Annotated in this window: 152 protein-coding genes (1 of these 152 cut by a window edge); 75 read left to right on the forward strand and 77 right to left on the reverse strand. The window is 69.3% G+C overall.

Annotation, left to right across the window (positions count from 1 at the left end; translation table 11 throughout):
• The 3 genes in view from ACFW0G_RS12005 to ACFW0G_RS12015 are tightly spaced (at most 19 nt apart) and all read right to left on the reverse strand, a layout consistent with a single transcriptional unit that may run on beyond the window.
• Window positions 1–90 carry the beginning of an alpha/beta fold hydrolase gene (locus ACFW0G_RS12005; RefSeq protein ID WP_378325033.1) on the reverse strand. 678 nt of this gene lie to the left of the window's left edge, so the window shows 90 of its 768 coding nt (coding positions 1–90); its start codon is at window positions 88–90; its stop codon lies beyond the left edge, outside the window.
• Window positions 91–109: 19 nt separating this feature from the next.
• Window positions 110–649: a TetR/AcrR family transcriptional regulator gene (locus tag ACFW0G_RS12010; RefSeq protein ID WP_378325034.1), complete on the reverse strand. Its 540-nt coding sequence runs from the start codon at window positions 647–649 to the stop codon at window positions 110–112.
• Window positions 646–1,209: a DinB family protein gene (locus tag ACFW0G_RS12015; RefSeq protein ID WP_378325035.1), complete on the reverse strand. Its 564-nt coding sequence runs from the start codon at window positions 1,207–1,209 to the stop codon at window positions 646–648. Before ACFW0G_RS12015 ends, ACFW0G_RS12010 begins: the two co-directional genes overlap by 4 nt.
• A 194-nt stretch (window positions 1,210–1,403) precedes the next feature.
• Here ACFW0G_RS12015 and ACFW0G_RS12020 point away from each other — a divergent pair, with 194 nt between their 5' ends.
• Entirely contained in the window at window positions 1,404–2,492 is a 1,089-nt protein-coding gene (locus ACFW0G_RS12020; protein WP_378325036.1) for an AraC family transcriptional regulator, read from the forward strand.
• Here ACFW0G_RS12020 and ACFW0G_RS12025 read toward each other — a convergent pair.
• The 8 genes from ACFW0G_RS12025 to ACFW0G_RS12060 all read right to left on the reverse strand — a co-directional run bounded on the left by ACFW0G_RS12025 (window position 2,421) and on the right by ACFW0G_RS12060 (window position 11,264).
• The gene (locus ACFW0G_RS12025; RefSeq protein WP_378325037.1) at window positions 2,421–3,659 is read right to left on the reverse strand and encodes an MCE family protein; all 1,239 of its coding nucleotides are present in this window, start codon (window positions 3,657–3,659) and stop codon (window positions 2,421–2,423) included. The two genes, ACFW0G_RS12020 and ACFW0G_RS12025, sit on opposite strands and share 72 nt — an antisense overlap.
• Window positions 3,660–4,910, reverse strand: coding sequence for an MCE family protein (locus tag ACFW0G_RS12030; protein WP_378325038.1), 1,251 nt, complete (start codon window positions 4,908–4,910; stop codon window positions 3,660–3,662). It abuts the gene before it with no gap.
• Window positions 4,907–6,091 carry an MCE family protein gene (locus ACFW0G_RS12035; RefSeq protein ID WP_378325039.1) on the reverse strand — a complete coding sequence of 395 codons (1,185 nt, stop codon included), beginning with the start codon at window positions 6,089–6,091 and terminating at the stop codon, window positions 4,907–4,909. The genes ACFW0G_RS12030 and ACFW0G_RS12035 overlap by 4 nt, the downstream gene beginning before the upstream one ends.
• Window positions 6,088–7,110 (reverse strand): MCE family protein, encoded by a 1,023-nt coding sequence (locus ACFW0G_RS12040; protein WP_378325040.1) that lies wholly within the window; start codon window positions 7,108–7,110, stop codon window positions 6,088–6,090. Before ACFW0G_RS12040 ends, ACFW0G_RS12035 begins: the two co-directional genes overlap by 4 nt.
• Window positions 7,107–8,141 carry an MCE family protein gene (locus tag ACFW0G_RS12045; RefSeq protein ID WP_378325041.1) on the reverse strand — a complete coding sequence of 345 codons (1,035 nt, stop codon included), beginning with the start codon at window positions 8,139–8,141 and terminating at the stop codon, window positions 7,107–7,109. Before ACFW0G_RS12045 ends, ACFW0G_RS12040 begins: the two co-directional genes overlap by 4 nt.
• A gap of 76 nt (window positions 8,142–8,217) precedes the next feature.
• Window positions 8,218–9,513 carry an MCE family protein gene (locus ACFW0G_RS12050; protein ID WP_378325042.1) on the reverse strand — a complete coding sequence of 432 codons (1,296 nt, stop codon included), beginning with the start codon at window positions 9,511–9,513 and terminating at the stop codon, window positions 8,218–8,220.
• 76 nt (window positions 9,514–9,589) lie between these two features.
• Complete coding sequence (locus ACFW0G_RS12055; protein ID WP_378325043.1) at window positions 9,590–10,459, reverse strand: MlaE family ABC transporter permease; 870 nt, start codon at window positions 10,457–10,459, stop codon at window positions 9,590–9,592.
• A gap of 10 nt (window positions 10,460–10,469) precedes the next feature.
• Entirely contained in the window at window positions 10,470–11,264 is a 795-nt protein-coding gene (locus ACFW0G_RS12060) for an MlaE family ABC transporter permease (RefSeq protein WP_378325044.1), read from the reverse strand.
• Window positions 11,265–11,931: 667 nt separating this feature from the next.
• On the opposite strand from ACFW0G_RS12060, the gene ACFW0G_RS12065 reads away from it, so the two are divergent.
• On the forward strand, window positions 11,932–12,312 hold the full coding sequence (locus ACFW0G_RS12065) for a hypothetical protein (protein WP_378325045.1): 381 nt from the start codon (window positions 11,932–11,934) through the stop codon (window positions 12,310–12,312).
• A 71-nt stretch (window positions 12,313–12,383) separates the two neighbouring features.
• Here ACFW0G_RS12065 and ACFW0G_RS12070 read toward each other — a convergent pair whose 3' ends face one another.
• A complete protein-coding gene (locus tag ACFW0G_RS12070) occupies window positions 12,384–13,307 on the reverse strand; it encodes a diacylglycerol kinase (protein WP_378325046.1) in 924 nt (307 codons plus the stop codon).
• A gap of 76 nt (window positions 13,308–13,383) precedes the next feature.
• Window positions 13,384–14,964 (reverse strand): FAD-binding oxidoreductase, encoded by a 1,581-nt coding sequence (locus ACFW0G_RS12075; RefSeq protein ID WP_378325047.1) that lies wholly within the window; start codon window positions 14,962–14,964, stop codon window positions 13,384–13,386.
• 65 nt (window positions 14,965–15,029) lie between these two features.
• On the opposite strand from ACFW0G_RS12075, the gene ACFW0G_RS12080 reads away from it, so the two are divergent.
• From ACFW0G_RS12080 to ACFW0G_RS12090, 3 genes are all read left to right on the forward strand, one after another.
• Entirely contained in the window at window positions 15,030–15,620 is a 591-nt protein-coding gene (locus ACFW0G_RS12080; protein ID WP_378325048.1) for a TetR/AcrR family transcriptional regulator, read from the forward strand.
• Window positions 15,617–17,134, forward strand: coding sequence for a glycerol-3-phosphate dehydrogenase/oxidase (locus ACFW0G_RS12085; RefSeq protein ID WP_378325049.1), 1,518 nt, complete (start codon window positions 15,617–15,619; stop codon window positions 17,132–17,134). The genes ACFW0G_RS12080 and ACFW0G_RS12085 overlap by 4 nt, the downstream gene beginning before the upstream one ends.
• Before the next feature lie 94 nt (window positions 17,135–17,228).
• On the forward strand, window positions 17,229–18,029 hold the full coding sequence (locus tag ACFW0G_RS12090) for a TIGR03084 family metal-binding protein (protein ID WP_378325050.1): 801 nt from the start codon (window positions 17,229–17,231) through the stop codon (window positions 18,027–18,029).
• A gap of 18 nt (window positions 18,030–18,047) precedes the next feature.
• On the opposite strand, the gene ftsW is transcribed toward ACFW0G_RS12090, so the two are convergent.
• From ftsW to ACFW0G_RS12125, 7 genes are all read right to left on the reverse strand, one after another.
• On the reverse strand, window positions 18,048–19,361 hold the full coding sequence (ftsW, locus tag ACFW0G_RS12095; RefSeq protein ID WP_378325051.1) for a putative lipid II flippase FtsW: 1,314 nt from the start codon (window positions 19,359–19,361) through the stop codon (window positions 18,048–18,050).
• Between the two features lie 226 nt (window positions 19,362–19,587).
• Window positions 19,588–20,364, reverse strand: coding sequence for an SDR family NAD(P)-dependent oxidoreductase (locus tag ACFW0G_RS12100; RefSeq protein ID WP_378325052.1), 777 nt, complete (start codon window positions 20,362–20,364; stop codon window positions 19,588–19,590).
• Between the two features lie 21 nt (window positions 20,365–20,385).
• Complete coding sequence (locus tag ACFW0G_RS12105; RefSeq protein ID WP_378325053.1) at window positions 20,386–21,180, reverse strand: enoyl-CoA hydratase/isomerase family protein; 795 nt, start codon at window positions 21,178–21,180, stop codon at window positions 20,386–20,388.
• Between the two features lie 76 nt (window positions 21,181–21,256).
• A complete protein-coding gene (locus ACFW0G_RS12110; RefSeq protein WP_378325054.1) occupies window positions 21,257–22,432 on the reverse strand; it encodes a CaiB/BaiF CoA transferase family protein in 1,176 nt (391 codons plus the stop codon).
• Window positions 22,433–22,446: 14 nt separating this feature from the next.
• Window positions 22,447–23,889: a class I adenylate-forming enzyme family protein gene (locus ACFW0G_RS12115; RefSeq protein ID WP_378325055.1), complete on the reverse strand. Its 1,443-nt coding sequence runs from the start codon at window positions 23,887–23,889 to the stop codon at window positions 22,447–22,449.
• A complete protein-coding gene (locus tag ACFW0G_RS12120) occupies window positions 23,886–25,052 on the reverse strand; it encodes an extracellular solute-binding protein (RefSeq protein ID WP_378325056.1) in 1,167 nt (388 codons plus the stop codon). The genes ACFW0G_RS12115 and ACFW0G_RS12120 overlap by 4 nt, the downstream gene beginning before the upstream one ends.
• Window positions 25,049–26,419, reverse strand: coding sequence for a sugar porter family MFS transporter (locus ACFW0G_RS12125; RefSeq protein ID WP_378325057.1), 1,371 nt, complete (start codon window positions 26,417–26,419; stop codon window positions 25,049–25,051). The genes ACFW0G_RS12120 and ACFW0G_RS12125 overlap by 4 nt, the downstream gene beginning before the upstream one ends.
• A gap of 72 nt (window positions 26,420–26,491) precedes the next feature.
• Here ACFW0G_RS12125 and ACFW0G_RS12130 point away from each other — a divergent pair, with 72 nt between their 5' ends.
• Entirely contained in the window at window positions 26,492–27,544 is a 1,053-nt protein-coding gene (locus ACFW0G_RS12130) for a LacI family DNA-binding transcriptional regulator (protein ID WP_378325058.1), read from the forward strand.
• A gap of 74 nt (window positions 27,545–27,618) precedes the next feature.
• On the opposite strand, the gene ACFW0G_RS12135 is transcribed toward ACFW0G_RS12130, so the two are convergent.
• Complete coding sequence (locus ACFW0G_RS12135) at window positions 27,619–28,272, reverse strand: TetR/AcrR family transcriptional regulator (RefSeq protein ID WP_378325059.1); 654 nt, start codon at window positions 28,270–28,272, stop codon at window positions 27,619–27,621.
• A gap of 113 nt (window positions 28,273–28,385) precedes the next feature.
• Here ACFW0G_RS12135 and ACFW0G_RS12140 point away from each other — a divergent pair, with 113 nt between their 5' ends.
• Entirely contained in the window at window positions 28,386–29,309 is a 924-nt protein-coding gene (locus ACFW0G_RS12140) for a diiron oxygenase (RefSeq protein ID WP_378325060.1), read from the forward strand.
• Window positions 29,309–30,853, forward strand: a complete 1,545-nt coding sequence (locus tag ACFW0G_RS12145) for a flavin-containing monooxygenase (protein ID WP_378325061.1) — start codon at window positions 29,309–29,311, stop codon at window positions 30,851–30,853. Before ACFW0G_RS12140 ends, ACFW0G_RS12145 begins: the two co-directional genes overlap by 1 nt.
• A gap of 3 nt (window positions 30,854–30,856) precedes the next feature.
• On the opposite strand, the gene ACFW0G_RS12150 is transcribed toward ACFW0G_RS12145, so the two are convergent.
• On the reverse strand, window positions 30,857–31,789 hold the full coding sequence (locus ACFW0G_RS12150) for an alpha/beta hydrolase family protein (RefSeq protein WP_378325062.1): 933 nt from the start codon (window positions 31,787–31,789) through the stop codon (window positions 30,857–30,859).
• A gap of 121 nt (window positions 31,790–31,910) precedes the next feature.
• Here ACFW0G_RS12150 and ACFW0G_RS12155 point away from each other — a divergent pair, with 121 nt between their 5' ends.
• Together ACFW0G_RS12155 and ACFW0G_RS12160 are read left to right on the forward strand one after the other, a co-directional pair.
• Window positions 31,911–32,504, forward strand: a complete 594-nt coding sequence (locus ACFW0G_RS12155) for a TetR/AcrR family transcriptional regulator (RefSeq protein ID WP_378325063.1) — start codon at window positions 31,911–31,913, stop codon at window positions 32,502–32,504.
• On the forward strand, window positions 32,501–33,196 hold the full coding sequence (locus tag ACFW0G_RS12160) for a maleylpyruvate isomerase family mycothiol-dependent enzyme (RefSeq protein WP_378325064.1): 696 nt from the start codon (window positions 32,501–32,503) through the stop codon (window positions 33,194–33,196). The genes ACFW0G_RS12155 and ACFW0G_RS12160 overlap by 4 nt, the downstream gene beginning before the upstream one ends.
• Window positions 33,197–33,224: 28 nt before the next feature.
• Here the strand turns inward: ACFW0G_RS12160 and ACFW0G_RS12165 are convergent, their stop codons facing one another.
• The 6 genes from ACFW0G_RS12165 to ACFW0G_RS12190 form a co-directional block, all read right to left on the reverse strand.
• Window positions 33,225–33,845 carry a TetR/AcrR family transcriptional regulator gene (locus ACFW0G_RS12165; RefSeq protein ID WP_378325065.1) on the reverse strand — a complete coding sequence of 207 codons (621 nt, stop codon included), beginning with the start codon at window positions 33,843–33,845 and terminating at the stop codon, window positions 33,225–33,227.
• Between the two features lie 76 nt (window positions 33,846–33,921).
• A complete protein-coding gene (locus ACFW0G_RS12170; protein ID WP_378325066.1) occupies window positions 33,922–36,468 on the reverse strand; it encodes a polynucleotide kinase-phosphatase in 2,547 nt (848 codons plus the stop codon).
• On the reverse strand, window positions 36,465–37,886 hold the full coding sequence (locus ACFW0G_RS12175; RefSeq protein ID WP_378325067.1) for a 3' terminal RNA ribose 2'-O-methyltransferase Hen1: 1,422 nt from the start codon (window positions 37,884–37,886) through the stop codon (window positions 36,465–36,467). The genes ACFW0G_RS12170 and ACFW0G_RS12175 overlap by 4 nt, the downstream gene beginning before the upstream one ends.
• A gap of 41 nt (window positions 37,887–37,927) precedes the next feature.
• Complete coding sequence (locus tag ACFW0G_RS12180) at window positions 37,928–38,893, reverse strand: sigma-70 family RNA polymerase sigma factor (RefSeq protein WP_378325068.1); 966 nt, start codon at window positions 38,891–38,893, stop codon at window positions 37,928–37,930.
• A gap of 377 nt (window positions 38,894–39,270) precedes the next feature.
• The gene (locus ACFW0G_RS12185; protein ID WP_378325069.1) at window positions 39,271–40,347 is read right to left on the reverse strand and encodes a class I SAM-dependent methyltransferase; all 1,077 of its coding nucleotides are present in this window, start codon (window positions 40,345–40,347) and stop codon (window positions 39,271–39,273) included.
• 122 nt (window positions 40,348–40,469) lie between these two features.
• Window positions 40,470–40,862, reverse strand: a complete 393-nt coding sequence (locus ACFW0G_RS12190; protein WP_378325070.1) for a DUF2511 domain-containing protein — start codon at window positions 40,860–40,862, stop codon at window positions 40,470–40,472.
• A 153-nt stretch (window positions 40,863–41,015) separates the two neighbouring features.
• Between ACFW0G_RS12190 and ACFW0G_RS12195 the strand changes: the two genes are divergently transcribed.
• Genes ACFW0G_RS12195 through ACFW0G_RS12215 form a run of 5 tightly spaced genes read left to right on the forward strand, consistent with a single transcriptional unit; the run spans window position 41,016 to window position 50,780 of the window.
• Entirely contained in the window at window positions 41,016–42,044 is a 1,029-nt protein-coding gene (locus ACFW0G_RS12195) for a glycosyltransferase family 2 protein (protein ID WP_378325071.1), read from the forward strand.
• 20 nt (window positions 42,045–42,064) lie between these two features.
• Window positions 42,065–43,096 carry a ketoacyl-ACP synthase III family protein gene (locus ACFW0G_RS12200; protein WP_378325072.1) on the forward strand — a complete coding sequence of 344 codons (1,032 nt, stop codon included), beginning with the start codon at window positions 42,065–42,067 and terminating at the stop codon, window positions 43,094–43,096.
• Between the two features lie 2 nt (window positions 43,097–43,098).
• Window positions 43,099–49,203, forward strand: a complete 6,105-nt coding sequence (locus tag ACFW0G_RS12205) for an SDR family NAD(P)-dependent oxidoreductase (protein ID WP_378325073.1) — start codon at window positions 43,099–43,101, stop codon at window positions 49,201–49,203.
• A 55-nt stretch (window positions 49,204–49,258) separates the two neighbouring features.
• Window positions 49,259–50,068, forward strand: a complete 810-nt coding sequence (locus tag ACFW0G_RS12210) for a hypothetical protein (RefSeq protein ID WP_378325074.1) — start codon at window positions 49,259–49,261, stop codon at window positions 50,066–50,068.
• A gap of 1 nt (window position 50,069) precedes the next feature.
• Window positions 50,070–50,780, forward strand: coding sequence for an ABC transporter ATP-binding protein (locus ACFW0G_RS12215; protein ID WP_378325075.1), 711 nt, complete (start codon window positions 50,070–50,072; stop codon window positions 50,778–50,780).
• A 72-nt stretch (window positions 50,781–50,852) separates the two neighbouring features.
• On the opposite strand, the gene ACFW0G_RS12220 is transcribed toward ACFW0G_RS12215, so the two are convergent.
• The 9 genes from ACFW0G_RS12220 to ACFW0G_RS12260 form a co-directional block, all read right to left on the reverse strand.
• A complete protein-coding gene (locus ACFW0G_RS12220) occupies window positions 50,853–51,164 on the reverse strand; it encodes a hemerythrin domain-containing protein (protein WP_378325204.1) in 312 nt (103 codons plus the stop codon).
• Window positions 51,165–51,353: 189 nt separating this feature from the next.
• Window positions 51,354–52,280 carry a TIGR01777 family oxidoreductase gene (locus tag ACFW0G_RS12225; protein WP_378325076.1) on the reverse strand — a complete coding sequence of 309 codons (927 nt, stop codon included), beginning with the start codon at window positions 52,278–52,280 and terminating at the stop codon, window positions 51,354–51,356.
• A gap of 3 nt (window positions 52,281–52,283) precedes the next feature.
• A complete protein-coding gene (locus tag ACFW0G_RS12230; RefSeq protein ID WP_378325077.1) occupies window positions 52,284–52,847 on the reverse strand; it encodes a PadR family transcriptional regulator in 564 nt (187 codons plus the stop codon).
• 58 nt (window positions 52,848–52,905) lie between these two features.
• Window positions 52,906–54,033 carry a DUF6895 family protein gene (locus ACFW0G_RS12235; protein ID WP_378325205.1) on the reverse strand — a complete coding sequence of 376 codons (1,128 nt, stop codon included), beginning with the start codon at window positions 54,031–54,033 and terminating at the stop codon, window positions 52,906–52,908.
• 5 nt (window positions 54,034–54,038) lie between these two features.
• A complete protein-coding gene (locus ACFW0G_RS12240) occupies window positions 54,039–54,821 on the reverse strand; it encodes an ABC transporter permease (protein ID WP_378325078.1) in 783 nt (260 codons plus the stop codon).
• Window positions 54,822–54,831: 10 nt separating this feature from the next.
• On the reverse strand, window positions 54,832–55,746 hold the full coding sequence (locus ACFW0G_RS12245) for an ATP-binding cassette domain-containing protein (protein WP_378325079.1): 915 nt from the start codon (window positions 55,744–55,746) through the stop codon (window positions 54,832–54,834).
• A 9-nt stretch (window positions 55,747–55,755) separates the two neighbouring features.
• Window positions 55,756–57,111 (reverse strand): lanthionine synthetase C family protein, encoded by a 1,356-nt coding sequence (locus tag ACFW0G_RS12250; RefSeq protein ID WP_378325080.1) that lies wholly within the window; start codon window positions 57,109–57,111, stop codon window positions 55,756–55,758.
• Window positions 57,108–60,200: a lantibiotic dehydratase gene (locus tag ACFW0G_RS12255; protein ID WP_378325082.1), complete on the reverse strand. Its 3,093-nt coding sequence runs from the start codon at window positions 60,198–60,200 to the stop codon at window positions 57,108–57,110. The genes ACFW0G_RS12250 and ACFW0G_RS12255 overlap by 4 nt, the downstream gene beginning before the upstream one ends.
• A gap of 78 nt (window positions 60,201–60,278) precedes the next feature.
• Window positions 60,279–60,455 carry a gallidermin/nisin family lantibiotic gene (locus ACFW0G_RS12260; RefSeq protein WP_378325083.1) on the reverse strand — a complete coding sequence of 59 codons (177 nt, stop codon included), beginning with the start codon at window positions 60,453–60,455 and terminating at the stop codon, window positions 60,279–60,281.
• Window positions 60,456–60,717: 262 nt separating this feature from the next.
• Here ACFW0G_RS12260 and ACFW0G_RS12265 point away from each other — a divergent pair, with 262 nt between their 5' ends.
• The 5 genes from ACFW0G_RS12265 to ACFW0G_RS12285 are packed head-to-tail and all read left to right on the forward strand — an operon-like array spanning window position 60,718 to window position 64,504.
• Complete coding sequence (locus tag ACFW0G_RS12265) at window positions 60,718–61,281, forward strand: RNA polymerase sigma factor (RefSeq protein WP_378325085.1); 564 nt, start codon at window positions 60,718–60,720, stop codon at window positions 61,279–61,281.
• Window positions 61,278–62,177, forward strand: a complete 900-nt coding sequence (locus ACFW0G_RS12270; protein ID WP_378325086.1) for a hypothetical protein — start codon at window positions 61,278–61,280, stop codon at window positions 62,175–62,177. Before ACFW0G_RS12265 ends, ACFW0G_RS12270 begins: the two co-directional genes overlap by 4 nt.
• Before the next feature lie 32 nt (window positions 62,178–62,209).
• Window positions 62,210–62,809, forward strand: a complete 600-nt coding sequence (locus ACFW0G_RS12275; protein WP_378325088.1) for a hypothetical protein — start codon at window positions 62,210–62,212, stop codon at window positions 62,807–62,809.
• A complete protein-coding gene (locus tag ACFW0G_RS12280; RefSeq protein ID WP_378325090.1) occupies window positions 62,806–63,588 on the forward strand; it encodes a hypothetical protein in 783 nt (260 codons plus the stop codon). Before ACFW0G_RS12275 ends, ACFW0G_RS12280 begins: the two co-directional genes overlap by 4 nt.
• 37 nt (window positions 63,589–63,625) lie before the next feature.
• Window positions 63,626–64,504 (forward strand): ABC transporter ATP-binding protein, encoded by an 879-nt coding sequence (locus ACFW0G_RS12285; RefSeq protein WP_378325091.1) that lies wholly within the window; start codon window positions 63,626–63,628, stop codon window positions 64,502–64,504.
• Window positions 64,505–64,508: 4 nt separating this feature from the next.
• Here ACFW0G_RS12285 and ACFW0G_RS12290 read toward each other — a convergent pair whose 3' ends face one another.
• Complete coding sequence (locus ACFW0G_RS12290; RefSeq protein ID WP_378325092.1) at window positions 64,509–64,841, reverse strand: DUF4288 domain-containing protein; 333 nt, start codon at window positions 64,839–64,841, stop codon at window positions 64,509–64,511.
• Between the two features lie 57 nt (window positions 64,842–64,898).
• Window positions 64,899–65,225: a hypothetical protein gene (locus ACFW0G_RS12295; RefSeq protein WP_378325093.1), complete on the reverse strand. Its 327-nt coding sequence runs from the start codon at window positions 65,223–65,225 to the stop codon at window positions 64,899–64,901.
• A gap of 331 nt (window positions 65,226–65,556) precedes the next feature.
• Between ACFW0G_RS12295 and ACFW0G_RS12300 the strand changes: the two genes are divergently transcribed.
• The gene (locus tag ACFW0G_RS12300) at window positions 65,557–66,150 is read left to right on the forward strand and encodes a hypothetical protein (protein WP_378325094.1); all 594 of its coding nucleotides are present in this window, start codon (window positions 65,557–65,559) and stop codon (window positions 66,148–66,150) included.
• Here ACFW0G_RS12300 and ACFW0G_RS12305 read toward each other — a convergent pair.
• Window positions 66,087–66,530 (reverse strand): DoxX family protein, encoded by a 444-nt coding sequence (locus ACFW0G_RS12305; RefSeq protein WP_378325095.1) that lies wholly within the window; start codon window positions 66,528–66,530, stop codon window positions 66,087–66,089. The genes ACFW0G_RS12300 and ACFW0G_RS12305 overlap by 64 nt on opposite strands.
• A 1-nt stretch (window position 66,531) precedes the next feature.
• The gene (locus ACFW0G_RS12310; RefSeq protein ID WP_378325096.1) at window positions 66,532–66,876 is read right to left on the reverse strand and encodes a VOC family protein; all 345 of its coding nucleotides are present in this window, start codon (window positions 66,874–66,876) and stop codon (window positions 66,532–66,534) included.
• A gap of 82 nt (window positions 66,877–66,958) precedes the next feature.
• On the opposite strand from ACFW0G_RS12310, the gene ACFW0G_RS12315 reads away from it, so the two are divergent.
• The 3 genes from ACFW0G_RS12315 (at window position 66,959) to ACFW0G_RS12325 (ending at window position 70,207) form a co-directional block, all read left to right on the forward strand.
• Window positions 66,959–67,840, forward strand: coding sequence for a sigma-70 family RNA polymerase sigma factor (locus tag ACFW0G_RS12315; RefSeq protein ID WP_378325097.1), 882 nt, complete (start codon window positions 66,959–66,961; stop codon window positions 67,838–67,840).
• 62 nt (window positions 67,841–67,902) lie between these two features.
• Window positions 67,903–69,477, forward strand: a complete 1,575-nt coding sequence (locus tag ACFW0G_RS12320) for a CocE/NonD family hydrolase (RefSeq protein ID WP_378325098.1) — start codon at window positions 67,903–67,905, stop codon at window positions 69,475–69,477.
• Window positions 69,478–69,580: 103 nt separating this feature from the next.
• Window positions 69,581–70,207, forward strand: coding sequence for an ATP-dependent Clp protease proteolytic subunit (locus ACFW0G_RS12325; RefSeq protein ID WP_378325099.1), 627 nt, complete (start codon window positions 69,581–69,583; stop codon window positions 70,205–70,207).
• Here the strand turns inward: ACFW0G_RS12325 and ACFW0G_RS12330 are convergent.
• On the reverse strand, window positions 70,194–71,039 hold the full coding sequence (locus ACFW0G_RS12330; RefSeq protein ID WP_378325100.1) for a prolyl oligopeptidase family serine peptidase: 846 nt from the start codon (window positions 71,037–71,039) through the stop codon (window positions 70,194–70,196). The genes ACFW0G_RS12325 and ACFW0G_RS12330 overlap by 14 nt on opposite strands.
• A gap of 251 nt (window positions 71,040–71,290) precedes the next feature.
• Between ACFW0G_RS12330 and ACFW0G_RS12335 the strand changes: the two genes are divergently transcribed.
• Genes ACFW0G_RS12335 through ACFW0G_RS12345 form a run of 3 tightly spaced genes read left to right on the forward strand, consistent with a single transcriptional unit; the run spans window position 71,291 to window position 73,526 of the window.
• Window positions 71,291–72,229 (forward strand): alpha/beta hydrolase, encoded by a 939-nt coding sequence (locus tag ACFW0G_RS12335; protein ID WP_378325102.1) that lies wholly within the window; start codon window positions 71,291–71,293, stop codon window positions 72,227–72,229.
• A 32-nt stretch (window positions 72,230–72,261) separates the two neighbouring features.
• Window positions 72,262–72,708, forward strand: coding sequence for a GbsR/MarR family transcriptional regulator (locus ACFW0G_RS12340; RefSeq protein ID WP_378325104.1), 447 nt, complete (start codon window positions 72,262–72,264; stop codon window positions 72,706–72,708).
• An 8-nt stretch (window positions 72,709–72,716) separates the two neighbouring features.
• Window positions 72,717–73,526, forward strand: coding sequence for a class I SAM-dependent methyltransferase (locus ACFW0G_RS12345; RefSeq protein WP_378325105.1), 810 nt, complete (start codon window positions 72,717–72,719; stop codon window positions 73,524–73,526).
• On the opposite strand, the gene ACFW0G_RS12350 is transcribed toward ACFW0G_RS12345, so the two are convergent.
• The 3 genes from ACFW0G_RS12350 to ACFW0G_RS12360 all read right to left on the reverse strand — a co-directional run bounded on the left by ACFW0G_RS12350 (window position 73,523) and on the right by ACFW0G_RS12360 (window position 75,221).
• Entirely contained in the window at window positions 73,523–74,110 is a 588-nt protein-coding gene (locus ACFW0G_RS12350) for a TIGR03086 family metal-binding protein (RefSeq protein WP_378325107.1), read from the reverse strand. The genes ACFW0G_RS12345 and ACFW0G_RS12350 overlap by 4 nt on opposite strands.
• A gap of 50 nt (window positions 74,111–74,160) precedes the next feature.
• On the reverse strand, window positions 74,161–74,382 hold the full coding sequence (locus tag ACFW0G_RS12355; RefSeq protein WP_378325108.1) for a hypothetical protein: 222 nt from the start codon (window positions 74,380–74,382) through the stop codon (window positions 74,161–74,163).
• Between the two features lie 77 nt (window positions 74,383–74,459).
• A complete protein-coding gene (locus ACFW0G_RS12360; protein WP_378325110.1) occupies window positions 74,460–75,221 on the reverse strand; it encodes a maleylpyruvate isomerase family mycothiol-dependent enzyme in 762 nt (253 codons plus the stop codon).
• A 67-nt stretch (window positions 75,222–75,288) separates the two neighbouring features.
• Between ACFW0G_RS12360 and ACFW0G_RS12365 the strand changes: the two genes are divergently transcribed.
• Window positions 75,289–76,197: a MerR family transcriptional regulator gene (locus ACFW0G_RS12365; protein ID WP_378325111.1), complete on the forward strand. Its 909-nt coding sequence runs from the start codon at window positions 75,289–75,291 to the stop codon at window positions 76,195–76,197.
• Window positions 76,198–76,544: 347 nt separating this feature from the next.
• Here the strand turns inward: ACFW0G_RS12365 and ACFW0G_RS12370 are convergent, their stop codons facing one another.
• A complete protein-coding gene (locus ACFW0G_RS12370; RefSeq protein ID WP_378325112.1) occupies window positions 76,545–77,804 on the reverse strand; it encodes a DUF222 domain-containing protein in 1,260 nt (419 codons plus the stop codon).
• A 505-nt stretch (window positions 77,805–78,309) separates the two neighbouring features.
• On the opposite strand from ACFW0G_RS12370, the gene ACFW0G_RS12375 reads away from it, so the two are divergent.
• From ACFW0G_RS12375 to ACFW0G_RS12400, 6 genes are all read left to right on the forward strand, one after another.
• Complete coding sequence (locus ACFW0G_RS12375; RefSeq protein ID WP_378325206.1) at window positions 78,310–79,560, forward strand: glycosyltransferase; 1,251 nt, start codon at window positions 78,310–78,312, stop codon at window positions 79,558–79,560.
• Window positions 79,557–81,713 (forward strand): ArnT family glycosyltransferase, encoded by a 2,157-nt coding sequence (locus ACFW0G_RS12380; protein ID WP_378325114.1) that lies wholly within the window; start codon window positions 79,557–79,559, stop codon window positions 81,711–81,713. Before ACFW0G_RS12375 ends, ACFW0G_RS12380 begins: the two co-directional genes overlap by 4 nt.
• 80 nt (window positions 81,714–81,793) lie before the next feature.
• Complete coding sequence (locus ACFW0G_RS12385) at window positions 81,794–82,531, forward strand: response regulator transcription factor (protein ID WP_378325115.1); 738 nt, start codon at window positions 81,794–81,796, stop codon at window positions 82,529–82,531.
• A complete protein-coding gene (locus tag ACFW0G_RS12390) occupies window positions 82,528–84,006 on the forward strand; it encodes a sensor histidine kinase (RefSeq protein WP_378325116.1) in 1,479 nt (492 codons plus the stop codon). Before ACFW0G_RS12385 ends, ACFW0G_RS12390 begins: the two co-directional genes overlap by 4 nt.
• A gap of 22 nt (window positions 84,007–84,028) precedes the next feature.
• On the forward strand, window positions 84,029–85,198 hold the full coding sequence (locus ACFW0G_RS12395) for a glycosyltransferase (RefSeq protein ID WP_378325118.1): 1,170 nt from the start codon (window positions 84,029–84,031) through the stop codon (window positions 85,196–85,198).
• 106 nt (window positions 85,199–85,304) lie between these two features.
• Entirely contained in the window at window positions 85,305–86,336 is a 1,032-nt protein-coding gene (locus tag ACFW0G_RS12400; protein WP_378325119.1) for a PQQ-dependent sugar dehydrogenase, read from the forward strand.
• Between the two features lie 4 nt (window positions 86,337–86,340).
• Here ACFW0G_RS12400 and ACFW0G_RS12405 read toward each other — a convergent pair whose 3' ends face one another.
• The gene (locus tag ACFW0G_RS12405) at window positions 86,341–87,072 is read right to left on the reverse strand and encodes a hypothetical protein (RefSeq protein WP_378325120.1); all 732 of its coding nucleotides are present in this window, start codon (window positions 87,070–87,072) and stop codon (window positions 86,341–86,343) included.
• 104 nt (window positions 87,073–87,176) lie between these two features.
• Here ACFW0G_RS12405 and ACFW0G_RS12410 point away from each other — a divergent pair, with 104 nt between their 5' ends.
• The 3 genes from ACFW0G_RS12410 to ACFW0G_RS12420 all read left to right on the forward strand — a co-directional run bounded on the left by ACFW0G_RS12410 (window position 87,177) and on the right by ACFW0G_RS12420 (window position 89,998).
• Entirely contained in the window at window positions 87,177–87,818 is a 642-nt protein-coding gene (locus ACFW0G_RS12410) for a TetR/AcrR family transcriptional regulator (protein ID WP_378325121.1), read from the forward strand.
• 84 nt (window positions 87,819–87,902) lie between these two features.
• On the forward strand, window positions 87,903–89,567 hold the full coding sequence (locus tag ACFW0G_RS12415; RefSeq protein ID WP_378325123.1) for a choice-of-anchor A family protein: 1,665 nt from the start codon (window positions 87,903–87,905) through the stop codon (window positions 89,565–89,567).
• Between the two features lie 146 nt (window positions 89,568–89,713).
• A complete protein-coding gene (locus ACFW0G_RS12420; protein WP_378325124.1) occupies window positions 89,714–89,998 on the forward strand; it encodes a hypothetical protein in 285 nt (94 codons plus the stop codon).
• On the opposite strand, the gene ACFW0G_RS12425 is transcribed toward ACFW0G_RS12420, so the two are convergent.
• A complete protein-coding gene (locus ACFW0G_RS12425) occupies window positions 89,965–90,552 on the reverse strand; it encodes a TetR/AcrR family transcriptional regulator (protein ID WP_378325125.1) in 588 nt (195 codons plus the stop codon). The two genes, ACFW0G_RS12420 and ACFW0G_RS12425, sit on opposite strands and share 34 nt — an antisense overlap.
• 75 nt (window positions 90,553–90,627) lie before the next feature.
• On the opposite strand from ACFW0G_RS12425, the gene ACFW0G_RS12430 reads away from it, so the two are divergent.
• A complete protein-coding gene (locus ACFW0G_RS12430; RefSeq protein ID WP_378325126.1) occupies window positions 90,628–91,044 on the forward strand; it encodes an SDR family NAD(P)-dependent oxidoreductase in 417 nt (138 codons plus the stop codon).
• Here ACFW0G_RS12430 and ACFW0G_RS12435 read toward each other — a convergent pair.
• Window positions 90,999–92,027, reverse strand: a complete 1,029-nt coding sequence (locus tag ACFW0G_RS12435) for an alpha/beta hydrolase-fold protein (protein WP_378325127.1) — start codon at window positions 92,025–92,027, stop codon at window positions 90,999–91,001. The two genes, ACFW0G_RS12430 and ACFW0G_RS12435, sit on opposite strands and share 46 nt — an antisense overlap.
• A gap of 134 nt (window positions 92,028–92,161) precedes the next feature.
• A complete protein-coding gene (locus tag ACFW0G_RS12440) occupies window positions 92,162–92,578 on the reverse strand; it encodes a hypothetical protein (protein WP_378325128.1) in 417 nt (138 codons plus the stop codon).
• A 382-nt stretch (window positions 92,579–92,960) separates the two neighbouring features.
• Between ACFW0G_RS12440 and ACFW0G_RS12445 the strand changes: the two genes are divergently transcribed.
• The 3 genes from ACFW0G_RS12445 to ACFW0G_RS12455 all read left to right on the forward strand — a co-directional run bounded on the left by ACFW0G_RS12445 (window position 92,961) and on the right by ACFW0G_RS12455 (window position 96,359).
• Window positions 92,961–93,404 (forward strand): helix-turn-helix transcriptional regulator, encoded by a 444-nt coding sequence (locus tag ACFW0G_RS12445; protein ID WP_378325129.1) that lies wholly within the window; start codon window positions 92,961–92,963, stop codon window positions 93,402–93,404.
• Window positions 93,405–93,414: 10 nt separating this feature from the next.
• Window positions 93,415–93,825: a VOC family protein gene (locus ACFW0G_RS12450; protein ID WP_378325130.1), complete on the forward strand. Its 411-nt coding sequence runs from the start codon at window positions 93,415–93,417 to the stop codon at window positions 93,823–93,825.
• Between the two features lie 116 nt (window positions 93,826–93,941).
• Window positions 93,942–96,359, forward strand: coding sequence for an ATP-binding cassette domain-containing protein (locus ACFW0G_RS12455; RefSeq protein ID WP_378325131.1), 2,418 nt, complete (start codon window positions 93,942–93,944; stop codon window positions 96,357–96,359).
• Between the two features lie 28 nt (window positions 96,360–96,387).
• Here the strand turns inward: ACFW0G_RS12455 and ACFW0G_RS12460 are convergent, their stop codons facing one another.
• The 3 genes from ACFW0G_RS12460 to ACFW0G_RS12470 form a co-directional block, all read right to left on the reverse strand.
• On the reverse strand, window positions 96,388–96,726 hold the full coding sequence (locus ACFW0G_RS12460; RefSeq protein ID WP_378325132.1) for a VOC family protein: 339 nt from the start codon (window positions 96,724–96,726) through the stop codon (window positions 96,388–96,390).
• Between the two features lie 68 nt (window positions 96,727–96,794).
• Window positions 96,795–97,877 (reverse strand): C40 family peptidase, encoded by a 1,083-nt coding sequence (locus tag ACFW0G_RS12465; RefSeq protein WP_378325207.1) that lies wholly within the window; start codon window positions 97,875–97,877, stop codon window positions 96,795–96,797.
• A gap of 92 nt (window positions 97,878–97,969) precedes the next feature.
• A complete protein-coding gene (locus tag ACFW0G_RS12470) occupies window positions 97,970–98,932 on the reverse strand; it encodes a nucleoside hydrolase (protein WP_378325133.1) in 963 nt (320 codons plus the stop codon).
• A 122-nt stretch (window positions 98,933–99,054) separates the two neighbouring features.
• Here ACFW0G_RS12470 and ACFW0G_RS12475 point away from each other — a divergent pair, with 122 nt between their 5' ends.
• Together ACFW0G_RS12475 and ACFW0G_RS12480 are read left to right on the forward strand one after the other, a co-directional pair.
• On the forward strand, window positions 99,055–99,807 hold the full coding sequence (locus ACFW0G_RS12475; protein WP_378325134.1) for an acyltransferase: 753 nt from the start codon (window positions 99,055–99,057) through the stop codon (window positions 99,805–99,807).
• 105 nt (window positions 99,808–99,912) lie between these two features.
• Window positions 99,913–101,316, forward strand: a complete 1,404-nt coding sequence (locus ACFW0G_RS12480; protein WP_378325135.1) for a sulfatase — start codon at window positions 99,913–99,915, stop codon at window positions 101,314–101,316.
• Window positions 101,317–101,344: 28 nt separating this feature from the next.
• On the opposite strand, the gene ilvA is transcribed toward ACFW0G_RS12480, so the two are convergent.
• The 3 genes from ilvA to ACFW0G_RS12495 form a co-directional block, all read right to left on the reverse strand.
• A complete protein-coding gene (ilvA, locus tag ACFW0G_RS12485; RefSeq protein WP_378325136.1) occupies window positions 101,345–102,601 on the reverse strand; it encodes a threonine ammonia-lyase IlvA in 1,257 nt (418 codons plus the stop codon).
• A gap of 42 nt (window positions 102,602–102,643) precedes the next feature.
• The gene (locus tag ACFW0G_RS12490; RefSeq protein WP_378325137.1) at window positions 102,644–103,300 is read right to left on the reverse strand and encodes a GntR family transcriptional regulator; all 657 of its coding nucleotides are present in this window, start codon (window positions 103,298–103,300) and stop codon (window positions 102,644–102,646) included.
• 150 nt (window positions 103,301–103,450) lie between these two features.
• The gene (locus ACFW0G_RS12495; RefSeq protein ID WP_378325138.1) at window positions 103,451–104,875 is read right to left on the reverse strand and encodes a short-chain fatty acyl-CoA regulator family protein; all 1,425 of its coding nucleotides are present in this window, start codon (window positions 104,873–104,875) and stop codon (window positions 103,451–103,453) included.
• 229 nt (window positions 104,876–105,104) lie between these two features.
• On the opposite strand from ACFW0G_RS12495, the gene aceA reads away from it, so the two are divergent.
• Both aceA and aceB read left to right on the forward strand, forming a co-directional pair.
• Window positions 105,105–106,382, forward strand: coding sequence for an isocitrate lyase (gene aceA, locus ACFW0G_RS12500; protein WP_378325139.1), 1,278 nt, complete (start codon window positions 105,105–105,107; stop codon window positions 106,380–106,382).
• Window positions 106,383–106,454: 72 nt separating this feature from the next.
• Window positions 106,455–108,062, forward strand: coding sequence for a malate synthase A (aceB, locus tag ACFW0G_RS12505; protein ID WP_378325140.1), 1,608 nt, complete (start codon window positions 106,455–106,457; stop codon window positions 108,060–108,062).
• Between the two features lie 149 nt (window positions 108,063–108,211).
• Here the strand turns inward: aceB and ACFW0G_RS12510 are convergent, their stop codons facing one another.
• Window positions 108,212–108,757, reverse strand: a complete 546-nt coding sequence (locus ACFW0G_RS12510; protein ID WP_378325141.1) for a TetR/AcrR family transcriptional regulator — start codon at window positions 108,755–108,757, stop codon at window positions 108,212–108,214.
• A 90-nt stretch (window positions 108,758–108,847) separates the two neighbouring features.
• Between ACFW0G_RS12510 and ACFW0G_RS12515 the strand changes: the two genes are divergently transcribed.
• Both ACFW0G_RS12515 and ACFW0G_RS12520 read left to right on the forward strand, forming a co-directional pair.
• Window positions 108,848–109,306 carry a nuclear transport factor 2 family protein gene (locus ACFW0G_RS12515; RefSeq protein ID WP_378325143.1) on the forward strand — a complete coding sequence of 153 codons (459 nt, stop codon included), beginning with the start codon at window positions 108,848–108,850 and terminating at the stop codon, window positions 109,304–109,306.
• A gap of 81 nt (window positions 109,307–109,387) precedes the next feature.
• The gene (locus ACFW0G_RS12520; RefSeq protein WP_378325144.1) at window positions 109,388–110,179 is read left to right on the forward strand and encodes a class I SAM-dependent methyltransferase; all 792 of its coding nucleotides are present in this window, start codon (window positions 109,388–109,390) and stop codon (window positions 110,177–110,179) included.
• 7 nt (window positions 110,180–110,186) lie between these two features.
• Here the strand turns inward: ACFW0G_RS12520 and ACFW0G_RS12525 are convergent, their stop codons facing one another.
• Entirely contained in the window at window positions 110,187–111,440 is a 1,254-nt protein-coding gene (locus ACFW0G_RS12525; RefSeq protein ID WP_378325145.1) for a glycosyltransferase family 4 protein, read from the reverse strand.
• Window positions 111,441–111,620: 180 nt separating this feature from the next.
• Here ACFW0G_RS12525 and ACFW0G_RS12530 point away from each other — a divergent pair, with 180 nt between their 5' ends.
• A complete protein-coding gene (locus ACFW0G_RS12530) occupies window positions 111,621–113,411 on the forward strand; it encodes a glycoside hydrolase family 2 protein (protein ID WP_378325147.1) in 1,791 nt (596 codons plus the stop codon).
• On the opposite strand, the gene ACFW0G_RS12535 is transcribed toward ACFW0G_RS12530, so the two are convergent.
• Genes ACFW0G_RS12535 through ACFW0G_RS12545 form a run of 3 tightly spaced genes read right to left on the reverse strand, consistent with a single transcriptional unit; the run spans window position 113,380 to window position 116,169 of the window.
• Window positions 113,380–113,868 carry a glutathione peroxidase gene (locus ACFW0G_RS12535; RefSeq protein WP_378325149.1) on the reverse strand — a complete coding sequence of 163 codons (489 nt, stop codon included), beginning with the start codon at window positions 113,866–113,868 and terminating at the stop codon, window positions 113,380–113,382. The two genes, ACFW0G_RS12530 and ACFW0G_RS12535, sit on opposite strands and share 32 nt — an antisense overlap.
• Before the next feature lie 19 nt (window positions 113,869–113,887).
• Window positions 113,888–115,399, reverse strand: coding sequence for a 1,4-alpha-glucan branching protein domain-containing protein (locus ACFW0G_RS12540; protein WP_378325151.1), 1,512 nt, complete (start codon window positions 115,397–115,399; stop codon window positions 113,888–113,890).
• Window positions 115,396–116,169 (reverse strand): methyltransferase domain-containing protein, encoded by a 774-nt coding sequence (locus ACFW0G_RS12545; RefSeq protein WP_378325153.1) that lies wholly within the window; start codon window positions 116,167–116,169, stop codon window positions 115,396–115,398. Before ACFW0G_RS12545 ends, ACFW0G_RS12540 begins: the two co-directional genes overlap by 4 nt.
• Before the next feature lie 86 nt (window positions 116,170–116,255).
• Between ACFW0G_RS12545 and ACFW0G_RS12550 the strand changes: the two genes are divergently transcribed.
• Window positions 116,256–116,681 carry a hypothetical protein gene (locus tag ACFW0G_RS12550; protein ID WP_378325208.1) on the forward strand — a complete coding sequence of 142 codons (426 nt, stop codon included), beginning with the start codon at window positions 116,256–116,258 and terminating at the stop codon, window positions 116,679–116,681.
• Here the strand turns inward: ACFW0G_RS12550 and ACFW0G_RS12555 are convergent.
• Entirely contained in the window at window positions 116,659–117,507 is an 849-nt protein-coding gene (locus ACFW0G_RS12555) for a DegV family protein (RefSeq protein WP_378325154.1), read from the reverse strand. The genes ACFW0G_RS12550 and ACFW0G_RS12555 overlap by 23 nt on opposite strands.
• Before the next feature lie 241 nt (window positions 117,508–117,748).
• Here ACFW0G_RS12555 and ACFW0G_RS12560 point away from each other — a divergent pair, with 241 nt between their 5' ends.
• The 7 genes from ACFW0G_RS12560 to mnmA all read left to right on the forward strand — a co-directional run bounded on the left by ACFW0G_RS12560 (window position 117,749) and on the right by mnmA (window position 125,135).
• Window positions 117,749–118,534, forward strand: a complete 786-nt coding sequence (locus tag ACFW0G_RS12560) for an electron transfer flavoprotein subunit beta/FixA family protein (protein WP_378325156.1) — start codon at window positions 117,749–117,751, stop codon at window positions 118,532–118,534.
• A 26-nt stretch (window positions 118,535–118,560) separates the two neighbouring features.
• The gene (locus ACFW0G_RS12565) at window positions 118,561–119,520 is read left to right on the forward strand and encodes an electron transfer flavoprotein subunit alpha/FixB family protein (RefSeq protein WP_378325157.1); all 960 of its coding nucleotides are present in this window, start codon (window positions 118,561–118,563) and stop codon (window positions 119,518–119,520) included.
• A 176-nt stretch (window positions 119,521–119,696) separates the two neighbouring features.
• Window positions 119,697–120,479 carry a GNAT family N-acetyltransferase gene (locus tag ACFW0G_RS12570; RefSeq protein WP_378325159.1) on the forward strand — a complete coding sequence of 261 codons (783 nt, stop codon included), beginning with the start codon at window positions 119,697–119,699 and terminating at the stop codon, window positions 120,477–120,479.
• Window positions 120,476–121,357, forward strand: coding sequence for a lysophospholipid acyltransferase family protein (locus ACFW0G_RS12575; protein WP_378325160.1), 882 nt, complete (start codon window positions 120,476–120,478; stop codon window positions 121,355–121,357). The genes ACFW0G_RS12570 and ACFW0G_RS12575 overlap by 4 nt, the downstream gene beginning before the upstream one ends.
• A gap of 63 nt (window positions 121,358–121,420) precedes the next feature.
• The gene (locus ACFW0G_RS12580) at window positions 121,421–122,785 is read left to right on the forward strand and encodes an MFS transporter (RefSeq protein ID WP_378325162.1); all 1,365 of its coding nucleotides are present in this window, start codon (window positions 121,421–121,423) and stop codon (window positions 122,783–122,785) included.
• A gap of 64 nt (window positions 122,786–122,849) precedes the next feature.
• Window positions 122,850–124,040 carry a cysteine desulfurase family protein gene (locus ACFW0G_RS12585; RefSeq protein ID WP_378325163.1) on the forward strand — a complete coding sequence of 397 codons (1,191 nt, stop codon included), beginning with the start codon at window positions 122,850–122,852 and terminating at the stop codon, window positions 124,038–124,040.
• Between the two features lie 3 nt (window positions 124,041–124,043).
• Window positions 124,044–125,135 (forward strand): tRNA 2-thiouridine(34) synthase MnmA, encoded by a 1,092-nt coding sequence (gene mnmA / locus ACFW0G_RS12590; RefSeq protein WP_378325164.1) that lies wholly within the window; start codon window positions 124,044–124,046, stop codon window positions 125,133–125,135.
• 110 nt (window positions 125,136–125,245) lie between these two features.
• Here mnmA and ACFW0G_RS12595 read toward each other — a convergent pair whose 3' ends face one another.
• The 4 genes from ACFW0G_RS12595 to ACFW0G_RS12610 form a co-directional block, all read right to left on the reverse strand.
• Window positions 125,246–126,529 (reverse strand): DUF222 domain-containing protein, encoded by a 1,284-nt coding sequence (locus ACFW0G_RS12595; RefSeq protein ID WP_378325166.1) that lies wholly within the window; start codon window positions 126,527–126,529, stop codon window positions 125,246–125,248.
• Between the two features lie 252 nt (window positions 126,530–126,781).
• Window positions 126,782–127,177, reverse strand: a complete 396-nt coding sequence (locus ACFW0G_RS12600; RefSeq protein ID WP_378325209.1) for a GNAT family N-acetyltransferase — start codon at window positions 127,175–127,177, stop codon at window positions 126,782–126,784.
• A 49-nt stretch (window positions 127,178–127,226) separates the two neighbouring features.
• Window positions 127,227–127,646 carry a GNAT family N-acetyltransferase gene (locus ACFW0G_RS12605; RefSeq protein WP_378325168.1) on the reverse strand — a complete coding sequence of 140 codons (420 nt, stop codon included), beginning with the start codon at window positions 127,644–127,646 and terminating at the stop codon, window positions 127,227–127,229.
• Between the two features lie 75 nt (window positions 127,647–127,721).
• Complete coding sequence (locus tag ACFW0G_RS12610) at window positions 127,722–128,765, reverse strand: MBL fold metallo-hydrolase (protein WP_378325169.1); 1,044 nt, start codon at window positions 128,763–128,765, stop codon at window positions 127,722–127,724.
• 235 nt (window positions 128,766–129,000) lie between these two features.
• Between ACFW0G_RS12610 and ACFW0G_RS12615 the strand changes: the two genes are divergently transcribed.
• The 4 genes from ACFW0G_RS12615 to ACFW0G_RS12630 all read left to right on the forward strand — a co-directional run bounded on the left by ACFW0G_RS12615 (window position 129,001) and on the right by ACFW0G_RS12630 (window position 133,498).
• Window positions 129,001–130,038: a methionine synthase gene (locus ACFW0G_RS12615; RefSeq protein ID WP_378325210.1), complete on the forward strand. Its 1,038-nt coding sequence runs from the start codon at window positions 129,001–129,003 to the stop codon at window positions 130,036–130,038.
• A 70-nt stretch (window positions 130,039–130,108) separates the two neighbouring features.
• Window positions 130,109–130,816 carry a hypothetical protein gene (locus ACFW0G_RS12620; protein WP_378325170.1) on the forward strand — a complete coding sequence of 236 codons (708 nt, stop codon included), beginning with the start codon at window positions 130,109–130,111 and terminating at the stop codon, window positions 130,814–130,816.
• A gap of 11 nt (window positions 130,817–130,827) precedes the next feature.
• A complete protein-coding gene (gene ligA, locus ACFW0G_RS12625; RefSeq protein WP_378325171.1) occupies window positions 130,828–133,011 on the forward strand; it encodes an NAD-dependent DNA ligase LigA in 2,184 nt (727 codons plus the stop codon).
• On the forward strand, window positions 133,004–133,498 hold the full coding sequence (locus tag ACFW0G_RS12630) for a GNAT family N-acetyltransferase (protein WP_378325172.1): 495 nt from the start codon (window positions 133,004–133,006) through the stop codon (window positions 133,496–133,498). Before ligA ends, ACFW0G_RS12630 begins: the two co-directional genes overlap by 8 nt.
• Window positions 133,499–133,547: 49 nt before the next feature.
• Here the strand turns inward: ACFW0G_RS12630 and ACFW0G_RS12635 are convergent, their stop codons facing one another.
• Window positions 133,548–134,201, reverse strand: coding sequence for an amino acid-binding protein (locus tag ACFW0G_RS12635; RefSeq protein ID WP_378325212.1), 654 nt, complete (start codon window positions 134,199–134,201; stop codon window positions 133,548–133,550).
• Between the two features lie 220 nt (window positions 134,202–134,421).
• Here ACFW0G_RS12635 and gatC point away from each other — a divergent pair, with 220 nt between their 5' ends.
• From gatC to ACFW0G_RS12660, 5 genes are all read left to right on the forward strand, one after another.
• Window positions 134,422–134,721, forward strand: coding sequence for an Asp-tRNA(Asn)/Glu-tRNA(Gln) amidotransferase subunit GatC (gatC, locus tag ACFW0G_RS12640; RefSeq protein WP_345399821.1), 300 nt, complete (start codon window positions 134,422–134,424; stop codon window positions 134,719–134,721).
• Window positions 134,718–136,238, forward strand: a complete 1,521-nt coding sequence (gatA, locus tag ACFW0G_RS12645; protein WP_378325173.1) for an Asp-tRNA(Asn)/Glu-tRNA(Gln) amidotransferase subunit GatA — start codon at window positions 134,718–134,720, stop codon at window positions 136,236–136,238. Before gatC ends, gatA begins: the two co-directional genes overlap by 4 nt.
• Window positions 136,238–137,743: an Asp-tRNA(Asn)/Glu-tRNA(Gln) amidotransferase subunit GatB gene (gene gatB / locus ACFW0G_RS12650; RefSeq protein ID WP_378325175.1), complete on the forward strand. Its 1,506-nt coding sequence runs from the start codon at window positions 136,238–136,240 to the stop codon at window positions 137,741–137,743. Before gatA ends, gatB begins: the two co-directional genes overlap by 1 nt.
• Window positions 137,744–137,752: 9 nt before the next feature.
• On the forward strand, window positions 137,753–138,262 hold the full coding sequence (locus ACFW0G_RS12655; protein ID WP_378325176.1) for a hypothetical protein: 510 nt from the start codon (window positions 137,753–137,755) through the stop codon (window positions 138,260–138,262).
• 173 nt (window positions 138,263–138,435) lie between these two features.
• Window positions 138,436–139,581, forward strand: a complete 1,146-nt coding sequence (locus tag ACFW0G_RS12660; protein ID WP_378325177.1) for a Gfo/Idh/MocA family protein — start codon at window positions 138,436–138,438, stop codon at window positions 139,579–139,581.
• Between the two features lie 9 nt (window positions 139,582–139,590).
• Here the strand turns inward: ACFW0G_RS12660 and ACFW0G_RS12665 are convergent, their stop codons facing one another.
• The gene (locus ACFW0G_RS12665) at window positions 139,591–140,808 is read right to left on the reverse strand and encodes a PQQ-dependent sugar dehydrogenase (RefSeq protein WP_378325179.1); all 1,218 of its coding nucleotides are present in this window, start codon (window positions 140,806–140,808) and stop codon (window positions 139,591–139,593) included.
• A gap of 65 nt (window positions 140,809–140,873) precedes the next feature.
• On the opposite strand from ACFW0G_RS12665, the gene ACFW0G_RS12670 reads away from it, so the two are divergent.
• Both ACFW0G_RS12670 and ACFW0G_RS12675 read left to right on the forward strand, forming a co-directional pair.
• A complete protein-coding gene (locus ACFW0G_RS12670; protein WP_378325180.1) occupies window positions 140,874–141,782 on the forward strand; it encodes a 2-hydroxyacid dehydrogenase in 909 nt (302 codons plus the stop codon).
• Window positions 141,783–141,866: 84 nt separating this feature from the next.
• Complete coding sequence (locus tag ACFW0G_RS12675) at window positions 141,867–142,397, forward strand: DoxX family protein (protein WP_378325213.1); 531 nt, start codon at window positions 141,867–141,869, stop codon at window positions 142,395–142,397.
• 34 nt (window positions 142,398–142,431) lie between these two features.
• On the opposite strand, the gene ACFW0G_RS12680 is transcribed toward ACFW0G_RS12675, so the two are convergent.
• From ACFW0G_RS12680 to ACFW0G_RS12690, 3 genes are all read right to left on the reverse strand, one after another.
• Entirely contained in the window at window positions 142,432–143,274 is an 843-nt protein-coding gene (locus ACFW0G_RS12680) for a phosphotransferase family protein (RefSeq protein WP_378325181.1), read from the reverse strand.
• 35 nt (window positions 143,275–143,309) lie between these two features.
• Window positions 143,310–145,154, reverse strand: coding sequence for a dihydroxy-acid dehydratase (gene ilvD, locus ACFW0G_RS12685; RefSeq protein WP_378325182.1), 1,845 nt, complete (start codon window positions 145,152–145,154; stop codon window positions 143,310–143,312).
• Window positions 145,155–145,226: 72 nt separating this feature from the next.
• Complete coding sequence (locus ACFW0G_RS12690; RefSeq protein WP_378325184.1) at window positions 145,227–145,721, reverse strand: PH domain-containing protein; 495 nt, start codon at window positions 145,719–145,721, stop codon at window positions 145,227–145,229.
• Window positions 145,722–146,079: 358 nt separating this feature from the next.
• Between ACFW0G_RS12690 and ACFW0G_RS12695 the strand changes: the two genes are divergently transcribed.
• The 4 genes from ACFW0G_RS12695 to ACFW0G_RS12710 all read left to right on the forward strand — a co-directional run bounded on the left by ACFW0G_RS12695 (window position 146,080) and on the right by ACFW0G_RS12710 (window position 150,057).
• Entirely contained in the window at window positions 146,080–147,978 is a 1,899-nt protein-coding gene (locus ACFW0G_RS12695) for an acetolactate synthase large subunit (protein WP_378325185.1), read from the forward strand.
• A complete protein-coding gene (ilvN, locus tag ACFW0G_RS12700) occupies window positions 147,978–148,484 on the forward strand; it encodes an acetolactate synthase small subunit (RefSeq protein ID WP_345399851.1) in 507 nt (168 codons plus the stop codon). Before ACFW0G_RS12695 ends, ilvN begins: the two co-directional genes overlap by 1 nt.
• 97 nt (window positions 148,485–148,581) lie before the next feature.
• Window positions 148,582–149,595: a ketol-acid reductoisomerase gene (gene ilvC, locus ACFW0G_RS12705; protein ID WP_378325186.1), complete on the forward strand. Its 1,014-nt coding sequence runs from the start codon at window positions 148,582–148,584 to the stop codon at window positions 149,593–149,595.
• A gap of 162 nt (window positions 149,596–149,757) precedes the next feature.
• Complete coding sequence (locus ACFW0G_RS12710) at window positions 149,758–150,057, forward strand: DUF397 domain-containing protein (protein WP_378325187.1); 300 nt, start codon at window positions 149,758–149,760, stop codon at window positions 150,055–150,057.
• On the opposite strand, the gene ACFW0G_RS12715 is transcribed toward ACFW0G_RS12710, so the two are convergent.
• From ACFW0G_RS12715 to ACFW0G_RS12735, 5 genes are all read right to left on the reverse strand, one after another.
• The gene (locus ACFW0G_RS12715; RefSeq protein ID WP_378325188.1) at window positions 150,054–150,959 is read right to left on the reverse strand and encodes a nuclear transport factor 2 family protein; all 906 of its coding nucleotides are present in this window, start codon (window positions 150,957–150,959) and stop codon (window positions 150,054–150,056) included. The two genes, ACFW0G_RS12710 and ACFW0G_RS12715, sit on opposite strands and share 4 nt — an antisense overlap.
• Before the next feature lie 80 nt (window positions 150,960–151,039).
• On the reverse strand, window positions 151,040–151,978 hold the full coding sequence (locus tag ACFW0G_RS12720; protein ID WP_378325190.1) for an NADP-dependent oxidoreductase: 939 nt from the start codon (window positions 151,976–151,978) through the stop codon (window positions 151,040–151,042).
• Window positions 151,979–152,036: 58 nt separating this feature from the next.
• Window positions 152,037–153,383 carry an ankyrin repeat domain-containing protein gene (locus ACFW0G_RS12725; protein ID WP_378325191.1) on the reverse strand — a complete coding sequence of 449 codons (1,347 nt, stop codon included), beginning with the start codon at window positions 153,381–153,383 and terminating at the stop codon, window positions 152,037–152,039.
• 165 nt (window positions 153,384–153,548) lie between these two features.
• Window positions 153,549–154,382 (reverse strand): TIGR03620 family F420-dependent LLM class oxidoreductase, encoded by an 834-nt coding sequence (locus tag ACFW0G_RS12730; protein WP_378325193.1) that lies wholly within the window; start codon window positions 154,380–154,382, stop codon window positions 153,549–153,551.
• A complete protein-coding gene (locus ACFW0G_RS12735) occupies window positions 154,379–155,287 on the reverse strand; it encodes a TIGR03620 family F420-dependent LLM class oxidoreductase (protein WP_378325194.1) in 909 nt (302 codons plus the stop codon). Before ACFW0G_RS12735 ends, ACFW0G_RS12730 begins: the two co-directional genes overlap by 4 nt.
• A gap of 89 nt (window positions 155,288–155,376) precedes the next feature.
• On the opposite strand from ACFW0G_RS12735, the gene ACFW0G_RS12740 reads away from it, so the two are divergent.
• Window positions 155,377–155,940: a TetR/AcrR family transcriptional regulator gene (locus tag ACFW0G_RS12740; RefSeq protein WP_378325196.1), complete on the forward strand. Its 564-nt coding sequence runs from the start codon at window positions 155,377–155,379 to the stop codon at window positions 155,938–155,940.
• A gap of 137 nt (window positions 155,941–156,077) precedes the next feature.
• The gene (serA, locus tag ACFW0G_RS12745) at window positions 156,078–157,679 is read left to right on the forward strand and encodes a phosphoglycerate dehydrogenase (RefSeq protein WP_378325197.1); all 1,602 of its coding nucleotides are present in this window, start codon (window positions 156,078–156,080) and stop codon (window positions 157,677–157,679) included.
• Window positions 157,680–157,733: 54 nt separating this feature from the next.
• Here serA and ACFW0G_RS12750 read toward each other — a convergent pair whose 3' ends face one another.
• Window positions 157,734–158,330 carry a GNAT family N-acetyltransferase gene (locus tag ACFW0G_RS12750; RefSeq protein WP_378325198.1) on the reverse strand — a complete coding sequence of 199 codons (597 nt, stop codon included), beginning with the start codon at window positions 158,328–158,330 and terminating at the stop codon, window positions 157,734–157,736.
• A gap of 256 nt (window positions 158,331–158,586) precedes the next feature.
• Between ACFW0G_RS12750 and ACFW0G_RS12755 the strand changes: the two genes are divergently transcribed.
• Both ACFW0G_RS12755 and ACFW0G_RS12760 read left to right on the forward strand, forming a co-directional pair.
• On the forward strand, window positions 158,587–161,985 hold the full coding sequence (locus ACFW0G_RS12755; RefSeq protein WP_378325199.1) for a S8 family serine peptidase: 3,399 nt from the start codon (window positions 158,587–158,589) through the stop codon (window positions 161,983–161,985).
• A 231-nt stretch (window positions 161,986–162,216) separates the two neighbouring features.
• A complete protein-coding gene (locus tag ACFW0G_RS12760) occupies window positions 162,217–163,257 on the forward strand; it encodes a 3-isopropylmalate dehydrogenase (protein WP_378325200.1) in 1,041 nt (346 codons plus the stop codon).
• Window positions 163,258–163,631 lie beyond the last annotated feature (374 nt).

Consider the following 163,631-nt stretch of genomic DNA (forward strand, 5'->3'; position numbering starts at 1 on the left):
CAGCACGAGCGGGCGGCCTTCACCGATTTCGCGGTAGGCCAGTTCCCAGCCGTCGTCGCCGCGGAATCGGTGCGCGGGCGGATCGATCATCGGGCGGTTCTCCTGTCGGCTATTTCGTGAGCAGGGCGTCCAGCTGCGCGAAAGCCGCGCTCGCCGCGTCCGGTGCCAGCTGGACACCTTTGACCACCGCGATCACCAGCTCCACCGCGTAGGCCGCGTCCACCCGGCGCGACCACGCGCCCCGCGCGGACAGCAGCGCGTGCAGCGAGCCGCGCCAGTTGGCCTCGTGCCGCGCCAGTACCTCCCGGACCATGGGGTCCCGGCGAGCACGAAGGTCGAGTTCCGCGGTCACGACGAACACCTCCGGCGAATCCGCCAGCAGTTCACGCAGGTGAAGCAGATAGGCCCGCAAGGACTCCGCCGGGCCTGCCCCCTCGGGTACCGGCGCCTCGAACCGGCTGATCGCGTATTCGGCGACCCCGGCGACGATCTCCTTCTTGCCGGGAAAGTGGTGGTGCAGCGTCGAATGGTCGACTCCGACGTCGTCGGCGATCTGCCGGAGCCGCAGCCCCTCGAACCCCACCGCGGCCACCTGACGGAACGCGGCCTGGATGATCTCGGCTCGCCGGTCGGGCCGCGTCGCCGTCACGGCTCCCGCTCCGTCCGGCGTGCCCGGTACAGATCGCGCAGCAACGCGATTTCCGCGCCGTGGTGGATGACCTCGCGGTGGATGTGCAGGATCAACGCCGCCAGCGGACGGTCGGCGAACGGGCCCTCGGCCGGGCCCGCGGGACGGCGCAACTCCGACGGGCCGAGTGCGCGCATCCCCGCGGACCACGCGGCATACGCCCGGTCGATCTGCTCCAGCGCGGTCTCGGCGTCGCCCGCGTAGAGGAACGTGTCGTACTGGACGGGCGGTCCGCCGAACTGCGTGTCGGAGTGCTTGCCGAGAACGTGGACGGTGAGGTGCGCCAGCCGCCAGGCGATGGTGGTGACCGGCGGGGGCTCGGGGGCGGGCGCGGCGTAGTCGACGGTGAACCGCCCGCCGCCGAGTTCCTCGCCGGCAAGACGCGGCCGCACGGTCCAGCAGCCCGGGACCGGCTCCCAGAAGTACTCCGCGTCGGTCAGCCCGGCCAGCCGGGGCCGCAGCCGTTCTCGCCAGTGCCAGTCCAGCTGATCCCCGAGTTCCGCGGCCCAGTCGACGTCCATACCTGCCTCCCCACCAACTGGTTGGTGGAGAATTATGGTGTGTCGTGGGCTCGTCACGCAAGCCTGCTCCGCTCGATCGCGAATTACCTGGTCAGCGGGGTCGCCGTCACGGATCGGCGGTGTCGGTCGTTAACCCGACCGTCCTGGAAGCTGGTAGTTTCCGCGCGAGGCAGCGACGCCGACGGGGAGCACACATGGCCGGTCACACGGTGGCGATCCATTTCGTGCGTTCGGCGGTCCGTGCCGTGGAGCGGCGGGGAATCGACGTCCGGCCGGCGCTGGCGAAGGCCGGGATCGCGCGTTCGCTGATCGACTACGACCGCGCGCGGATCACCGTCGAGCAGGCCAGCGCCATGATCCGCGATCTGTGGCGGCTCACTGGCGACGAGATGTTCGGCATCAGCCCGCGTCCGCTGCCGCTGGGCACGTTCCGGATGATGGCGCTCGGCATGATCCACCAGCCGGACCTCGCCGCGGTGCTCGACCGGTGCTGCGAGTTCTCCCGGGTCGTGCCGGGCATGCCGGATCTGCGGACGCGGCTGGGCCCCGGCACCTGCCGTATCGAGGCCGACGTCGAGAAGTTCGGGTGCTGCGAAACGATCATCACCGACACGGTTTTGTTCGTGCTGCACCGGTTCGCGGGCTGGCTGGCCAACAGCCGCGTGCGGTTGCGGCTGGTCGAACTGCCCCAACCCGAGCCGTCGTACGTGCAGGACTACGACCTCGTCTACGACGCCCCGGTGCGGTTCGGTGCGGGCTGCGCGGCCATCACGATCGACCGTGACGTCCTGCCCGCGCCGATCGTGCGGGACGAGGACGATCTGCTGCGGTTCCTCGGCGACGCTCCGGCGGATCTGCTGGCCCGCCGCGAGTACGACAGCAGCATCGTCGACCAGGTGCGCCGCATCCTGTCCTTCGGCCTGCGCGGCCACTCGCCGTCCGCGGTGTCCTCGCGGGAGGTCGCGGCTCGCCTTTCGCTGAGCCTTCAACACGTACGCCGATTGCTGCGCGAGGAGGGCACGTCGATCAGCCAGATCAGGGAGGACGTCCTCCGTGACGCCGCGATCGCGAGCCTCGTCCGCGGTGAGGAGTCGATCGCCGCGTTGTCCGAACGGCTGGGGTTTTCCGAGCCGAGCGCCTTCCGTCGCGCGTTCCGCCGCTGGACCGGCGGTCCGCCCGGCTCGTATCGGCCGGGCGGCACCGAAGGCGGTTTAGCCAGGAAGACCCAGCAGCGCACCGAGTCCGGTGAGGTCGACACCGACGGCGTCGAGCAGGCCGGGTAGCGGGGCCGGGGTCCCCGGCTGGGCGGCGGTCTGCGCGGGCGCGGCGACTTCTCGGGGTTTTCCGCCGTACGGCGCGTTCTGCGCACCGCGGACACCGGTCGGGCTGCCCGGCGGCTCCGCGCAGTACGCCTGCTGGTTGGGTGGCGCGGGCTGGATGTCCGAGCCTGCACGCGCCTTCGTCGCTTCGTAGCCCTTCGTGCAGGCCATCGGGTTGAAGAAGTTGATCACCAGGCCGAGATGCGCGGTGCCGTCGCCGGGGAACAGTGCCTTGCCGACCACCGGCACGTACGGGTAGAGCACCAGCGCCTGTTCCAGCCCGTCGACCCGGGTCTTGACGACGTCCGCGGTGGTGAGCAGGTTCGCCATCACCACGGACAGGTCGGAGCCGGACTGGCGCAGGATGTCGACCGCCTGCTGGGCGAGCGGCGGCGCGACGTTGATCAGCTTGCGGATGTCCGGATCCGACGTCTTCAGTTGCCGCGCAAGCGTTTGCACATCGGTGCTGAACGACGTGATCGGCTCGGCGAGGTCCCGCTGGGTGTGCGTGACGGTCTTCCCGTCCGCGAGCAGTGACGTCGTCTGCGGCAGATGCTCGGTCGCCGTCGGCAGGAAGGAGTTCGTCGTGTCGACGAGCTGCTGGATCGCCGGCCCGTTCCCGGCGAACGCCTTGTCCAGCTCGTCGACCACGGTGCGCAGCGCGTCGGTCGGGATGCTGGTGAGCAGCGCGTCGGAGTCGGCGAGGAGCTTCTCCGCGCGCGGTGGCAGCGCGGTGTCCTGCTGCCGGATCCGGGCGCCGTCGGTGAGGAACGGCTCGCCCGCGGTGTCCGGCCGGAGGTCGAGGTACTGCTCGCCGATCGCCGACCGGTTGCTCACCACGGCCTTCGCCGACGCCGGGATCCGCGGCGCGTCGGGGCTGATGTCGAGCTTCGCGTCGACGCCCGCCGCGGTCAGCTCCAGGCCGGTGACCCGGCCGACGCCCACGCCCCGATAGGTGACGTCGGCGCCGGGGAACAGGCCGCCGCCGCGTTCGAGCTGCACGGTGACGAGATAACCGCGGTGCCCGAACAGCCGGTCCAGCCCGGCGAACCGCCAGCCCGCGTAGCCGATGCCGACGAAGGCGATCAGCGCGAACGCGAGGATCTGGATCCTGACCCGGCGCAGCAACATCTAGCCACCTCCCAGAATCGCGCCGAGCAGCCCGCCGAGTCCATTTTGGACCGGTGGTGCGACCGGGGCCGCGTCGCCGGGCAGGGGCAACGCCGGGGGCGCGGCGTGCCCGGGGAGATCGGGCCCGGCGGTGTTGCCGGGCAAGGGAATGATCGGCTGCGCCGAACGGCCGAAGTTGTTCAGCAACGAATCGAGCTTGAAGTCGGCGACGATCTCGGCGTTCGCGTAGTCGCCCTTGATGACGGCGAGACCGGCGTCGGAGAACGGGAACGTGAGCAGCAGTTCCAGCGACTTCGGCAGCGAATCGCCCGCCGCGGCCAGCTGACGCAGGGTCGGCGCGAGCGCCCGCAGGTCGGCGACCATGTCGTCCTTGCTCCGGTTCACCGTGTCCACCGCGACGCCGGAAAGCTTGTCGACCGCCCGCAGCAGGCCGACGAACTGCTCCCGCTGCTGGTTGAGCACCTGCACGCCCGGCGTTAGCTTCTCCAGCGCGTTCGCCACGTCCCCACGCTGTTTCGCGATCGTGGCGGACAGCTGGGCGACGCCGTCGATGGCCTTGGTGATCGACTCGCGTTGTTTGTCCAAAGTAGACGCGAGCATGGTCACGTTCGACAGCAGGGAGCGGATCCGGGTCTCGTTGCCGGACATCGCCTGGTTCAGTTCCTTGGTGATCGTCTGCGCCTGTTCGAGCCCGCCGCCGTTGAGCAGCAGCGAAACCGCGCCGAGTACCTGCTCGACCTCGGCGGTCTTGGTCGTGCGGCTCACCGGGATCGTCGCGCCGTCGGCCAGCTGTCCCCGTGCTGCCTGACCCGCGGGCGGGGACAGGTCGACGTACTTCTCGCCGAGCAGGCTCGACTGCCGCAGCCGCGCGGTCGCGTTGCCGGGCAGCACGGCCGAGCGGTTGACCGTCACGCTCACCGTGACCGTGTGATTGTCCTTGCCCAGCGCGATCGCGGTGACCTTGCCGACGGGGACGTCGTTGACCTTGACCGCGGCCTGCGGCACGAGATCGGCGACGTCGGCGAACTGCACCTGGACCGAGTACGGCCGGTCGCCGAGATCCGCGCCGCCGGGCAGGGACATGTCGTACACGCCGCCGCTGCAGCCGGTCGCGACGAGGAGTACCGACACCCCGGCCAGTGCCAGCGCGCGGGTGCTGAAGGACGCTTTCAGTGCGTTGGCCGCACTGAAGGGCGCTTTCAGCGCATTGAGTGCACCGAAGGCGTCCTTCGGCACATCCCTCCGGGTCATGGCTTGCCTCCCGGGGACATCGCGTCGATCACCGGAAGCGGCAGTGGTGGCAGCTTTCCTTGCTGTACCGAGGAAAGCACCTGGGCGACCGACGGTAGCCCGAGCGTGCCGTCCAGCACCGGGGCGAGCTTCTCGCAGGCGTCCAGCAGCACCTTGGGGATCTGCGGGGGAGCACCCTGTTTCATCAGGCGGCACACCATCAGGATCGGCGGGCTGGTCAGCTCGTTGAGGTTCGCTCGCGCCTGCAACGTTCCCGACGCCGGATCGTAGGTGTTGAGCGCATTGCTCGCCAGCAGCGGCACCACGTCCATGACCTCGGCGAGCGCGCCGCGCTGGTCGACCAGCGCCTGGGTGATCCCGGTCAGCGAGGACACATTGGACTGGATGCGGCCGCGGTTGTTCGCGATGAAATCGTGCACCTCGCCCAGCGCGCCGGCGATCGAGCCCAGCGCGGTGCCCATGTCCTGCCGTTCGGAAGCGAGGAACGAAGTGACGTCGGCGAGCTGGCCGGAGAGCCCGCGCAACTGGTTGTCGGAATCCGCCAGCGTCTTCGTGAACTTCGCGAGATTGTCCACTGTGGAGAACAGGTCGCCCTTCGATTTGTCCAGTGTGGACGCGGCCTCGCCGAGCTGCTTGAGAGTCGCCCCGATGTTCTCGCCGTTGCCCGCGAGGTTGTTCGCGCCGGCCTTGAGCGCGTCCGAGACGGCGCCGTTCGCGTTCGCCCCGTTCGGGCCCAGCGCGCTGACGAGCTGGTTGAGGCTGCGCGCCATGTCGTCGACCTCGATAGGCGCGGCGGTGCGTTCCCGGGGGATGACGGTGCCGGGAGCCAGTACTGCGCCGCCGGTGTAGACCGGGGTGAACTGGACGTAGCGGTCCGAAACCAGCGTGGGCGCGACGATCACCGCGCTCGCCCCGGCCGGGATCTTCACGCCGTTGCGTACGGACATCTCGATCCGGACTCCCGGCCCGTCCGGCACCACGGCGTCGATGCCGCCGACCTTCAGCCCGAGCACCCGGACGTCGGAGCCGGGGTAGACGCCGACTGCGTTGCCGAAGTACGCGGTCACCTTGGTGCCGCCGCCGATGCGGCCGAACCACCACAGCGCCCCGGCCAGCACCAGTACCGCGACACAGACGAGAGCACTGATCCGATAGGCGAGCACTGATTTCCGGGTCTTCACTTGCCGTCTCCCTTCGCCGAAGGAGGCAGGCAGCCCTGCGGGTTGATCGACAGTGGACCGGCGTTCACCACCGGGGGCAGCAGGCCGCACATGTAGACCTCGAACCAGCGGCCGTTGCCGAGCGCGTTGGTGCCGAGCCGGGCGAACGGCGCCAGGTTGTGCAGACCGTTCTCCAGATTGGCCTGATTGCGTTTCAGCAGATCGGTGACCTTGCTCAGCTCGTCGAGCGCGGGGCCGAGCTGGGCGGCGTTGTCCCCGACGACGCCGTGCAGCTGGTTCGCCAGCGACGTCGTCGCGGAGAGCAGGTGATCGAGCGCGCTCTTGCGCTGCTGGATCTCGGTGAGCAACGCCTGCCCGTCGTTGATCAACGTCCGGACCTGGTCGTCGCGTCCCGCCAGCGTTCCGGACAGCTGACTGGCATTGCGCAGCAACGTGCCGAGCTGCTCGTCGCGCGCTGAGATGGCCGCCGAAAGCCGGGTTACTCCGTCCAAAGTGGATTTGATGCCGGGGCCGGTGTTCGCGAAGGTGTCCGAAATGGTCTGGAAACTCTTCGCCAGCTGGGCCGTGTCGACCTGTTGGACCGTCGTGGTCAGGTCGTTGAGCACCGGGCTGAGGTCGTACGGCACGCGGGTCCGCTCACGGGGGATCGCCCGATGCGGGTTCTGCGGGCCGTCCCCGGCAGGGCTGAGCGCGAGGTACTTCTGGCCCAGCAACGTCTTGATCTCGATCGACGCGGTGCTCCGGTCGCCGACCGGCACGTTTCGCACGGTGAACTCGACGCGGATGTGGTCGCCGTCGAGCGTGACGTCGCGGACCTCGCCCACCTTCACCCCGGTCACCCTGACCTCGGCGGAGTCGGTGATCCCGGCGGCCTCGGCGAAGTCGGCGGCGTAGGTGACGCCCCCGCCGCCGAGGAAGGGCACCTTGTCGGCGTTCATCGCGACCACTACCGCCAGCGCCATCACGGCGGTCGACACGACGCCGAGCACCGGGAGATTCCGTTCCCTGATCGGCTTCACGGTTTGCACCTCGGCGATGTGCTGGTGGCGGGCAGGGGGAGGATCGGGACGGTCACGTTGAGCGAGCCGAGCCCGACGGTGCCTTCGAGGTTGCACAGGTAGAAGTTCAGCCAGCTGCCGTAGTCGACGAGGCCGGTCATCTTCTCCAGCTTCCCCGGTAGCGTCTGGAGGAACTTCTCGACGACGGGCTGGGAGTCGTTGAGGCTCTTGCCGAGCGACTGGAGCCCGGCGATGCTGTCCTTCAACGGCACCCTCGACTTGTCGAGCAGTCCGGCGGTGCTGTCGGCGAGGTCGCCCATCCCGGTGATGGCGTCGCCGATCGGCTTGCGCTGCGCGGCCAGCCCGGAGACGAGCTGCTGAGTCTGGTCGACCAGCGAGGTCAACTGTCCACTGTGGGTGTTCACTGTGGACAGTACGGCGTTGAGGTTGTCGATCACCGAACCGACCACCTTGTCGCGATCGGCCAGTGTGGACGACAGGGACGCGGTGTGCGAGAGCAGGTTCTCGATCGTGCCGCCTTCTCCTTGCAGCACTTGGATGATCTCGCCCGAGAGCTGGTTGACGTCCTCGGGTTTCAACGCGCGGAACAACGGCCGGAACCCGTTGAACAACGCGGTCATGTCGAGTGCGGGCGTGGTGTGCGCGACCGGGATAGTCCCGCCTGGCCGCAGTTCCGCGCCGGGGCCGGGGACGTCGGAGTCGAGCGCGATGTAGCGCTGGCCGATGAGGTTGCGGTACCGCAGCGCGCCCCGTGTCTCGGCCGACAGCGGTCTGCTCCGGTCGACCTTGAACCGCACTTCGGCGTACTTCGGATCCTTCGGCTCGACCGAGGTCACCGAGCCGACCTTCACCCCGGACATGCGCACGTCGTCGCCGGGGTTGAGTCCCAGCACGTCGCTGAACTGGGCGACATAGCTGTTCTCCGGGGAGAAGCTGGTGTTGGCCAGCGTGACCGCGAGGACGCCGGTGCACAGCGCGGTGACAGCGACGAAGATCGCCAGCTTGAGGACCGGACCGGCCATACCCCTCATGCGATCGCCGCGCTTCGCGAGACAGTGTTGAATCCTTTTTGGCGCATGGTGTTGATGATTCGCTCGCAAGCGTCGCTCATGACACGGTCACCTCCGCTCCGCGGTAGAGCGGTCCGACCAGCAGACCCGCCCAGCCCGGCACCGCACTGGGCGCGACCGCGAGCCGCGGCGCGAGCAGGCTGCCGAGCAGTTCCTTCTCCGCGGCGGAGTTCGCGACGTCCCCGGCGGGAGCGCTCCCACCACCGGGTTTCAATCCCGGAGGTTTCGAGGAGCCGTCGGCGAACGGACCATCCGCCGGGTACTGCGGCGGGAACTTCCCGGTCTTCGACAGGTCGTAGCAGCGTGGACCGCGTTTATCGTCGTAGCGGGGGGTGTCGACGCCGGGCAGGTACTGACCGCGGCTCGCGGTGATCTCCATGGTGAACTTCGCGATCCCGGGGTGGTCCGTTCCCTTGCCGTAGAACGCGTCGGCCCTCGGCACGATGTCGGCCAGCTGGCCGAACAGGCACGGGTACTCCGGCGCGTACTTGGCCAGCACCTCGGCGGCGGGGCGGCTCGAAGCGACGAGATGGATGAAATTGTCCTTGTTGGCGGCCAGGAACTGGTTGACGTCCATCGTCGCCGTCGTGGCCACCGAGAACAGGTTCTGGAGCTTGGCTCGCTCCTGCACCAGGGTCTGGCTGGTCGTGGTGAGGTCGGTCAGCGCGTCGAGCAGTTTCGGCCCGGCGCGGTTGTAGGTGCCGGTGACGGCCGGGGTGTCGGCGATGATCGAGGTGAGGTCCGGGATGCTCGGCATGATCCGGCGCAGGTAGCTGTCGAGCATTCCGATGGTCTCGCCGATGCTCTTGCCTCGTCCGTCCAGCGCTGTCGACACCGCGTGTAGCGTCGACGACAGCTTTTCCGGCTGCACGGCCTGGAGGACGGGCAGCAGATCGTCGAGCACCTTTTCGGTTTCGATGGCGTCCTGGCTGCTGTCCTGGCCGATCACCGCGCCCCGTGCGAGCGGCTCGGCCGCGGCCCGGCCGGGGACCTCCAGCGAGACGTACCGTTCGCCGAACAGGCTCTTCGGCAGCAGCCGAACCGACACGTTCGCCGGAATGTGCCCGAGTTGATCCGGTTGCAGCGCAAGGGAAATCTCGGCGTACCGGCCGTTGGACCGGACCTCGGAAACGGTGCCGACGACGACGTCGCGCAGCTTGACGTCCGCGCCGACGCGCATCTGGTTGCCGATGTGGTCGGTTTGCACGGTCACCGGCGCGGTGGTGGTGAAAGCCTTGCGGTAGAAGGCGATCGTGAGTGTGACGAAGCAGGCGAGCGTCAGCAGGAACGCCACCCCGAGCAGGTGATACCGCAGCTTCCCCAGCGACCTCATGCGATCGCCTCGCTTCGCGAGACAGTGTTGAATCCTTTTTGGCGCATGGTGTCCATGATTCGCTCGCAAGCTTCGCTCATCCGGCGATCCTCACCGTCGTGTCGGCGCCCCAGATCGCCAGGCTGAGGAAGAAGTCGAGGATGGTCAGCGAGACGATCGACGTCCGCACGGCCCGCCCGACCGCGACCCCGACGCCCGCCGGGCCGCCGGACGCCTTGTAGCCGTAGTAGCAATGACTGAGGATCACCACGAGGCTGAAGACGATCACCTTCCCGAACGACCACAGCACGTCCTGCGGGGGAAGGAAAAGCGTGAAGTAGTGGTCGTAGGTGCCCGCGGACTGGCCGTAGATCCACACCGTGATCTGCCGCGACGCGATGTAGGAGGTGAACAGGCCGACGACGTAGAGCGGGATCACCGCGGCCAGCCCGGCGAGCACGCGGGTGGTGACGAGGTAGGGCAGGCTCGGGATCGCCATGACCTCCAGCGCGTCGATCTCCTCGGAGATCCGCATCGCGCCGAGCTGGGCGGTGAAGCCGCAGCCGACCGTGGCCGAAAGCGCGAGGCCCGCCGAGAGCGGCGCGACCTCGCGGGTGTTGAAGTAGGCGGTGAAGAACCCGGTCAGCGCGCTGGTGCCGAGCTGGTTCAGCGCCGAATAGCCCTGGAGGCCGACGATGGTCCCGGTGAACATCGTCATGCCGATCATCACGCCGAGGGTGCCGCCGATGACCGCGAGCGCGCCGCTGCCGAACGACACCTCGGCCAGCAGCCGCAGCGTTTCCCGCAGATAGCGGTGCAGGGTGCGGGGAATCCAGGCGATCGCCTTGCCGTAGAAGGCGAACTGGCGGCCCATGTCGGCCAGTCCGTCCGACGGCTTGCCGAACGTCCTGGCGGCGGCCCGCTTCGCGCGGGCGACGACGGGGGGTTCCGGGGAGGTGGTGGTCATCGACGGCCCCTCAGCTCAGCTTCGGCGGGACCACCTGCAGGTAGATCCCGGTCAGCACGACGTTGATCAGGAACAGCACCAGGAAGGTGATGACGACGGACTGGTTGACCGCGTCGCCGACACCCTTCGGGCCACCCTTGGGGTGCAGCCCGCGGTCCGCGGCGATGACGCCGGCGACCAGCCCGTACAGCACGGCTTTGAGCGACGAGATGGTCAGGTCGGGCAGCTGCGCGAGTGCGCTGAAACTGGCGAGGTAGGCACCCGGCGTCCCGCCCTGCACGAGGACGTTGAACGCGTACCCGCCGACCATGCCGACCACACTGACCAGGCCGTTCAGCAGCACCGACACGAGAATCGCGGCCAGCACCCTCGGCACGATGAGCCGCGCGATCGGATCGACGCCGAGGACCTCCATGGCGTCGATCTCCTCGCGGATGGTGCGGGCCCCGATGTCGGCACACACCGCGCTGCCGCCCGCCCCCGCCACGAGTAACGCTGTGACCAGCGGACTCGCCTGCTGCACGATCGCCAGCCCGCTCGCCGCGCCGGTGAACGACTGCGCGCCGATCTGCTGCGTCAGCGATCCGAGCTGCAGCGCCACGACCGCGCCGAACGGGATCGAGACGAGCGCCGTCGGCAGGATCGTGACGCTCGCGAAGAACCAGGACTGGTAAAGGAACTCGCGGAGCTGGAACGGTCTGCGGAAGACGCCGCGCGCGACCGCGAGAAACAGCGCGGTGATGCGGCCGACCTGGCCGAACACCGCCGCGCCGGGGAAGGTGGCGCTGGACGATCTCGTGCTCATACGGCGACGACCTCTCTCGTTGAGGTACCGATCGACGATAGGCCGCGACAAGCCTGCCTTGGATGACCCGATCGCGCACGGTCCGTGACCGGATCGCTCATCGGCGCAGGTCAGTGCCTTGCCCGGGCATGGGGATTGGGGCTTCCGCGCGCTGTGCCGAGGGACGCCCTTGGTGCGTTGGGTGCGACGGGGGCGTCCCTCGGTGTGGCGGCGGGCCGCCCCGGCGTCGGAGCCACGTCCCGAACGACGCGTAGCCGACGTTGAACGTCCCGAACGACGCTTTCGGGACATCCTCGAACAACGTGTAGCGGGACGTCGGTCATCGTGCTGGTTCGTCCCTTGTGGACTCGGCGGACTCGCGGTGGACAGCGTGTACCACCAATCCGGGAAGGTGCCATCGAACCGGACGGTGCCCGGATCGGGTGAGCCAACATAGTCCGGAATCGGGGACCTCGCACCCCGGCGTTGTAGCTCGAAAGTGTTTGTCTGCACCAAGAGTCCGTCGAAGGAGGTCCACACGCGACACCTTCGAGTGATCAAGCCCGTGTTTTCTTTTCGTGACCCGGTTCTGCGCGGAGACTGCTCGGTAGTCGCAGGTGACCACGAGGACGGAAGTCCTTGGCCGCCATCGGCTATCCCTGAAGTGACGTGGAGAGGAAGCGTTCTCGTGAGTATGGTTTCGCTGAAGAGGACTGTGATCGCCGGCGTGCTCGTGGGTGGTGCGATGGTGGTCGCGGCAGGCACGGCGTCGGCCTCGCCGGCGACGACGACGGATCACGGCAGGGGTGACCACCGCAACCACGGCGGCATCAGCGTACTGAACAACGCGTGCGCGCTTCCGTGGCTCTGGAACGGCCCCGGCAACGTGGGCAACATCGGGAGTGGCAACGACTACAGTGCCTGCAACGGCAACGTGTCCGGAGGGCACCACGGCATCGAGGTGGGCAACAACCTCTGTGTCGCCCCGTGGCTGTGGAACGGCCCGCTCAACTGGCTCAACCCGGCCAGTCCCTCCAACTACAAGGCCTGCAACGGCAACAAGTCCTGATCCCGGCTCGATGACATGACGGCGTGGCGCTGTCGGCAACTCCAGCCTGCCGACCGCGCCACGCCGTTGTCTTATGTGGACAGACGGGATTCCTTGCGGGGAACGAGAACGGACAGCGCCCCCGGCAGGACGCTGACTTCCACCGGCAGCGGGGCGACCGGTTCGCCGTCGGCGTAGGTCGTGATCCCTGGCGATTCCAGCCGCACCGACGCGGTCCGGTAGGTGTCCACCCCGGCGTGCCGGACATGCGTTCCGGCGAACACGGTGGGCAGGAATCGCAGCGCCGTCCGGCGTGGCATGGCACGCACCACGGTCACGTCGAGCAGGCCGTCGGTGTGGTCGGCGCCGGGACAGATCCGCATCCCGCCGCCGTAGCTCGCGGTGTTGCCGACCGCCGCGAGCAGGACGTCCTGCTCCAGCACGAGCCCGTTGTCCAGGGTCAGCCGGAACGGCAACGGCCGCAGATTCGCGAACTCCGCGAGAATCGCCAGGTTGTACCGGGCCCGCCCGCGCGGCCACCGGAGCCTGTTGGCGCGGTCGTTGACCAGTGAGTCGAACCCCGCCGCCAGCACGGAACCGAAGTAGCGGCGGGTGCCGTCGTCCGCCTCGATCCGGCCGACGTCCACCGTCTCGACGTGGCCGTCGGCGATCACGTCGGCGGCGGCTTCGGGGTCGCCGGTCGGCAGGCCGTACGCCCTGGCGTGGTCGTTTCCCGTCCCGGCGGGGACGATGCCGAGCGGGACATCGCTGCCGGTCAATGCCTGCAACGCCAGGCAGATCATGCCGTCTCCGCCGACCACCACCAGCGCGTCGACCCGCTGCCGGACCGCTTCGGCCGCGAGCCGGAAGGCGTCCTCCGCGTCCCCGCCCGCGACGTCGAGAACGTCGACGCCGCGGTCACGCAGGCGTCGGGTCGCCTGCCGGGCCGCCCGGTCGGCGTGCCCGGCACCGGCGGCCGGATTGGTCAGCACCACCACCGAGCGGATGTCCTTCATGCGATCGACTCGCTTCGCGAGACAGTGTTGAATCCCTTTTGGCGCATGATATCCATGGTTCGCTCGCAAGCATCGCTCACGGAATCAGTTTCCCAGGATTGAGAATCCCCGCCGGGTCGACCGCGTCCTTGACCGCGCGCAGGATCCGGACCCCGAGCTCGCCGACCTCGGTGCTCATCCACGGCCGGTGGTCCGCGCCCACGGCGTGGTGATGGGTGATCGTCCCGCCCGCGGCCATGATCGCGTCCCCCGCCGCGCGTTTCGCGTGCGACCACTGGGCGATCGGGTCGCCCTTCTGTGCGGCGACGACGGTGAAGTACAGCGACGCGCCGGTCGGGTACACGTGCGAAATGTGGCACATCACCAGTGACTCGGTGCCGGTCTCCCGCAGGGATTCCTGGAGCGCGGTGGTGACGGCGGCCTTGAGATTGTCCACATTGGACCACTGGGTCGCGGTCTCCAGCGTCTCGCACAACGCGCCGGCGTCCAAAAGGGAATCACGGAGGTACGGGGCGCCGAACCGGCCGTGTTCCCAAGCCACCGCGGGCTCTTCGCCCAGCGACGTGCCGCCCGCGGCGAGCAGGACGGCGCGGGTGCGCTCGTGCCGCGCCGCCACCTGCTCAGCGGTCCCCTCGAACACCGTCACCGCGAGGCAGCCACCGGCGACCTGGTCGCCGCCGACGTGATCGGTCATCGCGAGGTTGATCCCGGTCTCGGCCTCGTCGGACAGGCGAAGCACGGTGGGCCCGGTCTCCTGCTGTTCGACGGCGCGCAGCGCGGCCGCGCCAGTGGCGAAGTCCGGGAAGTTCCACGCCTCGTGGATTTTCGCGGCGGGCAGCGGGTGCACGCGCAGCCGGACCGCGGTGATCACGCCGAACACGCCCTCGGAGCCGAGGAACACCTCACGCAGGTCCGGCCCTGCCGCCGAGGCGGGTGCGCGGCCGAGGTCGAGAATGCCGGACGGGGTGACGACGCGCAGGCCGCGGACCATCTCGTCGAACCGGCCGTAGCCCGCGGAATCCTGGCCGGACGAGCGGGTCGCGGCGAACCCGCCGATCGTCGCGAACCGGAAGCTCTGCGGGTAGTGCCCGAGTTCGAATCCTTGCGCGGCAAGCAGTTCTTCGGCCTTCGGGCCGGGGAGACCCGCGCCGAGCGTCGCCTCGCCGGACACCGGGTCGAGCGCTTCGAGCCGGTCGAAGCGGCGCAGGTCGAGCGTGATCACCGCGGTGAAGTCGCCGCGGATCGGGTCCACGCCGCCGACCACGCTCGTCCCGCCGCCGAACGGCACCACCGCGATCCGGCGCCGCACGCAGTGGGCGAGGACGGCGGCGATGTCGTCCTCCGAACCGGGCAGCACAACGGCGTCCGGCGCGTCCTGGGGTTCGCTGCTCCGGCGGCGGTAAAGATCCACAGTGGACTTCCCGCCCGCGCGGGGCAGGCGATCGGCGTCGGCGACGCCGACGTACTCGGGTCCGACGATGGCGGCCAGCGCGGCGCGATCCTCCTCCGGCAGTGCCGAAGGCAGCAAGCGGACGTCGTCGGCGGACCGCTCGGCTACGTCGTCGGCCGACGTGCCCAGCACCTGCTGGAGCAACTGTTTGATGTTGTCCGACAACGGTTTCGCCAGGGCGGGGTCGCCCCAGGCGTCCCATCGCATGGGTGGGCGGGGCAGTGAACGAGGTGCTTGCGTTCCGGCGGCCATGGGCTACAGTGTTACACATAATGTCAAGCCGTAACGATCCCCGACGGGGTGATTCCCGCAGCACCGACGACGTCATCCTCGACGCCGCCGCCGAGTTGATCGTCCACTTCGGTGTGCAGCGCACCCAGCTGGCCGAGATCGCACGGCGTGCCGGCGTCAGCAGGCCCACGGTGTACCGGCGCTGGCCCGACGTCCGCGCGGTCATCGGCGCGCTGCTGACCCGCGAGGTCCTGCGGACGCGCGAGGCCGTTCCGGACACCGGCGACGACCGCGAATCCCTGGTGGAGCGGTCGGTCGAGATCGCGATCCGGATCCGGGACCACCCGCTGCTCGGCGCGTTGCTCGTCTCGGAACCGCAGCTGCTCACCGAATACGTCGTCGAGCGGCTCGGCACCAGCCAGCGCGGCCTGCTCGCGGCGCTGGCCGACGGGATCGAACGGGGCCAGAAGCACGGCTCGATCCGTGCCGGGAACCCGATGGAGCTGGCCGCGATGGTGCTGCTCATCGCCCAGTCGACCGTCCAATCGCACCGCATGGTCGCGGACCTGCTGCCCGACGAGGCGTGGCGGCGCGAACTCGCCAAGGCACTGAACGGATATCTCGCCTCATGACAGTCCTCAATGGACAGACGCGTGCTCGCGCGCTGGAAGAACTCGCCGATGTCGACGTCCTGGTCATCGGTGGTGGCGTCACCGGCGCGGGCGCCGCGCTGGACGCCGCGTCACGCGGGCTGCGGACGGTGCTCGTCGAGGCGCACGACCTCGCGTTCGGCACCAGCCGCTGGAGCTCGAAGCTGGTGCACGGCGGCCTGCGTTACCTGGCGAGCGGCCAGGTCGGTGTCGCCCACGAAAGCGCTGTCGAACGCGGGATCCTGATGACCCGGACCGCCCCGCACCTGATCCGGCCGCTGCCCCAGCTCGTCCCGCTGGTGCCCTCGATCGGCCGCGCGCAGCGGCTGGTCATCCGGGCGGGATTCCTGGCCGGGGACGCCCTGCGTGTCGGCGCCCGGACCCCGGCGTCGAGGTTGCCGCCGGCGCGGCGCATCGGCCCGGCCGAGGCTCTCGCGCTCACTCCGCAGATCCGCGCGGACGGGCTCGGCGGTGCGTTCGTCGCGCACGACGGCCAGCTCGTCGACGACGCGCGGCTCGTCGTGACGATCGCACGGACGGCCGCCGAGCACGGCGCGAAGGTGCTCACCCGCGTGCGTGCCGAGGACGTCGACGGCACGTCCGCGCGGCTGACCGACACGCTCACCGGCGAAACCCTGACGCTGCGCGCCCGAGCGGTGATCAACGCGGCCGGGGTCTGGTCGGGCGAGGTGGACCGGTCGATCCGGCTGCGGCCCAGCCGGGGCACGCATCTGGTCTTCGACGCCGCCGCGTTCGGCCACCCGCGCGCCGCGCTGACCGTGCCGATCCCCGGTTCGACCAGCCGGTTCGTGTTCGCGCTGCCGCAGCAGCTCGGCCGGGTCGTGGTCGGCCTCACCGACGTCGACGCGCCCGGTCCGATCCCCGACGTCCCGGTGGCGGACGAGGACGAGGTCACCTTCCTGCTCGACACGGTCAACGCCTACCTGCGGACTCCGGTGACCCGCGACGACGTGCGCGGAAGCTACTCGGGGCTGCGGCCGCTCATCGACTCCGGCGGTGGCAGCACCGCCGACCTGTCGCGCCGGCACGCCGTCCGCGAGTCACCGTCCGGGGTCGTCACGGTCGTCGGCGGGAAGCTCACCACCTACCGCAGGATGGCGCAGGACGCCGTCGACGCCGCCGTCCGGCTGCGCGGGCTGAGCGCGCTGCCCTGCCGCACCACGACGTTGCCGCTGGTCGGCGCGCCGGGCCATCCGGACAGCGTGCCGTCAGGGGGACTCCCGGCGTCGCTGGTCGCGAGGTACGGCGGTTCCGCTCGTGCCGTCGTCGACGCCGCGACGGTGCCGCGTCCGCTGGAACCGGTCGCCGACGGGATCGACGTCACGCGTGCCGAGGTCGAGTTCGCCGTGTCCCATGAGGGCGCGCTCGACGTCGCCGATGTCCTCGAGCGACGTACCCGGCTCGGGCTCGTTCCTGCCGATGCCGGGCGCGCCGAGTCCGCCGTGACCGAAATCGTTGCCGCGCACCACCTCTGAGCCACAGCTGTGCACGGTGGGAGAAGACCACGGCCGTTCGCTGGCGGACACTCGGGACACAGGGAAGGGCCCGTTGCCGCCAAGGAGGACTGTCGTGACCGACCTGCGTACCGTGATCGCGGCTCTGACGGCCGAGGCCGCCGAGGTCGACCGCCTCGTCGCGGATCTCAGCCCGGAGCAGTGGCGGCTCGACACGCCCGCGCCCGGCTGGAAGATCACCCACCAGATCGGCCACCTCGCGTTCATCTTCCGCATCGCCGGGATGGCGGCCGCGGACCCGGCCGGGTTCGGCGAGCTGACCTCGGGGGTGAAGGACGGCAAGGCCTTCGACGCCGCGGTGAACGGCGCGCTCGCCGAGTTCGTCAACGACCCGCCGGAGGTGCTGCTTTCCCGCTGGCGCACGGAGCGGGACACCGGCATCAAGGCGCTGGCCGCGGTCCCGGCCGACGCGCTCGTGCCGTGGCTGGTCAACCCGCTGCCGCCGTTCGTGCTGGCCTGCGCCGGGATGATGGAGCTGTTCGCGCACGGCCAGGACATCGCGGACGCGCTCGACCTCCAGCCGGCGCGCACCGACCGGATCGTCTTCCTCGCCGGTTTCATCGCGCGGACCTGGAACTTCGGCTACCAGGCGCGGAACCTGCCCACCCCGGACGCCGAGTTCCGGTTCGAGCTGACCACGCCGTCGGGCAAGCCGTGGGCCACCGGGCCGGAGGACGCCACGCAGCGGATCGCCGGGCCGGTCCTGGATCTCTGCCTGCTCGCCACGCGCCGTCGTCACCGTGACGACCTCGCGCTCACCGCGACCGGCGACGTCGCCGAGCAGTGGCTCGACATCGCGCAGGCGTACCGCGGCCCGGCGGGCGAAGGCCGCCGCCCCGGTCAGTTCCGCCGCTGACCTCCTCTCCGCAAGGGGTCAGCGAGGGGCGCGGCGCCGTGCGGGCGGCCGTGTCCGCGGGCGGGTGCGGGCCTGCGGGACGTACGGCTGGGGCGCGGGCAGCCGCAGCAGCGTGCCGAATTTGCCCGGCCCGTGGTTGCGCAGGGCCGCGACGGCCTGCGGCTCGTTGCGGGCGCAGTTGGCGAGGATGCCGAAGACGAGCATCGTGACCAGCAGCGACGATCCGCCGTAGGACACCAGCGGCAGCGTGACGCCGGTGACGGGCAGCAGGTTGACGACGTAGCCGATGTTGATCGCGGCCTGCGACACGACGAACAGCGTCAGGGTGCCGGCGACGATGCGGATCCACGGGTCGATGTTGCGGGTCGCGATCCGGATCCCGACGATCGTGACGCCGACGTACAGGCTGATCACGACTGCGCAGCCGAGGAAGCCGAGCTCCTCGCCGACGAGCGCGAAGATGAAGTCGTTCTGCACACCCGGCAGGTAGCCCCAGTTGGACATGCCCTGGCCGAGGCCCTTGCCGAAGAAGCCGCCGTCCGCCAGCGCGTACAGCGCCTGCTGTGCCTGGTAGCCCTCGTCACTCGTGTCCGGGCTGGAGGAGAGGAAGGACAGCACCCGCGCGAGGCGGTACTTCGCGACGACGGCGAGGACGCCCGCACCGGCGGCCGCGCCGAGCAGCAGCATCGCGAACAACCGCTTGGGCATCCCGGCGAACCACAGCAGCCCGAGCAGGACGACGCCGAGCGTGATCGTGCCGCTCAGGTTCGGCTGCGCCATCACGAGCGCGAACATCAGCAGCGCCGCCGGGACGACCGGGACCATGAGGTGCCGCCACTGGTGCAGCAGGTTGTACTTCGCTACGAGGACGTGGGCGCCCCACAGCGCCAGCGCGAGCTTCGCCACCTCCACCGGCTGGAACGACTGGCCGGCGATGACGAACCACCGCTGCGCCCCGCCGCCGCTGGACCCGAGCGGCGTCAGCACCAGCAGCAACGCCCCGATCGACACGATCATCGACGCGGGCGCGAGCTTCCGGATCTTCGCCAGCGGTGTGCGCAGCCCGAGCCAGAACACGAGGGCGCCGATGCCGAGGTAGACCAGGTGTTTCTGGAACTGCGCGTACTGCCCGGTGCCGGTCGCCGGGTCGTACGAGGACACCGAGGACGCGCTGAGCACCATCACCACGCCGATCACCGCGAGAATCCCGCACAACCCGAGTACCAGGTGGAACGACGCGAGCGGGCGCGACAACCAGCCGGTCAGGGCGTCTCGTACCGCGATCACGCCCGTTTTGCCGCGTTTCCGTGCGCCCGCCTGGCCGGCCGTCATGCTCTGGCGCCTCGACGGCGGTACGGGTCGGCGGTGGGCATGGGTCCTCCTCGGCTCATTGCTTCAATACTTGCACAACTATTTGACCATGTGGCCGGGACACGCTTCGCCCTCCTGCCAGGGGAACACGCCGGACCCGTGCCCGTCCGGAGGACACGCGTGACCAGACGCAGATCACGCGTGATCAGACGCAGATCACGCGTGATCAGACGGAGATCTCGCGTGATCAGACGGCGAGGCGGGCGGTGAGGCCGCCGTCGACGAGCAGCATCGTGCCGGTGATCGCGCTCGCGTCGGCGGAGGCGAGGAACGCGATCGCGGTGGCGACCTCGCGAGGTTCGATCACTCGCCCGATCAGGTGCTGGTTTCCCCAATCCGCGAACGCCTTCTCGGTGTCGCCGCCCGCGAACTGCCGCGCGCTGTCCTCCAGCATCGCCGTCCGGACCGAACCGGGGGCGACGCAGTTGACCCGGATGTGGTCCGGACCGTGGTCGATCGCGAGGGTCTTGGTCAGTGCCACCAGCGCCGCCTTGCTCGCGGTGTAGCTCGCGACCAGCGGCTGGCTCGCGAAGGCCTGTGCCGAGGACACCGAGACGATGGCTCCGCCGCCGCGCTCCCGCATCACCGGCACGCAGTGTTTCGCCAGGAGGTAAAGGCCCTTGACGTTGGTCTCGAGCACCGCGTCCCAGTCGGACTCCGGCGTGTCGACGACCGTGCCGTACTTGACGATTCCGGCACTTTGGACCAGTACGTCGATACCGCCCAAGGAGTCCGAAATGGACTTGACGGCCGTGGCGACTGACGCCGCGTCGCGGATGTCGCACGGCGTCGAGGCCGCCTTCCCGCCCGCGGCGGTGATCTCGGCGGCCACTGCGCTCGCAGCGGTGGCATCGATGTCAGCGACACCCACCGCCGCGCCACGCTCGGCCAGCAGGTGCGCGGTCGCCGCACCGATCCCGCTACCGCCGCCGGAGACCAGCGCGGCCCTGCCGTCGAATCCCATCGGACTCCTCCTCGAACGTGATCACCGGCCGCGGAAAACCGCCGCGCGCTTTTCCAGGAACGCGGCGACTCCCTCCCGCGCGTCGTCCGTTGTGGACAGCCAGGACAACACCTGCTGCTCGCGGGTGAGCGCGGCGGCGAGCCCGGTCTCGACGCCGTCGTCGACCAGCCGTTTGCCCTCCTGGACCGCGATTGGTGCCTGTGCGGCGATGGTCGCGGCCAGTTCGCCCGCGCGGGCCAGGAGATCGTCCGGCTCGGTCAGCGCGGTGAGCAGCCCGAGCCGTTGCGCCTCGTCGGGCTTGAGCCGCCGCCCGGTCAGCACCAGCTCCTTCGTGAGCCGAACGCCGATCTGCCGCGCCAGCCGCACGGTACCGCCCCCGCCGGGGAGCAGGCCGAGTGAGATCTCCGGCAGCCCGAACCGCGCGGCCGTGGAGGCCACGAGGAAATCGCAGCACAGCGCGATTTCGAAGCCGCCACCCAGCGCGTACCCGTTGACCGCCGCGATCGTCGGCTGGGGCAACTGGGCCAGCTGGTCGAAAACGCCGCGCGAAAGCTTCTGGTAGTCGTCGAACGCGGTCCGGGTGACCCCGGAGTACTCGTTGATGTCCGCTCCCGCGATGAACCCGCGCCCGGTGCCGGTCAGCACCAGCACGCGAACGTCCTCATCGGACCGCAGCGCGGTCAGGTAACCGCCCAGTGCCTCGACCATCGACCGGGACAAGGCGCCCAGCGCGCCTTCCCGGTCGATCCGCAACGTCGCGACGGCGCCCGTCCTGGTCTCCACGAGGTGCTGGTGTATCCGCCTTTCCCCGTTCATGCGAACGCCTCGCTCCGCGAGACAGTGTTCGATCCCTTTTGGCGCATGATATCCATGATTCGCTCGCAAGCTTCGCTCATGCGATGACTCCGTCCGCACGCAGCCGCGCGAGGTCGTCCGCGGAAAGCACTTCGCCGAGCACGTCGTCGGTGTGCTCGCCCACCGCGGGCGGCGCGTACCGCAGTGCCCACGGGGTTTCGGACATCCGGATCGGACAGCCGATCAGCTCGACCTCACGGCCGGAAGCGAGCCGGGTGCGGACGAGAAGATCCGAATCGTCGGCGCGCAGCTCGTCCACGGCCTCCTTGGTGCCGCGGACCCTGGCGCACCACACACCCGCGGGCAGCAACGTGTCCAGCCAGTCCTGTGTGGACCTTCGTGCGGTGCGTTCCTCGATGCGGTGCTTCACCTCGTCGCGGTTCTTCCACGCGTCGAGCCCGGCGATCTTCGGGACGTCGAACAGCGGGCCGACGACGTCCAGCGGGGCCATGGCGACCGCGAGCCAGCCGTCGGCGGTGCGATAGATCCCGAACGGGGCCTCCAGCCACGCCTGCCCGACGCCTGCGACCGACCGGCTGAACTCGGTGTCCTGATTGACCAGTGACGAGATCTCCTGACACTGCAACGAAATCGCGGTGGAGTAGAGGTCGACCTCGACCCGCTGGCCGACCCCGTGGCGCAGCCGCGCGACCAGTGCGGCGAGAATCCCGTTCGCCAGCGTCAGCGCGGTCGCGGCGTCCACGATCGCGGTCCCCGCCGGGGTCGGCGGGTCGCCCGCCCGGCCGCCGTTGGCCGCCAGGCCGGACATCGACTGGATCAGCAGATCCTGGCCGGGCCGGTTCTCCTTGGCGTAGCGCGTGTCCTGACCCCAGCCGGAACCCGAACAGTAGATGATGTCCGGTTTGACCCGCCGGAAATCCTCGTAGCCGAGACCGCGTTGGGCGAGCACGCCGGGCCGGAAGTTCTCCACCACGACGTCGCAGGTGGCGCCGATCTCCAGCAGCGCGTCCCGCACCTCGGCCGACCGCAGATCGGCGGCGACCGAGCGTTTGTTGCGGTTCATCGCGAGGAACGCGGCCGAGTCGCCGTCGACGAGGTCGCCCTGCATCCGCAGCCCGCGTTCCCATTCGCCGTCGATCCGCTCGACCTTGATCACGTCGGCGCCGAGGTCGGCCAGTACCTGGGTCCCGTACGGGCCGAGCATCATCTGCGTGAAATCGAGGACGCGAACGCCGTCCAACGCCTGTGGCACAGAACTTCCTCCTTCTACTGGAACCAGGATCGCAGCACCTGCTTGGCGACCTTGCCGGTGCTGTTGACGGGCAGCCGGTCGGCGAACACGATCCGCCGGGGCTTCTTGTACCCGGCCAGCCGATCCGCGCAGGCTCTTCGAATATCCACTGCGGACAGTTCGCGACCGTCCTTGGCGACGATCACCGCGGCAACGGTCTCACCCCACTGCGCGTCCGGAACTCCGAGCACGGCTACCGCGGCGACACCGTCGAGTGCCGCGATCACGTTCTCCACTTCGGCGGGATAGACGTTGAACCCGCCGGTGACGATCAGCTCGCTGCGGCGCCCGGTCAGGTGCAGGTAGCCGTCCTCGTCGACGAAGCCGAGATCGCCGGTGGCGAACCAGCCGCCCGCCGGGATCTCCACGCCGTTCCAGTACCCCGGCATGATCTGTGGCCCGCGAACCCGGATCTCGCCGATCCCGCCGTTCGGGACGCGTTCGCCCTGATCGTCCACAACGGACAACTCGACCGACGACACCGGTCGCCCCACCGAGGCGAGCCGGAGTGGATCGGGGCCGGCATGGTCCACTTCGGACAGTACGGTGAGCGGCGCGAGCGCTTCACTGAGCCCATAGAACTGGTACAGGACATCGCCGAACACCGCGCGCGCCCGGACCTGCGCGGGAATATGGATCGGCGCCCCGCCGTAGACCACCGCCTTCAGTGGCAACGCATCCTGCTCCGCGACGGCTACCAGGCGGTCCAGCATGGTCGGCACGAGCGGTATCGCGGTCACCCCATGTCGCCGGGCCGTGGCCAGTGCGGTTTCCGGGTCGAAACGCGGCAACGGCAACGCGGCCGCACCAGCCAGGGTGTACGCACTTCCCACCGAGCCACCGAAATGGCTGATCGGCGCCACGTGCAGCACGACGTCGCCGGGCCCGATCGGGGGCAGCGCGGTCCACATCGCCTCCAGCATCGCGACCCACGCCGCGCTCGTCACCCGGGCGCCCTTCGGCTTGCCCGTGCTCCCGGACGTGTACATCAGCGCGACGAGGTCGCCGGGCGAATGCGGTGGCTCGGGACCGGCACCGCCGCGGAGGAGCTGTTCCGGTGTGCACACGGAAAGTTCGTCCAGCCGCGTGGCGAGATCGGCCGCGCAGACGACGACGGCAGCCGCGCAGTCCGCGGCGATTCCGGCGATCTCCTCAGGATGCAGCCGGGTGCTGACCGCGACCCGCACGAACCCGCCGAGCCACACTCCGTGTTCGACCGCGAGGACCTCCGGCCGGTTGTCCAGCGCGATCACGACCCGATCCCCGGGCCGTAGTCCGAGTTCGGCCAGGGTGTACGCCACGGAACGTGCCTGGGCACCGAGTTCGGCGAACGTGATCGTGCCATGCTCGCCCAGTACGGCGGGGTGCTCGGCGAAACGCCGGTGCGCGGCGGAAACCAGCTCGGGCAACGTTGTCATAGGCCCGCGCTCGCGTAGGTCATCAGGCAGACGTCGTTGAACCGGCGGACGATTTCGACGGCACTGGCGCCTTGCCGTGCCAGCCGGTGGATCTCCAGCCCTGCGCGATGATGGACCGACGGATAGGCCGGATCACGTGGCCGGACGAACGCGTTGTCCAAGGTGGACAGCGTGCGAGAAAAGAAGTTCCCGCAACTCGCGTCGATCGCGGGGTCCGTCCACGCCGCGCGGTGACCGGGCTGGCCGCCGGACTCCACGTACTCCCCGGTCTGGCAACCCGGGCTGACGACGTACTCGAGAAACCGTGCCGCCGCTTCGGGTTCGGCACATCGCGAGGAGATGGTCAATCCGACCCCGCCGAGCAATGACCCCGCCGGTGCGCCGTCGAGGGAGGGAATATCCGCGTAGCGCACGGGATGCCCGGCACTGTCCACTCGGGAATAGTTCACGTAGCCGAAGATCATCGGCGCGTAGACGACGCTGTCCCCGCTGCGCATGGCTTCCAGCGTTTGGATGGGATCGCTGGTCCACGACACCGGGTCGGCCAGGTCCAGTAGGCGCTGCAACCGGATGGCCGCGGGCACGGCGACGTCGGGACGTAAACCGTAGCGGCCGAGCCAGCCTTCGTGCGTGCCCGCTTGCTGCGCGCACAGGGTGAGGAGGCTGCCGAGCAGATGCGTCGGATTCGCCGGGATGACGGCTTTCCGGTGGCGGGGAAGGGACTTGAGCAGCTCGAAAACGCCGTCCCAGGTACGCGGCGGCGTGCTCCAGCCGAGCTGGCCGAGCACGTCCGGCCGATACGCCGTCGTCTGCGCCGCCGCGTCCATCGCCACCGCCCATTGGCTGCCGGCCCAGGTGTAGCTAGCGTAGCTCGGCCCGGCGCTCCCCGCCCGTTGCGCGGCCAGCGACCCCGCGGACATGACCTTTTCGAGCGGGAGCAGCGCCTCCGTCGTCTGCGCCTGGCCGACGTAGGGGTGGTCCATCGCGATCAGATCGTACCGGTCCGCCAGCTCGGTGATCGGCATGTCCTCGAAGTCCTGGAGCGAGCGGGAGTCCCAGACGACCGACACCCTCGGATTCGCTTCCGTGTACACAGTGGACACCGCACGCAAGCAGCCGATCCCACGTTGATGGCCCCACGCCATCCCCCGCAGCACGATCATGAGGCCACCGCCGGTGCGCCGCCGGAGATCTCTTCGAGCGAACGCCGCTTCGTTTCCGGCACCAGCCGCACGCAGAAAAGCGTCGCCGCCGCGCAGGCGACCGCGAAGATCCAGAACGTCGCGGTGGCGCCCGCGGCGGCGATCAGCAGCGGGAAAGTCAGCGCCACCACGAAGTTCGCGAGCCAGTGTGCCATCGTGGCCATGCCGACCGCGGCACCGCGGACCTTCGGCGGGTAGATCTCGGAAATCAGCACCCACAGGATCGCCCCGACGCCGAAGGCGAAGAATCCGATGTAGACAGCCATACAGGCCAGCGCGAACCACGCCACGGCACCACCCTGCGCGGGCAGCAGGTACACCAGGCCGAGCAGCAGCATGCCCGCGCCCATCCCGGTGAACGCGGTGATCACCATGGGCCGCCTGCCCACGCGGTCGACGAGCGTCATCGCGACGACGGTCATCAGCACGTTGATCACCCCGACACCGACCTGCGCGAGGATCGAGCCCGACGCGCCGAATCCGGAGTCCGCCAGCACGGACGGCGCGAAGTAGATGATCGTGTTGACCCCGGCGATCTGCGAGAACACCGCCAGGCCCATGCCGACGACGAGCATCGGCCGCACCGAGCGGTCCCGTAGTACGCCGCGGGCCGCGACCGACGTCCGGTCCCGCTCGTCGGCGGCGCGGATTTCGGCCAGTTCGGATTCGACGTCTTCCTTGCCGTGGATCGAGCGCAGCACCGTCCTGGCCTGGCCGGGCAGCTGCCGCCGGACCAGGTTGCGGGGCGTTTCCGGCAGGAACCACATGCCCGCGCCGAGCAGCGCGGCGGGGACGACGGCCAGGCCGAGCATCCAGCGCCAGCCCTCGATCGGCGCGAACGCGAACCCGACGGCGTAGGAGACGACGATGCCGATGGTGACCATCAGCTGGTTGCAGTTGACCAGCGCGCCGCGCCGGTCGGCGGGCACCATCTCGGCGATGTACAGCGGGACGACCGCCGAGGCCGGGCCGATTGCCAGGCCGAGGACGAACCGGCCGAGCACCAGCAGGGTCTCGTCCGGGGCGAGCCCGGCCAGCAGCGCGCCCACCGCGAAGACGGCTGCGGTGCCGAGCAGCACCGCGCGCCTGCCGTACCGGTCGGCCAGCCTGCCCGACACGAGCGAGCCGATCGTGGCCCCGACCAGCAGCGAGCTGACGACCACGCCCTCCATGAGCGCGGACAGGTGGAACTCGGTCCGGATGAACAGCAGGCCACCGGAGATGATCCCGGTGTCGTAGCCGAAAAGCAGTCCGCCGAGCGCCGCGACGACCGCGACGGAGCGGACGAAGCGTGTGTTCGCGCTGGGCGAGGGCACCGCGGACTCCATCGTCCGATCTCCTCACTGTGGCGGGGACCCGTCGGTAAGTAAATCGATTTACCGCGAGGTAAGCTTGCGTCCGTGCCCGAGAACTGTCAACCGTCGAGCTCGTCACGGCCGCATAACGGCCGCGCCAAGATGAGCGACGTCGCGCGTGCCGCCGGCGTCAGTGCGGCCGTGGTGTCCCGGCTCCTGCGCGGCGACGAGACGCTGCGGATCCGGGAGGACACCCGGCAGCGGGTACTCGCTGTCGCCGAGGAGCTGAACTACACGCCCAACGAGGTCGCGCGGGCGTTGCGGAAGGCCGAGGTCGGCATCATCGGGATGGCGGTGCACGACACCAGCAACCCGGTGTACAGCGAAATCCTCGACGGCGCGCAGGCCGAGGCCAGCGCGAACGGCTTCGCCCTGCTCCTCGCCGACGCGGACGAACTCGCGCGGGGCGACAAGGCCTTCGAGCGGATCGTGCGGGGCAACCGGATCGACGGCCTGTTGCTGCAACGCGGCAGTACCACCGCCGACGACACGGTCGCCAACATCGCTTCGGCGCGGCTGCCGCTGGTGCTCGTCAACGACCGCACGCGGGACGACGTGGGCAGTGTCGCACTCGACGACGAAGCGGCCGCGCACGTCGCCACCCGGCACCTGCTCGACCTGGGGCACGCCGCGATCGGGCATCTCAAGCTGGGCGCGCCCAAGGCCCGTTCCGAGGCGCGGGTCCGCGGCTGGCGGAACGCGCTGCGTGCGGCGGGTGTCCAAGATGGACCGTCGCTCGCCGGTGGCCACACGACCGACGCGGGCGGGGTGGCGCTGGCGAAACTGCTCGCCGCGAGCCCGGACGTCACCGCGATCGTGGTCAGCAACGTTCTTTCGGCGGTCGGCGCGATGACCGCCGCTCGCGCGGCCGGGCTCGAAGTCCCCCGCGATCTGTCGATCGTCGCGCTGCACGACGTCTTCTTCGCCGAGCACCTCTCGCCGCCGCTGACCGTGGTGCGGCTTCCGTTGCGGGAACTGGGACGACGCTCGGTCGCGGCGATTCTGCGTCAGCTCGACGGCGCCCCGCCGCGACACGAGGTCATCCGCGAACCCGCCCCGGAACTGGTCATCCGAGGCTCCACGGCCCCGCCCCGCTGAGACGCTCCGGCGCACTCGCGTGCTTGGGGCGCGATCTCGCGTGATTGAACGGAGATCTCACGTGATTGGGGGCGTCACTCGCTCGGGCGGAGGGTTTGGACGATGGGGGTGAGGTAGAGGTCGGCTAGGCGGCGGCGTCCGGCCGGGGAGTCGAGGGGCAGCACGGTGTCCGGGGTGATGACCAGGGAGATGACCGTGCGCGCGATGAGTTCGGCGGCGCAGTCGATGTCCTCGTCCGGCAGGACGAGCCGCCCGGCGCCGACCTCGTCGCGGATGTGCCCGGCGATCCACGCCCGCGCGGCGGCGATCAGGGTGCCCGCCTGCGTGGTCAGGTGCGGCAGGATCAGTTCGGGTTCGGTGCGCAGCAGCCGGTTGAGCAGCCGGTGCCCGCGCAGGAAGTCCAGGCAGAAGATCAGGCCCTCGATGAGCTTGGCCTCCGGCGTCGGCTCGGCGGCGATGACCGCGTCGACCTTGGTGAGGAAGCGCCGCAGCTCACGCATGAGCAGCGCGTTGAGCAGCTGGTCCTTCTTGGGGAAGTACCGGTAGATCGTCACGCGGGAGACCCGGACCCGGCGGGCGACGTCGTCGATGGTGAAGCGTCGCAGCCCGAAGTCCTCGGCCTGTTGCAGGGCCGCGCCCATGATGCGTTCGGTCGTCTCGTCGTCCGGCAGCTCGCTGTCGAGTGCCCGCTTCAGCAGGTTGTCGTCGTCGAGGGTGTCACCGCGCATGACAAAACCTTATCCTGCCGACCTGACGGACTTTACAACTTGACTTTCATTGTTACATGCGTTCTGATGCTAAGCCATAAGGCCCGGCTCCGCCGTCATGATCGGGAGGCCTGATGGATGCGACGAAGCAGCCAAGCGAGCGGGAAGTCACAGCACGACGTTTGCTGCTCGGTTCGGTCAAACGCTCGTACGACCCCGATGTCGACATCGACTGGGACGCGCCGCTGGTCGAGGGCAAGTTCTTCACGCCGCCGAGCATGGTGACCCTGTACGGGACGCGGCTGTGGGACGAGCTGAGCGAACAGCAGCGGATCGAGATCTCGCGCCAGGAGATGATCAACACCGTCAGCGTGGGCATCTGGTTCGAGAACATCCTCAACCAGATGCTGCTGCGGATGACCTACGAACAGAACCCGACGCGCTCCCACGTGCACTACGCGTGGACGGAGCTGGGCGACGAATGCCGGCACATGACGATGTTCGGCAGGCTCATCGACAAGGCGGGCGGCCGCGTGTACCGGCAGGGGTTCGTGCTGCACAACCTCGGCCGGGTGCTGCCGTTCATCCTCACCGGGCCGTCCGTGTGGGTGGCGGCGCTGGTGGGTGAGGAGATCTTCGACGCGCTGCAGCGGATCACCATGAACGACGACGACCTGCAGCCGCTCGTGCGGCAGGTCATGCGCATCCACGTCACCGAGGAAGCGCGCCACATCCGCTTCGCCCGCGAGGACCTGGCGCGCCGGATGTCGCGGGCCCGCTGGCCGGAACGGGCGTTCGCGCGGCTCGTCGCGGGGATCGGCGCCCTGCTCCTCAAGGCGGTGCTCACCCGGCCGGAGGTGTTCCGCCGCGCCGGTCTCGACGCGGCGACGGCCCGCCGGGCGCGTCGCGAGGCCAGGAAGAATCCACATCGGGCGCGGATCTACGCGACCGGATTCGAGAAGCTGCGGGCGTTCCTGCACGAGCAGGACATCATCGCCGGGCCGAGCAGGCTGCTGTGGCGGATGTCGGGCCTGCACCCGGACGGCAAGGCGGCGTGATGACGACACCGGACCACGAAGTCGTCATCGTCGGCGCGGGTTTCGTCGGCCTGTGTGCCGCGATCCGCCTCAAGGACGCGGGCATCACCGACTTCGTCATCCTGGAACGCGCCGACGACATCGGCGGTACCTGGCGGGACAATTCCTATCCCGGTGTCGCGGTCGACATTCCTTCGGTGACGTACCAGTTCTCCTTCGCCCAGACCGGGAGCTGGAAGCGTGTGTTCGCGCGGGGTGCCGAGGTGAAGTCCTATGTGGACCACATCGCGGACTCCCGTGGCCTGCGTTCCCATGTGCGGCTGGGCAAGGGCGTCGTCGACGCCGAGTTCGACGGGAAGAACCACCACTGGGTCGTGACCACTTCGGACGGTGCGGTGCTGACCGCGCGGTTCCTGATCTCGGCGCACGGCGTGTTCGGCAAAGCGCAGATCCCGGACATCGAAGGCATCGACACCTTCGCGGGCAAGACCATTCACACCCTGCACTGGGACCATGACCACGACCTCACCGGGGAACGTGTCGCGGTCATCGGCACCGGCGCGTCCTCGGTGCAGCTGGTGCCCGCCATCGCCGATCGGGTCGCCCAGCTCGACGTCTACCAGCGCACGCCGATCTGGGTGGCGCCCAAACCGGAGTTCCGGCTGTCGCCGCGGGCCCGGTGGGTGCTGGAACACGTGCCGCCGGTGCGGTGGGCGGCCCGTGCGGCCGTCAGCAGCGGGATCGAGCTGGCGATGCTGTTCGGTGTCACCAATCACGCCCGGCTGCCGTTCCTGGTGAAGCTCATCCGCAAGCAGTCCGAGCAGCATCTGCGGCGTCAGGTCAAGGATCCGGAAACCCGGGCGAAACTGTTGCCGGGCTACGAATTCGGCTGCAAGCGCCCGGCGATCTCCAACGACTACTGGCGTACCTTCAACCGCGACGACGTCGAGCTGGTCACCACGCCCATCCGCCGCATCCTGCCCGGCGGCATCGAGACCGAGGGCGGCCGCGTCCGTCCTATCGACACACTCGTGCTCGCCACCGGGTTCAAGTTCTTCGAGTACGACAGCGTTCCCGGTTACGCGCTGCGGGGCGAGGGCGGGACGGACCTGCGCGACTGGTGGCTCGAGAACCGGTTCCAGGCCTACGAGGGCATCACGGTGCCGAGTTTCCCGAACCTGTTCCTGATCCCCGGCCCGCATTTCGCGACGAGCTGGTCGTGGCTCGTGATGGCCGAGACGCAGACCCGGCACGCCGAGCGCGTCATCAGCCACGCTCGGGGCCGGGGTGCCACCTACGCGGCCGTGCGGCAGGACGTGCACGACCGGTTCCTCGCCGAAGTGCGGCGTCAGCACCGGAAAGGGCTGTTCCTGGACCCGTCTTGCGCGGGTTCGAACAGTTACTACCTCGACCGCAACGGGGAACCGTCGATCGTCCGTCCACAATCGAGTCTCACCGCACGCTGGCGGGCCGGCCACTTCCCGCTGTCGCACTACGAACTCCGCACGGCACCCGGACCCCGGGTGGTTCCGGATCCGGCCCCGCGCGTCCGGTCCGCGAGCTGAGTTCTACTTGGATTCGATACGGCCCAAGGGATTCTCGCTCTCCAGCAAGGCCGACCAGCCGGCGTCCTCGATGCCGAGCGCGTGGCGAAGATAGGCCCAGGTGGCACGCTGGATCAGGGCGACCCGTCCGGGGTGCTCGTCCGTCGTTTCCTTGACCTCGTAGCCGGGGATGCCGCCCAGCGAATGTTCGGCCCCGAACAGTGTGAGCAGGCTCTTGGCTCCGGGGCTCAGGAAGTAGGGGTCGGCCATCCAGTCCGGCCCCCGCGTGGTCAGCGGGGAGTCGTCCCGATCGCCCGCGACCACGAGGGCGGGCGTGGTCATGTCCGCGAAACTCGGGTTCATGAACGGGAAGTGCTCGGCCGCGAACGGCGACAGGTCGGCCCCGCCGGTACCGGCCGTGGCCAGCAGCACACCCGCCTTGATCCGCGGGTCGGACAGGTCCTCGCCCTCCCCGGTCTCCGGATCGAGGACGCGCAGGCCCAGCAGATTGCCCGTCGTCTGCCCGCCGAAGGAGTGCCCGGCCGCGGCGATGCGGTTTCGATCGAGGCGGCCGCCGAGTCCGGGAACGGAAGTCTCCAGGAAATCCAGCTGGTCGAGTACGCGCTTCGCGTCCTCGACCCGGAATCGCCAGATCCGTGGCGTGCGGGGATCTCCGGGCGCGAGGTTCAGCGTTCTCGAGTCGAGATGGGTGGGTTGGATCACCACGAAACCGTGCGCGGCCCAGAAGTCGGCCAAGGGGCCGTAGCCGTCCAGCGACGAGCCGAATCCGTGCGAGAAGACGATGATCGGCAAGGCATCGCCGGTCGCGGGTGCGGACACCCGTACTCGCAGGTCGTCGCCGCGGCCCGGGGCAGGGAGCACCATCGGCTTCACCGAGACGACGGGAGCGGAGACGCCGAGATCGACGTCCGTGATCGCCGTGCCGGATGCGGTCATGAAGCGAACTTCCTTCCAAGCGAGTCCCTGATCTGCCATGATGAGCAAGCGGGACACTGTCCCGTTTGACGATACGGGACAGTGTTCCGTTTAGCAACGTCGGGAGCGGAGGCAAGGTGCGGTGAACGAGGGCGAACGTGTGGCCCGGCCCAAGCGGGCCGACGCGCGACGCAACGAGAAGACCCTGCTCGACGCGGCCGCCGCGGTCTTCGTCAGGTCGGGCGTGGAGGCGCCGATCCGGGACATCGCGGCCAAGGCCGGAGTCGGGACGGCCACGATCTACCGGCACTTCCCGACGCGAGCGGATCTGATCGTCGCCGTCTACCGGCACCAGGTCGAGTTCCTCGCCGAGGAGGGCCCCACCCTGCTGGAAACCAGCGAGACCCCGTACGCCGCGCTGGCGCGGTGGATCGACCTCTTCGTCGATTTCGTGGTCACCAAACAGGGGCTCGCGGCCGTGCTGCAGTCCGACGACCCCTGCTTCGACCCGTTGCACTCCTACTTCCTCGACCGTCTCGTGCCGGTGTGCAGCCGGTTGCTCGACGCCGCGGCGGCCGAGGGAGAGATTCGCTCCGGCCAAGACGCGTACGAACTCATGCGCGGCGTCGGTGGCCTTTGCGCGGGTGCCGGCGGCAATTCTCGCTATGACGCGCGGCGGCTGGTCGCGCTTCTCGTCGCGGGACTACGCCGAGTCGACGAGGGGGTCCGAAAGTGAACCTGGTCGAACAGCGGCTGGCATGGGTCGAAACGGGCGCGGAACGCGTACTGTCGCATGTGGACGTTTTGCCGGACGCGGAGTTCGCCACCGCGAGTACCTTGCCCGGCTGGACGGTCGCTCACCTCGTAGCCCACATCGGGTACAACGCCAAGGCGCTGTCGCGGCTGCTGCGCTGGGCCAGGACCGGTGTGGTGACACCGATGTACGCCGACGGCAAGATCCGTAACGCCGAGATCGACCACGGCGCTACCCTCGCCCCGGCGGAGCTGCGGGAACTGCTGCGCGACTACGACACCCGCCTGCGCGCCGTGCTGGCCGAGTTCCCCGGCGACGGCTGGGAAACGTTCGTGGTCACCGCGCAGGGAAAGGCCGTGCCGGTGGCGGAGGTGCCGTGGCTGCGGACGCGGGAGCTGTGGATCCACGGCGCCGATCTCGGCATCGGCGCCGGGTTCGACGACTTCCCGCCGGAGCTGCTCGACGCGCTGCTGACCGATCTCACGGCCGCCCGGCAAGGCAGGGGGCCCGGCCTGCTGCTGCGCCCGGTGGACAGGAGCAGGACCTGGCAGGTGGACGTCCCCGGTGCGCGACCGGCCACTGTGGACGGTTCGGCTGCCGATCTCTGCCGGTGGCTGACCGGCCGGGGTGCGGGGGCGCTGACCGATCCGCCCGACCTGGGAAGGTGGCTGTGACGAGCACCGCGTGTCCACAGAGGACGATTCAGTGGCCGAGAACCAGGAAGACCAGGTCGTCGACGAACTCGCACACGGCGGCCTCGGCCTCGGCGCTCGAATGCCGGGGCAGGGCCATCTGCGCGGCGCTCGGCGCTCCGACGGCGAGCAGCACGGCGGCGCGCGCGACCGGCAGGCGCACGGTCAGTCCCGCGTCCACGCATGACCGCAGCAGCACGGTGATGCGCTCGAGGGTGGGGTTGTTCTCGCGCGGTACTTCGTCCGTCGCGCGTTGTGCCTGCAGCAGCACCCGGTGCGCGCCCGGATTGCGGAGCAGGAACATCGCCAGTGCGTGCACCGACGCTCGTAGCCGATCCCGGGGATTGCCGCCCGCGGATTCGGCCGCGGCGTCCATGTGATCCCCGATGCGCCCGCGTTCGTAGCCGACCAGCGCGTCGACCAGCTCCGCCTTGCCGCTGAAATGCGCGTACGCGCTGGGCGCGGCGATGCCGAGACGCTTGGCCACGGCGCGCAGGGAAAGCCCGTCCGCCGCGCCGAGTTCGTTCAGCAGCACACTCGCCGTTTCGAGGATCTCGATGCGCAGCCGTTCGCCATGGCCCCGTTGATTGCGTTCCCGTTTGACGCGTTCACCCTCCATCTCGGGGTTCATTCTAGGAAAATAACACGCGCCCTATCGCCGGGGGACCCGAGTGAATCCCGCCGGGCGGGGTATTCGCGAGACGGTGTTACAGACGAGGATCGACGGGCTCGGATTCCAGTGCCAGCACACCGAACACCGCCTCGTGCACGCGCCACAGGGGTTCCCCGCCGGCGACCCTGGCCAGCGACTCGAGCCCGAGGCTGTATTCCCGGAGCGCGAGGGACCGCTTGCGGTTGAGCTTGCGTTCCCGCAGCCGCGCGAGGTTCCCCGGTTCGCTGTAGTCGGGCCCGTAGATGATCCGCAGGTATTCACGGCCCCGGCATTTGATGCCCGGCTGCGCGAGCCCGCGCTTGCCGCGCACCAGCCCGGCGAGTGGCTTGACGACCATGCCCTCGCCGCCCGCGTCTTCCGAGGTCAGCTCCGTCCACCACTTCGTGCCTGCCGCCACCGATGCCGGATCGTCGACGTCGACCACCAGGCGCCGGGTTGTGCGCAGGAGGCCGGGATCGGCCGCCACCAACCGGTCGATCCGCTCGAAATGCCAGGCGCGGTCGAGACCGGCGTAGGAGGCACCTTCGCCGGCCAGGATCGTGAACGGTGCGAGCGCGAGATCGGACAGTTCGCGGACCGGCCAGCAATAACGGCCGTAGGCCCTGGTGAACGCTTCGGCGTTGGCGAGCCGGGCACGCTGGCGCGCCACCAGCTCGTCGATGTCCTGGCCGCGGGACGCGGCTCGCTCCAGCAAGGAGATCGCGGCGGGCAGGACGGTCCTGGCGGCGGTGCCGACGGGGGCGTACTGCCGTCGCAGGAGGTCGCCCGCCTTGGCCGACCATGGCAGCAGCTCGGCGTCCAGCAGCACCCAGTCGGTCTCCAGTTCGTCCCACAGGCCCGCCGTGCCGACGGCGTCGCGAAGCCTGTCGAGCAGTTGGACACCGAGCTCCCGATCGTCACCCGTGAAGAACGGACGGCCGGTACGCGTGTGGATCACGCCCGCGGCGCCGTCGGTGGCGCCGAACCGTCGCCTGCCGGCTTCGGCATCGCGGCAGAGCAACACGACCGCGCGGGAGCCCATGTGCTTCTCCTCGCACATCACCTCGCGGACCTCGCCCCGGTAGGCGTCGAAGGCCTGCGCGGGGTGTTCGAGCAGATCGTCCACCGGGGACGTCGGGCACGGCGCCATGGTCGGCGGTAGATACAGCAGCCAATGCGGGTCGACGGCGAACCGGCTCATCACCTCGAGCGCGCCCGCGGCGTTCTCCTCCCGGATCTTGACACGGCCGAGGTGCCGGGTCTCGACGACCCGCGTGCCGAGGACGTCGTCGATGCGCAGCAGATCGGGCTGCCGCTCGGGTTCCGGCGCGCGCAGCGGCCGCACGGGTTCGTAGTGGACCGCTTCCGCGGGAACGGCCACGATTTCCCGTTCCGGCCAGCGCAACGCCGTCAGCGCGCCGCCGAACACACAGCCGGTGTCGAGGCAGAGGGTGTTGTTGTGCCACAGTGCTTCGGTGACCGGCGTGTGTCCATAAACGACAGACGCGGCGCCGCGGTATTCGTTCGCCCACGGGTGGCGCACCGGCAAGCCGTACTCGTCGGTCTCCCCGGTCGTTTCGCCGTAGAGGCAGAACGAGCGCACCCGGCCGGAGGCCCGGCCGTGGTATTCCTCCTTCAACCCCGCGTGTGCGACGACCAGTGCTCCGCCGTCGAGCCGGTAGTGGCTGACGAGCCCGTACATGAACTCCCGTGCCGCCGCGCGGAACTCCGCCGGTTCGGCGGCGAGCTGGGCGAGCGATTCGGAAAGTCCGTGGGAGACGGTCATCTTGCGGCCGTCGAGGGCGCGGACCAGCTTGTGCTCGTGATTTCCGGTGACACACAGTGCGGTGCCCGCCGCGACCATGCCCATGACCAGTCGGAGTACGCCCGGTGTGTCGGGGCCCCGGTCGACCAGATCGCCGACGAACACGGCCGTCCGGCCTTCGGGATGCCGTGCACCCGCCGGCCGTCCGGCTTCGTCACGAGTGACGACGTAGCCGAGCCGCGCGAGAAGCGTTTCGAGTTCCGACCGGCAGCCGTGGACGTCGCCGATGACGTCGAAGGGCCCGGTCAGCTCGCGCTTGTCGTTGTAGGCCTTCTCGTACTCGATCTCGGCGGCGGCCACTTCCTCCACAGTGGACAGAACGTGGACCTTGCGGAAGCCTTCCTTGGTCAGCTGGCGCACCGAGCGGCGCAGTGCCTCGTGCTGCCGCCGGAGCACGTGGCCGGGCAGGTCGCGGTGCTCGGCGTTCCGCCGCCGCGCCACCGATTCCGGCAGGTCGAACACGATCGCGACCGGCAGCACGTCCTGCGCGCGGGCCGCCGCGACGAGCTTCGCCCTGTCCTCGCGGTGCAGATGCGTGGCGTCGACGACGGTGAGCCGTCCGGCGCGCAGTCGCTTGCCCGCCACGTAGTAGAGCGCGTCGAAGGCGTCCGGTGTCGCGGACTGGTCGTTCTCGTCGTCGGCGACCAGGCCGCGGAACATGTCGGAGGAAAGGACCTGGGTCGGCGCGAAGTGGGTACGAGCGAAGGTGGACTTGCCCGATCCCGAGGCGCCGACGAGCGCTACCAGGCTCAGTTCGGGGATGGCGAGCTTTGTCATGACGTTCCTTCGTTCTTGGTGAACACGGCGAGCTGTGTCGGCGCGCCCCGTTCGGGGTCTTCCGGTCCGACCGGCAGCAGCCGGTTTTCGTAGCCGTAGGTGGTGCTCACCTCGTCCGCCCAGGCGGCGAACTCGGCGCGAGTCCATTCGAACCGGTGATCCGGATGCCGTTTCGTGCCGGCGGGCAGGGATCCCCAGCGAGTGTTGTACTCGGCGTTCGGTGTCGTCATGACCACAGTGGACGGACGGGCGACTCCGAACACCGCGGCGGCGAGTGCGGGCAGGCGTGGCAGGTCGAGGTGTTCGACCACTTCGGACAGTACGATCGCGTCGTAGCCGATGAGCCGGTCGTCGGCGTAGGTGACCGATCCCTGGAACAGCTTGATCCGCGCTCGCTGGCGTTCCGGCAGGTTTTCCAGCCGGAGCCGGGCTTCGGCGGTGTTCAGCGCTCCCGCCGCGACGTCGACCCCGACGACCTCGGTGAACTCCCGTTCCGACAGCAGCGTACGCAGGAGATTTCCTTCACCGCAGCCGAGATCGACGACACGGGCCGCGTGGGCGGTGCGAAGCTCGGCGAGGATCGCGGCGCGTCGTTGTTCGGCGAGGGAGGGTAGCCGTTCGTCCGCCGTGTCATGGGTGTTCGACACCTCGGGCGTCTCGTCCGCTTCGGCCGGGCGATCGTCCAATTCGGACAGTCGAGCGAGCGCCTCGGAGGCGAACCGGCGCTGGTGGGCGAGATAGCGCGCGGTGATCAGCTCCCGCTCCGGGTGCGCGGCCAGCCATTCGCCTCCGGCGCGGATCAGCTTGTCCACCTCGTCGGCAGCGACCCAGTAGTGCTTGGCGTCGTCCAGCACCGGCAGCAGGACGTACAGCTGGGTCAGCGCGTCGGACAGCCGGAGCGTGCCGGTCAGGCGCAGGTCGACATACCGGCTCTCGCCCCACTCGGGGAACGCCGGATCGAGGGCGATCGGGGTCGCGGACACCGTCCAGCCGAGCGGGCCGAAGAGCCGTCCGGCGAACTCCGGACCACCGCGGCAGGGCAGCACGGGAACGTGGAGTTCCAGCGGGATCCCCGTTTCCGCGAGTTCCGGCCGCGCCGTGCAGCGGCCCTTCATCGCCGAGCCGAACACCTTGCCCAGTGCGACCGCGAGCAGCGACGACGCGGCGTACGGCCGGTCGTTGACGTACTGGCCCAGCGAGAAGCCCTCGCTCGACGAACTGCGCGCCGAACGGACCAGTTCCACCGGGTCGACCTCGAGTACCAGCGCCGTGGTGCAGCGCTCGTCCGAGACCTCCGGGTACACGACGTGGGCCACTCCGGCGGCCAGTTCGAACCGCTGCGTGCGATCGGGATGCTTGTGCAGCAAATGGCCGAGGTCGCTCGCCGGGTGGTGGGTGGTCGTGATGGTCAGCAGCACGCCGGTCAGTATTCCCGACAAGCGGTGGTGGTCACGAACGGTTATCGCGGCAAAGTGTCAGGGCAGCCGAACCGGGCGGCGAGGCCGGGATCGCCGAAGACCGTGATGCGGGCGAGGCCGGCCGGGCTGGTGGTGAGCACGGCCACGCCGTACACGTGGTGTGCTCCGTCTTCGCCGAGCCGATAGGCCATGGCGGCGGGCTGGCCGTTGGCGCTGACCGGGAGCATCCGCCAGTCGCCGGGCTCGCCGAGGGCGTACCGGGTGAGATAGGGCAGGCAGGTGGCGCGTCCGGCGAACCACGTGCGCGACGGGGTCACCTCGAGGACGGCGTCCTCGCGCAGGATTCGTTCCAGCGCGGTGGGATCGGCGTTCTCGAAGGCGGAAATGTACTGCTCCAGCAACGCGCGGCTCTGCGGTTCGGTGGGTTCGGTGACCTGGTCGGCGGCAGGCGCGACCTCGTCCATCCGGGCGCGTGCGCGCTGGAGCGTGCTCTTGACCGCCGCCGTGCTCGTGCCGAGCAACTCGGCGACGTCCGCGGCGGGCCAGGCGAGGACGTCGCGCAGGATCAGCACCACGCGCTGGCGAGCGGGAAGATGCTGCAGGCTGGCGACGAGCGCGAGCCGCAGAGTGTCGCGCTCCGCGACGACGGTGGCGGGATCGGCCGGGATCGGCTGCAACCAGACGATGCCGGGAGCGAGTTCCGGCTCCGTGTCCGGGTCGGTCGCGGGGGCGCCGAGGCCGGAGGGAAGGGGACGGCGGCCGCGGTTCTCCAGCGCGGTGAGGCAGGCGTTGGTCGCGATGCGGTACAGCCAGGTGCGGATCGACGAGCGGCCTTCGAAGCGATCGTAGGCACGCCAGGCGCGGAGGTAGGTCTCCTGGACGAGATCCTCGGCCTCGTCCAGTGTGCCGAGGACGCGGTAGCAGTGCGCCAGCAGCTCGCGCCGGAACGGCTCGGTGTGCCGGGCGAAATCCTCGTGGTCCGGCGCGGTTTCGACGCGCTGTGCCATCGCGACTCCCTGGTTCGTGTGCCTGCTCTCCCTGTATAGACCGGGTTGGCGGAGTGAAGGAATCGCTTTGTCCGGAAGTGGGCTCCGACCTGGGGTTTTTCGGAGGTGTCCACAGGGGTTCGGCGGTGTGGACAACCGGTGGGGTTTTCGATCTTGGACGGGGTTCTGTCGTGTTTCGGCGCTAGGATGGTTGCGGGGTCGTCCCCCAGGGAGGGTGGGGGATACCCAGGTGGTGGCAGGGAAGGTTGCCGCTCCCGCGTCCCGAACGCGTCGTTGAGGACGGTGAGTGTCCCGAACGGAGCGTTCGCGTCGCGCGTTGCCGCCGCGTGCGGCCCCGTGACGCAACAATCCACAAAGGACATAGCGGGAAGCGGAGTTCAGGAGCGTGGGATCCAGGACGGCGGAGCGCCGTCCAGATTCGTGGCCTTCTCGACGAAACACAGGTTGTGGTAGAAGTGCAGCCCACCGATCGTGGCGTCCGTCGCGCGCGGCCGCCGTCCGTCGATGTCCTCGTGGTTCAGCCCGTCCACGAGCTGTTTGAGGAAACCGACGCTCGTCGCCGGGTCGTCGAACACGTCGGCCCGGCCGCCGAAGTTCGGCCAGTACGAGGTCTGCAGATCTTCCAGTACGTAGAGGCCGCCGTCGCGCAGTACGGGGAAGAGCGCCTCGAAGGAGGCCAGCAGATGCGCGCTCACGTGGCTGCCGTCGTCGATGACGATGTCCGGCGGCCCGGTCTCCGCGACGACGTCCGAGAGGTCGGCGGGTGATGACTGGTCGCCGGCGAGCACGGTGAGGCGTTGTTCGGACAGGGCGGACTTGTCGGTGATGTCCAGCCCGAAGACCGACGCCCGCGGGAAGTATCGTTTCCACACGTGCAAAGAAGCACCGCCCTGGCCGGGGTCCGCGTAGCCGCCGACACCGATCTCGAGGATCGTCAGCGGGCGATCCCGGATCGCGTCGAAATGGCGTTCGTAATGCCGGGGATACTGGTGGATGCCCCATTTGTCGGAGCCATAGCGCACGCACAGCTCGGACAGCCCCGTCGCGTACGGCCGGTCGATGGCGTCGAGCAGGCGGCGCACCACGGCGAACGTTGGCGGCGGGTCGGCGATGAACTCCCGCGAGTCCAGGTCCCGCCAGCGCAGGACCCGGGTCGCTGCCGGACGCGGACCGCGTGGCCCGAACAACCCTTGCACGACCTCGGCCAGCGACTGTTCGACGACGGCGTCCGGCGCCGCCCCCGATGGCTCGCCGGGCAGGTGCACCGAGACGGCGTCCCCGCCGTGCCGCAGCACGAACCGCACCTCCGCTTCGGTGTCCGCACCGATATCGGCCCGGTGCCGCAGCTCGCCGAGCACGATGTCCGCGACCACTGGCGCGCCCAGGTCGTCGATGGTCGCGATCACCCCCTCCAGCGGACCACCCGCCGCCGAAACGAGCCGTGTGATTGCCACGCGAGTTTCCCCAGCCACCCGTGTCATTCTTCGATGATCGCGAGAAACGTGGCCCGGGAACAAGACGGTGTCATCCGTTTGGCAGTGCGCTCACATCTTCCGTGACAGTTCCGCTGTCGCCGTCACTCTCCCGCCTTGCACAGGCCGAGCGTCTTGCCGATCAGCGAGCCGAGGCTGATCTTGTCGTTGTCCGCCCCGGTGGCACGCAGCGGCTCGATGCTCGCGATCCCCGCTTCGGCCGCCTTGTCGTTGAGTGCGTACGCCTTTCCGTCCGGCGCGACGAACACCGCCTGCGGCCCGGGACGGCATTCCATCGTGCCGTGGTCGACGGTGAGCGGCCACATGTACGCGAGGTTCTGCCGTGACACCTCCTGGCGGTTCGAGGTCGGCTTCGGCAACGGCACGGGTGCGCTGTTCGGCGGATTGTTCGCGCCGGAGCCGCCACAAGCGGCCGTCAGCACGAGGCCGAGTGCCGCGACGGTGCCGGCGATCCAGCGGAGGAGCTGCGCGTTCATGGTTCTCCCTAAGGACGGACGGTCGTCGTGGCAGGTACGTAGCGTGCTGCCGCCGAGCGGTTCACCGCGGCGCCAAGACGGCAGGATTGGCAGTCCCGGCGCGGTTACATTCCCTGGTGGAGCCTTTCGCTCGAGGAGACACCGGGGGAATTCATGGCGTTTGCGCCGAGGATCGACGTCGTCTGCACCGCGTTCAACCGTTCGGACGCGATCCGGCCGACCATCGACAGCGTGCTGGCCCAGACCGTCGAGGACTGGTCCCTCATCGTCGTGTCCGACGGATCCACCGACGACACCGACGACGTCGTCCGCTCCTACTCCGACCCGAGGATCCGGCTGATCCGCGTCGAGCCCTACGGCCACCCCGGCGGGCCGCGCAACGTCGGCGTAGCGGCGGCGAAGGCGCCGTACGTCTGCTATCTCGACCACGACGACGTCTGGTTGCCCGAACACCTCGAAGTGCTGCTAGGCCGCCTCGAATCCGGTGCCGAGCTGGTGGCCACCGGCTGCGTCCGCGTCGACGAGGACGGCGTCGAACGCGAGCGCACCGGGCTCACCGACCTGATCTGGCATCCGGAGATCCAGACCGTCAACGTCATGTTCGAACCCTCCCGCGTCGGGCACGCGCGGCCGTTGCTCGCCGAGGCGGGTGGCTGGTCCACCACGCGGGCGGGGTTCGAGGACTGGGACCTGTGGTTCCGCCTGACCCGCGCGGGCCACGACTTCACCCTCGCCGAAGAACGCACGTCGGTCCAGGTGCTCGGGGCGGGCACCCGTCGCAACGAGCTGCGCGCCCAGCACGCCGTCGTACTCGGACGCGCCGACGACGAGGAGACCGCGCGGGTCGCGATGGCCGCGATCGACGAGCAGCGGTTCGCACTGCGGGAGCGGTTCATCGGCGAACTCTGCCGCTGGTACGCGGAACTGGCGGGCACCGGCCGCTACCACGCACCGCCCGGGACCACGGTCGAGCGGATCGGCGCCCACCTGCACGACGAGTTCCTCGGCGCGGACAAGCCGAGCCTGCTCGAACAGCTGGTGTACGCGCCGGTCGGCGACAGCGTCGCGATCTTCCTGCCGCTGTGGTGCATGTCCGCCGACCACGTGCGCGACATCGGTGACGTCATGTTCACGCGCTATCCCGGGCAACGGGCGCACTTGCGTGCGCTGCTTCACGGCTGACCCGGTTTCGGAGGGGAACAATGCGGATCGACAACGTGTATCTCGCGTCGGCAGGGGTGTGGCTGCCCCGGCGGATGTCCGGGGCCGACGCCGTCGCGCTCGGCCAGTACGAGCAGGACGACCTGATCGACAGCGGTCTCGACGGCGCACTGGTCGCGGGTGACGCGGCACCGGTCGACATGGCCGTTTCGGCGGCGGAACAGGCGTTGACGCGTGCCGGTATCCACGCGGGCGACGTCGATCTGCTCGTCCACAGCAGCGTTTTCCGGCAGGGCCCGGAGATGTGGGCCGCGACCGGTTACCTGGTGCGCGAACTGGGCTGCGGCTATCCGCCCGCGTTCGAGATCCGCCAGGGCTGCAACGGCATGATGCGGGCGCTGGAGATCGCCGCCGGGCAGTTCGCGCTCGCGCCGGGCACCGCGCTGCTCACCGCCGCGGACAACTTCACCTCGCCGGTGTTCGATCGCTGGCGCGGCGGCGGGCCAGGGTTCGTCGTCGGCGACGCCGCCAGTTCGTTGCTGCTGAACAGCACCAGCGGATTCGCCGCCGTCCGTTCGGTGAACTCCGCGACCGTGCCGGAGCTGGAAGGGCTGCACCGCGGTCAGGAACCCTTGTACAGTCCCGAGGCCGACCGGCCCATCGACATGACCGCGCGGGCGCTGTGGTTCGTCCACTCCGGACAGACGGTGCCCGGCGCGAACGACCACGCGGTCAAATGGCAGCTGGAAGTCGTGCACCGGTCGCTGAACGAGGCCGGGATCGCGCCGTCGCAGCTCGCGCGGGTGTTGTTCACGCACTGCGCCGGGTACATGGTCGACCAGTGGATCATGCGGCCGCTCGGGCTGCCGATGTCGCGGTCGGCCTGGGAGTTCGGCAGGACCGTCGGCCATCTCGGCGCGAGCGATCACGTCGTCGCGTTGAATCACCTGCTGGAAACCGGTGAACTCGCGCCGGGCGACCATGTCCTGCTCGCCGGGGGCGCGCCGGGGTATTCCGTGTCGGCGGCGGTGCTGACCATCACCGACCGACCGGCCTGGGCCGGAAGGGAGTGACCATGCGTGACCCGATCGCGATCATCGGCATCGGCTGCCGTTTCCCCGGAGCACAGGGCCTTGACGGCCTTTGGCGGCTGCTGGAGTCCGAAGTGGACGCCATCGAGGAGATCCCCGCCAGCCGGTTCGACGTCGGCGCGGTATACGACCCGCAACCGGCGACGCCCGGCAAAACCGTGTCGCGGTACGGTGGTTTCCTCGACGACATCGATCGGTTCGACGCCGCGTACTTCGGGATCTCACCCCGTGAGGCCGCGCACCTGGACCCGCAACAGCGGTTGCTGCTGGAGACCGCCGCCGACGCGCTGCACGACGCGGGACTCACCGCCGAGCGGCTCGCGGGCGGCCGCGCCGGGGTGTTCGTCGGCCAGCTGACCACGAACTACTGGGAACACCTGAGCAGGCGCGGAATCCTCGACATCTACGCCAATCTCGGCACCGCGCGCAGCAGTCAGTCGGGGCGGCTGTCGCACGCCTTCGATCTGCGCGGGCCGAGCGTTTCGGTCGACACGGCGTGTTCGTCGGGTCTGGTCGCGGTACATCTGGCGTGCCAGAGCCTGCGTTCCGGTGAGTCGGAGGTCGCGCTCGCGGCCGGGGTGAACGTCATCCTCAGCGCTGACGAGGGCATCACGTTCTCCCAGGCGAACATGCTGTCCCCGGATGGCCGGTGCAAGTTCGGCGCTGCCGCCGCGGACGGGTTCGTCCGCAGCGAAGGCGTCGGCGTGGTGGTGCTGAAACCGCTTTCCCGCGCCCTCGCCGACGGCGACCCCGTGCACGCCCTGGTGCTCGGCTCCGCGGTCCGCAACGATGGCGAGAGCGGCGGTTCGATGATGACGCCCGCCGAGGAGGGGCAGGTCGAGACGCTGCGGGCGGCCTACGCGGACGCCGGTGTCGATCCCGCGGAGGTCGGCTACGTCGAGGCGCACGGTACCGGGACACCGGTCGGAGACCCGGTCGAACTCCGTGCCATGGCAAGGGTTTTCGGTGACTCGCGGCGATTGCCGGTGGGCTCGGTCAAGACCAACATCGGGCACGCCGAGTCGGCGGCGGGGATCGCCGGGCTGGTCAAGGCGGTGCTCTGCCTCCGGCATCGGCGGATCCCGGCAAGCCTGCACGCCGGTGCGCTGACTCCGGCCGTCGACTGGTCGACGCTGCCGGTCGAGATCGTGCGCGAGGCCCGTCCGTGGCCGAGTTCCGGCCGGGCGATCGCCGGGGTCACGTCTATCGGGATCTCCGGCACGAGTGCGCATTGCGTGGTCGCCGAACACGTTCCGGACCCCGTTCCGCCCGAGACCGAGCCGAGGGCGTCGCGGCTGCTCGCCCTCTCCGCACGCAGTCGTCCGGCGCTGCTCGACCTCGCCATGTCCTCTGTGGACTACCTCGAAACCGACAGTGGCGCGGCACTTGCGGACATTTGCTTCACCGCGGGTGCGTGTCGTGATCACCACGAACACCGCATGACCGTTGTCGGCGCTTCCCGCGGCGAGATGGCCGAAAAACTACGTGCCTTTGTGGACGGTCGTCCGGCTCGTGGCGCCGGGATCGGCGAAGCGACGGGGACACCGAGGATCGTGTTCGTCTTCCCCGGTCAGGGTTCCCAGTGGTCCGGAATGGCGCGTGAGCTGCTGCGCTCGGCTCCCGCCTTCGCCGCCGCGCTCGCCGAATGCGACGCGGCCGTGCGGGCCGAAGCCGGATGGTCGCCGATCGAGCTGCTGACCGACGGCGGGCTCACCGGGATCGCTTACGTGCAGCCGACGTTGTGGGCCGTCGAGGTCGCTTTGGCCGCACAGTGGCGTTTCTGGGGCGTGCTGCCGGACGCCGTGGTGGGACACAGCATGGGCGAGGTCGCGGCGGCATGTGTTGCGGGATCGTTGTCCCTCGCCGACGGCGCCGCCGTGATCTGCCGCCGCAGCGCAGTGCTCGCCGGAGTCGCGGGCAAGGGTGCGATGGCCTCGGTGGAGCTGACCGTGGAACAGGCCGAGGCGGAGATCGCGCCGTGCTCGGATCGGGTGTCGGTGGCCGTGAGCAACAGCGAAAGCTCGACAGTGCTGGCCGGCGACCCGGTGACGCTCGACGAGGTCCTCGCCCGGCTCGACGAACGCGAGATCTTCCACCGCAAGATCAAGGTCGACGTCGCGTCGCACAGCCCGCAGATGGACGCACTGCGTCCGGAACTGCTCACCGCGATCGCCGGAATGGAACCGGCTCCGGGCGACGTGCGCATGGTGTCCACTGTGGATGGTACCGACCTCGGCGGAACCGAGCTGACGGCGGACTACTGGGCGCGAAACTTGCGTGAACCGGTGCGATTCGGTGCCGTGACACGTGCGCTCGCCGAGGAAGCTCCGACGATCTTCGTCGAGATGAGCCCGCATCCGTTGCTGGTGTCCGCGGTGCGGGAAACGCTCGACGCTGTCGGATCGGGTGCCGTCGTGGCGTCGACGCGCCGTGACGAGCCGGAACTCGCGACGCTGCTGGACTCCCTCGGTGCGGTGCACCGCGCGGGTGGGCGAGTGGACTGGGCAGCGGTGTGCCCCGGCCGCACGGTTCGGCTGCCCGGCTACCCCTGGCAGCGGGAACGGCATTGGTACATCGAGGAATCCGCGCCCGTGGCGCATCCGCTGCTGCGAGGCTTCACCAAGACGGCCGACGGCCGGTGGGAGGGCAGGATCGACCTGTCCGTCAACGCCTACCTCACCGGACACCAGGTTCAGGACACCGTGGTGCTGCCAGGGACGGCGTACGCGGAACTCGTGCTCGCGGCGGCCGAGGGACCGGTCGAGCTGCGGGACATCACTTACCACCGTGCGATCTACCTCGACGCGGAACCGCAACTGGGGCTGGAGGTCGCCGACGGCCGGTTCACCGTGTCGTCCCGCTCTGGCGAGTCCACTTGGGACACCTGCGCGTCCGGCTCGGTACATACTGTCCCGGCGTCGCGCCCGCGGATGGCGCCCGCCGAACTCCACGGCGGAGCCACGGAACATTTGAGCGGCGAGCAGTTCTACGAACGGTTCACCGTGTCCGGCAACCAATGGCTCGGCTCGTTCCGGGGGATCGCCGATCTGTGGCGTCGTGATGACGAAGCCGTGGCGAAGATCGAAATTCCTTCCTCCATTGTGGACACAATCGGCGCGCACGTCTTCCATCCGGCGGTCCTGGACGCCTGCGGTCAGGTGCTCGCGGCCACTGTGGACGCTGCCGAACACGCCGGGCACGGCGCCACGTTCGTCCTCGGCGGCATCGACGCGCTCCGCGTTCACGAGCGGCCGCGCGGAACGGTGTGGTCGCACGCGATCCGGACCCGTGACGAGCGAGACGATTCGTTCACCGGCGACGTCACGGTGACCGACGAGGACGGAAAGGTCCTCGCCGAGTTCACCGGCCTGCGCCTGCAATACCTCGACCCCGTGCCGGAGGCCGAGCCCGCGGACCTGTTCCACGAGGTGTGCTGGCGACGGGCGCCCGCGCCGGAACCGGTGGAGTCGTCCGGCTACTGGGTCGTGTTCACCGACGGTGCCGGTGTGGGCGCCGACCTGGCCGCGCGGCTGGGGTCCCGCGTCGCGATCGTTCTCCCGGGCGAGGAATTCCGCGTCGAAGCGCCCGGCCGCTACCGGATCGACCCGGACGCCGAAGCGGACTACCAGGCGGTCTTCCGCTCCGTCCGGGGTGAGAACCCTGGTGTCACTTGCCGGGGTGTCGTGTACCTGTGGAGCCTGGACGCGTCCGGCCCCGACGACGTCGTGGCCTGCCGGAGGGTGCCGCACCTCGCCAGGTCGCTCGACGGACACGCCGGGCTGTGGCTGGTCACCCGGGGCGCGCACCGGATCGGCGGTGATCGGGTGGTGCGGCCGGAGCAGACCGCGTTGTGGGGCCTCGGCCGGACGCTGGCGCGGGAGCAGCGCGACCGCCGGGTGCTCGTCGATCTGCCCGAGGACGCGCCGGTCGATCTGGCGCGTGAGATCCGGGCGGCCGACGACGGCGAGAACCAGATCGCGCTCCGTGCCGACGGCCGGTACGTCGCCCGGCTGGTCCGTGGTGTCCCGGAAGCGGTCTCGGGCCCGTCCGAGATCCGGCCCTCCGCGCCCGGTCTGCTCGACGAACTCGCGCCACGGCCCGCTTTCGCCGTCGATCCCGGCCACGGTGAGGTGCTGATCCGGGTCGGCCACACCGGTGTGAACTACCGGGACGTTCTGATGGCGACCGGCACTTACCCGGGGCAGGGCGCCGAAATCGAGCTCGGCTGGGAATGCGCCGGGACCGTCGCCGAGATCGGTCCCGGTGTGGCTGGACTGTCCATAGGGGACAGTGTCGTGGCGGCGACGGGTTCGGCGATGGGGACGCACGTCCTCGCCGACGCGCGTCTCGTGCTCCCGATGCCCGCGCGGCTCACCGAGGCGGAGGCCGCGACGCTGCCGATCGCCTATCTGACGGCGTACTACGGCCTTCAGGTTCTGGGCCGTTTGCGGGAAGGTGAGCGGGTACTGGTCCATTCGGCGACCGGCGGTGTCGGGATAGCGGCTGTTCGTTACGCGCAGTGGAAAGGTGCCGAGGTCTTCGCGACGGCGGGGAGCACGGGGAAGCGCGCGTTGCTGCGCACACTCGGCGTGCGGCACGTGAGCGATTCCCGGTCGGTCGATTTCGCCGACGACGTGCTGGCGGCGACGCGCGGGCGCGGCGTCGACGTCGTACTCAACACGCTGACCGGGCCCGCGATCGAGGCGAATCTCCGCACACTGGCGCCCTATGGTCGTTATGTCGACATCAGTAAACGGGACGTCATCGGGAACACACCGGTCGGGCTCGGCCCGTTCGGCAAGAACCTGACGTACTCGGCCTTCGATGTCACGGATCTCCTGCGTGAGCGGCCGGAGGAGGCGGCGGCCGCGTTCGAGCACGTCCTCGGTCTTGTCGATGCCGGACTGCTCGACCCGCTGCCGCACGAGACCTACCCGGCGACCGACGCGGCCGCGGCGTTCCGGCGGATGGCGTCGGCACGGCACACCGGCAAGCTCGTCCTCGATTTCACCGGTGTCCAAACCGGACAGACGGAGATCCGGCCGGACGCGACGTACATCGTCACGGGCGGGCAGGGCGGCCTCGGCCGTGTCGTCTGCGAATGGCTGCTGGACAATGGAGCCACACATGTCCTTTCGCTGGGGCGTTCGGCGGTCGCGGACACCGGCGATCCCCGTATCGTCCATGAGCAGGTCGACGTCGCCGACGAGGCCGCGTTGCGTGCCGTGCTGCGTCGCCGGGAGGAGGCCGGGCTGCCGGTGCCCCGTGGGGTCGTGCACGCGGCAGGGGTGGTCGACTACGCCGCGCTCGACGAGGTGACTCCGGCGAAGTTCGCGGAGGTGCTGCGGCCCAAGGTCGCGGGCGGCTGGGCGCTGCACCGGGTGCTGCTCGGCAGGTCGCTGGACTTCTTCGTGCTGTTCTCGTCCGGCTCGTCGATCCTCGGCTCGCCGCGGCTGGGTGCCTACGCGGCGGCCAACGCCTTCCTCGACGGGCTCGCCGCGCACCGGCGGCTGGCCGGATTACCCGCGACGAGTGTGAACTGGGGATTCTGGTCGGGGACCGGCATGGTCGCGCGATACGAGCGTGAGCACGCGCGCGGACTCACGCCGAAGGGGTTCGCCAGCTTCGGGCCGGAGACCGGGATGGCCGTGCTGGGTGAGCTGCTCGACCGCGACGTCACGCAGGCCGCGGTGCTCGCCGCGGACTGGCCGCGCTGGGCCGCCGCCTATCCCGAGGCGGCGAGTGATCCGCTGCTGCGGGAACTCGTCGGTTCGGTTACGCCCGAGCCGGTTCCCGAGCCCGCCCCGATCGCTGAGCCTGAGCCCGCTGCTCCGGTCAGTGATCTGACGGCGTATCTCGCCGCCGAGATCGCCGGGGTGATGGGTCTGCCGGTCGACCGGCTCGACCTCGGACAGCCGCTGAACCGGCAGGGTTTCGACTCGCTAATGGCCGGGCAGGTGCGGGGCAAGGTCAAGCAGGGCCTCGGTGTGTTGCTGCCGATCACCCGGATGCTCAGCGGCGAGAGCGTCGTCGAGCTGGCGAACGGGCTGCGCGAAAAACTCCGCGAAAGTCACCCGGACGGGGCGTGAACCGCTCCGGCGCCGGCCGCTACGTACCCGGTAGTCCGACGCTGAGGAGTGAATTGTGGCTACCACCGCACCGGCCAGGGCGGCCGAGGCAGGCGCCCGGCGGGACCGGCCGTCCCTGTGGACCGTCACCGGCACCGAACTGATCAGGATGCGCCGGGGTTTCGTCGGCTGGTACGTGCTGCTGGCGCCCGTCGTCATCACCGTCCCGCTGTACGTCACGTCGTTGTTCTCGCCCGAAGCGCGTTCCGGCAAGACCTGGCAGGTGTTCCGGGACGTCTCGCTCGAAGGCTGGGGTGTCCTCATCCCGATGACCGCGGCGCTGCTCTCGGCGCTGTCGGTCCGCGCGGATCAGGACGCCTGGCGGCTGTTGCTGTCCTACGCCGTGCCGCGCCCGCGTTACCTGCTCGGCAAGTTCGCCGCGCTGGCCGTGCTCACCGGCGTGTCCACAGTGATCCTCGCGGTGCTGCTGTCCGGCGGTGCCGCGCTCAACGGGCAGCTCGGCGCCGGCTTCGGCACGATCGTCGCCGCGTGTTTCCTGCCCTGGCTCGCCGGGCTGGCCACGACAGCGCTGGCGCTGGTGGTCGCGGTCATGTGGGGGCTCGGGCCGACGATCGCGGTCGGCGTCGCCGGGATGCTGAGCGGAATGCTGGTCTCCGACAAGGACTGGTGGTACGCGATCCCGTTCGCCTGGCCGATGCGGGTCATCCTTCCGCTGGCCGGGATCGGGCCCAACGGTGTCCCGCTGCGGGCGGACAGCCCGCTGCGCGACCACGGCGTCATCCTGCCCGCCGTCGCCCTCTCGGCGGTCTTGCTCGCCGTGCTGCTCGCGGCAGGCAGTGTCCACATGCGACGGAAGGAGATCTGACGTGCACGCCCTCGAGGTTTCCGCGCTCCACAAGCATTACGGCGCTCACCGCGCGCTCGACGGCGCCGAGCTGGAGGTGCGGGCGGGCGAGGTGTACGGCCTGCTCGGCCCCAACGGCGCCGGGAAGTCGACGCTGATGAAGACCGTGCTCGGCCTGCAACGCCCCACCAGCGGGGAAATCCGGCTCTTCGGGAAACCGTACGATCGGGCGTTGCTCGCCGATGTCGGCGCGCTGATCGAGACGCCGGGGCTGTGGCCGCAGCTGGACGCCGTCGCGCACCTGCGGATCCACGCGCGGCTGCGTGGCGTGCCGGAGAGCTGGATCTCCCACGTGCTCGACGTCGTCAAGATGGGCGACGTCCGGGAGCGCAAGGTCCGCGCGTACTCGCTCGGGATGCGCTGGCGGCTCGGCATCGCGATCGCGTTGCTCGCCCGGCCGCGGCTGATCCTGCTCGACGAGCCGACCAACGGCCTCGACCCGGTGGGCATCCGGGAGATGCGCGGCATCATCCGGGCACTGGCCGACGGCGGCACCACGGTGCTGATCTCCAGCCATCAGCTGCCGGAGATCGCGCAGGTCTGCGACCGGATCGGGGTGCTGGTCGCCGGCCGGACGCGATACCAGGGGGAGCTGCGGGGGCTGGCCGTGAACGGCGACCTGGAGGCCGGATTCTTCCGGATCCTGGAAACCTGCGGCTCCGGCGTCCGCTGACTCCCCTCACCCGCCGCTGTGGGTGATCGGCCCCCAGCGATCACCCACAGCGGCTCCCTTTTGCCGTGCTGGTCATTGCCCCGGCTCAGGAGACATGCGCGGTTTGGCCGGACGTCCGTCTCCCGCCAGTTCGCGGGCTTCGTCGCGGGTGGTCACGAGCTTGTCGAGCGCGGCGTTGAGCGTGGCTTCTTCCCGGCCGAAGTGCTCGCTCATGCGCCGGTGCAGGTGGTCGAGGTGTGCACGGACGTCGTCTTTCGGCGTCTCGCCGCTCGACGACCAGGCACCGAGGGCCTGTTCGAATTCGGTGATCAGGCCGGCGAGCACGACATGGTCGGCTTTGAGCTGCTCGATCGTGGGCTGCAGATCGGGATGCTCGGCGAGCAGGCGTACGAAGGCCCTTGTCCTCGCGCACGTGGTGGTCGGTCAGCGCGGAGCAGAATCTGTGACAGTGCGTGAGAAGGTCGGCGGAGAGCGAAGCCGTCTTCGTGGCGTTGCGCGCACGTTTGAGTTCGCGCTCGAGGCGGTGGTGGATCGTCTGAAGCTCGAGTTTCCAAGCAATGATCCGGCGTCTGCTCATGCCGTTGCTCCGGCACATTCCCGGAGGGCACCTTCGAGGTGGGGGTACTGGAACTCGAAGCCCGATTCGAGCAGGCGGGCCGGTGCGACACGGCGGCCGCCGAGCACGATGGCGGCGCCCGCTCCGACGAAGAGCCGGGCGAGCAGTGCCGGCGACTTGCGCGGTCGATCGGCCGAGGCCACCCGCGCCAGCGTTTCGGCGAACTCCCGGCTCCGGACCTGTTCGGGCGCGACCAGGTTGTAGGCCCCGTGCCAGCCGTCTTCGGCCATCGCCCGCAGGATGAACGCGACGACGTCGTCGAGGTGGATCCAGGGCAGCCACTGCGAGCCCGGCGCGAAGTACGAGACCTTGCCCTTGCGAGCGTTGTCGAGCTGCCACGCCAGACCGCCGCCCTTCGCGGTCAGCACGAATCCGAGGCGCAGGAGCACGGTCCGCGCCGCCGGCCCCGCGATCGCGGCGGCCTCCCACTCGCGTGATCCCCGCGCGTACTCCCCTGGCAGGGACGCGGTGTACTCGTCGACCAGTTCGTCCGTGGGGGAGCCGAATCCGTAGACACCGACCGAGGACGCGTTGATCAGAGTCCGGGGGCCGGGCGATGCGTGGTCCATCGCGGCGACGAGGTGCCGGGCACCCGCGATACGTTGCCCGGTGGCTTTCCGCAGGTATCTCGGGCCCGTGAAGGGCTTGAACAGCGGAGCGCCCGCCAAGTTCACTACGTGGTCGGCGCCGGTGACCGCGGCCTCCCAGTCGCCGTTCTCTCCCTGGCGATAGGTGAGGTACCGGGCGGCGTCCGGCACGAGGACCCGGGCACGTCCGGGGTCTCTCGCCAGTACCACGACCTCGTACCGACGGGCGATCAACGCCGCGGCGACGGCTTTGCCGACCAGTCCGGTCGCGCCGGTCATGATGACTTGTCCGGTCAACGTTCACTCCTCGGTCTCGAGGGGAGGGGCGGCCATCAGCGTGGGAAGCTGGTCGAGAAGTTCGTTGTGCCAGTCGATTTCGAGGCGCAGCCTGCGCATCGTGTGCTCGAAGATCATCTTCTCCATCGCGCTGAGGTACGGGCCGGCCTCCTCGCGGAGGTGGGACATCTCCTGATGCTGATGGGTGAGCGACGCTCGGCGATCCTCGATGGCCGACCGGACCGCTTCTTCGGTCATGCCGGTGACGTGGCCGAGTGCCAGGTCGATCGGGTCGGGACTCAGCTTCGCGTCACGCAGAGCCGAGGCGCGCTGAACCACCAACTCGTGGCGGCCTTCCTCGGTGATCTCGTAAACCGTGCGGGGTGGCCTGCCCCCTGCCTGTTCGGTACGGACCCGGCGGACGAGGCCTTCGGTCTCCATTCGTTGCAACGCGCCGTACAGCGATCCCGGCTTGATGTTCGTCCACCGGTCGACATGGTCCAGCTGTGCCGCGCGGCGGATCTGGTGTCCGTGCATGGGGCCACGACGCGCCAGTTCGCCAAGCACGAAGAGTCTTGCTGAGCTCACCACTTATTCATACGTGATTACTCAAACTTGAGCAAGTGGCCTGCCGGGGCGGGCCGTGCTACCGCCGAGGAGGCTTCGACGCGAGGCGCAGGTAGGCGGCGGCTCGGCGCAGGACGGGCTCGTCGGCCAGGTCGAGAGCCTCGGCATGACGCAACACCGTGCGTAAGGTGTCCAGGTCGTAGGTGCGCACCGCATGCACCGCCAGCGACGACAACACCGTTCCCCACCAAGGAGAATCCGGCACCACATCAGGAAGCGGCGGACGCGAAGGGTGCAATAGGCCCAGCGGTTCAGGCGACGCGGAAGAGGTTCCACCGACGCGTTCGCGTTCCGCGGCGGCCATGGCGGCGACCATCGTCGTGTGGTGGCAGGTCCCGAACAGGTAGGCCTCCGCCGCGTCGCCCCGCAGAGCCGACCAGCGTGCCGGATCGTGCAGCGGGCCGGGCACGGCACCGTCCGGGCGCTGGGTGTCGGACAGTACCCGGAATCCGTGTGTGGTCACGGGACAAGAAGCGCCCAGCGTCGTGAGACACAGCAGGAGTTCCCCTGCCAGGTCGAGATTCCCCGCCGCCAGGTAGGAACCGGCCAGCACCCGCAGCAGGTCGGTGAGCCCCCGAATCCCCGGCATCGGGCGGGTGCCGAAGTCGGTGGCGTAGAAGACGACGTGGGTGAGCGCGTAGGCCTCGTCGTCCCGCAGGAACAGTGGATCCGGCGAACCGGCCACAATGGACTGTCCGACGAGGTCCGGAATCCGGGTGGGGAAACCGCCGAGTTCCAGAACGTACCGGAGTTCACATCGATGCTGCACCGGACGCCAAGCGCCTTCGTGATCCCCCGACTCGGCGGCGAGGACGTCCAGGATTCGCTCGCGAGCCAAGGGGGCCGGGCGTCCGGCGTCTTCCAGCAGCGCGACCAGATAGGCGTGATAAGGAAAAGCCTGGTCGGCGCGGCACAAACCGGAGAGGAACGACCGCGACTCCACAATGGACGAAGCGAGGTCGAGTGCCTTGTCCGGCAGCGGGTGGTCCCTGAACCGGCCGCGGCGCAGCACCCGGCACAGCACCAGCAGCTCCAGCGCCGTCCCGCCGGGGAACGGCCGCGGCGGCAGGAAGCGGTCCCATTCGGCTGGATCGAACCATCGCAGCCGATCGGTGAGCCAGCCGACGGCGTCGTCGAGCAGCGGCATCGCGCTCACCGGCCGATCTTGGCGCGGATGCACCCGGCGAACCCGCACACGAGGCCCGCCAGCACGGCGAGGTCGAGGCCGATCGGGGCGACCGCGGCGGCGGGGCCGATGAGCACCTGGCGGGCGAGATCGACCAGGTAGGTCAACGGGTTCACGTGGATCAGCGCGGCGAGCCAGCCCGGCACCCCGCCCGGCCGGAACACCGAACCGGACAGGAACAACATCGGGAACATCGCCAGCTGCACGCTTGCCTGCAAGGTCTGCACGCGCCGCAGCACCGTGGCGAGGAACAGGCCGAGCAGGCTGAACACGACCGCGCCGAGCACGTAGACCGACGCCGCGAGCGCGATCGTCCCGGCCGGCGGCCTCAGCCCGAACACGGGCGCGCACACCAGCAACACCAGGCTCTGCACCGAAACGATCGCGGTCGTGCCGACGACTTTCCCCGCCGGAAGGCACATCCGGGGCACCGGCGCGACCAGCATTTCCCGCAGCACGCCGTACTCCCGGTCCCACGCGTACGAAAGCCCGGTGGTGATCCCGACCGTGGCCACCTGGATCGAAATGATCCCGGGCAGCACGTACGCGCTGAACGGCACGCCGTCGACCGTCCCGACCATCGTGTCGAATCCGACGGCGTAGATCACCACGAAGAACAGCACCTGGGCGGCGTTGCTGACGAGCAGCCCGGGGCGGCGCACCTGACGCTGCAGATCGCGCGCGGCGATCACCAGCACCGCACGCAGGCTGCCGATCATCCGGTCCTGACCGGGGGCGAAAGTCGTCACGGTGAGCCTCCTAGCCCGCGGTCGCCGCGAGGTAGACGTCGTCCATCGAGGGCCGATGCGCGGAGACACTCAGCACGGGAACGCCGACAGCCCCCACGATCTCGGCGATCCGCCGGTCCGGATCGCCGCAGCGCACGGCGAGTTCGCCGAAGCCGGTCACGACGTCGAATCCGGCTGCCCGAAGACGCGCCGCCGCGGCCACGTCGTCATAGGTGCTCAACAGCACGCGGGACGCGTCGAGTTCGTCTTTGAGTTCTTCCGGCGAACCACGGCGGCCGACGCGCCCGCCCGACATGATCACGATCGTGTCGGCGTGCTCGGCCTCTTCCATGTAATGCGTGGAATACAGCGTGGTGACACCGAGTTCGTCCCGCATCCGCAGCAGGTCGTCCCACACCACGCGGCGCGAATGCGGGTCGAGGCCGGTGGTCGGTTCGTCGAGGATGAGCAGGCCGGGCCGGTGCAGCAACGCCCGCACCAGTTCGACGCGCCGTGCCAGCCCGCCGGAGAGTTTCTCGACGGCCTTGCCGCGGTGCTCGGTCAGCCCGAACATGTTCAGCAGGCGGTCGATCTGCGTTGCCGCGTCGGCGCGGCGCATTCCGAACAGCCGTGCGTGGAACCACAGGTTCCGCTCGACCGAGAGTTCCTTGTCCAGCGTGCGTTCCTGGAACACCAGCCCGAGCCGCCGTCGCGCGAGCTTCGGCTCGGCGCGGACGTCGTGGCCGAAGATGCCGATGCGCCCCGACTCCGGCCGCTCCGCGGTGGACAACGCCTTGAGCAGACTGGACTTTCCGGCGCCGTTCGGCCCGAGCAGCGCGGTGAGCCTGCCGGGCACGGAATTGACCGACACGTGGTCGACCGCGAGTGTCGAGCCGTAACGCACCACGATGTCGGAGAGGTCGAAGGCGAGCAGGTCGGCCGGCACGGTGACTCCTCAGCTCAGAGCGAGGCAGCGGTCCCACGACCGCTGCTCGCCGGGTTGGTCCGTCACCGACAGCAGCGCGCACGCCACTCCGGCGGCGCCTTCGAGCACTCCGGCGACGTCGAGTGCCTTGAACTCCGTGGGACCCGGCGCGGTGCGCGGGTAGCGCATCAGGTGCCGGAACACGAAGGGCGCGTCCGGATCGGCGTGGTCGAGTACCTTGCGGGCCAGGCGATCCCGGCCGTCGAGCAACTCGGCGTCGTCCTCGGCCGAGCCGACGCGGTGCAGGACCTGGAGCAGGCCGGCGTAGCCGTGGCAGATCGTCGGCCCGCTGATCGCCCACCGGTTTTCGTCACGGCTCAGCGCGTCCCGCAGCGCCTGGACTGCCGCCGTCCGCCAGGAGAGGACGTCCAGTGTGGCTCCCGCGTGGTGCAGCGCCGAGGCCACGCCCGGTGCGCCGTAACACCATGCCGTCCTGGTGAAAAGGCCGTCCGGGCGCGTTTCGGCGATCTCTTCGGCGAAGCTCACCCGGCACGGCCAGTATGTGCCGTGCTCGTCGGTGCGGATCCAGCCCATGAGCCACTCCGCGATCCGCCTGATCGCGTCGCGGAGACCCGGGACGTCGTGACCGCGGCGCAGTGCGAGCGACAACACCATGAGCGGCCCCGGAATCCCGTGTGCCAGGCCGAGGTTGAAGTCTCCGCGCGGGTAGTCGGCCCGGTCGCGATCGCTGACCTGCAGTTGCGGCGGGACCCACCAGCCAGGCACACGGTGCCCGTCGGCCTCGATCGGCCGGGTCACCGTGACGAGATGGCGCAGGGTCCCGTCGAGCGCGCGTTCGACGTCGGGGCCCGTTTCTGCGGGGTCTTCGACGGCGTCCAGCAGCAGGCGTGCCGTGCCGGACAGGCCGTTGATGACGTCGTAGGTCTCCCACGAGACTCCGGAATCGCCGTGCGCGCGGCACGCTTCGAGCCGGGTCAGCTGATCCGCCGCCACCCACGCGGCGAGGTTGCGGCGCAGGCCGGGGTACTGGCCGCCGCAGGTCTGAGTGGCCGCGAGCAGCGCGGCCGGTCCGGCGTGCAGGCCGCGGCTCGGCTGAGTAGTCATCGCCTCGCCCGCGGCTTGGATGTGCCGGTGGGCGATGGCGAGCCAGCGCTGATCGGACCGCGCGAGTTCGGCGTAGAGCAGCGCGACGCCGGGAAGGCCGTTGGACAGCGTCAGCGGTCCCCACATCAGCGCGTCGTAGATCGGATCCCAGTTGTCCGGATGGCTCGCGACCTCCGCGACGGCCACCGGATCCGCGAGGCGATCCGCGACCAGGCCGACGATCTCGGTAGATTTGTCCACTATGGACACAGTGCTGATCATCCGACGTGCCTCCTGCGGTTGAGATTGTCCTGCACCGCACCCCTGGCGATAGCGACCACGGCGACCTCGCGGTCGGTGTCGCCGCCGAAGAGCCGGTTGCAGGTCATGTGCAGCAGGCTGCCGATCAACCGTCCGTGTGGTGTCCGTGATCCCTCCACTTCGGACCGAAGGCGGCGCACCGATTCGTCTCGTGTGGACAGTGCGTCGAGTGCGGCCTTGCCGTAGGGATCTTCGGCCAGCTGCGACCAACCGCCGTAGGGGTCGACTATGCGACGCCATCGCGCGGCATCCTTGCGGTACAGCTCGGGGAGCGCGCGGCGGACACCGGTCATCGACAACCATGCGGCCGCCGCGTCGTCACCGCAGTCGGCGGGTGCGCGCGGGGTTCCCGGTGCGGGCACGCCGAACGCGTCGGCGAGACTCGCCACCGAGACGGCGGCGAGTGCGTCGAGCGAGTACGGGCAATCGGGGTGCTCGGTGAGTTCGAGCAGCCGGATCGCGGCCTGACTGTCCGCTTCGAACACTCGCTCGGCGGCCGCCAGCGCCGCCACGCCGCCGTACCGTTCGGCCTCGGGGTCGTACTGATCGACGCGGTGGGTCCTGATCAGTCCGTGCCGTTGCCATTCGGTCAGCGTGCCACCGACCGCGCGGGCGACATCGCCCCACAATGCGCTTGGCTCGCCGTGGAAGCGCACGCGCAGGTGATGCCCCTCCGGATCGGTGTAGCGGATGAAGAACCACCGGTCGGCGCCGTGTCCGCGAGCCTGCTCGACGAGCGCGGGAAGCTGGGTGCGCAGAAGGTCGTCCTGGCCGCGTGAGGGGCCGTAAAGCTTGAGGTAGAGCCAATCCCTGCCGAGACCGGAGTCCCCGCGGGCCGGATCGGCGTAGGCGACGTGCCGCCGCCGCGTCGATGTTGTGTCCCTTCTGGACAGTGGGACGACGAGTTCGGTGATGTGGCCGCCGATCCCGTCCGCGCCGGCGCCGGGGACCTCCTGCGCGACCAGTGTCGCGTCCTTGCGGATTTCGTCGCGGAGGAGTTCGAGATGCCACGGGTCGGTGAGGTCGAGCAGCAGCCGCTGGTCGTTGCTGACCACGAGGACCTGCTCCGGCACGTCCCATTTCCGGCGCCAGTCCGCCACCGCGGCGGGGAAGTCGTCGGCGTCGCGCAGCGAGTCGAGCCGCCAGACGGCGGGGGCGAGCACGAACCGGCCGCGGCGGATCCGCGGCACATATGGCGCGTCCGCGAGCGGGCCCCAGTTCCACGGCTCCCACAGCCGCTGTCCTTCGAGGCCGATTTCCCACAGCAGCCTCGCCGCGTTGGGCGCCTGCGCGGTCGGGCTGACCATGTTGCCGAGCGACGGGACGATCTCGCGGCCGGTCGGCAGGTGCACCGCGCACAGCCGGTCGAGGGTCGCGCCGATGCCGACGTCGGACAGGCGGATTTCGTCGGCACCGGGTGCGTCGGGCAGGCCGACGCTGATCCGCCTGCCGCTGTGCGGGACCGTGTGCGCGAGGTTCGCGGCCTTGCCCGAGCGCGGCAGGAAGGCGAGGTCCGCGCGGATCGCGTCCTCGACGTGGCAGGGCAGCCGGGTGATCTCCTCGCCGAGCGCGTCACCGGGCAGCAGGTCGGCGAACCGGGCGAAGGTGGCACCCGCCTGATGGGAGCCGGGGCTCGGCGAAAGCACGATCCGGAAATCGCCGGAGGACAAGGCATCCGGCGAGGCCGCCACGAGGTGGACCGTGACCTCGCACGAGTTCGGCGCCGTCGTGGGATCCGTTTCGGTGGTGAACGCGGCCACCAGCTCGTCGGTCAGCTCGACCTCGCGCTGTCCACTTCGGACGGCTTCGGCGACGAGCCGGTGGATCAGCCTGACACGCTCGGAGTCCGAAGTGGATGGTGAAACCTCGGCGGCGGTTTCGGCCGCGGGCCAGCCGTATCCGGCGGGTGCGCCGAGGCCGCGTGCCTCGTCCAGCAGTTCGAGTATCGGGACGACGCGGTCGGCGCCGTAACGTTCGAGGAACCGCGCGTGGTAGCCGCGCAGGGCGAGCAGACCGAGCTTGTCCCGCGACATTCGCCACATCAGCTCGACGGCCTGTTCGACTTCGGCACGCACTTCGTATGGCAGCCGGGTTTCGACGTCGAGAACGGTGTCGACGTGCAGCGGAGTCGCGTAATCGTTGAGGTTGTGGGCGATGTCGATCGTCTTGGCCAGTTCGTCGCGGCCTTCGCCGACCGGCAGCGCGTCGTATCGCGCGCGGCCCTTGTCGATCTCGCGCAACGCCGCCAGGGCGTCCATGCTCTTGGCGCTGAGCGATGTGGTTTCGAGGATCTCGATGACGTGGCGCAGTGGATCGCCGCCGTCCAGCGGCGGGCGGAGACCGGTGATCAGGAGTTCCTCGCCGACCAGGACGCCGAGCATTCCGGCGGCTCGATCGGCTGGTACGCCGAAGCGGGCGCCGACGCGCTCGGCGAGCGTGTCGAAGAGGACCGTCTCCGCCGCCTCGTCGAGCACCGCCGTGACGACCGGCGAATTCCGCACGGACACCGTCGCCCGCGCCGTGCCGCCGGGTGGGGCACCCAGCGAAGAAGGACAGTCCAGCACGACGCGGTCACCGCGCGTGGTCAGCGCCGGGTGGGCGCGGACGGGCAGCGACCGCAGCAGTTCGCCGTCGGCTTCGAGTTCGTGGACCACGCCGAGCAGCCACTGCATGTCGACGTGCGTGCGGGTGCGGTGCGCCTCACCCCGGCGCGTCTTCGCGGACGTGTCGAACCGTCCACATGCGACACCGGAGAACACGCCGAACGGGGTCGGGCGGGTGCGCATGCGGATGTCGTACCGCAGCACGGCGAGCGCGGCCCGGCGGAGCTGCGAGGCCTTGAGCCCCCTGACGCGGCCGGCGGCGACGCGGTCGAGCAGACGGCTGAGACTGGGCGTCGCGAGTGCGATCGCCTCGCTCAGCAGGGGATCGGCCGCCGCGGCACGCAGCAGCGCGAGCTGGTCGCCACCCGAGGGCAGCGCGGCGCGGTCCGCGGCGAGCGGCGCGCGCACCAGGAAGACGTCCCAGGCGCGGAAGAGTGAGTCCGGCATCAGCGTGCACCCCCAGATGGATGTCCTCGGTGGACGGCGCCCGGCCGGGACGGCGAACCGCCCCGGCCGGGACCGGTGTCAGCAGCAGTGGCTGCAACCGCTGCCGCCGCCATCGCTGGTGCAGCCCGGCGTGCAGTACGAGTAGCTCGTCACCGCCGGACCGGCCGAGACGTTGCCGACGCCGACCCGCAGGTCCAGGTCGAACAGGTCGACCGTCTCCGGAGTCTCGGTCTTGTGCTCCACAAGCGAGCTCATGGTTCCTCCTCCATCGCGTGAACCGCCCCCAACGGACGGCGATACCCACGACCCGGACCGCCTGTTCGACAGCCCCGGCCGCGGTTCGAGACAAGCAGGCGGGATCGGGCGCTACAACGCTTCGGGGCCGATCTGGCAGAGACGTCAGTGCCGGACTGCCAACCCGGGGATCCTGGTGGGCGCGGCGTCGGCGCGGCACGAACGGACCAGCCGCGACGGCTCGATTTGAACCGTTCCGGGGCCACCCGCTACACAAGGGTGTGTGGACTCCGACGAGGCGCTCCTGGCCGCGGTGGCCGGTGGCGAGCAGGACGCCCTGCGCGCGCTCTACGACCGGCACGCCACCGCCATGCTGCGGCTGGTGCGCCGGATGACGTCGCAGGCCGGGGTCGCGGAGGAGATCCTGCAGGAGGCCTGGCTCGCCATCTGGCGCTCGGCGGGCAGTTTCCGCGGTGACTCCTCGGCGCGCGGCTGGCTGTTCGGCGTGGCCAAGCGGCAGGCGCACAACCACCTGCGCAAGGCAGTGCTGCCGGTCGTCGAGCTGGAGGAGGCGGGCGCCGTGCCCGATCCGGCGGGCGACGTCGAGACGGCGGTGTTCGCCAGGGCGGCGCGCGCGGAGCTGGCGGCGGGCATCCGGGACCTGCCGGAGCACCTGCGGGAGGTGCTGCTGCTCGTGCTCGTCGACGACATGGCCTACCCGGACGTGGCGGCGGTGCTGGACATCCCCGTCGGCACGGTGAAGAGCCGGATGTCCCACGCCCGCAAGCGGCTCGCCGCGGCGCTGGCGACGGCCACGGCGAACCCGGTGGCAGGGAGGCAGGAATGAGCGACCGCATGAGCACGCATCTGACGGACGATCAGCTGGTCGCGGCCGTCGCCCGCCCGGCGACGGGTCACCTCGCGGACTGTGCGGACTGCCGGGCCCGGCTGGCCGGATGGCAGAACATGGCAGGCGCGGCCCGCGCGGTCTCGCACGAGCTGACCGGTGAGTTCGGCACACCCACCTTCGACAGTCTGCTCGGGCCGGTGCTGCCCCAGCCGGAGCCCGCGCCACCGGTCGAGGTCGTCAGCCCCGGGCTGCGCACGTCCTGGCGGCTGGTCGCGATGCTCACCCTCGCCCAGCTGCGGCTGCTTCCCCGTTCGCTCGCCCCGCTCACCCTCCTCGGCTTCGCGGGCAGCGTGCTGCTGGCCGTGCTCACGGCGCGGACGGGGCTGTCGACCGTGTTCTTCGGGCTGGCCGTGACGCTGGTGATCCAGCTCGGCACGCTGACGGCCTGCTCCGCGCGCAGCGATCCGCGGATCGAGCTGATGGCGACCATGCCGGTGACCCCGGCCGTGGTGTTCGCGAACCGGATCTTCGTCGTGCTCGCGCTGGACACGCTGCTCGCGCTCGCGGCGTCCGCGGCGGCGTCGGCGCTCGGGGCCCCGGCGGGGGTGCCGGACCTGATCGCGGGCTGGCTCGGCCAGGCCATGTTCGCCTCCGCCGTCGGCGTGGTGTGCGCGGTGTGGCGGTCGACGGCGACGGGCGCGGTGGCCGGGTTCGTCGTCTGGCTCCTCGGCCTCATGGGGACGGTCTCGGGCAGCGGGTTCGCGCACCGGCTGGGGTCGGTCATCGCGCCGCTGTGGTCCACCGCGCCGACGACGCTGCTGGTCGCGCTGCTCCTGCTGCTGGCCGCCGTGCCCGGCATGGGCAGGCCCCGCTACGGCGTGCCGACGGCGTGAACCGATCCGCGCCCGCCGGCTACGTACCTGTCGTGAATGGACTTTGGCTGCACGAGGTCCGCCGTGGCGGACGTCTCGTGCTGGCGTTGCCGCTGGCGGCGGCGGTCGTGCTGGGCGGGCTCGTGCCGTCGCTGGGCGCGGGCATCGTCACCAGGACGCTGGTGGCGGACGCGCTGCCGGTCGTGGCGGGGCTCGCGGCGGCGTCGGTGCTGACCGGGGAACGGCTGGTCGAGCTGCACTTGACGCTGCCGGCGCCGTATCCGGCGACGGTCGCGCGCAGGCTCGCCTGGCTCGCGGTGTCGGCACTGGCCGGTGCGGTCGTGCTGGTGGCCGTGCCCACGGCGGCGGGGGTGCTTTCCGGCGCCGCCGTGGCGCTGGCCGGGGTCGTCGCGTTCACTGCCGCCCTGCTCGGCGTGGCGGCGTACGCCGCGGTGAGGGTGCGGTCGGCGGCAGGGGCGTCGGCGGTGGTGTTCGCCGCCTGGCTGGCCAAGGTGCTGGTCGTCGACCAGGCGATCCGTTCGGTCCCGGTGCAGGTGGTGCTGTTGCTCGCGGCCGGTGTGGTGCTGCTGCGCCTGGCCGCGCGGCGGCTCGGTGATACCGAGGCCCTGTTGCGAGCTACGGAGGAGGCATGAGCGGAGTGCTTTCCCCGGCGTTGAGCGGCACGGTCCGCTACGAGGCAACGCTCGCGCTGCGCCGCCGCGCCGCCTGGTTGTCGCTGGTTCCCTTGTGCCTGCTGGCTTTGCTGCTCGGTCTCGGCTCGCAGGGACTGACGTCGTACACCGACCCGATGGCCCGCATGGGTGCGACGGCGATGATGGTCAACGCGCTCGGCTCGATCGGGGTCGCCATCGCGCTGGCCGATCGGCTGGCCGCGCAACGGCGTCCCGGGCTGCGAGAGCTGCTCGGCGCGACCCCGGCGGGGCCGGTCGGGCGAGCGGCGGGCGTTCTGCTCGGGCCGTGGCTGGTCGCGCTGGTGCCCGTCGCGCTCGTGCTGCTCGCGCTCGGCGCCATCGTGTCGGCCTCCGCCGGGTCCGCGCGGCCGCTGCTGGGCGCGCTGATCGGGCTCGTCACCATCGTGCTGCCCGGATCGCTGCTGCTCACCACGATCGCCACCCTGCTCGGGCTGATCCTGCCCGTCGCCGCGGCACGGATACTGGTCATCCCGCTCTGGTACTGGGCGACGGCGCTGAGCCCGCTCATCCCGGTCCCGACCATCACCGGCACGCTGCTGTCGCCGCTCGGCTCGTACCAGTCGGCGGTGTGGCTGGGGACGCTGCCGCCGCCGGACGAGGGTGGCTGGCTGCATCCGGCCGCGAGCCCGGGCGTCGCCGTGCTCGCCATCGGCGTCACGCTGGCGATGGCGTCGCTGTTCTTCCTGCTCTCCCGCCCGATCCTGACGGTGCGCCGATGAGCATTGGTAACCCGCGCACCAGGACGGAGACCACCCGGTGAACATCACGATCGAGAACCTGACGAAGGTCTACCGCGGTTCGACCGTGGCGCTCGACGGCGTCGGCCTGACCATCGGTGAGGGCATGACCGGCCTGCTCGGCACCAACGGCGCGGGCAAGACGACGCTCATGCGCATCCTCACCGGCACCATCCGGCCGACGTCGGGCAGCGTCGTCGTCGGCGGGCACGATCTGGCCACGAGCGCCGGGCGGACGGCGGTGAAACGCCTGCTGGGCTACCTGCCGCAGGAACTCTCGCTCTACCCGGATCTGAACGGCCGGGAGTTCCTCGACTACGTCGCGCTGCTCAAGGGCATCGACGACAAGCGGGCGAGGCGCGCGCAGATCGACAGCCTGCTCGCCAGGGTCGGTCTGGAAAGCGTTGCCACACAACGGATCAGCCGGTACTCCGGCGGGATGAAGCGGCGGCTCGGGATCGCGCAGGTACTGCTGGGCGACCCCCGGCTGGTCATCGTCGACGAGCCGACGGCCGGGCTGGACCCCGAGGAGCGGATGCGCTTCCGCGCGCTGCTGGCGGGGCTGGGCGGGCACCGGATCGTCATCCTGAGCACGCACATCCTCGACGACGTCGCGCAGAGCTGCGCGCAGGTCGCCGTGCTCGCCACCGGCCGGGTGGCCTACCACGGCACGACGAGCGGCCTGGTCGGCGCGGCCGAGGGGCAGACCCATCTCGTCCGCGCGGCGGCCCAGCCTGCCGGCGACTTCACCGTGGTGAACGCGACGAACACCGCCGAGGGCACCGAATACCGCGTCGTCGGCCCGGTCCCGCCGCCCGGTGCGCGCCCGGTCGCGCCGACGCTGGACGACGGCTACGTCGCGCTGCTGCGCTCGGCGCGGCAGGCGGCGGCGCCGTGACCGATCAGTCCTTTTCGGACAGAAGCGGCTCGAAGCGGCGGTAGGCGTCGATGTCGGTGAAGTGGCGGGCGTAGAGGTCGCCACCGCGGCCGAGGTCGTCGTCCAGCGCGGGCGCGACGTCGACGATGTGCTTGAGCGACAGCGTGATCAGCTCGCCGCGTTCGTTGTGGTGGCTGCCCGATTCCCGCTCGGCGCGCTGTCGCGCCGTTTCGCGCGCTTCTTCCTCGTCACGCGCGAAGACGAGCACGAAGTCTTCGCGATACAGCGTCCGGTAATCGGGCGAGTCGCTGGTCGATTCGTAGAGCACGACGGCGACAAAGGGCTTTTCGATGGCCATGCTTCCTCTCTACCACAATGGCCGGGGCTCCCACCCGGGGAACCCCGGCCACGGGTGCTACTTGTCGAAACGCTTGTCGTTGAGCAACTTCCACGCCTTCACGTCGTCCCGGTCGCCCGCCTGCTTGCCCGCGTAGATCTGGCCGAGACTGCGGGAAAGGCGGTCGCTCGGGAACTCACGCCGGATCGAGCCCTTCTTGCAGCGGGAAATGAACTTCGCCGCGATCTCCGCGTGGTTGTTTCCCGCGACGCAGTCGAGCTGCTCGCCGAACGGGGCCGCGACGGCGGCAGGCTCGGCTGCCAGCGCGGACGCGGTGGGCACGACCGTGAAGAACGTGGCGAACACCAGTGCGATCGGTGCGAGGAACCGGACGAACTTCTGCATTTTTCCTCCCCAGGGTAGGGACTTCCGATAACGAGTGCCTGCGGCACGGAAAAGGTGTATCGCGTTCCGCGCGGCGCAGTGGCCGGTTATCGCGAGTTTGGCAGTCCTGTCAGTCATCGGCCCGGGAATACGCGACCCTTGTTCACGTTCGGTCATGACGCTATTCCGCCGGGGTGAGATCGGCGGTAACACATTCGTAGGACGGTTGCACGCAGTGATGCCGCCAGGTAGAGTAATCCGCGCAGTCGGCAGCCAAGCTTTGGGGGAAGTGGCATTGACGACCATGCTCGCGAACAGGCAGGAATGTCGGTACGCACTCGCGCACTGGGGGTTGAGAAACCTTCTTGCCGATAACGCGCACTGGACCGGACCGCACGGAATCGACATCGGTTTCCTGGCGCCGGATCGGCTGATCGCCGAGGGCAGAGACGACGTCCCGATGATCGTGCCCGCGGTGAACGAGGCGCAGGCGCAGTTCCTGGCGCAGCTGCGTGATCGCCTGTGCCTGGCGCCGATCCTCGCGATCGTCGACGATCTGAGCGGGCATCAGACCTACCGGGCGATGATGGGCGGCGCCACCGCGGTGCTCAACCTCGAACTTCCCGTGGGCAAACAGGAATCGGTGCTGCAGGCGTTGTTCGAGAGCTACCCGGGGGCCGAGGGCGCCCGGCTCCGCCCGGTGCCACGGGCGGGCGAGCGATGTCGGCTGGGCCGGCACGACCGGCAGCCGCCGGCGGGCGAGGCCAGGACGGACCACTCCGAGCTGCTCGTGAGGCTGCTCTGCGGTTCGAACACCATCGCGGCCATCGCCCGCCGGTTCTACTGTTCCGAACGCTCCATGTACCGCCGGGTGCGGCGGCTCTACGACACCCTCGGCGTCGCCAGCCGGTCCGAACTGCGGACCCTCATGGCCCGGCCGTCCTGAATCCCGAGCGTCCCCAGCACGCGGCTTTCCGGCCGGAGCGCCCAGGAAACCAGCGCGCAGACCGCGAACAGCCCGGGCCAGAAGAGATGGCTCGCGCTGGAGCCGGCCGCCGCGTGGGACGCGACGGCGCCGGTCAGCTCGAAGAAAGTCCCGGCGTAGGCCCATTCCTTGAGCCGGGGGAATCGCGGCACCGCGATCGCCACGGCACCCAGGATCTTCCAGATCCCGAGGATCGTCAGGACGTAGGGCGGGTAGCCGATCTTCACCATGCCCGCGAGGGTGTCCGGCCAGCGCATGAGATCGGCCAGGCCGCCGGACACCCAGGTGAACACGATGACGGCGGTCGTCAGCCAGTAGAGGATCCGCTTCGCCTTGACCATGTCACGGCTCCTGGATGAGGCCGATGGCGTTGCCGTCGGCGTCGGTCACCGACGCCACGAGCTTGCCGCCGCCGACGTCCTTGACGTCCTGCTGGGGCTGGGCACCGCCGTCGAGCAGCTCCTGGAGGCTGCTCTTGAGGTCGTCGACCCGGTAGTAGCCGACCGGCATCGTCATACCCTGCGCGTGTCCGTGGGGATTGAGCCCGATGTGCAGGCCCCCGGCGGTGAAGCTGACGTAATAGGGCTCGTCCATTTCGGGCGGAGCGCCGAGCAGCCCGCTGAACCGCTCTTTGGCTTTCGCGAGGTCCTTGACGGGGTAGATGATCGTCGTGATGCCTTCGGGCATGGCGTACTCCTCGAACGGTTTGTCACATCGGCGCGATTTCGCCGGTCAGTGGTATGACAGCCCGCGACGAAGGAATGTGACCATGACCGACCACGACCGGCTGACCTCGCGATTCGAGGAGCACCGCCCGCAGCTGAAGGCGGTGGCCTACCGGATGCTGGGTTCGGTGGCCGAGGCCGAGGACGCCGTCCAGGAGGCCTGGCTGAAGCTCGATCGGGCCGACACCAGCGAGGTGGCGAACCTCGGCGGCTGGCTGACGACCGTCATCGGGCGCATCTGCCTGAACATGCTCCAGGCGCGCAAGTCGCGGCGGGAGGAGCCCACCGGAGTACGGCCGGACGAGGCTGTCGCGAGTCCCGCGGACGGCGACGATCCCGAGCAGGAGGCCGTGCTGGCCGACTCGGTCGGGCTCGCGCTGCTGGTCGTCCTCGACACGCTGGCGCCGCCGGAGCGGCTCGCGTTCGTGTTGCACGACCTGTTCGGCGTGCCCTTCGACGAGATCGCCGCCATGGTGGACCGCTCGCCCGCCGCGGCCCGGCAGCTCGCCAGCCGCGCGCGGCGCCGGGTGCGGGGTGCGGACAGCGCCGCCCCCGATCCGGCCCGGCAACGTGAGATCGTCGTCGCCTTTCTCGCCGCTTCGCGGGGTGGCGACTTCCAGACCCTGCTTTCCTTGCTGGCACCGGACGCCGTGCTCCACGCCGACGCCGCCGCGGTCGAGATGGGGGTGCCTCGCGAAACGGGCGCTGCCGCCGTGGCGAAGACCTTCGCAGGACGCGCTCACGCGGCGAAGCTCGCCTTCATCGACGGCGCCGCCGGAGCGGTGTGGTCAGCGGGCGGGCGGCCGCGCGTCGTGTTCGCCTTCACGATCGAGGACGACCGGATCGTCGCGATCGACATGCTCGCCGATCCCGCGCGGCTCAGCGAGTTCGACCTGGTGATCGCCGAATCTCGACGACGGCGTTGACATTCCGCGGTGATCGGCTCATGCTCCCTGACGGTCACTCGAACGAACGGGGGCACTGGCGCATGTCCGGACTTCGTCAGCTCGAAAAGCCCCCGAGACGCCGGGTACGCGGGTCCCGCCGGTGGGCGCTGGTCGCCGCGGTGTCGGTGCTCACCGCCGGGTTGACCGGCGTCGCCCGCGCCGACGACGCCGTCGTCAACGGGTGTGTGACGAGTGTGCCCGATCCGGGCACCACCGCTCCGGTTTCGATCTGTTACACGGTTTTCCGGCCGCCAGGCGCCTCGGCGGACAAGCCGGTGCCGCTGATCTTCGACAGCCACGGCTGGGGTGGCAGCCGCGCCACGGCGGCGTCCGCCTTCGCGGACTTCCTCGGCGCGGGGTTCGGGGTGCTGAGCTTCGACCAGCGGGGCTTCGGGCAGAGCGGCGGGCAGGCGCAGCTCGAGAACCCGGACTACGAGGGCCAGGACGTGCAGCGCCTCGTCGACCTCGTCGCGGGCCTGGACTGGGTGGCGAAGCAGGCGCCCGGCGACCCGGTGCTCGGCGCGATGGGCGGTTCGTACGGCGGTGGCTACCAGTTCGTCGGGGCGTTCAGCGAACTCCGTGATCGGGGTAGGACGCGCTTCGACGCGCTCGCCCCGCAGATCACCTGGTACGATCTCGCCGGAAGCCTTGCCCCGCAAGGGGTTCCGCGCAGCGAATGGCCGCTGCTGCTCTACCTGGCCGGGATCCCGTCCAACGCGAATCCGCCGGTCGTGACCACCGGCCTGCTCGAGTCGCTGGCGACCGGGAACTTCCCGGATTCGCTCGCCGCGTTCATGGCGCACAATGGTCCACAGTGGAATGTCGGTCAGGGCCGCCGTCTCGACATTCCCGTCCTTTTCGGACAGGGCATCACCGACAACCTGTTCCCGCTCGAACAGGGTCTGAAGAACTTCCAGAACGCGTTGACTCCACAGGCACGCTCGCGCAGCATCTTCGTCGGCTACAACGGCGGTCACACGCTGCCGAGCGTTTTCCCGCCCGGCGCGCCGGGGGCTGTCGACGTCTTCTCCTCGGTCCAGGCCACAGGCGATCCTTGTTCGGCGCAGCTCGGTGGTAGCGACTTCCGCGCGCTGTCCCTGCGGTTCTTCACCGAACAGCTGCTGGGCAAGCCGACCGGGCTCGGCGGGCAGGGGACCTACCACCTGGCGACGCTCGGCGGGCGCTGTCAGACCGTCGAGTCCACGGCAGCCAGTACCGCGATTCCGGTCGGCACCCTCAGCAGCCCGGTCGGCCTTGGCCTGCCACAGTCCATTCCGCTCGCGCGGGGCCCGGTGGCGATCGCGGGAACGCCGACGCTGGACGCCGGCGTCACTTCGACCTCGCCGGACGGCCGGTTGTTCATGGCGTTGTCGGTCGGCACCAGCGCACTGGACGCGAAGATCGTGCAGAACAACATGCTTCCGCTGCGCCGGCTCGGCGGCACGGAACAGCGGTCCGGCGTCGAGCTGCCGTCGGTCGCGGTGGACGTCCCGGCGGGGCAGTCGCTTTTCCTCACCGTGTCACCGATTTCCGATCTGTCGTTCGCGCACGGTAGCCGGATTCCCGGAATCATGACGCTCCAGAACACCGTCGTACGGCTGCCCGTGGTGCGCTGAACCGCGGGCAGCCGGTTATTCGCTGATCGTGAACACGCGTCATTTCCGCGCCGCTTTCCGTTAGCTTCGAACGAGTAACGGATCGCGAGTGGTGGAGGCGTCGATGGGCACGGTCGAGGTTCCGCACGCGCGGCGGTTTGTGCCGTCGTACGTGGAGAACACGAGTTACGGCGTGAAGGAGAGCAACCCGTACAACCGGTTGTACGAGGACAGGATCATCTTCCTCGGCACCCCGATCGACGACGCGTCCGCCAGTGACGTCATGGCGCAATTGCTCCAGCTGGAGGGCGATGATCCCGACAGCGATATCGAAATCTACCTCAATTCCCCCGGCGGTTCGCTCACCGCGATGATGGCCATTTACGACACGATGCGGTACGTCCGTTCCCGTATTCGCACGGTCTGCCTCGGCCAGGCGGTTTCGGCCGCGGCGCTGATTCTCGCCGCGGGTTCGCCGGGAATGCGGCTTTGCCTGCCCAACGCACGCGTGCTGATCCAGCAGCCGGCGATCGAGAGCGTGTACGGGCACACGTCGGATCTGCTCATCCAGGCCGCCGAACTGCAGCGGATGCGGAGCCTGATGGAGTCCGCTTTCGCCGAGCACACCGGGAAAACGGCGGATCAGGTGCACGAGGACATCGAGCGCGCCGCCATCTTCACCGCCGACGAAGCCCTGCGGTACGGGCTCGTCGACGAGGTCGTGCCCTCCCGGAAGTTCACGGTCGCGTGAGATGATCCTCGAACCAGCGCGAGATCTCCTCGTCGACCACCTTGGTCACGGGCGACTGGGGAGCTGGCTCCAGCCCCGGCTCGTCGGCAAGAGGGTGGGCGAGGCCGGGCACGGTCGTCAGCCGGATGTCCTCGGGCCGCGTGTACCGCTCGCGCAGGGCATCGACCAGCTCGACGGCGTCCTTCCGCAACGACGGGTGGTCCTCCTCGCCGCTGACCAGCAGCAGTGGGACCTGCGGCGTGCGGGCCGCGAGCTCGTCGGCGAGCGCGACGAAGTCCAGCCGATCGGCGGCGGCGTGTGCTTCCGGCGTCCATGTGTACGGCTCGGTCATCGGTTCGACCAGGCCCACCACCGAGCGTGCGCGGACGCCCGGGTTGACCAGCGCCGCGGCCCGGACCGGGAACCGGTTTTCGACCAGGTGCCGCAGGACGACGGCACCACCGAGCGAACCGCCGGCGAGCCCGATCGGGCCGTCGTCGAGCGGGAACCGTTCGCGTAGTTCGGTCAGCGCGGCCGGGAACTCATCGGTGGCCTGGCGCACGAACGCGTCCACAAAGGACAGCATCGCGTCCTCCCTGATGACCGCCGCGGCAGCGGCCAAACCGCCCTCGGGCATTCGCGCCCCGGACAGCGGCATGCCGAGATGGATCCGCCATGCGGGCACCGTGTGCATCGGCAGCGCGGCGGCGAAGGCGGCGTTCGTGCGGGGCGCGTCGAGCATGTGCCAGGTGATCACGAGCGGGGCCGGGCTCGCGGCGTCGCCCGCCGGTGGCAGTGCGGTGAAGGGCACTCCCGCGGCGGTGCCGGTGATCGGTTCGCTGCGCTCGCTCATGGCGTTCCCCCTTGTGTCGTCCGGATTCTGTCACCCTAGACCGGGGGTGACACGAGAAACCCCTTGTCCGCCAAGGGCGAAACCCGCCTTGCTCAGCCGATCGTGAAGCCCGTGTCGCGAACGCGCCGTAAGGGACGTTGAGCGTCGCGAACGGCGCGTTCGCGACATGCGTCAACCGGCCGTCCCGAAGCTTGACAGTGCTAGTCATTTCAGTCAATACTGAAATGACTAGCACTTGAGAGGTGAGGCTCATGATCGTTCGGCCGGAAGAGGTCCGGTTCCCCAGTCTCGGCACGCGCTGCGCCGGTGACCTGTACCTGCCCGAGGAGACGCCGGCGCCGGCGTTGGTGCTCGGCCACAGCGGCGTCATGGTGAAGGAGGCGCTGAGTGTCTTCGCGTCGTACTTCGTGCGCGCGGGGTTCGTGGTGCTGGCCATCGACTACCGCACGGTCGGGGCCAGCGAGGGGGAACCTCGGGGGCTTGACCACCCGGAGCGGCAGGCCGAGGACTTCCGTAGCGCGATCTCGTACCTGCGGACGCGGTCCGAGGTGGAGCCCGAGCGGATCGGTCTGTGGGGCGTCAGCGTCGGCGGTTCCGTCGCGGTGCAGGCCGCGGCGCTCGACCGGCGGGCGAAGTGCGTCGTCGTGCAGAGCCCGAGTGTCTGGGACGGCTGGCGGTACCTGGAACGGCTGCTCGGCAGCGAGGGACTGCGTGCGCTGCGTGATCGGCTCGACGAGGACTGGGAACGCCGGTACCGCACGGGCGAAAGCGCCCGCGTCCCGCACCTGACGCTGGACCACGAGAACGTCAAGCACGGGCCGGAGCTGTCCGCCCAGTTGTTTCCCAGCTACCGCAACGAAAAGACGCTCGACTCCACCGAGCACCTGCTGACCTTCGCGCCGGAGAACCTGATCCACCGGCTCGCGCCGACGCCGCTGCTGATGATCGCGAACGGCGGGCACGACCCGTACCACCTGCTCGACGAGGCGCAGAGCGCGTTCGCCAAGGCAGGCGAGCCGAAGCGGCTCGAAGTCCTGCCGTATGACGTCCTCGGGCTGTACACCGGCCCCGGCCTGGAAGAGGCGATGGGGCTGGCCGTCGACTGGTTCGACCGCTACCTGCGCCGGACCCGCCTGGCCACCGCCACACCGGCGCCGACACGCGAGACGGTGGCCGCTGTGAAACAGTGATCGGCTGAGGACACGGGCGAGGAGTGGGCGACATGGTTGACGAGGACCGCATCACGCGATGGGTGGAGCGGGTGGCCACCTTCTGCGTCGACGAGTGGGGGTTGCCGCCCATCACCGGGCGGATCCTCGGCTGGCTGATGATCAGCGACCCGCCCGAGCAGTCCGCCGGCGAGATCGCCGACGTCATCTCGGCGAGCCGCGCCTCGCTCACCTCCAACATGCGCTTCCTGACCGTGATCGGGCTGGTCCGCAAGGTCCGCCGCCCCGGCGACCGCACCGCGTACTACCGCATCGAGGACGACGCGTGGCAGAAGGTCGTCCAGCGCAAGCTCGACAGCCTCGGCGCCTTCGGCGAGATTGCCGACGAAGGGCTCTCCATCGCCGGGACGGACAAGTCCCGCACTCAACGTATCCGGGCCGCCCAGGAATCCTTGACCTGGCTGCGGGACATCGCGGCCCGGAATCCCCTGAAACCCTAGGAAATCCCATGAGTGTCCGGCTCGATCTCGGACCGATTCAGGAAACACTGCTGCTCACGCTGCACGCCCGCGCGCTGGACAGCCGGGCGCCCGCCCCGATCCTCGGTGATGTCCGTTCCGCCGAGATCGAGGAGCGGATCGACTACGACTTCGCCAAACTCAAGGTGAAGGCGAGCCTGATCACCGGCACCGCCCTGCGGGCCAGGAAACTCGACGACGCCGTCCGCCGCTTCGTCGGCGCCCATCCGGACGCAGTCGTGCTCGACCTCGGCTGTGGGCTCGACACCCGGGTCTTCCGCTGCGATCCGCCCGGCGGCGTCGACTGGTACGACGTCGACTTCCCGGAGGTGGTGGCGTTCCGGCCACGGTTCCTCCCGGACCGGTCGCGGCTGATCGGCGCCGATCTGAGCACGCCGGGCTGGGCGGCAGCACTGCCGGGTGACCGGCCCGCGATGATCGTCGCGGAAGGTCTGCTGCCGTTCATGCCGGGGGATTCGTTCCCGCGGATGATCCGCGAACTCACCGGTCACTTTCCGAGCGGGGAGCTGGTACTCAATGGCTACACGCGATTCGCGGCATGGGCGATGAAGTATCACCCGTCGATCAAGGCGCTGGACATCAAGGCGGCGCAAGGCTTCGACGATGCCCGGGAGCCGGAGGGCTGGGGTGCCGGGCTCACACTGGCCGAGGAGCAGGTGCTGACCCGCGTCCCAGAGGTGGCCGCGTTTCCCCAGCCGTTGCGTGCGTTCACCCGGCTGATGGCGCACAGCACCGCGATTTCGCGGCAGGGCGGGCGAGTACTGCGGTACCGCTTCTAGGGTTTCCGGCCCATCAGCCGGAGCAGCCGCTCTTGCCGCGACGCGCTCGGTGTTTCGTCGGGGGCGGCGAAGAAGCGATGTGTGGTCGTGCTCGCCGTCGGGCTTTCGTCCAGTCCTTTGTAGATGGTCTCCAGATTGTCGTCGATCCAGGCGATCAGCTCGGCGTCGAGCTTCTCGTCCGCGCCGATGGCCCGCGCGAGGTCCCAGGTGTGGATGACGCTGTCCGTCGTCCGCACGGCGAGCGCCTGCCGTCCGGGCACTTTCCCCAGCGGGTAGTCGAGAAGCCGGTCGAGCACCCCGGGCCGGGCGAACGCCTCGGCACACTGTTCGACGGACCGGACGTACGCGCCGGCCGGGTCGTCGCCGAGCGCGTCGGCGTCCCGGAGCCGGACGAAGTCCGCGCTGTCGCCACCCTCGGCGAGGCGGATGTAGTTGAGGTTGCCGCGCGTCATGTGGTTGACCAGCGCGCGGACGTTCCACGCTGTGCACGGCGTCGGCCATGTCCATTGGTCCTGCCGGGCTTCCCGCAGGCGTCGTACGAAGTCCTTGCCGGACAGGAGAAACCGGTCGAGGATCGGGTCCATAGGGGACAGTGTCGCCGATGCGGGCCGATTCGACCGGCGGTTTTCGGACGTTACTGTGGCGGCTTGTCCGCCGGAAATCGGAGGGTTGTTCCGTAGCGGTCGGCCAATGCCTGCCAGTGGCGTTGCGCGGCGGTTTCGTCGTAGGCCGGATTGTCCGGAACGGCGAATCCGTGTTCGGCGGGGTTCCCGCCGTGGAAGGACGCCGCGGCCGCCACCCTGCGGGGTGTGCAGGGTGGCGCCACGGTCGCCGTCTTCGGTGCGGATGGTGACATCCGTGCGGGGAATACGGCCAAGTTGTCGCCGACAGCCTTGGCGCACAGCGGATATCGCTGACGTCGGAACACGGACGTCACAGGGCGGTGGCCGCCAACCAGTCGTCCAGCAACTCGCGATCGCCGGTGACCTCGACCCGGTGGTCGGTGGGTGGCAGGCGGCGGGCGAACACCAGCATGAGGTCCCGCACCGGCCCGTTCACGGTGACGTCGGCGCCGTTCGCCGAGCGGTCCCAGCTGAATCCGTCCGGCGTGCGGGTGATCCGCCACCCGGCAGGCAGGTCCTGGGGCTGCCAGCGGAGGGTCTGGCCGTCGCCGCGCAGCGCGGCGAGCGAGGCTCTCAGCGACGTCGCGTTCGGCGCTGACAGGATGTCCATGGCTTCGCTGATCACGTCCTCGGCGAGGTCGGCGGCGATCTCGTACGGCTTTCCCGTGGCGAGTGCCGCGTCGGCGTGGTGCACGACCGTTTCGGCCAGCATCCGGCGCAACCAGAACGCGGCGGGACGTTCACCGATAGGTGTCCACAGAGGACTTGAAGCACCGGCCTCCCTTACCGCGTCGATGAGTTCGGCGGCGCCGTCGCACAGCCAATGCGGCCAGCTCGGCGGCTCGCCGGGCTCGGCCACCAGTGGATCGGGAAACGCGGCGGCCGTGCGAGTGCGCACGATGCCCGCTGCCCAGCGATGAGCCTGGCCGATGTGGCCGACCAGCTCCCTGATGGTCCACAGTGGGCATGTCGGCACCGCGGTGCCCGGAGGCACGGCTTCGACGACGGCGGCGACCGCGCCGGCCTGTTCGCGCAGGCCCTCGGCGAGATGGTCGAATCCGAGAGTTTCCATGGGCGTTGCTCCCTTCCTGACGTGTCCGTACGGTAGGAATTCCACTGGGGTGGAGGTTCGACGAAAAGTGACCGAGGACACATCGCTGGGTATCGGCGAGCTGGCGCGGCTGACCGGCGTTCCCGTGCGCACGATCCGGTTCTACTGCGACGAGGGCATCGTCGGCTCGGCGCGCAGCGCGGGCGGGCACCGCAGGTTCGACGCCTCGGCCGTCGAACGCCTCGGCCTGGTGCGGCGGCTGCGCGGGCTCGGGCTGGGGCTGCCGTCGATCACGCGGGTGCTCACCGGCCAGCGTTCGCTCGCCGAGGCCGTCGCCGCCGAGCGGGCCACGCTCGACGTCGAGCTGGCGGCGCTCGCCTGGCGTCGTGCCTCGCTGCGTGCCGTCGAGGAAGCCGCACCGGCGGACCGGGCGGCTCGGCTCGACCTGCTCGCCGCGGTCCAGGACGGCGCCGCCGCCCGCGACACGCTCGCGACGTTCTGGCGCCGCTTCTACCTCGGCCCGGTGCCCGCCGACACCGTCGACATGTTCCTGTCCGTGAGCGTGCCGCAGCCCCCGTCGGACCCGACTCCCTCGCAGGTGGTCGCCTACGCCGGGTTGGTCACGCTGGTCGGAGACCCGGCGTTGCGCGGGAAGTTGCGTACCCGCGCGCGGCTCTTCGCGGACCTGATCTCCGATGAGACCGCGCTGCACTCCGCCGTCGGGGAGGCATGCGAACTTGCCCGGCTGCTGGTGCTCGCCGGTCGGCGTCCCGGGCCGGGCCCCGCTCTCGACCGGTTCGTCGCGGCCTACGCGTCGGCCCGGCGAACCCGGGACACGCCCCTGTTCCGGCGCGAGCTGGTGACGCACACCGCCGCCGACCGCGATCCGCGCCTGCGCCGGTACTGGTCGCTCGTCGGTGAGGTGACGGGTGAGCCGGTGACGGTCGGGACAAGCCACCACTGGCTGCTCGACGCGTTGGAGCGTTCGGCCCGCTGAACGAGTGCGGCTCGCGGCCGACCGGGAATAGCAGTGCCGAGCATCGACGTGTTTCTGCCGTGAGGCCGGTGGACGCTCGCCAGCCGAGTTCCGGGATGGTGACGAAGTGGCCAGCAGCTATCTGACCGATGTGCCGGGACGACGGATGGTCGGGGACGGCGGTGTACGGAACCGAGTCGCCGGGCCGCAAGTACCCGAGCAGTGCATCGTGAGGACGGCGAAAGTCCTGGTGTAAAGCGCGTTTTCATCCCACCTGCTCTATGGGTGGGGCATGGGGCGAGGCAACGCCTACCGTGACACGGGACCAGGGAGGTCTCGGTCACCTTCGGGCAGTCACTCCGGGCGGCTTAGGTTCTGAGGTGGATGGTGTTTCGTCGTGGTGTGCGGGTGGCGTCGAGCCAGGCGGGTGGGATGAATTCTGGTAGTCCGTCGGTGGTGATGCGGACTTCCCATGGGGAGTGGTGGATGAGCTTGTGGTGGACGGAACAGAGGAGGACGAGATTGTCCACTTTGGTCTCGCCGTGGTGTGCCCAGTAGGTCACGTGGTGCGGCGTGCAACGGTAGGCGGGGACATTGCATCCCGGGAAGGCGCAGCCGCCGTCGCGACGGGTGAGGGCTCGTCGGATCGCCGGAGTGGCGAGGCGTTGGGCCCGTCCCACATCGAGGGGTTCGCTGTGCGAGCCCAGCACCATCGGAATGATCTTGGCGTCACAGGCCAGCCGTCGTGCTTCGGCGGCGGTGATCTCGCCGAGCAGATCAAGAGTCGCCTGCCCGATCCCGGTCCGTAGTTCCTTGAGCCCGACGGTGACGACAATGTGCGTGGCTTCTCCGGCCTGTGTCGGCAGGTCGGGATGTTCGGCCCACATCCGCACCAGCTCCGAGAACGCGCAGCCGCGTCGCTCCCACTGGGTTCGGGTGTCGCGCCCCTCCTCTTCGGTGGCGGGGCGTGGTTTCGCGAGTGGGTCGAGCATGGCTTGCAGGCGTGCGGAGGTCTCGTCGTCCACCCGGGCCTTGATGTGATGTCCGCCATCCCGGTGCGGGGCGAGGGAGAACTCGGGCTGGAAGGGTTTCGGTTCCCGGGTTTTCGGCTCCCGACCGTCCGGATCAAGCTGACTCAACAAACGCCGCCCGGCGGCACGGATTTCCCGGGGTCCGGCGGCACGGGCGAGTTCGGCGAGGATCTTCTCCGCCTGCTCCCGCTGATCCACCGGCACCGCCTTGGGGAGTTTGTCGAGGACCCGGAGGATCTCGTCGATCTGGGCGGCGCCGACCGCGCCCTCGGATGCGGCCTGCGCGGTCACGGGTGCCGTAGGTGGCTGCTCGCCGGTGGTGAGATCGCGGGTGCTGTTCAACGCCAGTGCCCGCGTCGCGCGGGCTTTCGCCTCGCCGTACGGGATGTTCAACGTCTCCTGCAACAGTCGCACCAGACTCCCGTACCCGGTGGTATCGCGGATGCCGCGTCGTTCCAGTTCGGCCATCACCTCGCCCTGCACGGCGGCTTCCCGCCGCTGCACACACTCGGACTCCAAGAGCCGTGTCAGCAGGCAGCCGACATCGACGCGCCACCACTCGGTGCGCGTTGCGGAGGTGCTGCTGTCGACTGCCACGACATCAACGATACGCCGCCCGATCGAACATGTGTGCTATCGATCGGGTGAACCTGTGACACGCAATTTTCCTTGCTGCGTAAGGGTTCTAGCTCATCTTGTATCCGCACGGGGTAAGGTGGGCACGGTGAGTTCTGGGGTGGTGTGCGGGTAGCTACCCGTATGACCGGTGCGTTTCCGGCCAGGGCGCGGCACACGGCTGACGCCCTTGGAGCAGTATCACCGGATTCTCATTCACTTTGCCCGCGTCCTTCCGCGCCGCCGGTCACGACTAGCTCGCTCCGAATCAAACTCGCGGCTGTAACCGCGTCCCAAGGACTGGACGGCTGAACCCACGACGGGGTGAAGATCAGGACATCGGGCGCCAAACCACCACCCGGTTGCCGATTCACAGGTTCCTTTGAGGTTGTGCCCAGGCTTCTCCCGCACCCGCTCGACATACCTGGAGTAGGCCCGAGGGACGGGCAGTGCGACGGATCGGGGACGGGTGGTCGGCTTGAGTGGTGTGATCGCGCCAGGGGAACGTGCCGGGGGCGGGGGTGCTCGCGGCCCGGCGGGGCGGACGGCGACGGTCGACGTCGTGATCCCGGTGTACAACGAGGAACGGTCGTTGCCGGGGTGTGTCCGGGTGTTGCACGAGTATCTCAGCGAGCAGTTCCCGTTCGAGTGGACGATCACCGTGGTGGACAACGCCAGCACGGACGCGACCCACCAGGTCGCCACCGCGCTCGCCGGCGAGATCGAGGGCGTGCGGGTGCTGCACCTCGACCGCAAGGGCCGGGGGCTGGCACTGCGGACGGCGTGGGGCTGGAGCGACGCCGACATCGTCGTCTACATGGACGTCGATCTGTCCACCGGGCTCGACGCGTTGCTGCCGCTGGTGGCCCCGCTGACCAACGGGCATTCCGACGTCGCGATCGGCTCGCGGCTGGCGGCCGGGTCGCGGACGGTACGCGGGCCCAAGCGCGAGCTGATCTCACGGTGCTACAACTGGCTGATCCGCATGTCGCACGGGGCGGGGTTCACCGACGCCCAGTGCGGATTCAAGGCCGCGCGCACCGACGTCGTCCGGCCGCTGCTGGAGCACCTCGAGGACGATTCCTGGTTCTTCGACACCGAGCTTCTCCTGCTCGCCGAGCACAACGGCCTGCGGGTGCACGAGGTCCCGGTCGACTGGGTCGAGGACACCGACACCCGCGTCCACGTGGCGAGTACCGCGCTCGACGACGTCCGCGGGCTGATCCGGGTGGCCAGGAACAAGGCGAGTGGCGCGGCGAAGGTGGCCGAGTTGCCGCGACGGCCCGATCCCGCACCGATCCATCCGGACGCCGTACTCGCGCGCCGGGAAACAGGGCTGTTGTGGCAGGTCCTGTCGTTCGCGTTGATCGGGGTGATCTCGACTGCCGCGAACCTCGCGTTGTACGCGTTGTTCCGCACGGTGTGGCCGTTGCTGGTGGCCAATTTCGCGGCGTTGACCATCACGACGTTGTTCAACACCGAGGCGAACCGGCGGCTGACGTTCCTCGGCGCGCGGGGATCCACCGGGCGCGTGCATTTCCAGGGGCTGCTCGTTTTCGCGCTCTATTACGCGTTCACCTCCGGCGCGCTCCTCGCGTTGCACGCGTTCGTCGCACACCCTTCGACCGCGCTGGAACTGTTCGTACTGCTGGTTTCTTCGGCGATCGGCACCGCCGGGCGGTTCGTGCTGCTCCGCGGCTGGGTTTTCAAACACACCGAAAGGAAGGCGTCCGCATGACGACGGCAGCCCGGCCCGCCGAGACCACGAGCGTGCCGCCCGGCGAAACGACGGCCGCACCCACCCGTCCGAGATGGCAGCCGTACGCGCTGGCGGCGATCGTGGTGCTGTCCCTGCTGCTCTACGGCTGGGGAATCGGCTCGGAAGGCTGGGGGAACACGTTCTATTCGGCCGCGGTCAAGTCGATGGGGCAGAGCCTGACGAACTTCCTCTTCGGCGCCTACGACCCGGCAGGCGTGGTCACCGTGGACAAACCGCCGATGGCGTTGTGGCCGCAGGTGTTCTCGACCTGGATCTTCGGGTTCCACGGCTGGTCGCTGTTGCTGCCCCAGGTGATCGAGGGCGGTGCGGCGGTTTTCCTGTTGCACCGCACCGTTCGCCGGTGGGCGGGGGAGAACGTCGCGTTGCTGGCCGCACTGGTCCTCGCGCTCACCCCGATCACGGTCGCGATCAACCGGGACAACAACCCGGACACGCTGCTCGTCCTGCTGTGCGTCGCCGCGGCGTACGCGTTCACGCGGTCCGTGGAACCGGGGATCACCTCCCGCAGTGCGACGAAATGGTTGCTGCAGGCCGCTTTCTGGTGCGGCTGCTGTTTCGTCACCAAGATGCTGGCCGGGTGGATGATCGTGCCCGCGCTCGGGCTCGCGTACCTGTTCGGCCGGAACGCGCCGTGGCAGCGCAAGGCACTCGACCTGCTGATCGCGACCGGCGTCCTGCTCGTCAGCTCGCTGTGGTGGGTCGCGCTGACGGCCTGGTGGCCGGGCGAGAAGCCCTACATCGGTGGCAGCGCCGACGGTTCGGCCTGGGACCTGATCATCGGCTACAACGGGCTCGGCCGGGTCTTCGGCCAGAAGATCGGCCCGAACGGCGGCAGTATGGGCGGTCCGGGTGGTCCGGGCGCCATGGTGGGCGGACCCGGCGGGCCCGGTGGCGGGCCGGGTCCCGAGTTCACCGTGGGAGCCGGTTTCGGCGGGGACGCGGGGATTTCCCGGCTGTTCGGCAGCGAGGTCGGCGGGCAGATCAGCTGGCTGATCCCGGCCGCGCTGCTGGTGCTGATCGCGGTCGCGGTCGCGGGCGTGCTCCGGTGGCGCCGCAAGGAACCCGCGGATCACTTCGGGCGCGCGGGCTGGTGGCTGTGGGGTTCGTGGCTGGTCGTGATCGGCCTCGTGTTCAGCTACCAGGAGGGCATTTTCCACTCCTACTACACGACGCAGCTCGCGCCCGCGATCGCCGCGCTGATCGCCGCCGGCGCCGCGGTGTTCTGGCGCTACTACCGCGCTCCCGCCGGGTATTCGTGGCTGCTGCTCCCCGCCGGGGTCGCGCTGACCGCGGTCTGGGCGTGGGTGGTGATCTCCCGCGACACGTCGTGGCACGGCTGGCTGCGGTACGCCGTCGCGGCCGCCGGGGTGCTGGCGGTGGCCGGGCTGGTCGTCGCCCGGCTGGTCAAGACCGGGGCCGGGGCGCGGGTCGCCGCGGTACTCGGCGTGGTCACGATGCTGGTGACGCCCGGGGCCTGGTCGGTCGCCAAGGCGGCGACGTCCACCGGTGGCGGCCTCGGTGGGGGCACGTTGCCGTCCGCCGGTCCGAACACCGGGATGCCGGGCGGGATCCACATCGCGGGCGGCGGCGGGCCGGGCATGCCGAACGTTCAGGAACTCGAGGAGATCATGACCACGGGCAAGACGCCCGGCGGACGCCGGATCGGCGGGGCCGAGCTTTCCGAGGAGCAGCGCGGAATCCTCGACTACGTCACCGCGCACAGTGGCGACGCGAAGATCAAGCTCGCGGTCGAGGGCGGCTCGATGGGCTCGGCGGGCTACATCATCAACAGTGACGCCACGATCATCGGGATGGGCGGGTTCATGGGCGGTGACGACGCGCCCAGCGTCGACAAGCTGGCCGCGTGGCAGCGCGACGGCGCACTCGGGTTCGTGCTCAGCAGCGCCAAGGAGGACGCGAACAAGCAGGGCCGTCGCGGCGGGCTCGGGATGTCCGAGGCGTCGACCGCGCGTATCGCGTGGGTCCAGCAGCACTGCACGGCGGTGCCGCCGAGCGCGTACGGCGGTTCCGCGCCCGAGCCGCGGACCGGGCAGCGGATGATGCTGCCGGGTGGCGAGTCGGACACGCTGTACGACTGCCGGGGCAAGTAGATGTCACTCGAACGGGTGAGTCGTCGGGAAGGACGTTGTGGTTCACGCGGACTTCCCGGCGGCTCGCCCATCCTGAACCGGTGAACGAGACCACCCCGCAGCCCGCCACCGTGCTGGTGGTCGACGACGAGCCGAACATCCTCGAACTGCTTTCCGCCGCGCTGCGGCTGAGCGGGTTCGAGGTGCATTCGGCGGACACCGGCACCGAGGCGATGGCCATCGCCGCCCGCGCCGCCCCGGACATCGTCGTGCTGGACGTGATGCTGCCGGACTACGACGGGTTCACCGTGGCCACGATGCTCCGTGCGGCCGGGAACCAGGTGCCCGTGCTGTTCCTGACCGCGCGCGACGCCGTCGAGGACCGGATCGCCGGCCTGGTCGCGGGCGGGGACGACTACGTCAGCAAACCGTTCAGCCTGGACGAGGTCGTGCTGCGGCTGCGGGCGATCCTGCGCCGGACCAAGAGCGCCGAAGGCACCGAGGAGTCCGCCGGGCGGCTGCGGTACGCGGATCTGGAGCTGGACGAGGACGCGCACGAGGTGCACCGCGGCACGCGGCCGATCCGGTTGTCGCCCACGGAGTTCAACCTGCTGCGGTACCTCATGCTCAACGCCGAGAAGGTGGTCAGCAAGGGACAGATCCTCGATCGGGTGTGGCATTCGGAGTTCGACCGGGACAGCAGGATCGTCGAGTCCTACATCAGCTACCTGCGGCGCAAGATCGACGCGCACGATCCGCCGCTGATCCACACCATCCGCGGCGTCGGCTACACGCTCAGGCTCGCCCCGGGCCGGGCGGACGACCGGCCCGCGCCGTGATCCGCCGTCGCCGCTGGACGCTGCGGACGCGCCTGCTGCTGGCGCTGCTCGCGCTGACCGGGATCGGGCTCGCCGCGTTCGGGATGCTGAGCGTGACGCTGCTCGACAGGTCCCAGCTCGACCGGGTCGACAGCCAGCTGGCGGTGATGGCGGAGAACGTCGCCTCGCCGGACCGTCCGCCGCCGCGTCCGCCGGTGGAGCTGAACTCCGCGGAACGGCTGCCGACGGATTTCCGCGTGTTCTTCTTCCAGACCGCGGGCGAACTGACCGACCAGGTCGGGGTGACCAGCAAGATCACCTCCGCGCCGGAACTGCCGCCGATGGACGCGGCGTCGGTCCGGGAACGGGCGGGTACCCCGGTGACCGTGCCGGACCGCGGTGGTACCGGCGAATGGCGGGTGCGCACCGTGGTCCAGGCGCCGACTCCGGCCGAGCCCCGGGGCGGCACCGCCGCCGTCGCGCTGTCGCTGGACACAGTGAACGCCACCACCGCCAAACTCCGCACCATCGAACTGGCCGCGGGATCGGTGCTGCTGGTGATCATCGGCCTGACCGCGACCTGGCTGGTCCGGCTGGGGCTGCGGCCGCTGACCAGGATCGAGCACACCGCGAAGGCCATCGCGGACGGCGAGCTGGACCGCCGGGTCGCCGAGGACGATCGCAACACCGAGGTCGGCAGGCTGGGCGCGGCGTTCAACGTCATGCTCACGCGGATCTCTTCGGCGCTGAAGCAGCGCGAACAGTCCGAAGACCGGCTACGGCGTTTCGTCGGCGACGCCTCGCACGAACTGCGTACGCCCCTGACATCCATCCGAGGTTTCGCCGAGCTGTATCGCAAAGGTGGCGCCGAGAACGAAGCCGACGTCGAGCGGTTGATGGGCCGCATCGAGAGCGAGGCGATCCGGATGGGCCAGCTCGTCGACGATCTCCTGCTGCTGGCGAGGCTCGACCAGGAACGCTCGCTGGACCTCACCGAGATCGACCTGGCCGTCCTCGCCGAGGACGTCGTGCTCGACGCGCGGGCGAGGGCTCCCGAACGCGAGATCTCCTTGTGCCGCCCGGAAAAGCCGGTGCGGGTGATCGGTGACGAGCACCGTGTCCGGCAGGTCATGACGAACCTGGTCGGCAACGCGCTGGTGCACACCCCGGCCACGGCGGGCATCCACGTGTCGGTCGGCTTCGAGCCGGCGAACCGCCGGTCGCGCAAGCCCACGGCCGAAGCAGGCGGGCAGCCGCCGAGGACGTCGACGCTCGCGGTGTTCGAGGTCCGCGACGAGGGGCAGGGGATCCCGCCCGGCGACGCTTCCCGGGTGTTCGACCGGTTCTACCGGGTGGATCGGGCACGTTCTCGTGGCGGCACCGGGCTCGGCCTCGCGATCACCGCGGCGATCCTCGAGGCACACAACGGCCGGGTCCAGGTGTACACGCGGCAGGGGAAGGGGACGATCTTCCGCGTTTTGCTCGCGCCCACGTGACGGGGTGCGTACGGTCTGGCGAATGCGTCTCCTCTTCTCCTCCGGCGCCGGGCACAGCCACATCGCGCCGATGCTGCCACTGGCCACCGCCGCGCGGGACGCGGGGAACGACGTGGTGTTCGTGACCGGTTCGCGCGCGGTGCGCTATCCGGAGGCGGCGGGACTGCACACGGTCGCGATCGACGGGACGGCCGATGAGGCGTCCGCCCGATACGCCGAGAAATATCCGCTCGAACGCATCAGGACGCTGCCGCGCGACGAGGCGCTGTCGTCCATGATCGCGTACTACCTGGTCGGCGTCGGCGCGGGCAGCAGGCTCGGCGAGATGCTGGCATTCGTGCGTGACTGGGAGCCGGACCTCGTGGTCGGCAATCTCGCCGAACGCGCCTCGGTGCTGGCCGCGGACCTCGCCGGGGTGCCGTATGTCATGCACGCCATCGGCCCGCCCAAGCCGGCCGGGGTCATGGCGGCGGCCTGGGAGGTGGCGCACGAACTCGTGCGGCCGTACGGCGTCGAGCGCCTGCCGTCGCGCGAAGGCGTGCCCTATCTCGACATCTGGCCCGAGGCCCTGTGGCCGCGCGACACCGCGTGGGAATACCCGACGCGCTGGCCGCTGCGTCCGGAGAACGTCGTCCCCGTCGACGCGGAACGTCCCGCCGTGCTGGCCGGAATGCCGTACGAGCGCACGGTTTACGTCACTTCGGGCACGTCACACAACACCCGGCCCGGGGTGCTGGAGGCGATGATCGCCGGGCTGCGCGGCGTCGAGGTCAACGTGATCGTCACCATCGGCCGCGACGGCGACCGCGCCCGGTTCGGGGCGCAGCCGGACCACGTCCGGATCGAGCACTTCGTGCCGCAGGAACAGCTTCTGTCCTTTGTGGACGTCGTGGTGTGCCACGCCGGCGCGGGCACGATTCTCGGCGCGCTCGCGCACGGCGTACCACTGGTGGTCTCGCCACTGGGCACCGATCAGTTCGACATGGCCGATCAGGTCGTCGACGCGGGTGTCGGCCTGCTCGCGGGTTCCGGGGCGCCGTCGGAGGAAGCGGTGCGCGCGGCGGTCCTCGAGATTCTCGGGAATTCGTCGTTCCGGGAACGGGCCGCGGTGATCGCCGGGAAAATCACCGCGATGCCCGCGCCCATGGACATTCTCGACCGGCTGAAGGCGTACGCGGCAAGCGGTTCCTGACGATTTCGGAATGGCGGATTTCCGACTGCTTTCTGGTCACGGCCGGACGAGTGCGCCACCATGGCTGCGACCGGACAACCACGTGGTGTGACCGTGGGAGGACGCTGTGAAGCTACGCCGGATTTTCGTCGCCGCCGCCTGCGTATTGGCCGCCGGGCTCGGTGTTCCCCCGCCCGCCGGGGCGGCGCCGCAAGCGGTCCGGACCATCGTCGGCAACCTGTCGGTGCCGTGGGGGCTGGCGTTCCTGCCCGACGGGACCGCGCTGACCACCGAACGCACCACCGGCCGGGTGCTCTCGATCAAGGGCGGGACGGCGACGGAGGTCGCGAGGATCCCCGGTGTGCGGCCGAACGGGGAAGGCGGGTTGCTGGGTATCGCCGTTTCCCCGGACTACGCCACCGACGGCTGGCTGTACGTCTACTACACGGCGGCGTCGGACAACCGGATCGCCCGCTTCAAACTCGGTGGCGCCGCGCCGCAGCCGATCCTGACCGGGATCGCCAAGAACTCCTTCCACGACGGCGGCGGGCTGGCGTTCGGCCCGGACCGGATGCTCTACGCGACCACCGGGGACGCGGGCGCTCGCGCCAACGCGCAGAACCTGAATTCCTTGAACGGCAAGATCCTGCGGCTGAAGCCCGATGGGACCGCGGCGCCCGGGAATCCGTTCAATTCGCGCGTCTACAGCTATGGGCACCGCAACGTGCAGGGCGTGACCTGGGCTCCGGACGGGCGCATGTACGCCTCGGAGTTCGGCGAGAACACCTGGGACGAACTCAACCGGATCGAAGCCGGGAAGAACTACGGCTGGCCGAACTGCGAGGGCAAGTGCGGTAATCCGTCCTATGTGGACCCGTTGCTGGTCTGGCCGACCAGGCAGGCGTCCCCCAGTGGCATCGCCGTCTACAAAGGATCCGTCTATCTTGCCGCGCTCGCGGGCCAGCGGCTCTGGCGGGCCCAGCTCACCGGAGACGGTGGCGTCGGGCAGCCGCAGTCGCTCTACCAGGGGCAGTACGGCCGGCTGCGCGCCGCGGCCGTGGCGCCGGACGGCACCCTCTGGTTCAGCACCAGCAACCGGGACGGCCGCGGTTCGCCAGGGTCCTCCGACGACCGGATCCTGAGCACCGACGGTAGCTGAGTGCTCAACCGTTCGCGCCGGTCCGTGGTTTCCGGACGATGGTGAGTACGGAACCCACGGACCAGCGCGGCGTCTTCGCGAGGTCGCGTTCGGGATCGATCAGACGACGTCCGGCGAGCCAGACGACGGCGCCGAGCGCGAAACCGTACGCCGCCACCAGGCCGTGCCCGTTTTCCTGGGCGAACCACAGCGCCAGGCCGAGCAGGGGAACGCTGAGCGCCAGCAGCTTCTCCTTGATGACGCGGCTTCGCACCAGGAGCACGGCAGCCAGCGTCGCACCTAGGAAGTAGGTAGCGCCGGAGCTGCCGGCGAAGTTGCGGGGATCGGTGCTGCCTTCGGTCGCGCCGAACAGTGCGTCGACGAGCTCGGGCAGGAAGATGCCCGCGGCGAACAGCGCCAGCATCAGCGGTCCGCCCCAGAACCACTCGGCCAGCGCGCCGATGACGGCGAGGGTGACCAGGTTGTAGACCGCTCCGATCGGGCCGCCGTTCTGCATGAACACCGAAGTGAGCACGCGCCACCAGCCCGTTTTCGCCGGGTCGGCGTCGAAGGCGTCCATCGCCCCGCTCCAGCAGAGCTGCGTGACGACCCCGGCGACCGCCACGGCGGTGAGCCCGGCCGCGAACCAGGGGAGGCGCCGCCGGGTGATCGTGTCGGCGCCGACGACCGTCCGGCCGCTGAGGAACACCAGCATCATCAGCGCCGCCGTCGTCAGGTTGAACAGCACCGCGTCCATCGTCGCCCCCGTTTTGAACAGTGTTTGAATCCGGTCACCGTCGACCGTAGCAGGTGTGCCCGGCGGATTCAAACAGTGTTTGAAAGCTGCGCTACGCTGGGGTCGTGAAGCTCACCAAGGACCGGATCATCGACGCGGGTATGGCCACCTTCGCGGAGGTGGGATACCAGGCGCTGTCCATGCGGCAGGTGGCCGAACGGCTCGACGTGCACGCCGGGAGCCTCTACTACCACGTGCGGAACAAGCACGCGCTGCTCCAGTTGATGGCCGACCGCGTGACCCGGCAGGCGTACGACGCCGGGACCGCCGCACTCGCCGCCCTGCCTGAGGACGCGGGCTGGCGGGAGCGGATCGAGGCGCAGGCGAGGACGCTGCGCGAGAGCATCAAACGCCATCCCGGCGGCGCGATCCTGCTCGCCGACAGCCCGAAAGTGCTCAGCGACGGGGCGCTGTCGCTGATGGAACGGCTGTTGCGGACCCTGGCCGACGCCGGGGTGCCCGAGCGGGAGCGGATCATCGGGGCCGACGCGGTGCTCAGCTATGTGACTGGTTTCGTGCTGCAGGAACAGAGTGAGTCCGCCGTCCCGGCGGCCGGTGCCGTTTCCGCCGATCTGGGTGAGCGTTTTCCCTTGACCGTCGAGGGCGCGCCGATGTACGAAGAGGACGAGATGTTCGCCAGAAGCATTCGCCTGCTCTGCGCGGGAATCGGAAATCTTCTCGGCGGAAATGCGGATACCGGCGAATAGGCTGTGGTGGCCATCTCGCCCGGTCGGGGGTATTTTCGCAGTCCGATTGGGTGTTTGCCGCCGATCCGCACAAGAATCTCCCGCATGCGCGCACGGCGGTTTGCTTCGATCTCAGCCAGTGTTGCCGCCGCGGTGTGCGCGGTGGCCATTGTGGTCACTCCTGGTGGCGCGGTCGCCGCGCCGTTGCCGGGCGGGCTCGGCCCGTGTGTCGGCAGTGACTGCCCCAATCCGTTCCCGCCGGTGCACAACGGCGGGATTTCCGGCCACGACAATGGCATCAACGTCTTCGTCGGCGGGGACATGCGGGTGCGCGAGGCGGCCGCGGAGGCCGAGGGCCGCGTCGTGGTCCTCGGTGGTTTCGACATGGCGAAACGGCCCGGTGCCTCCTCCATCTACAACGTCGGCGAGGCCGGAGTGGGATCGCGAGTGCCGCCGCCGGACGGCGCGGACTACCTGACCACCGGCGGCAACGTGAGCATCGCCAATGGTCAGCGGCTGCTTGCCGAGCGCGGCGTAGTCCGGTACGGGGGAACGCTCACCGGCACCGTCGTCGGCACGCCGAAGGCCGATCCTGACGCTGCCAAGCCGTACGCGAATCTACGTACCGAACTGCGCCTGGCCAGTCAGTGTTACGCGCGCCAGGACACCCGCCCGAGGCCCGCCACGGGCACCGCGGTCAACCAGGGTTATCAGACGTTGTTCACCGGCGACGGGAAATCCACGCTGCAGGTGTTCAACGTGGACTTCGACATCACCGGGCGCGGCGGGGGAATGCAGGGCATCGCGTTCGAGGGCATTCCCGACGGCGCCACCGTGCTGGTCAACATGACCGGCGGCGCCCGCACGATCAACACCTACAGCGGTGACCTCGGCGACCAGGACCCGATCAACAAACTGCGGCAGCGGCTGCTGTGGAACTTCCCGGACGCCACCAGCGTGCGAATCGCCGGCGGCGCGCAGTTCCAGGGCAGTGTGCTGATCGGCAATCCGGGCAGCCTCGCCACGATCACGCCGTCCGGTATGAACGGCCGCTTCTTCACCACCGGATCGCTCCTGCACACCTCGGAGCCCAATGGCGGCGGTGGTCAGGAATTCCACAACTACCCGTTCACCGGCGACCTGCCCGACTGTGCCACCGCGCCGACCACGACCCCGACGACGCCCACGACGAGCACGACTTCGACCACTTCGACGACATCGACCACTTCGACGACTTCGACCAGCCCGACGACGAGCACCACGTCGACGAGCCCGACCACCAGCACCACGTCGACCACCTCGACGACGAGTACGACGTCGACCAGTCCGACGACGAGCACGACCTCGACCAGTCCGACGACTTCGACGACGAGCACGACTTCCACCACGTCGACCACCTCGACGACGAGCACCAGCCCGACAACCTCGACGACGTCGAGCACGACTCCGACGTCGAGCACCAGCACGTCGAGCACCACGCCGACGACGTCGACCGGTCCGACGACGAGCCGGACCACGACCAGCGGCACCACGACGTCCGGCACGAGCAGTACGTCCAGCACCACGCCCGCCCCCGGGGTGACCACCGGCACCACCCCGGACCAGGGCGTGGGGCCGGGGACCGGGCCCGGCGGTGGCCCGTCCGGTGACCAGCCGCTGGCGTCGACCGGCACCGACATCCGCGGCACGCTGGTCGCCGGGGTCTTCCTGCTGACCCTCGGTGGCGCCCTGGTGGCGGTGACGATCCGGCGCAGGCGTCGCGAATCCTGACCGGGGATTCCGAGCGGGCCCCTTCCGGCGAAATGCCGGGAGGGGCCCGTTTTCTGTGTGTTCCGTCGCGCGATGAGGTCAGTTTTCCCGTCCTGGCAAGGGAAACGGACTGTTTGACTCGGTGGTGAACAGGGAGAGGAGTCTCGATGCGCGAGTACTGGCCGCAGATCCGGTTGTGGCTTCTGGGGCTGGGTTGTCTCGCCCTGCTCGTCCTCGGCATCCTGTCGCTGACGTCGTCGGACGACGGCGTGACCTGCGGTGGCAAGACGATGCATGTGGGAGACCGGTGCGCCTCCTCGGGCGTCACACGGAGCAGGGACGAGCAGGCGTCGGAGAACACCGGCCGCAACTGGATCTTCGTCGCGGTCGGCGGCCTGGGTACCCTCGGTTTCGCGGCCTACGGCGTCTTGGCGCTCAGGCGCCGGGTCTGACCGCTCAACGCGCCTTCGACGAGTTCCAGCCAACGCTCCCGATCGGACTTCGCGGTCTCGACGCCTGGTGAGCTGTTCAGGAGCAGGATCACGTCGTCGACCGTGAGGTCGGGCCGGACGGCTCGCGCCTGATGCGCCATGGCGATCATGCGCTCGACGGACTCCTTCGCCTGCTCTCGCATCGCCTGGAACGGATCCGGCGCCACTTCGGAAAGCGCGGCGCGGAGGAGCCGTTCGTGCCCCATTTCGACGACCACCCGCCGGATCAGGGCCAGGATTTCGTCGAGGGCAGTGCTGTGGCCGTCGGCGATCCTGAGCACGGCGGCGTCGAGCGTCGCGGCGATCGCGGCGCCGAGGTCCTCCGCGATGGTCTGGATCAGGTCCTGTTTGGTCGGGAAATGGCGATAGAGCGTGCCGACCGCGACGCCCGCCTTCGCCGCGATGTCGTCCATCCCCGCCTCCGGACCGTGCGCCACGAAGACGGTCCGTGCGGCTTCGAGGATCGCCTCCCGGTTGCGCGCCGCGTCCGCTCGTAAGCCCGTTCGCCTGGTCATGTCACCCCTTGCCGAGAAGATGAACTACTGGTTCACTATAAAACATGAACGAGCGGTTCATGTTAGGGGGTGAACATGGGTGACTGGACCGAGGCGGACATTCCGGATCAGCGGGGCCGCGTCGCGGTGATCACCGGTGCCAACACCGGGATCGGCTTCGAAACAGCCAGTGCGCTGGCGCGGCGAGGCGCGCGAGTCGTGCTCGCCTGTCGTGATGGGGACAAGGCGAAGGACGCCGCCGGGCGGATCGGCCTGGACGTGGACGTAGTGCGACTGGATCTGGCGGCGCTGGCGTCCGTGCGAGCGGCGGCCGAAGAGCTGACGGCGCGCTACGAGCGGATCGACCTGCTGATCAACAACGCCGGGGTGACCGGTCTGACCGGACGTACCGAGGACGGCTTCGAGATCCGGTGTGACGCCGAGGATTTCCCTTGTGTGGCAAGGAGTCAACGGGCCAGCCGGTCGGCCAGCCAGGCGAGCGAGAGCGGGTAGCGGTATTCGATGGCCGCGTGCCCGGCGTCGAAGAGTTCGAAGTGGACACGGTCGTCCGGCAGGCCGATCTTCGCGATCTCGGCGCGGAACGCCTCGGCGCCGAGATCGAGGTAGTACTCGTCACGGGTGCCCGCGTCGATCCACACCGCCCGCAGCGACCGGATGGCCTCCGCGTACCGCGGCGCCATCCGCACCGGATCCCAGTCGAGCCAGCGCTGCCACTGCTCGGGACGCGGCGCGCCGGTCAGCGGGTCGAACGGCAGCTCGGGCGTGCCGTCTTCGCGCGCGGAGAAGCAGGCCGCGACGCCGAGCAGTGACAGCAGCAAGGGATCTTCGGGCTTCGTGAACGCGGTGCGCGACTCGAAGTCGGCCCACCAGCGGGTGATGTCCTGGCCGTAGTCGCGCAGGGCTCGCGCGGCTTTGCCGAAGTCGGCGAGGTAGGACAGTTCGTAGAGGGTGTCCCCGGCGTGCGTGGCCAGCGCGCCGAAGACGTCCGGGCGCAGCATCGGGGTGATCATCGCGCCGAAGCCGCCGGAGGACTTGCCGGTGATCGCCCGGGATTCCCGGTCCGGGATCGTGCGGTAGTGCTCGTCCACCCACGGCACGACCTCGTCGCAGAGGTAGGAGTGATACCGCCCGGTGCCTGGCGAGTCGACGAACTGCGAACCGCCGTACCTGGTCCACGCGTCGACGTAGACCACGACGCATCCGGGTGCGGTGCCGCCGGCGAAAACGGCGTCGGCGGTCTCGGGAAACGGCTGACGGAACGGCGTGCGGTTGGCCCACATCGCCAGGTGCCCGGTGTACCCCTGGATGACATACACCGTGGGATATCGGACATCCGGGCTTTCGTCGTAGCCGGGCGGGACGTAGACCCACAACGGCCGCCGGTGCGGATCGCCGAGCGGGTTGTCCCGCAGCAGCGCGGAGTCGAGGATGTGCCGGTCGAGCCGGCCGGCGAGTTCGGCTTCCCAGGGCAACATGGGGCCAGTCAAGCACGGACTACTGGGCGTCCGCAGCCGACTTCCTTCGCGGATTTCCCGCTGGGGAACGCGAAAACGCCGTCTCGCCGGTGGCGGTGGTCGCGCGCCCACCGCCACCGGCGAGGAGCGAGGGGTCAGCCGAGGGTGCGGGTCACATCCTGTGCCGCGTTCTGATCCGGCGATCCCGCCTTCGTCGCGTCGAGCGACACGGCTACGACCGCCGAATCCCCGGCCTTGTAGTCCGCGGCCTCGTTTTCGTTGTCCACACTGAGAACGGCGGTGTGGCTGGCGCCGTCACACGTGGCGGCGGTGTCATTGCTCACGCCGAACGCCGACGCGGTGGTGTCGTTGACGTAGCCGACGAGCGTGCCGGCGTACCCCGCGTCGCAGGTGTAGGTGACGTCCACGTTGACGGTGTCGTTGGCAGCCACGACGGCGCCGGTGATACTCAGCGTCGCCGCATCGGGGGCCGCTGTGGCGGCGGGAGCCAGCACAACGAGAGCGGACGCTGCGGCGGCGAAGGTTCCGGCCCAGGCTCGGGCGGTTTTCATGGTGATCACTCCTTGTCCCGTTCGCACGGACTCGCGGACAGGCGTGGCTCGGCACACGATGGCGGGGCCACGTCGGTGGCGTGGTGATGGCGGCGCGATACCGTCCGGCGTCGCGATCGCCGGACGTACTGGTCGCGGCCCGTTCCGGGCGGAGAGCCGCCGGCGGATGGCCTTCGTCCCGGGGCCGCACCAGTCTCCCGGCTAGAGGCTCCATCGCTGTCAAGAGGCCGCCAGACAAGGATCCAGCCCCGAGGGCCTGTCGGACACCGCCGTTGTGGCACAAGGGGTTCCGCTGCGTGGCCTATCCCTGGGCAGGGCTTGCGAAGAGCGCCCGCGGGTCCAATCAGGTCCGAACGGGCCCGCGCGACGTACGATCTCGCAGGTGAGCAGCAGACCCGCCGCGGAGCAGCGCCTGAACGACCTCGCCCGGCTGCGCCGCGTCCGTGACCGGATCGACCGGGAGTACGCGCAGCCGCTGGACGTCGAGGCGCTGGCCCGCGACGCGCACATGTCGGCAGGGCACCTCAGTCGCGAGTTTCGCCGTGCCTACGGAGAGTCACCATATTCCTACCTGATGACACGGCGCATCGAGCGCGCGATGGCGCTGCTGCGCCGGGGCGATCTCAGCGTCACCGAGGTCTGCTTCGCGGTGGGCTGCTCGTCGCTGGGCACCTTCAGCACGCGCTTCACCGAGCTGGTCGGGATGCCGCCGAGCGCGTATCGGCGCGAGGCGACGGGCGCGACGGAGGGGATGCCGCCGTGCGTCGCGAAGCAGGTGACCAGACCGATCAGGAATCGAGAAGCGCCGTCCTCGGGCCGCACGTAGCGTGACCGCCATGGACATCACCATTCACGCGAGTTTCCTTCCGCACAACGACTCGGACGCCTCGCTGGCGTTCTATCGCGACACCCTTGGTTTCGAGGTCCGCAAGGACGTCGAGTACGGCGGGATGCACTGGATCACGGTCGGTCCCGCCGGCCAGCCCGACACGTCCATCGTCCTGTACCCGCCGGCCGCCACCCCCGGGCTCACCGACGACGAGCGCCGTGTCGTCACGGAGATGATGGCCAAGGGCACCTACGCCAGCGTCAACCTGGCCACCAAGGACCTCGACGGCCTCTTCGAGCGGCTGCAGTCCGGCGACGCGGAGGTCGTCCAGGAGCCGACCGACCAGCCGTACGGGATTCGCGACTGCGCCTTCCGCGACCCGTCGGGCAACCTGCTCCGCATCCAGGAACTGAGCTGAGCCTCGTCCGGCGTCAGCCGTACGGGTGACGCCGGACCACGGTGACACCGCCGGCCAAGAAGACGAACGAGCCCTTGCCGCGACCGCCCCGATCGACAGAGAGAGACACCACGAGCATGGCCACGAGGAAGAACACCCCAGCGACGGCGCGAAGCGGTCGCGCATCAGCGCCGTCGCCCGCGCCGCACGCCGCCGACAGCCACGACCTGATCCGGGTGCACGGCGCGCGCGTGAACAACCTCAAGGACGTCAGCATCGAACTGCCGAAGCGCAGGCTGACGGTGTTCACCGGTGTCTCCGGCTCCGGCAAGAGCTCGCTGGTGTTCAGCACGATCGCGGCGGAGTCGCAGCGGCTGATCAACGAAACCTACAGCGCCTTCGTCCAGGGTTTCATGCCGACGCTGGCCCGTCCCGAGGTCGACGTCCTCGACGGGCTGACGACCGCGATCATCGTCGACCAGCAGCGGATGGGTGCCGACCCGCGCTCCACGGTCGGCACCGCCACCGACGCCAACGCGATGCTGCGGATCCTGTTCAGCAGGCTCGGCAAGCCGCACATCGGCTCGCCGCAGGCGTTTTCCTTCAACGTCGCTTCGATCAGCGGCGCGGGCGCGGTCACCGTGAAGCGCGCCGGGCAGACGATCAAGGAGCGGCGCAGCTTCAGCATCACCGGTGGCATGTGCCCGCGCTGTGAGGGCCGGGGCTCGGTCAACGACATCGACCTGTCGGCGCTGTACGACGACAGCAAGTCGCTCAACGAGGGCGCGGTCACGATCCCCGGCTACAGCATGGAGGGCTGGCACGGCCGCATCTTCCGTGGCTGCGGTTTCTTCGACCCGGACAAGCCGATCAGGAAGTTCACCAAGAAGCAGCTGAACGACCTGCTCTACAAGGAACCGACCAAGGTCAAGATCGAAGGCATCAACCTGACGTACGCGGGCCTGGTCCCGACGATCCAGAGGTCGATGCTGTCCAAGGACATCGACTCCCTGCAGCCACACATCCGCGCCTTCGTGGAACGGGCGGCCACCTTCACGACCTGCCCGGACTGCGACGGTACCCGGCTGTCCGAGGAGGCCCGTTCGTCGAAGATCGACGGGATCAACATCGCCGACGCCTGCGCGATGCAGATCAGCGACCTTGCCGAGTGGGTCGGGAAGCTGGACGAACCATCCGTCGCGCCGCTGCTGGGATCCTTGCGGCACACCCTCGACTCGTTCGTCGAGATCGGGCTCGGCTACCTCAGCCTCGACCGCCCGTCGGGCACGCTTTCGGGCGGCGAGGCGCAGCGCACCAAGATGATCCGCCACCTCGGGTCGTCGCTCACCGACGTCACGTACGTCTTCGACGAGCCGACGATCGGACTGCACCCGCACGACATCCAGCGCATGAACAACCTGCTGCTCCAGTTGCGCGACAAGGGCAACACGGTGCTGGTGGTCGAGCACAAGCCGGAGGCGATCGCGATCGCCGACCACGTCGTCGACCTCGGCCCGCGGGCCGGCACCGAAGGCGGCGAAGTGGTGTTCGAGGGCTCTGTCGAGGGGTTGCGGAGCAGCGACACGCTCACCGGGCGGCATCTGGACGACCGGGCCTCCCTGAAGCCGTCGGTGCGGACGCCGTCGGGGACGTTGGAGGTGCGCGGCGCCGACACCCACAACCTGCAGGACGTCGACGTCGACATCCCGCTCGGTGTGCTGGTCGTCGTGACCGGCGTGGCGGGCTCGGGCAAGAGCTCCCTGATCCACGGCTCGGTTTCGGGCCGCGACGGGGTGGTGTCGGTCGACCAGGCGGCGATCAAGGGCTCGCGGCGCAGCAACCCGGCGACGTACACCGGGCTGCTCGACCCGATCCGCAAGGCGTTCGCGAAGACCAACGGCGTGAAGCCCGCGCTGTTCAGCGCCAACTCCGAGGGCGCCTGCCCGGCCTGCAACGGCGCCGGCGTCATCTACACCGACCTGGGGATGATGGCGGGCGTCGCCACCACCTGCGAAGAATGCGAAGGGCGCCGTTTCCAAGCCGAGGTGCTCGAGTACAAGTTCGGCGGCCGCGACATCAGCGAGGTGCTGTCGATGTCGGTGGCCCAGGCCGAGGAGTTCTTCGCCGAAGGCGAGGCGAAGACGCCGGCGGCCCACAAGATCCTGACCCACCTTTCCGACGTCGGGCTCGGCTACCTCCGCCTCGGCCAGCCGCTCACCACGCTGTCCGGCGGCGAGCGGCAGCGGCTCAAGCTGGCCACCCACATGGCGGAAAAGGGCGGCGTCTACGTGCTCGACGAACCGACCACCGGTCTCCACCTCGCCGATGTCGAGCAACTGCTCGGCCTGCTCGACCGGCTCGTCGACGCCGGGAAGTCGGTCATCGTCATCGAGCACCACCAGGCGGTCATGGCGCACGCCGACTGGATCATCGATCTCGGCCCCGGCGCCGGCCACGACGGTGGCCGGATCGTCTTCGAGGGCACCCCGGCCGATCTCGTCGCCGGCCGCTCCACCCTCACCGGCGAGCACCTCGCGGGCTACGTCGGCGCCTGAGCCGAAACGCGCCCCGGCACCGGCCTGTTCACTTGGTCGAGCACCACACCGCGAGTTCGCTGCCACCCGGCTCGCGGAAGTGGAAGCGCCGGCCACCGGGGAAATCGAACGGTTCGACCGTGACGACGCCACCCGCGTCCTCCACGGCCAGCCGCGCCTGGTGGAGGTCGTCGGTGCGGACCGTCACCAACGGCGCCCCCGGCTGTTCGGCCACATCCGCCTGGAAGCCGAGTGTGATGCCCGCGCCCTGGACGTCGGCGTAGTCGGGACCGTACGGGGTCGCCGCCCAGCCGAACGCCTTCTCGAAAAACTGCCCGGACGCGGTGGCCGAGCTGGACGGGAACTCGACGAAGTCGACTTTGTACATGTTCCGGACCGTAGCCCGGACCCCCGACAAAATCCGCGACCGTGCGGCCGGCCGCGGGGCCGACGACGTCAGGCTCGTTCGGTCGGTCGCCCGGCTCCCGCGTAGTCGTCGCCCGGCTTGCGGTACGGGTGCACCTGCACGGCCTGGCCCTCGGTGGGCGCGTCGATCATCTGCTGGTTGCCGATGTAGAGCCCGACGTGGTGGATCTCGGTGCCCGGATTGCCGTAGAAGATGAGGTCGCCCAGTGCCGGTTCGTCGACACGCTTGACGCTGCGGTACTGCGTGTCGGCCGTGCGCATCAGCTTGATCCCCGCACTGCCGTACGCCGCGGTGGTCAGCCCCGAGCAGTCGAAACCGGGGTCGCGGCCGCCAGTGCCGTTGCCACCCCAGACGTAGGGGAGGCCGATCTTGTCGATCGCGAAGTTGACCGCGCTGAGCACGGCGGGGTTCGGCGCCTTGTCGTGCTGCCCGACCGTGCCGTAGACGTTCACTGTCGCCAGCGTGCGGTGCAGGTACAGCGGCGCGGCCTGGACCGAGCCGACGGCGTTCCACCAGGTCTGGCCCTGCGAAAGGTCACGGCCGTCGCCGCACAGCGCGCGGCCGGTGGTGAGCGCGGCGTCGTCGATGTTCTGCGCGTCCGGGGCGGCGCCGGTCGCCGACCGCTGCCATTTGCTCCAGGTCGCCGGGGCCAGCTGCATCGGCCCGCTCGCGTTCGCCGTCGAGACGACCTTGTCGTAGAAGTCGCGGACCTCGATGGTGCCGATGGGCGCGCTCATCGTCCCGTCGGCGCCGAGGGTGCCGCCCTTGGCACGGCCGTGGTCGCTGGTGACCTTCCCCAGCGCCGCCAGCGTGACCCAGGAAAGGTGACAGCCCGGGTTCTCCTTGCCCAGCGTCACCGTCGCCTTGGCGTAGCCCGTCATCGCCCGCAGCGGAATGTCGAGCCACTGGCTCGTCCGCGACACCCACGCGTCGAACTCGCTCGGTGCCTGCGGGGGTGCCTTCGGCGCTTCCTGCGGCAGCGACGGGCTCGGGCTTGGCGGCGTCGACGAGGCGACCGCGGCCGCCGACGACCGCGGCTGGTCCTTCGGCGACAACTGCACGGCCGCCACCACCGCGCCCGCGGCGACGACGACGGCCGCGGCGATGACCAATATTCGGCGACGGCGCGATGGCTGTGCGACAGCGGCCTCGGGCTCTGCCACGTTTTCGGCCTCGCCGGGCGATGGCTCGGGTGTTTCCGGGGTCATCGGTGGCCTCCGGACAGGCGGTCGAGCACGAACTGCCGCAGCGCGTCGAGGTCGGTGTCCACGGCGACCTCGACCGTCCTACCGGGACTGGCCTCCGGATCGTCGCGGCCGAGCTTGCGGCGATCCACGACCGTCATCCCGCGCGCCGGCCCGGCGCCGCAGTCGACGTTCACCGGATACGCCTCGGTCCGCAGGATCCCGGGGCTGATCGCCTCCGCGACGGCCACGGCGTCGTGCATGACCATCCCGTCGAAACCGAGCACACGGCTGTAGTAGGCGGTGTAGTCCGTGGTCAGGCTCTCCAACGTCGCACCGAGTGGACCGGACGCGGCGAGCTTCGCCAGCCAGGCGCGGTCGATCGCGCACCGGTGGGTGATGTCCAGCGGCACCAGCACGCACGGGACGTCGTCCTCGGTGAGCACGCGGCGCGCGGCCTCGGGGTCGCTCCAGATGTTGAACTCCGCGGCGGCGGTGCTGTTGCCGCGTTCGATCCCGCCGCCCATGATCACGATCCGGGCGATCTTCTCCCGGACGCCGGGATGGGCGGCCAGCAGCGCCGCGATGTTCGTGAGCGGTCCGATCGGGGCGATCGTGACCGGTTCGTCGGACGCCTCCAGCAACGACGCCAGCAGGCTCACCGCGTCGCCGTTTTCGAGCGGCCGGGTGGCCTCCGGCAGCGTCGCGGAACGCCCGGACAGGCCGTCCGCGCCGTGCACGAACCCGGCGGTGTGCGGGTTCCGGTAGACCAGCGGCCGCGCGGCACCGGCCGCGACCGGCACGTCCGGCCGGTCGCACAGCTGCAGCAGGCGCCGCGCGTTCGCCGTCGTCGAGGTCAGCGGCACGTTGCCGAACACGGTGGTCACACCCAGCAGTTCGACGTCGGCCGACACCGCGGCCAGCGCGATCGCGAAGGCGTCGTCGACACCCGGGTCGGTGTCGATGATCAGCTTCGTCCCCATCAGCTCCCCTTGCCTGTGTCGGGCGTCTGTTCACAGGTCCGTCCGATCACAGATTACGCACCGCCTTCCTCCCCGCCACCGCCCTCAACGGAAGCGCTTCGCGCCGCTGTTAGATTCCATGGATGACGTCGATGTGGGGTGCGCCCGCGTTGTCACGGGTGCGGGCCTGGCGCCAGGCCCGGCGCGACCCGCGGCAGGCGAAGTTCCTGACCGCCGATTCGCTGCGCTGGGTCCTGCGGAACCGCGCGTACACGCCCTGGTACCTGGTGCGCTACTGGCGGCTGCTCAAGTTCCGGATCGCGAATCCGCACATCATCCTGCGCGGCATGGTGTTCCTCGGCAGGAACGTGGAGATCCACTGCCGCCCCGGGTTCGGCCGGATGGAGATCGGCCGGTGGGTGCACATCGGCGACGGGAACGCCATCCGCTGTCACGAAGGGTCGCTGCGGATCGGCGACAAAGCCGTCTTCGGGCGGCAGAACGTGATCAACGGCTACCTCGACATCGAGCTCGGCTCGGCCACGCTCGTCGCGGACTGGGTCTACATCTGCGACTTCGACCACGTCACCGCCGACATCACGGTGCCGATCAAGGACCAGGGCATCGTGAAGTCGCCGGTCCGGATCGGGCCGGACACCTGGATCGGCACGAAGGTCAGCGTGCTGAAGGGCACGCGCGTCGGGCGCGGCTGCGTCCTCGGCGCGCACGCTGTGGTGCGGGGCGACATCCCGGACTACTCGATCGCCGTCGGCTCGCCCGCCCGCGTGGTGCGCAACCGCCAGGACGACTACGCCGCCGACGCGGCGCGCCGCGAGGCCATCGCCGACATGGCGCGCAAGGCGAACAAGGCGCTGCAGAAGACCCTCGAATCCTGACGGCCTGGCAAGTGCGTCCCACGGCTTGAGCGTCGTTGCCGTTTTACGGCGACGGGCGAAAAGCTCCTGCTCGACAGGCGAAAAGCCGGGCAGTGGGAGGGCAGGATGGGCGAGTCCGCGGGGTTGTCGAGGCGGGCGTTCGGGACGTTGCTCGGGGCCACCGGCGCGGGTGTCCTCGCCGCGTCCGGGACCGCGTCGGCGGAAAACGGCGGCGAACAGCCGTTCCGCGCGGCGCCGGAAAGCCCGGTGCGCAGGCCCAATCTGCTGGTCATCCTGGGCGACGACCTCGGCTGGGCCGATCTGTCCAGCTACGGGTCGCCGCACATCCGCACCCCGAACCTCGACCGGCTCGCCCGCGAAGGCGTCCGCTTCACCGACGCCTACTCCGGCTCCGCGACCTGCTCGCCGACCCGGTTCAGCCTCTACACCGGCCGCTACCCGGGCCGGTTGCGTGGCGGCCTCGCCGAACCGATCGCGTCGCCGAACGAACTCGAGGGCATCCCGCACGACCACCCGACCCTGGCTTCGCTGCTGGCCGACGCCGGATACTCGACGGCGCTGATCGGCAAATGGCACTGCGGGTACCTACCGTGGTTCAGCCCGACCCGGGCCGGCTGGCAGGAGTTCTTCGGCAACTTCGGCGGCGCGATCGACTACTTCTCGAAGCTCGACGGCGCCGGGCGCCACGATTTGTACGAGGGCGAGGTCGAATACGCCGACCTGCGCTACTACACCGACATCATCACCGAACGGGCCGTCGAGTTCGTGCGCCGCGACCACGACCGGCCGTGGTTGCTCAACCTCAACTTCACCACTCCGCACTGGCCGTGGGAAACGCGGGACGACAAGGCCGTCAGCGACGAGCTCAGCGCGCGGATCCGGGCGGGGGAGCGCAACGTGCTGTCGCATTCGGACGGTGGTTCGCTCGAGACCTACCGGAAGATGGTCGAGCACCTCGACAGTTCCGTGGGCGCCGTGCTCGACGCGCTGCGTGCCCGTGGCCGTTTCGAGAACACGCTCGTGTTGTTCGCCAGCGACAACGGCGGCGAGCGATGGTCGTATCAGTGGCCGTTGTCGGGCGAGAAGTTCGGCTTGCAGGAAGGCGGCATCCGCGTCCCGACGATCCTGCGCTGGCCCGCGGCGATCCGGCCGCGTCAGGTCAGCGACGTCCCGGTCGTGTCCCCGGACTGGACCGCGACGCTGCTCGACATCGCGGGCGCGAAGGTGGATACGCGGTATCCACTCGACGGCCGCAGCCTCGCCGGATACCTCCTGCGTGGCCGGAAAGCGCCTGCGCACGATCTGTTCTGGCGGACCCGTGCCGAGCGGGCGTTGCGCCGTGGCCGGTGGAAGTACTACCGGACCCCGGCCGGTGCCGACCAGCTCTTCGACGTCGTGAGCGACCCGCGGGAGCAGGCCGACCGCGCTCGTGCCGAGGCACCGAGGCTGGCGGAGCTGCGGGCGGCGTGGGAGAAAATCGACTCCGGCCTGCTGCGTTACCCGGCCTGAGCACCAAGCTGTGTCATACCAAGCTGTGTCACACCAAGAAGTGGAACAGCGGGCTGCCCGGCTCGACCCGTTCGACCTGCAGCGGGCTGGTGGCCAAGCGGTGGAGAAGCCCGTCGAGGTCCCCGGCCCGCGCGAGTTCGATGCCGATCAGCGCGGGCCCGGTCTCGCGGTTGTTGCGCTTGACGTACTCGAAGCGGGTTATGTCGTCGTCCGGTCCGAGCACCTCGTCGAGGAACTGCCGCAGCGCACCGGGTTCCTGCGGGAAACCGACGAGGAAGTAGTGCTTGAGGCCCTCGTGGATCAGTGAGCGTTCCACGATCTCGCCGTAACGGCTGACGTCGTTGTTGCCGCCGGACACGACGCACACCACGGTCTGGCCGGGCTCGATCTTCACCGGATCGCCGAGCGCGGCGGTGGCGAGCGCGCCCGCCGGTTCCGCGATCACGCCGTCGGACTGGTACATCGCGAGCATTTCCGTGCACACCGCGCCCTCTGCGATCGAGGTCAGTTCGGCGCCGCTGTCGCGCACCAGCGGGTAGGTGACAGCGCCCGCCTCGCGCACCGCCGCACCGTCCACAAAGGAGTCGACGGCGTCGATCCGGACCGGGTGCCCTGCCTCCAGCGCGGCCGCCATGCAGGTCGCTCCCGCGGGTTCGACGCCGACTACGCGGATCTCCGGATGCCGTTGCCCGACCCAGCTGGTGATCCCGGCGAGCAGCCCGCCGCCGCCGACCGGCACCACCAGGACGTCCGGGACGAACCCCAGCTGTTCCACGATCTCCAGTGCGACCGTGCCCTGCCCGGCGACGGTCTGCACGGCGTCGAAGGCGGGCACGAGCGTCGCGCCGGTACGCTGCGCGTCCTCTCGCGAAGCGGCGAAGGCGTCCTCGTACGTCTCGCCGACGACGATGACCTCGATGTGCGCGCCGCCGAGTGTCGCGATGCGCTCGCGCTTCTGTCGCGGTGTCGTGCCCGGGACGTAGACACGGCCGTTCGCGCCGAGCCGACGGCATGCGTACGCCACGCCCTGCGCGTGGTTCCCGGCACTCGCGCACACGACACCGCGGGCACGGGTCGCTTCGTCGAGCTGGACGATGAAGTTGTACGCGCCGCGGATCTTGTACGAACGGACCGTTTGCAGATCTTCGCGCTTGAGCCACACCCTGGCGTCCACGCGGGAGGAAAGCCGGGCGTTGGGCTCCAGTGGCGTCTTGGTGACCACTCCGGCGAGCCGGCGCGCGGCCTGCTCGACGAGTTCGGCTGTCACCGTGTCGATGTCGTGCACCTCGACGAATGTACTGACCCGGTTCGCGGTACCGGCGTTCGGCTATCCGGCCGCGGTGGCCCGCAGCGCGTCGACGACGCCGGCGACGTGCTTCCTCGCCGCGAGCTCGGCGGCCGCCGGGTCACGGGCGGAGATGGCCTCGATGAGCGCCAGGAGTTCGCGGACCGACGCCTTGGGCCTGCCAGAGGCCGGTGACAGCCGGAACTGGCGCCGGATGATCGGGCCGCGTAGCCGGGCGATGAGGCCGGTGGCCACTTCCTGACCGGAAATCTCGCGCACCAGCCGGTGCAGCTCGGTATCCAGCTCCGCGTACCGGAGCGGTTCGGCCTCGCCCGCCGCGCGCGTCAACTGGTCGCCGATCATGCGCAACAGGCCGATCTGTTCGTCGGTAACCACTTCGGCCGCCTTGGCGGCGCAGAGTCCCTCCAGCACCATGCGGCATTCGGTCATCGCGATCGCCTCCGCCAGGGGGACGGCGCGCACCCGGGCGCCACGGTTCGGGACGCGTTCGACCAGGCCTTCCGAGGCCAGCTCGATGAGTGCCGCCCGCACGCTGGCCCTGGTCACACGGTAGGTCTCGGCCAGCTCGGTCTCGACGAGGCGCTGGCCGGGCGCCATGTCGCCGTCCTGGATCGCCCGCCGCAGCGCGGACAACACCCGTCGCGCGGCAACGGCGCCCTGGGCGGTGTCGGCAGGCATCCGCTCCTCCACTTTCCGGCTCCCGGATGGTAAACAATCATGGCGGCAACTGCCCGGCCCGAAGCAGCTTTCAATGCCGCTGACCTGCGCGTAGCCGAAAAGCGGCAACAGGAGCGAACCCGCTGAAACGCCACCGCGCGCTGCGGGAGGTCAGCCCTTGGGCACGGCCGGGTACGGCACGAAGGTGCTGGTGTTCTCGTCCACGGTGAGCTGCTTGCCGATGGTCGGGAACGCCCGCTGCGGGCAGGCCGGGCGTTCGCAGACTTTGCAGCCCATCCCGATCGGCGTCGCCGCCGCGGGCTCGTCCAGGTCGAGCCCGGTCGAATAGATCAGCCTGCCCGCGTGCCGCAGCTCGCAGCCGAGCCCGACGGTGAACGTCTTGCCGGGGCTGCCGTAGCCGCCGATGTTCCGCGACACGGTCCGCGCGACCCAGAAGTAGCTCTTGCCGTCGGGCAGCGTCGCGATCTGCGTCAGGATCTTGCCGGGCGAGGTGAACGCCTCGTAGACGTTCCACAGCGGGCAGGCGCCGCCCACCCGGCTGAAGTGGAACCCGGCCGCGGACTGCCGCTTCGACATGTTGCCCGCGCGGTCGACGCGGACGAACGAGAACGGCACCCCGCGCTGCTTCGGGCGTTGCAACGTCGACAGCCGGTGGCACACCGTCTCGAAACCGACGCCGAAGTGATCGCACAGCCGCTCGATGTCGTAGCGGAACTTCTCGGCCGTGGTCAGAAAAGCGCCATAGGGCAGGACCAGTGCCCCGGCGAAGTAGTTCGCCAGCCCGACCCGCGCCAGCGATCGGGCGGCAGGGCCGGAAAACGCCCACGAATCGGCGAGTTCGGTGATGAGATCGTCGTATTCGAGCAACGCGATCTGCGAAGCCATCCGGAACGCCTGCTGGCCGACGCGCAGGCTCGGCGCCAGCCGGAGCACGCGGCCCTGTGGTTCGTAGCGATGCTGTTCGCCCGCCGATTCGTCGATCCCGGCGCTGGTGACCTCGACGCCGTAGCGCTGCCACAGCCGCTGCTTGAGCATGACCAGTACCTCGCCGCGGCGCAGCGGGATCTCGGCAGCCATCCGCTCGGCCCGATCGTCCAGTTCGGCGACGTAGTTCTCCCGCTCGTAGAAGAAGTCGCGGACCTCTTCGTGCGGAAGCGGTGCGGCGGCGCTTCCGTGCAGGCCGAGGCCGTTTTCCGTGGTCAGCGCCGCGGTGTTTTCGACGGCGTTGCGGTAGCTGCGGTGCAGCTTGACCAGCGCTTGCGCGATCGTGGGCAGGTTCGAGGCCAGCTCGTTGAGTTCGCCGGTGGTGACGTCGATGCCGAGGACCTCGTCGAGCAGCGCCTCGCGGACGTCGGCGACCAGGCGTGAGGTGTCCGTGCTCGCGAAGAACTCCGCGTCGACGCCGAACGCCTGCGTGATCCGCAGCAGCACGGGGACGGTCAGCGGCCTCGAGTTGTGCTCGATCTGGTTGAGGTAACTGGGTGAGATCTCCAGCACACGGGCGAGGTCGGCCTGGCTCATCGACCGGTTTTCCCGCAGATGCCGCACACGCGCGCCGGCGAAAATTTTATCCACCAAGACCTCCGGAGTCCGCAAGGTTTCCGGCCCTGAACGATTACGTGAACGATCAAGTCCGGCGTTTTTCGGCCCAGTTGTGAACCGCTGATTCGCAACCTTCACAGAAGCGTACGGAAGCTTCGCAGAAATTGGCAAATTGGAGACCTGGACCGGATTTTCCGTGGCATGCCAAGGTCACGGCAGGAAAGGCGAGCAATCGCAAACTTCGCAACACCAGGAGACTTCGATGACTGAGCAGGCCAAGCAGGCGGCCGAGGAGCTGGCCAAGCAGTGGGAGACCGACCCCCGCTGGGCAGGCGTCCAGCGGACCTACTCGGCCGCCGACGTGGTGAAGCTGCGCGGCAGTGTCGTCGAGGAGCACACCCTGGCCCGCCGCGGCGCCGAGAAGCTGTGGAACCTGCTGCACACCGAGGACTACATCCACGCGCTGGGCGCGCTCACCGGTAACCAGGCCGTCCAGCAGGTCCGCGCCGGGCTGCGCGCGATCTACCTGTCGGGCTGGCAGGTCGCCGCCGACGCCAACCTCGCCGGGCAGACCTACCCGGACCAGAGCCTCTACCCGGCCAACTCGGTGCCCGCCGTCGTCCGCCGCATCAACAACGCGCTCGGCCGCGCCGACCAGATCACCTGGGCCGAGGGCAACACCGACATCGACTGGTACGCCCCGATCGTCGCCGACGCCGAGGCCGGTTTCGGTGGCCCGCTGAACGCGTTCGAGCTGATGAAGGGCATGATCGCGGCCGGCGCGGCCGGCGTGCACTGGGAGGACCAGCTCGCGTCCGAGAAGAAGTGCGGCCACCTCGGCGGCAAGGTCCTGATCCCGACCAAGCAGCACGAGCGCACCCTGAACGCGGCCCGTCTGGCCTCCGACGTGCTGAACGTGCCGACCCTGGTCGTCGCCCGCACCGACGCGCAGGCCGCGACGCTGCTCACCAGCGACGTCGACGAGCGCGACCAGCAGTTCCTGACCGGCGGCCGCACCGCCGAAGGTTTCTACGAGGTGCGCAACGGCATCGAGCCGTGCATCGAGCGTGGCCTGGCCTACGCGCAGTACGCCGACCTGCTCTGGATGGAGACCTCGGAGCCGGACCTCGAGGTGGCTCGCAAGTACGCCGAGGCCATCAAGGCGAAGTTCCCGGACCAGATGCTGGCCTACAACTGCTCGCCGTCGTTCAACTGGAAGAAGCACCTGGACGACGCGACGATCGCGAAGTTCCAGCGCGAGCTCGGCCACATGGGTTACAAGTTCCAGTTCATCACCCTCGCCGGTTTCCACGCGCTGAACTACTCGATGTTCGACCTGGCGCACGGCTACGCCCGCGAGGGCATGACCGCCTACGTCGACCTGCAGGAGCGCGAGTTCGCTTCGGAGAACCGCGGCTACACCGCGACGAAGCACCAGCGCGAGGTCGGCACCGGCTGGTTCGACCAGGTCGCGACCGCGCTGAACCCGGCCAGCTCGACGACCGCGCTCAAGGGTTCCACCGAGGAAGCCCAGTTCTGATCCTGCCCGGTTGCTCGTGGTGCGGCCCTTCCCGAGGGGCCGCACCACACCGGCCACAACGGAAGGTGTGTCATGTTCGACAGCCTCACCCACCGCGTCGAGGTCGCCGGGCCCGCCGGTGACCGGTTCGCCGAGATCCTCACCCCCGCCGCGATCGACTTCGTGGTCAAGCTCGACAACGCTTTCGCCGGTCGCCGCAGCGAGCTGCTCGACGCACGCCGCACGCGCCGCGAAAAGCTCCAGTCCGGTGAGCAGCCGCTCGGCTTCCTGCCCGAGACCCACGCCGTCCGCAACGACTCGACGTGGCGCGTGGCCGAATCCGCGCCGGGGCTCGAGGACCGCCGCGTGGAGATCACCGGGCCGACCGACCGCAAGATGACGGTCAACGCGCTCAACTCCGGCGCGAAGGTGTGGCTGGCGGACTTCGAGGACGCGACGTCCCCGACCTGGCACAACGTGATCGACGGGCAGCTCAACCTCTACGACGCCATCCGTCGCAACATCGACTTCACCACCGAGGCTGGGAAACGCTACGTCGTCGGCGACGAGCCGGCCACGATCGTCGCCCGTCCGCGCGGCTGGCACCTGGTGGAGAAGCACATCCGCATCGACGGCCGCCCGGTTTCGGCGAGCCTCGTGGACTTCGGGCTGTACTTCTTCCACAACGCGAGGCAGCTGATCGCGCGCGGCAGCGGCCCGTACTTCTACCTCCCGAAGCTGGAAAGCCACCTCGAAGCGCGGCTGTGGAACGACGTTTTCCTGCTGGCGCAACGGGAACTCGGGATCCCGCGGGGCACCATCCGTGCCACGGTGCTGATCGAGACGATCACCGCGGCGTTCGAAATGGACGAGATCCTCTACGAACTCCGCGAGCACGCAGCCGGGCTCAACGCGGGCCGCTGGGACTACATCTTCAGCGTCATCAAGAACTTCTCCTCGCACGGCGCGGACTTCGTGCTGCCGGACCGCGCGCAGGTCACCATGACCGTGCCGTTCATGCGGGCCTACACCGAACTGCTGGTGCGCACCTGCCACAGGCGCGGCGCGCACGCGATCGGCGGGATGGCCGCGTTCATCCCCAGCCGCGACCCGGAGGTCAACGCCACCGCGCTGGAAAAAGTCCGTCAGGACAAGGAACGCGAGGCAGGCGACGGGTTCGACGGCTCGTGGGTGGCGCACCCCGGCCTGGTCCCGGTGTGCCGCGAAGTGTTCGACACCGTGCTCGGCGGCTGGCCCAACCAGCTGGGCAAGCTGCGTGAGGACGTCGACGTCACCGCCGAGGACCTGCTCGACGTCGCGAGCGCTGGCGGCGAGGTCACCGAGGCCGGGGTCCGCGCGAACATCAACGTCGCGCTGCGCTACGTCGACGCCTGGCTGCGGGGCACCGGTGCGGCCGCGATCCACAACCTGATGGAGGACGCGGCCACCGCGGAGATCGCGCGGTGCCAGGTGTGGCAGTGGATCCGCAACGGCACGAAGCTCGAGGACGGGACCGTGCTGACGCGTGAACTCGCGGTCGAGTTCCTGGACGACGAACTGGCTTCGGTGCGCGCCGACCTCGGCGAAGGTACCCGGCTCGACGACGCCTACGCGATCTTCACCGAAACCGCGCTGGGCGAGAAGCTGCCGAGCTTCCTCACGACGGGCGCCTACGCGCGGTACCTCACCGACCTTCGGTGAGCACGGCTGTGTCGATGCGCTCTCGCCGGTAGAGAGTGTTTCGCGCTCCGGCCGTCCTTACCTGACGAAGGGCGGCCGGGTTCCACATCGGTTTGGGACGGTGTGGCCGAGCGAGCCCGGTGGCGGAGGCTCCCCGCCACCGGGCTCGCTCATGTCCGGCGCTTCTTTTGCGCCTTGAGCAAGACCGCCGCCGCTTGGTGCGCCGTCGCCGCTTCCCCGGCGTCGCCACTGATAGCCGCGAGGACCGTCGCGCCCTCCATGAGCGAGAAGAGCTGGTCCGCGAGCGGAGGATCGGGCACCAGTTCACGGATGTACGCGCGGACTTCGTCTTTGTGTTTGCGGATCGCCGCGAGGACCCCGGGTGAGGGTTCACCGAACTCGCCGAACGAGTTGATGAACGCGCATCCCCGGAAGTCCGGCTCGCGGAACCAGTCGTAGAGCCACTCGAACACCGCCAGCGGATCGTCGCCGTGCGCGCGCACGAAGGTGCGCAGCGAAGCGCGCCAACGCTCGTCGCGTCGCAACAGATAAGCCTCGACGAGATCGTCCTTCGACGGGAAGCACTGGTACAGCCGCTTCAGGGACACGCCGGAGCGTTCGCGTACGGCATCCATGCCGACAGCCTGTATGCCGTGGGCGTAGAACAACGTCTCGGCGGCTTCGAGGAGCCGTTCGGTCGCTTCCGCGGGATCCATGTCACCTGCCTCTGGCGTGGAGAACGAACGTTCTCTACTGTAGCCCACAGGAGGAGAACGGACGTTCTCCACTGCTGGAAAGGAGATCCGATGACGTCACGCCCACCGTTCCCGCCCTTCGACGAGGACACGGCTCGCCAGAAGGTCCAGGCCGCCGAAGACGCGTGGAACACTCGTGACCCCGAGCGGGTCGCGCTCGCCTACACCGAGGACTCGGTTTGGCGGAACCGTGACCGGTATGTCGTGGGGCACCCGCAGATCGTCGAATTCCTGACCGAGAAGTGGGAACGGGAACTGGATTACGCGCTGCGCAAGGAGCTGTGGGGCTTCCGGGGGAACCGGATCGGGGTCCGGTTCCAGTACGAGTGCCGCACCGCCGACGGCCGGTGGTACCGCAGTTACGGCAACGAACTGTGGGAGTTCAGCGACGACGGGCTGATGAGCCGTCGTGAGGCGAGCATCAATGACGTGCCGATCGCGGAGGCCGACCGCCGGATCCACGGCCCGCGGCCGAAATCCGACCACGGGCTCCTGCTTCCGGTCTTCTGACCGCGGAAGCACTCAGCCGAAAGCGCTCAGCCGAAAGCGAAAAAGCCCGTCGCCGAAGCCTCGCCACGGCAGGCTGTGTGCATGAGCCTGGGATTCGGCGGCGAGGTGACCGAGTTCTATCACCGGTATCGGCGAGGTTATCCGCCCGCCGTCTTCGACGCGCTGACCGAGGTGTTCGGATTGTCCGCCGCCGATGTCGTCCTCGACCTCGGCTGCGGCACCGGCCAGCTGGCCCGTCCGATCGCGGCGCGGGTCCGCGCCGTGCTGGGCATGGATCCCGAGCCCGACATGCTCGTGCGGGCACGGCGCGCGGCGCTGGACGAGGACGTGCGCAACGTGACGTGGCTGCTCGGCGGCGACGCCGACGTCCCCGCCCTCGGGGCCTTGCTCGGTGGTGATCGGCTCGGCGTGACCACGATCGGCCAGGCCCTGCACTGGATGGAATCGGCCCCGTTGTTCCGCGCGTTGTGGCCGTTGTCGCGTCCCGGTGGCGGTGTCGCGGTGGTGACGAACGGCGAACCGTTGTGGCTCCAGGCCACCCCGTGGTCCCGCGCGCTGCGGGACGTCCTGGAGGGCTGGCTGGGCACACGGCTCACGCGCACGTGCGGCACCGACGAGGTCAGCCGCGAGCGCTATCGGGCAGAGCTGGCCGCCGCCGGATACCAGGTCGACGTCCGGACCATCGAGTACGCCGGGGACCTCGACGTCGACACCATCGTCGGTGGCGTTTTTTCGGCGATGAGCGTCGACCGGCTGCCCGCGCCGGAACGACGTGCGGAGTTCGCCGCTCGCGTCCGCGAGGCGCTGGCGCCGCACATGCCGTTCGTCGAATCGGTGCGAGTCCGCCTGCTGACCGGCCGAGTGCCGCGATGAGCGCGGCTCAGACTCCGAAGGCGTTGCCGGTGGCGATCTTCGGGCGGCCCAGCTCGGCCGGTTCGCCGGGGCGGGCTCGCCGATAAACGGCGACGGTCGCCTCGGCGATCCGGTTCCAGTCGAAGTCCGCGGCCAGCCGGGACTGCGCGGCCAGCGCGCGGCGAGTGGCCGCGTCGCCGTCGCTCAGTACCGCCTCGACGGCGTCGGCCAACGCGGTGACATCGCCGGGCGAGAACGCCAACCCGGTCTCGCCGTGCACGACGACCTCACCGAGCCCGCCCGCCGTCGAAGCGACGAGCGGAGCTTTCGCCGCTGCCGCTTCGAGTGCGACGATGCCGAACGGTTCGTACCGGCTGGGCAGCACGACGGCGTCCGCCGCGGCCAGCACGGCACGCAGGTCCCGATCGGAAAGGTGCCCGACGAAGTCGACCGCACGCCGCACCCGCAGCCGCCGCGACTGGTCGACCAGCTCGTCGAAGTGTCGCCCTTTTCCGGCGACGACGAGCCGCGTGCCCGGATGCTCGCGGCGGATCCGCGGCAACGCCGAGAGGAGGTCCTGAACACCTTTTTCCCATTCCAGCCTGCCGAAATACAGCAGCAGCGGCGCGCCGTCCGGGCTGTAGACCTCGCGGGCGCGGGCGATCTCGCCGGCCGGGACCTGCCAGCTGCGCTCCTCGATGCCGTTGTGGATCACCGTGACGTCCGCGCCGTCGATCTCGAAGAGGTGCGCGACCTCCGCGCGCATTGCCTGCGAGCAGGTGATCAGCGCGTCCGCGCGGTTCGCGAGCCACCACTCGACCGAGTGCACCTGCTGATTCAGCGGATGCGACAGCCAGCCCGAGTGCCTGCCCGCTTCGGTCGCGTGGATCGTGCCGACCAGCGGGACCCGCGCGGCTTCGGCGATCGCGATCGCCGGGTGGGTGACCAGCCAGTCGTGGGCGTGCACGACGTCGGGCTGCCAGCCGCGCAGCAGGTCGTGCGCGGCGCGGATCATCGCGTGCCCCATCGCCAGCGTCCACGCGACGAGGTCACGTTCGAAGGTCACGTGCATCGGGTCCTCGGCGACCCGGATGATCCGCACGCCTTCGACCACCCGGTCGGTGCGCGGATGTGTTTCCGCGTCCGTGCCCGCGGTGTGCCGGCACAGCACCACGACCTCGTGACCCTGCCGGGCGAGATGGCGGGCAAGCGCGTGCACGTGCCGTGCCAGGCCGCCGACGACCACGGGCGGGTACTCCCAGGACAGCATCAGCACGCGCATGGGAGGAGGTTACTCGCGAGTTGGCCCCGCCCGGACGCCCCCGCCGCATGGTTCGACAGGCCGAGCGGGTTTGGTACACGGTGTTAGCTGGGAGGGCCGCGAAGGGGGTTCGGGCCGGAACGACGAATATGTGAAATAGGTCACCCGCTGCTCAATGAATCTCTGCCACCATTGGAGGCGATGACTTTTCTCGAGCGCGTGGACCCGCCGCTGTCGACGCCGTGGACCGCTCAGGTCGGGCCCGGCGAGGTTCTGCCCGACTACCCGAGGCCCCAGCTCACCAGGCCACGCTGGCTGAACCTCAACGGCGTCTGGGAGTACGCCGGATGGCCGGTTTCCGGCGACGAGCCGCGGCCGTCCGGCTACGGCGAACGCATCCTGGTGCCGTTCCCGCCCGAATCGGCCCTCTCCGGAATCGGCAGGCACGACGAGGTTCTCTGGTACCGGCGTGTGTTCGAAATCCCGGAGGACTGGCGGGGCGGGCGGGTGCTGCTGCACTTCGGCGCGGTCGACCAGTCGGCGACCGTGTGGGTGAACAACCAGCGGGTCGCCACTCATGAGGGCGGGCACACCGCGTTCAGCGCGGACATCACCGACGTCCTCCGCGCGTCCGGTTCGCAGGAGCTCACCGTCCGGGCCGAGGACCACACCGACACCGCGACCTTCCCGGTCGGTAAGCAACGCAACGACCCGAGCGGCATCTGCTACACGGCGGCGTCGGGAATCTGGCAGACCGTGTGGCTCGAACCGGTGCCCGCAGCGCATGTCAGAGCACTCGAAATCACGTCGGACCTCACCAGCTTCACGGTATTACCGCAGGTCACCGGTGGTGCGCGGGTCGAGATCGTGGCATCGCCGAATTCCGGCGACGACCAGGTGCGTGCGACGGGCGAGGTCGGCGAGCCGGTGCGCGTCGCCATTTCCCGGCCACGGCTGTGGAGCCCCGAGGATCCCTTCCTCTACGAGCTGACCGTGCGCCTGCTCGACCGGAACGGCGATGTCCTCGACGAAGTCGGCAGCTATGGCGGTCTCCGCACCGTCGAGGTCGTTCCCGGTGCCGATGGCCGCCCGCGGATCGCTCTCAACGGCCGCGTCACGTTCGTGCACGGCCCGCTCGACCAGGGTTACTGGCCGGACGGGATCTACACCGCGCCGACCGACGACGCGCTGCGCTTCGACCTGGAGCGCACCAAGGAACTCGGCTTCAACTCCGTCCGCAAGCACGTCAAGGTCGAACCGGCCCGCTGGTACTACTGGACCGATCGGCTGGGTCTGCTGGTCTGGCAGGACATGCCCTCGCTGACCGTGTCCTTCGACGGCCCGCCCGGCCCGGCACCGGATCCGGTGCCGGAAGCGAAAGTGCGGTTCGAGGCCGAACTGACCGAGATGATCACGCAGCTGCGTGGGATCACCTCGATCATCGGCTGGGTGCCGTTCAACGAGGGCTGGGGCGAATTCGACACCGCGCGGATCGCGGAGTCGGTGAAGAAGCTGGATCCGGGCAGGCTGGTCATCGCCAACAGTGGCGTCAACTGCTGTTTCTCCAGACCCGACTGCCTCGTCGGCGACGTCTACGACGATCACACCTATGTGGGCCCCGGCGAGCCGCCGAAAGACGACGAGCGGGTCGTCTTCGACGGCGAATACGGCGGCCTCGGGCTCGTCCTCGACGAGCATCGCTGGCCGGGGCCGCCGCAGGCGTACGAAATGGCGACGACCGCCCAGCAGCTCACCGAACGTTACGTCGAACTCAGCGAGCGGCTGGAACGGCTGGCGCGGGAAACCGGCTTGGCCGGGGCGATCTACACGCAGATCACCGATGTGGAAAACGAGGTCAACGGCTTCCTCACCTACAACCGCCGGGTCGTCAAACTCGACCTCGCGACCGTCGCCGCCCGCAACCGCGCGGTGATCGCGGCGGGCAGCGCCGGTGCGGACGTCAGTTCGGCAGGGCCGCCTCAATCGCCTTGACGAGGGCTTCGTCGCCAGGTTCGGTGCGCGGGCGGAACCGGCCGAGCACCGAGCCGTCGGCGCCGACGAGGAATTTCTCGAAGTTCCACTGGACATCGCCTGCCGAGCCTTCGGCGTCGGCGGTGCGGGTCAGCTCGGCATAGAGCGGGTGCCGGTTCTCGCCGTTGACCTCGATCTTTTCGCACAGCGGGAACGAGACGCCGTAAGTCGTCGAGCAGAACGTCTGGATCTCCTCGGCGGTGCCGGGCTCCTGCCCGGCGAACTGGTTGCACGGGAAGCCGACGACGGAGAATCCTCGGTCGCCGTACTGCTCCTGCAGCCGCTCCAGTCCGGTGTACTGCGGGGTCAGCCCGCACTTCGAAGCGACGTTCACCAGCAGCAAGGCCTTGCCGCCGAGTGCGCCGAGTGTGGTGTCCTCCCCGGCGAGGGTCTTGAGCGGAATGTCCCGGATCCCCATGGTGCCCCTTCCTTCGTGGTCAGCGCTTCTTGAGCGCCCTGGCGTCGAGATGACCGAACGGGTTGTCGTCGCCGCGGAATGTCGACGCGAGTTCGTGTGCCCGAGCGCGGTCGCCTTCGCGCAACAGCGCTGCCAACGCGTCGAACCGTTCGATGTGGACACGGGCGCGGCGTCGCGCGTAGTCGGCGGCGGAGTCCTTGGTGACCATGAACGCCCAGTCACTCGACAAGGCGAGCATCGCTTCGGCGACCGCCTGGTCGGCCACGGTGTCGCGGGCGGTACTGTCCACGGTTTCGACGAGATCGAGCAGCCTGTGCTGGAGCGCGGTGTTGGCGGTGACCATGTCGGCGACCTGCTCGCCGTCCCAGACCCGCCAGTCCTTGCCCGAACCCCAGGACGACGCGGGCAAGTCGATGGGGCTGCCGAGATGTCCCGCCTCGATCGCGCCGCGCAGCGTCGTCACCCGGACCCCGGACTCGGGCAGGGCCCGTAGCACGCCTTCCAGCCAGGCCGGGCCTTCGTGCCACCAATGTCCGAACAGTTCGGTGTCGTAGGCGGCCACCACCAGCGATTCACGACCGCGCAGGTCCTTCAGTTCGCGCAACCGCGTGACCACGGTGTCCACGAAGTCCTTGACGTGCAGCCCCAGGACGTCGGCGGCGAGCGCGGGATCGTAGGGCGCCTTGTCGGGCGGCTCGATCTGCTTGCCGGTGACACGAGACGGCTTCAACCCGACTTCGTGTGCCCAGGTGTGGAAATCGCGGTAGGCGGCATGTCCGGGGTAGCCCGCTTTGGGGGACCAGACGCGGTAGGTGACTTCGAGATCGCGGCCGAAGCAGACGACGTCGGAGTCACCGACCGTGCGCGCCGACGCCGTGTCGCCCCGCAGCGACGGGCCGTCCACCATGAACCGGCGGACACCCGCGGCCGCGTAGTCTCGTTCCATGCCGGGCGCGTAGCCGCACTCCGGCGCCCAGATTCCTTCCGGACGGCGGCCGATGCGCAGTGCGGTGTCGTCGAGGCCGCCGCGCAGTGCGAACTCGCGCACCCGCGGCTCCAGCAGCGGCTGGAACGGGTGGGCCAGTGGGCCGCCGAGCAGTTCGATCGTGTCACTGTCCACAAGGGAACGCAGAATCGGCGAAAACCCGTGGCGCCACCGAGTTTCGAGTTCCGTGGTGGCACGGGTGGCGGTGCGGTGCTCGGCCGCTGCGAGTTCGCGCAGGAGCGGGTCGCCACGCCACAGTGTTGCCGCGTGCTGCGCGCGCAGCTGCCAGTGGCCGAGCCAGTCGTGGCATGCCGAGATGCAATACGGATCGTCGAGCTGAGCGGCCAGCACCGGCGTCATGCCGAGTGTGAGGACGTCGCGGCGGCCCTCCTCGGCGAAGCGGTGCAGCAGGTCCACCATCGGCAGATAGGAATGCGCCCATGCCTGGTAAAGCCATTCCTCGCCGACCGGCCAGCTGCCGTGATGGGCGAGCCATGGCAGGTGGCTGTGCACCACCAGGCAGAAGGTGCCCTCGTACTCGCTCACCGGCGCACCGCCACGGCAACCAGGTCGAGACTCGCGTCGAGGTCTTCGCCGTGGATGACGAAGTCCTCGGCGCGAATGGCTTCGACGTCCGCCAGCAGCGCGGGCGGCCAGGTCGCCTGCCCGGGCAATTCGCCCATCACGACGTCGAGCTGGGCGTCGATGATCGAGCCGCCGTAACGCGCGTCGAGCGCGCGGAGTGGTTCACCATGGTGCAGACCGTGCAGTGTCTCGACCTCGAATCCCGCATCGGTCAGCAGTGAGTCCATTTCGGATGGTGCGAGTTCCCTGGTGTGGAACGGATTCAGCGGAGTATCGCTGTCCGGGGTGAAGGTCAGGCGGTTCGGGGTGGTCACCAGTAGCCGCCCGCCCGGTATGAGCACACGACGGCATTCGGCGAGGAACCCGGCCTGATCCCAGAGGTGCTCGATCACCTGGAAGTTCGCCACGACGTCCACCGAGGCGTCCCGCAGCGGCAGGAACGCGAGGTTCGCCCGCGCGATCGTGACCGCGGGATAGCGGCGGGCGACGTGCTCGGTGGTCGGCTGGTCGTAGTCGAGCGCCACCACACGCCGGGCGTGCTCGGCGAGGAGACCCGCTCCGTACCCTTCGCCGCACCCTGCCTCCAGGACTGTCGCACCCGCGCAGTGGGGGAGCAAGGCGAAATACGCGGCCTCATGACGCCGGAACCAATAATTCTCCTCGGCGATGCCGGGGACGGTTCGCTCGCCGGTGAGGTGCAGCGCTTCGGCCCGGGTGGCTGGGGTGGTCACGCTCGCGACCCTAGCGGGTGACCTGGCCGGAACGGGCAGGACAGCAGGCGATGTCACGTCTTGGTGAGCTGTCTTGTCCATGGGGTATGCAATGGACCTTCACACGTGTACTTCTCGTGATCTTCGGTGCGATCGAGGCCGGTGTCGGCCTGTGGCCGCTGGTGTCGCCCCTGGGCTTCTACCAGGACTTCCCGGGACTCCGGCGGGGTTGGGTGGCGATGGACGGCGCCTTCAACGAGCACCTCATCCGCGACTTCGGCGGGCTGAACCTCGCACTCGCCGCCGTCCTGGTCGGCGCGGCGGTGATCGGCACGGCGGCGGCAGTCCGTCTCGCCGGCGTCGCGGCGCTGCTGTTCGGCGCGCCGCACTTCGCGTACCACCTCGGCCACCTCGCCCATTTCGAAGCGCTGGACCAGGTCCTGATCGTGGTGACGACGGCGCTGGGCGCGCTGGTGCCGCTGGTCCTGATCCTGCTGCCGGGACGGCGGATCAAGCCACCGGAGACACCGTGATGCCGATGGCGCCCGGGCCGACGTGGGCGCCGATGACGGTGCTGGCCTCGACGAGCATGGCCTCGCCGAGGCCGGCCACCCGCTGCCGGAGCGCTCCGCCGATTTCGTACTCTCGCTCGTCGGGCCCGCCGAAGCGGGTCACCGCGACGTCCACCTGCTGGGTGCCTGCCGTCTTCACCGCCAGGTCGACCAGCTTGCTCAACGCGCGTTTGACGCCGCGCGCCCTGGCCGCCGGGGAGACCTCGCCCCCGGTCACGGTGAGCAACGGCTTGATCGACAGCGCTGTGCCCAGCATCGACTGTGCGGCGCCGATACGGCCCCCGCGGCGGAGGTACTCCAACGTGTCCACGTAGACGAGTTCGGTACTGGTGCGGAAGCGGCGTTCCGCCGCTGCGATCACCCGGTCCACCTGAGCGCCCGCCGCGGCGGCGCGGGCGGCGGAAACGGCCGCGAAGCCGAGGCTCATGCCGAGCGTCCCGCTGTCGAGGATGTGCACGGGGATGCGCACCTGCTGGGCGGCTTCGCGGGCGGCCTCCAGCGTCGCGGACATGCGCCCCGAGATGTGGACGCTCACGACGGCGGACGCGCCACGGGCGGCCGCGTCCTGATAAGCCCAGAAGAACGCGCCGGGATCCGGCGGTGTGGTGCTGACCGGGGTTCCGGCGCGCATCGACTCGATGAGTTCGACGCGGTCGAAGCGGTGTTCGTCGTCGAGATGGTCGCCGACGTGCAGCTGGATCTGGGCGACACCGATGCCCCAGCGGGCGGCGAGCTGCTCCGGCAGGCACGAACTCGAGTCCGTGATGACGGCGATGGAGGCGGACATGGTGCCGGAGGTTAACAATTAACCACCTACTCCGAGTAGGCCGCCGTTCGCCCGATCGGCGGAGCGGTCCACGATATGGGGCAACCCAAAACTACCGGGACGATCGTCCAGCTAGTTTGCTCATCCAGGTGAATGCCGTCACCTCGCCGGGTCAGGCGCGCCGGATGGCTCTAATCTACCGGCCAGTAGAGCACTGTCCCGTGGCCGACGCCGGCCACTACCGGGAGGTCGAAGAAGACCCATGACGAACATCGTTGTCCTGGTCAAGCAGGTACCGGACACCTACTCGGAGCGGAAGCTCTCCGGCGCCGACCACACCCTTGACCGTGAATCCGCCGACGCCGTGCTCGATGAGATCAACGAGAAGGCCGTCGAAGAAGCCCTGAAGATCAAGGAAGCCGGCGAGGGCGAGGTCACCGTGATCTCGGTCGGCCCCGACCGCGCGACGGACGCGATCCGCAAGGCGCTGTCCATGGGCGCCGACAAGGCCATCCACGTCTCCGACGAGGCGCTGCACGGCTCCGACGCCATCGCCACCGCCAAGGTTCTCGCGGCCGCCATCGCGAAGGTCGGCAGCTACGACCTGATCATCGCCGGCAACGAGTCCTCCGATGGCCGCGGTGGCGCTGTCCCCGCGATCCTCGCCGAACTGCTCGGCCTGCCGCAGCTGACCTACGTCCGCGTGCTGAACGTCGAGGGCACGGCGGTGAAGGCCGACCGGGAGACCGAGGACGGCATCACGCACCTCGAGGCGAACCTGCCCGCGCTGGTCAGCGTCGGCGAGAAGATCAACGAGCCGCGCTACCCGTCGTTCAAGGGCATCATGGCCGCGAAGAAGAAGCCGGTCGAGACCCTGACCATCGCCGACCTCGGCATCGACGCGGGCGAGGTCGGCCTTGGCAACGCCTGGTCGTCGGTCATCGAAGCCTCCCCGAAGCCGCCGCGCACCGCGGGCGAGAAGGTCGAGGACGAGGGTGACGGCGGCAGCAAGGTCGCCGAGTACCTGGTCGGCCAGAAGCTCATCTGAGACAGGTTTCGAGGAGGAATAGGGAAATGGCTGAAGTACTCGTCCTCGTCGACCACGTCGACGGTGAGGTCAAGAAGGTCACGCTCGAGCTGCTGACCGCCGCCCGCGCCCTCGGTGAGCCGTCCGCGGTCGTCGTCGGCCCGACGGGCTCCGCGGCGAAGGCCAAGGAAGCGCTGGCTTCGCACGGTGCCGCGAAGGTGTACGTCGCCGAGGGTGACGACGCCACCGGTTTCCTGGTCACCCCCAAGGTGGACGTGCTGGCCAAGCTGGCCGAGCAGGCCTCCCCGGCGGCCGTGCTCGTCGCGGCCGGTGCCGAGGGCAAGGAGGTGGCCGCGCGGCTCGCCGTCCGGCTGGGCTCCGGTCTCCTCTACGACGCCGTGGGCGTCAACGGCGACGGCAGCGTGGACCAGTCCATCTTCGGTGGCGCGTTCTCCGTGAAGTCCAAGTCCGCCAAGGGCGCACCGGTCGTCTCGGTGCGGCCCGGTGCGGTCGAGGCGGAGGCCGCCGAGGGTGCCGCGGCCGAGGAGACCGTCGAAATCCCGGCCGCCGACCCGGCGAAGTCCGCGCGGGTCACCGGCGTGGAGCCGGTGGTGGGCGGCGACCGGCCGGAGCTGACCGAGGCGTCGATCGTCGTTTCGGGTGGTCGTGGTGTCGGCTCGGCGGAGAAGTTCGATGTCGTCGAGAAGCTGGCCGACTCGCTCGGCGCGGCCGTCGGCGCTTCCCGCGCCGCTGTCGACTCCGGTTACTACCCGGCGCAGTTCCAGGTGGGCCAGACCGGCAAGACCGTGTCGCCGCAGCTGTACATCGCGCTCGGCATCTCCGGCGCGATCCAGCACCGCGCGGGCATGCAGACCTCGAAGACGATCATCGCGGTCAACAAGGATCCCGAGGCGCCGATCTTCGAGATCGCCGATTTCGGCGTCGTGGGCGATCTGTTCAACGTGGCCCCGCAGCTGACCGAGGCGGTCGAGAAGCGCAAGGGCTGAGCTCTCGCCGAATCGATTCGAAGGGCCCTCCGGGATGGTTCCCGGAGGGCCCTTCGGCATCTTCGGGTGAGCCATGGACCTGAGAGAACCCTGAGAACCCGCAATTCACTGAACGTGCACTATTCGGTCACCGGATGGCACTCCTCGCGGTTCTTCCCGCCGGGTACACCTTGACCATGACGACGTCACAGCTCCTCGTCAGTACTGACCAGGCGGGTGTCGAGGTTCCGGCCGGTGCACCCAGGTACTCCTTGCTCGTCGCCCACGGAAATGACGAAGTCGTCGCCGCTCAAAAGCTGCGATACGAGGTCTTCGCCGAAGAAGTCGGGGCGAATCTCAATACCCTCCAGGCCGGGCTCGACGTCGACTACTTCGACGAGTTCTGCGACCACCTCGTCGTGCGCGACGACAACACGGGCGAAATCGTCGGTACCTACCGGATGCTGCCGCCCGAGCGCGCAGCACAGGCCGGGAAACTCTACTCCGACAGCGAATTCGACCTCACCGCGATCAACGGGCTCCGGCCGTCGTTGGTCGAGACCGGACGCTCCTGCGTCCATTCCGAGCACCGCAGTGGCGCTGTCGTGAGCCTGGTGTGGGCCGGGATCGCGCGGTACATGCTGCTTTCCGGGCACCGTTACCTCGCCGGCTGTGCATCCGTGCCGTTGACCGACGGTGGAAGCTTCGCGGCCGGTGTGTGGGATGTGTTGCGCGCCAAGCACTACGCCGACGAGTCGGCCCGCGTCACCCCCTTGCAGCCGTGGCTGGACGAGGGGATCGCGCGTCCCGCACGCTCGCTGCTCCCACCGCTGATCAAGGGTTACGTCCGGCTCGGCGCCAAGGTGTGCGGCCCGCCCGCCCACGACCCGGACTTCGGTGTCGCCGACTTCTTCGTGCTGCTCGACCTGCACAACGTCGATGAGCGCTATCTCAAGTTCTTCCTCGGGGCTCAGTTATGAGCCATCCCTGGATGCCCACTTCTCCGTGCGGGGACGGCTGTCTGACCGAAGGCGCACGGACGGTGGCGTTGCCTCGTCGAGTGGTGCGGTTCACCGCGGCGATTGGTGTTGTCCTCGTGGCGGTGCTGAGCGCCCCTCTGCTGCTCGTTCTCCGCGGGAGTGGCAGGGAACGACTGATCAGGGCGGTGTTCCGCGGGGTGTTGCGCGCTTTCGGCGTGAAATTGGTATTACGCGGGGCAGAAGGATTTCTGGCGGCGCCGGCGGGGCGTGGGGCGTTGGTCGTGAACAACCACATCTCCTGGTTGGACATCGTGGCGATCAACGCGCTCCGGCCGATGCGCGCGCTGGCGAAGCGCGAGATCGCGGGCTGGCCGGTGCTCGGGAGTCTCGTCTCTCGTGGCGGAAGTATTTTCCTTGACAGGGAAAGGCTTCGCACGTTGCCGGGGACGATGGACGAACTCGCCGCCGCCTTGCGCTCCGGGTCGTTGGTGAACGTGACCCCCGAAGGCACCACCTGGTGCGGGCTGGCCTCCGGCAGGTTCACGACGGCCACCTTCCAGGCCGCGATCGACGGCGGGGTACCCGTGCGTCCGATAGCGTTGCGGTACCGGCTCGCCGACGGCAGGGAGACCAGCCAGCCGGCGTTCATCGGTCCAGAGTCCCTTGTCGCTTCACTTCGCCGGGTAGCCGCCTTGCGGGGGCTGGTGCTCGAGGTGCATGTGTGTCCCGAGATCGCACCTGGACGTGCGTCGAACCGTCGCGAGCTGGCGTCACTGGCGGAGGCGGCGGTGCATTCGGCGCTCGGCACGGTCCGCATCCCGGTACAACGTCGCAAGTCGGCTCGTGTCTCGGCGCCGAGGCGTCCGGTGAACAGCTGATCCAGCGCCCCTTGCGGTGCGCGTCTTGACCTCCACTGAGCTGGAGGTTGCAGGCTGGCGATCATGAGCCGGACGATCGAAGCGCCCGCCCGCCGCAGTGTGCTTTGGGCGCCTGAACGCAGGCTGACCACTGCCGCGCTGCTGCTCGTCGTCACCTTGGTCGCGTTCGAGAACATGGGCGTCGCCACCGCGATGCCGACGCTCGTGGCAGAGCTGCGAGGGCTTTCGCTCTACGCTTGGCCGTTCGTCACGTTCTTGATCGCCAGCGTGGTCGCCACCGTGTTGTCGGGCCGGATAGGCGACCGTCGTGGCCCGGTCCCCGCGTTGCTGGCCGGTCCTGTCCTCTTCACCTGCGGACTGATCGTGGCGGGCACCGCGACCGGGATGCCGTTGCTGCTCGTCGGCCGGGCGTTGCAAGGGTTCGGGTCGGGGCTTCTGCTGGTCTCGGTCTCCTTGCTCATCGCCCTGACGTTCACTGACCGGGAACGGCCGGTCATCTACGCCGCGAACGCGGCGGCGTGGGTGCTGCCCGCGGTCGTCGGGCCGTCATTGGCGGGCGTGATCACGGTGAGTGTCGGGTGGCGCTGGGTCTTCCTCGGGCTGGTCCCCCTGGTCATCGTGGGTATCGCGATGCTCCTCGTCGTTGCTCGCCGGTTGCCGCCGCATGTTCCCGCGGCCACTGGACGGCAGGCCGGTGTGATCACCGCGGTGGTCGCCGCACTCGGGGTAGCCGCCTTGACCTGGGCTTCCCAGCAACGCTCGCCGTACGCCCTCATCGTGGGAGCAGCCGGGCTTGTCGTCTTGGCATACTCGCTGCGCAAACTCCTGCCGAAGGGCACCTTGACCTCCCGTCCGGGGCTGCCGACGGTCGTGGCTTCGCGGGCGCTCCTTGCCGGTGCTTACGCCGGTATGGAGGCCTACCTGCCATTGACGATGAGTGCGGTCCATGGCTATGGCCCCGCACTCGCCGGCTTGCCACTGACCATCACGGCGCTTGGCTGGTCGGCGGCGTCCGCGGTGCAGGGAAGGTTCGTCGACTGGTCGAGAGAAGCGTCGCTCCGAGTCGGGTTCCTCCTGGTCACAGCGGGTCTTGTGGGGTTCGGGCTGGTGTCCCAGCCACTGTTCCCGGCATGGATCGCCTTCGTGGTCTGTGCGGTGGGCGGGGCAGGGATGGGAATCGCGATGCCCGCTGTCTCGGTGCTTCTGTTGCGGTATTCGCCCGAAGGGGAGCGGGGGTTCAACACCTCGGCGATGCAGCTTGCCGACTGGGTGGGATCCGCGTTGCTCATCGGCCTGGGCGGAGTCCTGCTCGGCCTCATAGCGTCGGCGCAGCGTCCCTCGCCTGCAATGGCTGTGCTCAGTGCGGTGCTCATCGCGCTCGCCGCACTAGGGGCTCGTTTGACAGGCCGCTGGCCGACGAAGGTGTGACAGCCCACTCTGACTGCGAGGGTGGGCTTCGTCACCCGCTGAAGCGGACTACCCTGAAGGGGCGATGACCTACCTCGACCACGCGGCGACCACTCCCATGTTGCCGGAAGCCATAGCGGCGATGACCGAGGCGTTGCCCACCGTGGGCAACGCCTCAGCGCTGCATTCCTCGGGCAGGCGCGCGCGGCGGATTGTCGAGGAGGCCCGCGAGACGATCGCCGAGGCGCTGGGTGCCAGGCCGTCGGAAGTGATCTTCACCGGAGGCGGCACGGAGAGCGACAACCTCGCCGTCAAGGGGATCTACTGGGCGCGCCGAAACGAGCGGTCCGAACGGCGCCGCGTGCTGTGTAGCACGGTCGAACACCACGCGGTCCTGGACACGGTCCAATGGCTCGAGGAGTACGACGGAGCGGAGATCACCTGGCTTGAGGTCGACAGCCAGGGTCGTGTCTCGCCTGAGACGCTGCGTTCGGCTATCGCCCGGGAACCGGAGTCCGCGGCACTGGTCACGGTCATGTGGGCCAACAACGAGGTGGGGACGATCAATCCGGTCCCCGAACTCGCGGCAGTTTGCGCGGAATTCGGTGTGCCGCTGCACACCGACGCGGTGCAGGCGGTCGGAGCGATCCCGGTGGATTTCGCCGCCAGCGGAGCCGCGGCGCTCAGTCTCACCGGGCACAAGCTCGGCGGTCCCTATGGGGTCGGCGCACTGCTTCTCGGCCGGGACACCGCTTGTGTGCCACTTCTGCATGGCGGTGGCCAGGAACGCAGCGTCCGGTCCGGCACCCTGGACGTACCGGCGATCGTCGGTTTCGCGGCTGCTGTGCGTGTGTGTGTCGAAGCGCAGGAAGAACAGGCCAAGGCGCTCACTCATCTCCGTGACGGGCTCATCGAGGCTGTGCTTCGCGAGGTGCCGGACGCGGTGCTCAACGGTGGTGAGGACAACCGGCTGCCTGGGCATGCTCACTTCACGTTTCCGGGGTGTGCGGGCGATAGCCTCCTGATGTTGTTGGATGCCAAGGGAATCGAGTGTTCGACGGGTTCGGCCTGTACGGCCGGGGTCGCCCAGCCGAGCCATGTACTGCTGGCTATGGGTGCGGACCCTGTCGCCGCCCGTGGCTCGTTGAGGTTCTCGCTCGGTCACACCTCCTCCGCGGCTGACGTTGCGGCGCTCGCCGAGGAGATCGGCGGCGTCGTGACGCGTGCGCGGCAGGCGGGGCTGGCCGGGATGCGTAAGCAGAAGCAAGAGGTGTAGGGCATGCGAGTACTGGCTGCGATGAGTGGGGGAGTGGATTCGGCGGTCGCCGCGGCACGCGCGGTGGACGCCGGCCACGACGTGGTCGGCGTCCACCTGGCGTTGTCGGCGAAGCCGGGCACCCTGCGTACCGGCTCGCGGGGTTGTTGCACGATCGAGGATTCGCACGACGCCCGCAGGGCTGCCGATATCCTCGGGATACCGTTCTACATCTGGGATTTCGCTGAGCGCTTCACCGAAGAAGTAGTGGAGACCTTTGTCGGGGAATACGCCGCGGGGCGTACCCCCAACCCGTGCGTCACCTGCAACGAGAAGATCAAGTTCGAGGCCCTGCTGGAGAAGGCCATGGCACTTGGCTTCGACGCGGTGGCGACTGGCCACTACGCCCGTCTGACAGTGCATGACGGCGTTCCGGAACTGCGCCGCAGCGCCGACGAGGGCAAGGATCAGTCCTACGTTCTCGCCTCGTTGACTCCCGAGCAGCTCAGTCACGCGATGTTCCCACTCGGGGACTCCTGGAAGTCCGACGTGCGAGCCGAAGCGGAGCGCCGTGGCTTGTCCGTGGCGAGGAAGCCCGACAGCCACGACATCTGTTTCATTCCGGACGGCGACACCAAGACGTTCCTGGAGAAGCGGTTGGGCCAGCACCCGGGCGACCTTGTCGACGCGGAAACCGGAGCAGTGCTTGGTCGGCACACCGGCGTGCACGGATTCACGGTGGGGCAGCGCAAAGGCCTTGGGATCGAGGCGCCCGCGCCTGACGGCCGGCCGCGGTACGTGCTGTCGTTGGAACCCGTGTCCGGCACGGTCAAGGTCGGCTCCGCGGCAGGTCTGGGAGTGCGGGTGATCGAGGCGGATCGTCCGATCTGGCCCGGCGGACGGCCACTGCGCGGCCCGACCGAATGCGTCGTCCAGGTGCGGGCTCATGGCGGCATCGTCGATGCTGTAGCCGAAGTCGACTCCGACCAGGTGACGGTCCAGTTGCGGGAGCCCTTGCGTGGCGTCGCACCGGGACAGGTCGTCGTTCTTTACCGTCCCGATGCCGTATCGGGTGATCTTGTCCTCGGGAGCGCGAAGATCTCGGGTACTCGCTGATCTCGCGCAGCGGTAGCACGGACAACAGGAGCCTAGGGCGCACTGAATACTGCCTTCGCATCGTTCTGTGATGGCCGCTCCAAACGGGTAGTCCTGGCTCTCCGTTCCCTTCACCGGTGCCGAGAACTGCCTGGCGAAGCATCCGGACGGGGCTCGTGGAACGGCGGAGCAGAGCTGCGCTGAGTTCTTCCGGTCGGGGTCGTAATAGTGAGGCTGTCGTCCGGCGACACCTCATAATGCCAATCGGCCCGGCGTTTCAGCCGACGGTGGCGAGGGCAGAAGGTCACAGGCCTCATCGACGTCGTCTCGGCGCCGGCCTCGTTCCGGGAGCGAGTGTTTTCGATTTTGCAGTTCTGCGCCGGCCTTGTGCAGCCCGGCTGCCTGCACTCTCGGTCGCGGACACGAACGAACTCGTCCATTTCGGGTGTGGGCCGGTAGCGGGTGCCTCCGAGCTCGATCATCTGTCCGGTCATCGGATCGGTGATGATCCGCCGAAGCGCTGTGTCCGGCCCCGCGGCGATACGGCGAGCGAGTACCGCGGGGATGTGACCGTGGCCCGCCATCTCGACAGGGTCGTTGTTGAGGCCGAGGTAGGTGGCAAGGTCCATGTACAGAAAGACCTCTGCTCGTTCCTCACAGCCGCCGTCCTCGTTGAGCAGCAGATCCAGCGCGACGTCGGTCCTCAACTGGTCCAATGTGCGTTCTTCGTCGGGAGTCTTCAGAGCACGTGCGGCCTGGTCGATCCGAAGATAGGCCGCTGTCGCTTTCTCCGCTGGCGCGTTGTCGACGGACAGGCGCGAAACCCCCGAAGCGCTGTGGCTCAGCACCACACGCCGCTCGGCGCGTCGCCGTGCGCCGCGGTGGGCGGCTCCGTTGGGGTCCACCTTCATGGCGGCGTGAGTGGTGGCTTTCCGGACCTGAGTCGCGTTCTTTCCGGGCAAACGGCCCACCAGAACCACGTCGACGATAGCCGCGTGCTCATCGGAGAGCCACGAGGTGGCGTCCGTGACCTTCATGGCGCGGAAGAGATCGAGCTCGCCATCGTCCATCAGTTGCAGCGTGCGCGGTAGCCGTGTGGTGAGAGCTTCGGCGGCGGAGATCACCGCGCTCGCATGATGTTCCGTACTGGACAGGACGGAGGCGATTTCGGTCAGCACGCTCTGGGAGTCACGGTTACGTCGGTTGAATTCGGCGATGCAGCGGAGCTGCAGCGCCTGTATCCGAGCAATTTCCGCGCCTGTGTCCTGGACGATCTGCAGGATCGCGTCGTCCTGCATGCGCTGCAAGACTTTGGGATCCATGCGGATCATTCGTCGCATAAAGGCCGAGTTTGCCGGGTCTTCTCGTTCTTCTGTGTCCCTGGTATCGCGCAGGGGTCGCGGTGAAGGTGTCATGTCGGCGACCGTACGCCATGGGGAAGACGAAAAAACGCGAGCGGAAGAAAATTGCCGGAAAATGGTACGAATGGTCCGCTCGTGCCATCGGCTATTTGACTTGCGGTGGCGGGGAGGTCATCCTGACCCCACCCGCGGCGTGGGCTGTCGACACGTTGAGTGAATCACTTGTCCACGACGACGAAAGGCTGAAATGACATCGGCCTTGAGGACGGAGGCCGTATGAGGAGCGCACTCGTCATGGTGGAGCGTTCAGAGCGCAAGCTTGAAACCCGTGTGGCTCGCGACAAAACCAAGCCGCTCGTAGAAGCGGTGTGCGTTCACCCGCGAGACGTCCGAAGTCAGCTGTACCAGCGCGCAACCCCGTTGGCGCGATTCTGCGACAGCCCAGCGAACGAGCAAGCCGCCGAGGCCGGAACCACGATGGTCGCTGCGCACCCGGACTGCCTCGATTTGGCCACGGCGCGCTCCCTTGCGGGCCATGCCGGGGATGATCGTCAGCTGAAGCGTTCCGACCGGCTCGTCCTCGACAACTGCGACGACGAGGAGCTGATTCGGATCGTGTTCGATCTCGTCGAAGGCTCGAAGATACGGAACGAGGTCGTCGACCGAGTCTCGCTTGGCGCCGAGCTGGTCGTCGATGATCATGCGGACGATGGCTTCGACGTCGTCGCGTCTCGCTTGGCGGATCTGAGGATTATTCACGTGGCGAGTGTCCCAGCGAACGAGTGAACCCTTGATAGCTGTATTCGAACCCGAACCGAGCGTAGTAGCTGCTCAGATCTCCCCGTGCGAGCCCGGAATCCAAATGGAGCCTGGTGCAACCACGTTTCGTGGCTTCCTTGATCGCCCAGGTCAGCAGCGCGCTCGTGACGCCCCGGCGGGTGGCCCGGACGCCTTCGACAAGCCCGCGTGGCTTGCCCTGCCAGGACAATCCTCGGAGTACCGTCAGCTGCGCTGTGCCGACGATGCCGTGATCGTCCTCCGCCACGACCAACGCGACCCGAGGGTCGGCGTCAAGCGCTTCGAAGGCGTCGAGCAGCGGTTGAGCAGGCGTCTGGAAGAGCGCGGCGACCGCTGCGATGTCCGCTCGCCGTGCCCGTCTGATGACTTCCATCTCGACCAGTATGCAAGGAAGCCCGAGCAGGCGGCCAAGCGCCGGCTACTCGCAGGTTGCGAGGACGTGTCTCGCTCAGGGTGCAGAGTAGTGACGTACTTCATCGACATCGTGCGCGGCAAGTTTGCCCTGCGAAACAAGCAGGTCCAGGTGGGCGCCTGTTTCCAGAACAGCGAGCATCTGGTTGAACGCGTCCATTTCGGACAGTTTGCGGCCGCGGCGCGTCCAGCCCAGACGAGAGGCGATTTCGAAGGCTGTGCTCGCGCCGGCCAACGCTTGTTGTCCCATGGTCTCGAGTCGTTGCCGATGGTGTTCGAGCAACTCGTCGACGCGGGCGTGCACGCTGTCGGTGACCGGACCGTGCGCGGGCAGCAATCGTCGGTCGGGCATGGCTCGGACGAGCCGCAGCGAGTCGATGTAGTCGTTCAGCGGCAACTCGGCGGGGACAGGCTGGAAGCCGATCGAGGGGGTGATGTGCGGCAGTACGTGGTCACCGGAGAACAGCAGGCCGCCCGCGCCATCGACGAAGACGACGTGTCCGGCGGTGTGCCCTGGCGTGTGGACGATTTCGAGCTCGCGCCCGGGCATGATCGTGCGGCGACCAGGCAGGAGCCATTCGTCGGGGGCTTCCCACAGATCGGCTTCATGGTGTCGTACGTCGGTGCCGAACAACCGTGCCAACGCTTCCACCACCTCGTCGGCTCCGCAACGGCGGAGAAGGTGGACCTGGGGAGCCATCGGCAGTCGCTCCGGATTGGCCGAGGCTTTCAGGGATGGTTCTTCTCCCTGGCCCATCGCGACTTTCATGCCGAACTCGCGGCGGAGCGCCACAGCTTGGGTGTAGTGGTCGCGGTGGACGTGCGTCACCAAGAACTCGGTGACATCCGCGAAGCCCGCGCCGATTCCCTGCAATGCGGCGGCAAGCCGTTGCCTGGCCTCAGTCAGCGCCCAGCCCGAGTCGATCAAGGCCAGCTTCGTGCCGTCGGTGACCGCGTAGACGTTGACCGCGCGGAGCGCGTCGTCGGGAAGTGGCAATGGAATCCGGTAAACGCCAGGCGCGACCTCGTAGATTCCGGGCTCCGCCCAGTTCCGGTTGCTGTTGTCGGGCAACGGCTCCACGGCAACCTCCGTCCCGGCAGGACGTCGATGTCCTGACCATTTCTCACCTTGAGCCGTGGGCAGCCCGGTGTCTACCGGGACGCGATGAGACACCGGTCACTTGGCAGCGGCGCCGAATCGGCGCCGTGACGACGGGTACTGGGCGTGGGACGCGGGTCCTGGCGACAGTTCCGTGAACTGGGTGAGGTGGGGGCCCTCTACTGCGGCCGGAGTGCTTCGGCCAGAATCAGAGGTCGTGAATCAACCTGCCTGGCCAGCTGGCGCCGCCACCGGGATCGGCTCCATGCCGGGGACCGACGCCGCCGAAGCGGCTGCCGTCGTGTTCGGCGAGCTGCCGGCGTTTCCGCACTTCCCGGAGCTGCCTGCGCGCGGAGTCGGGGCTGACCTGCTCGGCCGTACGGCGGCGCTGCTCGTCGATCTTGCCGTCGAGGTGGTACCAAGCGGTTACCGTGTCGCCGCCAGGCCCGGCCACGATCATCGGCGGGGTGCGGATCTGCTTCGCTGGGACCTGGACGCACTCCAGGAGGCTCGAGAGAAGGCCGGCGCCGCGCCGCCGGTGATCAAGACTCAGCTCGCTGGGCCATGGACGCTCGGGGCGGGTATCGAACTAGCTCGTGGTCACCGCGTGCTCACTGATCGTGGTGCCCTTCGGGACTTCGTGTCCTCCATGCTCGAAGGGCTGGCCGGACACGTCGCCGAGATCACCGCGCGCACCGGTGCTCCCGTAGTCGTGCAGTTCGACGAGCCGTCGTTGCCCGCCGTCCTCGCCGGGGATCTGCCGACTCCTTCTGGCTACGGCAACATTTCCGCAGTGCCCGAGCCAGAGGCTCGTGACCTGCTGTCGACGGTTATCGAAGGTGCCGCGGAGATCACGGGGCAGCCCGTGGTCGTGCATTGCTGCGCAGCGCGGCCGCCGCTCGCGCTGCTGCGCGCGGCGGGGGCTGGGGCCGTCGCTTTCGATCTGTCCGCCCTCGATCGGACATCGTCCTCGCTGCTCGACGAGATCGGAGAGACGTGGGACAGCGGCGCCATCTTGTTCCTCGGACTTGTTCCCACTACTGATCCGGGTACCCGGCCCGGCCTGCGTGACGTCGCGGAGCCCGCGCTCAACCTGGTCGACCGGCTCGGATTCAACCGCGGCATTCTTGCCGAACGAGCCGTGCCGACTCCGGCCTGTGGCCTCGCGGGAGCAACCACCGAGTGGATGCGTCGCGCTCTTTCCCTCACCCGCGATCTCGGCAGGGCATTCGCCGAACCGCCCGAGACTTGGTGAACGGCAGACGGCGGCCCAACTGCACGCGTAGCGTGTCGGGGAACCCGATCGAACGAGGACTCTTCAAGACATGCGCTTGTTCCGCCGCCGTCGTAGCGAAACCGCCGATCCACCCGACCCGCGTACGGCGTGGCCCGACCAGCCGGTCCCGGACGACGCCGAGGCCGCGGCCGCGGAATTCTGGCGTGGATGGTTCGCGTTGCTGCCACAGGTCAGCGCCGCGCTGGGGGATCAGGAGCCGCACCGCGTCGAGCACGATCTGTGTCAGCTGGTCGAGGCGCTGCATCCGCGGCTGCATTTCTCGCTCGAACGTGGTCAGCTGGCCATCTACGCGCTGGTGGTCACCGGCCAGGAGGATCCGGAACTGCGGCCTTACACCGATGCGTGGAAGGCCGCCGCGCCGCCCGACGACACGATCTGGGAGTACCACGACTCCGTGCCGCCGGTCCCCGATCCGAGCGGGGTCACGGTCAACTTGGGGGAGCACCAGATTTCGCTCGCCGACGTCCGGGTGGCCGCCCAGGTCGACGAATCCGCTGCGGTTGTCGACGTCGCTGTCTTCCACCCGGCCTTCGCCGAACTCGATTCCGGCGCGCGGACCACGATGACGTTCCTGCCGCTCGACGCCACGCTCGGTGAGCGCGTTGCCGCGGAACGGCTGCGTCGTGTCGAGACCGCGGAGGCCGAGCCGGAGGCAGCCATCACCCTCCTCGAACTCCGTGACCTGGTCCGAACGCTCAGCAGCCGACCGGGCGAGAATGTCGGTGACTCCGGCTAGGGTTACTACCCGTGAGCACCGAGCTTCCCCAGGACCAGATCACCGACCAGGCCGCCCTCGACGCCGCCGAGGACGTCACGGAGGTGCCGGCCGAGGTCCGTGAGCGGCATGCCGCGCTCGCCGAAGAGGTTCGCGGCCACCAGTTCCGGTATTACGTGCTGGACGCCCCCATCGTCTCCGATGGCCAGTTCGACGAGTTGCTCGCCGAACTGCAGCGGATCGAGGACGCTCATCCTGGCCTGGTCACGCCCGACTCACCGACGCAGAACGTCGGTGGCACGTTCTCCACGGAGTTCGTGGCGCACGACCATCTCGAGCGCATGCTCAGCCTCGACAACGTCTTCGACACCGACGAGCTCCTCGCCTGGGTCGAGCGGGTGGAGAAAGAGATCGGAAGCACCGAGTACCTCGCCGAGCTGAAGATCGACGGTCTCGCCGTCAACCTGCTGTACGAGAACGGTCAGCTCACCCGCGCGCTTACGCGGGGCGACGGCCGCACGGGCGAGGACGTGACGCTGAATGCGCGCACGCTCGAGCAGGTCCCGGAAACGCTTACCGGTACCGAGCAGTTCCCGGTTCCGGCACTGGTCGAGATCCGCGGCGAGGTGTTCTTCCGGGTCGAGGACTTCCTTGAGCTCAACGCGAAGATGGTCGAGGCGGGGAAACCGCCGTACGCGAACCCGCGCAACACGGCGGCGGGATCGTTGCGGCAGAAGGACCCGCGGATCACGCGGGAGCGGCGGCTGCGGCTGATCTGCCATGGGCTGGGCCGCCGCGAAGGCTTCGAACCCGAGCGCCAGTCCGAAGCGTATGAGGCGCTGGCCGCGTGGGGGCTCCCGGTTTCGCCGCACAGCAAGGTCCTGCGGTCGGCGAAGGAACTTACCGATCACATCGCCTACTGGGGTGAGCACCGGCACGACGCCGAGCACGAGATCGACGGGGTCGTGATCAAGGTCGACCAGGTTTCGCTGCAACGCAGGCTAGGCACGACGTCCCGGGCGCCACGCTGGGCGATCGCCTACAAGTACCCGCCGGAAGAGGCCATCACGACGCTGCTCGACATCCAGGTCGGCGTCGGCCGCACCGGCCGGGTCACGCCGTTCGCGGTGACCGAGCCGGTCAAGGTCGCCGGTTCCACGGTGGCCAGGGCGACGCTGCACAACCAGGAAGAGGTCAAACGCAAGGGCGTGCTGATCGGCGACCGGATCGTGCTCCGGAAGGCCGGTGACGTCATCCCCGAGGTGCTCGGACCGGTCGTGGAAGCTCGTACCGGCGAAGAGCGTGAGTTCGTCATGCCGACCGAATGCCCGGAGTGCGGCACCGAGCTGGCGTACCAAAAAGAGGGCGATATCGACATCCGTTGCCCGAACACCCGGTTCTGCCCGGCGCAGCTGCGGGAACGGCTGTTCCACCTGGCGGGCCGGGGTGCCTTCGACATCGAGGTGCTCGGCTACGAGGCCGCGGTGGCGTTGCTGGACGCGCGGGTCGTCGCGGACGAAGGCGATGTGTTCGACCTCGACGAGGAGAGCCTGGCCGAGGTCGAGCTGTTCCGCACGAAGGCGGGGGAGCTGTCGGCCAATGCGCGCAAGCTGCTGGCCAACCTCGACGCGGCCAAGGACCGGCCGTTGTGGAAGGTGATCGTCGCGCTGTCCATCCGGCACGTCGGGCCGACCGCGGCACAGGCACTGGCCAGGGAATTCGGTTCGCTGGAGCGGATCGAGCAGGCCGGCGAGGAGGAGTTGTCCGCGGTCGATGGCGTCGGTCCCACCATCGCGCATGCCACTCAGGAATGGTTCGAGGTCGGCTGGCACCGCGAGATCGTCGAAAAATGGCGACGCGCCGGGGTGCGGATGGAGGAGGAGCGTGACGAGTCCGTTCCGCGCACCCTCGAAGGTCTTTCCATCGTCGTCACCGGTTCGCTCGACACCTTCTCGCGTGACGAGGCCAAGGAAGTGATCATGGCCCGCGGCGGCAAGGCGGCCGGTTCGGTCTCCAAGAAGACGGCGTTCGTCGTGGTCGGGGACGCGCCCGGTTCGAAGTACGACAAGGCTGTCCAGCTCAAGGTTCCGGTGCTCGACGAGGCAGGCTTCCAGATGCTGCTCGACCGCGGCCCGGACGCGGCCATGGAGGTGGCGTTGCCAACGGACGGCGACGAGGCCGAGAGCGGAGCCGGGGAGGCGGAAAGCGATGACTGACGTCGAGATCCGCGCCCCGCGCCGGGACGAGTTCACCGCGGTGGGTGACCTCACCGTGGCGGCCTACCGGGACGACGGCTACCTCGGTGTCGAGCCGCGTTATGAGGCGGACCTGCGGGACGTCGAGGGCCGCGCCGCACACAGCGAGCTGCTGGTCGCCGTGGACGGGGCCGGGGAAGTGCTGGGCTCTGTCGTCATCGTGCACCCCGACACCGAACTGGCCGAGGTGTCCCGTACCGGCGAGCTGGAGTTCCGCATGCTCGCCGTCGCGTCCGCCGCGCGGGGCCGGGGCATCGGCGAAGCGTTGACCAGAGCCGTCGTGGACCGCGCACGGGAGCTCGGGCGCACCAGGGTGGTGCTGAGCAGCCAGGACGGGATGAAGGCCGCGCATCGCCTCTACGAACGAATCGGGTTCACCCGGCTTCCCGAGCGTGATTGGCGGCCTCTGCCGCACATCACGCTCGTCGCGTACGGGCTCGCGCTGTGAAGAGGCTCACGCGGCGGCGATAGCAGGCGATAGCAAAGGTCCCTTGCTCTCAGCCGTCCAGGACGACCGCGACGATCCCGGCGAAGTGCGCGAGCCGGGCGACCTCGGCGGCCCGGAAGTTCGGGCCGCCGGGACGGGCCACGAGCAGCGCCTTGCCCGGCTTGCCCAGCGGGGTGGCGGCGAGTTCGGTGCCCAGTTCCTTCCAGGTCTCCGGTACCCAGGTGTCCTCGCCATCCAGAACTGTGGCGCGTTCGAGCGGCAGCCACGGGAGATCCGTGATGGGTGTCTCGGGTGCGGCGCTGGACGAGGACAGGCGTCGTGCGCCCGCGTCGGTGTGCTCGACGACGACGGCCCAGCCCGCCCGGATGATCCTCGGCACACCCTCGGCGAGGATCTCCAGTCCGGACTTCGGCTGCGCGGCGATGTCCTCGACGAGTTCCAGTTCGCGATGTGTGTCCAGCACACCCGCGTACGGGCGCACGGCGTCCACCGCGACGCCTTCGACGCTCTCCGCGGCGGTGATCAGGGCGTCCGGAAGCCGGCCCGACGGCAGCTCGACGACCAGGTCGTCGACGGCGACGCCGTTGCCGCGTTCGACCACGTCCACGCTGAGGATGTCGGCGCCGACCGTGCCGAGCGCGGTGGCCACCGCACCCAGGGTTCCCGGACTGTCCGGAAGCAGGACCCGGATCAGGAACGACACCACGCGCCCCTCTCACCTCTGGCGTTCCAGCCTCGCCGTGGAACGCGTTTGCCGGGCGCCGATTGTGACAGACGGGACCGCGGACCGGGACCCGCTGTCCGCCGAGCGGGATTTCCGCCCATGGCCTGCCCGGCATAACCCAGTCGAGTCGGCCGACGCCGTCACCATAGACTTGCAGCTTCCGAGAGAACCCGCACAGCACAACCCGGGAGTCACCCGCGTGCCCAACATTTCCCGAGACGAGGTCGCGCACCTCGCGAAGCTGGCCAGGCTGGCCGTGACCGACGACGAGCTCGACGTCTTCGCCGGCCAGCTGGACCAGATCCTGGACTCGGTGGCCAAGGTGAGCGAGGTCGCCGCCGAGGACGTCCCGCCGACCTCGCACGCCGTGCCGCTGACGAACGTCTTCCGTGACGACGTCGTCCGTCCCGGGTTGAGCCAGCAGCAGGCGCTGGCCGGTGCGCCGGCCGCCGAAGAAGGCCGTTTCCGGGTGCCGCGGATCCTGGGGGAAGAGCAATGACCGACACCGAGCTGATCAAGAAGACCGCCGCCGACCTCGCCGGGCTGATCCACCGTCGCGAAGTGTCGGCCGCCGAGGTCACGCGGGCCCACCTGGACCGCATCGCCGAGGTCGACGACCATGTCCATGCCTTCCTGCACGTGGACACCGAGGGCGCGCTCGCCGCGGCCGACCAGGTCGACGAGGACGTCGCCAACGGGACGCCCGTTTCGCCGCTGGCCGGGGTCCCGCTCGCGCTCAAGGACGTGCTGACCACCAAGGGCATCCCGACGACCTGCGGATCCCGCACGCTCGAAGGCTGGCTTCCGCCCTACGACGCCACTGTGACGCGCAAGCTGCGCGAGGCCGGTGTCGTGGTGTTGGGCAAGACCAACATGGACGAGTTCGCGATGGGCTCGTCCACCGAGAACTCGGCCTTCGGCCCGACCCACAACCCGTGGGACCACGCCCGTATCCCGGGCGGCTCCGGCGGCGGTTCGTCGGCGTCGATCGCGGCGTTCGAGGCGGCACTGGCCATCGGCACCGACACCGGCGGTTCGATCCGCCAGCCGGGTGCGGTGACCGGGACAGTCGGGGTCAAGCCGACCTACGGCGGTGTCTCCCGCTACGGCCTCGTCGCCTTCTCGTCGTCACTGGACCAGGCCGGTCCGTGCGCTCGCACCGTCCTCGACGCGGCGTTGCTGCACGAGGTCATCGCCGGGTACGACCCGCTGGACTCGACGTCCATCGACGCGCCGGTGCCCCCGGTGGTGGCCGCGGCCCGTGAGGGGATGAACGGTGACCTCAAGGGCGTGCGTGTCGGCGTGGTGAAGGAGTTCGGCGGCGACGGCTACCAGCTGGGTGTGCTGCGGTCCTTCGAGGCCGCGGTCGAGCAGTTGCGTGCACTCGGCGCCGAGGTGGTCGAGGTCTCCTGCCCGCACTTCACCTACGCGCTGCCCGCGTACTACCTGATCGCGCCGAGCGAGTGCTCCTCGAACCTCGCCCGGTTCGACGCGATGCGTTATGGCCTGCGTGTCGCCGACGACGGCACGCACAGCGCCGAAGAGGTCATGGCGCTGACCCGCGAGAAGGGCTTCGGCGCGGAGGTCAAGCGACGCATCATCCTCGGCACGTACGCGCTCTCATCCGGCTACTACGACGCCTACTACGGATCGGCGCAGAAGGTCCGCACGCTCATCACGCGCGACTTCGACAACGCGTTCGAGAAGGTGGACGTGCTCGTCTCGCCCACCACGCCGACCACGGCGTTCAAGCTCGGTGAGCGCGTCGACGACCCGATGGCGATGTACCTGTCGGACATCTGCTCCATCCCGTCGAACCTGGCGGGCAACGCCGCCATGAGCGTCCCGAGTGGACTGTCCCATGAGGACGGTCTGCCGGTCGGTCTGCAGATCATGGCCCCGGCGCTGGCCGATGACCGGCTCTACCGCGTCGGCGCCGCCTACGAGGTCGCGCGCGACGCCGCGGCCGGAGGATCGCTGGTACACCAGGTGCCCGAGCTGGGAAGGAAGGCCTGATGACTGCCGTGGCCGAGCTGATGGACTACGCCGAGGTCGTCACCCGGTTCGACCCGGTGCTCGGGCTCGAGGTGCACGTCGAGCTCAACACCAGGACCAAGATGTTCTGCGGCTGTGCGAACGTCTTCGGCGGTGAGCCGAACACGAACGTCTGCCCGACCTGCCTCGGCCTGCCCGGCGCGCTGCCGGCGGTCAACGGCAAGGCCGTCGAGGGCGCGATCCGCATCGGCCTCGCGCTGAACTGCGAAATCGCGGAATGGTGCCGGTTCGCCCGGAAGAACTACTTCTACCCGGACATGCCGAAGAACTTCCAGACCTCGCAGTACGACGAGCCGATCGCCTTCGACGGCTACCTCGACGTCACCCTCGACGACGGCGAGATCGTGCGGGTCGACATCGAGCGCGCGCACATGGAAGAGGACACCGGCAAGTCGCTGCACGTCGGCGGCGCGACCGGCCGGATCCACGGTGCCGAGCACTCGTTGCTGGACTACAACCGCGCCGGGGTGCCGCTGATCGAGATCGTCACCAAGCCGATCGTCGGCACCGGCGAGCGGGCTCCCGAGGTCGCGCGCGCGTACGTGACGGCGCTGCGCGACCTGCTGCGCGCGCTGGGTGTGTCGGACGTCCGGATGGACCAGGGCTCGCTGCGGTGCGACGCGAACGTCTCGCTGATGGCCAAGGATGCCGCCGAATTCGGCACGCGGACCGAGACCAAGAACGTCAACTCGCTGCGCAGCGTCGAACGCGCTGTCCGCTACGAGATGACGCGGCAGGGCGCGATCCTCGCCGAGGGCGGGACGATCAAGCAGGAGACCCGGCACTTCCAGGAGGCCGACGGCACGACGTCGTCGGGCCGTACGAAGGAGACCGCCGAGGACTACCGGTACTTCCCGGAGCCCGACCTCGTTCCGATCGCGCCCTCCCGCGAATGGGTCGAGAAGCTGCGCGCCACCCTTCCGGAGATGCCTTCCGAGCGGCGCAAGCGGATCCAGGCCGAGTGGAGCCTGACCGACGAGGCACTGCGTGACCTGCTCAACGTCGGCGCGGTCGAACTCGTCGCCGCCACGGTCGAGGCGGGAGCGACGCCGGACGAGGCGCGCAGCTGGTGGGTCAACACGCTGGCGCAGGAGGCCAACACCCGCGAGGTCGAACTCGGCGATCTGGCCATCACGCCTGCCCAGGTGGCCGAGGTGATCGCGCTGGTCAACTCCGGTGAGCTGACGAACAAGCTGGCCAAGGAGGTCGTCCAGGGCGTGCTCGCCGGTGAGGGCGAACCGCGCGAGGTCGTGGACAAGCGCGGCTTGAAGGTCGTCTCCGATGACTCGGCGCTGCTCGCCGCCATCGACGAGGCGCTGGCCGCGCAGCCGGACATCGCCGAGAAGATCCGCGGCGGCAAGGTCGCCGCCGCGGGCGCGATCGTCGGCGCGGTCATGAAGGCCACGAAGGGACAGGCCGACGCCAAGCGCGTTCGTGAGCTGATCATCGAGCGCGTCGGTTCCTGAGGGGCCTGAGTGTCCTTCTCGGTCAACCGCGTCACGTGGCGCGAGTGGCTCGGCCTCGCCGCCGGGCTGCTCGCGCTCGTGGCGACCTTCCTGCCCTGGACCACGCTGAGCACCAGCCGTCCCGACGTCGAGGACGCGCTGAAATCGCTGCCCCACGACGACGTCGTGCGCGACGCGTGGAATTCGGACTTCTTCTCGTGGTTTCCGCCGCTCCTCCTGCTCGTCGCCGGCTTGGCGGTGACACTGTTCGGGCAGCTCCGCAAGGTCCGGATCAGCGGCCTCCCCCAGCTTTGGCTCGTCGCCGTCGCGGCGGTTCTGGTGCTCATGCTCATCGGCTGGGTGACGAACGACTGGCAGTTCACCGCCGACCAGCGGGGGCTCTTCGACGCCGGGGGCATCGTCATCGGCCTCGGCTACGGTCGTTATCTCGGCCTCGCCGCCGCTCTCGTGTCCTTCGCGGTTTCGATTCTCGATATCCGCGCGGCACGTGCGGAGAGCAGGATGCCGCGTCGGCGCTGACCCGTTGTGGTGGTCGGGATACGGCAATGGTCGTAATCTGAGAAAGCGCTTTCTCAGGAGGCTCTCAGCGCGTTCCGGCAGCCGGGAAGTTTCCGGGACGCGGGTCCGGCCGTCCGTAGGGTGAACGGTTGGTCCAGTCATGCCGTCGTCGCCGAACGGAAAGGCGGAAAACGATGAACCAGCCCGAACTGGGTGTCCTGCTCAACGGGGTCACCGGCCGGATGGGCTATCGGCAACATCTGCTGCGGTCGGTGCTGGCCATTCGGGAGCAAGGCGGGGTGGAACTTCCCGACGGGTCCCGGGTGCGGCTGGTGCCCGTTCTCGCGGGGCGCAATGCGGCGAAGCTGGCGGAAATGGCCGAGCGGCACGGAGTGGACCGGTGGACTACCGACGTCGACACCGCGCTTTCCGACCCGGACGTGCACATCTACTTCGACGCGCAGTTGACATCGGCCAGGGAACCGTGGGTGCGCAAGGCCATCGCGGCGGGCAAGCACGTGTACGCCGAGAAGCCGCTCGCGGAGTCACTGCCGCACGCGTTGGAGCTGGCGGGGCTGGCCCGTGAAGCGGGGATCTGCCACGGCGTGGTGCACGACAAGCTGTTCCTGCCCGGCCTGCGGAAGCTGCGGAGGCTGATCGACGGCGGATTCTTCGGCCGGATGCTGTCCGTACGAGGGGAATTCGGGTATTGGGTGTTCGAGGGCGACTGGCAGTCCGCGCAGCGTCCGAGCTGGAACTACCGCGCTGCGGACGGCGGCGGGATCGTGCTCGACATGTTCTGCCATTGGAGTTACCTGCTGGAAAACCTGTTCGGCAGGGTCACCGCCGTGACGGCGAAAGCCACAACGCACATTCCACGACGTTGGGACGAACAGGGCGAGTCCTACACGGCCACGGCCGACGACGCCGCATACGGGATTTTCGAACTCGAGCCGGGCACGATCGCGCAGATCAACTCGTCCTGGTGTACCCGCGTCTTCCGGGACGAGCTGGTCGAGTTCCAGGTCGACGGCACCGAGGGAAGCGCTGTCGCCGGATTACGGCGATGCCGTGTCCAGCACCGGTCGGCGACGCCGAAGCCGGTGTGGAATCCGGACGTCCCGGCAACCGAACGTTTCCGCGATCAGTGGGCCGAAGTGCCGGACAACGGCGAGTTCGACAACGGGTTCAAGGCTCAATGGGAGGAGTTCGTTCGCGACGTCGCCGCGGAACGGCCACACCGCTACGACTTCTTCGCCGCCGCGCGGGGCCTCCAACTGGCCGAAGCAGGACTGACCTCGTCGGTGGAAGGTCGTCGCGTCGAGTTGAAACCGCTCTGACCAGCCGGGCTAATCCTTGCCCTGGCCGCCGTTGACCGACGCCGGGGTGATGATCACGACCCGGTCGTCGCTGGACACCGGGTTGCCGCCGTCCTTGTTGATCGTCCCCGCCACGGCGATCTGCGGGTTGATCATGCTCATCCCGGCCAGTTTGCCGTAGGTGAGCGGTGGCTTCCCGGTTTTGCCGTCGAGGGTCACCGACGGTTTGCCGCCGACCGAGCCGTCGGGCTTGACCGGGAGGTTCTGCATGTTCCCCGTTCCCGACGTCGCGATCGCGAGGAAGCCGTTCGCGTCCACGAAGTCGGCACAGCCGGCCACACCGGGCTTGTCCGGCCACGACCACGCGGGCGCGGTGAGCGACTGGCCGGGCTGCAGGCGGTAGATGACGTCCTTGTCGCCGAGGCGATCGGTGGCCCACAGGCGGCCACCGTCAGCCGACGAGCAGAGCCCTCCCGGCGCGTGCAGGCCGCTGGCGAACACGGCGGTGCCGGTCGGGTTGCCCGGCGCGGCCTTCCCGGAGGTGTCGATGCGCAGCACTTTCCCGGCGAGCGAGTTCGGGTCGGCCGAGGCCGCCGCGTTGCCGGCGTCCCCGGTGGCGACGAGCAGCGCGCCTTTGCCGTCCGAGAGCAACGCCCCGCGGTTTCCGGTCGCGCCCTTCGGGATCCCGGTCAGTACCGGCTTCGGCGCCTGGCCCCTGGCGAACCGCACCACGCGGTTGTCCGACGGCGTCGTGACGTACGCGAAGACGAGTTGGTCTTCGGCATAACCTGGCGACAGCGCCAGCCCGGTCAGGCCACCGTCACCGGCGGCGTCGACGTCGAGTTTCGCGAAGTCCGCGGCGCTCTTGCCTGCGCTGGCCAGGAGCACCCGACCGGATTTCCGTTCCCCGGCCAGCGCGCTGGGGGCGGATCCGTCACCGGGCAGCCCCGCGACCGCGGAAACCGTGTCCAGACACGTCGCGAGAACGGCCTTGTCGAAGTCCTTGCAGCCCTGCGGTGGCGGGACCGGCGTCGGCTGTCCCGGCTGGCCCTTCTCGTTCTTGCCACCTGCCCCGCCGGGACCCTGGACCGACGGAGGAGCTTCGGGACTGGGACGTGGTGCGGGAGTGAACGTCTGTCCCGCGCCGGTGCCCGGGCCGTCGAACCGGGCACAGCCGGCGAGCAGCAGACCGCCGCAGGCCAGCAAAGCCAGCGGCGAAGACCACATCCGCCGGTACCGGGTACGCACGATTACCAAGCCTAGGTGGCGATACGTGAGCCACGGGTAAGCGGTAGGCGTATAACGTGGTGATCATGAGCCTTACGGTGCTGGTCCCCGACGACGAAGGCGTGGCGGTGCTTTCCGAGGTAGCCAGGGTGCGGGCGGTGCGCTATCTGTGGGGCGAGCCGACTCCGCCGGAGGCGGCCGACGCCGAGGTCCTCATTCCCGGCAGACATCGTGCCGGCCCCGAGTTGTGGGGCGCGGTGCCGAACGTCAAGCTCATCCAGCTCCTCACCGCGGGCGCGGAGGACTGGGTCGGCAAGGTCCCCGACGGCGTGCTGTTGTCCACCTGCCGTGGCGCGCACGGCGGCAGCACGGCCGAATGGGTGGTCGCGGTCCTGTTGTCGATTTATCGGCAGCTCGACGTCTTCGCCGCCGGACAGCGCGAAGGGCGTTGGGACCGGCAGACCACCGACACACTGCAGGGCAAGCGTGTGCTGATCGTCGGTGCGGGCGATCTCGGGCAGCACCTGCGCCGTCGGCTCGAGCCGTTCGACGCTCGCTGCACGATGGTCGGTATGTCGGCGCGCGAAGGCGTCCACGGTGTCCATGAGCTGCCCGATCTGCTCGGCCTGCACGACGTGGTCGTGCTGATGGTGCCGCTGACCTCGCGTACCCGGGGCATGGTCGACGAGGAGTTCCTGGCGGCGATGACGGACGGCGCGGTGCTGGTCAACGTCTCCCGTGGCACTGTGGTGACGACGGACGCGCTCGTCGCCGAGCTGGCGACAGGCCGGTTGCGTGCCGCGCTCGACGTCACCGATCCGGAGCCGCCGCCCGCGGATCACCCGCTCTGGAAAGTGCCGGGCCTGCTGCTCACTCCGCATGTCGGCGGCACGGTGCGCGGTGGCCGTAGCCGCTCCTACGCGGTGGCGGCGGCGGAGATCGCGCGGTACGCAGGGGGCGAACTGCCGAACAATATCGTCCGAGGGGAGTACTGACCGGCGATCCGGGTCGCGGGGATGTGACGTATCCCCTAACCTGCGCGCGTGAGCAGTGAAGCCGACGACTACCAGAGCACCAGTATCTTGTCCGGCGTGGAGGACACTGACGACGAATCGCGTTCGGGCGGGTCCGATCTGGGGCTGCTGGTACTCCGGCTCGCTCTCGGCGTGATCATGGGTGCCCACGGGCTCCAGCACTTGTTCGGTCTCTTCGGCGGTCCGGGCATCGGCGGGTTCGCGCGGGCGCTCGAGATGTTCGGCTACCACAAGCAGACGACCCTGCTCTCGTGGATCACCGGAATCACCGAGCTCGGCGGCGCCGTGCTCGTGGTCGCCGGGCTGTTCACCTGGCTGGGTGCCGCGGGTTTGCTCGGGGTGGCCGCCAACATCGTGTACGCGAAGTTCCACGGCGGGTTCTTCCAGGGCCAAGGGCAGGGCTTCGAGTTCGAGTTGCTGCTGGGCGCCGTCGCGCTGGCGTTGCTCTTCACCGGCTCCGGCCGGTTCGCGCTGGACCGCAACACCCCGTGGCGCAAGCGGCCGTTCCCGTTCGCTGTCGGTGGAGTGCTGCTGGCGGCGGCCGCGTCGGTCGTCGTCATCGTGCTGACGCGTTAGCCCAGGTCAGCGGCCGTTGCCGAATTTCGGCAACTCATGCCGAGCCGTCGAGGACCTCCGTGAGCATCGTGCGGCCATGCGCCTCGAAGGCGACGTCGTCGTGCTCATGCGCCCACACGATCGTGCTCACCGCCGAGAAGGCGTTGTAGGTCCGGAACAGCGCGAGATCCGGGGCGGACGGGCGGCGGCCGTAGCCGCTGAGGAACGCCTCGCGCAGGTCCGGCCGCGTAGCCCACTCGCGGAAGTGAAGCCGGTGCAGATCGGCTACCCACACGTCGCGTTCGACACGTCCGAAGTCGATGAATCGGACCACGCCCGCGTCGTCGATCAGCCAGTTCCGCGGTTGATTGTCCCGATGGCACGGGACCACGCTGGGCGGCGGCTGGTCGATCAGTGCCCGCAACATCCGGCGGGTGAACGTCACCCCGTCGGCCGGGACCAGTCCATCGGCCCGGGCGACGACGTTCTCGAACTTGCGCAGCAGACGTGCGCCGAACTCCGGATCGGCTTCCGGCGCGGCGACGTCGTGCAGGCGCCGGGTGAGCGCGCCCGCCTGGAAGTGGACGTCGGCGGAGAACTCGGCCGGGTGATCCTGCACCAGCTCGCCGGGCAACCGGGCAAGCAGCAGGAGGCGCAGCTCGTCGTCATGGTGGAGCAGTTCGGGAACGTGGCCACGCAACGGCGACGCCCAATTCAGATAGGCGTCGCGCTCCCGCTGGTAGTTCCGCTTCTGGAGCACGGTCTTCGCGATCCACTCGCGCTCGTCTTCGCCGCGTAGCGCGAGGACCCTGGCCTCGCCGTGTGGCCACGAAAGGTCCGCGACGACGTCGCAAGGGCCGACTACCCGGGCGCAGCGCTCGGCGACCTCCGGTGACACGCGATCATCGTAGGCCGCCGAGCGGTGCCGGGGGTTTACTTGTTCGGGTCGCGGACGGCGCCGGTGTCGGCCGAAGTGGCCATCCGGGCGTACGCCCGCAGCGCGGCGGTGATCGGGCGCTGCCGCTCCTTCGGCTGCCACGGCCGTTCCGAGGCCTCCATCTTCGAGCGCCGCTCGGCCAGGACCTCGGCGTCGACGAGCAGTTCGAGACGGCGCTCGTGGACGTCCAGCAGGATCCGGTCGCCGTTCTCGACGAGCCCGATCAGGCCACCGGCGGCGGCCTCCGGCGAGATGTGCCCGACCGAGATGCCCGACGAACCGCCGGAGAACCGGCCGTCGGTGATCAGCGCGCACTTCTTGCCGAGACCGGAGCCCTTGAGGAACGCCGTCGGGTGCAGCATCTCCTGCATGCCCGGCCCGCCTGCGGGGCCCTCGTAGCGGATCACCAGGACCTCGCCGGGCTGGATCTCCTTCTTGAGGATCGCCGAGACGGCTTCCTCCTGGCTCTCCAGCACCCGGGCGGGTCCCTCGAAGTGCCACAGGTCCTCGTCGATGCCCGCGGACTTGATCACCGCGCCGTTCTCGGCGAGGTTGCCGCGCAGGATCGCGAGGCCGCCGTCCTTGGTGTAGGCGTGCTCGACGTCGCGGATACAGCCACCGGCGGCGTCGGTGTCCAAAGAGGACCAACGGGCATCGGTGGAGAACGCCTGCGTGGTCCGCACCCCGCCCGGCGCCGCGTGGAACAGCTCCAGCGCGGTCGCCGAAGGCTCCTTCGCGCGGACGTCCCATTCGGCCAGCCACGATTCGAGGTCGGGCGAGTGCACCGAATGGACGTCGGTGTGCAGGAGTCCGCCGCGGTGCAGTTCGCCGAGGATCGCCGGGATTCCGCCCGCGCGGTGGACGTCTTCCATGTGGTAGTCGGAGTTCGGCGCGACCTTGGACAGGCACGGCACGCGTCGCCCGATTTCGTCGATGTCGGCGATGGTGAAGCCGACCTCGCCCTCCTGCGCGGCGGCGAGGATGTGCAGCACGGTGTTCGTCGAACCGCCCATGGCCATGTCCAGCGCCATCGCGTTCTCGAATGCCTTGTGCGTGGCGATGGACCGGGGGAGGACCGAGTCGTCGTCCTCGCCGTACCAGCGCTTGCACAGGTCGACAACCGTGCGTCCGGCGTTCTCGAACAGCGCGCGCCGCGCGGCGTGCGTCGCCAATGTGGAGCCATTTCCCGGCAGCGAGAGGCCGAGCGCCTCGGTCAGGCAGTTCATCGAGTTCGCGGTGAACATGCCCGAGCACGAACCGCAGGTGGGGCACGCGGACCGCTCGACGATCCCCAGCCCGTCCTCGTCGACCTCGCTGTTCGCCGATGCCGCGATCGCGGTGATCAGGTCGGTGGGAGCCTGCGCGACCCCGCCGACCACGACGGCCTTCCCTGCCTCCATCGGCCCGCCGGAGACGAACACGGTCGGGATGTTCAGCCGCATCGCGGCGTTGAGCATGCCCGGTGTGATCTTGTCGCAGTTGGAGATGCACACCAGCGCGTCGGCCTGGTGCGCGTTGACCATGTACTCCACCGAGTCCGCGATGATCTCGCGCGAGGGCAGCGAGTACAGCATCCCGGAGTGGCCCATGGCGATCCCGTCGTCGACGGCGATCGTGTGGAACTCACGCGCGACGCCACCCGCTTCGGCCACCGCTTCGGCCACGATCTCGCCGAGGTCCTTGAGGTGCACGTGCCCCGGCACGAACTGGGTGTACGAGTTGGCGATGGCCACGATCGGCTTGCCGAAGTCGCTGTCGGTCATCCCGGTGGCTCGCCACAGCGAGCGCGCGCCCGCCGCGTTGCGGCCGTGGGTGGTGGTCCGGGAACGGAGTTGAGGCACGGCGTTCTCCCAGGTGGAGGTGGATGGACCAGCAGGGGGTTCGGGAGGCCCGCAAAACTGGTCCTACCAATTCTACTCCTGGGTCGCCGCCCCGGAAGGGCCGGTCTCGGTCGGCTTGTCCGCGGCGGGCTTTCCGGGCGACGGCTCTTCGTTGTCGAGCAACCCGCTGGGGTCGGCCACCAGGCCCTCGCTGACCAGCGACAACACCGGGAGGTGCCGGGTGCGCACGGTCGGCAGCGTGACCTGGGTGTCGTCCTTCAGTACGGCACGCACCCGCGCCTTCTTCGTGATGGCGAGGCCCTTCAGTGACGACCACGGGATGTCGCGCTTACCGAACATGGTGCGGACCGCCAGCCCCTGCCGGGTGGCCACCGTGCGGGTCCGGAGCACGAAGACGAACAACGCGATCGGGGCGAGGTAGAGGAACTCGAGCCCGGGGATCTCGCCCAGTGCGATAGGGGTCACACACACGGTGAGAAGGGCGATCGCCGCGTACGCGGTGCCCGGGATCTTGAAGACGGCCGTCCGGCCCTCGTCTGCCTGGTTGCGCTGCTCTTTTTCGGCCACGACCAAGATGGTGCACGCCCGCGCGCGACGGCTCGAAAGCGGGTGCCGGGCACCGCCGCGACGTCCACCATGCGGAACGTGCGTCCCGCAGAGTTGACACCTCGCCCGAGCGCGGATTACGGTCTGCCACGTGACAACGCAGACCGGCCTCGTACTTCCCAAGCGCGTCGACGCTTAGGAAGTCTCCGCTGCGTCGACGCGCGACCCTCGTGCGACCAATCGGTCGGCGGGGGTTTTTTGTGTTTGAACACAGCGTGTTCAAACACAGCCATGTTCCGACGCAGCGTGGCCCGGAGCCAGTTCCACCCCCGCAGCACTACCCGAACGAGTGACACCGAGACCCACGAGGCAGAGACCGATGACCAGTGCCACGTCGCGCAGCGACGCGAAGCCCGGGCCCACAGCGCCCGGTGTCCCAGGAGCACGTCCGAAGCCGGCACCGCCGGCGGGAACCCCGGTAAGGGTCACGGGCGCGCAGTCGCTCGTGCGCTCGCTCGAAGCGGTCGGCGCCGAAGTCGTCTTCGGCATTCCGGGCGGGACCATCCTGCCCGCCTACGACCCGCTGCTCGACTCGACGAAGGTCCGGCACGTCCTGGTCCGGCACGAGCAGGGCGCCGGGCACGCCGCGACCGGGTACGCGCAGGCGACAGGCAAGGTCGGCGTCTGCATGGCCACCTCCGGCCCCGGCGCGACGAACCTGGTCACGCCGCTGGCCGACGCCAACATGGACTCGGTCCCGGTCGTCGCCATCACGGGGCAACAGACTCGCGCGCTGATCGGCACCGACGCGTTCCAGGAAGCCGACATCTGCGGCATCACGATGCCGATCACCAAGCACAACTTCCTGGTCACCGACCCGGCGGACATCCCGAGGACCATCGCCGAGGCCTTCCACATCGCCGCCACGGGCCGCCCCGGCCCGGTCCTGGTGGACATCCCCAAGGACGTCCTGCAGGAGATGACGTCCTTCTCGTGGCCCGCTGACCTGCGGCTGCCCGGCTACCGGCCGACGCTGCGCCCGCACGGCAAGCAGGTCCGCGAGGCCGCGCGGCTCATCGCCAAATCCCGGCGACCGGTGCTCTACGTCGGCGGTGGCGTCATCAAGGCGGAGGCGTCGGAGCAGCTGCGGGAGCTGGCCGAGCTGACCGGCATCCCGGTCGTCACGACGCTGATGGCGCGCGGCGCGTTCCCCGATTCTCACCCGCAGCACCTGGGAATGCCCGGGATGCACGGCACGGTCGCCGCGGTCGCGTCGATGCAGCGGTCGGACCTGCTGATCGCCCTCGGTGCCCGCTTCGACGACCGGGTCACCGGCCAGCTGTCGTCGTTCGCGCCGGACGCCGCGATCGTCCACGCGGACATCGACCCCGCCGAGATCTCCAAGAACCGCAAGGCCGACGTGCCGATCGTCGGGGACTGCAGGGAGATCATCGGCGAGCTGATCGCTGCGGTCCGCGCCGAGTTCGAGGCACGCCCTACCGCCGAGAACGCATCAGCACAGCAGGAGCACGGCAAGCCGGACCTGGCCGACTGGTGGACGCAGCTGAACGACTGGCGCGACAACTACCCGGCGGGCTACGAGTGGCCCGACGACGGTTCGCTGTCGCCGCAGTACGTCATCGAACGGATCGGCGAGCTGGTCGGCCCGGACGCGGTGTACGCGGCGGGCGTCGGGCAGCACCAGATGTGGGCCGCGCAGTTCGTCAAGTACGAGAACCCGCGCACCTGGATCAACTCCGGCGGCCTCGGCACCATGGGCTACGCCGTGCCCGCGGCGATGGGCGCGCAGTTCGGCGTCCCGGACAAGCCGGTGTGGGCGATCGATGGCGACGGCTGCTTCCAGATGACCAACCAGGAGCTGGCCACCTGCGCCATCGAGGGCGCGCCGATCAAGGTCGCGGTGATCAACAACGGCAACCTCGGCATGGTCCGCCAGTGGCAGAACCTGTTCTACTCCGAGCGGTACTCCAACACCGATCTCGGCACGCACAAGCACCGCATCCCGGACTTCACCCTGCTCGCCGAGGCGCTCGGCTGCGCGGGCCTGCGGTGTGAGACCCGCGAGGACGTCGACGCCACCATCCGCCGCGCGATGGAGATCAACGACCGCCCCGTCGTGATCGACTTCGTCGTGGGGAAGGATGCCCAGGTGTGGCCGATGGTCGCCGCCGGCACCGGGAACGACGAGATCATGGCGGTGCGCGGGATCCGGCCGCTGTTCGATGACGACGACGTCAGCGCGGAAGGAGAACACTGATGAGCGTGCACACGCTGAGCGTGCTGGTCGAGAACAAGCCCGGCGTGCTCGCCAGGGTGTCCGGGCTGTTCTCCCGCCGCGGTTTCAACATCGAGTCCCTCGCCGTCGGGCCCACGGAGAACCCCGAGGTGTCCCGTATGACGATCGTGGTCGCCGTTGAGGAGCTACCGCTCGAACAGGTGACCAAACAGCTCAACAAGCTGGTCAACGTGATCAAGATCGTGGAGCTGGAGCCGTCCACCGCCGTGCAGCGCGAACTGCTGCTGGTGAAGGTCCGTGCCGACGCCACCGTGCGCAGCCAGGTCCTCGAAACGGTCCAGCTCTTCCGCGCCAAGGTGGTGGACGTCTCGCCGGAGGCGCTCACCGTCGAGGCGACCGGGACCTCGGACAAGATCGGCGCGCTGCTGCGGATGCTGGAGCCGTACGGCATCCGGGAGCTCGTGCAGTCCGGCATGGTCGCGGTGGGACGCGGGGCCCGCTCGATCACCGCCACTTCTCCCCGCTGATCTCCATCCATGCCCCCGCCACCACCCTCAACGGAGGAGCTTCGCTCCGCTTGTTGAATTCAAGTTTTTGCAGTCAGGAAAGGAAGCAGTAACCCCCATGGCAGTGGAAATCTTCTACGACGACGACGCCGACCTCTCGATCATCCAGGGACGCAAGGTCGCTGTCATCGGCTACGGCAGCCAGGGCCACGCCCACTCGCTGAGCCTGCGTGACTCCGGTGTCGACGTCCGCATCGGCCTGCCCGTGGGGTCCAAGTCGCGGGCGAAGGCCGAGGAGCAGGGCCTGCGCGTGCTCACCCCGGCCGAGGCGTCGGCCGAGGCCGACCTGATCATGATCCTGGCGCCGGACACCAAGCAGCGCTTCATCTACGAGCAGGACATCGCGCCGAACCTGAAGGACGGCGACGCGCTGTTCTTCGGCCACGGCTTCAACATCCGCTACGACCTGATCAAGCCGCCGTCCAATGTGGACGTGGCCATGGTCGCGCCGAAGGGCCCGGGCCACCTGGTCCGCCGCCAGTTCGTCGACGGCAAGGGCGTCCCGGCGCTGATCGCGGTGGAGCAGGACGCCTCCGGCAACGCCCAGGCGCTCGCGCTGTCCTACGCCGCGGCCATCGGCGGTGCCCGCGCCGGTGTCATCAAGACGACGTTCACCGAGGAGACCGAGACCGACCTCTTCGGCGAGCAGGCCGTGCTCTGCGGTGGCGCGTCGGCGCTGGTGCAGACCGGTTTCGAGGTGCTCACCGAAGCCGGCTACGCCCCGGAGATCGCCTACTTCGAGGTGCTGCACGAGCTGAAGCTCATCGTCGACCTCATGTACGAGGGCGGCATCGCGCGTCAGCGCTACTCGATCTCCGACACCGCCGAGTACGGCGACCTGACCCGCGGCCCGCGCGTCATCTCGCCGGCGGTCAAGGAGGAGATGAAGAAGATCCTCGGCGAGATCCAGGACGGCACGTTCGCCCGCGAATGGGTCGCCGAGGACGAGGCCGGGCGGCCGAACTTCACCAAGCTCGAGGAGCAGGGCAACCAGCACCCGATCGAGGCGACCGGCAAGAAGCTGCGTGACCTGATGTCCTGGGTCGACCGGCCGATCACCGAGACCGCCTGAGTCTCCCGGTTGTTCCGTGATGGCCTCCTTCGCAGCCTTGAGCGCTGTGAAGGAGGCCATCACGGCGTTTCGGGGGGTGCAACAAGCGGGCAATGAGGACCGCCCGAAGAGAGCAGGGGACCTTTGCTGTCGTTCGGTGAGCGGGCAGATACGCTGGCACCCATGAGTGAACAGCCGGTCGACGACAAGGCGCACATCCGGCACGAGCTGGACCTGAGCGAGGCCGCCTGGATCCGCGCCGAACCCGAGGGTGTCACGCTGGACGACTGCGTCGAGTACGCGTTCGTCCCGCACACCGACGGCGTCACCTACGTGGCCATGCGCCAGTCCTCCAAGCCCGACGGCGTGATCCTCGTGTTCACCCCCGCGGAATGGGACGCCTTCGTCGCCGGGGTCCGCGACGGCGAGTTCGACCTGCCCGAGGACCTGGAAGAACCCGCCCCGGCGAACGAGAAGAGCTAGGCGGACGCTCCGGCGTCCAGCCGCGCCGCGAGGTCGTCGAGACGTCCCGTGGCGGCCGCGAGCGCGACGTGGTCGCCGTAGTCGCGGGACTCGACGATGAGCCCGTTCCGTACCCGCAGCACGAAGATGTTCGCGACCTGGAACGGCGTGCCGATCCCGGCGCGGCCCTGGTAGGTGAACTCGCCGATGATCACCTCGGGGTCGGTGCTCTGGTGCGTGACCAGGTCCCGCGCCTCGATGTCGATCTCCATCGTGGAGCCGATGGAGAAGTGCTCCCGGAGGTCGTCCCGGCTTCGCAGTATCGGCGCCCCTGGCAGGAATGGGTGCGTCACGTGGGTTTCCGGCGCGTAGAGATCGGGAAGTTCGGCCCACCGCCTATCCGAGACGCCGTAGACGAGCCGCTCGAACACACCACGCGGACTGTCCGGCGCCGCGTCCGAAGCGGGGCGAGGCGGGAGCGGCGTGGTTTCCCTTGTGGCGTCGGCGAATCCGGCCTTGAGCGCGTCGAACGCGTCCTGGGCGACGGCGATCTTCAGGAAGTCGTGGTAGTCGCGGGAGTGCGTGATCAGCCCGTCGCGCACCCGCAGCATCTGGATGTTGGCCGTTTCGAACGTTTTCCCGGTGTTCAGCGCTTCCCCGGAGTACGCCCATTCGGCGACGATCACCTCCGGATCCGTCGTTTCGTGCACCACGGTGTCGTGGTGGCGCAGCCGGATCGACGCGGTGAGCGGTCCGGTGAACCGTTCGTGCAAGGCCTCGCGGCCTTCGATGCGGCCGGGCGAGAGTGGCTGTTGTGGAAGCTCTACAACGGCGTCTTCGGCGTAGAGCGCGGAGAGTTCGCTCCAGCGGGCCGCAGTGATGCCCTCGGACAGCTGGTCGAACACCTCGCGGGGTGTGGTCATGGTTCCTCCCAGACAAATAAACGGAGTGGCTAGTCCGTATTCAAAATACGGACTAGCCACTCCGTTTGTCCACTGGATTGCTACCCCACGCTGAGCACGATCTTTCCGGTCGTACCGCCGGACTCGCCAAGTTCGTGGGCCTTCGCTGCCTCGGCGAGCGGGAGCACGGTGCCGACCACCGGCCGGAGGTGCCCGGACGCGACCAGTTCGGCGAGTGCGAGCAGGCCGACGCGGTCGGGTTCGACGAGGGTCAGCCCGGTCGTCACGCCGCAGGCTGCCGCGGCCTCGGGGAGGCTCTTGTCGACGTTCCGGGTCAACTGGACGAGCGTGCCGCCCTTTCGCAGCGTCCGGAGCGAGCGGGGCCCGTACTCGCCACCGATCGTGTCGAGGACGACGTCGACATTGTGGACCTCTTCGGCGAAGTCGGCTGCCCGGTAGTCGATCACCTCGTCGGCCCCGAGGTCGCGGACGAATTCGTGTTTCGGCGCGCTCGCCGTCCCGATCACGTACGCGCCGGACGCCTTGGCGATCTGCACCGCGAGGTGGCCGACGCCGCCTGCCGCCGCGTGGACCAGAACCCGTTGTCCCGTTTGGACTTTCGCGGTGTCGTGCAGACTCTGCCACGCGGTCAGCCCGGCCAGCGGGACGGCCGCGGTGTGGACGTGGCCGAGCCCGGCGGGTTTGGCCGCGAAATGACGGCTCGGCGCGGTGACGTATTCGGCGTACGTCCCGGCCTGGCGCGGGAACCACGGCATGCCGAACACCTCGTCGCCTGGCGCGAACAGTGTCACGCCGGGGCCGATCTCCTCGACGACGCCGGAGACGTCCCAGCCGAGGACGAACGGCGGTGCGCCGAGCGTGCCCATGCCGCCGGTTTCCCGGCTCTTCCAGTCGACCGGATTGACGCCGGCGGCGTGGACACGGACGAGGATCTCGGTCGGTCCGGGAACGGGACGGGGCAGCTCGACCTCTTCGAGGACCTCGGGACCGCCGAGGGTGCGCTGGCTGATGGCTCGCATGACGCCATTGTTCGGCGAACGTCGAACCAGCTGCTACGTGTCCGGCGGCCAGGAGACGTCAGGATCGGGCCAAGCCGCGCAACGCCTCCCGCGCGGCGGACTGTCCACAGTGGTCTGCCCAGCCTTCCGGCGTGCTGTTGTACAACGCGTCGTGTACAGACGGGTCGGCACCGGCGTCGAGCAGTGCGGTGATGACGTCGAGGTGCCCGCCCTGGGCTGCCAGATGCAGCGCTGTGACGCCCGCGCCGTGCCCCGGACCGCCGAAGGTGTTGCGCTGGTTGACGTCCGCGCCGAGATCGAGCAGCGTGCGGACCGCGGCGGTCTTGCCTTGTGCGGCCGCCCAGGTCAGCGCGGTGCCGCGATAGACGTCGGCGTCGAGTGCGGCGCCGCGCTCGACAAGCGTGCGCAAGGTCTCGGTCCGGTCGTTGCGGGCGGCCCAGCTCAACGCCTCGTCGCGGATCTCCGCCGGGTCGCCGGACGGGCGCCACGACGGGAATCCGCTGTGCGGCCGGTAGAACTCGCGGTGATCCCCGGCGGCGGGGGACAGCGTGCCGTCCGGCGCGAGGAGTTCGTCGAGCAGGTCAGCGTGCCCGAGTCCGGCCGCGACGCGGAGATTTGCCGGAGTCAGGTCACGGGCGGCCAGCTTCTCGGCAGCCTCGCGGTGGCCCCAGAACAACGCGACGATCAGCGGGGTGCCGCCGTCGCCGCGTGCGGAGAGGTCCGTCGGCGCGCCGGCGTCGAGCAGCATGTCCAGTAGCAGCGGGAGATTCGAGTACGCGGCCTGGTGCAACGGCGTCCAGCCGTGGACGTTGGGTCGCGCCGGATCGGCGCCGCGGTCGAGCAGGACCCTCGTCAGCCGCTCGTCGCAGGTGGCGCCCGCCATACCGAGCAGATCGTTGCCGTTCGTGCCGACGGCGTCCACGAGCCCGGGGAACTGCTCGACGATCTCGGCGAGCCCGTCGACGTCCCGGGCCTCCACCAGCCGGTACGCCCGCGCGAACGGTTCGCCGCTGTCGGCCAGCACCCGTACATGCGCACGCAGGGCCCGCCAGGACGTGAACCCGTGCTGACGTGCGACCACTGTGCGTGCGCCTTCCGGCGTGAGCGGCTGGTGCCAGCGTTCGAATGTTTCGCGGGCGCCGGGCGTTTCGTCCTGGGCGGAGGCGAGCAGGCCCGTCGCGCGCTCGGCGTAGTACGCGGTGTCCTGGTGGTAGACGTGCTGGAGTCCGTCGCCGTGTTCGCTCACGCGCCGGACGTACGCCTGGAGCTTCGGCCAGCTCGGGAAACCGTGCTGCCGGGCGATGCGGAACTGAGCCTCCGACAGCTTGACCGACTCCGCGCGTGCGAGGTCCTTCGCGCGTTTGCGCAGGTACTCCAGGCTGGGCTTCGCGGGCAGGGTGCTCACGGGAATCCTCCTTCCCTGTCACGCCCGTGGTCCGCAGGCACCGGGCAGGAAAGAAGGTGACTGGTGGGTGGTGCGGTCGTACGGGGGTGGGCTCGGCCCTTTCCGCGGACGGGACGCGGCCCTCACCGCGCATCCGCCACGCTACCGCAGCCCACCCTCGAACGCTCAGAGTACGAGCGGGGCCAGGCGGCGCCAGCTTTCCACGGGAATGCCGCCGGTCCCGTCGAGGACTTGGACGCAGACGTGGTCGGCACCGGCGTCGAGGTGGGCCCGGATCCGGTCGGCGACCTCCTGTTCACCGCGATACGCCACGATGGCGTCGACGAGCCGGTCACTGCCGCCGTCGGCGAGATCGGCGTCGGTGAAGCCGAGCCGCCGCAGGTTCGCCTGTTGGTGCGGTGCCAGCCGCACGTATCCGTCCACGTGCTCGCGCGCGATCCGCCGCGCCCGCCCGGGGTCCGCGTCGAGCACGACCGCCTGTTCGACCGCGAGGTAGGCGTCCGGTCCCATCGTCTTCCGCGCGAACGCGGTGTGCTCCGGCGGGACGAAGTACGAATGCGCGCCGTCGGTCCGCGCCGCCGCCAGCTCCAGCAGTTTCGGCCCCAGCGCGGCGAGTACGCGGCGCGGCCGGGCGCCGGGAACGTCCAGGTCCGCCTTGTCCATCGCGTCGAGGTAGGACCGCATCGCCGTGAGGACGCCGCTGCCGGGCCGATGCCCGCCGAGCCCGAGCGTGAACCGGCCCGGATACGCCTCGGCGAGGGTGCGCCCGGCCGCTTCGGCGGTCGTGGCTTCGCGTTCGGAGAACCGCGCGATTCCGGTCGCCACGGGCAGCGTGCTGGTCGCCGCGAGCAGCATCGCCGCCTGGGTGAACGCCTCCCTGCCACGGTACTCGCCGAACCAGAGCGCGGAGTAGCCCAGCGACTCGACCTCCGCGGCGGCTGCGCGGACCTCGCCGATTTCCTTGCCGTCGAAGGCGAAGGTCCAGATCCCGACACTCATCGCGACACCTCCAGCACCGCCGGGGCCAGCTCTGTCAGAGCATCCACAATGGACTCAAGGGTGGCGGCGGCCGGGGTGAGCAGCACGTGGTCGGCCCCGGCGTCGAGCAGTTCCCGCAGGCGTCCGGCGATCGTCTTCCCGTCGCCCCACAGGACCAGGCTGTCGACGAACCGGTCGCTGGGCCCGGAGATCTCCGCGTCGGTGTAGCCGAGCCGTTTCCAGCCGTTGAGGTAGCCCTTGACGTTGTGGTCCCGGATCTGCCCGACCGTCCGGCGAACGTGTTCTCTCGCGTCTTCGCGCGTGCCGAGCAGGACCGTCTGCTGCGGGATCAGCAGCTTGTCCGGTCCGAGGATCTCGCGCGCGTACGGCGTGTGCTCGACCGGCTGGGCGAACGGATGCGCGCCGTCGGCGTGGTCGCGCGACAGCTCCAGCATCCTCGGGCCGACGGCCGCGAGCACACGGGGAAAGGCAACCGGCGGGGGCTTTTCGGCCGACGTGGCGTCCATTTCGGACAGATACGCGCGCATTTTCTCGTAGGGCTGGTATTTCTCGCCGTACTTCTCGGCCTGGAACGCGTGGCCGATCCCGACGCCGAGCACGAACCGGCCGGGGTGCGCCTGTGCCAGCGTCGTCCCGCCGCTCTGCGCGGTCCGGCCGGGCCGCGACCAGACGTTGGCGATGCCGGTGCCCAGCACGACGTTCTCCGTCGACGCCAGCAGATCGCCGAAATGCGCGAAAATCTCGCGGGTGCCGGGCCCTTCGCCGCTCCACACGGAGCCGTAACCCAGTTCGGCCAGGCGCCGCGTGGCCGAACGCTCGACGTCCGGCGGGGGTGCCATGGGCGCGGTGGGGAGCCAGACGCCGACAGTGCCCAGCCGGTCCCGGGTTTCCTCGATCAGGGTCATCCCTGCTTCCCTCCAGTAAGATGAGGCTACCTCCGGTTACTATACGGAGGCAGCCTCCGATTTGTCACCCGGTAAGGTCCGGAACCGAGATGACCGACGTCAAGCCGATGCGGGCGGACGCCCGCCGCAACTACGAGCGCCTGCTGGCCGAGGCGAGGCGTGCCTTCACCGAACGCGGCGTCGACGCCTCACTCGAGGACATCGCGCGCAGTGCCGGAGTCGGTATCGGCACCCTCTATCGCCACTTCCCGACCAGGGAAGCCCTGCTCGAGACCCTTTTGCGGGATCGCTTCGACGGGCAGGCGGAAAAAGCGCGGGAGCTGCTCGCGGCCGAAGACCCGCTCGCCGGGCTGTACACCTGGCTCGTCGGGCTCGGCACCACGGCAGGCGCCTATCACGGTCTGGTCGAGCTGATGGCCGATGCGATCAACGATCCCGAGTCCCGGCTCCATGCTTCCTGTCACGCGATGCAGGACGCGGTGTCCCAACTGGTGGACAGGGCCAAGGAAGCCGGGGCGCTGCGCGCCGACGTCACCACCCGTGAGCTGCTTCTGTTGTCGCACGGTGCTTCCTGGGCCGGTACGCACCTGCCAGGGGAGCGTGGCATGGAGCGCCTGTTGACCCTTGTTTTCGAGGGATTACGGGCAAGTTAACAACGGGGGCAGCGAGGTGGCGGGCCCCCGGGCTAAACTCCCGCTCAACCGGGCACAACGGCGTGCGCCGATTCGTCCATCGGTTGATCCAGCACCGAGCGTCCTCGACTCAGTGACCAGATAGTGGGAGCCGCAACGTGAGCAGCAAGCCCAACAAGCCCGTCGTCCTCATCGCGGAAAAGCTCGCGCCTTCGGTGCTGAGTGTGTTCGGTGACGAGGTGGAGGTCCGTCATGTGGACGGGACCGACCGCCCGGCGCTGCTCGAGGCGGTGAAGAGCGCCGACGCGCTCCTGGTGCGCTCGGCCACCAAGGTCGACGCCGAGGTGCTCGGTGCCACCACCCAGCTCAAGGTCGTCGCCCGCGCCGGTGTCGGGCTGGACAACGTCGAGGTCCCCGCCGCCACCGAGCGTGGCGTGCTGGTGGTCAACGCCCCGACGTCGAACATCGTCTCGGCCGCCGAGCACGCCGTCGCGCTGCTGCTCGCCGTCGCCCGCCGGGTGCCCGCCGCCGACCAGAGCCTGCGCGGCGGCGAGTGGAAGCGCAGCGCGTACACCGGTGTCGAGCTCAACGGCAAGACCATCGGTGTCGTCGGCCTCGGCAAGATCGGCCAGCTGTTCAGCCAGCGCATCGCCGCCTTCGGCACCAAGCTGATCGCCTACGACCCCTACGTTTCGGCCGCACGCGCCGCGCAGCTCGGCATCGAGCTCGTCACCCTCGACGAGCTGCTGGAGCGTGCCGACGCGATCTCGATCCACCTGCCGAAGACGCCGGAGACCAAGGGACTCATCGACGCCGAGGCGCTGAAGAAGACCAAGCCGGGCGTCATCATCGTCAACGCCGCGCGTGGCGGGCTCATCGTCGAGGAGGCGCTGGCCGACTCGCTCCGCTCCGGCCACGTCGGCGGTGCCGGGATCGACGTCTTCGTCACCGAGCCGACGACGTCCAGCCCGTTGTTCGAGCTGGACAACGTCGTGGTCACCCCGCACCTGGGCGCCTCGACCGCCGAGGCGCAGGACCGTGCGGGCACCGACGTCGCCAAGTCGGTGCTGCTCGCGCTGCGCGGCGACTTCGTGCCGGACGCGGTGAACGTCTCGGGCGGCGGCGCGGTCGGCGAGCACGTCCGGCCTTACCTTTCGCTCACCCAGAAGCTCGGCACCGTGCTCACCGCGCTCAAGCCGAAGGCGCCGACCTCGGTCACCGTCGTCGTCAAGGGCGAACTGTCCACTGAGGACACCAGCGTGCTGGCGCTGGCCGCCGAGCGCGGCGTGTTCGCCGGGGTCGTCCACGACCAGGTCACCTTCGTCAACGCGCCGCGGCTGGCCGAGGAACTGGGTGTCCAGGTCGAGCTGGTGACCGAGTCGGAGAGCCCGAAGTTCCGCAGCCTGGTCACGGTGCGCGCGGTGCACGGCGACGGCACCACGCTGTCGGTTTCGGGTTCGGTCACCGGCAAGGACGACGTCGAAAAGATCGTCGAGGTCAACGGCCGGCACTTCGACCTGCGGGCCGAGGGCGACGTGCTGCTGCTCGAGTACCCGGACCGTCCCGGCATCATGGGCCGCGTCGGCACCCTGCTCGGCGAGGCGGGTCTCAACATCGAGGCTGCGCAGATCAGCCAGACCACCGACGGCTCCGACGCGGTCATGCTGCTGCGCGTGGACCGCGCGGTCGACACGCACGTGCTGGAGCCGATCGGCGCCGCCGTCGGCGCGCACACGATCCGCGCCGTGAATTTCGGCTGATTTCCGCTCCGTCGTAAAGCCGCTCCGGGCCTGCCCGGAGCGGCTTTCGCCGTTTCAGCCCGCGGAAAACGCGGACAGGCGTTCGCGCAGCCGTTGCCTGGCGGGCGGCCATTCGGTTTCCACCATCGAATAGACGACGGTATCCCGTGACGAGCCGTCCGGCCGGATCCGGTGCGCGCGGAGCACGCCTTCCCGCAGCGCGCCGAGCCGTTCGATGGCGCGTTGCGAGCGCAGGTTCCGGATATCGGTCTCCCAGCTCACCCGCTGCGCTCCGAGCGTCTCGAAGGCGTGCGTGAGCAACAGCAGTTTCGCCTCGGTGTTGAGCGCGGTCCGGTGCCAGTCCGCGCCGAGCCAGGTGAAGCCGATCGACAGGATCCGGTGGGCCTCGCTGACCTGGTAATACGACGTCGTTCCGGCGACCCGGCCGGTCTTCGCGTCGATCTGCGCCCATGCCTGGCGGGTGCGGTCGGCGAGCATCTGCTCGACCATGCGCTCGGCGGCGGGCAGGTCGGCGGGCTGCCGCAGGCTCAGCCAGGTCCAGATCCCGGGGTCCTTGCCCGCCTCGAACAGGCCTTTCGCGTGGTCGGCGGTCAGCGGTTCGAGGCGGACGTGGTCGCCGGTCAGCGTCGGATGGGTTTGCCAGTGGTTCACGATGTCCAGATTAGGCAAAGTACTGTCGTAGGGCGCGGTCTTTTTCGCCACTTATTGGCAAGTCCTGGCAGGCAATCACATTCACGTAACGGAGCAAGCTGCCTACCGAAGTAGGTGTTTCCTGCCATTAAGTTCGGTTCGCGAGGCTGAACCACGCGGCGTGCGAGGGCACGGCGCGGCGTCGCGGCTCACCGTCGGGGGTTTCGAGCCGCAGGCAGGTTCTTCCATCCAGGTCTCGAGTAAAGGGGAACTACCGATGAGCAGATCCCGCTTACCCGGTTGGGCGGTGCGGTCATCCACCGCGCTGTTCGCCGTGGTGCTGGCGACGGCCGTGGCGGGAACGCCCGTCGCCTCGGCGCAGGACGCGCCGCTCGCCGAGAGCGCCGGGAAGGCCAAGATCGACCAGGCCGCGCTGGACGGCAAGATCGAGCCGCGCCTGAACACCGCGCAGGGTCAGGTCACCGCGTTCGTCGAGGTGGCGAAGAAGCCGGCGGTCGACGCGTTCAACGACGAGCAGGGCAAGGGCGCGGGCAAGGAGAAGGCCAAGCAGGCCGCCCGCGTGGCCAAGGCCGACACCGCCGCGGCGGTGAACTCCGTGCTCGGCCAGCTCAAGGCCGCCGACGCGCGCACGCAGCTGGTCACCCAGACCGCGAACGCGGTCCCCGGTGCCGTCGTCACGGCCGACGCCGCGAAGCTGCGCGAGGTCGCGAAGCGCCCCGACGTCGTCTCAGTGCGCACGGTGGTGCCGAAGACTCGGACCAATGCCAGCGCGGAGCAGCTGACGAACACGCTCAACAGCTGGCAGCAGACCGGCAAGCTCGGCGACGGGATCCGCGTCGGCGTCATCGACGACGGCATCGACTACACGCACGCCGACTTCGGCGGGCCCGGCACGCCCGAGGCGTACAAGAGCATCGACTCGGCGAAGCCGAACCCGCTGTTCCCCAGCGCCAAGGTGGTCGGCGGTACCGACCTGGTCGGCGACGGCTACGACGCCAACGGAAAACTGGGTTCGCCCACCCCGGTTCCGGACCCGAACCCGCTCGCCTGTGGTGAGCACGGCACGCACGTCGCGGGCACGATCGCCGGGTTCGGCGTCAACGCCGACGGCAGCACCTTCACCGGCGACTACAAGAAGCTGACCGGCAAGAAGCTCGACGAGATGCGCATCGGGCCCGGCACGGCGCCGAAGGCCCTGCTCTACGCGATCAAGGTGTTCGGCTGCAAGGGATCGACCAACGTCACCTCACAGGCGCTCGACTGGGCGCTGGACCCCGACGGCGACGGCGACTTCACCGATCACCTCGACATCGTGAACCTCTCGCTCGGCATGGACTTCGGCGCGCCGGACGACCCGGACTCGCTGTTCGTCCGCAAGCTCGCCGCGAACAACGTGCTCCCGGTGTTCTCCGCGGGCAACGGCGGGGACATCAACGACATCGGCGGCTCGCCGGGCAGCACGCCCGAGGCGCTGACCGTGGCCAGCAGCCGCGACGCCGGGGTGCTGCGGGACGCCATCGACGTGACGGCCCCCGCCCCCGCGCAGCGGACCGGGCAGTTCAGCCAGGACTTCGCCGGGTACGACAAGCTCGACCTGACCGCTCCCGTCGTCGCGCTTTCGGCGGCCAACAAGGCGGGCTGCCAGCCGTATTCGGCCGAGGACAAGGCGAAGGCCGCCGGCAAGATCGTCTGGCTCGAATGGGACGACAACGACGCGACGCGTCCGTGCGGCTCCGCTGCCCGCGCCAACAACGCGCAGGCGGCAGGCGCCGCCGGTGTGCTGCTTTCGTCCACTTTGGAGCATTTCAGCGCCGGTATCGCGGGCAACGCGGCCGTGCCGATGTTCCAGCTGACCGGCAGCGCCACCGCCGCGACGCGCCCCGCGCTCACCGCGGGCACGCTGCGGGTGCACATGACCGGTGCGGGCCGGGTGAGCGTCCAGACCTACGACAAGTCCATTGTGGACACACCGAGCTCGTTCACCTCGCGCGGTGGCCGCGGCCCCGCGGTGAAGCCGGACGTCGCCGCGCCCGGTGACACCATCACCTCGGCGTTCCGTGGCAGCGGCAACGGTAGGACCGTCCTTTCCGGGACGTCCATGGCCGCCCCGCACACCTCGGGTATCACGGCGCTGATCCGCCAGGCCCACCCGGACTGGTCGGTCGAGGAGGTCAAGGCCGCGGTGATCGACACCGCCGGGCACGACGTGCACGACGCGGCGGGCCACACCTACGCGCCGCAGCGCGTCGGCAGCGGCCGGATCGACGCGAAAGCCGCGCTGGACAACCAGGTCCTGGCCTACGTGGCCGACGACCCCGGCGCGGTGACCGTCAACTTCGGCACCGTCGAGGCGGGCGGGCCGGTCACGCTGACCAAGACGCTCAAGGTCGTCAACAAGGGTGTCACGCCGGTCGAGTACGCCGTGGGCTACGAGGCCGTCAACGCGCTGCCCGGTGTCGAGTACACAGTGGACAAGCCGTGGGTGAAGCTGAGCCCCCGTGGCATCGCGAAGGTCAAGGTGACGTTGAAGGTCACCGATCCGAAGGCGCTGCGCAAGGTCATGGACCCGACCATGGCGGCCACCCAGGCCGGCCTGGCGCGTCAGTTCGTCGCCGACGCTTCCGGCCGCGTCGCGTTCACCCCGAAGAGCGGGGCGACCGTGCCGCTGCGGGTTTCGGTGTACTCGGCGCCGAAGCCGGTCTCGTCGATCAAGACCCCGGGCACCGTGAAGTTCGGTCCCGGCCAGGACCAGGCCGTGCTGAACCTGACCGGCAGGGGCGTCGACCAGGGCACCGGTGCCCAGCGCTACCGGTCGCTGATCAGCGTCCTCGAGCTGCAGGCGGAGTCCCCGCAGCTGCCCGAATGCGACAGCGACGTCGTCACCGGGTGCACGCTCAACCGCACCGCGAAGGGCGGCGACATCCGCTACGTCGGTGCGGCTTCGACGGCACCGCTGGCCAAGGAACAGGGCAACCCGGACGACGCGCTGCTCGCGTTCGGCGTGTCCACCTGGAGCGACTGGGCGAACCTCGGCAGCAACACCACCGTGTTCGTCGACATCGACACCAACGGCGACGGGAAGCCGGACTTCGAGACGTACGTGACCAAGGCGACGTCGTCCGACGTGCTGTTGGTCAGCACGGTCTCGCTGACCAAGCCGGGCAACCCGCGGGTGGACCTCCAGGCGGTCAACGGCCAGCTCGGTGACGTCGACACCAACGTGTTCGACACGAACGTGGTGGTCTTGCCGGTGCGGATCGCGGCACTGGGAATTGACCCGAACGGTGGATCGCAGCGGATCGGTTACACGGTGGGTACCAGTGGGTTCTACACGGCACCCGGCAGCACGAGTTCGACGATCGACTCCGTCGACGGCCCGCTGTCGTTCGACGTTCTCGCGCCGGGCTATGCGGTGCAGGGCGGCGGCGACGCCGCGATCGGTTACGTGGCCAAGCCGGGAACGGCGCTGGTCGTGAACCGGAACGCGGCTTCGGCGGCGGCGGACAAATCGCTCGGCCTGCTCGCGATCGAACACCACAACGCCGCGGGCGACCGCGCGGGCGTGGTGCGCGTCGAGGCGGCGGGGAACGCACAGAACACCGGGCGGGACACTCCGGGGCGGCACACCGGACGTCAGCCCATCGGGGTGAGCTGACCACGGCGGTCCACCCCGGAAAGCACTGAGGTGGTGGGGGCTTTCCTGGTCTCAATGGCTGGGAAAGCCCCCACTGATTTCACCCGGATGGCTGACTGGGCCCCGGTCGGGATCCGGCATAAGGGTGGTGCGGCTACGACGCCTTGTCTACGGCCGGTAACCTTCCGCCTGCTGGCGTTTGTTGCGGATGGGCCATCCGGACCCGGTGGCCTGGTCGACGGAGGTGTGTGGATGCGGCTCGCGGTGATCCCAGGTGACGGGATCGGGCCCGAGGTGGTCTCCGAGGCGCTGAAGGTGCTCGGTGAAGTGGTACCGACAGCGGAGATCACGAACTACGACCTCGGCGCCGCCCGATGGCACGCCACCGGTGAGCTGCTTCCGGAGTCGGTGCTCGGCGAACTCCGCCAGCACGACGCGATCCTGCTCGGCGCGGTCGGCGACCCGACGGTGCCCAGCGGGATTCTGGAGCGCGGCCTGCTGCTGCGCCTGCGCTTCGAGCTCGACCACCACGTGAACCTGCGCCCGGCGCGGCTCTACCCCGGTGTGCGCGGCCCGCTGGCCGACCCCGGCGACGTCGACATGGTCGTCGTCCGCGAGGGCACCGAGGGGCCGTACGCGGGCAACGGTGGCCTGCTGCGCAAGGACACCGAGCACGAGATCGCCACCGAGGTGAGCGTCAACACCGCGTTCGGTATCCGGCGCGTCGTCGCCGACGCCTTCAACCGCGCCGAGCAGCGTCCGCGCAAGCACCTGACCCTGGTGCACAAGACCAACGTGCTGCTGCACGCCGGGTCGTTGTGGTCGCGGATCGTCGAAGAGGTCTCGCTGGAGCACCCGGAGGTGACCGTCGCCTACTCGCACGTCGACGCGGCCACCATCCACCTGGTCACCGACCCGTCCCGCTTCGACGTGATCGTCACCGACAACCTGTTCGGCGACATCATCACCGACCTCGCGGCCGCGGTCACCGGCGGCATCGGCCTCGCCGCGAGCGGCAACCTGGACATCACCCGCCGCAACCCGAGCATGTTCGAGCCGGTGCACGGCTCCGCCCCGGACATCGCGGGCCAGGGCCTCGCCGACCCGACCGCCGCGGTGCTGTCGGTGTCGCTGCTGCTCGACCACCTCGGCCAGAAGGAGGCCGCGCGGCGCATCGAGGCGTCGGTCGCCTTCGACCTCGCGACGCGGGACCAGGCCTCCCCGGGGGCGACCCAGGCGATCGGCGACCGGCTCGCCGCGCTGGTGTCCTCGAACGTCCGCTCCGTGGGCTGAGGTTTTTCGACGTAGGTCCGTGAAGGCCTCCTTACCGGCGCTGGACGCCGGCAAGGAGGCCTTCACGGCTTTCGGGGCGCTGTCGCGGGACACCGTCTGTCGCGAATGGACCGTTTGCGCCCTGGAAGGTCGTGAATGGCTTTCTCGCTAAGGGTTCTGGGCTGTGGGGGCCGCGCCGAGGGACGCCGTCGGTGCGGTGGGCCTGGGTGCGACAAGGGAGTCCCTGGGTGCGTTGGATGCGACGGGGGCGTCCCTCGGTGCGGTGGATGCACCCAGGGCGTCCCTCGGACATCCCCGACCACGCCGAGAGCATCGCCCGGTGTCGCGAACGCTCCGTCGCCGACGATGAACGTCCCGAACGGAGCGTTCGCGAC

Origin of the sequence: Amycolatopsis sp. NPDC058986 (assembly GCF_042741125.1) — a bacterium.
In the GTDB taxonomy this organism is placed as follows: Bacteria; Actinomycetota; Actinomycetes; order Mycobacteriales; family Pseudonocardiaceae; genus Amycolatopsis.

Coding starts and splice junctions, on each gene's coding strand:
- ACFW0G_RS12180 (WP_378325068.1), bottom strand. CDS start 38,893: ATGGCACAGCGCGTCGAAACCGCGCCGGACCACGAGGATTTCGCCCGG.
- ACFW0G_RS12550 (WP_378325208.1), top strand. CDS start 116,256: ATGCAATGGACCTTCACACGTGTACTTCTCGTGATCTTCGGTGCGATC.
- ACFW0G_RS12075 (WP_378325047.1), bottom strand. CDS start 14,964: ATGCGATGGGACGCCTGGGGCGACCCCGCCCTGGCGAAACCGTTGTCG.
- ACFW0G_RS12015 (WP_378325035.1), bottom strand. CDS start 1,209: ATGGACGTCGACTGGGCCGCGGAACTCGGGGATCAGCTGGACTGGCAC.
- ACFW0G_RS12430 (WP_378325126.1), top strand. CDS start 90,628: ATGGGTGACTGGACCGAGGCGGACATTCCGGATCAGCGGGGCCGCGTC.
- ACFW0G_RS12720 (WP_378325190.1), bottom strand. CDS start 151,978: ATGCGAGCCATCAGCCAGCGCACCCTCGGCGGTCCCGAGGTCCTCGAA.
- ACFW0G_RS12395 (WP_378325118.1), top strand. CDS start 84,029: ATGCGTCTCCTCTTCTCCTCCGGCGCCGGGCACAGCCACATCGCGCCG.
- ACFW0G_RS12145 (WP_378325061.1), top strand. CDS start 29,309: ATGACGACACCGGACCACGAAGTCGTCATCGTCGGCGCGGGTTTCGTC.
- gatA (WP_378325173.1), top strand. CDS start 134,718: ATGACCGACACCGAGCTGATCAAGAAGACCGCCGCCGACCTCGCCGGG.
- ACFW0G_RS12435 (WP_378325127.1), bottom strand. CDS start 92,027: ATGTTGCCCTGGGAAGCCGAACTCGCCGGCCGGCTCGACCGGCACATC.
- ACFW0G_RS12125 (WP_378325057.1), bottom strand. CDS start 26,419: ATGGAGTCCGCGGTGCCCTCGCCCAGCGCGAACACACGCTTCGTCCGC.
- ACFW0G_RS12470 (WP_378325133.1), bottom strand. CDS start 98,932: ATGGGGACGAAGCTGATCATCGACACCGACCCGGGTGTCGACGACGCC.
- ACFW0G_RS12710 (WP_378325187.1), top strand. CDS start 149,758: ATGAGTGAACAGCCGGTCGACGACAAGGCGCACATCCGGCACGAGCTG.
- aceA (WP_378325139.1), top strand. CDS start 105,105: ATGACTGAGCAGGCCAAGCAGGCGGCCGAGGAGCTGGCCAAGCAGTGG.
- ACFW0G_RS12670 (WP_378325180.1), top strand. CDS start 140,874: ATGAGCCTTACGGTGCTGGTCCCCGACGACGAAGGCGTGGCGGTGCTT.
- ACFW0G_RS12200 (WP_378325072.1), top strand. CDS start 42,065: ATGCGGATCGACAACGTGTATCTCGCGTCGGCAGGGGTGTGGCTGCCC.
- ACFW0G_RS12330 (WP_378325100.1), bottom strand. CDS start 71,039: ATGAGCGAGCGCAGCGAACCGATCACCGGCACCGCCGCGGGAGTGCCC.
- ilvC (WP_378325186.1), top strand. CDS start 148,582: ATGGCAGTGGAAATCTTCTACGACGACGACGCCGACCTCTCGATCATC.
- ACFW0G_RS12050 (WP_378325042.1), bottom strand. CDS start 9,513: ATGAGGTCGCTGGGGAAGCTGCGGTATCACCTGCTCGGGGTGGCGTTC.
- ACFW0G_RS12560 (WP_378325156.1), top strand. CDS start 117,749: ATGACGAACATCGTTGTCCTGGTCAAGCAGGTACCGGACACCTACTCG.
- ACFW0G_RS12280 (WP_378325090.1), top strand. CDS start 62,806: ATGAGCGGAGTGCTTTCCCCGGCGTTGAGCGGCACGGTCCGCTACGAG.
- ACFW0G_RS12100 (WP_378325052.1), bottom strand. CDS start 20,364: ATGGGATTCGACGGCAGGGCCGCGCTGGTCTCCGGCGGCGGTAGCGGG.
- ACFW0G_RS12345 (WP_378325105.1), top strand. CDS start 72,717: ATGAGTGTCCGGCTCGATCTCGGACCGATTCAGGAAACACTGCTGCTC.
- ACFW0G_RS12580 (WP_378325162.1), top strand. CDS start 121,421: ATGAGCCGGACGATCGAAGCGCCCGCCCGCCGCAGTGTGCTTTGGGCG.
- ACFW0G_RS12315 (WP_378325097.1), top strand. CDS start 66,959: ATGACCGACCACGACCGGCTGACCTCGCGATTCGAGGAGCACCGCCCG.
- ACFW0G_RS12715 (WP_378325188.1), bottom strand. CDS start 150,959: ATGACCACACCCCGCGAGGTGTTCGACCAGCTGTCCGAGGGCATCACT.
- ACFW0G_RS12595 (WP_378325166.1), bottom strand. CDS start 126,529: ATGACACCTTCACCGCGACCCCTGCGCGATACCAGGGACACAGAAGAA.
- ACFW0G_RS12310 (WP_378325096.1), bottom strand. CDS start 66,876: ATGCCCGAAGGCATCACGACGATCATCTACCCCGTCAAGGACCTCGCG.
- ACFW0G_RS12255 (WP_378325082.1), bottom strand. CDS start 60,200: ATGCCGGACTCACTCTTCCGCGCCTGGGACGTCTTCCTGGTGCGCGCG.
- ACFW0G_RS12055 (WP_378325043.1), bottom strand. CDS start 10,459: ATGACCACCACCTCCCCGGAACCCCCCGTCGTCGCCCGCGCGAAGCGG.
- ACFW0G_RS12510 (WP_378325141.1), bottom strand. CDS start 108,757: ATGGATCCCGCGGAAGCGACCGAACGGCTCCTCGAAGCCGCCGAGACG.
- ACFW0G_RS12605 (WP_378325168.1), bottom strand. CDS start 127,646: ATGGAAGTCATCAGACGGGCACGGCGAGCGGACATCGCAGCGGTCGCC.
- ACFW0G_RS12270 (WP_378325086.1), top strand. CDS start 61,278: ATGAGCGACCGCATGAGCACGCATCTGACGGACGATCAGCTGGTCGCG.
- ACFW0G_RS12150 (WP_378325062.1), bottom strand. CDS start 31,789: ATGACCGCATCCGGCACGGCGATCACGGACGTCGATCTCGGCGTCTCC.
- ACFW0G_RS12735 (WP_378325194.1), bottom strand. CDS start 155,287: ATGACCCTGATCGAGGAAACCCGGGACCGGCTGGGCACTGTCGGCGTC.
- aceB (WP_378325140.1), top strand. CDS start 106,455: ATGTTCGACAGCCTCACCCACCGCGTCGAGGTCGCCGGGCCCGCCGGT.
- ACFW0G_RS12295 (WP_378325093.1), bottom strand. CDS start 65,225: ATGCAGAAGTTCGTCCGGTTCCTCGCACCGATCGCACTGGTGTTCGCC.
- ACFW0G_RS12460 (WP_378325132.1), bottom strand. CDS start 96,726: ATGTACAAAGTCGACTTCGTCGAGTTCCCGTCCAGCTCGGCCACCGCG.
- ACFW0G_RS12305 (WP_378325095.1), bottom strand. CDS start 66,530: ATGGTCAAGGCGAAGCGGATCCTCTACTGGCTGACGACCGCCGTCATC.
- ACFW0G_RS12060 (WP_378325044.1), bottom strand. CDS start 11,264: ATGAGCACGAGATCGTCCAGCGCCACCTTCCCCGGCGCGGCGGTGTTC.
- ACFW0G_RS12335 (WP_378325102.1), top strand. CDS start 71,291: ATGATCGTTCGGCCGGAAGAGGTCCGGTTCCCCAGTCTCGGCACGCGC.
- ACFW0G_RS12760 (WP_378325200.1), top strand. CDS start 162,217: ATGCGGCTCGCGGTGATCCCAGGTGACGGGATCGGGCCCGAGGTGGTC.
- ACFW0G_RS12555 (WP_378325154.1), bottom strand. CDS start 117,507: ATGTCCGCCTCCATCGCCGTCATCACGGACTCGAGTTCGTGCCTGCCG.
- ACFW0G_RS12695 (WP_378325185.1), top strand. CDS start 146,080: ATGACCAGTGCCACGTCGCGCAGCGACGCGAAGCCCGGGCCCACAGCG.
- ACFW0G_RS12630 (WP_378325172.1), top strand. CDS start 133,004: ATGACTGACGTCGAGATCCGCGCCCCGCGCCGGGACGAGTTCACCGCG.
- ACFW0G_RS12030 (WP_378325038.1), bottom strand. CDS start 4,910: ATGACCCGGAGGGATGTGCCGAAGGACGCCTTCGGTGCACTCAATGCG.
- ACFW0G_RS12490 (WP_378325137.1), bottom strand. CDS start 103,300: ATGCCTGCCGACACCGCCCAGGGCGCCGTTGCCGCGCGACGGGTGTTG.
- ACFW0G_RS12325 (WP_378325099.1), top strand. CDS start 69,581: ATGGGCACGGTCGAGGTTCCGCACGCGCGGCGGTTTGTGCCGTCGTAC.
- ACFW0G_RS12350 (WP_378325107.1), bottom strand. CDS start 74,110: ATGGACCCGATCCTCGACCGGTTTCTCCTGTCCGGCAAGGACTTCGTA.
- ACFW0G_RS12170 (WP_378325066.1), bottom strand. CDS start 36,468: ATGACAAAGCTCGCCATCCCCGAACTGAGCCTGGTAGCGCTCGTCGGC.
- ACFW0G_RS12320 (WP_378325098.1), top strand. CDS start 67,903: ATGTCCGGACTTCGTCAGCTCGAAAAGCCCCCGAGACGCCGGGTACGC.
- ACFW0G_RS12290 (WP_378325092.1), bottom strand. CDS start 64,841: ATGGCCATCGAAAAGCCCTTTGTCGCCGTCGTGCTCTACGAATCGACC.
- ACFW0G_RS12235 (WP_378325205.1), bottom strand. CDS start 54,033: ATGCCGCTGCTCGACGACGCCGTCGGCTGGCTCACCGATCGGCTGCGA.
- ACFW0G_RS12340 (WP_378325104.1), top strand. CDS start 72,262: ATGGTTGACGAGGACCGCATCACGCGATGGGTGGAGCGGGTGGCCACC.
- ACFW0G_RS12205 (WP_378325073.1), top strand. CDS start 43,099: ATGCGTGACCCGATCGCGATCATCGGCATCGGCTGCCGTTTCCCCGGA.
- ACFW0G_RS12520 (WP_378325144.1), top strand. CDS start 109,388: ATGAGCCTGGGATTCGGCGGCGAGGTGACCGAGTTCTATCACCGGTAT.
- ACFW0G_RS12415 (WP_378325123.1), top strand. CDS start 87,903: ATGCGCGCACGGCGGTTTGCTTCGATCTCAGCCAGTGTTGCCGCCGCG.
- ftsW (WP_378325051.1), bottom strand. CDS start 19,361: ATGACGGCCGGCCAGGCGGGCGCACGGAAACGCGGCAAAACGGGCGTG.
- ACFW0G_RS12515 (WP_378325143.1), top strand. CDS start 108,848: ATGACGTCACGCCCACCGTTCCCGCCCTTCGACGAGGACACGGCTCGC.
- ilvN (WP_345399851.1), top strand. CDS start 147,978: ATGAGCGTGCACACGCTGAGCGTGCTGGTCGAGAACAAGCCCGGCGTG.
- ACFW0G_RS12105 (WP_378325053.1), bottom strand. CDS start 21,180: ATGAACGGGGAAAGGCGGATACACCAGCACCTCGTGGAGACCAGGACG.
- ACFW0G_RS12755 (WP_378325199.1), top strand. CDS start 158,587: ATGAGCAGATCCCGCTTACCCGGTTGGGCGGTGCGGTCATCCACCGCG.
- ACFW0G_RS12070 (WP_378325046.1), bottom strand. CDS start 13,307: ATGAAGGACATCCGCTCGGTGGTGGTGCTGACCAATCCGGCCGCCGGT.
- ACFW0G_RS12085 (WP_378325049.1), top strand. CDS start 15,617: ATGACAGTCCTCAATGGACAGACGCGTGCTCGCGCGCTGGAAGAACTC.
- ACFW0G_RS12260 (WP_378325083.1), bottom strand. CDS start 60,455: ATGAGCTCGCTTGTGGAGCACAAGACCGAGACTCCGGAGACGGTCGAC.
- ACFW0G_RS12405 (WP_378325120.1), bottom strand. CDS start 87,072: ATGGACGCGGTGCTGTTCAACCTGACGACGGCGGCGCTGATGATGCTG.
- ACFW0G_RS12730 (WP_378325193.1), bottom strand. CDS start 154,382: ATGAGTGTCGGGATCTGGACCTTCGCCTTCGACGGCAAGGAAATCGGC.
- ACFW0G_RS12480 (WP_378325135.1), top strand. CDS start 99,913: ATGGGCGAGTCCGCGGGGTTGTCGAGGCGGGCGTTCGGGACGTTGCTC.
- ACFW0G_RS12450 (WP_378325130.1), top strand. CDS start 93,415: ATGGACATCACCATTCACGCGAGTTTCCTTCCGCACAACGACTCGGAC.
- ACFW0G_RS12740 (WP_378325196.1), top strand. CDS start 155,377: ATGACCGACGTCAAGCCGATGCGGGCGGACGCCCGCCGCAACTACGAG.
- ACFW0G_RS12380 (WP_378325114.1), top strand. CDS start 79,557: ATGACGACGGCAGCCCGGCCCGCCGAGACCACGAGCGTGCCGCCCGGC.
- ACFW0G_RS12525 (WP_378325145.1), bottom strand. CDS start 111,440: ATGCGCGTGCTGATGCTGTCCTGGGAGTACCCGCCCGTGGTCGTCGGC.
- ACFW0G_RS12440 (WP_378325128.1), bottom strand. CDS start 92,578: ATGAAAACCGCCCGAGCCTGGGCCGGAACCTTCGCCGCCGCAGCGTCC.
- ACFW0G_RS12620 (WP_378325170.1), top strand. CDS start 130,109: ATGCGCTTGTTCCGCCGCCGTCGTAGCGAAACCGCCGATCCACCCGAC.
- ACFW0G_RS12660 (WP_378325177.1), top strand. CDS start 138,436: ATGAACCAGCCCGAACTGGGTGTCCTGCTCAACGGGGTCACCGGCCGG.
- ACFW0G_RS12190 (WP_378325070.1), bottom strand. CDS start 40,862: ATGAACGCGCAGCTCCTCCGCTGGATCGCCGGCACCGTCGCGGCACTC.
- ACFW0G_RS12575 (WP_378325160.1), top strand. CDS start 120,476: ATGAGCCATCCCTGGATGCCCACTTCTCCGTGCGGGGACGGCTGTCTG.
- ACFW0G_RS12195 (WP_378325071.1), top strand. CDS start 41,016: ATGGCGTTTGCGCCGAGGATCGACGTCGTCTGCACCGCGTTCAACCGT.
- ACFW0G_RS12020 (WP_378325036.1), top strand. CDS start 1,404: ATGGCCGGTCACACGGTGGCGATCCATTTCGTGCGTTCGGCGGTCCGT.
- ACFW0G_RS12355 (WP_378325108.1), bottom strand. CDS start 74,382: ATGTCACCATCCGCACCGAAGACGGCGACCGTGGCGCCACCCTGCACA.
- ACFW0G_RS12360 (WP_378325110.1), bottom strand. CDS start 75,221: ATGGAAACTCTCGGATTCGACCATCTCGCCGAGGGCCTGCGCGAACAG.
- mnmA (WP_378325164.1), top strand. CDS start 124,044: ATGCGAGTACTGGCTGCGATGAGTGGGGGAGTGGATTCGGCGGTCGCC.
- ACFW0G_RS12565 (WP_378325157.1), top strand. CDS start 118,561: ATGGCTGAAGTACTCGTCCTCGTCGACCACGTCGACGGTGAGGTCAAG.
- ACFW0G_RS12080 (WP_378325048.1), top strand. CDS start 15,030: ATGTCAAGCCGTAACGATCCCCGACGGGGTGATTCCCGCAGCACCGAC.
- ACFW0G_RS12045 (WP_378325041.1), bottom strand. CDS start 8,141: ATGAGGGGTATGGCCGGTCCGGTCCTCAAGCTGGCGATCTTCGTCGCT.
- ACFW0G_RS12250 (WP_378325080.1), bottom strand. CDS start 57,111: ATGATCAGCACTGTGTCCATAGTGGACAAATCTACCGAGATCGTCGGC.
- ACFW0G_RS12530 (WP_378325147.1), top strand. CDS start 111,621: ATGACTTTTCTCGAGCGCGTGGACCCGCCGCTGTCGACGCCGTGGACC.
- ACFW0G_RS12420 (WP_378325124.1), top strand. CDS start 89,714: ATGCGCGAGTACTGGCCGCAGATCCGGTTGTGGCTTCTGGGGCTGGGT.
- ACFW0G_RS12165 (WP_378325065.1), bottom strand. CDS start 33,845: ATGAACCCCGAGATGGAGGGTGAACGCGTCAAACGGGAACGCAATCAA.
- ACFW0G_RS12570 (WP_378325159.1), top strand. CDS start 119,697: ATGACGACGTCACAGCTCCTCGTCAGTACTGACCAGGCGGGTGTCGAG.
- ACFW0G_RS12115 (WP_378325055.1), bottom strand. CDS start 23,889: ATGACAACGTTGCCCGAGCTGGTTTCCGCCGCGCACCGGCGTTTCGCC.
- ACFW0G_RS12600 (WP_378325209.1), bottom strand. CDS start 127,177: ATGATCATCGACGACCAGCTCGGCGCCAAGCGAGACTCGGTCGACGAC.
- ACFW0G_RS12455 (WP_378325131.1), top strand. CDS start 93,942: ATGGCCACGAGGAAGAACACCCCAGCGACGGCGCGAAGCGGTCGCGCA.
- ACFW0G_RS12135 (WP_378325059.1), bottom strand. CDS start 28,272: ATGCGCGGTGACACCCTCGACGACGACAACCTGCTGAAGCGGGCACTC.
- ACFW0G_RS12425 (WP_378325125.1), bottom strand. CDS start 90,552: ATGACCAGGCGAACGGGCTTACGAGCGGACGCGGCGCGCAACCGGGAG.
- ACFW0G_RS12025 (WP_378325037.1), bottom strand. CDS start 3,659: ATGTTGCTGCGCCGGGTCAGGATCCAGATCCTCGCGTTCGCGCTGATC.
- ACFW0G_RS12535 (WP_378325149.1), bottom strand. CDS start 113,868: ATGGGGATCCGGGACATTCCGCTCAAGACCCTCGCCGGGGAGGACACC.
- ACFW0G_RS12140 (WP_378325060.1), top strand. CDS start 28,386: ATGGATGCGACGAAGCAGCCAAGCGAGCGGGAAGTCACAGCACGACGT.
- gatB (WP_378325175.1), top strand. CDS start 136,238: ATGACTGCCGTGGCCGAGCTGATGGACTACGCCGAGGTCGTCACCCGG.
- ACFW0G_RS12585 (WP_378325163.1), top strand. CDS start 122,850: ATGACCTACCTCGACCACGCGGCGACCACTCCCATGTTGCCGGAAGCC.
- ACFW0G_RS12475 (WP_378325134.1), top strand. CDS start 99,055: ATGACGTCGATGTGGGGTGCGCCCGCGTTGTCACGGGTGCGGGCCTGG.
- ACFW0G_RS12120 (WP_378325056.1), bottom strand. CDS start 25,052: ATGATCGTGCTGCGGGGGATGGCGTGGGGCCATCAACGTGGGATCGGC.